General features: G+C 54.5%; 199 protein-coding genes, 3 tRNA genes, 2 pseudogenes and 1 riboswitch (1 of these 205 cut by a window edge). Of the genes and pseudogenes, 126 read left to right on the top strand and 78 right to left on the bottom strand.

Annotated features, from left to right (window positions below; all coding sequences use genetic code 11):
- A protein-coding gene (locus TH30_RS11540) for a cation-translocating P-type ATPase (RefSeq protein ID WP_114098240.1) crosses the window boundary here: on the top strand, nt 1-2,528 show its 3' portion. Its footprint begins 193 nt before the window's first position; only the last 2,528 of its 2,721 coding nucleotides appear in the window; its start codon lies beyond the left edge, outside the window; the stop codon is at nt 2,526-2,528.
- A 56-nt stretch (nt 2,529-2,584) separates the two neighbouring features.
- On the opposite strand, the gene TH30_RS11535 is transcribed toward TH30_RS11540, so the two are convergent.
- Nucleotides 2,585-3,571 carry a 2-hydroxyacid dehydrogenase gene (locus TH30_RS11535; RefSeq protein ID WP_114098239.1) on the bottom strand — a complete coding sequence of 329 codons (987 nt, stop codon included), beginning with the start codon at nt 3,569-3,571 and terminating at the stop codon, nt 2,585-2,587.
- A gap of 201 nt (nt 3,572-3,772) precedes the next feature.
- Here TH30_RS11535 and TH30_RS11530 point away from each other — a divergent pair, with 201 nt between their 5' ends.
- Nucleotides 3,773-4,288, top strand: a complete 516-nt coding sequence (locus TH30_RS11530) for an SH3 domain-containing protein (RefSeq protein WP_114098238.1) — start codon at nt 3,773-3,775, stop codon at nt 4,286-4,288.
- A 124-nt stretch (nt 4,289-4,412) separates the two neighbouring features.
- Here TH30_RS11530 and TH30_RS11525 read toward each other — a convergent pair whose 3' ends face one another.
- A complete protein-coding gene (locus TH30_RS11525) occupies nt 4,413-5,456 on the bottom strand; it encodes a flagellin N-terminal helical domain-containing protein (protein WP_181850245.1) in 1,044 nt (347 codons plus the stop codon).
- Between the two features lie 259 nt (nt 5,457-5,715).
- Complete coding sequence (locus TH30_RS11520) at nt 5,716-7,104, bottom strand: class I SAM-dependent RNA methyltransferase (protein WP_114098236.1); 1,389 nt, start codon at nt 7,102-7,104, stop codon at nt 5,716-5,718.
- Nucleotides 7,105-7,497: 393 nt separating this feature from the next.
- On the opposite strand from TH30_RS11520, the gene TH30_RS11515 reads away from it, so the two are divergent.
- The gene (locus TH30_RS11515) at nt 7,498-10,122 is read left to right on the top strand and encodes a bifunctional diguanylate cyclase/phosphodiesterase (protein ID WP_114098235.1); all 2,625 of its coding nucleotides are present in this window, start codon (nt 7,498-7,500) and stop codon (nt 10,120-10,122) included.
- Between the two features lie 137 nt (nt 10,123-10,259).
- On the opposite strand, the gene mgtE is transcribed toward TH30_RS11515, so the two are convergent.
- The 3 genes from mgtE to TH30_RS11500 all read right to left on the bottom strand — a co-directional run bounded on the left by mgtE (nt 10,260) and on the right by TH30_RS11500 (nt 14,587).
- Nucleotides 10,260-11,663 (bottom strand): magnesium transporter, encoded by a 1,404-nt coding sequence (gene mgtE / locus TH30_RS11510; RefSeq protein WP_114098234.1) that lies wholly within the window; start codon nt 11,661-11,663, stop codon nt 10,260-10,262.
- Between the two features lie 157 nt (nt 11,664-11,820).
- Nucleotides 11,821-14,112 carry an NADP-dependent malic enzyme gene (locus tag TH30_RS11505; protein WP_114098274.1) on the bottom strand — a complete coding sequence of 764 codons (2,292 nt, stop codon included), beginning with the start codon at nt 14,110-14,112 and terminating at the stop codon, nt 11,821-11,823.
- Between the two features lie 388 nt (nt 14,113-14,500).
- Nucleotides 14,501-14,587, bottom strand: a tRNA-Leu gene (locus TH30_RS11500).
- Nucleotides 14,588-14,714: 127 nt separating this feature from the next.
- Between TH30_RS11500 and lipB the strand changes: the two genes are divergently transcribed.
- The 3 genes from lipB (at nt 14,715) to TH30_RS11485 (ending at nt 17,267) form a co-directional block, all read left to right on the top strand.
- Nucleotides 14,715-15,377 carry a lipoyl(octanoyl) transferase LipB gene (lipB, locus tag TH30_RS11495; RefSeq protein WP_114098233.1) on the top strand — a complete coding sequence of 221 codons (663 nt, stop codon included), beginning with the start codon at nt 14,715-14,717 and terminating at the stop codon, nt 15,375-15,377.
- Nucleotides 15,378-15,442: 65 nt separating this feature from the next.
- A complete protein-coding gene (locus TH30_RS11490; RefSeq protein ID WP_114098232.1) occupies nt 15,443-16,390 on the top strand; it encodes a diguanylate cyclase in 948 nt (315 codons plus the stop codon).
- A gap of 337 nt (nt 16,391-16,727) precedes the next feature.
- The gene (locus tag TH30_RS11485; RefSeq protein WP_258548693.1) at nt 16,728-17,267 is read left to right on the top strand and encodes a hypothetical protein; all 540 of its coding nucleotides are present in this window, start codon (nt 16,728-16,730) and stop codon (nt 17,265-17,267) included.
- 343 nt (nt 17,268-17,610) lie between these two features.
- Here TH30_RS11485 and TH30_RS11480 read toward each other — a convergent pair.
- The 3 genes and pseudogenes from TH30_RS11480 to TH30_RS11470 form a co-directional block, all read right to left on the bottom strand.
- Nucleotides 17,611-17,784: pseudogene (locus TH30_RS11480) on the bottom strand (GTP-binding protein); the annotation flags it as partial.
- A 92-nt stretch (nt 17,785-17,876) separates the two neighbouring features.
- On the bottom strand, nt 17,877-18,209 hold the full coding sequence (locus tag TH30_RS11475; RefSeq protein WP_114098230.1) for a DUF4169 family protein: 333 nt from the start codon (nt 18,207-18,209) through the stop codon (nt 17,877-17,879).
- Nucleotides 18,210-18,349: 140 nt separating this feature from the next.
- Nucleotides 18,350-19,468, bottom strand: coding sequence for a hypothetical protein (locus TH30_RS11470; protein WP_114098229.1), 1,119 nt, complete (start codon nt 19,466-19,468; stop codon nt 18,350-18,352).
- Between the two features lie 336 nt (nt 19,469-19,804).
- On the opposite strand from TH30_RS11470, the gene TH30_RS11465 reads away from it, so the two are divergent.
- Nucleotides 19,805-19,881: transfer RNA gene (locus TH30_RS11465), tRNA-Arg, on the top strand.
- A 56-nt stretch (nt 19,882-19,937) separates the two neighbouring features.
- Nucleotides 19,938-20,014, top strand: a tRNA-Arg gene (locus TH30_RS11460).
- 86 nt (nt 20,015-20,100) lie between these two features.
- Here the strand turns inward: TH30_RS11460 and TH30_RS11455 are convergent.
- Nucleotides 20,101-21,756: a methyl-accepting chemotaxis protein gene (locus TH30_RS11455; RefSeq protein WP_404969463.1), complete on the bottom strand. Its 1,656-nt coding sequence runs from the start codon at nt 21,754-21,756 to the stop codon at nt 20,101-20,103.
- Nucleotides 21,757-22,447: 691 nt separating this feature from the next.
- On the opposite strand from TH30_RS11455, the gene TH30_RS11450 reads away from it, so the two are divergent.
- On the top strand, nt 22,448-22,969 hold the full coding sequence (locus TH30_RS11450; RefSeq protein WP_114098227.1) for a glycine cleavage system transcriptional repressor: 522 nt from the start codon (nt 22,448-22,450) through the stop codon (nt 22,967-22,969).
- 56 nt (nt 22,970-23,025) lie between these two features.
- On the opposite strand, the gene TH30_RS11445 is transcribed toward TH30_RS11450, so the two are convergent.
- Complete coding sequence (locus TH30_RS11445) at nt 23,026-24,186, bottom strand: GGDEF domain-containing protein (protein WP_114098226.1); 1,161 nt, start codon at nt 24,184-24,186, stop codon at nt 23,026-23,028.
- A gap of 385 nt (nt 24,187-24,571) precedes the next feature.
- Between TH30_RS11445 and TH30_RS11440 the strand changes: the two genes are divergently transcribed.
- Nucleotides 24,572-25,558: an HpcH/HpaI aldolase/citrate lyase family protein gene (locus tag TH30_RS11440; RefSeq protein WP_114098225.1), complete on the top strand. Its 987-nt coding sequence runs from the start codon at nt 24,572-24,574 to the stop codon at nt 25,556-25,558.
- 62 nt (nt 25,559-25,620) lie between these two features.
- Here TH30_RS11440 and TH30_RS11435 read toward each other — a convergent pair whose 3' ends face one another.
- Nucleotides 25,621-26,460, bottom strand: coding sequence for an NAD(P)H-dependent oxidoreductase (locus tag TH30_RS11435; protein WP_114098224.1), 840 nt, complete (start codon nt 26,458-26,460; stop codon nt 25,621-25,623).
- Nucleotides 26,461-26,556: 96 nt separating this feature from the next.
- On the opposite strand from TH30_RS11435, the gene TH30_RS11430 reads away from it, so the two are divergent.
- Nucleotides 26,557-27,471 (top strand): LysR family transcriptional regulator, encoded by a 915-nt coding sequence (locus tag TH30_RS11430; protein WP_114098223.1) that lies wholly within the window; start codon nt 26,557-26,559, stop codon nt 27,469-27,471.
- A 100-nt stretch (nt 27,472-27,571) separates the two neighbouring features.
- Here the strand turns inward: TH30_RS11430 and TH30_RS11425 are convergent, their stop codons facing one another.
- Nucleotides 27,572-28,594, bottom strand: coding sequence for a zinc-binding alcohol dehydrogenase family protein (locus TH30_RS11425; RefSeq protein ID WP_114098222.1), 1,023 nt, complete (start codon nt 28,592-28,594; stop codon nt 27,572-27,574).
- A gap of 178 nt (nt 28,595-28,772) precedes the next feature.
- Here TH30_RS11425 and TH30_RS11420 point away from each other — a divergent pair, with 178 nt between their 5' ends.
- Complete coding sequence (locus TH30_RS11420) at nt 28,773-29,141, top strand: winged helix-turn-helix transcriptional regulator (protein ID WP_114098221.1); 369 nt, start codon at nt 28,773-28,775, stop codon at nt 29,139-29,141.
- On the opposite strand, the gene TH30_RS11415 is transcribed toward TH30_RS11420, so the two are convergent.
- The gene (locus TH30_RS11415; protein ID WP_114098220.1) at nt 29,138-29,632 is read right to left on the bottom strand and encodes a GNAT family N-acetyltransferase; all 495 of its coding nucleotides are present in this window, start codon (nt 29,630-29,632) and stop codon (nt 29,138-29,140) included. The two genes, TH30_RS11420 and TH30_RS11415, sit on opposite strands and share 4 nt — an antisense overlap.
- Before the next feature lie 159 nt (nt 29,633-29,791).
- On the opposite strand from TH30_RS11415, the gene TH30_RS11410 reads away from it, so the two are divergent.
- The 7 genes from TH30_RS11410 (at nt 29,792) to TH30_RS11380 (ending at nt 39,302) form a co-directional block, all read left to right on the top strand.
- A complete protein-coding gene (locus TH30_RS11410; RefSeq protein ID WP_114098273.1) occupies nt 29,792-30,748 on the top strand; it encodes an acetyl-CoA carboxylase carboxyltransferase subunit alpha in 957 nt (318 codons plus the stop codon).
- A gap of 131 nt (nt 30,749-30,879) precedes the next feature.
- Nucleotides 30,880-31,698, top strand: coding sequence for an ion transporter (locus TH30_RS11405; RefSeq protein ID WP_114098219.1), 819 nt, complete (start codon nt 30,880-30,882; stop codon nt 31,696-31,698).
- A gap of 132 nt (nt 31,699-31,830) precedes the next feature.
- Nucleotides 31,831-32,610 (top strand): MBL fold metallo-hydrolase, encoded by a 780-nt coding sequence (locus TH30_RS11400; RefSeq protein ID WP_258548692.1) that lies wholly within the window; start codon nt 31,831-31,833, stop codon nt 32,608-32,610.
- Nucleotides 32,611-32,699: 89 nt separating this feature from the next.
- On the top strand, nt 32,700-35,915 hold the full coding sequence (locus tag TH30_RS11395) for an ABC transporter transmembrane domain-containing protein (protein ID WP_114098218.1): 3,216 nt from the start codon (nt 32,700-32,702) through the stop codon (nt 35,913-35,915).
- A gap of 29 nt (nt 35,916-35,944) precedes the next feature.
- Nucleotides 35,945-36,190, top strand: a complete 246-nt coding sequence (locus TH30_RS11390; protein WP_114098217.1) for a hypothetical protein — start codon at nt 35,945-35,947, stop codon at nt 36,188-36,190.
- Between the two features lie 181 nt (nt 36,191-36,371).
- Nucleotides 36,372-37,859, top strand: coding sequence for an NAD-dependent succinate-semialdehyde dehydrogenase (locus TH30_RS11385; protein ID WP_114098271.1), 1,488 nt, complete (start codon nt 36,372-36,374; stop codon nt 37,857-37,859).
- A 42-nt stretch (nt 37,860-37,901) separates the two neighbouring features.
- Nucleotides 37,902-39,302, top strand: a complete 1,401-nt coding sequence (locus tag TH30_RS11380; RefSeq protein ID WP_114098216.1) for an aspartate aminotransferase family protein — start codon at nt 37,902-37,904, stop codon at nt 39,300-39,302.
- Between the two features lie 121 nt (nt 39,303-39,423).
- Here the strand turns inward: TH30_RS11380 and TH30_RS11375 are convergent, their stop codons facing one another.
- Both TH30_RS11375 and TH30_RS11370 read right to left on the bottom strand, forming a co-directional pair.
- Complete coding sequence (locus tag TH30_RS11375) at nt 39,424-39,777, bottom strand: hypothetical protein (protein ID WP_114098215.1); 354 nt, start codon at nt 39,775-39,777, stop codon at nt 39,424-39,426.
- 183 nt (nt 39,778-39,960) lie between these two features.
- Nucleotides 39,961-40,569: a TetR/AcrR family transcriptional regulator gene (locus tag TH30_RS11370; RefSeq protein ID WP_114098214.1), complete on the bottom strand. Its 609-nt coding sequence runs from the start codon at nt 40,567-40,569 to the stop codon at nt 39,961-39,963.
- Nucleotides 40,570-40,796: 227 nt separating this feature from the next.
- On the opposite strand from TH30_RS11370, the gene TH30_RS11365 reads away from it, so the two are divergent.
- Nucleotides 40,797-41,177 (top strand): hypothetical protein, encoded by a 381-nt coding sequence (locus tag TH30_RS11365; protein WP_114098213.1) that lies wholly within the window; start codon nt 40,797-40,799, stop codon nt 41,175-41,177.
- A gap of 120 nt (nt 41,178-41,297) precedes the next feature.
- Here the strand turns inward: TH30_RS11365 and TH30_RS11360 are convergent, their stop codons facing one another.
- Complete coding sequence (locus TH30_RS11360; protein WP_114098212.1) at nt 41,298-42,317, bottom strand: TRAP transporter substrate-binding protein; 1,020 nt, start codon at nt 42,315-42,317, stop codon at nt 41,298-41,300.
- Between the two features lie 219 nt (nt 42,318-42,536).
- Here TH30_RS11360 and ehuR point away from each other — a divergent pair, with 219 nt between their 5' ends.
- The 9 genes from ehuR to TH30_RS11315 all read left to right on the top strand — a co-directional run bounded on the left by ehuR (nt 42,537) and on the right by TH30_RS11315 (nt 51,702).
- Nucleotides 42,537-43,934: a MocR-like ectoine utilization transcription factor EhuR gene (gene ehuR / locus TH30_RS11355; RefSeq protein WP_114098211.1), complete on the top strand. Its 1,398-nt coding sequence runs from the start codon at nt 42,537-42,539 to the stop codon at nt 43,932-43,934.
- Nucleotides 43,935-44,089: 155 nt separating this feature from the next.
- Complete coding sequence (locus tag TH30_RS11350) at nt 44,090-44,671, top strand: TRAP transporter small permease (RefSeq protein WP_258548691.1); 582 nt, start codon at nt 44,090-44,092, stop codon at nt 44,669-44,671.
- A 13-nt stretch (nt 44,672-44,684) separates the two neighbouring features.
- The gene (locus tag TH30_RS11345) at nt 44,685-45,968 is read left to right on the top strand and encodes a TRAP transporter large permease (protein WP_114098209.1); all 1,284 of its coding nucleotides are present in this window, start codon (nt 44,685-44,687) and stop codon (nt 45,966-45,968) included.
- Nucleotides 45,969-46,074: 106 nt separating this feature from the next.
- Entirely contained in the window at nt 46,075-46,878 is an 804-nt protein-coding gene (locus TH30_RS11340) for a maleate cis-trans isomerase family protein (protein WP_114098208.1), read from the top strand.
- Complete coding sequence (eutB, locus tag TH30_RS11335) at nt 46,875-47,864, top strand: hydroxyectoine utilization dehydratase EutB (RefSeq protein ID WP_114098207.1); 990 nt, start codon at nt 46,875-46,877, stop codon at nt 47,862-47,864. Before TH30_RS11340 ends, eutB begins: the two co-directional genes overlap by 4 nt.
- Before the next feature lie 5 nt (nt 47,865-47,869).
- The gene (gene eutC / locus TH30_RS11330; protein ID WP_114098206.1) at nt 47,870-48,862 is read left to right on the top strand and encodes an ectoine utilization protein EutC; all 993 of its coding nucleotides are present in this window, start codon (nt 47,870-47,872) and stop codon (nt 48,860-48,862) included.
- Nucleotides 48,863-48,919: 57 nt separating this feature from the next.
- The gene (gene doeA, locus TH30_RS11325; RefSeq protein WP_114098205.1) at nt 48,920-50,101 is read left to right on the top strand and encodes an ectoine hydrolase DoeA; all 1,182 of its coding nucleotides are present in this window, start codon (nt 48,920-48,922) and stop codon (nt 50,099-50,101) included.
- Between the two features lie 108 nt (nt 50,102-50,209).
- On the top strand, nt 50,210-51,208 hold the full coding sequence (gene doeB, locus TH30_RS11320) for a N(2)-acetyl-L-2,4-diaminobutanoate deacetylase DoeB (RefSeq protein WP_114098204.1): 999 nt from the start codon (nt 50,210-50,212) through the stop codon (nt 51,206-51,208).
- 2 nt (nt 51,209-51,210) lie between these two features.
- On the top strand, nt 51,211-51,702 hold the full coding sequence (locus TH30_RS11315; RefSeq protein WP_114098203.1) for an Lrp/AsnC family transcriptional regulator: 492 nt from the start codon (nt 51,211-51,213) through the stop codon (nt 51,700-51,702).
- 68 nt (nt 51,703-51,770) lie between these two features.
- On the opposite strand, the gene TH30_RS11310 is transcribed toward TH30_RS11315, so the two are convergent.
- The 11 genes from TH30_RS11310 to TH30_RS11260 form a co-directional block, all read right to left on the bottom strand.
- A complete protein-coding gene (locus tag TH30_RS11310; RefSeq protein ID WP_114098202.1) occupies nt 51,771-51,956 on the bottom strand; it encodes a hypothetical protein in 186 nt (61 codons plus the stop codon).
- Complete coding sequence (locus TH30_RS11305; RefSeq protein ID WP_114098201.1) at nt 51,956-53,308, bottom strand: amidase; 1,353 nt, start codon at nt 53,306-53,308, stop codon at nt 51,956-51,958. Before TH30_RS11305 ends, TH30_RS11310 begins: the two co-directional genes overlap by 1 nt.
- 12 nt (nt 53,309-53,320) lie before the next feature.
- Nucleotides 53,321-54,742, bottom strand: coding sequence for a TRAP transporter large permease (locus tag TH30_RS11300; protein WP_114098200.1), 1,422 nt, complete (start codon nt 54,740-54,742; stop codon nt 53,321-53,323).
- 57 nt (nt 54,743-54,799) lie between these two features.
- Nucleotides 54,800-55,372: a TRAP transporter small permease subunit gene (locus TH30_RS11295; protein WP_114098199.1), complete on the bottom strand. Its 573-nt coding sequence runs from the start codon at nt 55,370-55,372 to the stop codon at nt 54,800-54,802.
- A gap of 101 nt (nt 55,373-55,473) precedes the next feature.
- Entirely contained in the window at nt 55,474-56,631 is a 1,158-nt protein-coding gene (locus TH30_RS11290) for a TRAP transporter substrate-binding protein (RefSeq protein WP_114098270.1), read from the bottom strand.
- A gap of 208 nt (nt 56,632-56,839) precedes the next feature.
- Entirely contained in the window at nt 56,840-57,805 is a 966-nt protein-coding gene (locus tag TH30_RS11285) for a 2-hydroxyacid dehydrogenase (protein ID WP_114098198.1), read from the bottom strand.
- A 532-nt stretch (nt 57,806-58,337) separates the two neighbouring features.
- On the bottom strand, nt 58,338-59,501 hold the full coding sequence (locus TH30_RS11280; RefSeq protein ID WP_114098197.1) for a Gfo/Idh/MocA family protein: 1,164 nt from the start codon (nt 59,499-59,501) through the stop codon (nt 58,338-58,340).
- A gap of 59 nt (nt 59,502-59,560) precedes the next feature.
- Nucleotides 59,561-60,616 carry a sugar phosphate isomerase/epimerase family protein gene (locus tag TH30_RS11275; RefSeq protein ID WP_114098196.1) on the bottom strand — a complete coding sequence of 352 codons (1,056 nt, stop codon included), beginning with the start codon at nt 60,614-60,616 and terminating at the stop codon, nt 59,561-59,563.
- A gap of 104 nt (nt 60,617-60,720) precedes the next feature.
- The gene (locus tag TH30_RS11270) at nt 60,721-61,677 is read right to left on the bottom strand and encodes an ABC transporter substrate-binding protein (protein ID WP_114098195.1); all 957 of its coding nucleotides are present in this window, start codon (nt 61,675-61,677) and stop codon (nt 60,721-60,723) included.
- A 65-nt stretch (nt 61,678-61,742) separates the two neighbouring features.
- Entirely contained in the window at nt 61,743-62,756 is a 1,014-nt protein-coding gene (locus TH30_RS11265; protein WP_114098194.1) for an ABC transporter permease, read from the bottom strand.
- Nucleotides 62,749-64,302, bottom strand: coding sequence for a sugar ABC transporter ATP-binding protein (locus TH30_RS11260; RefSeq protein ID WP_114098193.1), 1,554 nt, complete (start codon nt 64,300-64,302; stop codon nt 62,749-62,751). Before TH30_RS11260 ends, TH30_RS11265 begins: the two co-directional genes overlap by 8 nt.
- A gap of 176 nt (nt 64,303-64,478) precedes the next feature.
- Here TH30_RS11260 and TH30_RS11255 point away from each other — a divergent pair, with 176 nt between their 5' ends.
- Nucleotides 64,479-65,513: a LacI family DNA-binding transcriptional regulator gene (locus TH30_RS11255; protein WP_114098192.1), complete on the top strand. Its 1,035-nt coding sequence runs from the start codon at nt 64,479-64,481 to the stop codon at nt 65,511-65,513.
- 29 nt (nt 65,514-65,542) lie between these two features.
- On the opposite strand, the gene TH30_RS11250 is transcribed toward TH30_RS11255, so the two are convergent.
- Nucleotides 65,543-66,031: a VOC family protein gene (locus tag TH30_RS11250; RefSeq protein WP_114098191.1), complete on the bottom strand. Its 489-nt coding sequence runs from the start codon at nt 66,029-66,031 to the stop codon at nt 65,543-65,545.
- 617 nt (nt 66,032-66,648) lie between these two features.
- On the opposite strand from TH30_RS11250, the gene TH30_RS11245 reads away from it, so the two are divergent.
- Together TH30_RS11245 and TH30_RS11240 are read left to right on the top strand one after the other, a co-directional pair.
- Nucleotides 66,649-67,746, top strand: coding sequence for a carboxynorspermidine decarboxylase (locus TH30_RS11245; RefSeq protein ID WP_114098190.1), 1,098 nt, complete (start codon nt 66,649-66,651; stop codon nt 67,744-67,746).
- Between the two features lie 76 nt (nt 67,747-67,822).
- A complete protein-coding gene (locus TH30_RS11240) occupies nt 67,823-69,070 on the top strand; it encodes a saccharopine dehydrogenase family protein (RefSeq protein WP_114098189.1) in 1,248 nt (415 codons plus the stop codon).
- Between the two features lie 188 nt (nt 69,071-69,258).
- On the opposite strand, the gene TH30_RS11235 is transcribed toward TH30_RS11240, so the two are convergent.
- On the bottom strand, nt 69,259-69,696 hold the full coding sequence (locus TH30_RS11235; RefSeq protein ID WP_114098188.1) for an Lrp/AsnC family transcriptional regulator: 438 nt from the start codon (nt 69,694-69,696) through the stop codon (nt 69,259-69,261).
- 214 nt (nt 69,697-69,910) lie between these two features.
- Here TH30_RS11235 and TH30_RS11230 point away from each other — a divergent pair, with 214 nt between their 5' ends.
- Nucleotides 69,911-70,144 (top strand): hypothetical protein, encoded by a 234-nt coding sequence (locus TH30_RS11230; protein WP_114098187.1) that lies wholly within the window; start codon nt 69,911-69,913, stop codon nt 70,142-70,144.
- 128 nt (nt 70,145-70,272) lie between these two features.
- Here TH30_RS11230 and TH30_RS11225 read toward each other — a convergent pair whose 3' ends face one another.
- Nucleotides 70,273-71,415: an alpha-hydroxy acid oxidase gene (locus tag TH30_RS11225; RefSeq protein ID WP_114098186.1), complete on the bottom strand. Its 1,143-nt coding sequence runs from the start codon at nt 71,413-71,415 to the stop codon at nt 70,273-70,275.
- A gap of 4 nt (nt 71,416-71,419) precedes the next feature.
- Nucleotides 71,420-72,037 carry a helix-turn-helix domain-containing protein gene (locus TH30_RS11220; protein WP_114098185.1) on the bottom strand — a complete coding sequence of 206 codons (618 nt, stop codon included), beginning with the start codon at nt 72,035-72,037 and terminating at the stop codon, nt 71,420-71,422.
- 407 nt (nt 72,038-72,444) lie between these two features.
- On the opposite strand from TH30_RS11220, the gene TH30_RS11215 reads away from it, so the two are divergent.
- The 17 genes and pseudogenes from TH30_RS11215 (at nt 72,445) to TH30_RS11130 (ending at nt 91,334) form a co-directional block, all read left to right on the top strand.
- A complete protein-coding gene (locus tag TH30_RS11215; protein ID WP_114098184.1) occupies nt 72,445-73,479 on the top strand; it encodes a TRAP transporter substrate-binding protein in 1,035 nt (344 codons plus the stop codon).
- Nucleotides 73,480-73,613: 134 nt separating this feature from the next.
- Nucleotides 73,614-74,132 carry a TRAP transporter small permease gene (locus TH30_RS11210; protein ID WP_114098183.1) on the top strand — a complete coding sequence of 173 codons (519 nt, stop codon included), beginning with the start codon at nt 73,614-73,616 and terminating at the stop codon, nt 74,130-74,132.
- An 8-nt stretch (nt 74,133-74,140) separates the two neighbouring features.
- A pseudogene (locus tag TH30_RS11205) lies at nt 74,141-75,445 on the top strand (TRAP transporter large permease).
- A gap of 30 nt (nt 75,446-75,475) precedes the next feature.
- On the top strand, nt 75,476-76,375 hold the full coding sequence (gene dapA / locus TH30_RS11195) for a 4-hydroxy-tetrahydrodipicolinate synthase (RefSeq protein ID WP_114098180.1): 900 nt from the start codon (nt 75,476-75,478) through the stop codon (nt 76,373-76,375).
- 94 nt (nt 76,376-76,469) lie between these two features.
- Nucleotides 76,470-77,816, top strand: coding sequence for an FAD-binding oxidoreductase (locus tag TH30_RS11190; RefSeq protein WP_220150305.1), 1,347 nt, complete (start codon nt 76,470-76,472; stop codon nt 77,814-77,816).
- A gap of 291 nt (nt 77,817-78,107) precedes the next feature.
- Entirely contained in the window at nt 78,108-78,569 is a 462-nt protein-coding gene (locus tag TH30_RS11185) for a (2Fe-2S)-binding protein (RefSeq protein WP_114098178.1), read from the top strand.
- A gap of 3 nt (nt 78,570-78,572) precedes the next feature.
- Nucleotides 78,573-80,744: a xanthine dehydrogenase family protein molybdopterin-binding subunit gene (locus TH30_RS11180; protein WP_114098177.1), complete on the top strand. Its 2,172-nt coding sequence runs from the start codon at nt 78,573-78,575 to the stop codon at nt 80,742-80,744.
- Between the two features lie 82 nt (nt 80,745-80,826).
- Nucleotides 80,827-81,822 (top strand): XdhC family protein, encoded by a 996-nt coding sequence (locus tag TH30_RS11175; RefSeq protein WP_114098176.1) that lies wholly within the window; start codon nt 80,827-80,829, stop codon nt 81,820-81,822.
- A 12-nt stretch (nt 81,823-81,834) separates the two neighbouring features.
- Nucleotides 81,835-82,443: a nucleotidyltransferase family protein gene (locus TH30_RS11170; protein WP_114098175.1), complete on the top strand. Its 609-nt coding sequence runs from the start codon at nt 81,835-81,837 to the stop codon at nt 82,441-82,443.
- A 92-nt stretch (nt 82,444-82,535) separates the two neighbouring features.
- Nucleotides 82,536-83,216 carry a response regulator transcription factor gene (locus TH30_RS11165; RefSeq protein ID WP_114098174.1) on the top strand — a complete coding sequence of 227 codons (681 nt, stop codon included), beginning with the start codon at nt 82,536-82,538 and terminating at the stop codon, nt 83,214-83,216.
- Between the two features lie 5 nt (nt 83,217-83,221).
- Nucleotides 83,222-84,562, top strand: coding sequence for a sensor histidine kinase (locus TH30_RS11160; protein WP_114098173.1), 1,341 nt, complete (start codon nt 83,222-83,224; stop codon nt 84,560-84,562).
- An 18-nt stretch (nt 84,563-84,580) separates the two neighbouring features.
- The gene (locus TH30_RS11155; protein ID WP_258548690.1) at nt 84,581-85,546 is read left to right on the top strand and encodes a LysR family transcriptional regulator; all 966 of its coding nucleotides are present in this window, start codon (nt 84,581-84,583) and stop codon (nt 85,544-85,546) included.
- A gap of 176 nt (nt 85,547-85,722) precedes the next feature.
- Nucleotides 85,723-86,883: an ABC transporter substrate-binding protein gene (locus tag TH30_RS11150; protein WP_114098172.1), complete on the top strand. Its 1,161-nt coding sequence runs from the start codon at nt 85,723-85,725 to the stop codon at nt 86,881-86,883.
- 225 nt (nt 86,884-87,108) lie between these two features.
- On the top strand, nt 87,109-88,098 hold the full coding sequence (locus tag TH30_RS11145; RefSeq protein WP_114098171.1) for an ABC transporter ATP-binding protein: 990 nt from the start codon (nt 87,109-87,111) through the stop codon (nt 88,096-88,098).
- Nucleotides 88,095-89,066, top strand: a complete 972-nt coding sequence (locus TH30_RS11140) for an ABC transporter permease (RefSeq protein ID WP_114098170.1) — start codon at nt 88,095-88,097, stop codon at nt 89,064-89,066. The genes TH30_RS11145 and TH30_RS11140 overlap by 4 nt, the downstream gene beginning before the upstream one ends.
- Nucleotides 89,056-89,871, top strand: coding sequence for an ABC transporter permease (locus TH30_RS11135; RefSeq protein ID WP_114098169.1), 816 nt, complete (start codon nt 89,056-89,058; stop codon nt 89,869-89,871). The genes TH30_RS11140 and TH30_RS11135 overlap by 11 nt, the downstream gene beginning before the upstream one ends.
- Before the next feature lie 35 nt (nt 89,872-89,906).
- Nucleotides 89,907-91,334: a gamma-aminobutyraldehyde dehydrogenase gene (locus TH30_RS11130; protein WP_114098168.1), complete on the top strand. Its 1,428-nt coding sequence runs from the start codon at nt 89,907-89,909 to the stop codon at nt 91,332-91,334.
- A gap of 64 nt (nt 91,335-91,398) precedes the next feature.
- On the opposite strand, the gene TH30_RS11125 is transcribed toward TH30_RS11130, so the two are convergent.
- From TH30_RS11125 to TH30_RS11110, 4 genes are all read right to left on the bottom strand, one after another.
- On the bottom strand, nt 91,399-92,619 hold the full coding sequence (locus TH30_RS11125; protein ID WP_114098167.1) for an amidohydrolase family protein: 1,221 nt from the start codon (nt 92,617-92,619) through the stop codon (nt 91,399-91,401).
- Nucleotides 92,612-95,176 (bottom strand): branched-chain amino acid ABC transporter ATP-binding protein/permease, encoded by a 2,565-nt coding sequence (locus TH30_RS11120; RefSeq protein WP_114098166.1) that lies wholly within the window; start codon nt 95,174-95,176, stop codon nt 92,612-92,614. The genes TH30_RS11125 and TH30_RS11120 overlap by 8 nt, the downstream gene beginning before the upstream one ends.
- Complete coding sequence (locus tag TH30_RS11115; protein WP_114098165.1) at nt 95,176-96,051, bottom strand: branched-chain amino acid ABC transporter permease; 876 nt, start codon at nt 96,049-96,051, stop codon at nt 95,176-95,178. Before TH30_RS11115 ends, TH30_RS11120 begins: the two co-directional genes overlap by 1 nt.
- Before the next feature lie 105 nt (nt 96,052-96,156).
- A complete protein-coding gene (locus tag TH30_RS11110; protein WP_114098164.1) occupies nt 96,157-97,344 on the bottom strand; it encodes an ABC transporter substrate-binding protein in 1,188 nt (395 codons plus the stop codon).
- 269 nt (nt 97,345-97,613) lie between these two features.
- Here TH30_RS11110 and TH30_RS11105 point away from each other — a divergent pair, with 269 nt between their 5' ends.
- The gene (locus TH30_RS11105) at nt 97,614-98,039 is read left to right on the top strand and encodes a nuclear transport factor 2 family protein (protein WP_114098268.1); all 426 of its coding nucleotides are present in this window, start codon (nt 97,614-97,616) and stop codon (nt 98,037-98,039) included.
- A 113-nt stretch (nt 98,040-98,152) separates the two neighbouring features.
- On the opposite strand, the gene TH30_RS11100 is transcribed toward TH30_RS11105, so the two are convergent.
- Nucleotides 98,153-98,866, bottom strand: coding sequence for a GntR family transcriptional regulator (locus TH30_RS11100; protein ID WP_114098163.1), 714 nt, complete (start codon nt 98,864-98,866; stop codon nt 98,153-98,155).
- Nucleotides 98,867-99,006: 140 nt separating this feature from the next.
- Between TH30_RS11100 and TH30_RS11095 the strand changes: the two genes are divergently transcribed.
- Entirely contained in the window at nt 99,007-100,602 is a 1,596-nt protein-coding gene (locus TH30_RS11095; RefSeq protein WP_220150304.1) for a gamma-glutamyltransferase family protein, read from the top strand.
- A 12-nt stretch (nt 100,603-100,614) separates the two neighbouring features.
- Here TH30_RS11095 and maiA read toward each other — a convergent pair whose 3' ends face one another.
- The 4 genes from maiA to hppD form a co-directional block, all read right to left on the bottom strand.
- Nucleotides 100,615-101,295 (bottom strand): maleylacetoacetate isomerase, encoded by a 681-nt coding sequence (maiA, locus tag TH30_RS11090; protein ID WP_114098162.1) that lies wholly within the window; start codon nt 101,293-101,295, stop codon nt 100,615-100,617.
- A 9-nt stretch (nt 101,296-101,304) separates the two neighbouring features.
- Nucleotides 101,305-102,324, bottom strand: a complete 1,020-nt coding sequence (locus tag TH30_RS11085) for a fumarylacetoacetate hydrolase family protein (protein ID WP_114098161.1) — start codon at nt 102,322-102,324, stop codon at nt 101,305-101,307.
- A gap of 15 nt (nt 102,325-102,339) precedes the next feature.
- Nucleotides 102,340-103,710 (bottom strand): homogentisate 1,2-dioxygenase, encoded by a 1,371-nt coding sequence (gene hmgA / locus TH30_RS11080; protein ID WP_114098160.1) that lies wholly within the window; start codon nt 103,708-103,710, stop codon nt 102,340-102,342.
- Nucleotides 103,711-103,805: 95 nt separating this feature from the next.
- Nucleotides 103,806-104,918: a 4-hydroxyphenylpyruvate dioxygenase gene (gene hppD, locus TH30_RS11075; RefSeq protein ID WP_114098159.1), complete on the bottom strand. Its 1,113-nt coding sequence runs from the start codon at nt 104,916-104,918 to the stop codon at nt 103,806-103,808.
- A gap of 163 nt (nt 104,919-105,081) precedes the next feature.
- Here hppD and TH30_RS11070 point away from each other — a divergent pair, with 163 nt between their 5' ends.
- Nucleotides 105,082-105,552, top strand: coding sequence for an Lrp/AsnC family transcriptional regulator (locus TH30_RS11070; protein WP_114098158.1), 471 nt, complete (start codon nt 105,082-105,084; stop codon nt 105,550-105,552).
- A gap of 94 nt (nt 105,553-105,646) precedes the next feature.
- Here the strand turns inward: TH30_RS11070 and TH30_RS11065 are convergent, their stop codons facing one another.
- From TH30_RS11065 to TH30_RS11045, 5 genes are all read right to left on the bottom strand, one after another.
- Complete coding sequence (locus tag TH30_RS11065; RefSeq protein ID WP_114098157.1) at nt 105,647-106,399, bottom strand: ABC transporter ATP-binding protein; 753 nt, start codon at nt 106,397-106,399, stop codon at nt 105,647-105,649.
- Nucleotides 106,396-107,157, bottom strand: coding sequence for an ABC transporter ATP-binding protein (locus TH30_RS11060; RefSeq protein WP_114098156.1), 762 nt, complete (start codon nt 107,155-107,157; stop codon nt 106,396-106,398). The genes TH30_RS11065 and TH30_RS11060 overlap by 4 nt, the downstream gene beginning before the upstream one ends.
- A 3-nt stretch (nt 107,158-107,160) precedes the next feature.
- Nucleotides 107,161-108,339: a branched-chain amino acid ABC transporter permease gene (locus TH30_RS11055; RefSeq protein WP_114098155.1), complete on the bottom strand. Its 1,179-nt coding sequence runs from the start codon at nt 108,337-108,339 to the stop codon at nt 107,161-107,163.
- Between the two features lies 1 nt (nt 108,340).
- Entirely contained in the window at nt 108,341-109,357 is a 1,017-nt protein-coding gene (locus TH30_RS11050; protein WP_114098154.1) for a branched-chain amino acid ABC transporter permease, read from the bottom strand.
- Nucleotides 109,358-109,475: 118 nt separating this feature from the next.
- A complete protein-coding gene (locus TH30_RS11045) occupies nt 109,476-110,837 on the bottom strand; it encodes an ABC transporter substrate-binding protein (protein WP_114098153.1) in 1,362 nt (453 codons plus the stop codon).
- A gap of 200 nt (nt 110,838-111,037) precedes the next feature.
- Between TH30_RS11045 and TH30_RS11040 the strand changes: the two genes are divergently transcribed.
- The 4 genes from TH30_RS11040 to TH30_RS11030 all read left to right on the top strand — a co-directional run bounded on the left by TH30_RS11040 (nt 111,038) and on the right by TH30_RS11030 (nt 116,166).
- Nucleotides 111,038-112,609 carry a helix-turn-helix domain-containing protein gene (locus TH30_RS11040; protein ID WP_114098152.1) on the top strand — a complete coding sequence of 524 codons (1,572 nt, stop codon included), beginning with the start codon at nt 111,038-111,040 and terminating at the stop codon, nt 112,607-112,609.
- Between the two features lie 137 nt (nt 112,610-112,746).
- Nucleotides 112,747-113,130: a response regulator transcription factor gene (locus TH30_RS11035; protein ID WP_258548689.1), complete on the top strand. Its 384-nt coding sequence runs from the start codon at nt 112,747-112,749 to the stop codon at nt 113,128-113,130.
- Nucleotides 113,131-113,214: 84 nt separating this feature from the next.
- Nucleotides 113,215-113,397: a hypothetical protein gene (locus tag TH30_RS21985; protein WP_147251979.1), complete on the top strand. Its 183-nt coding sequence runs from the start codon at nt 113,215-113,217 to the stop codon at nt 113,395-113,397.
- Nucleotides 113,398-113,400: 3 nt separating this feature from the next.
- Nucleotides 113,401-116,166, top strand: coding sequence for a sensor histidine kinase (locus tag TH30_RS11030; RefSeq protein ID WP_114098151.1), 2,766 nt, complete (start codon nt 113,401-113,403; stop codon nt 116,164-116,166).
- 2 nt (nt 116,167-116,168) lie between these two features.
- On the opposite strand, the gene TH30_RS11025 is transcribed toward TH30_RS11030, so the two are convergent.
- From TH30_RS11025 to TH30_RS11015, 3 genes are all read right to left on the bottom strand, one after another.
- Nucleotides 116,169-117,350, bottom strand: coding sequence for a CmpA/NrtA family ABC transporter substrate-binding protein (locus tag TH30_RS11025; protein ID WP_114098150.1), 1,182 nt, complete (start codon nt 117,348-117,350; stop codon nt 116,169-116,171).
- A gap of 3 nt (nt 117,351-117,353) precedes the next feature.
- Complete coding sequence (locus TH30_RS11020) at nt 117,354-117,944, bottom strand: ANTAR domain-containing response regulator (protein WP_258548688.1); 591 nt, start codon at nt 117,942-117,944, stop codon at nt 117,354-117,356.
- A gap of 153 nt (nt 117,945-118,097) precedes the next feature.
- Nucleotides 118,098-119,405, bottom strand: a complete 1,308-nt coding sequence (locus TH30_RS11015; protein ID WP_258548687.1) for a NarK family nitrate/nitrite MFS transporter — start codon at nt 119,403-119,405, stop codon at nt 118,098-118,100.
- A 777-nt stretch (nt 119,406-120,182) separates the two neighbouring features.
- On the opposite strand from TH30_RS11015, the gene nirB reads away from it, so the two are divergent.
- Genes nirB through TH30_RS10995 form a run of 4 tightly spaced genes read left to right on the top strand, consistent with a single transcriptional unit; the run spans nt 120,183 to nt 126,690 of the window.
- Entirely contained in the window at nt 120,183-122,654 is a 2,472-nt protein-coding gene (nirB, locus tag TH30_RS11010; RefSeq protein WP_114098147.1) for a nitrite reductase large subunit NirB, read from the top strand.
- 5 nt (nt 122,655-122,659) lie between these two features.
- On the top strand, nt 122,660-123,010 hold the full coding sequence (gene nirD / locus TH30_RS11005) for a nitrite reductase small subunit NirD (RefSeq protein ID WP_114098146.1): 351 nt from the start codon (nt 122,660-122,662) through the stop codon (nt 123,008-123,010).
- Nucleotides 123,000-125,708, top strand: a complete 2,709-nt coding sequence (locus TH30_RS11000) for a nitrate reductase (protein WP_114098145.1) — start codon at nt 123,000-123,002, stop codon at nt 125,706-125,708. Before nirD ends, TH30_RS11000 begins: the two co-directional genes overlap by 11 nt.
- Complete coding sequence (locus TH30_RS10995; RefSeq protein WP_114098144.1) at nt 125,680-126,690, top strand: siroheme synthase; 1,011 nt, start codon at nt 125,680-125,682, stop codon at nt 126,688-126,690. The genes TH30_RS11000 and TH30_RS10995 overlap by 29 nt, the downstream gene beginning before the upstream one ends.
- A gap of 104 nt (nt 126,691-126,794) precedes the next feature.
- Here TH30_RS10995 and TH30_RS10990 read toward each other — a convergent pair whose 3' ends face one another.
- The gene (locus TH30_RS10990) at nt 126,795-128,294 is read right to left on the bottom strand and encodes a CoA-acylating methylmalonate-semialdehyde dehydrogenase (RefSeq protein ID WP_114098143.1); all 1,500 of its coding nucleotides are present in this window, start codon (nt 128,292-128,294) and stop codon (nt 126,795-126,797) included.
- Nucleotides 128,295-128,445: 151 nt separating this feature from the next.
- Here TH30_RS10990 and TH30_RS10985 point away from each other — a divergent pair, with 151 nt between their 5' ends.
- The gene (locus tag TH30_RS10985; RefSeq protein WP_114098142.1) at nt 128,446-129,333 is read left to right on the top strand and encodes a LysR family transcriptional regulator; all 888 of its coding nucleotides are present in this window, start codon (nt 128,446-128,448) and stop codon (nt 129,331-129,333) included.
- 308 nt (nt 129,334-129,641) lie between these two features.
- On the opposite strand, the gene TH30_RS10980 is transcribed toward TH30_RS10985, so the two are convergent.
- Together TH30_RS10980 and TH30_RS10975 are read right to left on the bottom strand one after the other, a co-directional pair.
- Nucleotides 129,642-130,046, bottom strand: a complete 405-nt coding sequence (locus TH30_RS10980; protein ID WP_114098141.1) for a DUF2218 domain-containing protein — start codon at nt 130,044-130,046, stop codon at nt 129,642-129,644.
- 474 nt (nt 130,047-130,520) lie between these two features.
- Entirely contained in the window at nt 130,521-131,087 is a 567-nt protein-coding gene (locus TH30_RS10975; RefSeq protein ID WP_147251977.1) for a 4'-phosphopantetheinyl transferase family protein, read from the bottom strand.
- Nucleotides 131,088-131,217: 130 nt separating this feature from the next.
- Between TH30_RS10975 and TH30_RS10970 the strand changes: the two genes are divergently transcribed.
- The 19 genes from TH30_RS10970 to TH30_RS10880 are packed head-to-tail and all read left to right on the top strand — an operon-like array spanning nt 131,218 to nt 149,149.
- Complete coding sequence (locus tag TH30_RS10970) at nt 131,218-131,616, top strand: hypothetical protein (RefSeq protein WP_147251976.1); 399 nt, start codon at nt 131,218-131,220, stop codon at nt 131,614-131,616.
- Nucleotides 131,617-131,624: 8 nt separating this feature from the next.
- The gene (locus TH30_RS10965; protein WP_114098138.1) at nt 131,625-132,386 is read left to right on the top strand and encodes a beta-ketoacyl synthase chain length factor; all 762 of its coding nucleotides are present in this window, start codon (nt 131,625-131,627) and stop codon (nt 132,384-132,386) included.
- The gene (locus TH30_RS10960) at nt 132,379-133,218 is read left to right on the top strand and encodes a lysophospholipid acyltransferase family protein (RefSeq protein WP_114098137.1); all 840 of its coding nucleotides are present in this window, start codon (nt 132,379-132,381) and stop codon (nt 133,216-133,218) included. Before TH30_RS10965 ends, TH30_RS10960 begins: the two co-directional genes overlap by 8 nt.
- Nucleotides 133,193-133,453: a phosphopantetheine-binding protein gene (locus TH30_RS10955; RefSeq protein ID WP_114098136.1), complete on the top strand. Its 261-nt coding sequence runs from the start codon at nt 133,193-133,195 to the stop codon at nt 133,451-133,453. The genes TH30_RS10960 and TH30_RS10955 overlap by 26 nt, the downstream gene beginning before the upstream one ends.
- Before the next feature lie 2 nt (nt 133,454-133,455).
- Nucleotides 133,456-133,704 carry an acyl carrier protein gene (locus TH30_RS10950; protein WP_114098135.1) on the top strand — a complete coding sequence of 83 codons (249 nt, stop codon included), beginning with the start codon at nt 133,456-133,458 and terminating at the stop codon, nt 133,702-133,704.
- Nucleotides 133,685-134,290 (top strand): COG4648 family protein, encoded by a 606-nt coding sequence (locus TH30_RS10945; RefSeq protein WP_114098134.1) that lies wholly within the window; start codon nt 133,685-133,687, stop codon nt 134,288-134,290. Before TH30_RS10950 ends, TH30_RS10945 begins: the two co-directional genes overlap by 20 nt.
- Nucleotides 134,287-135,999, top strand: a complete 1,713-nt coding sequence (locus TH30_RS10940; RefSeq protein ID WP_114098133.1) for an ApeI family dehydratase — start codon at nt 134,287-134,289, stop codon at nt 135,997-135,999. Before TH30_RS10945 ends, TH30_RS10940 begins: the two co-directional genes overlap by 4 nt.
- Complete coding sequence (locus tag TH30_RS10935; RefSeq protein ID WP_114098132.1) at nt 135,996-137,705, top strand: glycosyltransferase family 2 protein; 1,710 nt, start codon at nt 135,996-135,998, stop codon at nt 137,703-137,705. Before TH30_RS10940 ends, TH30_RS10935 begins: the two co-directional genes overlap by 4 nt.
- Complete coding sequence (locus tag TH30_RS10930) at nt 137,695-139,254, top strand: HAL/PAL/TAL family ammonia-lyase (RefSeq protein WP_114098131.1); 1,560 nt, start codon at nt 137,695-137,697, stop codon at nt 139,252-139,254. Before TH30_RS10935 ends, TH30_RS10930 begins: the two co-directional genes overlap by 11 nt.
- Nucleotides 139,251-139,658, top strand: coding sequence for an acyl-CoA thioesterase (locus TH30_RS10925; RefSeq protein WP_114098130.1), 408 nt, complete (start codon nt 139,251-139,253; stop codon nt 139,656-139,658). Before TH30_RS10930 ends, TH30_RS10925 begins: the two co-directional genes overlap by 4 nt.
- Complete coding sequence (locus tag TH30_RS10920; RefSeq protein WP_114098129.1) at nt 139,655-140,323, top strand: LolA family protein; 669 nt, start codon at nt 139,655-139,657, stop codon at nt 140,321-140,323. The genes TH30_RS10925 and TH30_RS10920 overlap by 4 nt, the downstream gene beginning before the upstream one ends.
- Nucleotides 140,323-142,632 (top strand): MMPL family transporter, encoded by a 2,310-nt coding sequence (locus TH30_RS10915; RefSeq protein WP_114098128.1) that lies wholly within the window; start codon nt 140,323-140,325, stop codon nt 142,630-142,632. The genes TH30_RS10920 and TH30_RS10915 overlap by 1 nt, the downstream gene beginning before the upstream one ends.
- 18 nt (nt 142,633-142,650) lie before the next feature.
- Nucleotides 142,651-143,880 (top strand): NAD(P)/FAD-dependent oxidoreductase, encoded by a 1,230-nt coding sequence (locus tag TH30_RS10910; protein ID WP_114098127.1) that lies wholly within the window; start codon nt 142,651-142,653, stop codon nt 143,878-143,880.
- Nucleotides 143,865-144,500: a DUF3261 domain-containing protein gene (locus TH30_RS10905; RefSeq protein ID WP_114098126.1), complete on the top strand. Its 636-nt coding sequence runs from the start codon at nt 143,865-143,867 to the stop codon at nt 144,498-144,500. Before TH30_RS10910 ends, TH30_RS10905 begins: the two co-directional genes overlap by 16 nt.
- Nucleotides 144,497-145,723: a beta-ketoacyl-ACP synthase gene (locus TH30_RS10900; protein ID WP_114098125.1), complete on the top strand. Its 1,227-nt coding sequence runs from the start codon at nt 144,497-144,499 to the stop codon at nt 145,721-145,723. Before TH30_RS10905 ends, TH30_RS10900 begins: the two co-directional genes overlap by 4 nt.
- Nucleotides 145,720-146,217 carry a hotdog family protein gene (locus TH30_RS10895; RefSeq protein WP_114098124.1) on the top strand — a complete coding sequence of 166 codons (498 nt, stop codon included), beginning with the start codon at nt 145,720-145,722 and terminating at the stop codon, nt 146,215-146,217. The genes TH30_RS10900 and TH30_RS10895 overlap by 4 nt, the downstream gene beginning before the upstream one ends.
- Complete coding sequence (gene fabG / locus TH30_RS10890) at nt 146,214-146,939, top strand: 3-oxoacyl-ACP reductase FabG (protein WP_114098123.1); 726 nt, start codon at nt 146,214-146,216, stop codon at nt 146,937-146,939. The genes TH30_RS10895 and fabG overlap by 4 nt, the downstream gene beginning before the upstream one ends.
- Entirely contained in the window at nt 146,936-148,165 is a 1,230-nt protein-coding gene (locus TH30_RS10885; protein WP_114098122.1) for a beta-ketoacyl-ACP synthase, read from the top strand. Before fabG ends, TH30_RS10885 begins: the two co-directional genes overlap by 4 nt.
- Before the next feature lie 30 nt (nt 148,166-148,195).
- Entirely contained in the window at nt 148,196-149,149 is a 954-nt protein-coding gene (locus TH30_RS10880) for a D-2-hydroxyacid dehydrogenase family protein (RefSeq protein WP_114098121.1), read from the top strand.
- A gap of 176 nt (nt 149,150-149,325) precedes the next feature.
- Here TH30_RS10880 and atzF read toward each other — a convergent pair whose 3' ends face one another.
- Genes atzF through TH30_RS10850 form a run of 5 tightly spaced genes read right to left on the bottom strand, consistent with a single transcriptional unit; the run spans nt 149,326 to nt 156,350 of the window.
- Nucleotides 149,326-151,110, bottom strand: a complete 1,785-nt coding sequence (gene atzF / locus TH30_RS10870) for an allophanate hydrolase (protein ID WP_114098120.1) — start codon at nt 151,108-151,110, stop codon at nt 149,326-149,328.
- Nucleotides 151,111-151,158: 48 nt separating this feature from the next.
- Entirely contained in the window at nt 151,159-152,787 is a 1,629-nt protein-coding gene (locus tag TH30_RS10865) for a dipeptide ABC transporter ATP-binding protein (RefSeq protein ID WP_114098265.1), read from the bottom strand.
- A 2-nt stretch (nt 152,788-152,789) separates the two neighbouring features.
- Complete coding sequence (locus tag TH30_RS10860; RefSeq protein WP_114098119.1) at nt 152,790-153,719, bottom strand: ABC transporter permease; 930 nt, start codon at nt 153,717-153,719, stop codon at nt 152,790-152,792.
- A complete protein-coding gene (locus TH30_RS10855; RefSeq protein ID WP_114098118.1) occupies nt 153,716-154,741 on the bottom strand; it encodes an ABC transporter permease in 1,026 nt (341 codons plus the stop codon). The genes TH30_RS10860 and TH30_RS10855 overlap by 4 nt, the downstream gene beginning before the upstream one ends.
- Nucleotides 154,742-154,745: 4 nt before the next feature.
- The gene (locus tag TH30_RS10850; RefSeq protein WP_114098264.1) at nt 154,746-156,350 is read right to left on the bottom strand and encodes an ABC transporter substrate-binding protein; all 1,605 of its coding nucleotides are present in this window, start codon (nt 156,348-156,350) and stop codon (nt 154,746-154,748) included.
- Nucleotides 156,351-156,480: 130 nt separating this feature from the next.
- On the opposite strand from TH30_RS10850, the gene TH30_RS10845 reads away from it, so the two are divergent.
- Together TH30_RS10845 and yghX are read left to right on the top strand one after the other, a co-directional pair.
- Entirely contained in the window at nt 156,481-157,398 is a 918-nt protein-coding gene (locus TH30_RS10845; protein WP_114098117.1) for a LysR family transcriptional regulator, read from the top strand.
- 242 nt (nt 157,399-157,640) lie between these two features.
- Nucleotides 157,641-158,528, top strand: a complete 888-nt coding sequence (gene yghX, locus TH30_RS10840; protein WP_114098116.1) for a YghX family hydrolase — start codon at nt 157,641-157,643, stop codon at nt 158,526-158,528.
- An 83-nt stretch (nt 158,529-158,611) separates the two neighbouring features.
- Here yghX and TH30_RS10835 read toward each other — a convergent pair whose 3' ends face one another.
- The 3 genes from TH30_RS10835 to TH30_RS10825 all read right to left on the bottom strand — a co-directional run bounded on the left by TH30_RS10835 (nt 158,612) and on the right by TH30_RS10825 (nt 163,111).
- Nucleotides 158,612-160,276: a cyclic peptide export ABC transporter gene (locus TH30_RS10835; RefSeq protein ID WP_114098115.1), complete on the bottom strand. Its 1,665-nt coding sequence runs from the start codon at nt 160,274-160,276 to the stop codon at nt 158,612-158,614.
- A 3-nt stretch (nt 160,277-160,279) separates the two neighbouring features.
- Nucleotides 160,280-161,932 (bottom strand): cyclic peptide export ABC transporter, encoded by a 1,653-nt coding sequence (locus TH30_RS10830; RefSeq protein WP_114098114.1) that lies wholly within the window; start codon nt 161,930-161,932, stop codon nt 160,280-160,282.
- Between the two features lie 105 nt (nt 161,933-162,037).
- On the bottom strand, nt 162,038-163,111 hold the full coding sequence (locus tag TH30_RS10825; protein ID WP_114098113.1) for a pyridoxal-phosphate dependent enzyme: 1,074 nt from the start codon (nt 163,109-163,111) through the stop codon (nt 162,038-162,040).
- A gap of 279 nt (nt 163,112-163,390) precedes the next feature.
- On the opposite strand from TH30_RS10825, the gene TH30_RS10820 reads away from it, so the two are divergent.
- Entirely contained in the window at nt 163,391-164,641 is a 1,251-nt protein-coding gene (locus TH30_RS10820) for a TAXI family TRAP transporter solute-binding subunit (protein WP_147251974.1), read from the top strand.
- A gap of 12 nt (nt 164,642-164,653) precedes the next feature.
- Here the strand turns inward: TH30_RS10820 and TH30_RS10815 are convergent, their stop codons facing one another.
- From TH30_RS10815 to TH30_RS10800, 4 genes are read right to left on the bottom strand one after another with little or no spacing between them, the layout of a single operon-like run.
- Nucleotides 164,654-165,331, bottom strand: a complete 678-nt coding sequence (locus tag TH30_RS10815; RefSeq protein ID WP_114098111.1) for a GNAT family N-acetyltransferase — start codon at nt 165,329-165,331, stop codon at nt 164,654-164,656.
- Nucleotides 165,328-166,371, bottom strand: a complete 1,044-nt coding sequence (locus TH30_RS10810; RefSeq protein ID WP_114098110.1) for an ABC transporter substrate-binding protein — start codon at nt 166,369-166,371, stop codon at nt 165,328-165,330. Before TH30_RS10810 ends, TH30_RS10815 begins: the two co-directional genes overlap by 4 nt.
- Complete coding sequence (locus tag TH30_RS10805) at nt 166,368-168,386, bottom strand: MFS transporter (RefSeq protein WP_114098109.1); 2,019 nt, start codon at nt 168,384-168,386, stop codon at nt 166,368-166,370. The genes TH30_RS10810 and TH30_RS10805 overlap by 4 nt, the downstream gene beginning before the upstream one ends.
- Nucleotides 168,383-169,141: a hypothetical protein gene (locus TH30_RS10800; protein WP_147251972.1), complete on the bottom strand. Its 759-nt coding sequence runs from the start codon at nt 169,139-169,141 to the stop codon at nt 168,383-168,385. The genes TH30_RS10805 and TH30_RS10800 overlap by 4 nt, the downstream gene beginning before the upstream one ends.
- A 191-nt stretch (nt 169,142-169,332) precedes the next feature.
- On the opposite strand from TH30_RS10800, the gene TH30_RS10795 reads away from it, so the two are divergent.
- The 17 genes from TH30_RS10795 (at nt 169,333) to TH30_RS10715 (ending at nt 186,825) form a co-directional block, all read left to right on the top strand.
- A complete protein-coding gene (locus TH30_RS10795; protein WP_181850240.1) occupies nt 169,333-169,839 on the top strand; it encodes a YcjF family protein in 507 nt (168 codons plus the stop codon).
- A 42-nt stretch (nt 169,840-169,881) separates the two neighbouring features.
- On the top strand, nt 169,882-170,079 hold the full coding sequence (locus TH30_RS10790; RefSeq protein WP_114098106.1) for a hypothetical protein: 198 nt from the start codon (nt 169,882-169,884) through the stop codon (nt 170,077-170,079).
- Between the two features lie 46 nt (nt 170,080-170,125).
- On the top strand, nt 170,126-171,469 hold the full coding sequence (locus TH30_RS10785) for a prohibitin family protein (RefSeq protein ID WP_114098105.1): 1,344 nt from the start codon (nt 170,126-170,128) through the stop codon (nt 171,467-171,469).
- A gap of 104 nt (nt 171,470-171,573) precedes the next feature.
- On the top strand, nt 171,574-172,134 hold the full coding sequence (locus tag TH30_RS10780; RefSeq protein WP_114098104.1) for a YcjF family protein: 561 nt from the start codon (nt 171,574-171,576) through the stop codon (nt 172,132-172,134).
- 210 nt (nt 172,135-172,344) lie between these two features.
- A complete protein-coding gene (locus TH30_RS10775; protein WP_114098103.1) occupies nt 172,345-174,105 on the top strand; it encodes a sensor histidine kinase in 1,761 nt (586 codons plus the stop codon).
- Nucleotides 174,068-175,441 (top strand): sigma-54-dependent transcriptional regulator, encoded by a 1,374-nt coding sequence (locus TH30_RS10770; RefSeq protein WP_114098102.1) that lies wholly within the window; start codon nt 174,068-174,070, stop codon nt 175,439-175,441. The genes TH30_RS10775 and TH30_RS10770 overlap by 38 nt, the downstream gene beginning before the upstream one ends.
- Nucleotides 175,442-175,690: 249 nt before the next feature.
- Nucleotides 175,691-177,028, top strand: a complete 1,338-nt coding sequence (locus TH30_RS10765) for an ABC transporter substrate-binding protein (RefSeq protein WP_114098101.1) — start codon at nt 175,691-175,693, stop codon at nt 177,026-177,028.
- Nucleotides 177,029-177,052: 24 nt separating this feature from the next.
- Complete coding sequence (locus tag TH30_RS10760; RefSeq protein ID WP_114098100.1) at nt 177,053-178,366, top strand: ABC transporter substrate-binding protein; 1,314 nt, start codon at nt 177,053-177,055, stop codon at nt 178,364-178,366.
- A gap of 78 nt (nt 178,367-178,444) precedes the next feature.
- On the top strand, nt 178,445-179,344 hold the full coding sequence (locus tag TH30_RS10755) for a branched-chain amino acid ABC transporter permease (protein ID WP_114098263.1): 900 nt from the start codon (nt 178,445-178,447) through the stop codon (nt 179,342-179,344).
- Nucleotide 179,345: 1 nt separating this feature from the next.
- The gene (locus tag TH30_RS10750) at nt 179,346-180,293 is read left to right on the top strand and encodes a branched-chain amino acid ABC transporter permease (RefSeq protein ID WP_114098099.1); all 948 of its coding nucleotides are present in this window, start codon (nt 179,346-179,348) and stop codon (nt 180,291-180,293) included.
- On the top strand, nt 180,290-181,066 hold the full coding sequence (locus TH30_RS10745) for an ABC transporter ATP-binding protein (RefSeq protein WP_114098098.1): 777 nt from the start codon (nt 180,290-180,292) through the stop codon (nt 181,064-181,066). The genes TH30_RS10750 and TH30_RS10745 overlap by 4 nt, the downstream gene beginning before the upstream one ends.
- A complete protein-coding gene (locus TH30_RS10740) occupies nt 181,063-181,725 on the top strand; it encodes an ABC transporter ATP-binding protein (protein ID WP_114098097.1) in 663 nt (220 codons plus the stop codon). The genes TH30_RS10745 and TH30_RS10740 overlap by 4 nt, the downstream gene beginning before the upstream one ends.
- Before the next feature lie 23 nt (nt 181,726-181,748).
- Nucleotides 181,749-182,903 (top strand): iron-containing alcohol dehydrogenase, encoded by a 1,155-nt coding sequence (locus TH30_RS10735; RefSeq protein WP_114098096.1) that lies wholly within the window; start codon nt 181,749-181,751, stop codon nt 182,901-182,903.
- A gap of 15 nt (nt 182,904-182,918) precedes the next feature.
- The gene (locus tag TH30_RS10730; RefSeq protein ID WP_181850239.1) at nt 182,919-184,394 is read left to right on the top strand and encodes an NAD-dependent succinate-semialdehyde dehydrogenase; all 1,476 of its coding nucleotides are present in this window, start codon (nt 182,919-182,921) and stop codon (nt 184,392-184,394) included.
- Between the two features lie 21 nt (nt 184,395-184,415).
- Nucleotides 184,416-185,570 carry an iron-containing alcohol dehydrogenase gene (locus tag TH30_RS10725; protein WP_114098095.1) on the top strand — a complete coding sequence of 385 codons (1,155 nt, stop codon included), beginning with the start codon at nt 184,416-184,418 and terminating at the stop codon, nt 185,568-185,570.
- A gap of 87 nt (nt 185,571-185,657) precedes the next feature.
- Nucleotides 185,658-186,029, top strand: a complete 372-nt coding sequence (locus tag TH30_RS10720) for a hypothetical protein (protein ID WP_114098094.1) — start codon at nt 185,658-185,660, stop codon at nt 186,027-186,029.
- Between the two features lie 139 nt (nt 186,030-186,168).
- Nucleotides 186,169-186,825, top strand: a complete 657-nt coding sequence (locus TH30_RS10715; protein ID WP_114098093.1) for a dienelactone hydrolase family protein — start codon at nt 186,169-186,171, stop codon at nt 186,823-186,825.
- Nucleotides 186,826-187,120: 295 nt separating this feature from the next.
- Here the strand turns inward: TH30_RS10715 and TH30_RS10710 are convergent, their stop codons facing one another.
- The 3 genes from TH30_RS10710 to TH30_RS22540 all read right to left on the bottom strand — a co-directional run bounded on the left by TH30_RS10710 (nt 187,121) and on the right by TH30_RS22540 (nt 192,393).
- Complete coding sequence (locus TH30_RS10710; protein WP_258548686.1) at nt 187,121-190,435, bottom strand: error-prone DNA polymerase; 3,315 nt, start codon at nt 190,433-190,435, stop codon at nt 187,121-187,123.
- 4 nt (nt 190,436-190,439) lie between these two features.
- A complete protein-coding gene (locus tag TH30_RS10705) occupies nt 190,440-191,915 on the bottom strand; it encodes a Y-family DNA polymerase (RefSeq protein WP_258548697.1) in 1,476 nt (491 codons plus the stop codon).
- A 73-nt stretch (nt 191,916-191,988) separates the two neighbouring features.
- Nucleotides 191,989-192,393, bottom strand: a complete 405-nt coding sequence (locus tag TH30_RS22540) for a hypothetical protein (protein WP_258548685.1) — start codon at nt 192,391-192,393, stop codon at nt 191,989-191,991.
- 676 nt (nt 192,394-193,069) lie between these two features.
- Between TH30_RS22540 and TH30_RS10695 the strand changes: the two genes are divergently transcribed.
- From TH30_RS10695 to TH30_RS10655, 9 genes are all read left to right on the top strand, one after another.
- A complete protein-coding gene (locus tag TH30_RS10695) occupies nt 193,070-193,459 on the top strand; it encodes a hypothetical protein (protein ID WP_114098092.1) in 390 nt (129 codons plus the stop codon).
- Nucleotides 193,456-195,723, top strand: coding sequence for a NosR/NirI family protein (locus tag TH30_RS10690; RefSeq protein ID WP_114098091.1), 2,268 nt, complete (start codon nt 193,456-193,458; stop codon nt 195,721-195,723). The genes TH30_RS10695 and TH30_RS10690 overlap by 4 nt, the downstream gene beginning before the upstream one ends.
- Nucleotides 195,723-197,669, top strand: a complete 1,947-nt coding sequence (nosZ, locus tag TH30_RS10685) for a TAT-dependent nitrous-oxide reductase (RefSeq protein WP_114098090.1) — start codon at nt 195,723-195,725, stop codon at nt 197,667-197,669. The genes TH30_RS10690 and nosZ overlap by 1 nt, the downstream gene beginning before the upstream one ends.
- A gap of 5 nt (nt 197,670-197,674) precedes the next feature.
- A complete protein-coding gene (locus tag TH30_RS10680; protein ID WP_114098089.1) occupies nt 197,675-199,012 on the top strand; it encodes a nitrous oxide reductase family maturation protein NosD in 1,338 nt (445 codons plus the stop codon).
- Nucleotides 198,984-199,874, top strand: coding sequence for an ABC transporter ATP-binding protein (locus TH30_RS10675; protein ID WP_114098088.1), 891 nt, complete (start codon nt 198,984-198,986; stop codon nt 199,872-199,874). Before TH30_RS10680 ends, TH30_RS10675 begins: the two co-directional genes overlap by 29 nt.
- Nucleotides 199,871-200,692, top strand: a complete 822-nt coding sequence (locus TH30_RS10670; protein ID WP_114098087.1) for an ABC transporter permease — start codon at nt 199,871-199,873, stop codon at nt 200,690-200,692. Before TH30_RS10675 ends, TH30_RS10670 begins: the two co-directional genes overlap by 4 nt.
- A complete protein-coding gene (locus TH30_RS10665; protein WP_114098086.1) occupies nt 200,689-201,291 on the top strand; it encodes a nitrous oxide reductase accessory protein NosL in 603 nt (200 codons plus the stop codon). The genes TH30_RS10670 and TH30_RS10665 overlap by 4 nt, the downstream gene beginning before the upstream one ends.
- Nucleotides 201,292-201,299: 8 nt before the next feature.
- On the top strand, nt 201,300-202,229 hold the full coding sequence (locus TH30_RS10660; RefSeq protein WP_114098259.1) for an FAD:protein FMN transferase: 930 nt from the start codon (nt 201,300-201,302) through the stop codon (nt 202,227-202,229).
- Between the two features lie 96 nt (nt 202,230-202,325).
- The gene (locus tag TH30_RS10655; protein ID WP_114098085.1) at nt 202,326-203,465 is read left to right on the top strand and encodes an NnrS family protein; all 1,140 of its coding nucleotides are present in this window, start codon (nt 202,326-202,328) and stop codon (nt 203,463-203,465) included.
- Between the two features lie 65 nt (nt 203,466-203,530).
- Here the strand turns inward: TH30_RS10655 and TH30_RS10650 are convergent, their stop codons facing one another.
- The 4 genes from TH30_RS10650 to TH30_RS10635 form a co-directional block, all read right to left on the bottom strand.
- On the bottom strand, nt 203,531-204,226 hold the full coding sequence (locus TH30_RS10650) for a Crp/Fnr family transcriptional regulator (RefSeq protein ID WP_181850238.1): 696 nt from the start codon (nt 204,224-204,226) through the stop codon (nt 203,531-203,533).
- Complete coding sequence (locus TH30_RS10645; RefSeq protein ID WP_181850236.1) at nt 204,204-204,944, bottom strand: Crp/Fnr family transcriptional regulator; 741 nt, start codon at nt 204,942-204,944, stop codon at nt 204,204-204,206. Before TH30_RS10645 ends, TH30_RS10650 begins: the two co-directional genes overlap by 23 nt.
- Before the next feature lie 107 nt (nt 204,945-205,051).
- The gene (locus tag TH30_RS10640; RefSeq protein WP_114098082.1) at nt 205,052-205,720 is read right to left on the bottom strand and encodes a Crp/Fnr family transcriptional regulator; all 669 of its coding nucleotides are present in this window, start codon (nt 205,718-205,720) and stop codon (nt 205,052-205,054) included.
- Nucleotides 205,702-206,496 (bottom strand): sirohydrochlorin chelatase, encoded by a 795-nt coding sequence (locus tag TH30_RS10635; protein WP_114098081.1) that lies wholly within the window; start codon nt 206,494-206,496, stop codon nt 205,702-205,704. The genes TH30_RS10640 and TH30_RS10635 overlap by 19 nt, the downstream gene beginning before the upstream one ends.
- A gap of 200 nt (nt 206,497-206,696) precedes the next feature.
- Here TH30_RS10635 and TH30_RS10630 point away from each other — a divergent pair, with 200 nt between their 5' ends.
- The 10 genes from TH30_RS10630 (at nt 206,697) to TH30_RS10585 (ending at nt 215,647) form a co-directional block, all read left to right on the top strand.
- Nucleotides 206,697-208,421 carry a nitrite reductase gene (locus TH30_RS10630; protein ID WP_114098080.1) on the top strand — a complete coding sequence of 575 codons (1,725 nt, stop codon included), beginning with the start codon at nt 206,697-206,699 and terminating at the stop codon, nt 208,419-208,421.
- Nucleotides 208,422-208,494: 73 nt separating this feature from the next.
- Nucleotides 208,495-209,319, top strand: coding sequence for a uroporphyrinogen-III C-methyltransferase (gene cobA / locus TH30_RS10625; RefSeq protein ID WP_114098079.1), 825 nt, complete (start codon nt 208,495-208,497; stop codon nt 209,317-209,319).
- 16 nt (nt 209,320-209,335) lie between these two features.
- Nucleotides 209,336-209,644 (top strand): c-type cytochrome, encoded by a 309-nt coding sequence (locus tag TH30_RS10620; protein ID WP_258548684.1) that lies wholly within the window; start codon nt 209,336-209,338, stop codon nt 209,642-209,644.
- A complete protein-coding gene (locus TH30_RS10615; protein ID WP_114098077.1) occupies nt 209,644-210,867 on the top strand; it encodes a cytochrome D1 domain-containing protein in 1,224 nt (407 codons plus the stop codon). Before TH30_RS10620 ends, TH30_RS10615 begins: the two co-directional genes overlap by 1 nt.
- 10 nt (nt 210,868-210,877) lie before the next feature.
- Nucleotides 210,878-211,339: an Lrp/AsnC family transcriptional regulator gene (locus TH30_RS10610; protein WP_114098258.1), complete on the top strand. Its 462-nt coding sequence runs from the start codon at nt 210,878-210,880 to the stop codon at nt 211,337-211,339.
- Nucleotides 211,330-211,857, top strand: a complete 528-nt coding sequence (gene ahbB, locus TH30_RS10605; protein WP_181850234.1) for a siroheme decarboxylase subunit beta — start codon at nt 211,330-211,332, stop codon at nt 211,855-211,857. Before TH30_RS10610 ends, ahbB (TH30_RS10605) begins: the two co-directional genes overlap by 10 nt.
- Entirely contained in the window at nt 211,844-212,293 is a 450-nt protein-coding gene (locus TH30_RS10600; RefSeq protein WP_114098076.1) for an Lrp/AsnC family transcriptional regulator, read from the top strand. The genes ahbB (TH30_RS10605) and TH30_RS10600 overlap by 14 nt, the downstream gene beginning before the upstream one ends.
- On the top strand, nt 212,290-212,814 hold the full coding sequence (ahbB, locus tag TH30_RS10595; RefSeq protein WP_114098075.1) for a siroheme decarboxylase subunit beta: 525 nt from the start codon (nt 212,290-212,292) through the stop codon (nt 212,812-212,814). The genes TH30_RS10600 and ahbB (TH30_RS10595) overlap by 4 nt, the downstream gene beginning before the upstream one ends.
- Nucleotides 212,802-214,046, top strand: a complete 1,245-nt coding sequence (gene nirJ / locus TH30_RS10590) for a heme d1 biosynthesis radical SAM protein NirJ (RefSeq protein WP_114098074.1) — start codon at nt 212,802-212,804, stop codon at nt 214,044-214,046. The genes ahbB (TH30_RS10595) and nirJ overlap by 13 nt, the downstream gene beginning before the upstream one ends.
- Complete coding sequence (locus TH30_RS10585) at nt 214,043-215,647, top strand: cytochrome D1 domain-containing protein (protein ID WP_309471219.1); 1,605 nt, start codon at nt 214,043-214,045, stop codon at nt 215,645-215,647. Before nirJ ends, TH30_RS10585 begins: the two co-directional genes overlap by 4 nt.
- 19 nt (nt 215,648-215,666) lie before the next feature.
- Here TH30_RS10585 and TH30_RS10580 read toward each other — a convergent pair whose 3' ends face one another.
- The 6 genes from TH30_RS10580 to TH30_RS10555 form a co-directional block, all read right to left on the bottom strand.
- Complete coding sequence (locus tag TH30_RS10580; RefSeq protein WP_114098073.1) at nt 215,667-216,020, bottom strand: cytochrome C oxidase subunit IV family protein; 354 nt, start codon at nt 216,018-216,020, stop codon at nt 215,667-215,669.
- A gap of 1 nt (nt 216,021) precedes the next feature.
- Nucleotides 216,022-216,525 (bottom strand): cytochrome c oxidase subunit 3, encoded by a 504-nt coding sequence (locus TH30_RS10575; protein WP_114098256.1) that lies wholly within the window; start codon nt 216,523-216,525, stop codon nt 216,022-216,024.
- 110 nt (nt 216,526-216,635) lie between these two features.
- Nucleotides 216,636-218,600 (bottom strand): nitric oxide reductase activation protein NorD, encoded by a 1,965-nt coding sequence (locus TH30_RS10570; RefSeq protein ID WP_114098072.1) that lies wholly within the window; start codon nt 218,598-218,600, stop codon nt 216,636-216,638.
- A gap of 15 nt (nt 218,601-218,615) precedes the next feature.
- Nucleotides 218,616-219,425 (bottom strand): CbbQ/NirQ/NorQ/GpvN family protein, encoded by an 810-nt coding sequence (locus TH30_RS10565; protein ID WP_114098071.1) that lies wholly within the window; start codon nt 219,423-219,425, stop codon nt 218,616-218,618.
- 125 nt (nt 219,426-219,550) lie between these two features.
- The gene (locus TH30_RS10560; RefSeq protein WP_114098070.1) at nt 219,551-220,894 is read right to left on the bottom strand and encodes a cbb3-type cytochrome c oxidase subunit I; all 1,344 of its coding nucleotides are present in this window, start codon (nt 220,892-220,894) and stop codon (nt 219,551-219,553) included.
- 26 nt (nt 220,895-220,920) lie between these two features.
- On the bottom strand, nt 220,921-221,373 hold the full coding sequence (locus TH30_RS10555) for a c-type cytochrome (protein WP_114098069.1): 453 nt from the start codon (nt 221,371-221,373) through the stop codon (nt 220,921-220,923).
- A gap of 355 nt (nt 221,374-221,728) precedes the next feature.
- Between TH30_RS10555 and TH30_RS10550 the strand changes: the two genes are divergently transcribed.
- Entirely contained in the window at nt 221,729-222,178 is a 450-nt protein-coding gene (locus TH30_RS10550; protein ID WP_114098068.1) for an RrF2 family transcriptional regulator, read from the top strand.
- Nucleotides 222,179-222,342: 164 nt separating this feature from the next.
- Nucleotides 222,343-223,428, top strand: coding sequence for a methyl-accepting chemotaxis protein (locus TH30_RS10545; protein WP_181850232.1), 1,086 nt, complete (start codon nt 222,343-222,345; stop codon nt 223,426-223,428).
- Between the two features lie 70 nt (nt 223,429-223,498).
- Here TH30_RS10545 and cobT read toward each other — a convergent pair whose 3' ends face one another.
- A complete protein-coding gene (cobT, locus tag TH30_RS10540) occupies nt 223,499-224,572 on the bottom strand; it encodes a nicotinate-nucleotide--dimethylbenzimidazole phosphoribosyltransferase (protein ID WP_220150302.1) in 1,074 nt (357 codons plus the stop codon).
- Nucleotides 224,573-224,660: 88 nt separating this feature from the next.
- A riboswitch (cobalamin riboswitch) is annotated at nt 224,661-224,794 on the bottom strand.
- Nucleotides 224,795-225,116: 322 nt separating this feature from the next.
- Between cobT and TH30_RS10535 the strand changes: the two genes are divergently transcribed.
- From TH30_RS10535 to TH30_RS10525, 4 genes are all read left to right on the top strand, one after another.
- Nucleotides 225,117-226,172, top strand: a complete 1,056-nt coding sequence (locus TH30_RS10535) for an imelysin family protein (RefSeq protein WP_114098066.1) — start codon at nt 225,117-225,119, stop codon at nt 226,170-226,172.
- Nucleotides 226,173-226,240: 68 nt separating this feature from the next.
- Entirely contained in the window at nt 226,241-226,777 is a 537-nt protein-coding gene (locus TH30_RS22095) for a hypothetical protein (protein WP_181850230.1), read from the top strand.
- The gene (locus tag TH30_RS10530; protein WP_181850228.1) at nt 226,774-228,324 is read left to right on the top strand and encodes a multiheme c-type cytochrome; all 1,551 of its coding nucleotides are present in this window, start codon (nt 226,774-226,776) and stop codon (nt 228,322-228,324) included. Before TH30_RS22095 ends, TH30_RS10530 begins: the two co-directional genes overlap by 4 nt.
- Complete coding sequence (locus TH30_RS10525; protein WP_114098064.1) at nt 228,321-230,645, top strand: FTR1 family iron permease; 2,325 nt, start codon at nt 228,321-228,323, stop codon at nt 230,643-230,645. The genes TH30_RS10530 and TH30_RS10525 overlap by 4 nt, the downstream gene beginning before the upstream one ends.
- Nucleotides 230,646-230,686 lie beyond the last annotated feature (41 nt).

Below are 230,686 nucleotides of genomic sequence, written 5' to 3'. Positions count from 1 at the left end.
TTCTGGCCGGGGCAATGCTGCTTTCCTTTTATCTCGGTGACTGGACCGAAGGCAGCGCGATTGCAGTTGTCCTTGTCCTGAACGCTGCCATCGGATTTTCATCCGAATATCGCGCTGTCCAGTCAATGGAATCTCTGCGCAAACTTTCGCAAGTCAAAGCCCGTGTTCGACGCGATTGCATCGCAACCGTCATCCCGGCAGAAGATATCGTTCCCGGTGATATTGTTCTGCTTGAAGCGGGCGACATTGTTCCGGCCGATATACGCATCGTTGATTGCAACAATCTGCAATGTGACGAATCCACACTGACGGGTGAATCCCTGCCAATCGCCAAAACCAACGATATTCTTTCTGGTGATGACATCGTTCTTGGCGACCGGTTCAATATGGTTTTCAAGGGAACGGCAGTTACCCGCGGCGATGGCTTTGGGATTGTTACCGCAACCGGGATGGCCACCGAACTTGGTCATATTGCCGATCTGGCCGAAACGGCAGATGCCGAAACAACCCCGCTTGAAAAGCGACTTGATAAGCTTGCCGGTCAGTTGATCTGGGTCACACTCGGGCTGACCCTTTTTATAACGCTAAGTGGCATCTATGCCGGCAAGGACTTCCTGCTGATGGTCAAAACCGGTGTTGCCCTGGCAATTGCCGCTGTTCCCGAGGGTTTGCCGATTGTGGCAACGGTTGCCCTTGCACGCGGTATGGCGCGGATGGCGCGGCGCAATGCCCTGATCAAAAATCTGTCAGCCGTTGAAACGCTTGGTGCCACCACCGTCATCATGACTGACAAAACCGGTACACTTACCGAAAATCGCATGACAGTTGTCCGCCTGCGCACAAGTACAGTCATACTTGACGAGACGAATGCATTCGGGACAACCGGGGCGACCAGACCGGTTGAAACACCTAATGATCCGACACAAGAAATCGCCTTGCGAACCGCGATGTTGTGCAACGATGCAGTCCTCATTTCACCAGCATCCGCAACCGGTACAAAAACGAACATATCATCCGCGCCAATTGGCGATCCGATGGAAATTGCGTTGCTTGAAGCCGTTACAAAGCAGGGATACGATCAGAAAACCTTGTTCGAAGATTTTCCACTGGTTGCGAAGGAAGCCTTTAGCGCCCAGACCCGGATGATGGCGACCTACCATCATCAACCAGACAATGACGCCCTGTTTGTCGCGGTAAAGGGTGCATCCGAAGCGGTGATTGACTGTTGTACTGATCTTCTCACGATCAATGGCAAGGTGCCGTTCGATGACAAGCTGCACCATCAATGGACGGAATTTGCCACGGAGATGACGAGCGAAGGATTAAGGGTTCTCGGCCTTGCAATGAAAGAGGCACGTTCGGAGAACACCGCTCCTTATGAAAATCTCACGCTTCTTGGATTGATCGCCTTGCTTGACCCGCCAAGAAGCGACGTCGCAAGTGCGATCAAGGCCTGTCACGACGCCGGTATTCGGACTGTTATGGTCACCGGTGACCATGCCGGAACCGCCCACAATATCGCGCGTCAGGTCGGCTTATGCAGATCGGACGCCCCGGTTTTGGAAGGCCGCGACCTTCACGATGTTGGCAACGCTGCCGAACATAAACGCGAGGCCATTCTCGCGACCCCGGTTCTTGCCCGCGTCAGCCCGGAAAGCAAACTTGATCTTGTATCTCTTCATCAGGAAAGCGGCGCTATCGTTGCGATGACAGGGGATGGTGTGAATGACGCACCGGCCCTTAAGAAAGCCGATATCGGCATTGCCATGGGTCAACGTGGCACCGAAGTTGCCCGCGAAGCCGCCGACATGGTTCTACGCGATGATGCATTTCCATCCATCGTTGCCGCCATGCATATGGGCCGGGTGATTTTTGCCAATATCAGGACATTCGTGATTTATTTGATGTCTTGCAACTTCAGCGAGATCCTGATCGTCGGTCTGGCTGTTTTAAGCGAGCTTCCCCTTCCTTTACTGCCATTGCAGATTCTTTTTCTGAACCTTGTTACCGATGTATTCCCGGCCTTCGCGCTTGGTGTTGGTGAAGGCGCAAAGGGTGTCATGAAGCAACCACCACGCGACCCGGCAGAGCCGATCCTTGGTGCTTTGCACTGGATGCGGGTGATCATCTATGGCGGGCTGATTACGGCAGGAACGCTTGGTGCATTTATTCTGGCCCACACAGTCTTTGCGCTGGGCGAACAGGAAGCCCTTTCTGTGTCATTCCTGACATTGGCCGCCGCCCAGCTTTTGCACGTATTTAACATGCGCGCTTCCGGTTCGAATGCATTGATCAATGATGTAAGCCGTAACCCGTTTGTCTGGGGGGCATTGGCATTGTGCTGCGTTCTGGTCGGGGCAACCTTGTGGATACCAAGCCTGTCTGATCTTCTGATGATCTCGAGCCCCGGTCCGACGGGCTGGATGCTGGTGGCTGGTGGCAGCATCGCCCCGTTGATTTTGGGACAACTGGTACATGCATTTGTATTGCATAAAAAAATCCCGGCCCCGGAAACCACGACCAAATGACAAATGCCGGGGAAATCCCCGGCATTTAAATCCTCACATCGTTGTCGAAAACCTGTCTAGAGCAGCCCTTCGATCACACGGTCTGGCGGTGTATGCCCATCGACAAAGGTCTTGATATTGATCAGGACCTTTTCGCCCATATCCACGCGCCCTTCGATGGTGGCTGACCCCATATGCGGCAAAAGAACCGCGTTTTGCAGATCAAGCAGTTTGGGGTTTACGGCCGGTTCATGCTCGAACACGTCAAGACCGGCACCGGCAATCTCGCCATCGGCCAGCATCCGGGTCAGTGCCGGTTCGTCAACGATCTCGCCACGTGCTGTGTTGACCAGAATGGCATGGGGTTGCATCAGCTTGAGACGCCTTGCCGAAAGCAAATGATAGGTTGCCGGTGTATGCGGGCAGTTAACAGAAACAACGTCGACATGGGCAAGCATCTGATCAAGGCTTTCCCAATAGGTTGCATCAAGCTCTTCCTCGATTTCCGGGTGAACGCGACGGCGGTTGTGATAATGAACCGACAGCCCGAACCCCTTTGCCCGGCGCGCCAGCGCACGACCGATACGGCCCATACCGACAATGCCAAGACGCTTGCCCCAGATGCGATGACCCAGCATCAATGTCGGGCCCCATCCGGCCCATTCGCCCTTGCGGATAAGGCGTTCGCCCTCGGCAAGGCGACGGGATACCGAAAGGATCAGCGCCATTGTCATGTCTGCTGTATCTTCGGTGAGAACGTCGGGCGTGTTGGTGACCGTGATGCCGCGCGACCGTGCGGTCTGCAAATCAACGTGATCCACCCCGGTTCCGAAATTGGCAATCAGACGAAGGTTCGGCCCCGCATGGGCAAGTACGGCGGCATCAATCTTGTCCGTCACAGTCGGGACAAGAACATCTGCCACTTTGACAGCTTCGATGAGTTGTTCCTTGGTCATTGCAGCGTCATCGATATTCAGACGCGCATCGAACAGTTCCATCATGCGGGTTTCAATCGCTTCCGGCAGCTTCCGGGTCACGACGACAAGCGGTTTTTTCTTGGTCATCTGCCGATCCTATGCGGTCTTTTAACTCTTTTTCTGACAAAATATGGCATGTCACATTTTTTGTGCCCTGCCGCAATGCAGTGATGCCATGCAGCAAGGTACAAAAGCAAGGATTTTGACGCATTTTTTGTAATTTTATTACGTGAAGAGGATTTCTGACAGATCCCTGTCAGAGCTCCGAAACAAGGGAATACCAACAAGATGCCGCAGTTTTTGCGCACATTTATGTATCGCTTCATGGCTTTGGCTATTCTGGCAAGTCTGACCACCCCGATTGTGGCCAGCGCCCAAGAATCCGGTCTGCCCATTCCGCGATTTGTCGCACTGCGATCAGACAAGGTATTCTTGCGTTCCGGGCCGGGGCTTCGATATCCGAAAGTCTGGATTTATCAACGTCGCAATATGCCGATGGAAGTCGTGTCTGAATTTGATACATGGCGCAAGGTTCGCGACTGGGAAGGCAGTGAAGGCTGGGTTCATCAAAGCCTTCTTGTCGGCTCTCGACATGTGATCGTCACCGATGACAGCATCACGCTTTATTCCGCGGCTGATGAAAATGCCCGCAAGATCGCTATGGTCTCGGCCAGCGTCATCGGAAGCATCGAAGACTGCCCGGCCAATATGAACTGGTGCCAGCTGCGCTTTGGCGATTTCGAAGGATGGGCACCGCGTCACGGTTTCTGGGGCGTATATGAAGATGAAACCGTCGAAGGCTAGACGACAGGATAGATTTCCGAAAACCACCCGTCCTTTCGATCACCTGCCCTTTCGATCAAACGAACCAAAGGCCCCGCGGAACATCCACGGGGCCTTTTAAATAATTACGGCTTTACGGAAGATATCAGGCATCGACAGACACACGGTTTTGCGAACGATCAGCCCCGCCACCGCTGTTTGATGTCGCATGACCACCGCTGTCATACCCGCCAAAGACCGGCGTGGAATAGGATTGTGTGGTGTTTGCACCCGACGATTGCCCAAAGGTTTCCTGTGCCAGCGGATCACGTTCCTCGGCGTTCGGGTCAAAGACCGGCCTGTCATTCTGTTCAAGGAACGGATCAGGTCGTGGTTCAGGCAAGCCGAACCCGCCAATACTGACCGTCTGACTGGCAAGCTGGGTGGCGATATCCCCAAGATAGGCCTGCAGATTTGCCGAAATACGCGACCTGATATCCTCGGCACCGGATGTTTCGGACGCCGCCAGTTGGGCCTGGACAATATTGTCGCCTGCAACCTGTGAAACGCGGTTTTGATCCTGCGCGACGGCAAGACTGCCGCGATCAGCCGACAATGAAATCTCGCGATCACGCAATGCCTGCTGCGCTTCATCAATCAGGGCACGTGCATTTGAAACGCCCGAACCATCCGTCAGGTCAATTGATGAAAGCCCCGTCGCCAAATCCTCGGTCGACGATGCATAAAGTTCGACATTGATCCGGTTATCTGACGACGTTCCGGAACCGACCTGTACCGATATCGTTTGATCCGCATCCAGAAGGTTCCGGCCATCGAAGCTGCTGTTTGCAGCAATATCGTCAATTTCGCCCAGATAATCTTCGATCTGGCTATTAAGTTGCGCACGCTGCTGCGCCGAAAGGTCCGGGCTTTCTTCTGCGATTTCGATCAGGGATTCAATTTCGTCAAGCGCATCACCGATGCGCGACAAATCACTTGATGCCTGTGTCAGAAGGTTGCTGGCACTGCCAAGCGATCCACGAAGCTTTTCTGTGGTGTAACTCGCACCACGAAGCGAATCGGTATTGCGCTCAGAACTGCCCGATGATGTGGAATACTGGCTGCCATCAGACGCAATCAACCGGTTCTGCGGTGCAATCGCACGCGCAGTGTTGGTATAGATCGTAAGCTGACTCGCAACTGGTTCCATTGCTTTTCCGCACAAACAAGCCGGCGAGGCAACTACATGCTGCACGGACAAAGAAATTGAAATCATTCAAAACTTTGTCCACCTGACCTTCCTGGTGTCCGGCGGAAATACCAGCCATTAGTATAGATTATTAGCGATGAAACATTAAGCCAAATCGCACAATCAAGGCGCGATTTTAAAAACCCCCACCCAATCTGGGCGCAATCATCCTGTAATTCCGTCTGCAAACTTCAATCCGGGCTGCCCCGAACAGCCCGGATCAGACCGCTTTACGGCGCAGAACAGCAAACAGTTCCAGATGTGACGACCACAGGAATTGATCCACCGGGACGACCTTTTGAATTTCATAGCCGCCATTGCGCAACACACGCATGTCGCGCGTAAAGGTCGCCGGATTACAGGAAACCGCAAGAACCCATTCAGGTCCGCCTGTTGCCAGTTGCTCGCACTGTGCCAATGCGCCTGCACGCGGCGGATCAAACAGCACAAGATCAAATGCCCCCAACTCAGCCGCAGTAAGCGGCTGACGGAACAGGTCACGTTTGACAACCTTTATCGGACTTCCTGACTGACCCACGGCATATTGCAAAAGTTCGACCGCACGCGGGTCACTTTCAACAGCAGTCACCGACCGGCGCTTGCCATGCAAGGCCAATGCGAATGTAAAGCTGCCGACCCCGCAGAACAGATCGGCGACCTGTCTCGGTGCAATTTCATCCAGTGCCTGCTTGACCGCATTTACAAGGGATTGCTGACCATCAAGCGTTGCCTGCAAGAACCCGGCAGGCGCAATCGACACTTCGACATTTTCAAAGGACACCAGCGGCGTATGCCGGGCGGCAACCGGTTCATCCGGACGATCCCCGACCTGCCAGCTCAGACGCGCAAGGTTCTGTGCCCCGGCGAATTCGGCCAGGTCCTGACGCATATCAAGATTGGGGTCCGCACTGGCCTGGATCAGAACATCAAGTCCGTTATCAACAAGGGTAACAAAGACCTCCTTGATATCGCGCGCGTAATCTGGCGGACAGGATGTCAGGAAATCGACAAAGGCAGAACGGAACGCCATCAATTCCGGGCGCAAAACAGCGCAGTCAGGAACATTCAAAACCGTATGACTGAACCGGCCATGGAAACCGACAAACACCCCCGTCGCCCCGACATGAACGGAGAAACCCGCGCGACGGCGACTTGCCGGTGGCGAAATTTCAACCTCGGCAATCAGATCATCTGCATCCTCGGGATCAATCCCCGCCCGCAAAACAGCGGTTTTGGCCTTGTCATATTTCCACGCCCGGTAATCATCGTCGCTCATATGCTGAAGCGCACAGCCGCCACATTCCTTGAAATGCGAACAGCGTGGCGGGTTGAACGCACCGGTGCGGGCAATTTCCTCGATGACTTCGGCGCCATATCCGTCACCGCGTTTCTGACGCAGGGCAACCCGCACTTCATCCCCGGGCAACACGCAATCAACATAGACCAGAACCGCTTTACCATCCGGAGCCTGAATATGCGCAATGCCATCACCACGCGCACCAACCTGTTCGATGGTGACGGGCGCTTCAAAACCAATCAGCGGATCACGCCGGGACGGTTGACGCTTGCGTCCCCCACGGGCACGGGGATTGCGGTGATGATGTTTCATAAACTCTCTCTCGGGGGTGATCTTCGTCACACTTTTATCTGGCAAATTATCGCGGCTACCAGAAGCCAGCCTCAGATACACCAGTTGGCGCGCCACGAACAGGGGCGAACAAAGATTTAATCCTGCGTCTGCCCGCAAAAATGGTGCAGACGCCCCGGCAACGAACTTATTGCGCAAAAAATTATATGCAAATGAACGCGACTAAACCCTTAAAATCCTGTAATAATGGCACCATTAAACATAGAGCGAATTGCTTATCGTCTGCGTGACACAAAACCGTTTGTAAGACATCATACGCATGATGCCTTTGCAAATGACGTGACGAATGCGTTTTTTTTTGCGCGCATATCCGGGTTTGGGGAACCTGTTTTGCGGGTCACGTATGGGGGAGAGATGGAAGAAGAAAACAAACAAGCTGATGAAAATGCATCCACGCAAACGTCCCGTTTGAAGAAACGGGCATTGTTGGCAGGTTTTCTGACGGCAGTTTTCCTTGGCTCTGTGACTTTCTTTTTCTGGCAAACGTTTGAAAAAAATCGTCGTACCATTCTTCTGTCCGCAGCCCAGATTACAGCCACGTCTGTAGCCCAGCAAGTCAGCCAGATTGTCACAAGCAACCTCGCCGTTCTTGAAAGCTTTGCGGATAACTGGCAGGACGGCGCGCCCGAGGATGAACGCGCATATCTCTCGATTGCCACCCCGCTGCAAAGCCGTTTTCCGGCGCTGCAGGCAATCAACTGGATTTCGCCCAATTACCTCATTTTATATGTAGCCCCGATCAAGGGGAACGTTCCGGCCATTGGTGCTGATCTGAAACGCCATCCGATGGCAGGCCCGGTTCTGGATATCGCCCTTGATCAGCGCAGGACCCAGATCACCCCGACACTTGAACTTCTTCAGGGCGGGCGCGGATTTGCGGCCTATAGCCCGGTTCTGGGCCGTGATGGCGAGATTATCGGCATCATCAACGGGGCATTCCGCATCCGCTCCATGCTGGCCTCGGTCATCAATACCGAACAGGTCGAAGATTACACCGTGCGTGTGCGCGAAGGTGACACTGTTCTGTTTGAAATCCGTGGCGAAGGGGATGACGAACAGTTGCAACGCACCGTCCCGGTCGAGATTGTCGGGCGTCAGTGGCAGGTCGATGTCATTGCCGACCCCAAACTTGCAAGCCAGCACACCATCAATCCCGAACTTATTTTGCTGTTCGGGACGCTGGTAACGGCGTTGTTTACCGTTCTGATCTTCATGCTGACCAACCGGCAGAAAACATCATCCCGACGCCATCTGCATCACATCAATGCCGGTGATGATATCAATGACCTTGCTTTGTCGATTACCAAGCTTGATGGTCATCTGAAATCAATGTCGCCGGAAACGGCCGAATTCTTTGATCTGCGCGAAGAAGATTACGGATTTATCCGCTTTTACAATCTGGCGCCGGAATTCCAGTCCGACGGAACCGCTTCGCGTCGATCCCAGGAAAAGATGCTGCTTGCCATCAATCGCGGCGAGGAAGAATTACGTCGTGAATGGATTGTCCGCAGCGCCGAAGGCGTTCATGTCGTCTGCAATCTGGCGATGAAGCCATCCGCCAGCAATCCTGATTGCGTTGATATCACCCTGCATCACAATCCGGCGGCCAACGCATCGGTTAATCGGTTGCGGTATCTGGCAACGCATGACCCGCTTACCGGGCTTCCGAACCATGCACTGTTTGAAGACCGCCTTAATCAGGCGGTTGCCCATGCCAAACGGTATGAAAAGCTTCTGTCGGTTCTGGTGGTTGATATCGACAATTTCCGCGCCATCAATGACCGGTTCGGCGCAGATATCGGTGACGAAACATTGCGCACCATATCCGGGCGTCTGCGCGCGACAGTGCGTGAAAAAGACACCTGTGCCCGGTTCTCGGGGGACATGTTTGCGATTATCGCAACCGACCTGTCAGAGGCCGAAGGCGCGGCACTGGTTGCCGAACGCGTGGTCGAAGCCATGTCACAGCCGATCCAGACCACGACGGGCGAAGAAATCCGTCTGCATGTCAGTGTTGGTGTCGCCCTGTATCCCAACGATGCGCGCGCACCGTCGCAATTGCTGGCCAATGCGGATGCCGCAATGTATCGCGCCCAGAAATCTGCGGAATCGTCTTATTGCTTCTTTGTCGAGACGATGAACAACGTGATGCATGCGCGTCTTTCAATGGAAACGCAATTGCGCCGTGCGGTTGATGAAAAGCGCTTTGTCCTTGAATATCAGCCGCGCTATCGGACATCCGACCGCACCCTGACCGGGTTTGAGGCGCTGTTGCGCTGGATTGATGACAGTGGCAAGCGCCGCCTGCCGCCTGACTTTATCGCGGTTGCCGACCGGACGGGGCTTTTGTCACCACTGGGTCAATGGATCATTGAAACCGTGTGCAAACAGATCGCCCAATGGCGTGAACAGGGCTATGTCCCGGTTCCGATTGCATTGAACGTTTCAAGCCGCCAGTTCATTCAGGCTGACCTGATCAAGAACATCATTGATCTTACGGCTGAACATGAAATTGATGCCGCCATGATCGAGATCGAGGTTTCCGAAGACATCGCCATGCGTGAACCTGAACGCGCGCTTGGCCAGTTCTATCGCTTTGCCGAGGCGGGTATTGGCCTGACGCTTGATCACTTTGCGGCGGGCAATACGTCGCTACGCTATCTGAAACGCTTCCCGGTTCAGCGGATCAAGCTGTCAAAATCGCTGTTCAATCTGGCCCTTGATGAGCAACCCGAAAACAGCATCCTGCAACCGGCAATCCGGCTGTGCAAAAGCCTTAATCGCAAGGTGGTTGCTGTGGGTGTTGAAACCGAAGAACAGCTTGCCGTGCTTCAGGCTGCGGATTGTGACGAGATGCAGGGCTTCTTGCTGTCTGCACCACTTGATGCAATCGACACCGCCGAACTTCTGCCCCGGCAAAAGAGCCCGGCGCGCCCGAAAGCAACATCAAGTCCGGCAGAAGACGAACATTCAGGCTAGCTTTCGCAAATTGCCTGCTCATTGATTCGGCAGCCTAAAAACCAAAAGCCCCGCAGCATTATCTGCGGGGCTTTTAATTTGCAAATCCGGCAGCCTCAAACACTGCGCTTGCCAGATACCGACTGGATTATTGAGGCCTAAAGCAGGAAAATCGCTGCCAGTCCAAGGAATGCAAAGAAACCGACAACATCGGTAATCGTCGTCAGGAACACCGATGAAGATACAGCGGGATCAATACCCGCACGTTCCAGACCAAGCGGGATCAGGGCACCAAACAGCCCGGCAAAAAGCAGATTGATAATCATCGCAGCGCCAATCACACCGCCCAGCAAAAGATCATCAAACCAAAGCCATGTTACAGCTCCGGACAAGATGGCAAATGCCAGCCCGTTCAGACCACATACAGCGACCTCCTTGCGGATCACACGCCATGCGTTGGTGCTGGTCAGCTCACGCGTGGCAATCGCACGCACCGCAACAGTCAGGGTCTGCGTACCGGCATTCCCGCCCATCGAGGCCACAATCGGCATCAGAATCGCCAGTGCGACCAGCTTTTCAATCGTCCCTTCAAACAGGCCGATGACCACCGACGCCATGATCGCGGTTCCCAGATTGACCAGAAGCCAGGTAAAGCGGGACCGGGTGGTATCAAGGATCGCACTTGAAAGGTCATCCTCCTCGCCGACACCGGCAAGGCGCATCATGTCTTCTTCATATTCCTCGTCGATAACGTCAACGACGTCATCGACCGTGATCACACCGACAAGACGACCGGAATCATCCACAACCGGTGCGGAAATAAGGTCACGCTGACGGAACAGATGGGCGACGTTTTCCTGTTCCTCGGTCACAAGGACCGTGCGCATTTCATCGGACCCCATCACATCACGCACCAGCACCGGACGGTTGGTGCGGATCACACGCGACAAAGGCACGATGCCGACCGGGCTGTAACGCGGATCAACGACGATGATGTCGTAAAAGTCATCCGGCAGATTTTTGGCCGACCGCAGGAAATCGATGGTCTGGCCGACCGACCAGTAATCCGGGATCGCCACCAGCTCGCGCTGCATGATACGACCGGCGGTATATTCCGGATAGGAAAGTGCTTCTTCAACACGCGCACGTTCGATATCGGAAAGCGCGCCAAGAAGTTCGCGCTGTTCGTCGGCATCAAAATCCTCGATGACCTCGACAACGTCATCTGAATCAAGCTCTGTGATGGCCTCGGCCACCACATCCGTGCCGAGCAGGTTGATGACTTCCTCACGAAGGTCATCGTCAAGTTCGGTCAGGAATTCCGGGTCAAAGTCGGGGCGGATCAGTTCGACAAGTTGCGCACGCTGGTTCGAGCTTGCCCAGCCCAGCAAATCTGCAATGTCGGCAAAGTGCAATTCGCCAAGCAGTTCAGACGCAGTGTTGCTGTCTTCCTCGCCAAGGGCGTCAAAGATTTCGCGCGCATATTCAGGTGTCAGATCGACATATTCATCGCCGGTGGATGTATCCGCCGGACGGTCGAGTTCATCAACTTGACCTGCCATCTGCCCCTCCCTGAGTTACGTGCTGCTGTTTGCGCCCTGCACCAGATTGAAACTGTCTTATGAAAACGCCGCGCCGGGACGTTGATGATCAAAATCCCGACACGGCTGTTTCTGCGCTATCGCATGGCCCCGGTCAAGGGGCGCAACGACAGATATTTTATTGGCCTTCCTGACTACGCGTTACCGCATCAACAACCGCGATTGCAGTCATATTGACGATACCGCGCACCGTGATCGACGGGCTGACCACATGTGCCGATTTCGCAGCACCGACCAGAATCGGACCAACCGGCAAACCATCACCCAGCATCTTGACCAGATTATAGGAGATGTTGGCAGCATCAAGGGTCGGCATCACCAGAAGGTTCGCAGCCCCCTTAAGCATCGAATGCGGGAAGATACGATCACGGATCGGCTGTGAAATTGCCGCATCGGCATGCATTTCACCTTCAACCTCAAGGTCAGGCGCCTGCGTACGGATCAGCTGAAGCGCGTCGCGCATCTTGCAGGCCGACTTGTTTTCGTGACTGCCGAAGTTCGAATGCGAAATCAAGGCGGCCTTGGGCGTAATGCCAAACCGCTTGACCACATCGGCTGCCATGATCGTGGTTTCAGCCACATGTTCAGGGGTCGGGTCAACCGACACATAGGTATCGGTCAGGAAGAAGGTCCCCTGCTTCATGATCATCATATTGACCGTCGAGAAGTCGGTCACGCCTTTCTGCAGGCCCACAAGATTGCGGACATAGCGCAGGTGACGCAGGAAACCGCCCTGACAGCCACACAGCATCGCATCCACTTCACCACGACGCAGCATAAGGGCTGCGATCACGGTAGGACGTGTACGCACGATGGAACGCGCATATTCCGGGTTGATCCCGCGACGTCCCATGATGTTGTGGAAGTCCTGCCAGTCCTGTTCGAAATGCGGATTGTCATCCGGATCATGGATTTCAATCTGTTCATCAGGGATCAGACGCAAGCCAAGTTCGGTGATGCGTTCCAGGATCACTTCGCGACGACCAATCACCACCGGAACGCAGACGCCGTCATCGACAAGCACCTGACAGGCCTGAAGAACGCGGCGCGATTCGCCTTCGGGATAGACCACGCGTTTTTTATGTGCGCGTGCCATGTCAAAGACCGGCTTCATCACCAGACCGGACCGGAAGACAAAGCCTTCAAGCTGCTGACGGTAATGATCGAAATCCTCGATCGGGCGTTTGGCAACACCGCTATCCATCGCAGCCTTTGCCACACGCGGCGGAATTTCAAGCATCAGACGTGGATCAAACGGTTTGGGAATAAGGTATTCCGGACCGAATTTAAGTTCCTCACCGCCATAAGCCGTCGCAACAACGTCCGAAACCTCTGCGGTTGCCAGATCGGCAATCGCCTCGACCGCGGCAATTTTCATTTCCTCGTTGATCTCGGTCGCACCGACATCAAGCGCACCACGGAACAGGAACGGGAAGCAAAGAACGTTATTCACCTGATTGGGATAATCGGTACGCCCCGTCGCCATAACGGCATCCGGGCGGATTTCCTTGACCAGTTCAGGCGATACTTCCGGGGTCGGGTTGGCAAGCGCCATAATGATCGGGCGTTCACCCATCTTGCGCAGTTCGTCCTCGCCCATGACATTGGGCGCAGACAGACCAAGGAAGATATCAGCCCCTTCGATCACGTCACTTAATGTGCGGGCATTGGTTTCAATGGCATAATCCGCTTTCCACGGATCCATTTCTTCCTGACGGCCCTTGTAAACGACACCAAACCGGTCGGTGACCGTGATGTTGTCCTTGGGCAGCCCCATCGACACCAGAAGGTTAAGACACGCAAGCGCGGCGGCACCAGCCCCCGATGTCACCAGACGGACCTTGTTGATATCCTTGCCCGTGACACGCAATCCATTCAGAACCGCAGCCGCGACACAAATCGCCGTTCCGTGCTGGTCATCATGGAAAATCGGAATGTTGCAACGTTCGCGCAATGCTTTCTCGATGATGAAGCATTCAGGCGCCTTAATGTCTTCGAGGTTAACACCCCCGAAAGTCGGCTCGAGTGCAGCGACGATATCGATAAATTTTTGCGGGTCGGTTTCGGCGACTTCAAGATCGAACACGTCGATATTGGCGAACTTCTTGAACAGAACGGCCTTGCCCTCCATCACCGGCTTGGATGCCAGCGGGCCAATCGGGCCAAGACCAAGAACAGCCGTACCGTTGGAAATCACCCCGACCAGATTGGCGCGCGCAGTATATTCCGCCGCCGTATCGGGGTTTTTGACGATTTCTTCACATGCAAACGCAACACCCGGCGAATAGGCCAGGGCAAGGTCACGCTGGTTGGCAAGTGTCGTCGTCGCCGTTACGGACAATTTCCCCGGGGTGGGATACCGGTGATAGTCCAAAGCTGCTTCACGCAGCTTGTCATTTCTATTTGCCATCATAATACCTTTTAATTTCAGGTATTTACATTAATTAACCAGAAAATGGTTAAATCCTGATAATTCGTTCTAGTGGGAAACCCAGACTAAATGAGTTTTCCCTGTGATTGAAGCACTCAGTGCAACGTTCTGCCAAAGGGCTGCATTGCATAATTTTCAACGCGGCACTGCACAATAAATCAATCAGTTGTATCGCAACCGCGTTAACCCGACCGGCCCCGCCCAGAGCTGGCTGACAAAAACATTGTAGGGGATATATGGGGAAGGTCCACAAACGAAAAAACCCGCCGTTTCTGGCGGGCTCTTTTATCGGGAAACTCCGGTTGCCTGACCCGCAATCGAAAACCCGGAAACAAAAAAGCCCCCTCTTGAAAAGAGGAGGCGTTTTTGGTGCGGTCGAGAAGACTCGAACTTCCACGGGGGTTAGCCCACAGCGACCTCAACGCTGCGCGTCTACCAATTCCGCCACGACCGCATATTGTCTGCAGCAAAGCCCGTGAGGTGTAGAAGTGGGCTTGCCTTGGCGCGGAAAGGGAGATAGCAAATTGATTACCCCTGATCAAGGGCTCATTTCACTTAATTTCATTTATTTGTCAGGAAAAATGCATTCCATCGCCCCAACCGCGCAAATCATCGAGTGGCGCACCACCCCGGAGTTGGTTCCCTACCCCGAAGCCCTTGCTGAAATGGAGGCCCGCGCCGAAGCGATCCATGCAGGCGAAGCCAATGAACTTGTTTGGTTTCTTGAACATCCGCCACTTTATACGGCCGGGACCAGCGCCCATCAGGAAGATTTGGTCGATCCGGATCGCTTTCCTGTCTATGACGCGGGTCGCGGCGGGCAATATACCTATCACGGACCGGGTCAGCGGACGGTTTATCTGATGCTGGACCTCAAGAATCGGGGCCGCGACGTCCGGGCATATGTTCATAATCTCGAAGAATGGGTGATTCGCACCCTGGCTTTGCTGGGCATCAAGGGTGAACGACGCGATGGCCGCGTTGGCATCTGGGTCGTGCGTGAAGATGGTCGGGAAGACAAGATTTCCGCCATTGGCGTGCGCGTGCGCCGCTGGGTGACCTTTCACGGGATTGCAATCAATGTCGCACCGGATCTTTCACATTTCGGCGGCATCGTGCCCTGTGGCATTTCCGAGCATGGCGTCACCAGCCTTGCCGACCTTGGTGTCGATATTTCTATGGATGAGCTCGATCGCCTGTTAAAACAAACGTTTAGTGAAGTCTTTTCTGGGCCAACTGAATGAGTGACACGTCGCAACCAGCACCGCCCAAACCCGCAATACGCAGGGGCAATGACACGGGCCACAAAATGCCCGAAAGCGTTGCCGATGGCGGGATGGCTGATGCTGAACGCGACATTCTGGCCGAACTCGAAAAGGCCCTGAGCGAACATATCGCGCTCATTCTGCGCTGGAATCGCAAACTGATGCTTCCTGATTCTCCGAGTCCATCGGAACATGAAGAGGATGATCATGATTGCGATTTTGGCGCCTGGTATGCGCTTAACCGGCATAATCGGCTGATAGACCAGCCTGCAATGCATGCGCTGGCCACAACCCATCAACAATTGCACGATTCGGCACGACGGCTTTTGAGCGCGCGCGAGGTCGATGGCGAAATCGATTCGGCCGAGTTCGATATGATGGCGCTTCGTGCCGAATCGTTCTTTGCACAAGTACGACGTCTTGAACGCGCATTCCGCACCGCAAGGTCCGATGTTGATCCGCTCACCGGCACCTATAATCGTCAGACGATGCTGGGCGATCTCAATGCCGAACGCGAACGGTCGATTCGAACCGGTGTCCCGACGGCCATTGCCCTTGTCGACCTTGATCACTTTAAATCGGTTAACGACACTTATGGCCATCAGGCTGGTGACCTTGTGTTGCAATCGGTTGCCGGTATCCTGCAATCGCATGTCCGCCCGTTTGACAAAGTCTATCGCTATGGCGGCGAGGAATTCCTGATCTGTCTGCCCAATGCAGACATGAAGCAATGCGCGCGCGTGCTTGAACGTCTGCGCCGGGTGATCGAGGCATCACCTGTCACGATTTCCGACACCACCAACCTGCCGGTCACAGCCTCTATCGGTGCTGCCCCCATGACCAAAAGCCGGACCGTCGAACAGATCATCGAAAAAGCCGATCAGGCGCTTTATGCCGCCAAGGAAGGCGGACGCAACCGGGTCCGTGTCTGGCGAAACCCGGATGGCAAGGCCCCGGCGTCAAAGTCCGCAACCTCAAAATCATCCGGCTAAATCTGCTCCTTCGACAAGAAGCATGCGCGTCGCAACAGATGCCCCACGCCCTATGCCTGTCATCAAGACCTGAAAGCGCTATTTTTTTAAGCGCGACTGAACCTGTGGCAGACGTTCAGATCAGCACATATTTTCAAGCTATTAGCCTGGATGTCTGCGTAAATTCACTTCTTTGCATAAAAAATTCTACCAAAGCGCAATCTTGTCTTCACAAGTTGGAAACATATCTGCAAACTATAATAATAAAAGGCAGCACGGTTTCGGCCCAAACGCCGACAACAAAGAATGGCTGCCTGCTTGGGAGGGAATTCGGTTCTATCTGAACGGAGGCCCCTGAATGTCCAGTTCTATGGATTTCGCGCCTGGCGATCCCGCTTTGATGCTTACGGTGCTACGCAGTGCCGAGGCCAATCTTGACCGCAACATGTTGTTGCGTCGTGTCCTTTCCCTTTTCTGCACAGATGATGATGGCAATCAGATTGCCATTGAAGACGGCCCGGATTTGCAGCGGCGCATCGACAGTGCCATCGCCAATCTGCGACTGGCTGGTCTGATCCGCATCACGGCCGGTGACGAGCTTTCCATCACCTCGCTTGGCACGGCCATGATGATGGCCTATCCGCTTGGTATTGATGATGGTGTGCTGTGCTCTCTTCCGGCGTTCCGCAACCAGATCTACGAGACCTATGCACCGGTCGTGCATGAACGCCATCTGCCCAATTCGGCCTATGGTTCTGGTTTCTCGGCGGGTCTGGATGCGCATCGTCTGACAGAAAACCCCTACCCGTCTGATTCCCGTGATCATGAAGACTGGCTGATGGGATGGGACGAGGCCCTTGACCAAAGCAAGCGTGAAGCCGAAACACTGTTAAACTGATGACCCGTTTGACAGTGAAGTGATTTGAAGATTTGCGACCGGCACCAGATGAAAGACGATCTCCTGGTGCTGTGATTTGAATACCCGGCAACAAGCCGGTTCTGCCGTGCATACCCGATGTGACGGCTCAGTTCTGCCCGCGTGTATTGCAGTGTTGGCATCAGGCCCTTGTCACTGCGCTTCTGACACGGGTGGCGATACCTTGCCCCCTCTCCCCATCCAAAGCCGACCAGACCTCTCTCAAAGCGCCTGGAGGCACGCTATCTGCCCATCCATGGGATAGGAACACATGCAACCGGCAAAGCTCGCCAACGATCACTGAAACCGCAAGACCATTAACGGATTTCAGTTCGACGAGCTCAAGGAGCTCTTCGTCATCAATCTGGTCAACCTTGTTCATGGACACGACCAGTGCCGGAACGCCAACCTGACGCGCAAGCATAATGTGCTCGCGGGTCTGTGGCATCGGGCCATCTGCTGCCGAAACAACTTGGATGCCACCGTCTATCTGTGCTGCAAATGAAGAGTCCCGTCACATCCGGAACGATGCCTGTTTGGCAAACCGCCCGTGAATGCAGGTTCTCTGTTGATGGCCGTTTCAGCCGAGTGTCAGGCCGGATCGTTGCTGCTTTTATCGCGTGAGAAGATCGACACAACGTTCTCCGGCTTAGCCGACGGTGATTTGGGCTTGTCAGAACTGTCGGATACTGGCGGGTTCACCGGCGTATCAGCATCTTTATCACCTGTGCTGTCACCATCGCCAACCGGCCCGATTCGCTGATGCGCATCAAGATGCTTTTGGGCTGCCTGCTTTTCCGCATCCGAAAGTGTGCGCTCATGCCGCGTGCGCCCGTGCATCGCCCGGTTCTCGTCCGCCTTTTTGGCCTTTTCATTGCGCTGCTTGCGTTTGCGTGCCTGACGCAGATTGACGAGATCGCCCATCACTCTCTTCTTGCCCGGGGTGGATAAGGCATCGCGATCGCAAAGACCACAATGCATGATCGATCAAAAACAAACGGGTGCTTCGATTTCCCGAAGCACCCGTCAGAGCCGTTCTTAAAATCCCTTATGTCCGACCGGACTTAGCGCACGAAAACATGCACCTCGTTGGACGAAACAGATGCGCTGGTGGCATCCGATGCATGAACACGCGAGCTTGGCATACCCATATCGGTCAGCGACCGAAGAACTGCCTGCGCATTACGCTTGGATTTGTTTGAATTCAGCGCGACTTGCGCCGGGGTACCACGATTCGGCGTTACCGCGACAACGTCAAAGCTGGCCTGCGGGCGGCGTTCCAGAACGCGGTTCACCGCGTTATAAAGCGCCTGCTCGTATTTCACGCTGGCAGTGTCGAAACGGATGACGACCAGCGGGCGGTCACCGGCTGCTGCCATGCGCGGGCTAGCCGACGCGGGAGCGGCCTGTGACTGGAAAACCCGCTTGGAAAGCGAATCCCCGAAGATTTCACCGTTTTTAACAGCCAGTGCCAAAGCGTTCAGGTTCGCACGTTCGGTGCTGACATAGGATGTCTGACGCGACAGGCTTTCGCTGATTTCGTTCAGGAGACGATCAATCAGCACCGTGGTGCGGTTGGTTTCGTCTTCAAGCAGGGCAAGCTGACGATGGTCTTCGTCAACAGCACCGGAAACCTGATAGGCGGAGCGAACAGACTCAAGCAGGAAAGTCGAAAGCGTGCTGTCAGCAGCAACCTTGTTCGCCAGCGAGTTCAGTGCGGCAATATCGTCATTCACCAGGTCCAGCTCGGACTGTGCGGTGTTCCACTGCTGCACAAGAACCGGGTTACCCGGGGTCGTGCCAACCTGCAAACGTGCGCTGATCGCAGCCACAGTGCCGTGATAGGCCTGCGAATGCGAGACAGTCTGTCCGCGAAGCTGTTGCAGTTCATTGTTGTGTTGGTTCAAAGCCGCCTTGAGACGGTTGAGCTCCTGCTGCATGTTCTCGACTTTGGAACCGACAAAGGTTCCGGTCTGAGACACACCGGTCAACGGCTGTGTGCTTGCAGCAACATCGTAACTGGTGGTGGCATTAGCACCGACCGGCTCGGATGCGACCATGTTTTCCTGGGTCGTATCTTCTTCACCAGCAAGTGTTGGCCAAAGGGCCTCAGAAGAAAAAGAACATCCCCCCAGCATCAGGGCGGTGCCGATTACGGCAAGGTAGGTTTTACGAACGGCCATTTCGATCTATTACCTAAGTAGAAATATGCGAATCTCCCTGGGCCTGCTTTTTTATGTGGTGAAACAAGCCCCTGTTCCCCCGGGATTGAATGCATCTTAGTCCACGACCACTTGTGGAACAAGACGCATTTGCCCCTTTTTTGCCGAGTCTTGTCCATAAGTCCGACAAACCGGACAAAGCCGGGCAAAACAAGTGCGTAGCAGTCCCGTAAACCGCGCCTTACGAAAAAATACCTTTTTTTGAAATTTACTGCTTGCAATGCCCTGCTCGTTTGCATAAGTTCCGCTCCGCCGACGGGGAGCACACCCAAGCAAACCGCCGGAAATTAAGGCAAAGCGCCCGTAGCTCAGCTGGATAGAGCATCTGACTACGAATCAGAAGGCCGGAGGTTCGAATCCTTCCGGGCGCGCCATTGAAAGGCTCGACGTTACCGCGTCGAGCCTTTACCATTTACGTAAGCTTGAAAAAGCGCCCGTAGCTCAGCTGGATAGAGCATCTGACTACGAATCAGAAGGCCGGAGGTTCGAATCCTTCCGGGCGCGCCAGTCAAAGGCCCGACGTTATCCGTCGGGCCTTTGTTCTTTTCCGGTAAAAGTCACGGGAAGCAGTGTCTTGCTTCCCGGTTTACGAATCACCTGCGCACTGCGCCAAGGAAGGTCGAAACCGATCCCTCAAGCGAGCTGCTATCATCCTGAAGATTGACCGCAGCCCCGTGCACATCCTGCGAGACACCACCAACTTCCTCAATTGACTGCGCAAGTTCACCGATGCTGCTGGCAAAGGTCTGAACACCGTCTGAAGCCTTGCCCGCGCTATTGGCGATCTCGCGGGTTGCAGCACTTTGTTCTTCAACAGCCGATGCAATTGCCGTTGAAATCCCTTCGACCCGGCCGACAACTTCGTCAATACGTCCGATGGTTTCGACAGCCGCACTTACCGATCCCTGAATGACGCTGATCTGTTCGGAAATTTCATCAGTTGCCTTGGATGTCTGGTTAGCCAGCCCCTTGACCTCGTTGGCAACAACCGCAAAGCCCTTGCCTGCCTCCCCGGCACGGGCGGCCTCAATCGTCGCATTCAGCGCCAGAAGATTGGTCTGGGCTGCGATATCCTGAATGATCGTCACGACTTCGCCAATCTGGCGCGCCTTGCCGTCCAGATCGCTGATATTGGTCGTCGCAGCACTGGCTTCCTGTGCCGCTTCGCGCGAAACGTCGGCGGCCATGGCGACCTGCTGTCCGATTTCTTCAATCGAGGCCAGAAGTTCCTCCGCGGCAGAGGCAACAACCTGCACATTCTCGCTGGCCTGATCCGCACCGCCAGTGGCGTGCGACATGCGGGAACGCGCCGTTTCGACAAGACGCCCCATCCGTTCGGTAATTTCACCCAATGCCGCAGCAGCCGAACTGACCGATGCCACCGCCTTGCCCGAACTTGCTTCGAAATCATCAGCAACCTTGATCATTGCCTGCTTGCGGGTTTCCTCTGCGCGTTTTTCGGCAGCTTCGGCCTCTTCTTCAAGCTCCCTCGCCCGCAAGGATTTGTCCCGGAAGTTTTCAAGGGCAGCGGCCATCTTGCCCATTTCATTGCTTTGCCCGATATGGGGAATCTCGGTTGCCAGATTTCCATCGGCCATTTTGCCCATCACGGCCGCCAGGTTCAAAATCGGGCGTGCCTGAAGTTTGCCTACCATAAGGGCTGCAACAATCGCCGCCACCAGAACAATCAACCCGATAATGATCGCTTCACGCGCAGCCGCATTGGCACTGGCAAGAACAGCATCACTCGGAACCGCCCCGATGATCGTCCAGATTTGCGGCGCATTGCCGAACTGCACAGACAACGCCACCAGATAGCTTTCAACCCCGTCAAGCTCGGCGGTCACAAATCCCTCGGAACGGGCGGTAGCAACCTGATCAGGGCTCACGCCGGTATCTTCAAGCTTCGCTGCCAGCAACTCCGGATCAGGATGGGCCACCACCGAACCGGTATCGGTCACAAGCCAAAGACGCCCGACGCCGAACGGCTTTTCTTCTGCTACACGTTTCTGAAGGGCACTGAGTTCAAGATCGACACCAGAAACCGCAATAACCTTGCCATCGACAATGACCGGCGTCGTCGCCGACGTCATCACCACCTCGGAATTGTCATTCAGGGTCTCGACATAGGGTTCAAGAACCGCAGGCAGTTTGCTTGCTTCGGAAACCGCAAAGAAATCTTCGCCGAAATCTCCGGTCGCATCATAATCGGCCCCGGTATCCATGACGACATTTTCGCCATCTCGCACCCAGTAAGGGGTGTAAATCCCCGCAGAATCACCGCCAGATTTGCCGACCCAGTCCGCATCGGATCCGCCCAAAACATTGGGGCGGGCCAAAGTCCATGTACCAAACCATGCAGGATGATCAAGAAGCGACTGGCGAAGGGTTTGACTAAGAACCTCACGGCCATCGCTGCTGCTTGCGGCCTTGCCGTTTTCAGCAACAGCTGCGGCGGTATCGGCAAAACCGGAACTTGCGATCAGTGCGGCTTCCACCACGCCCGACATGTCATTTGCTGCAGACCGTATTTCACTTCGCATCTGTGAAATACCGCTATTACGTGCAGCATCAAACGCGCGACTGGAAGATTGTGCAATGACAATGACCAGGGCCAGTGCAACCACAATGGCAGAAAACAACGCGATCTTTGCGCCGAGTGCGAGATTGTTCATGGATCCCCCTTGTCATCCGCAGCCCGGCCTTTGTGCCCCAAGACCAGCCAGGCATCCTGCGGGATGAAGATGTTACCCCGCCAAATGGTGGAGCAATCCGATACCAAGGGATAGAGTGCCTGAAATATCGGGCTTTTTCAAATATCTAACATGCGAGAATATCCGCCGGCTTTAAAAGAAATGGGCGTCGTGCCTTGCCGGTGATATGCTTTTTCCAAGGCCAAGGCCAAGACAAGCCCCACGATGATGTACGAGGAGTGCCTACATGAAAGCCAATACCAGAATAACGATTTCTTGCACCGACCGCGTCGGTCTTGTTTCTGATATTTCCGGACTGCTTTTTGATATTGGTGCAAATCTTGGCCCGACATCCTTCGGTTTGGATGGCAACACCGCAAAGTTTGAAACCAGCTGTGAATTGCCAGATGATTGCCCACCGTCAGAATGTGCCGCCGGCCTTGCCGAACTGTCACTTGAAAATGCCGATATCTCGGTCGAGGCAATCGCCGCCGCCCCGGAACTGGTCGGTGCGCCCGGTGCCACTCACCTGATCGAATGTTCCGGCATTGACCAGCCCGGACTGATCGCGCGTCTTTCGGAAATTTTCATCGAATATAACGCCAATATTGTCCGCATGGCGGCATCGGCAACCGATGAAAAAGATGCCCGGATTTACACGACACGCTTTGCTGTCGCCATCCCGGCCGAACGCGCAAGCAACTGCCTTGCAACCCTTGCCAATACGGCGGGCTCGATGCGGTTGCTGTTCAAGTTTGACGAACTCTGAATTCTGAAATCCGGGAACTTTGAACCGGTGTCCCAAACGGGGTGCCGGTTCCCTGATTACGAAACAACCCGGTTGCGCCCGGCCTGCTTTGCTTCATAAAGCTTTTGGTCGGCACGTTTAAGAACATCCCACGGATCGGTTGCGTCCTCATCACGTTCGGAAATGCCCACCGAAATCGTGACGGAAACGGTCTTGTTCTTTTCCGGGATGACGATCTTGTTTTCCGCAATGCGTTTGCGCAGCGCTTCAAGCGGCCCCTGCGCCTTCTCGATGCCACGTCCGGCAAAGACCACGGTGAATTCCTCGCCACCATACCGGAATGCCTTGCCACCGCCGCCAACTCGCGCCAGTTCGCGGGCCACCTTTTTCAGAACGATGTCACCGACATCATGCCCATAGGTGTCGTTGAACTTTTTGAAGTGGTCGACGTCAAGCATCGCAATTGCATACTGATTGCCAAGTTCCGCCATCGCATGACCAAGGGCGCGACGCCCCGGCAATCCGGTCAGATCATCGACAAATGCCATCCGCCATGCTTCTTGCGCCAATCCCGCCAGGACAACGCCGGTGGCCGCCAGATATCCATACTGGATAATGCCGGTGCCCATCACGGTTGCCACATCAATGGCAATAATCGCCGCAGCAAAACTTGTTTCCAACGGCTTGTGCCGGATCAAAAGCAACACAATGGCGACGAACGAAACCACCATCGCGGGATGCGGCATTGCGCCCATCAAACCGGTGCTGGCAAAGAACCGCGTATCGAGCAGATGATAAAGCGCCGATCCGACATCGGGCTGACCGGCCAGCATCAGCATGACGAAGATCTGCAATCCCAGAACCAGCATCCGGGCAATCCCGCGCGGGTTCAAAACCCCGCGTTCTGCCGTAAAGCCAAGAATCAAAAGATTGATCGGGATCAGATAAAGGGTCGCAATGCGAAGAAATGCCAGACCATCGGGCGAGAAACCCGCCCCGTTTCCCACCAGAAGCCAATAGCAAATCAGCAACAGCAACATGACAAAAACCGCACGCCCACGGTTAAACCACCATGCAATTGCACCGCCAAGCATCGCCAGTAAGAACGGACCATACCGGACAAGTCCGGACAGCTCGCCAGGCACAAGACCGGGCGATATCGCCAGAGCCAGACAGGCCCCCATGATCAGAACGGGTGCCATACCAGCCGAGACAATGATGGAATAAGCGCGACGCATGGGTCGTTTGTTCTACCTGCTGATTTGACCATCGGGGCAAATGCGGAGCCGCCCCCGGATATCGGCGGTAATCTAACGGCTGAGCCGTTAAGGGGCTATTGCTTTATCGGGCTTATCTCGACTTTTTCTTAATTAAGCGCCTGACTTTGCCTCCATGCGTCGAAAGCACAATGAGGCACAGGCTTTTTAAGCTTGCCAGCATTCGCATATGCACCATAAATTGGGATCAGGATTACCGCGACGCACAATGATCGCGGGCCACATAACTGTCACGGCGGCCACGGTACGATCCCGAAAACGGGACGCAAAATACGCCCGGGACATTGCATGGCCTTGTTTGCTTGCGATGCCCACTTGAAATGACAGGTTCTGGAGAAACGTAATCATGAGCTTCACCACCCCGACACCGGCCCCCGCGCGCCTGAACCGATCAGAGCTTGCCGTTCCCGGCAGTCGCATCGAACTGTTTGAAAAGGCCGCGAAATCCAAGGCCGATGCCATTTTCCTTGATCTGGAAGACGCGGTTGCGCCCAGTGACAAGGAACAGGCCCGCAAGAATATCATCGAAGCGATCAATGACATTGACTGGGGTGACAAGGTCTTGTCGGTCCGCATCAATGGTCTGGATACGCATTACATGTATCGTGACGTCGTCGATGTGCTTGAACAGGCCGGTGACCGGCTTGACCTGATCATGATCCCCAAGGTCGGCACAGCGTCGGATGTCTATGCGCTTGATATGCTGACAACCCAGATCGAAGCTGCCAAGGGACGCAAGAAACGCATCGGGTTTGAGCTGATCATCGAAACCGCACTTGGCATGCAAAACATTCACGAAATTGCCGCCGCCTCCCCGCGCAATGAAAGCCTTCATTTCGGTGTCGCCGATTACGCCGCATCCACCAAGGCCATGACGACCGGCATCGGCGGTCCGAACCCGCATTATGGTGTCCTGACCGACAAGGATGGCGACAATCCGCGCGATTATCACTGGGGTGACATGTGGCATTACGCGATTGCACGCATGGTCGTTGCCGCACGCGCCAATGGCTTGCGCCCGATTGATGGTCCGTTCGGTGATTTTTCCGATCCCGACGGCTATCGCGCACAAGGCGCGCGCGCCATGGTTCTGGGCTGCGAAGGCAAATGGGCGATACATCCCAGCCAGATCGGCCTTGCCAACGACGTCTATTCCCCGTCAGAGGCCGAAGTCACCAAAGCCAGACGCATCCTTGAAGCCATGGCAAAGGCGCAGACAGAAGGTGCTGGTGCGGTTGCCCTAGATGGTCGCCTGATCGACATTGCCTCGATCAAGCAGGCCGAAGTCATGGTCAAACAGGCCGAAGCTATCGCCGCACGCGACGCGGGTTAAACGCTCCATATAAAGATCACATCAAAAGGGCCGGAGTTTTCCCCGGCCCTTTTCAGTGTTATCTAGGATGCCAGTCGGCGCGATTGCCTGACCTGCCCGTGCAGGACTTCTTCAGGATCGCCTTCACGCACCAGATGCATGCTGATGCCATCGGATCCGCCACCCAGCCCCGGTTTCAGACGCTGCTTGCCATCATAATGGCCACCATTTTGTGTGCGATAGGGGATTGGCTCATCAGTGAACAAACCTGCGAGGCGTTCCTTGAACGCGGTCTCGATTTCTGCCCACCCGTCCTCATCCATACGATCGGTACTATAAACCGGAAATGGCGGCATGACGTCCATACCGGGATAGAAAAGTACGCCGTGCTGGATCGGCCACAACACATCATCGATGCTGCCATTGACGCCACGCTCACTGTAATGCGGCAAATGTCCGCCAATCGGTACAATCAGCATCGCCCGCCGTCCGGCAAGGGTGCCCTCGCCATAGCGGTCGCCCCAGTGCTTCTCGCTATGCTCGCCAACACCATACGCAAAGCCATAGGCGAACACACGATCAACCCAGCCTTTCAGGATGGCGGGCATTCCGAACCACCACATCGGAAAGCTGAACAACACCGCATCCGCCCATAAAAGCTTATCCTGTTCGGCTACGATGTCTGCCGTCTGCAAGCCCGACGCATACGCATTTTTGGACTCTGCTACATAGATCAGCCGATCAGGATCGTGACGTTCGATAAAATCATGTGCATCTGCAAGGGGTTTCCATCCCATGGCATAAAGGTCAGAAACCTTCACGTCATGTCCGTCAGCGCGGAGCTTTTCAACCGCGACATTCTTTAATGCGCTGGTCAGGGATGCAGGTTCGGGATGGGCATGAACAATCAAGACATTCGACATTGGGTCGTCCTTCCAAAGGGGGTCACATTCGATGCGTGATCATGGCCTGATGTTCTGCTATCTTTGAAATTCAATAATTTTTTATCTGGTATAAATATGACAGATATCAGCAAGCTTGACTTGAACCTGCTGGTCACGCTCGACACCTTGCTGGCCGAACGCAATGTCACACATGCGGCAAAGCGCCTGAATCTCAGTCAACCGGCGATTTCGACACGACTGACGCGCCTGCGTGACTTGCTGGGGGATCCGTTATTGCTACCGGCACAGCGTGGCATGATCCCGACCGAACGCGCACTTGAACTCCAGGAACCGCTGCATCAGGCATTGGAAGGGGTACGCAGGGTCGTTGCTGAAAACAGTCCGTTTGATCCATCGACAATCACCGCCACCATCGCCATTGCCGCCAGTGACTATGTGCAATACGCGATCCTGATGCCGCTTCTTGACGTTTTGCGGCGTGACGCCCCCGGGATCAAAGTCGCATGGCGCACGATTAACACATCCATGCTTGATACCCAGATGGCGCGCGGTGATGTCAGCCTTGCGCTCTCGACGCCTGAAACCGCGCCTGAAACGCTTCGTATGCGCAAAATCTATCACGAGGAATATGTCGCAATCGCCAGATGCGATCATCCGGCAATCAGCGAACCTCTTGATCTTGAAAGCTTCTGCGCACTTGACCATGTCGTCGTTTCCCCCGAAGGCGGCGGCTTCAAGGGGCCTGCGGATGATGCCCTTGCCGCACTTGGACGAAAACGCAATGTTGCCCTGTCTGCACCGGGGTTTCTTGTTGTCCCCGAAATCGTCGCACGCAGCGATATGATTGCCCTTGTGCCCAGGCGGGTTGCCCGCGGTCGCACCGGCCAAATCCGGGTATTTGATCCCCCACTGCCCGTCACCGGCTTTGACATGGCGCTGATCTGGCATGACCGCACCACAACCCATCCACTGCATCGCTGGATCCGGGATCAGATCACCGCATTGATCGGAGATGCCGCCGCCGGTTAACCAGCCTTTCGTGCACATAGAAAAGGCCGATCCGCGACATTCACGCAGATCGGCCTGAAGCTTTTGAATTCACGGCACCCGAAATTCTCGGGCGTGGTGATCAGTCCGCAATACCGTCAAAGGTGATCTTGCCAATTGCCTTGCCACTTTCAAGCAATGCATGTGCTTTCTGCAGGCTTTCCGGTGACAGCGGGCCAAAGCTTTCATTTGCGGTATTGGTAATGGTTCCATCATCGACCAACCGGGCTACAGTCGCCAGAAGCTTGTGCTGTTCAATCATATCTGCCGTCTGGAACATCGAACGGGTAAACATGAATTCATAGGAGAAGCTGGCGGACTTGGCCTTCAGAAGATCAACATTGTGATTTTCCTTGGCCTCGGTGATGGTCACAATCCGGCCCTGCGGCACAATCAGCTTTGCCATCACGTCGAAATACTGGTCGGTTTCCGACGTACAGAAGATGTAATCCACATTCACAATGCTCAGAGACGCCAGTTCTTCGTCAAGCGGGTTGCGATGGTTGATAACCGCGTCAGCACCCAGTTTTTTGACCCAGTCGATGGTCTCGGGCCGTGACGCCGTTGTGATCACTTTCAAACCGGCAAGCTTCGCCAGCTGAATGGCGATCGAGCCAACACCACCTGCCCCGCCAATAATCAGAATGGACTTTGATGCGTTGGCGTCTACTGCCGCACGATCAATCAGCAAACGATCAAACATTGCCTCCCATGCGGTGATTGTCGTCAGCGGCAAAGCCGCAGCGGCCGCAAACCCAAGTGATTTTGGCTTAAGCGCAACGATACGCTCGTCGACCAGCTGTAACTGGGTATTCGAACCGGACCGGGTTACATCACCGGCATACCAGACTTCATCACCCGGACGGAAAAGGGTCACGTCTTCACCAACTGCCTCGACAATACCAGCGGCATCCCAACCAAGGATCTTGAAGGCACCATCATCCTGCTTGCCCTTGCGGACCTTGAAATCAACCGGATTGACCGCAATTCCCTTTACCCGAACCAGAATATCGCGCCCCGTGGCGACCGGCACATCGGTTTCGATCTGGGTAAACAACCCGTCTGTTTCGACCGGGGCGGATTTATAAACGCCAATGGCTTTCATCTTATGCAGTCCTTTTCATCAAAGGTTTGATTTGTGAATGTCAAAGACCTAACGCATAATGACCGTGAACATAAGTACGCACAATTTCTGCATATAGTGACATTTTGTATACTAATGCAGAATTCCGGGACTGTTGCGACCTCTGCGTTGCTCGGATGACCCTGTATGGAGAAGTTACATGGAACTTTGCCCGCCAAATCGCAGCCCCGGCTGCCCTGTTGAAGGCGCACTTGACGCCATTGGAGGCAAGTGGAAAGGTGTTGTGCTGTTCCATCTTCTTGACGGTAAAAAGCGCTTCAACGAGCTGCGCCGCATGATGCCGGGCGTTACACAGCGCATGTTGACCCGCCAGTTGCGCGAACTGGAAGCAGACGGACTTGTCCACCGCGAAGTCTATGCCGAAGTTCCGCCGCGCGTCGAATACAGCCTGACAGCCAAGGGTGAAACATTGCGCGATATTATTCTGGCGCTCAAGGCGTGGGGCGAAACCCATGTTCCCTATTTTGCCCTGTCAAAACCGCGCTTGCCGGAAGCTGAAACCGCCTAGTCCACAATAAGATCACGCGCCATTTTCCAGAATGTGGGGCGATCATATCCATCGTGGATCCCTTCGCCGGCAATTTCAAATCCGCGCGACCGGAAGAACGCGATGTTATCTTCCAGTTCCACGCGGACATGCAGACGCATCTTTTCCTTGCCGCGCTTTGCAGCAAAATCGCAGGCCGTCTCAACAAGCGCCTTGCCAATTCCGCCGCCCTTGATCGCCGGATCGACTGACAATTTATATAGATAGGCATCCTTGCCAATATCCTCGACCCAAATCTGGCCAACAACCTTACCGCTTGGGTCAATTGCCAGAAACAGGCTGTCCCGGGCAAAACGCCATTGTAATTCGGACACTGTTACCGATTTTGCAGAACTTGGCGGGTCGACAATGTCATCCTGAAAGGCAAAGGCGGCCAAAAGGATTTCAACAAGGCGTTCAAACGGAACGTTTTCAGGTACTTGCGGAACTGTGATCTCGATACTGGACGTCATGGCAACCCGTGTGCAAAATATCACTGCATGAAGTGAGAACCTTACGCCATAATTCTTACGTAAACGGAAAATATGGTTCGCTTATCGGTCAACGCTTGACGTAGCGGGTTGATCAACTATGTTCCGCCCCATTGTTTCCCAGTCGGATATGATGCCCTGATGCATAACTTCCTCGATTTTGAAAAACCGATCGCCGAGCTTGAAGGCAAGATCGAAGAGCTCCGTCACCTGACGGGCAATGACGAAGTCAACATCGCAGACGAGGTTTCACGCTTGCAGGACAAGCTGACCAAGTTGTTGCAAAGCACCTACGGAAAGCTGACGCCCTGGCAGAAGACGCAAGTCGCGCGCCATCCGGACCGTCCGCATTTCACCGACTATATCGCAAACCTGTTTGACGATTTCACCCCGCTTGCCGGCGACCGCCAGTTTGGCGAAGACGCTGCAATCATCGGGGGACTTGGTCGTCTTCAGGGACGCACCGTCATGGTTATTGGTCATGAGAAGGGCCGCGATACCGAAACCCGCGTAAAGCACAATTTCGGTTCGGCCCGTCCGGAAGGCTACCGCAAGGCGATCCGTCTGATGCGCATGGCCGAACGTTTCAACATTCCGGTCGTGACACTTGTCGACACCGCTGGTGCCTTCCCGGGGGCCGACGCAGAAGCACGCGGCCAGTCCGAAGCCATCGCGCGTTCGATTGAAGCCTGCCTTGATATCAAGGTGCCGCTGATTTCGGTCATTATCGGCGAAGGCGGTTCAGGTGGTGCTATTGCCCTTGCGGTTGCCAATACCGTTCTGATGCTTGAAAACTCGATCTATTCGGTGATCTCGCCAGAAGGCTGCGCCTCCATTCTTTGGCGTTCGGGTGACGAAGCCAAAACCGCAGCCGAGGCCCTTCGCCTCACAGCACAGGACCTGCAACAGCTTGGTGTAATTGATGACATCGTTGCTGAACCGCTTGGTGGCGCCCAGCGCAACGCCAAGGAAGCGTGCAAGCGCGTTGGTGACGCAATCATCAAGGCACTCGAAAGCATGGATGGCGTCGAAGGCGGCCTTCTCAAGGCACGTCGTCGTGACAAATTCCTTGAAATGGGTCGCAAAGGCCTGAACTGATTTCCTGTTCAGGGCGCAGTGCACTGGTGCAACTGCGCCCTTTTTCCTTTTATCCGGCGCAACGTGTCCGTCGGTGACATCCGGCGGCCCACGCGCCCTGTTTCCGACCTCGTCGGGAGGCTAGGACCTAGATGGACATTCTTCGCCGGATCGTAGAATCCAACCGCTTTAAAAACTTCATCACAGCCGTCATCGCCCTGAATGCGGTGATCCTTGGCTTTGAAACCTCGTCGACCGTGATGGAAAAAGCCGGAACGATCCTGCATTTTCTTGATCAGGTTGCCGTTGCGATCTTTGTCATCGAACTGTTGATGAAGCTTGCCGTCTATCGACTGGCATTTTTCAAACGGGCCTGGAATGTTTTTGACTTTACCATCGTCGCCATCACCCTGCTTCCGGCAGGCCAGGGACTGTCGGTCTTGCGTGCCCTTCGTATCCTGCGTGCATTCCGCCTGATCTCGACCGTGCCCTCCATGCGCAAGGTGGTTGAAGCTTTGATGCGCGCCATCCCGGGCATGGTTTCGGTTCTGACACTGCTGTCACTGGTCTTTTACGTATCGGCGGTCATGGCAACCAAGCTGTTTGGTCAGGGCTTCCCGGAATGGTTTGGCAATATCGGTGCATCCCTTTATTCCCTGTTCCAGATCATGACGCTTGAAAGCTGGTCGATGGGAATTGTCCGCCCGGTGATGGAGTCTTATCCGCTGGCATGGCTGTTTTTCGTTCCATTCATTCTGGTGACGACCTTTGCGGTGCTGAACCTCTTCATCGCTATCGTGGTTGATGCAATGTCGTCCCATGTCGATGTCGAGGAAAAGCAGACCCGTGACGAGATCGAACTTGATCATCGAGAAATCATGCAGGAACTCCGCGCATTACGTCAGGAAATGAGCAAACTTTCCTCCGCGCAAAACGCGGTAAATCCGCAACAGGATTCCGCAAGAAACTGAGTTGCAAGCAGCTAAAAGACAGACGGTCAGAGCCCGCCAATCGATAAAAATTGATACTTTGCTCATAAAAGGGGGTGGTTAAACGCCCCGTACCTCGTCTAATCTTTCGACAAAATATCGGGAGAACGGGGAATGAAGCTTACGTTTGCGGGGACAGGCTCGGCCTTTTGCATGGCCGCCGAAAACTTTCAGAGCAACATGGTTCTGGAAACGACCCCGTCGGGTAACGAACAACCGCATCGTCTTTTGATTGACTGTGGTTCAGATGCGCGCCACTCGCTGCGCAATCTCGGCTACATGCCAAATGACTTTGACGCGGTCTATATCAGCCATCTGCATTCGGACCATATCGGTGGTCTGGAATGGATGGCGCTCGCCAACTATTTCATTTTTGACGGTCACCGCGCCAAACTGCTTGCGGTCAAGGAACTGCTTGACCCCCTGTGGGAACATTCGCTTCGTGGCGGTCTTGAGACCAGTGATCACGGCAACAGCCAGTTATCGTCCTATTTCGACGTATTGCCGCTTGTTGCCAAAACCGGCTTTGACTGGCAGGGGCTGCATTTTGATATCATCCCTGTCCCACACATTGTCACCAACGAATCCACGATGTTTTCCTATGCCCTGTTCGGGCGTGGAGAAAAGAAGTCCTTTTTCCTGACAACAGATGCGATTTTCAATCCTGACGCCCATATGTCGCTGTATCGTAAAGCAGATATGATTTTTCAGGATTGTGAATTGGGGCCACGACATTCCGGTGTGCATGCCCATTATGACGAACTGGTCACATTGCCCGCCGAGGTGAAAGCAAAGATGTGGCTTTATCATTATCAGGCATATGACAAACCGGATGCCAAGGCAGATGGATTTTGCGGATTTATTGAGCCGGGACAGAGTTTCGATCTTGGCTGATCGGACCGGCTCCGCGTAATCTGCACACTACCCAATAAAAACGAGCGACAGGGACGATAAAGTTCCAATGCAACATACGGGACGTGCGAATGCCAAAATCGGTCTTTGCCTATATCTGGCGCCATAGTCGCCTTCAGCAGATCATCCTGACAGTGGTGACGCTGCTTTCGTTTCCGTTCCTGTATTACTCTCTCGACCTGCCCAAACAAATCGTCAACGAAGCGATTGGCGGGGCCGGTGCACCTTATGACATTCTTGGCGCTCCCCTGAACCAGATCGAATATCTGTTTGCGCTCTCGGCGATCTTTCTGGCGCTGGTTTTCGTCAATGGCGGCTTCAAATATTTCATCAATGTCTATCAGGGCGTCATGGCCGAGCGCATGTTGCGCCGGATGCGCTATGAGCTTTTTGATCGGGTTCTGCGTTTTCCCTTACCGCATTTTCGCAAAACCAGTCAGGGCGAAATCGTTTCGATGATCACCGCCGAGGCCGAACCGCTGGGCGGCTTCTTTGGCGAGGCATTTTCTCTACCGCTTTATCAGGGCGGCATTCTGATTACGATTTCGGCCTTTATCTTTATTCAGGACCCGTTGATGGGAATTGCCGCGGTCGCCTTTTATCCGCTGCAGGGCTATCTGATTCCCAAACTGCAACGCCGGGTAAACCTGCTTGGCAAACAACGCGTGCAAAATGTGCGCCGGATGTCGGAACATATTGGCGAGGCAGTAGGTGGCGCCACCGATATCCGCGCCAACGATACCCGCGGGTTCGAACTGACCCACTTCACCCAGCGCCTTGGCCGGATTTTCGATATCCGCAAGGAAATCTATTACCGCAAATTCTTTATCAAGTTTCTCAATAACTTTATTGCCCAGATCACGCCGTTCTTCTTCTATTCCATTGGCGGTTATCTGGTGATCATCGGTGATCTCAGCTTCGGTGCGCTGGTTGCAGCCCTTGCCGCTTACAAGGACATGTCCGCCCCCTGGAAAGAACTTCTGGCCTATTATCAGCGCCTCGCCGATGCCAACATCAAATACGACCAGTTGCATGAACAGTTCGAACTGCCCGATCTCGGCCCGGAACATCAACTGAGCGTGAAGCAATCACCGGCACTTGCCGGCCCGCTGGATGTCAGCGCCCTGTCCTGGATTGATGATGATGGCACCCGCGTTGTAGAAAACGTGTCCTTTAACATGGCATTGCCGGGCAATGCCCTTTTGACCGGTTCTTCAGACAGCGGCAAGTCACAGCTCGCGCGTTTGCTTGCACGCATTCTTGATCCGACAAGCGGACGCATTCAGTTCAGCGACCTAGACGCCACGACACTCCCGTCTTCGATCATTGGTCAACGCCTCGCCTATGTCGGGGCTGATGCCTATCTGTTTAACGGCAGCATTGCTGACAACCTGTTCTATGGCCTCAAACATCGCCCGGTCATCATTGACCAGAAGGCAGAAAAGAAAAAAACCGGCAAAGAGGTTTCCAGGCTTGAACAGAGCGCGCAACAAGCCGATGCAGACCTCAAATATCCGCTTCCGAAATTTGTTGAGGCTGTCGAACTATCTGATCCCACGGAACTGCCGTGGAAACTGACGCGTGAAATGTATGACGAGATCAGGATGTCGGGGAACATCCCTTATGATCCGTCAGCCGAGTGGATTGACTATGTAGGGCCCGGCTACAAATCCGTCGACGAATTGCAAAGTGAACTTCTTCGTCTGCTTGAAGTTGTCGGACTGGATCGTGACATTTATCGCATCGGTCTTTCACGCCGGATCAATGCCGAAGACCGGCCCGAACTTGTTGAAGCGGTTCTTGATGTCCGCCCGCGCCTTAAGGCAATCCTTGCCGAACGTCAACTTTCCGATCTTGTCGAACCCTTTGACATCGAAAAGTACAACGACAACGCCCCTGTTGGCGTGAACCTGATGTTCGGTTCGCCGTCACGCACCGATTTCAAGCGCTTCGAATTCCTGTCCCATCCCTATATTCAGCAAAGCCTTCGCGAGAACGGCCTGTATGACAAGATGGTCAATATGGGACGCGAAACGCTTGATCTTATGATCGAACTGTTTACCGGACTTCCCCCCGGACACGAATTTTTCGATCGTTACAGCTTCGTCTCGGCCGATGAGATTCCTGATGTCAAAAACATCCTCAAACGCACAGATGGTGTTGCGGTTGATGACATCCGTAACGAAGACCGTCTGCACCTGATTGATGTTGCCATGCAAATCACACCGGCACGTCACCGTTTGCGCGTCATCGATGATGAATTCCGTGATCTTGTCCTTAAGGCCCGACCGAAAATTCGGGCCAATCTGCCCGAAGAACTGTCCAAACATATCGACTTCTTCGAAGCAGACGGCTATGCCCCCGCCGCCCCCATCATCGACAACCTTCTGTTTGGTCGCTTCGCCTATGGCCGAGCCCATTCGGAAGAACGTGTTGGCGAGGTACTGTTTGAAATTGCCCATGAAGGCCGCCTTTATGAAGGCCTGGTCGCGCTCGGCCTTGAAAGTCAGGTTGGCGTCGGCGGCAGTCGCATGTCACAAACCTTGCGCCAGAAAATCGCTCTCGTCCGTGCCCTTATAAAAAACCCGGATCTTCTCGTCGTGGACGAAGGACTTTCTGCCCTTGATCGTGAAACCCGCGAAGGTGTTATCAATTATCTGACCGGTGAAAATGACAATACCAGCCTGATCTGGGTCGATGGTGATGATCAGGACAATGAAAAGTTCGACACATTCCTGCATATGTCGAATGGCAAGCTGGTCAAACGCCGCAGCCACAGCGAAGACGGAACAAGCGAGACCACCGAAGCCGAAGATGATGCCGCCATCTTTATGGATGGCAACATCGATCAGGAGGTCAGACTGCTTCGAACCATTCCGCTGTTTGCCGGTCTGGACCCGAGCGTCATCAAACTTCTGGCCTTTACCAGCCCGCGCCTGACCTTCAAACATGGCGAGGTTCTGGTCAAACAGGGCGATCCCGGCGACGCCGCCTTTATCGTCATATCGGGGCGCGGTGAAATCTGGCTGACCACAGAAGAACATCAGACATTGAAATTGCGCGATGTTCACGCCAAGGAAGTCATTGGTGAAATTGCCCTTCTGGTCGACGCCCCGCGGTCTGCAACCATCCGTGCGGTCGACGACATGACCGTCCTTAAACTCGATAAAACCGAGTTCCTCGGCCTGGTTCGACAGGATCAGGCGGTAGCGGTTCAGCTGATCCGTGTTCTGGCCGAAAGACTTGACCAAACCACCAGACAGCTCACCAGCCGACACAACGATTAACGGTCATATGCGGGTCCGAAAATTTTGATATGAATAAAGTCGCCTCCATTCTGCTTGCTGCCATTCTCGCAATTGTCATGCTTGGCGGGTTTATTGCCATTCTTGGCGGCAGCATTCTGGGGGCGTTGCTGTTTGTCGTCGGAATTCCCTTTGCCTTTCCGATGTCGACCAGCATCGTTGTGCTGTTTTTTGCCGTGATCATTATTCGGACCATCATGGAAAAGCGTCGCCAGAAACGTGAAATGCAGAAATATCTGAATTCCCCAACAGACTGACATTTCAGCCCTTTCCGCATATGCGCAGAAAAAACATTCTGATTTGACCATGTGATGCGGAAAAAACCGCATCAATTGAGACAGAGTTCGGAGACCTCCTCTGAGAAACTGCTGTTAGCTTCCTTGTAGTTCAACAAACAGGCTCGACCCGATGTGTCGACCGGTTTTCAAGGAGGTCCGCATGACGGCACAATCAAAGGAACAGCGTTGCGTGTCGTTAGGCCAGCTTGCCGATCTGCGGCTGCTGCGCGAATACGCCTATATCGATGGTCGCTGGTGCTCGGCAGACAATCTTCAGGTTATCGAGGTTACCAACCCGTTCGACGGAAGCTTTATCGGCACCGTTCCGAACATGGGTGTCTTTGAAACCCGCAAGGCAATTGCTGCTGCACGCGCAGCCTTTCCGGCATGGGCAGGCTTGGTGCCACAACAACGCGCCGAGGCACTTGGCCGCTGGCATGATCTTCTGATCGAAAACAGGGAAGACCTGGCTTTGCTGATGACCCTTGAACAGGGCAAGCCGATCAATGAAGCCCGTGGTGAAATCGATTACGCGGCAAGCTTTGTCTCCTTCTATGCCGAAGAAGCAAAGCGTGTGAATGTCGAAAACATCACATCGCACCTGCCCAATCGCAACATGACGGTCAGGCGTGAACCGATTGGCGTTACCGCCGCCGTGACGCCATGGAATTTCCCCTGTGCAATGATCACGCGCAAGGCCGCCGCCGCATTGGCAGCAGGCTGCACCATGATTGTGCGTCCGGCAACCGAGACCCCGTTCTCGGCCACCGCCCTTGCCGAGCTGGCCGAACGCGCAGGTATTCCTGCAGGCGTGTTTAACGTCATCACGGGTGATCCGAACCCGGTCGTCGGCGAGCTGTGCGGCAACCCGCTGGTACGTGCGCTGTCCTTCACCGGTTCGACCGAGGTTGGCCGTTTATTGCTGTCGCAGGGCGCGCAAACCATCAAGAAAATGTCGATGGAACTTGGTGGCCACGCGCCCTTCATCGTGTTTGATGATGTCGATATCGACGAAGCCGTCTCGCATGCGATCAATGCAAAGTTCGCCACCAGTGGTCAGGATTGTCTTGCAGCGAACCGTATTTTTGTTCAGCGTGGAATCTATGACGCGTTCCTTGATAAATATGCCAAGGCAATCGCAGGCCTTCGGGTTGGCAACGGAATCGAGGAACATGTCGAAATCGGCCCGTTGATGCACGATCGTGCTGTGGCCAAGTGCGTTGAACATGTCGAAGATGCGCGTGCAAAGGGGGCGCGGGTTCTGATTGGCGGTAAGAAGATGGGCGGTCTGTTTTATGCCCCGACCCTTCTTGCCGATGTCACCAGCGACATGCAAATCTATCGCGAAGAAACATTCGGCCCGGTTGCCCCGGTCATGGCGTTTGATACCGAAGCCGACGTCATTGCACAGGCCAATGACAGTGAATACGGACTTGCTGCCTATCTGCTGACCAAGGACTACGACCGTGCCGCGCGCGTATCCAACGCTCTGGAATATGGCATGGTTGCCCTTAATTGCGTGAAGATCACCGGTGCCCCCATTCCGTTTGGCGGCGTCAAGCAGTCCGGTCTTGGCCGCGAAGGATCACGCCATGGCCTCGAAGAATTTACTGAACTCAAATATGTCTGCGCCGCTTACAACGCGTAATGCGCGCTTCTTTGACCACCGCATTCACATGGGAGAAGCAAAATGAATGTCATCAAAAACACCACGGCCGACCTGCAGGAAATGGATCGGGCGCATTTCATGCATCCGTCGACCCACATGCGCCAGCACGCCGCAGGTGAAACCCCGAACCGTATCATCAACGGTGGCAAGGGCATCTATATTCACGACACCGAAGGCAAACAAACCCTTGATGCCTTTGCCGGTCTTTATTGCGTAAATATCGGCTATGGCCGTACCGAAGTCGCCGATGCGATTTATGCCCAGGCAAAGGAACTGGCCTATTACCACACCTATGTCGGTCATAGTAACGAGCCGATCATTCGCCTCTCGGACCGTATCGTCAAAAGTGCGCCTGAAGGCATGCAGCGTGTCTATTACGGAATGTCGGGATCGGATGCCAATGAAACAAATATCAAGCTGATCTGGTACTACAACAATATCCGCGGTCTGCCGCAGAAGAAAAAGATCATCTCGCGCTGGCGCGGCTATCATGGTTCGGGCATCATGACCGGCAGCCTGACCGGCCTTGCCGCATTCCACAATGCATTTGATCTTCCGCGCGCGCCCGTTCTTCATACCACCTGCCCGCACCATTACTGGAATGCAGAAGCAGGCGAAACCGAAGCCGGGTTCGCCAAGCGTTGTGCCGATGATCTTGAAAAAATGATCCTGCGCGAAGGTCCGGAAACCGTTGCCGCCTTCATTGGCGAACCGGTCATGGGTACGGGCGGCATCATCACCCCGCCAGAAGGCTATTGGGATGCCATCCAGACCGTTCTGAACAAATATGATGTGCTTCTGGTAGCTGACGAAGTTGTCACCGCGTTTGGTCGTACCGGTTCCTATTTCGGGTCGCAGCATTACGGCATGAAGCCGGACCTGATCACGATTGCCAAGGGTGTGTCGTCGGGCTACCTGCCGCTTTCGGGCGTGATCATCGGCGAACGCGTCTGGAAGGTTCTGGAACAGGGATCGGATCAGATGGGTCCGATTGGTCATGGCTGGACCTATTCGGCACATCCGGTTTGCGCCGCAGCCGCCAACGCCAACCTTGATATCGTTGATGGTGAAAACCTAACGGGCAATGCCGCAGAAACTGGCGGCTATTTCCAGCATCTCTTGCGTGAAACCTTCAAGGATCATCCGCTGGTTGGTGAAGCACGCGGTGTTGGCCTGATGGCCGCACTTGAGTTTGTTGCCGACAAAACCAAAAAAGAACGCTTTGACCCGAACGCCAAGATCGGTCCGCGCGTCTCGGCGGCCTGCCTTGAACGCGGCATGATCGCACGTGCCATGCCGCACGGTGACATTCTTGGCTTTGCACCGCCGCTTTGCATCACCAAAGCCGAAATCGACAAGGTGGTCGACATCGCCAAACAGGCTGTTGATGCCGTCGCCGACGAAGTCGCAGCAGGCAAGTAGAGCTGTCTGTTTCGGATAATCAAATGTCCGTCGCACCAATCTTCTTTTTGGTGCGACGGAATGACAGGGGCCGGGCCCATGACCGGCCCCTGCTTTCGTATATATCGACGATCACCGCGACCTAGCAGGTGGTCTCGTAGGTCGTACCTGTTTTGGTGGAGCTTACCTCGCAGGTGGCTTTGACACTGCCGTTCTGGCGAACTTCAATGACAAGCTCGTCCCCGTCTGGCGAGTCAGACCAGAAGGACATCACGGTCAGGGTATAACCATTCACACCCTTGACCCCGCTTGTGATCATGCGGCTGGCCGAATTGGTCAGCGCATCCCGCACTGTCACCTTCTTGCCATCGGTTGATGCTTCTTTCCATTCTGCCGAACTCAGCAAGACGCCATTTGGCGAATAAACATCCGCCATCGCCGAAGATGACGGCACGGCAAGCACCAAAGCCCCCAGCAAAAGGGGCATGAACGCCATGCCAAGCGTCCATTTCCGAAAGTTAAAACAAGTCACAGTCTTTTCCTTTCATGTCAGTTAGGCCCGTTTTGTAAAGCCCATGCCTTGCCAAAATCAGGCAACGGCCAGGCACATAAACGGGCCTCTCCATGACGGGACAGGATAGTGTGGTGTGACTGCTACTGGCGGGAAGAAGCTGGCGCCTCAGGAAACCAGTCCAAGGGCGGTGACGGCATTTTCGATACGCTGGTCCATGTCATCGGTCACAAAAACGCTTTCACCCAGACAGAAATAGGATAACTGCAGGCTACCGGTCAGCATGTTCAGAAAATATTCCCCCAGTTGTCGGGACGAAACAGCGCGCAGATGGTCGGGCAAATCAAGGGCTGCAATCAATCGCGATGCTGCCCCGTATGTCCGCTCTGGCCCCGCTTCCCAGAATATCTGTCCCAGTTCCGGATGCTTAGATGCACGGGCCACCACATAGCGATGCAGATCCATCACGTTACGGTTCAGAACCCCGTGGGCAAATGCCGTACCGATCGCAATCATCGTTGTCCGTGGATTGTCGGGATCGGGCACAATGTCTTCAAGCGGATCACGGGCGCGCTCGCAAAGCCACGCAACCATCGCACGTTCCAGTCCGGTTTTGTCTCCGAAATACCGGTAAATGGTTGCCTTGGATGTACCTGATCGCTGGGCAATACGATCAACCGCCGTGCTGTCATCGCGCATATCAAGAAGTTCCTGCGCTGCCGCCTCAAGAATACGGTCGAAGCGTTCCTGTTGTTTGGGAGTCGTTGGCAGGCGCACGGCGTTTGCCTTTCGTTAATCCGGTTGGACACATCCCCGAATGCACGGCACGGCAATGTGGGTGGTCAGTTTCGACCAGAAACGCGAAACGGGACAGTTTCGTTTTTGCAAATTCCCTTTTATTGCCATGACCGACATTGCCACAACTTATCATTTGCCAAAATTGAAACTGAACGGTACAGTTTCGAAATTGGAGATCAAAATTAACATGAATAGGGATCATCTTCATGAACAATTTACCGCGCATTTGCTGGACAAGTTCGGCTCTCATCGCACTTGCCGGAATGCTTTGGGGGCTGCAAATGGCGATTAGCGGAGACCACAGCAACCTTGCCGCACATGCTCATCTCAGCCTTCTGGGATGGGTCAGTCTGGCGCTATATGGCACCTATTATCATCTGGCTGGTGTCACCCGCCTTCGTCTGGCCCGCCTGCAGGTTCTGTTTGCCATTCCCGGCTCGATTATCATGGGAATCGGCATTGCCATCGCCCATCAGACCGGCGCAGAAGAACTGGCAAAGGCAGGATCGCTGATGGTGATCATCTCGGCTGCCCTGTTTGCTGCCATCACGCTTACGAGTCCGCTTCGCATCAATAATGGTGGCTAACTGCCCCTCCACGAGCAAACCCCACGAACAAACTCCACGAGCAAACTTTGCAGAAAAGAAACCCCCGCAAATCGGATTTGCGGGGGTTTTGCAATTAAGGTCGGATAAGGGGCAGAACCCTTACATTGCCGTACCGAATTCCTTGCGCAGGGAGTCGAGAACTTCCTTGGTGTCACCACCAACTTCCTCAACCAGCGATGCGCCAATGCCTTTGGACGCTTCCTTGAAAGCAGCGCGCTGCTGGTCATTCAGACGAATGACTTCAATGTCAGGCTTGGCTTTCTTGATGCGCTCAAGTGCAGAATCGTTGGCTTTCTTCTGGGCTTCGTAAATGAAGTCATCCAGTTCGGCCTTCACTTCTGCAAGCATCGCTTTGCGCTCGTCCGACAGACCTGCATAGAAATCGGCATTTGACACAACGGTGGTCGTGTATTGCTGCTGACCGGCATAAATCAGGTAGTCGGTAACTTCATAGAATTTTGCACTTTCGATGAAGAAGATCGGGTTGACCTGGGCGTCGATAACGCTGGTCTGAAGACCCGAATAAACTTCGCCCCATGGCAGTGCAACCGGATCCGAACCAAACGATTTATAAGTCTCGATCAGGATCGGAGAAGTCATCACACGGAATTTCACACCATCGAAATCAGCCGGCTCCTTGACTTCTTTCTTGGTGGTCCAGACCATTTCACCTTCCGGATACATGGTATAGAGCTTAAGTCCCTTGGACTCGAAATCCTTGCCCAGACCATCATAAATGGTCGGGCTGCCTGAAAGGACTTTCTTGTTCACGTCGTTGTCCTGCGACAACAGATACGGAACGCCAAAGACCTGAATTTCCGGAACGAACGTACCGAGATGGCCCGGCGACGCGTTCGAGAACTGAACCGCACCCGCGGCCGTCAGTTCCGTAATGTCATTTTCAGTACCGAGCTGACCATAGGTGTAGATGGTAACCGTCACATCACCATTGGTCTTCTCTTCCACCAGGCGTTTGAATTCCTGGGCATAAAGGTCCTGAACATCACCCGGGCTTTCCTCGTGGGCGAATTTCCATTCTTCAGCATGGACAGCGGTCCCGGCTACTGCGAACAGGGCGGCAGCAGACAGGGTCGCCTTTAAGAGTTTGTTCAAACTCATATCGAAGTCTCCCTTATTGTTACGCGCAACGACCGAGTATTGACCCGGAATCAGGGGCGTTTAGTTGGCACATCAATGTCATGAACGCGCAAAGTGTTGAAATGTTCCTGCATCAGGTCAATGTTAGTTTTGTTTCATGACAAAATAACATTGACGTCTACACATTAACCCGCAGCTCATGTTAGGGTTCGGCAAAACACAGAGGGTGGGAATCGAACCATGTGGCTGCCAGACATCAATCTCAGCGGCGAAACAGGCCCGAAATACAAGGCATTGGTCGAAGCGATCATCACCGACATCGAATCGGGTCGCTTGCGTCACGATGTCCGGATGCCGACGCATCGCGAACTGGCCTATCGCCTGAAAGTCAGCGTCCAGACAGTAAGTGCAGCCTATAAGGAAGTCGAAAGACAGGGCTATTTGCGCTCCGAACGGCGACGCGGGACCTTTGTTCAGGCCCGCCTGACCGACCGGGCTTCGACCTTCATTCTTGATAGCCGCCAGCCTGACCTGATCGATCTTTCGATCGTGCGCGCGGCCTATACCGATTTTCACAATGACCTGTCACGCCAGGTCCACGCACGCCTTGCCGAAGAGCCCCATCATGGCTGGATGGAAAGCTGCCGACCGGTTGCCGGTTTCGAATATCACCGTGAAATCGGCCGCACATGGCTTGCCGGATATGGCGTTGATGTTGCCATTCCCAACCTGCTGGTGACCAACGGCGCGGCACAGGGCGTCTTTACGGCCCTTGCCACAGTTGTGCAGCCTGATGATGTTGTCCTGACCGAAAGCCTGACCGATCATGGCGTGATCGGAACGGCCAGTATCCTGCGCTTCAAGCTTGGTGCCCTGCCAACCGATGACGAGGGCATCCTGCCTGACGCCTTTGAACGGGAATGTCAGCATCGACAGATCCGTGCGCTTGTCGTCACACCGGTTTTCACCAATCCGACCAACTGTCTGATGGGGCTTGAACGCCGTAAAAAGATTGCCGAGATTGCCGAACATTACGGTGTCTATGTGATTGAAGACGACGTCTATCGCCCGCTTCTGGAACAGAACCTGCCGCCCATCACAAGCTTCCTGCCCAAGCTCGGTTTCCATGTTTCAAGCCTGACCAAGATCGTCATGCCCGGCCTTAGAACCGGTTTTCTGACCGTGCCACAGCACCTTTCGATTCGTGCCAGCAGCGTTTTGCGTGTCACCGGATGGATGGGGACTCCATTGATGGCAGAGATCGGGGCACGCTGGATTGCCGATGGAACCGTCGAACAGGCCGTTACGGTCCAGCGTGCCCTGATGCGCGAAAGACAGGCCCTTGTCGCAGAGGTTTTGGGAAGTGCAGTTGTCCGTCATCACCCGACATCGCTCAGCGCCTGGGTTCGAATTCCGGCCCACTGGCAGGAAGAATGGTTCGCCTCGGAATTGCGTAAAAACGGCATTGCCGTCACGATTTCCGACCCGTTCATGACGGTCAAGGTTCCCCGCCCGAATGCCATCCGCATCTGCCTTGGCGGCGCGCCTGACACCCCGACCCTGCATCACGCCCTGATGCAAATCCGCCATACGATGGAACAGATGCCCGGGGTCCATGCCTTCGACGTTATGTATTGATTTTTGTGTCATGACAAAAATCTGATTGAACCGCGACAAAGCGTTTTTATTCTGACCAAACCGGCGCGAAGCGAACGACAACACGTGTGGGAGGGAACCATTCACCGCACAGCACGTTCTGCAACAATGTCTCGCACGCGCATCAAGGAGGTCGTATGTCAGGTTCTAACGGGGAGACCCCCGCCCCGAGTGGCGGGGTGCTGGGCATTCTGAAACATCTTGATGACGGATTATCCGTGATCGAGCGCCAGCTTCTGGGGTGGAGCATCGTGATCATGGCGGTCAATACCGTCGCCAACGTGATCATGCGTCTCGGGTTCAGTTCGAGCATCTTCTTTTCCGAAGAGCTCAATCAGTTTCTGATTATTCTTGTTACTTTTGTCGGCATTAGCGAGGCGGCCCGCATGGGGCGCCACATTCGCATGTCGGCCTTTACCGATATGCTTGGCCCGAAGTCGGGCAAGATCATGATGATTATCATCACCACGGGCACCGCATGCCTTCTGTTCCTGCTGGCCTGGTATTCTGTTGATTATGTGATGTCGCTGATCAAGTCGAACCGACTGACACCGGCCTTGCGCATTCCCTATTACTTCACCGTCCTCTGGGTTCCGTTCGGTCTGACCGTTACCGGCATTCAGTTCCTGTTCGCTGCTGCGACGAACATCTTCAAACCCGGCACGCATCTGTCCTATCGGGTCGAAGACACGTTCGAAGCCGAAGATCATCACCTGTAAGGAGGACGGAAAAATGGATTTAGGAACCTCAATCCTTCTGGTGATGCTGGTCCTGCTGGTACTCGGCTTCCCGATGATGGTCCCGCTTGCGACTGCCAGTGTTGTGGCATTCGCCTTTTACATGCCCATTCCCGAACGCATTCTGATCCAGCAAATGGTCACCGGCATCTCGCCTGTTGCCCTGATTGCCGTGCCGATGTTCATCTTTGCCGCTGACATCGTGACAAAGGGCCATACAGCCAACCGGCTGATTGATCTTGCCATGACCTTTGTCGGCCATGTCCGGGGCGGTCTTGCCGTAACCACCGCACTTGGTTGCACAATGTTCGGCGCGGTGTCTGGTTCAACGCAGGCGACTGTGGTCGCCATGGGCGGACCGCTGCGCCCCAAGATGCTCAAGGCCGGTTACGAAGACAAATTCGCCATCGCACTGATCATTAACGCCAGTGACATTGCCTTTCTGATCCCGCCATCCATCGGCATGATCGTCTTTGGCGTCGTTGGCAAAGTCTCGATTGGCGAGCTGTTCCTCGCAGGCATTGGTCCGGGCATTCTGATCCTGATCATGTTCTCGCTTTACTGCATGTATTACGCCAAGAAGCACAACATCCCGACCATTCCGCGCATGACCTGGGCGGAACGCGGTCGTGCTGTGATCAATGCCGGTCCTGCCATCATGTTCCCGGTTCTGATCGTCGGCGGCATCTATCTGGGCTGGGTCAGCCCGACCGAGGTCGCAGCGGTCGCCGTGGTCTATGCCATCATCCTTGAAGTGATCATTTTCAAATCGGTCAAATGGTCCGAGCTTCTTGAAATCGCGCGATCAACCGGCCTGATCACGGCTGTTGTGTTTATTCTGGTTGGCGCAGGCACGACATTCTCGTTTGTGATTTCCTTTGCCCAGATTCCGCAACATGTGATCGGTGCCCTGGGTCTTGAAGGGGCACATCCCTATGTCATTCTGGCGGCGATCTGCATCGCCTTCTTTGTCGGCTGCATGTTCGTTGACCCGATTGTCGTCATTCTGGTTCTGACCCCGATCTTCATGCCGCTGGTCAATGCTGCCGGTCTGGATCCGGTTCTGGTCGGCACGCTGGTTACCTTGCAGGTCGCCATCGGGTCAGCCACACCGCCATTCGGGTGCGATATCTTTACGGCAATTGCGATCTTCAGGCGACCCTATGCCGAGGTCATTCGCGGAACGCCACCTTTCATTTTCATGCTGCTGCTTGCAGCCGTGATTCTGATTTTCATTCCGCAAATCGCATTGTTCCTGCCCGAGCTTGCCTTCCACTAGGCAAAACCGGAACAGGACCGGGACTTCCCGGAAACATACTCGATAACAAGTGAAACCGGGGTGGTCCCCACGTGCCAACAGGACCACCCCATCCATGGAGTTCAGGATGATGTCCGTATCCCCAGCGGTCACGCCAGAGCCGGTAGACCTGCCCTATTTTCCAGACCCCGTTGGACCTGCGGGAAAGATCGGGCTGATCACACTGGCGACTGACTTCAATAGCGAGGATGACCTGCGCAACATCCTGCCCGATGATGTGCGCCTGTTCACCACACGCATCGAAAATGCCAATCCGGTCACCGTTGAGAACCTGCGTTCAATGGCAGCCGATCTGCCGCGCGCGGCACGGACCCTGATGCCCGGTTACGGCGTTGATGTTGTTATTTTCGGCTGCACATCGGGAACAGCTGTTACCGGATCGGACAAGATCGCCGAACTGATCAATCAGGGAATGCCCGGCGTGCGCGTCACCAATCCGATGCTTGCAAGCGAACTGGCATTGCGTGCTGTGGGTGCGCAAAAAATTGCCATCGTCACCCCCTATCTTGCCGAAGTAACGCAATCGGTTGCCTCTGGCTTTACCGCCAGAGGCTTTGAGGCCACCCGGATGATGGGATTTGGCCTTGATAGCGATCTTGATATGACCGCTTTGCCGCCAAGTGCCCTGCTTGAAGCAGCCTTGAAGGTCGATACACCCGATGCCGATGCTGTGTTCATTTCCTGCACCGCCATTCGGTCTGCCGAAATTGCCGCCAAAGCCGAACAGCAACTCGGCAAACCGGTGATCACCAGCAATCAGGCCCTGATCTGGCATGCGCTTCATCTGCTTGGCTATGACAAACCGGTCACAGGGTTCGGAACCCTGTTTGACCATGCCCCACAACCCGAAGAACAAGTCGAGGCCTCATGAAAGACCCCATCACATTTGCGGATGTTCTTTCTGCCCGCAAAACCATTGCGGGTCATGTGATCCATACGCCGTTGCGTCCGTCCACCGCCCTTTCCGAACAAGTGGGCAGCCCGGTCTGGCTCAAATGTGAACAGCAACAATATACCGGCAGCTTCAAGCTGCGTGGTGCGGCCAATGCCGTATTGCGCTTGAGCGATGCCCAGAAGGCCAAAGGCGTGGTTGGTGTATCCACGGGCAATTATGGTCGCGCCCTTGCCTATGCAGCGCGCAATGCCGGGGTGCGCTCGGTGATTTGCATGTCCGAGTTGGTCCCGCAAAACAAGGTTGATGGCATCCGCGCCCAAGGGGCAGAAGTCCGCATCATCGGCCGGTCACAGGATGAAGCCCAGCATGAGGTCGATCGCCTTGTTAAGGAAGACGGCATGACCATGCTGCCGCCCTTTGACCATGCCGACATCATTGCCGGTCAGGGGACATTGGGCCTTGAGGTGATCGAAGCCCTGCCAGATGTTGACACCCTTCTGGTGCCATTGTCAGGTGGCGGGCTTCTGGCCGGTGTGGCGCTGGTGGCCAAATCGATCAATCCGGGCATCCGGGTGGTTGGCATTTCGATGGAACGCGGCTGCGCGATGATCACAAGCCTTCAGGAAGGCAAACCCACCGCAGTCCGGGAACTTCCGACCCTTGCCGACAGCCTTGGCGGCGGCATTGGTGAAAACAATCAATACACCTTCGATATGTGTGCTGATCTGACCGACGATTTCGTTCTGGTCAATGAAGCCCAGATTGCCGATGGCATTCGCGCCGCCTACCACGATGACCAGCAGGTGATCGAGGGGGCAGGTGCCGTTGGTATCGCAGCCCTGCGTGCCGGACTGGTTGATAATCCCGGCCAGACGGTTGTTCTGACCACGGGCTGCAATATCGACATGGCATTGCATAAACGCATTGCTGGCGGCGAAGACGTCGACCTGATGGCGGAGTAACCGATATGCCCCAAATCAGAATTCTGACCGAAAGCGACCTTCGCAAGGTGATTGATCTTGATATGGATGCGATCACCTGTGTCGAAAACGCCTTTCATGCGCTGGCGACCAGGGATGTCCGGATGCCGCCGATCCTGCGTCTGGATATCGACGAATATAATGGCGAGGTCGATGTCAAAACCGCCTATGTTCCGGGCCTTGACGGCTTTGCCATCAAAATAAGCCCGGGCTTTTTTGACAATCCGAAACTGGGTCTGCCATCGGTCAATGGCATGATGAACCTGTTTTCATCAAAAACCGGCATGCTTGAAGCCGTCCTGCTCGATAACGGCTATCTGACCGATATCCGCACCGCCGCCGCCGGTGGTGTGGCGGCAAAGCACCTTGCACGACCTGATGCCAGACATGCCGCAATTTTCGGCGCCGGTGTTCAGGCCCGCTTGCAGCTTAGGGCCCTGACGCTGGTGCGCGATATTACATCGGCAACCATCTGGGCGCGTGACATCGCCAAGGCCGAAGCCTGCGCCAAGGCAGCTTCACGGGAACTTGGCATTCCGGTTACGGCCACCACCGATGGCAAGGAGGCGGCATCGGGTGCCGACATCATTGTCACCACCACCCCGGCCCGTGAACCGGTTCTGATGGCCGACTGGGTTGCCGCTGGTACCCATGTCACCGCCATGGGGTCGGATGCCGAACACAAAAACGAAATCGATCCTGCCCTGATTGGCAAGGCAGACCTTTATGTCTGCGACAGTCAGGCGCAAACACGCATCCTTGGCGAACTTCATCATGCCATTGATGCCGGAATTGTCGGTACGGACGACACATTCCCCGAACTTGGACAGGTCATCGCCAAATCTGCTGCGGGAAGAACATCTGCCCGCCAGATGACGGTCTGTGACCTGACCGGAACCGGTGTCCAGGACACCGCAATCGCCACCCTCGCCCGCGAACGCTGTGACGCAGCCAACGCTGGTGTCGAGATATCGTCTTAACAACACAAGGAACATGGGTCAGGAAAAACTGAAACCCGCCTTTTTTGGAGGCCTGCGATGAGCCAGGTTGAATTGAATTTCACGCGCGAGGAATATGCCGAGCGTCTGGAGAAAACCAAAAACGCCATGGTGGAGAAGGGTCTCGATCTTTTGATCGTGACCGATCCGTCAAACATGGCCTGGCTGACCGGCTATGATGGCTGGTCCTTTTATGTCCATCAATGTGTGCTTGTCCCGATCGAAGACGACCCGATCTGGTTCGGGCGATCCCAGGACGCCAATGGCGCAAAGCGCACGGTCTATATGACCCATGATCGCATCATTCCCTATGCCGATTACTATGTGCAATCAACCACCCATCACCCGATGGATTACCTTGCCGAGGTGATCGAGCATCGCGGTTGGGGGGCGCGCAGGATCGGTGTGGAAATGGATAATTACTATTTCTCTGCCAAGGCTTTCCTTCAGCTTCAAACGCATCTGCCAAACGCCAAATTCACCGATGCAACCGCACTGGTGAACTGGCAGCGCGCCGTAAAATCCGAGACCGAGATTTTCTATATGCGCCAGGCCGCACGCATCGTCGAGAACATGCATGAACGCATTTTCGAAATCGTCGAGCCGGGCATGCGCAAGAACGAACTGGTTGCTGAAATCTTCCGTACCGGCATCGCTGGCATTGACGGGATTGGCGGGGATTACCCGGCAATTGTGCCGTTGCTGCCATCCGGACAGGATGCCAGCGCCCCGCATCTGACCTGGGATGAAAAACCCATTCCGGGCAATGCCGGGACATTCTTCGAGATTGCCGGATGCTACAAGCGCTATCACGCGCCGCTTTCGCGCACGATCTATCTTGGCGATCCCGATCAGCGTTTCCTTGATGCCGAAAACGCCCTGATCGAAGGCCTTCAGGCCGGGCTGGAAGCCGCAAAGCCGGGGAATGTCTGCGAAGACATCGCACTTGCCTTCTTTGGCGTTCTTCAGAAATACGGCATCGAAAAAGACAGTCGCTGTGGCTATCCGATCGGTCTTTCCTATCCGCCAGACTGGGGCGAACGCACCATGAGCCTGCGTCCCGGTGATCGCACGGTTCTTGAACCGGGCATGACATTCCACTTCATGCCGGGCCTCTGGTTTGATGACTGGGGGATCGAGATCACCGAAAGCATGATGATCACGGAGACCGGCAGCAAAACACTGACCAGTTATCCGCGCCAGCTGTTCGTCAAGAACTAGCCCGATCAACGCCGCACCGGATCATTTGTGAAACACCAGATATCCGGTGCCCGATACCACAGCCCGGGAACGACGGTCGCGTGACCGGGCTTTTTCAAGGATACGGCCATGACAAAACCATCACCCATCAGCCCGACGATCCCGCTTGATCAGGATGGCGTCCATCACGGCTTTTTAAAGCTGCCCTATTCGCGTGACGATTCCGCATGGGGGGCCGTGATGATCCCGATCACGGTTGTTCAAAATGGCGATGGCCCCACTGCCCTTTTGACCGGTGGCAACCATGGTGACGAATATGAAGGGCTGGTATCGCTTTTCAAACTGGCAGGGTCGCTTGAACCCGCGGATATCCGCGGGCGGGTGATCATCCTGCCTGCCATGAACTATCCGGCATTTCGCAGTGCGTCGCGCACCTCCCCGATTGATGCAGGCAACATGAACCGGTCCTATCCCGGCAAGCCTGATGGCACCGTGACGCAAAAAATTGCGGATTATATCCTGCGCTATCTGGTGCCCGGGGCCGATATCGTTCTTGATATCCATTCCGGCGGCAAGACGCTTGATTTCATCCCGTTTGCGGCGGCCCATGTCCTGCCTGACAAGGAACAGGAAGCCCGTTGCGTTGCCGCGATGAAGGCCTTTGGCGCCCCCTATGCCATGATGATGCTTGAACTTGATGCGGTTGGCATGTTTGACACCGTGGTCGAGGAAGCAGGCAAAACCTTTGTCACCACCGAACTGGGGGGTGGCGGGTCAACCACCGCAGAACGGGTTGCCATTGCTGATCGCGGTGTGCGCAACATCCTGATCCATGCGGGCATCATGTCAGGTGATATCGATCCTGCACCGGATGGCACCACCATGCTTGATATGCCTGATGACAATTGCTTTGTCGCATCCGAGGCAACCGGCCTGTTTGAACCCTGTGTTGATCTGGGTGCCATGGTCAGGAAGGGTGATCTGATTGCCCGCATCTATGATGTTGAACGCACTGGCACAGAACCACGTGAATATCATGCCCCGCGCGATGGTATTCTATCGTGTCGTCACTTCCCCGGACTGATCAAGACGGGGGACTGTCTGGCCGTGATTGCCGAGGTACTCTGACCATGGTCAGACTGGATGAGCTGGATCTGAAAATCCTCAAAACCCTGCAACGCGAAGGGCGCATCACCAAGGTCAAGCTGGCCGAGGCGGTGAACCTTTCGCCAAGTCCGTGCTGGGAACGCCTGAAACGCCTTGAAGACCTTGGCGTCATTTCCGGATATCACGCCCATATCAATCTGGAAAAACTGGTCAAACCGACATTGGTGATGACCGAAGTCACCCTGCGTCATCACCAGCATGCCGATTTCGAAATCTTCGAAAAGGCCGTGCAGGACATCCCCGAAATCATCGAATGCTATGCGCTTGGCGGCGGGGTCGATTACATGCTCAAGGTGCTGTGCCATGACGTTGATGCCTATCAACGCCTGATCGACCGGTTGCTGGTGTCCGATATCGGGATTGACCGGTATTTCACCTATATCGTCACCAAAAAGGTCAAGGTCACATCAATCCCGCCGATTGAAAACCTTGTCACCACCCCTGACCGTAAATAACAAAAAGGAGGCAGGAACATGTTCCTGCCTCCTCAGTTTGCTTGCATCTTTCGGGTTTCCCCGACAGATCAGTGCTTGTCTTCCTTGTGGCCCATCGCAACATGCCAGATATCCCATCCGGCAAGCCCGACGCACAATGCGACCATGATGCCAAGATCCCAGCGCGGCACATAGACCACCAGAATGCCGACAAATCCGACAAGGACGACAAAGGCCAGCAAGGCCATGACACGATTTAAAAGACTGTTTTGCATCACGCGTCCTCCTGAGCTTTCAGAAATTTGTTCAACCAGTTCGCTGTGCGCATCAACCGCGCATCATCGCCAATCCGCCCGACAAGCTGAACACCGATCGGCATACCGTTTTGCGACCATAACAGCGGAATGGTCACAGCCGGGGTGCCACAGAATGTCCAAAGCCCGTTAAAGATCGGGTTGCCCGTGGTCCTGAGACTTGCCGGGGCGGGTCCGGGTGCTGCCGGGGTGATAATTGCATCACACCGCTTGAACACTTCGTCCAGTCCCGCATTCAACACCTTGCGCCAGTCAAGGGCCGCCAGATAATCACGGGCCTTGACGTCATTGCCCTTGTCAATTGCCTCAAGAATTTCAGGCGACAACTGATCGCGGCCACGCTTTTCATAACCGTAATAATCTTTGGCCATTTCGGCAAAATTGATCCTGGCCCGAAGCGAAGCCGCATCATCAAAGGCCTTTGGCAATGGTGTTTCAAAGCATTGATCACCAAGCATGCTGGTAATTTCGCCAAACGCCAGAATGCTTTCCTCGTCTGCGACCTCCTCGAATTGCGGCGGACGGACAAAGGCAAACATCGGGGTCACCAGCGGATCGCTTTTGGCAATATCAAGCAAGCGCGGCGTCGGACTTGGTGTGGTTGCCGGGTCTTTCGCGTCATAGCCAAACAGGCTTTCCGCAACCATCGCAGCCCCGTTGATCGAACTGGCAAAAACACCGATTGTATCAAGGGTCGGACTTTGGCTTAGCACACCGGTTCGGGCAATTGCCCCGAATGTCGGTTTGAACCCGACCACACCGCAAAACGATGCCGGACGGATGACCGATCCGCCGGTTTGGGTTCCCACCGCCAATGGCACCATGGCCGCGGCCACCGCTGCTGCCGATCCGGCGGATGATCCGCCCGGTGTATGTTCCGGGTTGTGCGGGTTGCGGGTTTTGGACGGATGCATAAAGGCAAGCTCGGTCGAGACCGTCTTGCCCATAATGATCGCACCGGCCGCCTTAAGACGCGAAACCAGAACAGCGTCTTCCTCGGGCACCCGGCCCTCATCAAGTGGCGTGCCGTTTGATGTCGGGATTTTTGCCGTATCAATAACGTCTTTCAGTCCTACCGGCAGGCCATGAAGCGGGCCGATCGGGGCACCTGATTGACGACGGGCATCAAGGGCGCGCGCCTGGGCAAGGGCATGATCACCATCAAGCCATGCCCATGCCTGCACCTGTGGCTCGACCTCGGCGATCCGGGCAAGACACGCCTCGACATATTCGACTGCGCGGACCGCCCCGCTGGCAAGGCGGTCCCGCAATTCGACGACATCAAGTGTCAGTAACGGATGAATGCTGCTCATCAATCGATCCCCTTACCGTGCGCCATAGAACAGATCGGGCAGATGGAACACGATTTGCGGGAACGCATACATCAGAACCATGCTGACAATCACCATGAACAGGAACGGCATGATCCCCTTGAAGATATCGGTCAGCAACAACCCGCTTGGTGCCACCCCTTTGAGGTAATAGGCCGACATCGCCATGGGCGGGGTCAGGAACGAAGTCTGAAGGTTCAGGGCAACAAGAATGCCAAAGAACAGCGGATCAATATCAAACAGCGGCAACAGCGGCAGGAAGATCGGCACAAAGATGATGATGATTTCCGACCATTCCAGCGGCCAGCCCAGCAGGAAGATGATCAGCTGTGCAAGCAACAGGAACTGAAGCGGCGTCAGGTCAAGACCGCCAACGAATTCGGCAATCACATGTTCCCCGCCAAGATAGGAGAACACAGACGAGAAGGTATAGGAACCGACAAACAGCCAGCACACCATGGCCGATGTCCGAACGGTCAGATAAACCGACTCACGCAGACGATCAAAGGTCAGCGCGCGGTATGCCGCCGCAAGGATCATCCCGCCAAGCGCACCAATCGATGCTGCCTCGGTCGGAGTGGCCAGACCAAACAGGATCGAACCCAGAACCGCCAGAATAAGGAACGCCAGCGGGAAGAACGATGTCGCCAGCATCCAGAGGACTTTGGGCAGCGGAACTTCCGGGATTTCATCACTGGTCGGGCGCGGGGCGGCTTTGGGCTGCAACATTGCGCGGCCCATCACATACAAAAGATACAAACCGACAAGGGTCAGGCCCGGCAAAAGCGCACCGGCATAAAGACGCACAATCGACACACCCGATGCTGCGGCATAAACAATCAGCATGATTGATGGCGGGATCAGAATACCAAGCGTCCCGCCGGCACAAATGATGCCCGCAGCAAAGCTTTTATCGTAACGCGCCTTAAGCATCGCAGGCAGGGCAAGCATCCCCATAAGGGTCACAACCGCACCGACAATCCCGGTTGCCGTCGCAAACAACGCACAGGTCACAAGTGCGGCAACGCCAAGCGATCCGGGAATGTTGCGTGCGGCAATGTTAAGTGTGGAGAACAACCGGTTGACGATATTGGCACGTTCAACGATGTACCCCATGAACAGGAACAGCGGCACTGCGGTCAGCACCTCGTTGGACATCACCGTATATGTCTGGTTGATAAACAGATCGAATATTCGGTTGTTAAACGCCCCTTCAACCCACGTTATCGCGGATGTAAGGGTGTCACTGTCTTCGGCAAGCCGGTTAAAGGCCCGCCACATGCGGCCGTCGTCGAAATAGGCGTAATAGCCAAATCCGATCCCCAGCGCCATCAGGGTAAAGGCAACCGGAAAACCCAGAAATACCAGTATAATAAAGATGCCCAACATCATAAGGGCGACATGTGCGTCAATCACTTTGGAAGCTCCGTTCGGGGGCGTATCTGGCGTATGGCTGGCAAAGGCTGAACATCATCAGTCTTCTTTGACCACGCGCTGCTTGATCAGCAGTTCTTCGGTTTCTTCAACATCATCATCTGCATTGCGCCAGTACCCTTCACGGATACAGAGAATACAGCGCATCACCTGGGCAATACCCTGGATGAAAAGAAGAATACCGGCCGCGACCATCACCGCCTTGAATTGGAAAATCGGAACACCCGCCGGGCTGTTCACACTTACTTCGCCATATCCCCACGACCGGATGGCATATTTGCTACCGACCAGAATAAGGGCGGTCACACCGGGGAAGAAGAAGAAGATATAAAGCACCAGATCGACCATCGCCTGCGTCTTGGGCTTCCAGAGACGGTACAGGAAATCCCCCCGGACATGCCCGCCGCGTGACAGGGTATAGGCCCCGCCCATCATGAACAGCGTGCCATACATGATGAATGAAACATCAAGCGACCATGTCGTGGGTGCGTTAAAGAGGTATCGCGCAGCAACCTCATAGCTCATGCCGACCGTCATCAGAATGATCAACCAGCCAAAAGCCTTGCCAAACCAGCCAGAAAGCTTGTCCGCGAATTCAATAAATCCAATCATGAAACCCTGTCCGTTAGCCTATGAACCACCCCGCCTGATGCAATCGCACCAGACGGGGCAGTCAGATTTCATCGCAACACTGAAAAACCTTGGCCGGTTGATCAGAGTTTCAGTTTGCCCGGGAAGTAGTGATCGTAGGCAAGCTGATAATCAGGCGAGTTCATCAGTTCGTAATAGGTTACGCGTTCAACCCACGCACGCTGGCTGTCCAGAACACGCTTCATGAACGGATCAGCTTCAAGTGTCGGGATCAGTTTGTCCCAAGCCTCAAGCTGTGCTGCCAGGATCTCTTTCGAGGTCCGGTGAACTTCAACACCTTCGTCCTGGAGTTTCTGCAAGTCGGCAGAATAGTTATCCATCGCCAGCGCAGTGTTCGAGGTCGAAGCTGCTTCGACTGCGTGACGCAGGATCGCTTGCAGATCCGGATCAAGGTCTTCCATCAACGATTTGTTGAACAGGAATTCGAAGCTTTCAGATGCCTGGTGGTACGAAGACAGATAATAGTTCTTCGCAACGTCCTGCGCGCCGAAACGCATATCCGATGACGGGTTGTTGAATTCGAACGCATCAATCACACCGCGTTCCATCGCCGGGACGATCTCGCCGCCCGGAAGCTGTGCAACAGACATGCCCATCGACTGCAGAAGGTCCGCTGCCAGACCAACGGTACGATATTTGAAGCCCTGAATATCAGCAACCGAGTTCACCTGGCCCTTGAACCAGCCGAACGGCTGTGCCGGCATCGGGAAGCCAAGAAGACCAACGATATCAAGACCCATAACGTCCTGGATCAGTTCGCGATAGAACTCTTCGCCGCCCCCCGCATAGAACCAGCTCAGCATGGTGGTTGCAGAACCACCAAAGACCGGACCGGTGCCAAACAGGGAAGCCGCCTTGTTCTTGCCGTACCAGTAAACCGGAACGGAATGGGCGATATCGATAACACCGTCATTCACGCCATCCAGAACCTGGAAGGCAGCAACAACCGCACCGGCCGGAAGAAGGTCGATCTTCAGACGCCCACCGGACATGGCTTCTACGCGGTCAACATATTGCTGGGCAAACGTCATCCAGATGTCGGATGACGGCCAGGAAGTTTGCATTTTCAGCACCATCGGTGCCGGTTGTGCATGAACGGCAGGTGCGGCAAACAGCCCTGATGCTGCTGCACCGCCGGCAACGACCCCGGTCGCACCTTTGGTAAGGAACGAACGGCGGGATACTTCCTTGGACTTCACGTCTTTTGACTTGGTCTTCATATCCATTATTTCCTCCCAGATTTATCGCTTTTTCCGACAACCATTGCCGGAAAACCAACGATAACTGTCAGCCTTCAAAAGTCCCTGACCTCAGTAATGAAAGTCATTGATCATGCGCTTATCCCGTTTCGGGACCAGAAAAACGGCACGCATTTTCTTATTATTAGAACTTGTGAACTAACTGATATCCGGCGGTTTTCCCGCCTTTTTATGCCACCCGGTCGCCCGGTTCACGGCCAGAAAAATACGCATCAAGATTATCAAGCGCGCGATATCCCATCGCATCGCGTGTTTCTTCGGTAGCGGAGCCTATATGTGGCAACAGAAATACGTTTTTCAACGCGCTAATCCGTTGATTTCCACCGGGTTCACTCCGAAACACATCAAGTCCGGCGGCAAAAAGCTTGCCGCTTTCAAGCGCATCAACCAGCGCATCCTCGTCCACCAGATTGCCGCGCGCGGTATTCACAAGGATCGCCCGGTCCGGCAACAGTCCGATGGTCCGGGCATTGATGATGCCGGTGGTTTCCGGTGTTGACGGGCAGTGCAGTGACAACACATCGGAATTGGCAAACAGCCCTTCAATGGTGTCATGGTAGATTGCACCCTTGGCCAGATGATCCGGGACCGGCTGGCGATTGTGATAATGAACAGTCATTCCAAAACCACGCGCGCGTTCGGCTGCCACCTGCCCGACACGTCCCATCCCGAGAACGCCAAAGCGCTTGCCGGTGACCTGCCGCCCGACCATGAAGGCCGGTGACCAGAAATCCCATTTCCCGGCCCGCACCATGGCGTCCCCCTCGGCCCCGCGACGCGCAGCCCCAAGCATGCACAGCATGGCAATTTCCGCCGTGGCATCCGACAGGACGTCGGGCGTGTTGGTGACCACAATGCCCGCATCCCTGGCGGCTGACAGGTCAACGTGATCGACACCGACCGAGTGATTGGCAATGATCCTGAGGCGCTCGGGCAATGCCGCGATCACCTCGGCCGAGAAATGTTCGGAATGGCACGGCAATACCGCATCAACATGCTGACATTTCTCGATCAGCTCGTCGCGGGTAAAGACACGGTCTTCATCATTTGTCAGCACCTGATAGTCACGCGCCGCACGTGCCTGAACGGCATCGCGGAGACGGCGTGTAATCAGAAGCCTTGGCTTTTCGGGCATGCGAACGCTCCCGGTTTTTCCCTGAAGGTAGATTTATTTATTATCTTTCAAGCAAACACCCTTACGAAAAAACCATCAATAGGGGATCAATCAACTGGTAATTCTTTTTCACTTCGTGGAAAACCAGCGGTGGTGTGAACTGCGGCACACCCACGTCAAACGTTCATCAAGCTTATGATTTCAATAAATAAAAAGGCTGCCGGAGCTCGGAATTTTCAAACCGGACATCTGGCCTCTCGCCCCGGATATCACACCATCCAGAAGTATAAACCGGGCCACATGCCGTGAGAGAATCGCACGTAAAAATTCACATCCCCTGACAAATCACCCCGGACTTCGTGAACGATCCGACGTTTTCGCACCCCCGTTTGCAATGATCGAAAGCAATAATTTCATCCAAAGCAGCGCCGAAAAAAAAGCCGCTGCCATTGAGGCAGCGGCTGCGACGCCGACAAGGTGCCGGTCGGGAAGAATCCGTATCATGTGATCGGCTGGTATCTGTAATCCCCAGATGAACAGATCCGCACGGCAATCACATCTTGACCCACACGGCCCCGTCCCGCCCGGACCGCACGACGGCCTCGACAAATTTCATACCCTTAAGACCCTCAACCACGCCGGGCACCAAAAGCGATCCGGCATCGGGTTTGGTCCCGCTGATATGGGCGTTCAGCTGATCGGCGAAGTCCGTGTAAAGGTTCGCAAAGCCCTCAAGATATCCTTCCGGGTGTCCCGGCGGGACGCGCACCCCGCGCATCCCCTCCGCACCGATGCCCGCACCGCCACGCGTCATCAGTTCCGGACGACCGTCAAGCGGTCGGAAATGCAGGTGGTTTGGATGTTCCTGGGCCCATTCAATACCGCCCTTGTCCCCATAGACCCGAAGACGCAGGCCGTTTTCGTGGCCAACGGCAACCTGGCTTGCCCACAGCATGCCACGCGCACCATTGTTATAGCGCAGCAGGATCTGCACATTGTCATCAAGCTTGCGCCCCGGCACCAGCGCATCGACATCCGCACACAGTTCGCTGATCTCAAGCCCGGTGACAAACTCGGCAAGGTTATGGGCGTGCGTTCCAATATCACCAAGCGCCCCCCCCATGCCAGCCTTTGCCGGATCAGACCGCCAGGCAGCCTGTTTGTTATCGGTATCCTCAACCCGTGTCGCCATCCAGCCTTGCGGATATTCAACCTGCACCAGACGGATATCGCCAAGCTTGCCGTCGGCGACCATCTTGCGGGCTTCGCGCACCATCGGATAGGCGGTGTAATTGTGGGTCAGCGCAAATAAAAGCCCCGTTTCCCTGACCTTGGCAGCGATCTGTTCGGCCTCATCAACCGTCAGACAAAGCGGCTTGTCACAAATCACATGAATCCCGGCATTCAGCATCGCCATCGTTGCCGGGAAATGCACATGGTTGGGCGTAACAATTGCGCAAACATCCATGCCATCTTCACGCGCCGCTTCGGCCTTTGCCATGGTTTCAAAACTGTCATAGCTGCGATCCGGCGCAATGAACAATTCCGCAGCTGATGCCGCCGCAACATCGGGTTTCGATGACAGCGCACCGGCAACCAGTTCATAACGATCGTCAAGACGGGCCGCGATCCGGTGTACGGCACCGATAAAGGCCCCCTGACCACCGCCGACCATGCCAAGGCGAATGCGACGACCGGGATTGGAAGGATTGCTCATAACTGTCTCCAGATGTCTTTTTGACTGTATGCGAACGGGCTGGCCTCAATCAGGCCACCTTAACCAAGACCAAGAATGCGGCGATTTGCGGCTTCGTCGGTGCCACCATCGGCAAAATCGTCAAAGGCCTTTTCGGTCACACGAATGATATGGTTTTTAATAAATTCGGCCCCCTCGCGGGCACCGTCTTCGGGATGTTTAAGCGCACATTCCCATTCCAGCACGGCCCAGCCGTCAAAATCAATCGCCGCCAGTTTCGAGAAGATTGCACCAAAATCCACCTGCCCGTCGCCAAGCGATCTGAACCGCCCGGCTCGCCCGACCCAGCCTTGATAGCCGGAATAAACGCCTTGCCGCCCGGTCGGGTTGAACTCGGCATCCTTGACGTGGAACATGCGGATACGATCCGCATAAATGTCGATAAAATCAAGGTAATCAAGCTGCTGTAAAACAAAGTGGCTCGGATCATAAAGGATATTGGCGCGCGGATGGTTCTTGACGCGTTCAAGGAACATCTCGAATGTCGCACCATCAAACAGGTCCTCGCCCGGATGGATTTCATAACAAACGTCAACACCTGCATCCTCGGCAGCATCAAGGATCGGCGTCCAGCGTTTTGCAAGCTCGTCAAAGGCGGTCTCGATCAAGCCTGCCGGGCGCTGCGGCCAGGGATAGACATAAGGCCAGGCAAGTGCACCCGAGAACGTGGCATGGGCGTTGATACCCATATGGTTTGATGCCTTGATCGCCGCTTTGACCTGGTCAACGGCCCATGCCTGACGGGCCTTGGGGTTGCCGCGGACTTCCGGTGCGGCAAAGCCGTCAAACATTTCGTCATAGGCCGGATGAACGGCAACAAGCTGACCTTGAAGATGGGTAGAAAGCTCGGTCACCTGCACGCCATGTGCGGCAAGGGTGCCGGTAATTTCATCGCAGTAATCCTTACTGCTTGCCGCCTTTTCAACATCAAACAGGCGCTTGTCCCAGCTGGGGATCTGAACCCCCTTATATCCGAGCGATGCAGCCCAGCGACCTATGGAATCAAGGTTATCGAACGGGGCTTCATCGCCTGCAAACTGGGCAAGAAAGATTGCCGGTCCCTTAAGCGTTTTCATCACGGGCCTCTTTGACTGCAATAGGATGGATAGTTCAGGAAAATGGCGGTGTCGGGCGGGCTTCCGCCCGACACCAAGGTTTGCCGATCCCAATCAAATATTGATTAGAACGGGCTGTCCGGGAAATAGAAGTTCTCGGCGTTTTCCTGGGTCACGACAGTCGCACCAAGGATGTAACGGCCTTCGACCGGCGCGTTCGAGGTAAACTTCATCACGGTAATATCAATCGCGGTTGCGATCATTGCCGGCGGATAAAGCACATCAATCGGGGTCAGTTTGTCGCCATCCATCACGCGCTTGATGATGTCTTTCATGCCAGCACCGCCGACGATGAACATTTCATCTGTACGATCAGCCTGTTTGACAGCCTCGATCACACCAAGGGCGATGTCATCATCCTGTGCCCAGACTGCATCGATTTTCGGGAAGCGCGACAGGAAGTCCTGCATGACTTCATAGCCGTCATCGCGGTTCCAGTTGGCGTGCTTCATATCAAGGATTTCGATCTTGGAGCCATCAAGCGTATCGACGAAGGCATCCACACGTTCGGTGTCAATGGTGGTCGGAATACCGCGCAGGACAACGATCTTGCCCTCGTCATTCAGACGATCACGGATATATTCGCCAGACACACGGCCAAGTTCCGGGTTGTTACCGGCAACATAAACGTCCTCGATCCCCGGAATTGAAAGCCCGCGGTCAACAACCGTTACAAACTTGCCTGCTTCCTTGACCTGCTGGACCGGAATCGTCAGCGGATCGGATTCAAACGGCAGAACCACCAGCGCATCGATGTTCTGCACAGACACCAGATCTTCAAGGTCGTTGGCCTGTTCGGATGCACCATTTGCACTGACGACGATGACATCAATATTCGGATAGGTCGCCTCAATGCGCTTTTCAGCTTGTTCGGCGTGCCAGTTCAGACCACCGGCCCAGCCATGCGTCGCCGCAGGAATAGAAACCCCGATCTTGATTTTATCTGCTGCGAGTGCAGTCGTGGATGCAAGGCCAAGACCCAGCACGCAAGCTGCCCCCAGATATTTTGTAAACGTTTTCATCAACGCTTCCTCCTGATCAAAAAAAATGATGCGTTTTCACATTCTTCCCGGACGTTGATCGCCGGTTATTTGCTCTTTTTGCGTCGCCAGTCCCCGCGTTGCAGGAACACGGCAACGATAATGATCAGCCCCTGAACCGCTCCGTTCAGATAATTACTGATCGCATCCGTCAAATTCAGAATATTGCCAATGGTGGTCAGCATGATTGCGCCAACAACCGTGCCCCAGATGCGGCCGTAACCGCCTTTAAGCATCGTGCCGCCGATAATCACCGCAGCAATCGCTTCAAGTTCCCACAGAACACCGGTCGAACTTGATGCCGACCCAAGACGCGGCACATAGATGATGGTGGCAAGCGACACACAAAGTCCCTGGATCACATAGGTCAGGGTTTTGACCCGGTCGACATGGATCGCCGAATAGCGCGCAACCTGCTCGTTTGATCCGATGGCAAAGCATTTCCGGCCAAACGGCGTCATATTCAGCAACACATAACCGGCGACCGCCACAGCAAAGAACACAATCACCGGCACCGGAATACCCAGTACATCGCCATAATAAACCGGGCGATAAACACCGCGCATTTCGAAATCAAGCGACAGGGTCCCGCCATCGGCCATATAGGTCACAAGCGACCGGTAAATCCCCATTGTGCCAAGGGTAACGATAAAGGCTTCGATCTTGCCCTTGGTGCTGACCAGTCCGTTGACGGCACCCGCCGCAACCCCCAAAACCACGCTCAGCAACACGCCAATCAGAACCGTCTCGATCCCCGCGCCAAGGGTTGCGACCAGCGTATTCATTACAACAATCATCGCACCCGAGATGAATGCCGCCATCGAACCAACCGAAAGATCAATTCCCCCTGCCGTGATCACAAAGGTCGCACCCACGGCGATGATCCCGATAAAGGCCGCGCGGGTGAAAATATTGGCAAGGTTACCACCACTGAGGAACGCATCATTGATGGCTGCACCCAAAACAAACAGGGCAACAAGGGCCAGAAACGGCCCCAGGGCCTTGAAATCGATTTGGAACCGGCTTGACGATGATGCTTCGGTTCGCTCAAGGCTATTCATGAACAGACACTCCCTGCTTGCCTGAAATTCCTGTCGCGTGCCGCATGATTTCATGCTCATTGCGGTCGTTACCTTCAAGAATGCCGGTAATGCGTCCGGCTGCCATGACCGCAATACGGTCAGACAGGCCAAGCATCTCCGGCATTTCAGACGACAGGAGGATGACGGATTTTCCGCGATTGGTCAGATCGCCGATGAAATGATAAATCTGGCTTTTGGTGCCGATATCGATGCCGCGTGTCGGCTCGTCGATGATCACGATCTCCGGGTCGGTTTCCATGACCTTGGCCAGCAAAAGCTTCTGCTGGTTCCCGCCGGAAAAATCGCCGACCTTGGATTTGCGGTCGGCTGCGCGAATATCAAAAGCCTCAATTGCGGCTTCAAGTGCTGCTTCCTCGGCCTTGCGGTCGATAATCACACGCCCGAATTTCTCAAGCGCCAGCAAAGTCAGGTTGGGCCGCATATCCATATTCAAAAGCAGCCCACTGCCCTTGCGGTCCTTGGTCAGATAGGCAATTCCGCAATTTTTGGCGTCCTGAAGATCCTTGATTGTGACCGGCGCACCGTTGCGCTCAATCGTCCCGGCGCTGCGTTCACGCAGACCAATGATCGCCTCCATCAGGGCCGTGCGCCCCGCACCGACAATCCCGGCAAAGCCAAGAACCTCGCCGCGTCTCAGATCAAAACTGGCATCGCGAACTTGCCCGTCAACCGACAGATTACGCACCGAAAGGGCGATATCACCGGCATGTCCCGGCGCACGATCAGGAAACATCTGCTTGATGTCACGCCCCACCATCAAGCGCGCCATGTCATCTTTTTCAAGACCGGCAACCGGTTCGGTAGTGATGTGCCGTCCGTCACGCAGAACCGTGACCCGATCAGCAATCGCTTTGATTTCATCAAGCTTGTGGGAAATATAAAGGATCGCGACACCCTGATCGCGCAGGCGCTTGATCTGATCAAACAGGATGTCGACCTCGCGCCCGGTCAGAACCGCCGTCGGCTCATCAAGAATAAGAATCTCGGCTTTCTTTGACAGCGCCTTGGCGATTTCAACCATCTGGCGGTCGGAAACCGAAAGATCACGGATGCGCGTGCGCGGATCAACATCACATTGCAACTGATCAAGAAGCTTCTTGGCTTCAAGGCGCATCGTCGTCTTGTCAAGGAACCAGCCGCGCTTGATTTCACGCCCCAGGAAGATGTTCTCTTCAACGGTCAGCTGTTCGGCAAGGTTAAGCTCCTGATGGATCAGGATCACACCATGACTTTCAGCAACTTCGCTGTCATGAAATTCGACCGGCGCGTCATCAAGAAGCAGCGCGCCACTTGTTGGCTGATGATAACCGGACAGAATTTTTACAAGTGTGGATTTACCCGCGCCGTTCTCTCCCAACAGCGCATGAACCTCGCCTGCTTTCAGATCGATGGAAACATCGAAAAGAACCTGCGCAGAACCGAATGACTTGCAAATTTGCCGCCCCGACAGGCGTGTTTGCGCCCGCAGATCGGCATTAACGGCGTGAACGGCCGCATCCGTCATGAATATATCCTCCCTGGCGTCGCATTTTTTGCGATCAGCTCTTGATTACCCTCTGTGTAAACGTTTTCATTTTCAATGTAAACCTTTACATTTGACTGATTGTGACCAAAATCACCCCCTGCAATGACGCATAGAATGCCGCTGGACAGGGTTTATCCGGCGGAGTAGGAAGAAGCATGAGTGAAAAAATCGCGACGATTGAAGATGTTGCCCGTCATGCCGGAGTGTCTATCGCCACTGTCAGCCGGGCCCTGCACAAACCCGATGTGGTTTCCGAAACCACACGTGAAAAAGTGCAAACTGCAATCACCGCCACCGGCTATACCGCCAATGTCATGGCAAGGAACCTGCGCCTGAACCGTTCAGGCATGATCCTTTTGCTGGTACCTGACATTGGAAACCCGTTCTTTTCGGCGATTCTGTCGGGAATCGAAAAAGGCGCAAGCCAGGCAGGATATAACGTCCTGATCGGTGACACTCAAAACGATCCGGAACGCGAAGCAACCTATGCCGCCTATCTGCGCAGCAATCAGGCCGACGCCATGATCCTGCTGAACGGGCGTCTTCCGGCGTCGCTTGCCAATGCGCCTGCCAATGCAACCCCGCCGGTTGTTGTTGCCTGCGAACGTATTCCGGGATGTGCCCTGCCGACCGTGATCATTGATAATGACGAGGCATCCTTTATCGCCAACCGTCATCTGACCGATCTGGGCCATCGGCGCATCGCCCATGTCAGTGGCCCTTCGGGCAATATCCTGACCATTGACCGTGTCACCGGATATCGCCGCGCGCTTGAGGCCGCCGGTATCGCCCATGATCCGTCACTGATTTATCGCGGCGATTTTTCGATTGATTCGGGAATTGCCGCAGGCCGCGCACTGCTTGGTGATCCGAAAACCCGTCCGACGGCTGTGTCCTGTGCAAGTGACGGCATGGCAATCGGCGTGATTGTCGCGGCAAAGGAATATGGATTGCGCATCCCGCAAGACGTCTCGGTTGTCGGTTTTGACGACATCCCCCATGCGGCTGCCTATGACCCGCCGATTACCACGGTACGTCAGCCGCGCCGCCGATTGGGCGAACAGGCCATCACCCTGCTTCTGGATCGTCTGGGATCAAAGGGCCTGCATGACTCCCGCGACACCGGCCCGGTCATCATTCCGACCGAACTGATTGTCCGGCAAAGCAGCGGCCCCTGCCCAACCCTCTGATCGCGGGCACCCTGATCAGATGTTTCTGATCAGCTCCCTGAAATCCTTTGCCATTCACCCATGACGGAACGCGCATTTCCTTCGTGCTCCTGCCCCGATTTGGCCGTTTCAGACGCAAAGATCTCATAGCGGATACCATTCGGGTCGCGAATGAACAGGCGGCGCGATTGTCCGTCATCCTCGCTATGATAGACGACCTTGTGCTGGAACAGATGGTTCTGCCAGGCAATCACGTCGCGTGGCGCGGCACAGCGCAGCCCGATATGGAACACATCATCGGGCATGTGCGGATCATCGGGATATGGCCCGGTATCGGCAGGCCAGTCAAAAAACGAAATCCGCGTGCCGTCCGGCAAGGCATAGGTAATCAGCAAGTAATCGCTTTTCCATGACGGGCTGTATCCGCTTTCGGCATGAACAAGTCTGGCCGCCATGACCTTCGAATAAAAATGGTCGGTTGCCTCAAGGTCGCGGGTTGGAAACGCAAGATGGTCGACACTGACAGCTGCAGGTGACATGGCCCCCTCCGTCTGAGTTTATCCTTACTGCCCCAACGCCTGTGCGCCACATTTGATCCACAAGGGACATCAAAATTTCCCGATCATTGAATACCAGTGGTTTAGATGTCACACTTGCCACAGGATCGGCATGGTTTTGGGGGCGTGCTCGTTGCCCGGACGTCCGCATTAACCGGTGCGTTTGCCCTTAAATATCAGATGGTGAATAACAAATCGAAATCAATGCGACGGACGTTCGTGTAAAGCTTCATGAAACGACAACATGCGCGGAATGACGAAATCGCATTAGATAGGGGTCAATGCGGTATTGACCCCCATGCGCCCCGCTGCTATTGGGTCGCGGAAGATACGCAGAATCACGCGCAGCCGTCCGGTTGACCCGAAACGGGTTTTCCCACCGGCTGATTTTGGCAACAACTTTTAGACGGAGAAGAAGTGATGAATGAACACAGTTTATCTGTCTCTGTCTATTGGATCACGCATCGTCTTGCTGATCACTAGTTGATCTGTTGATTTCCACCATATTGGTGACTGCCCGAAACCCGAAATTGGCGTAATGCGCCACTGATCGCGTTTCATCCGTATTTTTCCCGTGACATCGTTATAGAGAGCCGCCCATGCCCGCGACGCCCTATTACCTCATTGATAAGTCCAAGCTGCTGCGCAACATGGAAAAGATCGCCTATGTGCGCGAACATTCCGGTGCGAAGGCGCTTCTGGCACTTAAATGCTTTGCCACATGGTCGGTGTTCGATTTCATGTCCGACTATATGGATGGCACCACGTCTTCGTCGCTGCACGAAGTCAAACTCGGGCGTCAGAAGTTCGGCAAGGAAACCCATGCCTATAGCGTGGCCTATTCCGACGGCGAAATCGCCGAGGTCATCGAAAATGCCGACAAGATCATTTTCAACTCGATCAGCCAGCTGACCCGCTTCAGCGCGCAGGCATCGGGCATTGTGCGCGGCCTTCGCCTGAATCCGCAGGTATCGACATCAAGCTTTGATCTTGCCGATCCGGCACGCCCGTTCTCGCGTCTGGGCGAATGGGATGTCACCAAGGTCGAAGCGGTGATGGATCAGATTTCCGGCTTCATGATTCACAATAACTGTGAAAATGCCGACTTTGATCTGTTTGACCGGATGCTTGGCAATATCGAGGAAAAATTCGGCTCCCTGCTGTCGCGTGTGGAATGGGTAAGCCTTGGTGGCGGCATCCATTTCACCGGTGAAAACTACCCGCTCGATAAATTCTGCGCGCGCCTTAAGGCTTTCTCCGAAAAGTTCGGCGTGCAGGTCTATCTGGAGCCGGGCGAAGCATCGATCACCAAAAGCACGACCCTTGAAGTCACCGTGCTCGACACCCTGTTTAACGGCAAGAACCTTGCCATCGTCGACAGCTCGATCGAAGCCCACATGCTTGATCTTCTGATCTATCGCGAAAATGCCAAGGTGCTGCCCAATAAAGGCGATCATCACTATATGATTTGCGGCAAGTCCTGCCTTGCCGGTGACGTCTTTGGGGAATTTGATTTCGAAAACGAGATCAAGGTTGGCGACCGTATCTCCATTCAGGATGCGGCCGGTTACACCATGGTCAAGAAGAACTGGTTTAACGGGGTCGGCATGCCGTCCATCGTGATCCGGGAACTGGACGGAACTGAACGCGTTATTCGCGAGTTCACCTTTGATGACTACGTATCGAGCCTTTCGTAAATCGAAAGCGCACTTTTCATAGCGAACCGGGGCACGGGTGCCCCACCTCTCAAAGCAAGGGAGTTTTTGGCCCGACATGAAAAAGAATGTTCTGATTATCGGCGCAGGTGGCGTCGCACAGGTAGTGGCACATAAATGTGCGCAGCATAACGACGTGCTTGGCGATATTCATATCGCTTCGCGTACGGCTGCGAAGTGCCAGGCAATCATCGACAGCATCCATGAAAAGAAAAACCTCAAGAACCCGGGCGTTCTTGAAGGTCACGCACTCGATGCAACCAATGTCGACGCGACTGTCGCCCTGATCGAAAAAACCGGTTGCGAGATCGTCATCAATGTCGGGTCTGCCTTTATCAACATGCCGGTCATGTCGGCCTGCATCAAGGCAGGTGTCGCCTATCTCGATACGGCCATCCATGAAGAGCAGGACAAAATCTGCGAAACCCCGCCATGGTATGCAAACTATGAATGGAAACGCCGTGCGGAATGCGAAGCTGCTGGCGTCACCGCCATTCTGGGCGTCGGCTTTGATCCGGGTGTGGTGAATGCCTATGCCAAGCTGGCAGTCGAAGACTATTTCGACAAGATTGACTCGATTGACATCATCGACATCAATGCCGGCAGCCATGGCAAATATTTTGCCACCAACTTCGATCCGGAAATCAACTTCCGCGAATTCACCGGCACGGTCTATTCCTGGCAGGATAACCAGTGGAAATCGAACAAGATGTTCGAGATCAAGAAGATCTGGGACATGCCGGTTGTTGGCGAAAGCCAGACCTTCATGACCGGCCATGACGAGGTCCATTCCCTGTCCCAGAATCTTGACGTTCCCAACGTTCGTTTCTGGATGGGCTTTGGCGACCATTACGTCAATGTCTTCACGGTTCTGAAAAATATCGGCCTTCTGTCCGAACAGCCGGTCACCACCGCCGAGGGCCTCGAAGTCGTCCCGCTCAAGGTCGTCAAGGCCTGCCTGCCGGACCCGAGCTCGCTGGCACCGGACTATACCGGCAAGACCTGCATCGGTGATCTGGTCAAGGGGACCAAGGACGGCAAGGAAACCGAAGTCCTGATCTATAACGTGGCTGATCACAAGGACGCCTATAACGAGGTCGGAAGCCAGGGTATTTCCTATACCGCGGGTGTCCCGCCGGTTGCGGCGGCCATGCTGATCGCCACGGGCGAATGGGATGTCAAGAAAATGGCCAATGTCGAAGAACTTCCGGCCAAGCCGTTCCTGAACCTGCTCAATGGCATGGGTCTTCCGACCCGCATCAAGGATGCCGATGGCGACCGGGCACTGGATTTCTCCGCAGCCTGATCGCAATAGCGGCCAAGGACGAGGGTTAAATCCTCATACAATTATATTTGCAGCAAAATGGCGGGCTTCGGTCCGCCATTTTTGTTGGTTTTGATTAACAGGAAAAATTGAATAATAAGCCTGATTGTTAGATATAATCTAACAATCAGGTCAGGCAGACCGGGCGCCAATCTGCCCGCGCAAAATCGCTATTTCAGCGATCCCAGCACCGCAAGGCTTTCATATCGCTTGATATAGGGTTCATGGAACACCCGCTCGACAAAGGCGCTGTATTCTTCCATGTCACTGACCTGAATACGCAACACAAAATCATGTGCCCCGGTCACATGATGGCACTGCACCACTTCGGGCATTTTGGCGAATTCCTCGCGCATCAGTATGTAACGATCCGGGCGATCACGTTCCATGGTCAACAGCACGATCACCATCATGCGCTTGCCAAATACCTTGGGGGAAACCACCGCAACATCGCGTTCGATCACGCCGGTTTCGCGCAAACGCTGAACACGGCGCAGGCAGGCCGCCGACGAAAGGCCAACCTTGTCTGCCAGTTCATTGCCCGTCATGCGGCTGTTTTCCTGCAACAGCTCCAGCAGGCGATAGTCGAATTTATCGAGTTCCGCCACGTTTCGATTTCCCGGTTCGTGATGATGTAACACCCTGCAAACAAACATGACCGAAGCCGCAAACGAAAGAAAATCGTTTTTGCAGAATTTTTGCGAAAATCTCGCACGAATTTGCGAAGTTTGCGCGCCATTTAACAAAGTGAAGGCGTAGATTGCTTGTGGGTCAGACGAAACTTTGACCCCTTATTAGCAAACAAACTAGCGAGCCAGCATCATGCCAGCACAGTTTACGAATGACTCCCTCGTCGCCACCACCAATGTCGCGCCGGTTTCGGGCGCATCCATCTGGCGCTGGCTCGTCCTTTTGCCCCGTAAATGGGCACAAGCCACCAAGGTCGCCCGTGACACCGAAATGCTTCGCAACGCCCCGCGCGAACTTCTTGATGATATCGGCATTGCCCGCAGCGACGTCGCCTTCATTTGCGAACATGGACGCGCACCGCGCTGACAAACACTTCACGCCCCCAATGATGGCAGGCCGACGCCCCAACCGGCCTGACCATATAAAAAGCCTGTCTGTGCATCGCGCATCGACAGGCTTTTTTTCAAAATATGTCATGATCGGTATCGGGGACGCTATGCAATCCCCGCCGTGCGCAGTGCATCAATGTCCTTGGCACCGGCAAAAACCAGATTGCTGTGCATCTCGTCGATCAGCATGGTCAGGATATCAAGTGCCCCCTGCTCGCCACCGGCGGCAAGCCCGTAAAGGGGTAACCGCCCGACCATCACCGCACGACAGCCAAGTGCCAGATATTTAAGGGCATCGCTCCCACGGCGAATACCACTATCAGCCATCACCAGCATCTCTGCGCCGACTGCATCGACAATTTCGGGCAACACATCTGCGGGGGCCAGCGCCACATCAAGGTTCCGGCCGCCATGGGAAGAAACCACGATGCCATCAATCCCCATGTCGCGGGCCCTGATTGCGTCATCAACCGACAACACACCCTTTATGATGATCCGGCCAGACCAGCGTTTCTGGATTTCGGCAATATCGGCCCAGCTGATCGCACTTTCGATTTTGACATCTTCGGCAATCGCGGCACGGGTAATGGCTGTTTTGAATTCTGCCAGATAATGGGCATAGGTCGGCATACCGCTTGTCATCAGATAGCGCAGCATGACTGAACAAAGCCACTTGGGACGGGTCGCAACATCCCAAACCCCGCGAAGGGACGGGACGAACGGCACGGAAAACCCGTTGCGCTGGTTATAATCGCGCTTGGGCGAAAGCGGTGTGTCCGCTGTAATCACAAGCGTTGAAACACCTGCTTTCTGCGCCCGATCAAGCAGCCCCCAGGTTAGATCCCGATTGCGCCAGACATAAAGCTGCAACCACAATTCGGCCTCAGGTGCGCCTTTGCGAATATCGTCAATCGATGTCACGGACTGGGTTGAAACGCAGAACGGTATGCCAAGCTTACTGGCAACCCGCGCCAGCTTGGTTTCCCCGTCATGGGAGACCAAACCCGCAAGCGCGGTCGGCGCAATAATCAGCGGGCTGCAATAGGTCCGGTCAAACAGCGACGTCGTCATGTTGCTGCCCGCATGCCCGGTCAGAACCGATGGACGAAACCGGATATTATCAAGGGATCGACGGATATCTGCTATCGCAAGCTCTGCTTCGGTGCCGCGATCAATATATTCAAACAATCCCTTGGGCAGATGCCGTCTGGCAGCCGCCCGGTAATCGTCGGCATTGAGCAACTGCATCGGATCAGCTCGTCAGCACCCAAAGAACAACTGCTTCTTCCGGCCCCTTGCGAGTCCAGACATGTTCGGCACTCGCATCATAATACATCGAGTCCCCTTCATGGAGCTCAAGCGGCTCATAGATCTTGCTGTGAACAACGACGGTGCCACTCAGGATCGTCATGAAAATCTCGGCGTCGGTTTTTGGCCAGACGTCATATTCCTCGACATCGCGGGCAACCACACGGGTCTTTATCGGAGTCATCCGCTTGTTTTTGAGTTCGGCACATAAAAGCTTGTTATCGCAATTGCCCGAAAGATGCGGCTTGCCTTCATTGGCACGTGTCACACTGCGACGCCCCAAAAGGGTTGGCTGCGCTTCCGGATCGGAAAGCAGGCTGACCACATCCATATCGAACCCGCGTGCTATACGCTGAATGGTCGAGATTGTCGGCGACAGTTCACCACGCTCGATCTTGGAAAAGGCGGATGCCGAAATTCCCGATGCCTTGCTGGCATCCTGCAAGGTCCAGCCGCGCCCTTTGCGCAGATGATGCAACCGCGGTCCGATTTCATCAGACTGGTTGCTTGTGACGCTTACTTGTCGTCGGTTGGCCTGAAAATCTTCCAGATCGACATTCATCCTAGCTCAATCCCTTTCGCAAACACCTTGCTTTTATTTCCGGCACTTATTGGTCTGACAACCATAAATTGCACGTGTCCAGATTCTTCTTATGACACACCATAATATACCATCTTGCACATTATGCCATATTTGACAAAAAATATACTATAGGAAATTTTTTGTCATATTGTGTTGACTTGCATCATATCGGATATATTTTGGTTTTACCGGATGCGATCGGATCCCTTGATGTTCTTCTCGCCCAATCATCATTGCACAACCGTTCGGTCCGCATCCGGTAACAACGCTAACGTCAGCGATCTGGCACCCGATAAAGCCTGACGCCGTCGTTAAAACCTTATCAGGGAAACCAGGCAACCTTCGAAGCGCCACTGCTTTGTGCGTCGCCCGGCAAAGGAGTAAAAATGACGATTCTTCGTAAAATTCGGCATGTCACCCTCGCCGCCACCATCGGCCTGAGCACCGTACTGCCTGCATCCGCCTACGCACAAACCATTGTCAAATTCGCCCATGTCGATGGCGAAGGCAATCTGCTGGACAACCCGTACTGGACCTTTACCGAGGTCTTTGACAACGCCCTTCAGAACCAGTCCGGTGGCCGCTACAAACTCGAAGTTTTCCCGAACGGACAGCTTGGTGATCTTGAATCCCTTGCCGAACAGAACTCCATCGGCCTTGTTGATATGGTTGGCGGATTGAATGCAGGCCACCTTGCGGCTTATTACCCGCCGGCACAGATCCTTGAAATGCCTTATACCTTCCCGACCACCGAGGTCGCGCGCGAGGTTCTTAACGACGGCCCGTTTGGTAAAAAACTTTCGGACATGATCGCCGAAGGCAGTGGCGTTCGCATCCTCAGCTACCTGACCGGCGCGTTCCGCAACTTCTCGAACTCGGTGCGTCCGATCCGTACGCCCGAAGACATGAAGGGTCTGAAAATCCGCACCCAGACCGTTCCGCTGCATATGGAAATGGTCAAGGCCCTTGGCGCATCCCCGACCCCGATTGCATGGGCGGAACTATACAGCGCGCTTCAGACCGGCGTTGTTGATGGTCAGGAAAATGCGCCTTACACCATGCTTCTGACCAACCTTCAGGAAGTCCAGAAGTACTACACACTTGATCACCACCTGATCAACATGCCGCTGATCACGATCAATGATAAGTTCTATCAGGGCCTGAGCGCCGAAGATAAGCAGATCTTTGACAATGCCACCCGCGAAGCAACCTTTGCGATGCTTGGCATTATCGCGGCCAAAGAATCCCAGGATCTCAAGGTGATCCGTAATGCCGGTGTCGAGATTTATCAGCCGACCCCGGAAGAATTCCAGAAATTCGTTGATGCCACCAAGGGCCCCATTCGTGCCTTCATGGAAGAAAAGGTCGGTGGCGACCTGATCAACGAACTTGAAGCAGCCGTCAAAGCGGCGCAGGAATAAACAGTTGGGCCCGGGCAGTTTCTGTCCGGGCCCAACTGTTTCCCGCTTGATTTGCGAATTGTGACCGGTCCATTCGCACGCCGTTCTGTGATTGATGTTTCCAGCGCGAAACGCAATCCGAGAGAGGACCTTCCATGCTCCAGACCCTCGACAAACTTTCGTTGTCCGTCGCCTATGTCACATCCGTTGTGGCCAGACTGATGCTGGCATCCGTTGCCGTCGTCCTGTTCATTCAGGTTGTTTTGCGATTTGGCTTTAATTTTTCCCTGCCTTGGCCCGAAGAGGCATCGCGCTTTCTGATGGTCTGGGTGGTGATGCTGGGCGGCAGTCTGCTTGTTCGCGACGAACAACTGGTCTGCGTCGATTTCTTTGACAAGTTCTGGCCTCGCAGATGGCTTGGCTATCGTAATGCCCTGTTCCGGTTGCTGCTTGCCATCCTGCTGACCGTCCTTCTCATCAAGGGAATTGATTCGGCAATATTCGGCATGAGACGCACGTCAGCCGCCCTCAATCTTTCGTGGTTCTGGATTTATCTTTCGGTGCCGGTCGGTGCCGCGCTGATGCTGTTCCACATGGTCATTCTTGCCATTCGCGATCTGGTCAAGGGACCAGAAGCCGAGCAGGAAGCGTCCCTTCTTCGCGCAGAGCTCTGAGGAACATTATGGATTACGCACTTATCACCATGATCGGATTGCTGCTGTTGCTGATGTTCCTTGGCAGCCCGGTAATCTTCGCCATCGGCTTTGCCGGTCTTTCCTATTTCTTCGTCAAGCCCGGCATGACCGACATGCTGCACATGTATTCCCATAAATTCTTTACCGGGATGGATGTGTTTATCTGGCTTTCGATTCCGCTCTTTATCATTGCCGGTGAAATCATGACATCGGTCGGCATGACAGAACGCCTTGTTCAGTTTTCCCGTCTTCTGGTCGGTCGCTGGCGCGGTGGTCTGGCCTATGTCAACGTGGTCGGATCGATGATGTTTTCAGGCGTATCGGGTTCTGCCCTTGCCGATATCTCGGCCCTTGGTCCTGTCGAAATCGACATGATGAAGAAGGATGGATATCGCGCCGATTTCGCAGCCGCCGTAACGGTCAGTTCCGCCATTCAGGGGCCGATCATTCCGCCGTCCATTCCGCTGATCATCTTTTCGAGCCTGACCAACACTTCGGTTGCAGCCCTGTTCCTTGGTGGTGCCGTTCCCGGTGCGCTGATGGGGATCGCGCAGATTGTCGTGATCTATTTCATCGCACGCAAAAACAACTTCCCGGCCAACCCGATCAAGGCCCTGACACTCGGTCTTGCCTTCCGCATTTTCTATAATGCGTTCTGGGCCTTGTTCATGCCGCTGATCATCATTGGCGGGATTATTTCCGGTATCTTCACTGCAACCGAGGCGGCTTCGATTGCCGTTGCCTATGCCATTGTTGTTGGTATCTGTGCCTATCGTACCCTGTCTCTTAAACAGGTCTGGGATATTCTGGATCGCGCAGTACGCACATCGGCATCGGTTTATCTGATTGTCGGCTTTGCCAGTGTCATCAGCTGGATTCTTGCGACCGAACGCGTTCCTTCCTAACTGACCGAACTGATTGCAACACTTGATATGCAGCCATGGATGTTGCTGCTGTGCCTGAACATCTTCTTCCTGATCAATGGTCTTTGGATCGGGGATTCCGTTCAGTTGCTTTTGTTTGCACCGCTTTTCACCCCGATTGTCGCGGCAATGGGCGTCGACCCGGTGCAGTTCGGCGTGATCATGGTCGTCAATGTCATGATCGGCCTGATGACACCGCCCTATGGATTGGGACTTTATCTTGGATCGGCCATCAGCGGACAGCCCCTTGCCGCGATCGTCCGCAAAAGTTTCCCGTTCCTGGTTTCAAACATCGTCGTGTTGCTGATCGTGACATACATCCCGGCAGTCTCACTGACGCTGCCACGTTTGCTCGGCTTCCTCGATTAATCGCCACCACCCAAAAGATATGAGACTAAAATGACGCTCACCAAAAACGATATCAGTGGCCTTTATACCGCCATTGTCACGCCCTTCACCGAAGACAAATCTGTCGATCACAAAGCCCTTGCAGCTCTGGTCACCCGCCAGCTTGCCGCTGGTGCAACCGGTATCGTCCCGATTGGCGGCACCGGTGAATATCCGGCGCTGTCGCGTCAGGAACGCAAGGACATTGTCAAAACCTGTGTCGAAGCCGCGGGCGACGCACCGGTCATTCCGGGTGTTCTTTCCACCGGTTTCCTTGATGCTGTCGAAGCCGGCAAGGATTTCGAAGCTGTCGGTGCCGCCGGGGTCATGACTGTTACGCCCTACTATGCAGCGGGCACCCAGGACGGCATGCGCGAATATTTTGCCAACTACCGTAACGAAATCGGTGTTCCGGTTCTTCTCTATGAGATCCCGCGTCGTACCACTGTTGCCACCAAGGCCGAAACCATTCAGGCAATGGCGGAAGACGGTTCGATCATCGGCATGAAATGTTCAAACTATGACATGCCGGAATTCATCAAGACCATGAAGCTTGCCGGTGATAAAATGGCAATCCTGAGTGGCGAGGAACCGCTGTTCGCGACCCATGTGACCATGGGTGCCAAGGGTGGTGTTCTGGCTTCTGCCAACATCTATCCGGAAATCTGGATCGAGATTTTCAATCTCGCACGTGAAGGCAAACTGAACGAAGCGCTCAAGCTTCAGACCAAGCTTGATTGTGCGATTGACGCGATCTATCGCGAAACCAATCCGGGCCCGTTGAAAAAATACATGGAAATGGCCGGTCAGCCGGTTGGCGATGTCCGCCTTCCGCTGCAAAGCCCGTCCCGGGACACGATGGCAGCCCTTAAATCTGCCTTCGATGTCACATCACTTGCCAACGTCGCCTGATTTAGCTTTCCAAGGACCAGCCATGATTGATCGTCTCCACCAAATCCTCGGCGACAAAGGTTTGATCACCGATCCTCAAGAAATGCGCCCTTTCTTGACCGATTGGCGCGATCGCAGGCAAGGCAATGCCGTTTGCGTTGCCCTTCCAGCCAGCGTCAAGGAGGTCTCCCTGACGATGAAAGTGGCTGCCGAGGAAGGGCAGCCGGTATTTCCCCTCGGGGGAAATACCGGTCTGTGCTATGGCGCCGTGCCTGAAAGCCCGTCGCCGAAAGACAAACCGGGCATCGTCATCAGCCTGCAACGCATGAAGCAGATCCGCGAAATCGATGTTGCCGCCAATATCGCAACTGTCGATGCCGGGGTGATTCTTGCCGAACTGCATGAAAAGGCCAAAACCCACAAACGTCAGTTCCCGCTTTATCTGGGCAGCGAAGGCAGTGCACAGATCGGCGGCCTGATTTCGACCAATGCCGGGGGCACCGGGGTTGTCAAATACGGTCCGATGCGCGATCTGGTGTGCGGAATCGAGGTTGTTCTGGCCGATGGCCGTATCCTGAGCGACCTTGAAGGGCTCAAGAAAAACAACACCGGCTACGACCTTAAACATCTGTTTATCGGGGCCGAGGGTACGCTTGGCATCGTTACCGGTGCTGCCCTTCGCCTGCATCCTGAAAACACCAATGATGCCCATGCCTGGGTCTCGGTCGATTCACCGGAATCTGCAGTGCGCCTGTTTACAGAGTTTCAGGAAAAATGCGGCGCCTATGTCGAGGCCTTCGAACTGCTTTCCGGCACCGAGATCGACGCCGTTGTTCGCCATATCGACCGCGTGCATGTGCCGTTTGACACGGTTCCCGAATGGTCATTGATGATCGAGCTGACCTCAAATGACAGCTCGGTTGATCTGAATGGCGTGTTCGAGGAAATCCTTGGCGAGAACCTTGAAAACGGTTCGGTCCTTGATGCCTTTATCGCAACCAACTCCCAACAGGCCGAACAGATCTGGCATGTTCGTCATTCCGTGACCGAGGCCAACAAGCTTGAAGGCATGGGCATGGTGCATGATGTCGCCGTGCGCGTTTCCAAGGTCCCGGCATTCATCGCCAAGGCCAAGGAAGTCACCGCTGAGAAATTCCCGATGGCAACGCCGCTTCTGGTCAATCACCTTGGTGACGGCAATGTGCATTACATCCTGATGTTCCCGCATGATTACTGGAAAAGCCTGTCTGACCCGGATGCGGTTACTCATGATGTTCAGACCTGCGTTCATGACATCGCGGCAAGCTTTGGCGGAACATTCAGCGCCGAACACGGGGTTGGTCGCAAACTGACCGACGAACTCAAACGTCTTGCCGATCCGCTGCGCTATGAACTTATGAAAAGTGTGAAACAGACCTTCGACCCCGAAAACCGCATGAACCCGGGTGTCCTGTTTGAATAAACCTTTTTTATTACGGCAAAGTCCGGCCTGCTTCTTCTCCCAAGCTTAAGCAGGATCGGCAAGAACGGGCGCAGCTGGTTTGCGCCCGTTTTTTATTCTGCTCTTTCGCCCGCCTTAAATCCACGACGACACACCTCCATCTGCATGACGACCAGCCGATCTGATGGCTTGGAATGCCGGGTCATCACTTATGCGCCCGACCGATCAAAGGGTAATCGGGCGTTTACCGCTTGGTTACCTGCCCTTGCGCGAAGATCGGGCATAACAAGCCAAGAGAGAGATGAGGCGGCCATGCAATATCAGCTTAAAATCAATGGCGAGACCCGCACCGTTGATGCCGAACCCGGCACACCGTTGCTTTGGGTTTTGCGCGACGAACTTCAATTGACCGGAACCAAATTTGGTTGCGGCGTTGCCTACTGCGGTGCCTGTACCGTGCATGTGGATGGTTACCCGACCCGTTCCTGCCAGACCTTCGTCGAAGACGCGGTTGATACTGACATCACCACCATTGAAGGCGCGACCGACAAGATCGCACAGGCCGTTCAGGAAGCCTGGCGCGAAAAGGACGTCGTACAGTGCGGCTGGTGCCAGTCCGGTCAGATCATGTCGGCTATCGGTCTTCTGACCGAAAACCCGAACCCGACCGATGACGAGATTCGCGATTACATGAACGGCAATGCCTGCCGTTGCGTCACCTATGTCCGCATCAACGAAGCCGTCAAGCTCGCATCCCAAAAGCTGGAGGCCTAAGTCATGACAATCAATGTTTCACGTCGCGGCTTCCTTAAGGCAAGTGCGGCGGGCACCACCGCCCTTCTGGTTGGCGTGAATGCCAAGGGCGTTCTGGCTGCTGGAAGCAGTGCAACGGCGGCGACCACCGATCTGAACCCGTTTGTGAAAATTGACTCAGACGGTGTTGTTACGGTCATCATCAAACATTTCGAAATGGGTCAGGGCACCACAACCGGCCTGACCACACTGGTTGCCGAAGAACTTGATGCCAACTGGGACACGGTTGCCACCGATTTCGCGCCAGCAGATAACAACCGCTATGCCAACCTGTTCTTTGGCGCACAGGGAACCGGTGGATCAACATCCATTGCCAACTCCTTCATGCAGTATCGCGAAGCCGGGGCCGCTGCGCGCGACCTTCTGGTCCGTGCTGCCGCACAAAGCTGGGGTGTTGATGCCTCAACCATCACGGTTGAAAACGGCATGCTGAGCTCTGGTAGCAAGTCCGGTCATTTCGGCGAGTTTGTTGCGATTGCCGCAACCCTTGAGGCAGTCGCAAAACCCGCTGTGAAAACCCCTGATCAGTTCAAACTGATCGGAAGCTCCAAACTTCATCGCAAGGATAATACCGGCAAGACCAATGGCTCCGCCATGTTTGCCATGGATGTCAATCTGCCCGGCATGATCTATGCCGCCATCATGCGCAGCCCGAAATTTGGCGGTACCGTTGTCTCGTTTGATGACAGTGCTGCCAAGGAAGTCGGTGGCTTCATCGCCGCACAGGTTCTGCCAAACAAGGCTGGCGTGGTTGCCTTTGGTAAAAACACATGGGCTGCATTCCAGGCCCGTGACGCCCTGTCGGTCGAATGGGATTTCAGTGCCGCGGAAACACGCAGCACGGACGCCATGATTGCCGATCATATTGCAATGCTTGATGCCCCGCAATTTGATGCCAATCACCAAGTTCCACTGGCATCGGTTGCGTCTGTTCTGTCGGATGCGGCCAAGACAATTGACGCCCAGTTTACCTTCCCGTTCCTTGCCCACGCGCCACTGGAACCGGAAAACTGCACCATTGAACCGGTCGGTGATGGCGTGCGCGTTCATGACGGCTGCCAGTTCCCGACCCTGACCCGGCCGATGGTTGCGGCAACACTTGGCCTTGATCCGGCCAAGGTTGAAATTAAAACCCTGTATGCCGGGGGCTCCTTCGGACGTCGCGCCAATGCGGCATCCGATTACAATGTCGAAGCCGCCATGGCCTTTGCCGTTTCGGGACGCAAGGTTCCGGTCAAGCTGGTCTGGAGCCGTGAAGACGATATCAAGGGCGGTTATTATCGCCCGATGTCAGCCCATCGCGCCAAGATCGGCCTTGATGGTGATGGCAAGATCGTTGGTTGGGACCATCGACTGGCGGTCAAATCCATCGCCAAGGGTGGGCCGTTCGAAATGATGGTCAAGGATGGCGTTGACCCGACCTCGGTCGAAGGTGTAGCCGAAAGTCTTTATCGCCTTCCCAATATGGGCATCGGTGTCAGCGACTTTACCACCGCTGTTCCGATCAACTGGTGGCGTTCGGTTGGCCATACCCATACCGGTTTTGTTATGGAAAGCCTGATGGATATGGTCGCGACCGAAACCGGTCAGGACCCGATTGAGATGCGTCTGTCCATGCTTGATCCCGCTGGCGCCAATCAGGCCCGCATGATCGAGGCCATCAAACTGGTTCGCGAGATTTCCGGCTGGAAGGCGGGCGATACGCGCGGCTTTGCTGCCCACTACTCGTTCAACACCTGTGTGGCGGTGGTTGCCGATGTCACGGTCGAAGACACAAGTGTTCATGTCAACAAACTGTTCATGGCGGTTGAATGCGGTGTTGCCGTGAACCCGGATGTGATCCGCGCGCAGATGGAAGGCGGGGCGGGCTATGCCCTTTCGGCCATCTTCCGCAACGAGGTCACACTGACTGACGGGGAAGTCGATCAATATAACTTCCCTGATTACGAACTTCTGCGAAACATCGAAATGCCTGAAATCGAGGTCGCAATTGTTGCGTCAAACAATGCACCTACTGGCGTTGGCGAACCGGGCGTTCCCCCGACCGGTCCGGCTGTTGCCAATGCCATCTTTGCCAAAACCGGCAAGCGGATCATGGATCTTCCCATGACCAAAGCCGGTTTCGACTTCGTCTAAGGCATGACTGCCCGGGGAACCAAACATCTTCCCCCCTCCCCGGTTCTCCGGGCAGTTCCCCTTCTATGGAAAGGGCGATGTGATGAATAACCAGCTTTCCGCCATGCTCTACGCCTGGCAGGAAAACCGTGAAGGCACCGAATGGGTGTTGGGCACGGTGTACCGCACCGAAGGATCGGCCTATCGCAAGGCCGGGGCCATGATGCTGATTAACGGGCACGGACAGCAGTTCGGCCTGCTCAGTGGTGGCTGTTTGGAAGCCGACATCATCCGTAATGCCCGCAAGGCCATGCATACGGGACGCCCGGTCATGCTGACCTATGACGGCAATGACGAAGACGATCTGTCATTCAAGCTGGGCGTAGGATGTGGCGGCACGGTCTATATCATGCTGCAACCGATCACCGGGGGTAATGACCTTGGATTATCGGACCTGCACAGCGCATTGACCAGACGCGAAAGCGGTCTTTATTTCCAGAAAATCAACGCGGTCGAAGGGTATTTCCAGACCGGAACCCTGCACGCCAACCATCCGGCCCATATTGAAAATCGCAGTGACGGCGACTGGCTTGTCACGCCGATTTCACCCGAGCCCCATATTCTGGTGGTGGGTGGGGGCATTGACGCCCGCCCGGTGATCGGGATTGCCCATAATATGGGGTGGAAAACCACACTGGTTGATCCGCGTCCGGCCAATGCACGACCCGAACATTTCCCGCAAGCGGGTACAATCCTGCGCACTATTGATCGCGATCTTGCCCGTTATGTTGCGAAGCAACGTGTCGACGCCGTCATCCTGATGGCACATAGTGTTGGCATTGACGCCAATGCGCTGGCCATTTTGCACGATGCACCAATCAAGCATCTTTCGGCCCTTGGCCCGCGCCACCGGTTCGAAGATGTGCTCGAGCGTGCCGGGATCAGCCGCAATGATCTTGGTTTTGATATATCCAGTCCGGCCGGGCTTGATATCGGCGGGCAATTGCCCGAAAGCATCGCACTTTCGATGCTCTCAGGCATCCATCATGCCCTGTTCAAACAGCGCGCCGCACCGGCAATGGCACAGGCTGCGGAATAGTCTGACCCTGTCATGAGCATGCACACAGATCACACCACACCCAAACTTGCGGCCCTTGTTCTGGCTGCGGGCGAAAGTGCGCGCTTTGGCGGGCGTAAACAACTTGCCGATATCAATGGCATGCCAATGATCCGCCATACGCTTGATCGCGTTGCAGCCTTGCCCGGTATCGAATGCTTTGTCGTTCTGGGTGCCTTTGCCGATGAAATCCGCCCGATCATCGGATCGGATGCCAGTATCGTCGAGAACGATGACTGGGCATCTGGCATGGGAAGTTCGATTGCGGCTGGCATGACCGCGATCCTGAAACAGGACAGATTTGACGGGGTCCTGATTGCCCTGTGCGATCAGATCGAACTTGCCACAACCGACTATGCCAAACTGATCAGTTCCTTTGACGGCAACGATATCATTGCCACCCGTCACCCCGATGGTTTGGGCGTTCCGGCCGTCTTTCCAAGGGCCACATTTGACACGCTTGCCGCACTTTCGGGAACAGTTGGTGCGCGTAAAATCCTGAACGGCCCCGCTCATCACGGGATCGGCATTGATTTGCCCAATGCCCGGTTTGATATCGACACCAAAGACGATCTGAAAGCAGTCCTGAAACACCCTGCCTGAACAGGCATGCCTTCGGGTCTTGCCATTTCCGGCTGACCTGCGGGTGGAATTGCGGCATGGTATTCATGCCTGCCGATAACGAGATGACATGAATGAAAGCAACCGCCAACATCATGGTCCTTCTGGTCGAGGACAATATGGATATCGCCGCAACCGTCAGTGACTATCTGACGATTGAAGGGGTTGAGTGCGACCATGCCTATGACGGCGAAACCGCATTCAAAATGGCTTTGACCGGGGAATATGACGTCATTGTTCTTGATCTGATGCTGCCGTTCCGCGACGGGATCAGTGTGTGCAAGGCGCTGCGCGATGAAGGGGTGGACACCCCCGTCCTGATGCTGACCGCGCGCGATACGCTTGATGACAAGATCGAAGGGTTTCATGCCGGTGCAGATGACTATCTGGTCAAACCGTTTGCGCTGGAAGAACTTTTGCTGCGCACCCGGGTTCTGTCACGCCGTCGCAGCGGTGAAGTCAAACGGTTCGCGCTTGGTGATCTCAGCATCGATTTTGAAAACCGCTCGGTTGTGCGTGCAGGCAAAAATATCAGTGTGTCGCCAACAGGTTGGACGATCCTTGAAGTTCTGGCGCAAAACAGCCCGCGCGTGGTAACCCGGTCACGCCTGTCGATGGCGCTGTGGCAGGGTGATCCGCCCGATACCAATGCGCTTAAAACGCATCTTTACAAATTGCGCCATCGGATCGACAAACCGTTCGAACAAAATCTGATTCACACCATTCCGGGCCAGGGCGTGGCCCTTCGCGAGTAACTGTTATGTCGTCAACCTGCTGTGCCCCAAAGACCCGATCCTTCTCGCGCTTTGTGCGCAATTACGTATTGCTGGGTCTGGTCATCACGCTGGTTCTTTATACCGTCGTCGTGAATTTCTACATGCTTTATGGTAAGTGGATGGTGGCATCATTTCAGCTTCAGGTCATCGCCGAGCAATATGAAGACCAGCTTGCCAAGATACCCGACGCGCCGCTTCCAAACGGGTTCAATATCCAGACCTTTGACCGTTTTGACGAATTGCCTGCACAATTACGTGCGCTTGCATCTCCTGATGATCTGGAACCGGGCGAGCTTTTCTATGTCAATACCGACAAATATGCCGAGAACGAAGACCCGGAAAACCCGGTCTTTCTTCTGTTCCCCTATGCGCTGAAAGACGGTCGCGAAATCCTGATTTTGCAGACCTATCACGCTGGCGATGAAGACAACGTCTATTTCGTGCGCCTGCATAAACTGGCCTTGCTGTCGATCCCGTTTGCGATTGCCATTGTAGGGATCTTTGCCTGGTTCCTGTGGGTTATCGGCAAACGTCTGACCAAACCGTCCGAGGATTTGCAAAGCTGGGCCAACAGCCTGACCGCTGATCGTTTGGATGATCCCATCCCCGATTTCGGGTTTGAAGAACTCAATGACGTGGCCCATGAACTTCATCGATCCGTTGACCAGATCGACAAGTTCGTTGCCCGCGAACGGGAATTCCTGCGTCAGGCCAGCCACGAATTGCGCACCCCGGTCACCATTGTTTCGGGCAATGTGGAACTTCTGGAAAAAAGCCCGCTTAACGAAACCCAGTCGCGCGTGATGTCACGCATCAAACGTGCGAACCGCAATATGCAGCAATTGCTTGAAACCCTTTTGTGGCTGGGTCGGGAAAACGCGCCGCTCGGTGAAACCGAACATATCCATCTTTCAAGCTTCATCGAACAGGAAATCAGCGATCTTTCCTATCTGACCGATGGCAAGCATGTCAGTTGCACCTTTGTCCCTGACAGCACGGAAACAGAAATCGCAACGTCGCGCGCAGCTTTGATGATCGTTGTTTCGAACCTGATCCGCAATGCGTTCCAGCACACGCCCAAAGGTCAGGTCACCATCACGCTGACCGGGACGGAACTGCGTGTCGAAAACACCATTTCGACCTGCAATGGCCAATGCACCACCCCGCAGGGCGAAGGCATCGGCTTGCAACTGGTCAAGCGGATTTGCCAGCGGCTTGACTGGCACTGCACGCCAACGCATCTGCCCAATGGCGGCATGTCGGTCAGCTTCGATCCCGGTGCACGAACCCTGATCAAACCCGCCCCGGCACTGGTGAAAAGCTAGGTCATATTGCAATCTTGATTGTGGTATCGAAAAAACCGCGACAAGGGTGCAGCCATCGCCTATCGTGATGGCATCATGGCATTTACCATTCGACAGCTTCAATATTTCGTCGCCGTTGCCGAACAGGGAACTGTATCGGGGGCGGCGCATATTCTGTCGATTTCCCAGTCGGCGGTGACCGAGGCCATCAAGGAACTTGAAGCCGATCTTGGTGTGACGCTTTTTGATCGTCATTCACGGGGGCTGAACATCACCCATAACGGCCATCAGTTCCTGCGCCATGCCACCACCATCCTTGCCAATGTCTCGGACGCCAAACAGGCCTTTGAAGATACCGCCAAGGCCGAACAGGGCGAGTTGCATCTTGGCGTGACCTCGCTTGTTGCCGGTTATGTCCTGTCTGACATTCTTGCGCGCTATCGCCGCGCCTATCCACAGGTCACGGTCAGCGCGATTGAAGATAACGGCGATTATCTGGAACATCTTCTGATCGGGGGTGAAATTGATGCCGCCGTCATGGTGATTTCCAACTTGCGCGACCGGCTTGCCCTGCAGTCGGAAATTCTCGAAGTCTCGCCCTATCGCCTGTGGTTGCCGCTTGGCCATCGGCTGGCAACCGCCCAAAGCATCACCCTTGACGATGTCACCTCCGAACCGCTGATCATGCTGACCGTTGACGAGATCGAGGAAGCAACCGGCAAGCTTCTTGGCGCCCTTGGCACGCGCCCGCGCGTGGCCTTTCGCACCCGCTCGGTCGAGGCTGTCAGAAGCCTTGTCGCAACGGGGGCCGGTTTGTCATTGCTGCCCGATCTGGTTTATCGCCCCTGGTCACTCGAAGGTGACCGGATCGAAAGCCGCGATGTATCCGGAACCCTTCCAATGGTTCAGGTTGGTGTCGTCTGGCGCAAAGGATCACCGCTTTCACAGGCCGCACGTGACTTCATCGGGCTTGCCCAGGCCCACCGCGCAACACGTTTGCGTTAAAGCACATTGCCTTAGGTCATCCAATCGCCGTGTCACCATACGCCTCAGAACGATATCGGAAAAACCGATAACGTGTTTCTGATAAATGAAATTGTGAATGCTCAGGATCAGCGTACCCTTGGCTGCGGGAAATAAAAGTCACACGAATTGACGCCCTGCAACTGGGAGACATCACAATGAAATCGTTACTGAAATCGGGCACGTCCGTGATGGTCGTGCTTGCCCTGGCGGCAAGTCAGGCCGCCGCAGCCGACATGATGACCGCACTTGGCACCCCCGAAGGCAATGTAAATATCGTTGCATGGCCGGGCTATATCGAACGCGGTGAAACCGACGCCAACTTTGACTGGGTGACCTCGTTTGAGAAAGAAACCGGATGTAAGGTGAATGTGAAATCCGCCAACACATCCGATGAAATGGTTGCCCTGATGAACGAGGGCGGTTTTGACCTTGTCACCGCCTCGGGCGATGCGTCGCTGCGCATGATTGCCGGCAAACGTGTTCAGCCGATCAATACCGACCTTATTCCAAGCTGGAACAGTGTTGATGACCGCCTGAAAAGTGCCCCCTGGCACACGGTCAATGGCGTGCATTACGGCACCCCCTATCAGTGGGGTCCGAACGTTCTGATGTATAATACCGAGGCCTTCAAGGAAGCGCCAAAAAGCTGGGATGTCGTTTTCAAGGAAATGACCCTTGCCGATGGCAAATCCAACAAGGGCCGTGTTCAGGCCTATGACGGCCCGATCCATATTGCCGATGCGGCACAATACCTGATGGCGCATAACCCGGAACTCGGCATCAAAAGCCCCTATGAGCTGAATGCCGATCAATATGCCGCCGCCCTTGATCTTCTGCGCGGACAGCGTGAACTGGTTTCACGTTACTGGCATGATGCCTTCATCCAGATGGATGATTTCAAGAACGAAGGTGTGGTTGCTTCGGGTTCCTGGCCGTTCCAGGTCAACCTTCTGAAATCCGAAGGCCTTCCGATTGCATCGACCATCCCCGAAGAAGGTGTGACCGGCTGGGCCGATACCACCATGCTTCACGCCGATGCTGAAAACCCGACCTGCGCCTATCTCTGGATGGAACATTCCCTGTCGCCCAAAGTTCAGGGCGACCTTGCCGCCTGGTTTGGCTCCAACCCGGCTGTTCCCGCCGCATGTAAGGGCAATGCCCTTTTGGGTGACGAAGGTTGCGCAACCAATGGCTTTGATGATTTCGACCGTGTCAGCTTCTGGCAGACCCCGGTGTCGAAATGCGAAAGTCAGGGTGAATGCGTGCCCTATTACCGTTGGGTATCTGACTATATCGGTGTGATCGGCGGTCGCTAGGACCAGCCATGTGACCGGGACCGGCTTTGGTCATCGGGTGTCTCGTACACCCGGCACCTGATGCCTTGCCTGATGTGATGATGTCTTGCGGCAAAACCGGGGGGCAAGCCGCGAATGGCACGTCATGTCCCGGTCACAAATCACCCGATTGGACGCCACCCGCCACCTTCCCTTGCTACCCGAAGCCCGCCCCGCGCGGGCGGGCTTCAAACAACTGGTTTACCCATGACGAATGCAGTTTCCTTTTCCAGTGTTTCACGTCATTTCGGCACTGTCCGTGCTGTTGATGATGTGGACCTGTCGATTGCCGAGGGCGAGTTTTTCGCCATGCTCGGCCCGTCAGGATCGGGCAAGACCACCTGCCTGCGCCTGATTGCCGGCTTTGAGCAACCGACAAGCGGTCATATCGAGATTTTCGGCACCAAGGTCGAAAACGTTCCGCCCTATCGGCGCAATGTGAATACGGTGTTTCAGGATTACGCCCTGTTCCCGCATATGAACATCATCGACAATGTGGCCTATGGCCTGATGATCCAGGGCATGGGCAAGGCCGAACGCCACAAAGCCGCCAACGAGGCCCTCGAACTTGTGGCCCTTCCGGGGTATGGCGATCGCAGACCCGGTCAGCTTTCCGGCGGTCAGCGCCAGCGCGTTGCGCTTGCGCGCGCATTGGTCAACAAGCCCAAGGTGTTGCTGCTTGATGAACCGCTGGGCGCGCTTGACCTTAAATTGCGCGAACAGATGCAGGAAGAACTTAAAACCCTGCAACGCAAACTTGGCATCACCTTTGTCTTTGTCACCCATGATCAGGGCGAAGCGCTTTCGATGGCGGATCGGGTGGCTGTCTTTAACGATGGCAAAATCCAGCAGGTCGGAAGCCCGCAAGATATCTATCAGCGTCCGCAAAGCCGCTTTGTCGCCGACTTCGTTGGATCATCCAATGTCCTTGAACCCGGTTTTGTCAAACAGCTGACCGGCAAAAATGCCTATGCCAGTTTGCGCCCCGAAGCTGTGCGTATCGTTCAATCCGACGGTCATGCCGCAACCGTCACCGGAAGCAGCTATCTGGGCGGCACCACCCGGGTTGGTCTGGCCCTTGGCAATATGCGGATCAATGCCCTGATCCCGGCCGATCAGAGCGTTCCCGAAAACGGTGCATCGGTTCAAATCAGCTGGCAGGAAAACGAGCTGCATTTGATGGAGGATGCCCAATGACGGCCGCCTCATCCGTCACCCAAACGGCTCAAAGCAGCGCCATTTTGCCCGGTCAGGGCGGATGGACCGGATCGCTGTCTGACAAGTTCTGGCGCAATCCCAAACTGCTTTTGATCCTGATGCTGACCCCGCCTGCTTTGTGGCTTGGCATCATCTATCTCGGATCGCTGTTTGCGTTACTGGCGCAAAGTTTCTTTTCCATCGATGAATTTTCGGGGATGGTTCAATACGACCTGACGCTGAAAACCTATGGCGAGCTGTTCCGTCCGGCCAATCTCGACATCATCATCCGCACCGTTTCGATGGCCGCCATCGTTACAGTCGCTGCGGCCTGTGTGGCATTTCCGATTGCCTATTTTGCCGCCCGCTATGCACGCGGCAAATGGAAGGCACTGTTTTACATCGGTGTGATGCTGCCGCTTTGGTCGAGCTATCTGGTCAAGGTCTATGCCTGGAAACTGATCCTGGCCAAGGAAGGCATTCTGACCTGGATTTTCGCCAAGCTGCATCTGACCTGGCTGCTTGAAGCCTGGCTTGCGATCCCGATCATTGGTGGTTATTCCCTGTCGGTCAGCTACACCGGCACCTTCCTTGTGTTCCTGTATGTCTGGCTGCCTTTCATGGTGCTGCCCGTGCAGGCCGCCCTTGAACGTGTCCCGGGAAGCTATATCGAGGCATCGGGTGACCTTGGTGCCACACCGGGTCAGACATTCCGCCATGTAATTTTCCCGCTGGCCTTGCCGGGCATTGTCGCGGGGTCGATCTTTACCTTCTCACTGACCCTTGGTGATTACATCATTCCGCAAATCGTCGGGTCATCGCGCCTGTTTATCGGTCAGGCTGTTTATGCTCAGCAAGGCACGGCGGGCAATATTCCGCTGGCTGCGGCCTTTACGGTCGTGCCGATTGTCATCATGGGCTTCTATCTTTGGGGCGCAAAACGCATGGGGGCCTTCGATGCGATCTGATGGAAAGCAACGCGCACCCTTTGCGCTGAAAGCCGCCGCCGGGCTTGGTCTTGCCTTTATGCACCTGCCCATTGCGCTGATCTTTGTCTATGCCTTCACGACCGAGGACAAATCATACCAGTGGCCGCCGCCCGGTTTCACCATGAAGTGGCTGGAAGTCACATGGAACCGTCCGGATGTCTGGGATGCCTTGAAACTGTCGTTACAGGTCGCGACCATCTCGACCGTGATTGCCATGGTTTTGGGAACGCTGTGCGCAGCGGCAGTCTCACGGACCAAATTCTTTGGCCGGGAAACCATTTCGCTTCTGGTGATCCTGCCGATTGCATTGCCCGGCATCATTACCGGTATTGCGCTTCGGTCAGCCTTCAGCATTGCCGACATTCCGTTCTCGATCTGGACGATCATTCTGGGTCACGCGACCTTCTGTGTTGTTGTTGTCTATAACAATGTGGTCGCGCGTTTCAGACGCACATCGGGATCACTGGTCGAGGCATCAATGGATCTGGGTGCCAACAGTTTCCAGACATTCCGCCATGTCATTCTGCCCAATATCGGCACCGCCCTTCTGGCGGGTGGCATGCTGGCCTTTGCCCTGTCCTTTGACGAGGTGATCGTCACGACCTTTACCGCAGGCCAGCAATCGACCCTGCCGATCTGGATGCTTGAAGAACTTGTCCGACCGCGCCAGCGACCGGTCACCAATGTGGTGGCGATGGTTGTGGTTATGGTCACGGTCCTGCCGATCCTTGCGGCCTATTACCTGACGCGTGATGGCGATCAGGTGGCCGGATCCGGGAAATGAACAACGCGATAATGATACAAACGGGAGAGCTTATTATGGATACCAAGATGCTGATCGGCAGCAGCCTTGAAATGGGCGTCGAAGCCGAAGAAAACATCATCAATCCGAAAACCGGCGAAACCATCATGATGCTGCCCGAAGCATCAATGGAACAGATCGACCGGGCCGTGAATGCCGCAGAACATGCATTCAAATCCTGGTCGCGCACCACACCGTCAGAACGGTCGGGTTATCTTCTGAAAATAGCCGACCGGATCGAGGCCGAAGCCGAAGAATTCGTCAAACTGGAATCCCTGAACTGCGGCAAACCGATCAATGCGGTGCGCGATGACGAAATTCCCGCCATTGTCGATTGCTATCGCTTCTTTGCCGGTGCTGTACGCTGTATGCAGGGCTCACTTGCCGGTGAATACATGCCCGGACACACTTCGATGATCCGCCGCGATCCGATTGGTGTGGTTGGTTCCATCGCGCCCTGGAACTATCCGATGATGATGATGGCCTGGAAACTCGCCCCGGCGATTGCCGGGGGTAACACGGTTGTCTTCAAACCCTCCGAACAGACGCCGTTGACCGCCCTTAAACTGGCAACCATTCTGGCCGATATCCTGCCCGAAGGTGTGGTGAATATCGTGCTGGGTCGCGGGGCCACCGTGGGCAATGCCCTGATCAACCATCCCAAGGTCGATATGATTTCGATCACCGGTGATGTCGCAACCGGCAAAAAGGTTCTTCAGGCTGCGGCCAAATCGGTCAAGCGCACCCATCTGGAACTGGGCGGCAAGGCACCCGTCATTGTCTTTGATGATGCCGATGTGGATGCGGTTGTCGAAGGGTTGCGCGCCTTTAGCTACTATAACGCCGGTCAGGATTGCACGGCAGCGTGTCGCATTTATGCAGGCCCGAAAATCCATGACAAGCTGGTGGCGGATTTGTCATCGGCGGTTTCAAGCATTGCCTATGCCCGTGCGGACGACAGCGAAAATGAAATCGGCCCGCTGATTTCCGAACGCCAGCGTGACCGCGTGGCAAGCTTCGTCGCCCGCGCATCCGAGCAGAAACACATCGAAATCACCACCGGCGGCAAACTGCATGACGGGCCGGGCTTCTTCTATCAGCCGACCGTGATTGCCGGTGCCCTTCAATCTGATGAAATCGTGCGCCGCGAGGTTTTCGGGCCGGTGGCGTCCATCACCCGCTTTACCGATGTCGACGAGGCCGTCGCTTGGGCCAATGATTCCGATTATGGTCTGGCATCATCGATCTGGACCAAGGATATCTCGCGCGCCATGCAAACAAGTGCCCGCCTGCGTTATGGCTGCACATGGATCAACACCCACTTCATGCTGGTCAATGAAATGCCCCATGGTGGTTTGAAACAATCCGGCTATGGCAAGGACATGTCACACTACGCACTCGAAGACTACACCGCTGCCCGTCACATCATGATCGCGCACGGTTAGTCACAACCACCAATCATCAGACAAAAAGGGCAGTATATTTGCTGCCCTTTTTTATTTGTGTGACTTATGGCCGAAACAGCTTTGCGGCGGGATGTTCGAACGTTACCCGCCCGTCTTTCATGCCCCAAACCGGGCGGCTGATTTCGGAAACCACCTGTGCGCGACTTTGGGCGGGCAGGATGATGAAGCTTGCCGCTTCGCCCACTGCGATCTTGGTGGACCGGCCCAGAAGCTTGGCCGGGGCATCGGACACCATGGCAAAGCAGTTTTCAAGCTCGGCCTCGGTCGCAAGCTGACTGACATTGGCGTAAAGATTTGCCATGCGCGACAGCGAACAATCCCCATAAGGCGTGAACGGATTAAGCACATTGTTGGTCGCAATTGTGCAGCAAACGCCATGATGGGCAATCTTGTGCGCCGGGGCCACGCCGCGCGGAACGCTATGATCATGATCGCGCCCGGTCAGGAAAAGGTCGGTTGCCGGAAGCACGGTTAATCCAATCCCGGCATCGCGCATGAGTGCGATTGTGTCTTCAAGTTCCGCTTTCGGCAGGACCGAAAGCTTGGTCACATGACCAATCATCACCCGCCCTTGCCAGCCAAAGGCAATCGACTGGCGGGCGACTTCGTCAAGATGGCGCCACGAACCGTCCAGATCGAAATCAAGATGGAAATCAAGATCGACATCATATTGGCGCGCCATTTCAAACAGACGCAGGATCTGACCATTCGGGTCCGTATCCATATAGGGACAGCCACCCAAAAGATCGGCACCGTTTTCAAGGGCCTCGCGCAGGAGTTCTTCTGTGCCGGGATAGTTGAACAGGCCTTCCTGCGGGAAGACGCAAATCTCGATATCCATCGCCCAGGCGTAATCTTCCTTCAGGCATTTAACCGCATTAAATCCCGCAAGACCGATGCCCGGATCAATTTCCACATGGGTGCGGATGGCGTTGGTTCCCTCGGTAATTGCCTTTTCAATCACGCGTGAGCCGCGACGATAAATGTCATCTTCGGTAAAACCGCTTTTGGCATTGGCAACCGCACTGATTGCCCCGGCAAGGGTCCCGGTTTCATTCTTGGCCCGATCAAGAATACAGGCCTTGTCCAGATGCAGATGACTTTCGACAAAGCCGCAACTGATCAGCTGGCCGCTGGCATCAAAGCTCGGCGCCTCGGTTGAAATGGCCTTTGCGATCTCAACAATTTTCCCGCCCTTTACGGCAATATCAACAAGTCCGTTTTCGCCATGCAGGCAGGCGTTTCTCACCAGATAGTCAAGCATTTGCAACGGCTTCCTTTTCTTGATTTTTATCGCCCTGTTCGCTGCCACCAAGATAGGCCGCAATCAGGCGTTCATCCTGTCGCAAATCGGCCGCAATGCCCTCGGCAACCACCTGCCCCTGCTCAAGGACATAGGCGTAATCGGCAACGGCCAGCGCCATGGTCGCCATCTGATCGACCAGAAGGATCGTCACCCCGTCATCGCGCAGTTCACCCAGAATGGCATAAAGTTCTTCGGTCATGGCGGGTGCCAGACCAAGGGACGGCTCATCAAGCAACAAGGCCTTTGGCTTGGCCACCAGACCGCGCGCGATTGCCATCATCTGCTGTTCGCCGCCCGACAGGAGCCCGGCCGGACTGTTGATACGGTCCCGCAAACGCGGGAAACGTTTCAGGATGGCTTCCAGTTCGTCATGACTGACCGGTCTGGGTTGCTTATAGGCCCCCAGTTCGATGTTTTCGCGCACCGTCAGTTCCGGGAAGACCTGCCGTCCTTCGGGGACAAGGATCAGTCCCTGTTCAACAATCTGGTGCGGGGCAAGCGCGTGGATATATTCGTTATTGAGAACGATCTGCCCCTTCACTGGCCGGAGCAACCCGGCAAGAGCCGTCAGGAAGGTTGATTTGCCAGCCCCATTGGCACCAAGCAGGGCAACCATTTCGCCCTGCCGGACCTTAAGATCAACCGAATGCAGAACCGGGGCCGCGCCATATCCCGCCGTCAAACGCAGGGTTTCAATGACGGGTGATTCACCCGCCTCGAACGGCACCGGACGCGGGCGGGCTTTCATTTTGCCATCCCCCAGATAGGCGGCAATGACTTGCGGATCATTCTGGACCGCCTGCGGACTGCCAAAGATGATCGGGGTTCCGGCATCGACCGCCAAAATCTGATCGGAAATGCCCATGACCATTTCCATGTCATGTTCGACCAGAACCACCGTGATTCCGGCATCGGCCAACTGACGCAGCAATTTTGACAGCGCAACTTTATCGGCATGCATCAAACCGGCGGCCGGTTCATCAAGCAACAACACACCGGGCTTGGTCGCAAGCGAGCGCGCAATTTCGACCAGACGGCGATCCACATGCGGCAAGTCACCGGCACGGGCATCGATATCGCCCTGATATCCGCAAAACGCCAAAAGTCCCGCCGCATGATTGCGGTTTTCGTCCGATGCAATGGCGCTGAACGGCTTGCCAAAACGCCCGACCGGAATCCCGGCAATCACGTTATCGACAACCGACATGTTTTCAAAAAGCCGGGTTGCCTGATAGGTGCGTGCAATTCCGTTGCGCGCGGCAAAGTCGGTCGGCTTTCCGGCGATGTCCTGATTGCCGATCCGAACGGCCCCCTCGGTTGGTTTGTAGAAGCCGCTGATGATGTTCAAAAGCGTGGTCTTGCCTGCCCCGTTCGGGCCAATGATCGATGTCACCTGTCCCGGTTTGGCGGCAAAGGATACGGAATTCACCGCCTTCACCCCGCCAAAGGCGATGGAGATATCATCAACCACCAGTCCGTCTGACTTGCCATAGGCCTTAAGCCCGGCTTCGATTTCGGCGGCGGGGATTGCATTGACCGTGCGTTTTTTAAGCGGGATGAAACGTTCAACCACACCAACAATACCGCGTGGCGCGATCAGCAGAACCACGATCAGAAGTGCCCCGAAAATCAGCAAACGATATTCGGCAAAATCGGCCAGAATTTCGGGCAACATCACCGAAACGGTCGCGCCAACCAGCGGCCCCAGAACCGTGCCCGCACCACCCAGAATGACCGCAAACAGATACAGGATCGACTGGCTGAACGGGAAGTTCGACGGGGCAATGAACATCATAAGCGGTGCAAACAGCGCACCGGCAAGGCCTGCCATGGCCGCGGCAATCGCAAAGCCCGACGCCTTGACAACAAAGGCATTATAGCCCAGCGAACTGGCCGCAATTTCGGCATCGCGCATCGACGTCATCGCCATGCCCCAGCCGCTTGTCGCCAGACGACGGAATGCCAGCAACGCAACCCCGCCCAGAACCACACACAGCATCACCAGATCGGTTTCGCCAAACATATAGCCAAACAGTTCGGGCATGGGAAAACCCATCAATCCGTTCTGCCCGCCGGTGAGAGATCGCCATTCAATCGCGCCATGCTCGACAATAAAAGCAAAGGCAATGGTCACCATGGCAAGGAACGGCCCGGCCATCCTTGCAGCCGAAAGCGCCAGCACACAGCCAGCAACACCGGCAATCAAGGTTGCTGCAACCAGCGACAGCCAGAAATTGACCCCGGCAAGGGTCAGGATCGCACTGGCATAAGCGCCAATGGCAAAGAAGCCGACCTGACCGAGTGACACAAGTCCGGTCAGACCATAAAGAACGTTCAGTCCCACACACAGAACCGTGGTGATGGCAACAAGGCCGATGATGAACTGGGTATAGCCACCAGTGATCGAAACACCGATCAATCCGCCAAGGACGGCAAGGACAATCACGGTATCAAGGGCGACAGGTTTATTAAGCCTGGGCATTGGATTTTTGAACTTCATATCACGCTTCATCATCAGACCTTCTTGATCGCTGCACGGCCAAACAGACCGCTTGGTTTGATGGTCAGAACCGCAATCACAAGTGCGAATACGACAATGAAGGTATAGGACGATCCGAGATAGGTGGTCACACCGGCCTCGACCAGACCATAGATAAAGCCCGCCAGCATCACGCTGTAGGCCGACGTCATCCCGCCCAGAATGGCAACCGCAAAGGCCTTAAGCCCAAACAGCGTGCCCATATCCGAATGCACGGAAAACAGCGGCGCGATCAAAAGACCGGCACAGCCCGCAAGCATCGACGAAATGGCAAAGGAACCCGTGACCATCACCGTGGTGTTGATCCCCATCAGCTTTGCCGCCTGAAGGTTCTGAACGACTGCCAAAAGCGCACGCCCCTGACGGGTATGACGGAACAGCGCATGAAGGGCCAGGGCAACAGCAATGGCTGCAATCGGGATCAGGATCTGCTGCGGATACACACCGGTGCCAAAGATGTTCCAGCTTTCGCCCACAAGGGCGGAAGGCAGGGTGCGCGGTTCATTGCCAAAAGTGAAAAGCACCGCGTTATCAAGCAAAATGCCGCCTGCCACAGTTGCCATCAGCCAGGCTTCGGAATTGCGAACGGCAAAGGGGCGGACAAGGAAGAATTCGACAAGAATACCGGCAAGACCACAGCACAGGATCGCCAGCGGATACCCGACAATGACAGGCAAACCGTATCGTTCACAAAAAACAAAACCCAACACCGCCCCAAGCATCACCATCGACCCTTGGGCAAAATTGACTTTCGAAGACACGGAATAGGTGATCTGAAAACCGAGCGCGATCAGACCGTACATACTGCCCAGTCCAATCCCGGTAATCAGGGCTGCGATTAATAATGTCATTGCCAGTCGCCTGTTTATGTCGCGCCCGAAAGCGCATCATTCAAAAAGGAATAAAACCCGTGCGATACGGGATGGGACCGCACCGCACAGGGATTAAAAGATGGCTTATTTGATCGGAATGATCTGACCTTCGACGAAATGCGCGAAGGTGTAGTCTTCCGGACCAAGCGCGTCCTGATCGTCCGGGGTGAACGGCTTGTCATAGGTTTTGATCATGCCTTCGATGCCCGAAATCTCGTACATCGCTTCGCGGATCGCCGGGCCTTCGGTTGAACCGGCCTTTTCGATAGCCGCTGCAATCAGAAGGGTCGCATCATAGGCGTTGGCGATACCGGTTGCCGGGGTCACATCGGCAAGGGTTTTGATTTCAGGGAACTTTTTCTGAAGTTCGACGAACATCGGGCTGGTTGCATCGGTAAACAGATAGGTCTGGATGAAATGAACCTTCTCGCCCGATTTGCCTGCGAGTTCGGTAAAGCGACCACCCGCCGGGCCCCAATGCGAGGAAATCGGAACATCCCAGCCCATGCGATCAAGCGATTTGATCACCTGGGCGGTCGGGGCAACGTTGGCAACCACGAACAGGGAGTCCGCACCGTTTTCCTTGAGACGGGTCAGCTGCGGGACCACATCAACGTCGTTTGATTCAAACTTTTCGATCCCGGCATGGGCCATGCCACGTTTTTCAAGCGCCTTGAGCAGGCCCTTTTCGTTGGACTCCCCCCAGGGATTGTTAATCAGGATCATGCCCGGCTTTTTTGCACCGTAATTTGCGATCAGATATTCCGTGATCGCTTCGTCGACATATTCATCAACAGCCGAGACACGGAAGACATAGTTTTCCTCCGCACCGTTTTTGGTAATCCCGGTGCCTGCGGCCCACGGACCGATGAACGGAATTTTCTGCTGGTTGGCATAAGGCACGATGGCAAAGGAAACCGGCGTATCAAGACCACCAATGATCGCAGCAACGCCTTCGCGCTGTGCCAGTTCACGGGCAGCAACCAGACCTTTGCCCGGGTTGCTTTCATCATCACGCGAAACAAGTTCAAGCTGCTTGCCCAGAACACCGCCTTCGGCATTGATCTTGTCAATCGCAAGGGTGATCCCACGCGTAATTGCTTCACCCGATTTGGCGGACTGACCACTAAGCGCAGCAACAAGGCCGAGCTTCACGGTTTCATCAGCACGGGCGTTATGGGCAGGCAAGGTGGCAGCAAACATCATCACAGCCGCAGCCCCCAGAAGGGCGGCACGACGCGTCAGTTTCGGAATAGGCGAAGAAATAGGCATGTGAGACTCCCTGATTATGTGACTTCGCATTCGGTCGTCGCAGTTTCACGATACGCGCCGAACAGCCACCGCATTGCAGCAAAGCCCGTGCCAAGAATCAAAATCACATAAAATCAGATACTTATGGAATTTCGTATCATTTCTCAAAAGTCATTTGCCTCATGCATACGCAAATTGCATGCAATTATTGCATAAAATTAGTGCATGCAAATTTTCCGCCTACGTATTATGCTGATCCCAGATCAATCGCAGTGAATGAGGATATCCAGATGACCGACCAGACTGCGGCAAATGTGCTTGATACGCTGCCGCCCGAAGCCCAGACCGTGCGCGAATTTCTCGATGCATCGATGAAGCCCGACCCGGAACTGGCAGCAACCTTTATGTCAGATGATGTGGTCATCACCTTTACCGATGGTCAGAAATACGACCATCCATCGGGAACGACCGCCTTTAATGCTGCACGTTATAAATGGGTGAAAAAGAAGTTCGGCCAGTTTGATGTCGCTCACACCAATGGACAGACCGTGGTCTATAGCACCGGCTGGCTTTACGGCGAATGGCCCGACGGAACGCCATTTGAAGGCAACCGCTATGTGGACCGTTTCGTGATTGAAAACGGCAAGATCATCAAAATGGATGTCTGGAATGAAAGTGCGGAACGCATTCTGGTGCGTAAAGGCATCAAGGCCTGATCCCGCCAGACATGCAGCGCACGTATTTTTACCCGCGTGACCCGAACCTGATCCGGAACGCCAATCGCCTGCTCTTGCGGGCAGGTGATTATGTGCGCGCGCGCACTGTTGCGTTATGCCCCGCCGTCGCGCACTTTTCGGGCATAGGGTTCAAGCGCATCCAGATACAAAAGCGGACCGCGTTCCTCGGTTGTGAACAACGCACGATCAGCCACCGCCGTCAGGTGATGGCGCATCAGTTTGCGCGCGGCTTCCTCGTCACCGTTGGACAGGGCTTCGATGATCTGGCGGTGTTCCTGAATGCCGCAATCCGTCGAATGCGGACGCGCATAGAGCGACAGTGTCAAGCCGCAGCGATATCCGATTTCCTCGACATAGCGCAGCAAAACCGGGCTTCCCGAAAGCTTGGCCAGCAAGATGTGAAATTCGGTGGCAAGGCGGATCGAAATCGGTTCGGATGCGTGTTCGGCCTCGACCTCCTTGGCCAGATGGGCTTCAAGTTCGGCCAGAAGTTCGGGGGTCATATTCTTGATGACGCGACTGATCACAAGGTCTTCGATCTGGGTGCGCAATTCAAAAAGATCGCGTGCTTCTTCAAGGCTTGGTTTGGCAACCATAGCACCTTTGTTGCGACGAAGCTCGACCAATCCTTCGGCGGCAAGCCGTTCAAGCGACTGACGAATAAGGGTACGGCTGACACCGAACCGTTCGCCAAGGGAATCTTCGGGCAATTTCATGCCGGGCATCAGGACGCGTTCAAGAATGGCCGAACGCAATGCCGAACTGATCATGTCCGTACGATGTTTTGCCTTGTCCGCCGCCTTCATCCCGACCGCCAATTTTTATGGTGCATACAATAAACTGTTTGCGTTTGTATAATTGATTGCATGCAATTTCGCCACAGCTGATCCGACTTTACCTGCTCCGCATCGCATTGCATTCCGAATTGCTGAAAGAATTCATGACCATGTCCGATAAAGAAGTATCGACCAAAATGCACCGCGCCATGATCACAAGCCCAAGCACTGCGGCAAGCGAAGCCGGGGCCGCAGTGCTCCGTGATGGCGGAACCGCGATAGAGGCCGTGGTCGCAACCGCTGCGATGCTAGCAGTAACATACCCGCATTTCTGCGGCATTGGCGGTGACGCGGTCTGGATGGTTTCGGACGGATCGGGCAATGTGCAATCGTTTATGGGTATCGGACAGGCGGCTCAAAATCCCGGCAGTTTTGCCGATGCTGGCAAACCGATCCCGCTGCGCGGTCCGGGTTCGACCCTGACCACGGCCTGCACGGTTGATTCCTGGCAACATGCCCTTGATCACTCCGCCAAACATTGGGGTGGGAACAAGAAACTGGCCGATCTGATTGCGCCTGCCATCAGTCTTGCCGAAAACGGCTTTCCGATCAGTGCATCGCAATGCTTCTGGCTTGATTTCCGCAAGGAAGACATCGCCAACTGGCCGGGCTTTACCGATATCTTTGCCCCCAATGGCAAGATGCCGGTGGCGGGTGAGATGTTCTATCAGCCGCAACTGGCCGAAAGCCTGAAACTGATTGCCCAAAACGGTGCGCGCGACTTTTATGAAGGCGAACTTGCCGGGCGGATCATTGCCGGACTGTCTGCGGTCGGCTCGCCGATCACCGCTGCTGATCTTGCCAAAACCCGCACCCGGACGGCTGATGCGGTATCCCTTGAATATGGCGATGTCACCCTGTTTGCCCCGCCTGCCCCGACGCAAGGATTGGCGACCCTGATGACGATGGGGGTCTTGCGCGAACTCGGTGCCAAGAACTGGGCCGAAGGCGATGCTGATCATTTCCATCTGGTGGTCGAGGCCATCAAGCAGGCATTTCTTGAACGTGATCAGATTGGCGATCCGGATTTTGCACTGGATGATTTCACCGCCATGCTTGATCCTGCCAAACTGCAAAGTGCTGCGGGCAACATTTCCCCGTCGCAGGCCATGGACTGGCCCCACCCGTTCCGCCATGGCGATACGGTTTTCCTTGCCGCCAAAGATGCAAACGGGAACTCGGCAAGCGTTCTGCAAAGTACCTATTTCGATTGGGGCAGCGGGGTTGTCGCGGGCGATACCGGCATCGTCTGGCAAAACCGGGGTGCCGCGTTCACCACCAGGCCCGGCCACCCAAACAGCTACAAACCCGGCAAACGCCCGTTCTATACGCTTAATCCCGGACTGGCGCTTAGGAACGGCAAGCCGCATTTGCTGTATGGTACCCAAGGGGCTGACGGACAGCCACAGACATTGGCGATGCTGCTGACCCGTGTGCTAGATTTCGGCCTTTCCCCGGCAGAAGCACTGGCAAAGCCGCGCTTCCTGCTCGGCAAGACATTTTCCGATACCAATGACAGTCTGAAACTTGAAGTCGATGCCGGGGATGCCGTGTTCGACACGCTGTCGGAACGCGGCCATATCCTGCGCGCGATTGAAGCACAAAGCGCCCTTGCCGGTCAGGCCGGGATCATCCGCATTGATGAAGACGGCTTTGTCGATGGTGCCCATGATCCACGCAGTGATGGCATGGCGATTGGTGTCTAGGCGCCAGCACGCCTAGCGCGGGCATTTGTCGGGATGGGCATTGGCGAAGGCATCAATGGATGCGCAATTTCGTTCAATCGCCCTTATTCGTGGAAAGTGAGAAAGGCTCACATTCCAGCGGCGGGCATTATAAAGCTGCGGAATCAGGCAGATATCAGCCATCGACGGGCGGCTGCCATGACAGAAATCGCTGCTGACCGCACCAGCTCCAACGTCAGCTCCGGCACCGCCCTTTGCCAACATCGCCTCGAACCCGGCCAAACCACCCCCGATATATTTTGCCATCCAGTCAAGCCGCGTGGCATCGGGGTCTTCGCCATGGGCGGATACCATATCCATGACATGGCCCACCACGCCCAGATTACAAATGGGGTGAATATCCATGGCAATGGCATGCGATAGCGCGCGCACGCGCTGCCGCCCCAAAGTGTCGGTGGGCAACAATCCCTGCCCCGGTCGGGTTTCATCAAGATATTCGATGATCGACAAAGACTGGGTCATCATGATGCCGTCAATCTCAAGGGCGGGGACAAGTCCCTGCGGATTGCGCTTGAGAAAATCGGGGATCTTGTGAATACCGGCCAGCAAATCAATCGGCACCGTCCGGTAGGGAATATTCACAAGCCCAAGCGCAATCCGCACCCGGTAACTGGCCGAAGATCGCCAATAGTCATAGAGGATCACGTCGCTCATGACCGGCCATCACATCTTGTATTGGCGCACAGTCTGATCAATCGCGCCAAAGATTGATCGGCCATCCGCACCGAACATTTCAATTTTGACCTGATCCCCAAAATTCAGAAACGGCGTTGACGCGGCTCCAGTCTGGATGGTTTCGATCATGCGGATTTCCGCAATACAGGAATATCCCGCCCCGCCCTGATCCACAGGCTTGCCCGGTTCGCCATCAAGTTTGTTCGATACCGTGCCCGATCCGATGATGGTGCCCGCCACAAGCGGACGGGTGCGCGCGGCATGGGCAACCAGCTGTGCAAAATCAAAGGTCATATCAATCCCGGCATTGGCACGACCGAAAGGCTTGCCATTAAGATCAACATGAAGGGGCAAATGAACTTTCCCCCCATCCCAGGCATCGCCAAGCTCGTCAGGGGTCACCGCAACCGGCGAAAAGGCCGAAGACGGTTTGGACTGGAAAAAGCCGAACCCCTTGGCCAGTTCACCGGGGATCAGACCGCGCAGAGACACATCATTGACCAGCATGATCAGGCGAATGGCTTTGCCGGCCTGATCAAGGCTTGCCCCCATCGGGACATCATCAGTGATGACAGCAATTTCGCCTTCCATATCGATACCCCATGCGGCATCGGCCATCAGGATATCATCACGCGGGCCCAGAAAATTATCAGATCCGCCCTGATACATCAGCGGATCAGTCCAGAAACTTTGCGGCATCTCGGCCCCGCGGGCCTTGCGCACCAGTTCCACATGATTGACATAGGCCGACCCGTCCGCCCACTGATAGGCACGCGGCAAGGGTGAATGGAGCTTGGTCACATCAAGCCTGATGCGTTTGGCAATCGTCGAGCCTGCTTCGACCTCGTCAGAAAGTTCCTGCAAGCGCGGGGCAATCACCGCCCAGTTATCTAGGGCGGCCTGAAGGGTTGGCGCAATGGCGCTGGCATCGACATAAAATTCGAGATCGCGGGTCACCAGAACAAGCTGTCCGTCGCGGGTACCGTTTTTAAGAGTTGCGAGTTTCATGTGGGTATTTTGCCTTTATTTGCGGCCTTCGGGGGTGCCATCAAACTTGCGCTCAAGCCCGGACCAGCAATCAAGATAATCATCCTGAAGGCTTTCAAGCTCGGCGGCAAATCTGGTCAGTTGCTGCGGGAAACGGGTTTCGAACATAAACGCCATGGTGCCATCAAGCTTCTGTGGCCCCAGTTCGGCATTGGATGCCTTGTCAAACCCGAAGGCATCAGGACCATGGGCCAGCATCATGTTGTGCAAACTCATGCCGCCGGGAACAAATCCCTTTTCCTTGGCATCATATTGCCCGCAAATCAGGCCCATGAATTCGGACATGATGTTTCGGTGATACCATGGCGGGCGGAATGTATGTTCGGCCACCATCCAGCGCGGCGGGAAGATCACGAAATCAACATTGGCCGTTCCGGCCTCGTCGGTGGGGGCGGTCAGTACGGTGAAAATTGACGGATCGGGATGGTCAAACAGGATCGCGCCGACCGGCGAGAAGGTCCGAAGATCATATTTGAACGGGGTGTAATTGCCATGCCAGGCAACCACGTCGAGCGGTGAATGGCCGATATCTGTTTCATGGAACTGACCACACCATTTTATCTGCACCCGACACGGGGTTTCCTTATCCTCATAGGCCGCCACGGGTGTTTTGAAATCACGCGGATTGGCAAGGCAGTTCGCCCCAATCGGCCCGCGGTCAGGCAGCGTGAATTTCGCACCATAATTTTCGCAGACATAACCACGCGCGCCCCCCTCAATCCCGGGCTCAAGGATGCTGACCTTAAACATCATCCCGCGCGGGATCAGCGCGATTTCAAGCGGTTCGACATCCATGATGCCAAGTTCGGTAAATATCCGAAGCGTGCCGCTTTCGGGCACGATCAGAAGTTCGCCATCGGCATTGAAGAAATAATCATCGACCATATCGGCATTGCAGACATAGACATGGCTTGCCATGCCGGTCTGGGTCATGACATCACCCGCAGTCGTGATGGTCCGCATGCCCGAAATGAAATCGGTTGCGTCCTTTGGCATCGGCACCGGGTCCCAGCGCAATTGCCCCAGCGCAAGACTGTGATCATTCAGGCAGGGTGCTGTTTTCCAGTGAGGTCGATCAATGGCGCTAAAGCGGCCATTATGTTTGACACTGGGCCGGATACGATAGAGCCAGGACCGTTCATTGGTCCCGCGTGGCGCGGTAAAGGGCGAACCGGAAAGCTGTTCGGCATAAAGCCCGTAGGCACATTTTTGCGGGCTGTTCTGCCCTTGTGGCAAGGCACCGGGCAGGCTTTCGGTTTCAAAATCATTGCCGAAACCGGACATATATTTCAGATCGGCTTGATCAACGGTCGCGGCGACCGGATCACGGGTCGGTTTATCAAGCATGGCGATAACCCAAATGCGACAAAAACGATGCGATGGCAACAAACCGTCAGGACCGCGCGAAACGCGGTCCTGAACTGGATATGGGGTTGGCGGACCTATTCCGCAGCATCAACTTTCAGAACACCGCGACGGATCTGGTCTTCTTCGATGCTTTCAAACAGGGCACGGAAGTTGCCCTCGCCAAAGCCTTCGTCGCCTTTGCGCTGGATAAACTCAAAGAAGATCGGGCCGATCACGGTTTTCGAGAAAATCTGAAGCAGGATTTTGGTCATCCCGCCATCAACGACACCTTCGCCGTCAATCAGGATGCCATGCTTTTTCATCCGCTCGATCGGTTCATCATGGCCATGGACGCGGTCACGGGACTTTTCGTAATAGGTTTCCGGCGGACCGGGCATGAATTTCAGATCATTGGCCGCAAGCTTGTCGGTGGCGTCATAGATGCCATCGGTACCCACCGCGATATGCTGAATACCTTCGCCCTTGTATTTGCGTAAGTATTCTTCGATCTGGCTTTTGTCATCGGTCGATTCATTAAGCGGAATGCGGATTTTGCCACAGGGGGATGTGATCGCACGGCTGACCAGACCGGTGATTTTACCGGCAATGTCAAAGAAGTGGATCTGCTTGAACCCGAACAGGTCGCGATAGAAGTCCCACCATTTATCCATATTGCCGCGATAGACGTTATGGGTCAGGTGATCGAGATAATAGAAGCCAACACCTTCGGGCCTGGGATCGCGTTCGCCAAGCCATTCGAATTCCGCGTCATAGGCCGAACCGGTTTCACCATATTTGTCGATGAAATACAGAAGCGATCCGCCAATCCCGACAATCGCCGGGACATCAATGCTTTTATCGTCACCCAAATAGGGTTCCGCCCCCTTCGATACGGCATGATCAAAGGCATGCTTTGCATCCACCACGCGCCATGCCATCGACGGTGCGCAGGGGCCGTGTTTTTCAACAAATTTCATGCCGTGTGAGGTCGGCTCGGCATTGAGGATGTAGTTGATATCGCCCTGACGCCAGACGGTGATGTTTTTGGTTTTATGCCGGGCAACCGGGCTATAGCCCATGCGCTCAAACAGGGTTTCGAGTTTTTGCGCATCTTCATGGGCGAATTCGACGAACTCGAACCCGTCAGTTCCGGCAGGGTTTTCATCACTGATGGTGGCACGGGGGGCGTCATGGGGGAACGGACCCATCGGAAGTCTCCTTTGATTGAAACATTCGAATTACTGGAATTATTCGAATTCTTGTTATGTCCCAATCGTGCGCCAAACCGCATGCAACGTGCGTGCATTTTGGGTTGATTTCTGCAAATGATTGCACACATCATGCATCAATCCACATTTGGACGCGGAAAAGATGCAACTTGATCGAATAGACCTTAAACTGCTTGCAGAATTGCAAAAGGACGGGCGCCTGACCAACAATGACCTGTCCGAGCGGATCGGGCTGTCGGCATCGCAATGTTCACGCCGGCGTGCCCGCCTTGAAGAAGACAAGGTGATCAGGGGATATCGCGCCGATATCGACCGTCAGAAGATGGGGCTGGGACTGCTTGTGGTGATTTCGGTGACCCTTGCCACCCATAACCGCGACAATGCCAAACGGTTTGCAAGATTGCTGGCCGATCTGCCTGAAGTGCTTGAGGCCTTTTCACTGACCGGCGAAATGGACTACCACCTGAAAGTCGCGACCAGGGACCTTGCCGCATTGTCGCATTTCGTCAATGAAGTGCTTTTGCCTCATGATTCGGTCCAGCATGTGAAAACATCGATTGTGCTTAATGTTCTTAAGGATTTCGAGGGGCTGGCCGTCGGCATAGACACTTAAAAAGGGAAAAGGCCGCGCCCAAAAGGCACGGCCTCATCTGTCCCGAAGCCCCCCTTACAACAAAGCTTCGGAGACGCCCCCCCTGTCCCAAGATCTAGATTGCCAGATACTGATCACGCAGTTCGGCATCATCCAGAACAGCCTGCGCCGTCCCGTCAAAGACGATCTCGCCGCTATCCATGATGATGGCACGGTCTGCCAGTTTCAGGGCCGCAATCGCGTTCTGTTCGACAATGATGGTGGTGATGCCCAGTTTCTTGACGTTCTGAAGCGTCTTTTCGATTTCCTGAACGATCACTGGCGCCAAGCCTTCATAGGGCTCATCAAGGAGCAAAATCTTGATGTCACGCGCCAACGCACGGCCGATCGCCAGCATCTGCTGTTCGCCGCCCGAAAGCGTGATGGCCTCCTGTTCCGCCCTTTCGCCAAGACGCGGGAACAGCTCGTAAATGCGTTCGACTGACCAGCCAATCGGCTCGGCGATCTGGGCCAGTTCCAGGTTTTGCTGCACCGTCATGCCCGGAATGATCCGGCGGTCTTCAGGGACAAGCTGCACACCAATGCGCGCAGCCTGCCAGGCCTTCATCTTGTGCAGCGGCTGGTGATCAAGCCAGATTTCACCATGTTTGAGTTCCGGGTCACCCATTCGCGCAAGGGTGCGAAGGGTCGATGTCTTCCCCGCCCCGTTACGTCCGAGAAGGGCAAGGATTTCGCCCTCGCGGATGTCAAAGGAAAGCCCCTGAACGATGTAGCTTTCACCGTAATAGGCATGGATATCATAGACCGAGAAAAATGCCGGATCGCCACCCTGTCTACGTACAGGTTCCTGTTTTGGTAGCGCGTTCATTCTGATTCCCCTCCGAGATAGGCTTCCTTGACACGTGGATCATTGCGCACTTCTTCGGGCGTGCCTTCGCAAATGATCGCCCCCTGAGCCAGTACACTGATGCGGTCAGCCAGACTGAACACAACATGCATGTCATGTTCGATAATGACCTTGGTCATGCCGCGTTCCTTGATCCGTTTAAGAAGATCAATCGTGCGGTTGGTATCATGACGGGCCATACCGGCGGTCGGTTCGTCAAGAAGGAACAGCTTGGGCTGTTGCCCAAGACACATTGCAAGTTCCAGACGGCGTTTGTCACCGCGCGACATCGAACCGGCAATATTGTCCTTTTGCGAAATCAGCCCGACATCATCAAGAAGATGCTCGGCATGTTCGCGCACTTCCTTTTCCGCAAACAGGCTTTTGATGAAGTTCATCTTGAAGATGCCTTCACGTTTGGCAAAGGCCGGGACCATCACATTTTGCAAAAGCGACAGTTCCGGGAAGATTTCCGGCGTCTGGAACACGCGGGCAACACCAAGCTGGTTGATTTCGTGGGGCTCCTTGCCCGTCAAAACCTGATCACCCAGCAACACCCGACCACGGTTCGGGGCCAGACGCCCGACAATGACGTTCAGCAGTGTCGATTTACCTGCACCGTTTGGTCCGATAATCGCGTGAACTGTGCCTTTCTTGACCCGAAGGTTGATGTCGGAAAGGGCGCGCAGTCCGCCAAAGTTCTTGTCGACGTCAGTGACATCAAGAATGTATTCGGACATGGATCAGACCTCCCCCGCCGATGCTTGTTCTTTTTCTTTGTTTTCATGTGTCCCGGCGACCGGTTCGGCCTTGTTGCGTCGGGTTACCAGTCGCCAGAGGCGGCTGATGCCTTCCATGATGCCCCCTGGCAGGAAGATCACGATCAGCATGAAGACAAGACCAAGGGTCAGATGCCAGCCTTCGCCGACAAACAGCCCGACCACAGAGGCGACCGGATGAGCCAGCCAATCAGGCAGGAATGAAAACGCATTGAGAAGGACCGTCTCGTTAAAGGCCGAGAAGATATTTTCAAAATACTTGATGATCCCCGCACCGAGCAGCGGACCGATAAGGGTGCCGACACCACCAAGAATGGTGATCAGAACAACCTCGCCCGATGCCGTCCATTGCATGCGTTCAGCACCGGCCAGCGGATCCGTCACCGCCAGAAGCGATCCGGCAAGACCGGCATACATGCCCGAAATGACAAAGGCGGTCATCAGATAGGGACGTGTGCTAAAGCCGGTATAACCCATACGGTTCTGGTTCGACTTGATCGCACGCAGCTTCAACCCGAAGGGCGAACGGAAGATGCGCAGATAGATGAAGAACGAAATCAGCAAAAGGGCCGCACAGATATAGAAACCGGAATAGCCTACCCCCTCGATCCCGAACAGGTTCGGGGTCGGAAGAGACGCATTCGCCTCAATACCCGACATACGGTCAAGCACACGCGGATCACCCTGTGTCAGCTGCAAACCGGTTTCACCATTGGTGATCGGGGTGAGAACCGAGTAGGCCAGATTATAGGACATCTGCGCAAAGGCCAGCGTCAGGATCGAGAAATAGATGCCCGAACGACGCAGGGACACAAACCCGATGGCCAACGCAAACAGTCCCGACAGAACCGTTCCGAAAATCAACGCCGGGATGACATTCATCGACAACAGCTTGAACGACCAGACGGCGGTATAGGAACCAACCCCCAGAAAGGCCGCGTGACCAAAGGACAGATAGCCGGTCAGACCAAACAGAATGTTATAGCCGATGGCAAAGATGCCAAAGATCATGAATTTCTGCATCAGGTCGGGATAGGCCGCACCAAATGGCTGCAACCAGATCGGCATGGTCAGGACCACTGCCGACAGGATCGCCATATAGATGAGGTCCTGCTTTGGGGAGACGATTTTTGTGTTTGTCATTTTAGCTCTCCATCACGCCACGACGACCCATCAGACCGCGCGGGCGGGTCAGCAGAATGACGACGGCAACTAGATAAATGATGATCTGGTCAATACCCGGGAAGATGTCCTTCACCTCGGTCATCGACGAGAAGGATTGCAAGATACCCAGCAGGAACCCTGCGAGAACCGCACCGGGCAACGAGCCCATGCCCCCGACGACCACCACAACAAATGACAATACAAGGAAGTCCATGCCCAGATGATAATCCGGTGGCAGGACAGGCGTGTACATAACCCCGGCAAGACCTGCAACCACGGCTGCAATGCCAAACACAATCGTAAACCGGCGTTCAATATTGATTCCAAGCAGTTCGACCGTTTCGCGGTCAGCCATCCCTGCGCGCACCACCATCCCATAGGTCGTGAAATGCAAGAACGAGAAGACAAGTCCGATGGTCAGAAGCGAGAAGGCCAGATAGATCAGGCGCCACCAGGGATAGACGACCGCATCCCCAAGACCGAACACAGCGCCGATTGCGGCGGAACCAGCGACAATATCGGGTGCGCCTTGCGGCAGCGGATTGGCACCAAAGAAGGATTTGATCAGTTCCTGCAAAACGATGGCAAGACCAAAGGTCACAAGGATCTGCTCGGCATGAGGACGCTTGTAGAAATAGCGGATCAGACTGCGTTCCATCACGATGCCGATCAACAGCATCACGGGTATCGCCAGAATGATCGAAAGCGGTACAGACCAGTCAATGATTGCCGTGCCGGTATCGCCAAACCACACTTCGAGATAAGGCGTTTCCTTGTAGGCTTCAAAGAAGGTCACAGACTCGTCCCTGACCCGAACAGACAGGGTCAGAAGTTTTTCGACCGTAACCGCACAAAAGGCACCCATCATGAAGATGGCACCATGCGCAAAGTTCACCACGCCGAGCGTGCCGAACACCAGAGTCAGACCAAGCGCGATCAGCGCATAGGCGCCGCCCTTGTCCAGACCATTAAGAATTTGAAGAAATATAGCGTCCATCAGTTATCCGCCGCGTATTCGTAAGGGACTTAGTCAAAAGTCGTATAGGCCGGGGCCAGAGGGCAAACGGGCCGACCATTGGGAGATGGTCGGCCCTGCTTGCATCAATTTGGCTGTATCAGACCTGATACGGGCCAAGCTCCCCGCCGAACATGTCGGCCGGATACTCAACCTGTGCACGCGGCACTTCTTTGACGACTTCAAGAAGGTCGAAGTTGGACTGCGGGTTTTCTTTACCACGCACGACCAGAACATCCTTGAAGCACTGGTGGTCTTCTGCACGATAGAGGGTCGGACCGTTGCCCGCGCCATCGAACTCGAACCCTTCGAGCTGTTTGATGACTTCCCAAGGTGCAAAGGTACCGGCCATTTCGCAGGCGTTTGCATAAAGCAGCGCTTGGACATAGCAGGTGTGTGCAGCCTGGGACGGCGGGAAGCCGTATTCCTGACCAAACGATTTGACAAAGGCCTGCGAACCCGGATCCTGCAGCGACCAGTGCCAGTTGGTGGTACCAAGGATGCCCTTGGCAGCGTCACCGGCACCCTGTGCCATCAGACGGGAATACAGCGGAACGACGATTTCGAACTGCTTGCCATTGACCATCTTGTCGCGCAGACCGAACTGAACGGCCTGCGTCAGCGAGTTGACCATGTCCTTGCCATAGTGGTTCAGGATCAGGACGTCAGCGCCGGAATTCAGAACCGGAGTGATGTACTGGGAGAAGTCACCTGCACCAACCGGGGTACGGACGGTATTGACGGTTTCCCAGCCAATATTCTCGGTCGCGGCCTTGATCGACTCTTCCTGGGTCCAGCCCCAGGTGTAATCGGCGGTAAGGTGATAGGCGCGGCGTTCTGCGCCATATTCATCCAGAAGAACCGGCGCAATTGCCTGACCGGACATGTAAGCGTTAAAGAAGTGGCGGAAGCCATAACGCTTTTTATCCTTGCCGGTGGTGTCGTTCGAGTGGGTCAGACCCGCCATGAAGATGACGCCCATTTCCTGACAAAGACCCTGAACGGCAACAGCCACACCCGATGACGAACCACCGGTGATCATTGCAACATTGTCTTTTTCAATCATACGCTTGGCCGATGCACGTGCGGCATCCGACTTGGTTTGCGTATCACCTGTCACGAACTCGACTTTTTTGCCGAGAATACCGTTCCCCTTGAGCTGAAGCGGCTTGATCGTGTTGAGCATCCCGCCATCGCCTTCACCGTTCAGGTGCTTGACCGCAAGCTGATAGGCACGCAATTCGTCAGCACCCTCGTCGGCATACGGACCGGTCTGCGGTACGTTAAAGCCGAGTTTCACGCTGCTGGCATTGCCCGGATCGCCACGGAAAGTCTGGGCATGGGCATTCTTGATGAAATGCATCGGGAAAGTACCGCCGATCAGGGCAGCACCGGTGGTCGCAGCAGTGCCCTTCAGGACCGTACGACGAGATACATTTCGGGTATTTTTAGTCTCCGACATGGTTTTCCTCCCCAATGTCTTGGGATCTGTTTCAGAGAAATCTGAGGTCTGTTTTCTGGTTAATTTTTTTCATGACCTGTCAAAACAGGGGGATGTTCTGAAAATGAATCAACACGTAGTTGATATGTAACATTTTTTTTGTAAAGATACTGGCGCAACGAGTGAAAATTTGTAAATTTTGTCAATAATGAGGTCACAGCATGTCTCGTCAGGCCCCGATCGGACACCGCATTCGCGGACGACGAAAAGACATCGGCATGACCCAGAATGCCCTGGCCAAGGCCGCGGGAATTTCAGCAAGCTATCTTAATCTGATCGAACATAACCGGCGTTCCATCGGCGGGGGTTTGCTGATGCGGATTGCAGCCGTTCTGGAAATTCACCCGCATACATTGTCAGGCTCCGAGGAAGGACGACTACTTGCCGATCTGAGCGAAGCCGCATCAGACCCGGTTTTCTACAACACCCCGATCGAAAACCGGGAATTCCCGGCCATGATCGCCGCTGCTCCGGGGATGATCAGCGCCTTTTTGGCCCTTTACCGGGCCTATCGCAGTGGCCTTGATGAAGTGGATGCCCTTTCCGAACGCCTAAGTCACGACCCGTTCCTGACCGAGGCCAGCCATTCAATCCTGACCCGGATCACATCGATCCGAACTGTTGCTGAAATCTTCGATGATTATGACAATCTGTCACCCGAACAGCGCGCACGGTTCAATGCGACACTGGTCAAGGAATCCCATCGGCTTGAGGAATCAGCCGCCGAAATTTTCAATTTCCTCGAACGCGGAAGCGCCGGACGTCCGGCCAACAATCCCGCCGAGGAAGTTGATGATCTTTTGTATGACAATGCCAACTATTTCCCGACCCTTGAAGACAAGGCTGCCGAAATGCGCCCCGGAATTGATCCTGATGGCGGTTTGTATCTGACGGATCTGATCAATTATCTCGAAAGCGAGCATGATATCAGGGTTGAACGCCTGCCTTCGAACATCTTTGCGACCAACGGATATCAGTGGGACAGCACAGAACGGACATTGCGCATCTCGCGCGCCCTTGCCATCACATCGGCACGCTTTCAGGCCGCCCGGGTCATCTGTCAGCTTGAAGCAAGGGATGCGGTAAATGCGGTTCTTGAGGGGGCCAGTATCAGCAGTGACGCCGGGCGGGCGCGCGCCTATGAAGCACTGATCTCATATTGTGCTGCTGCCCTTGTCCTGCCCTATGATGCGTTCCTGGCAGATGCTCATGATCTTCGCCATGACATCGAACTTTTGCAGCAACGCTATGCCGCAAGCTGGGAGCAAATCTGTCACCGGCTGACGACATTGCGTCGCCCCGGCGCAGAAGGCATTCCGTTCCACCTGATCCGGACCGACATTGCCGGGAATATTTCAAAACGCTTTTCGGCATCCGGTCTGCAATTGCCGCGCTATGGCGGTGCGTGCCCGCGCTGGGCCGTACATGAGGCCTATCTAGCGCCAGAACGGGTAATTTCACAATTTGTCCGCCTGCCAGATAACAGCGAATATCTGTTTGTCGCGCGTGCCTTGCGGTCGGGTGCGGGTGGATATGGCACCCCGCAATCGGTGCATTCGGTCATGATCGGGTGCGACACAGCGTTTGCAAACGAGGTCATCTATGCCGATGCCCTGCCGCTTGAACGCACGGGCTCAGCTGTACCGGTCGGGATTGCTTGCCGCCAGTGCCCGCGCGATGATTGCGCACAACGTGCCTATGAAATGTCAGATACCGCCGACGGAAGACCCTAGGCGAGCCGCTATGGATCTCCTGCGAGCCGCAGGACAAATCCACCAGATTTGCCATCACCCAAAGTAGCATTATAATTTGATAAATTAACAGATACGATAACTACTATAAGAATCAGAAAAATCGGGGAGAGAGTCCTTTGAATGCCAGACCAAAGGTCCTGATTGCTGAAGATGAGGAAACCATTGTCGAATCGCTAAGCTTTCTTATGGAAAAAGAAGGCTATGATGTGCGCGTGGCCACAGATGGCCAATCCGCGATCGCCATGATTGCCCGCGATGTTCCAGATATGGTTCTTCTGGACGTGATGATGCCCGGCTGCGACGGGTTTGAAGTCGTGCGCGCTGTACGCAACGACACCAACACCAGATTGATCCCCATCATGATGCTGACGGCCAAAACACGCGAAGTCGACCGCCGCAAGGGTCTTGAGCTTGGTGTGGATGATTTTGTGACCAAACCGTTTTCCACCCGCGACGTTGTCTCGCGCGTTCGCGCCTTGCTTGAACGGGCGGCTCAGTAACCCGTCAAGAAACAAGCCAACGCCCCGCAATCAGGAGAACTTCCCATCTCATCACCGCGAAGACTTACAGAACGCGCTCTTGCCTTGACGCTCGCAGCTCTTTTTTTGTGGATACCGCCACTGGTCGGGATGTTTTCCCTTGATGGCATGGTATTCGGGCTGCCGATCCTGTTTGTCTATTTCTTTGCCGGATGGGCGATTTTGATTGTTTTCTGCGGACTGTTAACCCGTGCCTTGCGCAACGCAGCATGTTCCGAAGGGCAATAAAAGATGCTGTCTTCGGAACTCGTGATCATTGTTTCGCTTTTTTATGTCGGATTGCTTTACGCCATTGCCTGGTGGGGGGACAAACGCGCACGCGACGGTCATTCCTGGGTCAGGAACCCGACGGTCTATACCCTTTCGATTGCGGTTTATTGTACGTCATGGACCTTCTATGGTGCCGTCGGTACGGCTGCACGCAACGGTCTTGAATATCTGACGATCTATCTTGGGCCGACCGTCATCTTTCTGGGATGGTGGTTTTTACTGCGCAAGATGCTGCGTATTTCGAAAGCCCACCGCATCACATCCATCGCCGATTTCATTTCATCGCGTTATGGCAAAAGCACCCAGCTATCGGTGCTCGTGACCCTGATCGCTGTGATCGGGACAACCCCCTATATCGCACTTCAGCTTAAGGCGATTGCGACCAGCTATACGGTTCTGACCGCCATTGATCCCGGGATTGTCGATACTGCCCAGCACGGCCTCAGCGTCTTTTCCGACAGCGGCTTCTGGGCCGCCCTTGGACTGGCGCTGTTTGGCATTCTGTTTGGCACCCGCTTCATTGACGCAGACGAACATCACGAAGGCATGGTTGCCGCCATCGCCTTTGAAAGTCTGGTCAAGATGTTTGCCCTTCTTGCGGTTGGCATCTTTGTCTGCTTTGTGATGTATGGCGGCATCGGGGACCTGTTCACCCAGGCCGCAAGCAATCCCGACACGGCCAAGCTTTTGCGACTGCCCGAGGATGGCGCCCCACGCTGGCTGACCCTGATGATGCTGTCCATGGCAGCCATCCTGTGTCTGCCCCGCCAGTTTCAGGTGATCATTGTCGAGAATGTCGATGAACGCCATCTGGCGACTGCCAGCTGGGCATTTCCGCTTTATCTGTTGTTGATGAACCTGTTTGTCTTGCCGATTGCCCTTGCCGGGCTTGGCGCCCTGCCAGCATGGGCTGACCCGGACTTCTTCGTGATTTCGGTTCCGCTTTTTGAAAACCAGTCGCTTCTTGCTTTGCTTGCCTATGTCGGGGGACTTTCGGCCAGCACCAGCATGGTGATTGTCGCGACCATCGCCCTTTCGACTATGGTCTGTAACGACCTGATCGTCCCGGCGCTTTTACGCATCAAGCCGCTTCGCCTGACCGAGCGCGATGATCTGACCGGACTTTTGATTTTCATTCGCCGGGCATCTATCGTGGTCGTGGTGTTCCTTGGATTTGCCTATTACCGGTCGGCCGGGGCAACCGATGCACTGGCCGAGATCGGCCTGATTTCCTTTGCCGCCACCGCGCAATTCATCCCGATCATGATCGGCGGACTTTACTGGAAGGGCGGCACCAAAACCGGCGCACAGGTCGGGCTGGTCGTCGGCTTTGCACTTTGGGCCTATACCCTGCTGCTTCCATCGCTTGCCGATAGCGGCTGGATGGACCCGGCATTCATCCAGAATGGCGCATTCGGGCACCCCTGGTTGCGTCCCGAGAGCCTGTTGGGACTGAGCGATTTTGCCCCGCTGACCCATGCACTGATCTGGTCGATTTCGCTCAATACCGGCTTTTACATCCTGATCAGCCTGTTTACCCAGCCGAGTGCGCTTGAACGTATTCAGGCGACCCTTTTTGTCGATGCCTTTTCGCGCAAAGGGCAGGATACGGTGATCTGGCGATCATCGGCATCAATTGACGATCTTTATGAACTGGTCGAACGGTTCCTGGGACGCGAGCGCGCCTTTAATTCGTTCCGTGAATTTGGCTGGCAAAAGGATACCGCCTGGCGGGGCAAGGGCGAAGCCAATGCTGATATGATCGCCTTTACCGAGCGGCTTCTGGCCGGTTCTATCGGGGCAGCATCGGCGCGTGTGATGGTTTCTTCGGTTGCCAAGGGGGAAATGGTCAGCCTTGAGGAGGTTCTCGAAATTCTTGAGGAAACCTCACATGTGATTGAATATTCCCAGCGCCTTGAGCAGAAATCCCACGAACTTGAACAGGCAGCCGCCGAATTACGGGCCGCCAATGACCGGCTCAAGGAACTGGACAAGCTCAAGGATGAATTCCTGACCATGGTCAGCCATGAATTCAGAACGCCGCTGACATCGATCCGGTCATTTTCGGAAATTCTGGTTGATACCCCGAACCTTGAACATGACAAGGTCGAGCACTTCCTGAGCATCATTGTCCGCGAAAGCGAACGTCTGACCCGCCTGATTGACGATCATCTTGATCTTGCAAGACTGGAAGCCGGTCATTCTGACTGGCGGGCGGTTGATGTCGATCCGCGCACGGTCCTTGATGAAAGTGTCGAGGCCGTCAAAGGCCTGTTTGACAGCAAAGGCGTTTCACTAACCACCGAACTTTCACGGCAATCGGTCATGCTGCATGTCGACCGGGACCGCCTGACACAGGTCTTTATCAATCTGCTGTCCAATGCGGCCAAGTTCTCGGACCCGGACTTCCCGAGTGTCACGGTCAGGGGCGAAGCAATGGATGGCGGTTATCTGGTATCGATCACGGATAATGGCCCGGGCGTTGCCCTGAACGAGCTTGAAACCATCTTTGACAAGTTTTCACGCAGCGGCAAATACGCCGATGATCAGCCCAAACCGTCAGGTTCGGGGCTGGGACTTGCGATTGCACGCCATGTTGTCGAACATTGTCAGGGCAAAATCTGGGCGGAAAGCCCACCCGGCAAAGGGGCGACTTTCCGCGTTTTCATCCCCGGCCAGATCATGGAGGCCATCGACGCCGCCAAACCTGAAAGCTTTGGCACCTGATCCTAGCTAACCGTCTCCGGATCAAAGATCGAATTATCAAGGAAGCTGTCGGGTCCGACAAAGGCACGATCATCGGCATTATTGACACCCTCGACCCGCCAGTCATGTTTTGGCACGGCAACATCGAGATCGCGGACGGCAATGCGATACAGATCCGGTCGATAGACCTGGCGCACAACAGCATTCAGATCCGCATCCGCAGGCACCTGCCCCCAGCGCTTCATCTGTGTGCCCACCCAGCTGCCCTGTGACAACCATGGGAAGGTCGCGGTGTAGCGATAGAACACATGACGGTCCGGCACCTCGGTTGGTGCTTCGCCCGGACGGAGAACCGGCCTTCCACTTAGCGATGCCTTGAGAACCTCGAACGGGGCACCGACATTGGCTTCTGCCGACAGCATCTGGGCAAGCTCGGCACGGTTTTTGGGCTGATCGGCCCATTCGGCTGCACGCACCAGCGCACGCACAAGGGCTGAAGCGGTATCGGGATTTGAATTGACCCAGTCCTCGCGCACGCCCAGAACCTTTTCCGGGCTGCGCGGCCAGATATCTTCCTTAAGGGCGACAATCACACCGTCCCCGTGGAACACCGCGCGCTGGTTCCATGGTTCACCAACACAATAACCATCAACCCAGCCATTGCGCAGACTGTCAAACATCCGTGGCGGTGCAATCACCCCGATATTTACATCCTTGTCGGGATCAATGCCGGCTGCCGCCATCCAGTAGCGCAGCTCGTAATTATGGCTTGAAAACGGAAAGACCGTCGCAAAGGACATAACCGGACGACCGGCAACGCGATCCTCATCAATCACCTTTTTAAGCGCACGGGCAGATAATCCACGCGGCCCATGCATGGCGGCCGGATCGGCTTCCAGCATGCGCTGATACAGGCGGGTAGAAACCGTAATCGCATTCCCGCCGCGCCCAAGCGCCATCGGCACCACAATATGCTGAACCGGCACACCGCCAAGCCCCAGCCGGGCCGCAATCGGAATACCGGCCAGCAGATGGGCCGCTTCGTAGACGCCATAAGACAGCTTGTCGCGAATGGCCGCCCAGGACATTTCCCGAACCAGCTCCAGATCAATGTTTTCCTGCTCGGCAAAGCCCATCGAGCGCGCCACAACCGGGATTGCACAATCGACCAGAGGAACAAAACCAAGACGAACCTTTTCAGCCATTCCTTAAAACTCCAACTGAAACGCCGTGATGACGCTTTGGGCGATCTCGTAGATCTTGCGATTTTGCTTCATGGCGTTCTTGCGCAGCAGCGCATAAGAATCTTCTTCCGACAGGCCTTTTTCCTTCATCAGGATACCCTTCGCCCGCTCAATCAGTTTACGTTCGTTCAGCTTGGCCTGTGCCTCGTCGCGTTCCCGGCGGAGCTGATCAAAAACATTGAAACGTGAAATGGCCATATCGACGATCGGGCGAATACGGTCCTGACGCAGACCATCGACCACATAGGCACTGACCCCTGCCGAAATGGCCTCCTGGATCATCGAGGCGTCGCTTTGATCAACAAACATCGCAATCGGACGCGCAATGGCGCGTGACACCTGAAACATCTGCTCAAGCGTGTCGCGATCCGGGTTTTCAAGATCAATGATGATGATATCAGGTGCCAACGCCTGAATGCGTTCGACCAGATTGTGCGAGGTGCCGATACGTGCAACGCGGGTATAGCCGCTTTCGACCAGACCGCGTTCGACAATCGCCGCACGGTCGGGATTCTCGTCGATTACCAGAATGTTGTATTCTTCCAGCCTTACCAAAGTATCCCCAACTCCCCGACAGCCTAAGAGCATGTTGCACTAGACGGCCGCGCCTCTCTGACTTGTTTTTTATCTTCCGGTCCGTTTGCGGATCCGGATTGAATGTTCGGGATGCGGCATTAACCGCATCCCGAGATATCTTCAACGTCTTTGTTACTCTGCCGGAACCGGCTGTGCCGCCGATGCGGTACCAAGACGTTCTGACTGTGCAGCTTCGAACCGTGCCTTTTCCTCGGCCTGTGTAGCCGCCGAGAAGCGAACTGCAAGGGCCGCAAACGAGCAAACAATCACCGCACATCCGAGATAAAGCAAACCTTCCTGATATGTAAGCGCTTCGGACTTGAACAGGAAGCCTGCCGCAACTGCCCCGGCATTGCCGCCAGCACCAACGATACCGGCAACCGAACCAAGTGCCTTGCGATTGACAAACGGAACGATCCCGAATGTCGCACCTTCTGACATCTGCACAAACAGCGAAAAGACGATCATGACCGAAACGGCAATGACCAGTGCTTCCATCTGCGAGAATGCAACCAGTGCAACACCTTCGATGAACAGCGCCATGAACAGAAACTTGACGCGTCCCGAAAGGCCGCCCTTGGCCGCAAACCTGTCAGAGAACACACCACCCAGCGTCCGGGCAAAAATGTTCATCAAGCCAAACAGACCGGCAATCATGCCCGCCGTCGCCAGAGACAGTTCAAACTTGTCGAAGAAATAGATCGCAGCGATGTTGTTGATGGTCAGCTCGACACCAAAGCACGCAGCATAGACCAGGAACAATGCCCAGACACGGTAATCGGAAACCGCAGCCAGCATGCCCTTGGCAGCACCGGCATGGTCGTCTTCGGGCTTGAGCGCACCGCTTTTACGCATTTCATCATAGTTGCCATCCGGGCAATCGGTGGTGAACACCCAGTACAGCACGGCAACAACCAGCATGATTGCCCCCGGGAAGACCATCGCCAGCCGCCAGCCCATGGTTTCCGCAACGCCAAAACCAAGCACCATGGCAAGGATTGCCGGCATGACCATCTGGGTGACACCACCACCAAGGTTACCCCAGCCTGCCGTCGTTGCATTTGCCGTGCCGACGACATTTGGCGCAAACATCATCGAGGTATGATACTGCGTGATGACAAAGGATGCTCCGATCGAACCGATCGCAAGACGGGCAAGCAGGAAGGTTTCATAGCTGTCAGCAAGACCGATCAGCATGACCGGAAGCGACCCCAGAACCAAAAGACCTGTATAAGTCTTGCGCGGGCCGATCTTGTCGCAAAGCGGACCGATCAGAAGACGCACAAGGACCGTGATTGCAACAGAGGCGATGATCGTGCTGCCGATTTCGCTTTTGCTCAGGCCGAGATCATCACGGACCAGCGGCATCAAGGGTGCGATCCCGAACCAGCCAAAGAAGCACAGGAAAAATGAAAGCCAGGTGAGGTGAAAAGTACGCATCTGGACAGTCTTGAGACTGAAGAGATTTATGCGTGTAGCCTTGTTCTTGATTTCCATAATGTGAAGCCCTTCGTTTAGGTCGCGCAGAGCTTGCGAGATGCTGTGTACGACCGACGGTTTTTCCCCATGGGCCTCATGCGTCATCAGATGGATTCCGCAGGCGACCCGTCATTCGTCTTGGAAAGGCTGCGCGTTCGTCGCGCTGCTGTTCCAAACGTCTGATCGTCCGCCGTTGGACGAAGAACTGTGAGCCACCCGTCATTAGGCATGCTTTCGTCAAAGCCGCTCACGCAGAAAACATGGTGCAAACATCGCGCCAGTTTTTCCGCGATGCGGGATAAAAGTCATAAATCACTGGAATCCATGTGTTTTAAGTGATCGCGCATGCAACGAACAATTTCAGATGTCGCAAGATGCGCAAAGTTTGCACAAATTTTAACCTCACCACTTTTGTGCTGTTTATTTTTTAATCATTAATGTGTCTCAGGTGAAATACCCTTCAACCGAAGGGATTTGATTCCCCGTTATATTCCAGCACCTTGAAAGATAATCTCGTATATTTTTCATTCTGGCACGGCGCTTGAATATAGAGGGGTATGAGCGCGGGCAGTGTCGCCTGCAGCTCCGGCCCGAAAAGCCGATCCTATATATAAAGAATCCAAAGACGGGTTCACCGGATAACGACGTCCGTTGCGAAATGCCTTTTTAAAGGGCAGGCCGCATCGGGCGTTTTTTTTTGTGCCAACTTCGCATCCCGCGACGAGGAGCCAGAGACAAATGAACCACGTCCCTGCAAATATAAAAGCCGCAAAAGCCCGCCTGGTTGTCATTGGCAACGGCATGGCCGGCATGAGAACCGTTGAAGAGATTCTCAACCGCACGCCCGACAAATATGACATCACCGTTTTCGGTGCCGAACCGCGTGTGAACTATAACCGCATCATGCTTTCGCCATTACTGTCCGGTGAAAAGGATTTCGACGAAATCGTCATCAACACCCCGGAATGGTACAGGGAAAACAACATCCATCTTTATTCCGGCGATCCGGTGATTGAAATCGACCGCATCCGTAAAGTGGTCATTTCCAAAAGCGGCACCGAAACCGAATATGACCGACTGCTGCTTGCCACCGGCTCCGACCCGATCATCATTCCGGTTCCCGGTCACAAACTTGATGGCGTTGTCACCTTCCGCGATGTTGATGATGTCGATGTCATGCTTGGCGCCGCCGCCAAGGGCGGCCCGGCTGTGGTTATTGGCGGTGGTCTTTTGGGACTTGAAGCCGCGGTCGGCCTTCAATCGCGGGGCATGGATGTCACGGTTCTGCATCTGGCAGGGCACGTCATGGAACGCCAGCTTGATCCGTCGGCCGGTTATCTTCTTGCACAGGAACTTGAACGGCGCGGCATCACCGTGATTACAGAGGCCGACACCGCAGAAATCGTCGGCACGGACACAGTAACCGGCGTTCGCCTTAAGGACGGGCGCATGATCCCGGCTGATCTGGTGGTCATGGCTGTTGGTATTCGCCCCAACGGGCGTCTTGCCGCCGACACGGGACTTTCAGTCGAACGTGGCATTGTCGTTGATGATGTCATGACCACCAGTGATCCGGCCATCTTTGCGGTTGGCGAATGCGTCCAGCATCGCGGTCAGTGCTATGGCCTTGTGGCACCTTTGTTTGAAATGGCGAAATCCTGTGCCGACCATCTGGCCGAGATCGAAACCGATGGCTATGCCGGTTCGGTGACCTCGACCAAACTGAAGGTTACCGGTGTTGATGTGTTTTCGGCCGGTGACTTTTCCGGTGGTGGCAATACCGAGGAAATCGTGTTCCGCGATGCCGGACGCGGTGTTTACAAACGCATTGTTCTTGAAGACGGCAAGATCAAGGGTGCGGTCCTGTATGGCGACACATCCGATGGCGGCTGGTATTTCCAGCTGATGAAAGAGGGGCAGGATGTCACCGAACTGCGTGACACCCTTGCCTTTGGCCAGGCATTTGCCGGGGGATCCGCCGGAAACCCTCTTGACGCCGTTGCAGCCCTGCCAGATGACGCAGAAATTTGTGGCTGTAACGGCGTTTGCAAAGGTTCCATCGTTGCTGCCATCACCGAAAAGGGCCTGACGACCCTTGATGACGTCAAAGGTCACACCAAGGCATCCGCATCTTGTGGATCATGTTCGGGCCTTGTCGAAAACCTTCTGGCAGCGACGCTTGGCGGTGATTACCAGGCCGCAACCGTAAAGCCGATCTGCACCTGCACAGAGCATGATCATGACAGCGTGCGCCGCCTGATCATTGCCAAGAACCTGAAATCCATGCCTGCTGTGATGCAGGAACTGGAATGGAAATCATCGGATGGCTGCCATGTCTGCCGTCCGGCTTTGAACTATTACCTGTTGGCCGCCTGGCCGGGCGAATATGTCGACCATGGCGCGTCGCGCTTTATTAATGAACGCGTGCACGCCAATATCCAGAAAGACGGCACCTATTCGGTCGTGCCGCGCATGTGGGGCGGGTTGACCAATCCGCGCGAATTGCGCGCCATCGCCGATGTTGCCGACAAATTCGACATTCCCACGGTCAAGGTTACCGGTGGGCAACGTATCGACCTGCTGGGTGTGAAAAAAGAAGACCTTCCGGCGGTCTGGGCGGACCTTAATGCCGCAGGCATGGTTTCGGGTCACGCTTATGGCAAATCGCTTCGTACGGTCAAAACATGCGTCGGGCAGGAATGGTGTCGCTTTGGCACCCAGATGTCGATGAGCATGGGCGTCGAGCTGGAAAAAATGACCTGGGGATCATGGATGCCCCACAAATTCAAAATGGCCGTATCAGGCTGCCCGCGTAATTGCGCCGAAGCCACCATCAAGGATTTCGGCGTGGTCGCAACCGATGGCGGCTGGGACCTGCATGTGGGCGGCAATGGCGGCATTCACGTCCGCGCGACCGAGCTTTTGTGCAAGGTCACAACCGATGAAGAGGTCAGGGAATATTGCGGCGCCTTCATCCAGCTTTACCGCGAAGAGGCCCGTTACCTTGAACGCACGGCACCATGGATCGAACGCGTTGGCCTGAAACATGTTCAGGAACGGGTTGTTGATGATGCCGATAATCGCAAGGCCCTGTTTGATCGCTTCATGATCAGCCAGCAAACCGCCCAGATCGACCCATGGGCCGAACGCGCATCCGAGGGCGTTGATGCCCATGAGTTCAAACCCCTTTCGATGATCGCAGCGGAGTAAGAGCCATGACAAACAATCTGACATGGGTAGAAGTCGGCCCCGCTGCCAACATCCCGCAGCAAGGTGCACGCACCCTTCAGACCCAAACTGACCGGATCGCAATTTTCAGAACCCTTGATGACCAGGTCTTTGCCCTTCTTGATCGCTGCCCCCACAAACAGGGGCCGCTGGCGCAGGGCATTGTGCATGGCCATTTCGTGACCTGCCCGCTTCATAACATGGTGTTTTCGCTTGAAACCGGCGAGGCACAAGGCCCCGATGACGGATGTGCCGCCAAGGTCGAATGCCAGGTCGTTGACGGGATCGTCCGCGTTGGCCTGACCGAACTGCAAGCTGGATTGCGCCATGCGGGATGAGGTCAAAACAACCTGCCCCTATTGCGGCGTTGGCTGTGGCCTGATCATTTCGCCAACCCGTGACGGATGGGCTGTTGGCGGTGATCCAGATCATCCAGCCAATCTTGGGCGCATTTGCTCCAAGGGGGCGGCCCTGATCGATACCATCATGGCCGAAACCAAGCGCGATTTTCGTCTGCTTGAACCGGAAGTCGATGGCAAACAGGTCAGCTGGAAAACGGCCATTGCCGAAACGGCCGACCGTCTGCGCGACACCATTGAAAAGCATGGTCCGAAATCGGTGGCTTTTTATGTCTCTGGTCAGCTTCTGACCGAGGATTATTACGTCGCCAACAAGCTGATCAAGGGTTTCATCGGATCGCCTCATATCGACACCAATTCACGTCTGTGCATGGCCTCGACCGTGGTCGGGCACAAGCGCGCCTTTGGCGCCGATGTGGTGCCGGGATGTTACGAAGACCTTGAAATCGCCGATCTGGTCATTCTGACCGGATCAAATCTGGCATGGTGCCACCCGGTGCTTAACCAGCGCCTGCGTGCAGCCAGGGAAAAACACGGCACCAAGATTGTCGTGATTGATCCACGCAAGACGGCAAGTTGCGATATTGCCGATCTGCACCTTGCCATCAAACCGGGCAGTGACGTTGCCCTGTTTAACGGGTTGCTGGCCTGGCTTGACCAGACGGGCAATACCGACCTTCGTTACGTAGCCCGCCATGTCAGCGGCTACGAACAAGCCGTGGCAGAGGCCCGTGCCGACTGCCCGGATATCGAGACAACCGCGAAAAAATGCGGGCTCGATTTGCAAGACAGTGCCGATGAAACCGGCTCAGGTCTGGGAAAACTGGAAACGTTGTTTAACTGGTTTGCGGCCTTTGAACGCACCGTCACGGTGTTTTCGCAAGGTGTAAACCAGTCCTCTAGCGGGTCGGATAAAGTCAATTCGATCCTCAATTGCCATCTGGCAACTGGCCGTGTCGGAAAACCGGGTTCCAGCCCGTTTTCCGTCACCGGTCAACCCAACGCCATGGGCGGACGCGAAGTTGGCGGCCTTGCCAATCAGCTTGCCGCCCATATGAACCCGAACGATCCGGTCGATGTGGACCGCGTCCGGCGGTTCTGGAAATCGGATGCCCTTGAACCGGGCGAAGGATATAAGGCCGTCGATATGTTTCGCGCGATTGAGACCGGCGAAATCAAGGCGGTCTGGGTCATGGCGACCAACCCGGCAGTCAGCCTGCCCGATGCAGATCGGGTACGTCTTGCGCTGTCGCGCTGTCCGCTGGTGATCGTATCGGATGTCGTTAATGACACTGACACGCTGCGCCATGCCCATATCAAGCTTCCCGCATCGGGCTGGGCCGAAAAATCGGGTACGGTGACCAATTCCGAACGCCGCATTTCACGCCAGCGCCCGTTCCGTGACACACAGGGCAACGCCAAGCCCGACTGGTGGATCATGACCGAAGTTGCCAAGTCCATGGGCTTTGACAAGTCGTTCAAATACAGGGATCCCAGCGACATTTTTGCCGAACATGCCGCCCTGTCGGAATTTGAAAATGACGGAATGCGCGCCTTTGACATCGGCATTTGGCGCAAGGCCAAGAAGTCGGCCTATGACGCCATGCAGCCGTTCCAATGGCCTGCATCACGCAAGAATCAGCCTGCGAGCGGATCCGAACGCCTTTATGGTGACGGAATCTTCACCACCTCAAGCGGTCGGGCAAAAATGCTGGGCGTGGCCCACATCCCACCGCAATCACAAACCAGCCATGATTTCCCGCTGATCGCCAATAGTGGACGTTATCGCGATCAATGGCACACCATGACACGCACCGGAACGGCGGCACGCCTTTCGGCCCATCGTCCGGAACCGTTGCTTGAAATTCATCCCGATGACGCAGCCCGTTTTGGGCTTTCGGATGGCGGTATTGCGCGGATCACAAGCAAACAAGGCGCGTCCCTGATGCGGATTGCAATCAGTGACGCACAAATGCCCGGACAGGTTTTCGTTCCGATGCACTGGAACGATGTCTTTTCGGCCGCGGGTGGGATTGGTCGGCTTTTGCCCCCCAATGTCGACCCCCATTCCGGCCAACCCGAAAGCAAGCATATCCCCGTCACACTGGAACCCTTTGTTCCAAAATGGCAAGGATTGCTGTTTTCAAGCACGCCGGTCGATTTATCCGGACTTCCCTATTGGGTGGCAGCAACCGGACCGGGCAGCATGATTTATGAAATCGCCGGGTCTGAGCCGATGATGTTCAAATCCCTGTTGCCAATTGCGGCCAACGAAGATGACCAGCAGGTCATTGAATATAGTGACAGCAAAAAAGGCATTCATCGCTTTGCCCGTCTGAACGGGGATCGCATCACGGGTGCGCTTTTCGTCGGTCCGGACCGACAGGCCCTTGGCCGGGACTGGGTATCAAACCTGTTTGCCTCTGCTCAAATAGCACCACCTGAACGCAATGCCCTTCTGGCCGGACGCATGCCTGATGCCGGGGCGATAAATGATCGCCTGATCTGCTCGTGCTTCTCGGTCGGACTGGCTGCGATAAGTAAGGCTATCACCGAACAGAACGCCGTATCGGCGGTCGATATTGGCCGCTTGCTTCAGGCCGGGACGGGATGCGGATCCTGCCTGCCGGAGATAAAGGAGATTCTCGATGACGCATTACCGCGCGCCGCAGAATAGTCACGCGCCACAGGCAGGCATACATCCCCTGCCTGACACAGCAGAAAACTTTGCCTATTTCCCGGCCTTCATCCATGTAACGGGCAAGAAGGTACTGGTGCTGGGTGGCGGCGAAGTCGCCCTTGGCAAGCTGCGTCTGCTTGCGCGCAGCCAGGCTGTCATCACGGTCATCGCGCCCGAAATTTGCGACGAGATTGCCCTGATGGTGAACGAAGGGCGGATCGCCTGGAAAAGCGCGCCCTTTGTTGACACCATGATCAATGGTGCGGTCATGGTGTTTGATGCTACCGATGATCCATATCTGACGGCGCGGGTTCAGGCCGCCACCAAACGACGCAATATCCTTTTGAACGTGGTCGACAAAACCCCGCATTGCGATTTCATTGTTCCGGCGATCCTTGACCGTGCACCGGTGATGATCACGATTTCAACCGGGGCCTGCGCCCCGGCCCTGGCGCGCATCATTCGTCAACGCCTAGAAACCGTTCTGCCGGCATCAATGTCACAACTGGCCCGCATTGCCCGCGATGCACGGCAAAAGGTTGCCGATCATCTCCATGACAATGTCTCGCGCCAGCGGTTCTGGACCCATTTTTTCCAGCGCGGATTACAGGGCAGTACAAACCGCCCCACCGGGCATGAGGATATTGATGATGCTCTGAGACACTTCGTTCCGGATGGCAGCAGCGCAACGGTGCCCAGTGGTCAGATCATGAATACCGAAATCCATGCCGATACCGCTTTTGACCTGCCCCATGGCATCGCGCGTGCGATTGAAACGGCTGATATCGTGTTTCACGAGGACCACATTGCCGAAGATATCCTGACGCTTGCCCGGCGTGATGCCACCCTGATCCCGATTGGTTGCATCAGTCTGGATGAAAATCCGGCGAACAAACGCGAAAGCATCCATCAACAAACCAAGATCTTTGCCCGACAGGGTTTCAATATCGTCACCCTGACCCAGCCAATCACGCATTAGGCCGCGAAATCACCCTGTGGATATATGGCTCCCCGTATTCCACATAAACTAAAGGCGCGCAAAGCACTCCTTGCGCGCCTTTCTTTTTGCCACGATAGCAAAAGTTATTTCATCGTCGGCATGACGAATTCAGCACCCTTGCGAATACCGGTCGGCCAGCGCGAGGTGATGGTTTTCAGTTTGGTGTAGAAACGCACACCTTCCGGACCATGCATGTGATGATCACCAAACAGCGACGCTTTCCAGCCCCCAAACGAATGGAAGGCCATCGGAACCGGGATCGGAACGTTAATACCGACCATGCCGGTCTGGGTACGGGCGGCAAATTCACGTGCGGTATCGCCATCACGGGTAAAGATCGCGGTACCATTGCCATATTCGTGGCTATCAACAAGGTTGGCAGCGGTTTCGTAGTCGTCGGCACGAACAACCGACAGAACCGGGCCAAAGATTTCTTCCTTGTAGATGCTCATATCCGGGGTGACGTCATCAAACAGGGTGCCACCAACAAAGTAGCCTTCTTCATATCCCTGAAGCTTGATGTCGCGGCCATCAACAACCAGCTTTGCACCTTCTTCGACACCCTTGTTGATATAACCAACAACCTTGTCACGATGTGCCGCCGTGACCAGCGGGCCCATTTCGGCTGCCGGATCGGTACCCGGCGCCACGCGCAGTTCATTGATGCGCGGAACCAGCTTTTCAATCAGGGTATCTGCGGTCGCCTTGCCAACGGGCACCGCAACCGAGATTGCCATACAGCGTTCGCCAGCCGAACCATAAGCCGCCCCCATCAGGGCATCGACGGCCTGATCCATATCGGCGTCGGGCATGATGATCATGTGGTTTTTCGCACCACCCAGCGCCTGGCAACGCTTGCCCTGCGCGGTTGCTGTTTCGTAGATGTATTTCGCAATAGGGGTCGAACCGACAAAGCTGATCGCGGTGACGTCCGGGTCAAACAGAAGCGCATCAACCGCTTCCTTGTCGCCCTGAACCACGTTGAAAACGCCATCGGGAAGACCGGCCTCGGTCAGCCATTCTGCCAGAAGCAGCGATGCCGACGGATCGCGCTCCGACGGTTTGAGGATAAAGCAGTTGCCACAGGCAAGCGCGACCGGGAACATCCACATCGGCACCATGGCCGGGAAGTTGAACGGCGTGATACCGGCAACGATACCAAGCGGCTGACGGATCGAATGGCTATCGACCTTGGTTCCGACATTCTCGGTAAACTCGCCTTTAAGAAGCTGCGGCGCACCGGTTGCGAATTCAACAACCTCGATGCCGCGGGTGACCTCACCCAATGCATCGGACAGAACCTTGCCATGTTCTGCGGTGATGGCTGCCGCCAGTTCTTCGGAACGTTCTTCAAGGATGCCAAGGAATTTGTTCAGGATACGTGAACGACGCAGCGGTGTTGTATTGGCCCATTCATCACGAACAGCCGCAGCCGATTGAACCGCGGCGCGGACTTCGGATTTGGAGGCAAGATCAACCGTTCCGCTCTGTGCGCCGGTTGCAGGATTGAATACAGCAGCAGAACGACCGGACGTACCGGCGACGCGCTTGCCATTGATGTAATGAGTGATCTGGGTCGACATGGGGTTCCTCCCGACTAAACCTGATTTCGGATTGCCTGATTTCATGACCGGCAAAGTAACCCATTATGACTATGCACTGCGATGCACATCAATTATCATTCCTGCAAATTCGATGTGCAAAAATTAAAGTCATCAAAGGTCAGTTGCTACCATGGACTGGGATCGTTTCCGTATCTTCCTTGCCGTCGCCAGACAGGGGCAAATCCTTGCAGCCGCCCGCCAGCTTGGCCTTAACCATGCAACGGTTGGCCGACAGCTTACCGCACTGGAACAGGAACTCGGCACCAAGCTGATTGAACGGCGCACCACCGGATCGGAATTAACCACGGCGGGACAGGAACTAATGGCTGCAGCAGAGGCCGCTGAATCCGCCTTTCTGCGTGCCGGAACTGCCGTTTCAAACCAGTCCGAAACCATCAGCGGCACGGTGCGCGTTGGCGTCCCCGACGGCTTGGGAAACTATTTTCTTGCAAGTGAGTTGGCTCACTTTGCGGCGCAAAACCCTGATCTGGTGATTCAGATTGTGCCACTACCAAGGACATTTTCGCTGTCCCAGCGCGAAGCCGACATTGCCATCACCCTTGATCGCCCCAAACAGGGGCGCTTGGTCATCAAGAAACTGACCGACTATACGCTGAGCGTCTATGCCAGCCGGGATTATATTGAACGTTATGGCGATGTACGGACCGAGGCCGATCTTTCAGACCGCCTGTTTGTCACCCATATCGAAGACCTGATTTACAGCCGCGCCCTTGACTACGCAGCCCGCCTTGGCAAACTGATGCGCCGCCGCTTTGAATGCGGCAGCGTGGTCGCCCAGATGGAGGCTGTGCGCAACGGGCATGGGATCGGCATCCTGCATGACTACGCCACCGAAGGCGTGCCCGACCTTGTCCGTCTGCTGCCTGAAATCCGCTTCACCCGAAATTACTGGATGCTCCAGCATCCAGACACCAAGGATACAAGAAGTGTTGCGGCAATCGCGGAATATGTTACGCGAGTTGTCCGCGGGGCGCGGGATCGGTTCGTCGTTGATTAGAACACCCAAAACTCATCCATCAGCCTTCAACTCACGTCCGGCCCCGATCACCTCTGGTTACTTCCACCTTGTGGATCAATGCACCAGTTCGGCAGCATCGAACTGATTCAGTTCACCGAATACCGGGCGTTCGCGGCTTTATGCCTTTTATCCCAAGATGATGAAGGGCAACATCCTGGTGGATCAAACAGCTCCCGAACGACATCAGGCACAAAGACCGTTTGCGTCTTTGTGCCTGCATGAGGTGCTGATCAGACAGCAATCTGGCAACCTTTTGAACTGCCAGATGATCTGTTAATGACCGTTGGTCAATGTTTGCGCCAGTCAAATTCGATGATCTGCTGATCAGACAGGCTCCGCAATTTTTCTTCGAAATAACCACGGATCTGATCAAGCCCCTTGTCATCCGAGGCCGACATCGCAACCGTCAGAAATGACGAAGTGGCTGAGATTTCACAAACGCCGTCCTCGAAGGCCAGAAGACCAGTATTCGGGTCGCGCAGTTCACCATGAATAGGTTCCTGCACAGAGCCGAGAAAACCTTTCAGATAGCTGGGGGCGTTACGTACATAGATATCCGCAAAACAATAATTGGCGTCCATATCCTGATCCAATTCCATATCCGGATGGCTTGCTATCTCCGATGATTCCAACGACGGGTCATCACCTTCATCCTCACCGGTATCCTGTGCCGTGACTATCCGGTCAGACATGCGCAAACCTATTTCTTCCTATGGCGCAAATAATGCGCCAGACGAATTCCCCAATACCCCTGTCGCATGCATAGCACAGAACAGATGCACGCGACAATAGTGACCATCAGTCACTTAGATGTGAGCTCTACTGGAAAGCACACATTTTCTAAAGCGGAAAATGTCGCAAATTCCGAATATCGCAACCCGTTCGGGCAATTTTTTTTTGAAAAAATCAAAAACACTGTTGAAAAGATCGGCTCGGCCCGCAAATGCACCGCAACAAATCAATTAAATACAATAGCTTACCAGAAGCACTGTCTGAGACTTGTCTGGACGCTCCGAGCATGGCAATGCGTCCTTTTTTGGCCCTGGCCGAATTCAAATATGCCGTTCTTGCTGTTTGACCGCAGATGTCACCGGGCCAGAGCGGGAAACATTTCACAAATCCGCAACAACTCATCGCGGAGCAGACAGCTGAGCAGAGACCTGTGGTCAACCTCGACCAACAACGAGTTTCCCGGCAAAACCAGCGGGCATCTGAAGATCAATTTCCATGAATTCAACCAAACGCCCCTGCTGTTCAGGGTCGACAATGCCGGTTGCCTTGAAAAGTGCCTCATAACGGCACCAGCCATCGTAAAAGTCACCGATTTCTGCTGAGGATGGCATACCGATCTGGACAGCCATTTCAGCCACGGGCCTTCTGGGATCGATATATTCGACATCAATGCCAACCCCGAGGTCAGCTTGTGTCGCAAGCACCACGGCAATGACATTGCGTGAATGGCTTATTGATACCGCCAATGACGCGCCTGCAATCTCACCCCATGGACGCCCGTCCTGATCCTTGAACACCCGGCCATCAGATCCGCCGGCAATCATCGCCACAAGGCTTTCGAGGATTTCGTGCGCCACTGCCGAGATCATCTTGCGCGGCGGCCGGGATATTTCCCGATAATCATCAAGGACGTAAAGCACATAAACCACATTGCCGTCACAACAATATGTCGGCTCAATCCCGTCTGCGCCCTCTATCCCGAAAGTGGTACTTGTCGCCACCAACACAATCCATTATTGCTGAAATCTGGTCACACGAGCACGGTCGACTTCCATAAAAATCATGTCATTCGACCGACAATCAACGCGATCAATTGAATTCGTTTTCAACAAAGAATCAAGGCAGATCAAAATGCGTAGCTTGAAACTTGCAGCTGTTGCCATTGTATTGGTGGCACTTGGCGCGTGCACGGCAACCGTTCAGAATTTCTCGAACCAGCCTTTCCCGAGCGATGTTGAAAAGCTCAGCATGGCAGAAATCGAGGCAACCATCATTGAGACCGCATCTGCACGTGACTGGATCGTTCAGCGCGAAAGTGAAGGTCACCTCAAGGCGACCTATAACCCGCGCTCTCATAGTGCTGAAGTCGCGATCGCGTTTGATCAAAAGAAGTATTCGATCATTTATGTCGACAGCGCCAATCTGAACTATAATGGCACTCAAATTCATCGGAACTATAACCGTTGGGTCAATAACCTGAGACAGGATATCCTGCGTGCGGTCTCTGCCCGCGCAGCCCTTGCCAACTAGGACTTCAGATGACGCTGCTTTGCGCCCACATGCCGCAATGGGCCTTTTGGGAAAATACCGATGGTCAGGCTACGCTGACCGTAAAACGCAACGGGGAAGACCTGATTGCGCATGAACAGTCGGATCCGGCCAAACTGGCGCAAAGTATAAAACCGGCCTGGCGGCGGCGTCTTGACCTGTTTGGTCGCGCCGCCGCCGAGGTTCTTGCACACACACTTGCCGGAACAGACAATCCGCGCATCGTATTCTGTTCCCGACATGGCAATATCGAACGAACCGTCAAACTGCTCCATCAGGTCGCAACGGACGAGGCTCTGTCGCCAGCTGATTTCAGCATGTCGGTCCATAATGCCTTTATCGGAGTTGCATCCATCAACTGGTCAATCACCGCAAGCCATACGGCCATTTCAGCAGGTGATGACACCCTGATCGCAGCAATGACTGAAACACTTGCACAACTTGCTACCGACCCGCGACCGGTTGTCCTGTGCTTCGTTGATCTGCCTCTACCTGATATTTATCAGGACCATATTGAACAATCCGATACGGGCATGGCGCTTGCCATTCGCTTTGATCCACATGACAAGGCGGGATCCGGCACGGACAATCTGTTTGGTTTCGCAAACCTTGCCCCGGAAGAACGCAATATGCTTTTGCCCGGCAAAGCATTCGATCAGGCAAAAGCGATGGTCGAGCTTTTGTCATCACGCACAGAGCGCATTAATATTGTCGGCAAAACCACCGCCTGGACACTTTCAAGACATGACTGATTCCGCCCTGGCCCCGACACCCTCCCATCCGAAACCAGTCCGCGGCCTGAACTGGTATTGGCGGCTGATTGCAACCGGCTTTGCATTTGGCAGCTTTGGTCTTGGCGGGTTGTTTATGGCCCTGACAATTTTTCCGGCCATGATGGTCATTCTGCGCAATCGCGCAAAACGCCGTCAATATGCCCAGTTTGTCATCTGTCGGGGTTTTCGGCTGTTTGCCTGGATGCTGGATATCACCGGGGTTGCCGGGGTTCAGGCATATAACCTTGACCGGCTTAAGGATGCGCAGGGTACGTTGATTATCGCCAATCACCCGACACTTCTGGATGTTGTGATGATCCTGTCACGGATGGACCGGTGCCAGTGTGTGGTCAAACATGAACTGTTTCGCAATCCGTTCCTGTTCGGGGTTGTTCGGGCGGCGGGCTTTATCCGGAATGACGACAATCCGGAAAACCTGATCACCCAGGCACGTCACCATCTGGCGTCCGGTGCCAACATCATGATTTTCCCGGAAGGCACCCGAACCCCGCCAAAACACAAGCTTGGCAAGCTTCAGCGCGGAGCCGCAAACATAGCGATAGAAACACAAGCCGACTTGATTCCTGTGGTTGTACATTGTAATCACGATACCTTGAAAAAAGGGGTTCCGTGGTATCGTATTCCGCCGTCAAAAATCCAATACCGGCTGGAAATTGATCCACCAATAATATTCAACGATATTCATGATCCCGAGTTGCCGCGTGCCAAACAATCGCGTGCGTTGACCCGGTTCATCAAAGAATACTTCTTGAGCAGATTGACATATGACTTCGCTGGAAACAGAACTTAAAGCATTCATCATCGAGACGCTTAATCTCGAAGATGTGCAGGTCGATGACATTGATAGTACCGAAGCCCTTTTTGTTGATGGCTTGGGTCTTGATTCTATTGATGCGCTTGAACTTGGCGTCGCGCTTCAGAAAAAATATGATGTCCGTATCGATGCCAAAGACGAAAACGTCAAAACACATTTTGCGTCCGTTCAGAACCTGGCCAAATTCATTCAGTCAGCGAAAGGGGCGTAACCATGCATAGTCGCGACGAAGTCTATAACCAGTTGCAGCATTATCTGGTCGAACTGTTCGAGGTCCCGGCCGAAGACATCACGCCCGATGCCCGCCTGATGGAAGACCTTGATCTTGATAGCATCGATGCTGTCGATCTGATCGTCAAATTCCAGGAACTTACCGGCAAGAAAATCCCGGCCACTGAATTCAAATCGGTCAGAACCGTCGATGACGTGGTCGAGAAAATTCATGACCTGGTCAGCTCCTAGTCGCGTCGGCGCCATTCTGCTTGCGATACTGGGTATTGCCTATCCGGTACTGGTTTATTTCGGGCTTTCGATCTTTTCGCCACGTCTGATCCTTATCATGCTGATTGTTGCTGTCGTCCTGCGTGCCGCCCTGTTTCTTGGCAGTGGAAAACGCGCACAGGCGGCAAGCTTTCTTGTGATTGCGGTCATTCTGAGCTCTGCGGGGATTGCCAGCGCGCTGGTGGCAATCCGTTTTTATCCGGTCATTGTCAGTTCAACCCTTGCCGCCCTGTTTGGACTATCCCTGTTTTCCGGGATGCCGATGATTGAACGGTTTGCACGGCTTCGGTCTGGTGAACTTGATGCCTATGCCATCGCTTACACCCGCAAACTGACCGGCATATGGGTCGGGTTCTTTGTTCTGAATGGCACCGTTGCGGCATGGACTGCCCTTTATACCAGTATCGAAACATGGACGCTTTATAACGGACTGATTTCCTATGTCCTGATCGGGGTTCTGTTCGTTGGGGAATGGCCGGTGCGCCGTATCCTGCGCGCCCGCCATAACCGGAAATCACAAAACAATCCCCGGCAGGAGAACGCATGAGCGTTTTTTTCACAAACCTCAGTGATCCTCGCAATACTGAAACCGCCTTGTTTCTCGAAGGTGGAAGCACGATCAATGTCGGCACCGTTCAGGCCGATATCGACAAGCTTGCTGCAATGCTTGAACCGGGATCGCGCGTTTCGATCTATTGCCAGTCCACGCGCCTGTTCCTGATTGCTCTTGCGGCCGTGTGGCGGTCCGGTTCGACCGCAATCCTGCCTGCGACGGACAAAAGCGGGTATCTCGATGAAATCGGGCAGCAGTTTGATACACATCTGGATGATGTGCGCATCGCTGATCTGCTTGGCAATCCGAACGATCCGGAAACGGCAAATGATCCGCATGACACTATTGCGGATGCAAGATCCTGCAAGGCCATCTTCTTTACGTCGGGATCAAGTGGCATCCCAAAGCCGATCATAAAGACCCTTGCCCAGATCGAGGACGAAATCAAAACCCAGTCCCTGCTTTGGTGCCCGTTGATGCAGGAAAGATCGCGGGTCATCGGACTTGTTTCCCATCAGCATATCTATGGTCTGATCTTTCGGGTGATCTGGCCGGTCATGAACAGGCAAGTCACCCGTGCCGAACCGGCCCCGTTCTGGGAAATGGTTCTTGCCGAACTGGGAACTGGTGACATGCTGGTTACCAGTCCGGCACAGCTTAAAAACCTTCATCCCGATCTGATCCATGCGCCACGCCCGGCACTTGTCCTGAGTTCTGGCGGACCACTTGATTTACCGACGGCACAGGCCGCCACCAAGATGCTTGGCACCTGCCCGACCGAAATTTATGGAAGCACCGAAACCGGTGGCATTGCCTGGCGTCAACAGCAAGGTGAAAACACACCATGGCATCCGCTTCCGGGGCTGGATACCGGACTGAATGATGACGGCTGTCTGCGCGTGCGTGCAAACCATATTGCCGGGGATGACTGGTATCAGACACAGGACAGGGTCGACATTAACATCGATGACCATAGCTTCGTGCTTAAAGGTCGTGCCGACCGGGTGGTAAAGATCGAGGGCAAGCGTGTTTCGCTTGGAGCAGTGGAAGAACACCTTCGTCAAAGCGACCTTGTCGAAGACGCTGTTGCACTTCTGGCCCATGAAGATGATCAAAGACTGGCCGTTGTGGCGGTTCTGACCGACACGGGCCAGACAGAGTTGCAAAAGCGCGGCCGTTTCCGGATGGGTCGCCTTTTGCGCCGCGATCTTGCGCAATTTGAAGATGACGCGGCATTACCACAGCGCTGGCGATTTGTTGATGCCCTTCCGACAGACAGTCAGGGCAAGAAGCCCCTGCATCTGTTGCGCGCACTATTTGATGACAATGGCAATACTCTTCCGGCGGTTTCAAGTCAGACACGCGATGGCAACAGCCTTTCGATGACGCTTGCACTTAATTCCGGCATGACCTGCTTCAAGGGGCATTTCCCGGGGCAACCGATCCTTCCCGGCGTCGTACAGCTTCATTGGGCCGCCCTTTTTGGCGCGTCACTTTTCGGGTCATCACGCAATGTGTCCGAGGTGAGCCAGCTTAAATTCCGCAAACCAATAACACCCACCGACGTCATCAAACTTGAACTTGATTATGACGCAGCGGCAGGGCGCCTTAAATTCTGTTACCGATCCGACGAAGCCGATCTGCATAGTTCGGGCACCCTGAAGTTACGCACGCCCGATACATACCAAGGTGACGTCGCGTGAAAGTCTGTGCGCTGATCCCGACCCATAATCATCATAGCGTTCTGGCTGATGTCGTTGCATCGATCCGCGCCCATGATCTTTGTGTGTTCATCATTGATGACGGCTCAAATGAACAGACACGGCAGGTCGTCGAAAGCCTTCATGATCCGGAAAATGGCGTGATCTGTTATCGGCTGCCACGTAATGGCGGGAAGGGTGTGGCGGTCATGACAGGAATGGAAATTGCCCGGAAGGCCGGATTTAGCCACGCCATCCAGATTGATGCCGACGGGCAGCATGACCTTGCCCGGATCCCTGAGATGCTGACTGCGGCAAATGGTAACCCGGATGCACTGATCACCGGTCTTCCGATCTATGACGGCAGCATTCCGACCGGGCGCAAAATCGGGCGCTGGGTGACCCATGTATGGGTGTGGATTGAAACGCTTTCCTTTGCCATCCGCGACAGCATGTGCGGGTTTCGTGTCTATCCGCTTGAACAAAGCCTTGCGGTCTGGCGCGAAGAGGGTCTTGGCAAAAAGATGGATTTTGACACCGAACTGATGGTGCGTCTGTTCTGGCGCGGTGTGCCGGTGATCCATATTCCGACCAAGGTGACATACCCCGAAGGAAACACATCAAACTTCCGGATGTGGAAAGACAATGTCCTGATCAGCTGGATGCATACCAGACTGGTTTTTGGCATGATCTGGCGGTTGCCGGGATTTGTGATCCGGGGCGGGCGATTTGTCCAAACCGGGAAAACGGGATCACACAGCGCAACACCCCCACCGTCCGAGCACTGGTCAGAGATTGATGAACGGGGCATCTATTTCGGGATGCGGTTCCTTGGCATGGTGTATCGCTATTGCGGTCGGCGGTTTTGTCTGGCGATCATGTTGCCGATCATTTTTTACTTCTACCTGACCGGTCGCGCTGCCCGACAGGCGTCACATGATTTTCTGAGCCGCGCGCAAAAGGCCGGGGCGGATATTGCACCAACGCGCATGAATGTGTTTCGCCATTTTGTTCAGTTTGGTGAAAGCGCACTCGACAAGATCGCCGCCTGGAGCGGGCGGCTAAAAGAAAGCAATCTTGACCTTCCCGATGATGCCACCAGCCTGTTTGATTATTTGCCGCGCAATCAGGCAGTGGTTCTGCTGGTTTCGCATTTCGGCAATATGGAACTGGTGCGCGCCATTGCCAGCCGGGATCGCGATTTTCGCGTCAATGTGTTGCTGCATCAAAAGAATGCCGCCCGGTTTGGTCGCGTCCTGAAGAAATTTGCCCCCGAAAGTCAGGTCGACCTGATTGAAGTCACCGAAATCGGCCCCGACACCGCGATGATGCTGCGCGAACGGGTTGACCGGGGGGAATGGGTGGTGATTGCCGCCGACCGCGTTGCGATTGGCGCACGCGACAAAACGGTCCACACACCGTTCCTGGGCGATGACGCACCATTCCCGCAAGGTCCGTTTATCCTTGCCTATTTGCTGCAATGCCCGGTCTACTCGGCTGCGGCATGGCGTTCGGGGAAAAAATTCAGGATTGCCTGGCACAAGCTGGCCGATCAGATGATCCTGCCGCGTGCAAAGCGCGAAGAGGCGATCAAAAATTACGCCAGCCTGTATGCGCAATGGCTTGAAAAGATTGTTGTTAATGAACCGCTGCAATGGTTCAATTTCTATGACTTCTGGGCGAAGAAAAAGGCAGATAATGACCAATAATCACATCAACATCATTTTCGGCGAGAACGATCTGATGATCGAGGATGTGATTGCCCTGTCAGAACAGCGCGCCCAACCGGTTCTGTCTGGTGACGCAGAGTTCCGCAATCGCATCCAGAACGGCGCGGACTTCCTTGATCGCGAATTGCGCGAGCATGGTCATATTTACGGGGTCACCACCGGTTATGGGGATTCAGTATCTCGCCGCGTGCCCCCCGAACTGGTTGCAGAACTCCCCCTGCATCTAAGCCGTTTTCATGGCTGCGGTCTTGGCAACATCCTGCCCGCCGATCAGGCGCGTGCGGTGCTGGCCGTCCGTCTGGCATCACTTTGCAGTGGCTATTCTGCCGTAAGTGTCGATCTTCTTGATCAGCTGACCGGCCTTCTGGCCCATGACATTACGCCGCTGATCCCCGAAGAAGGATCGGTCGGAGCATCCGGGGACCTGACCCCGCTATCCTATGTTGCTGCGGCCCTGATCGGCGAGCGCGATGTGCTCTATCGTGGCACCCAAACAACAGCCAAGGATGCACTTGAGCAAGCTGGCCTGACGCCACTGGTGTTGCGCCCCAAAGAAGCATTGGCCATCATGAATGGCACGGCCGTTATGACGGCTCTGATGTGTCAGGCATTTGTTCGCGCGCAATATCTATGCAAACTGACCAGCCGTATCACGGCAATGGCAAGCATTGGCCTTCTGGGCAATCCCGCACATTTCGACAAACGGCTTTTCGCGGCAAAGCCCCACCCCGGACAGGCACAGATTGCAGCATGGATTGAGAATGATCTTGCTCATCTTGGACCGGATTACGAACCGGCACGCTTGCAGGATCGCTATTCATTGCGCTGCGCGCCGCATGTGATTGGTGTGCTGGCCGATATGATGCCCACCTTCCGCAGGACGCTTGAAATCGAACTCAATAGTGCAAATGACAATCCGCTGCTTGATGTTGGTGAAAACACCATTTTGCATGGCGGTCATTTTTACGGCGGCCACATTGCCTTTGTTGCGGATGGCATGAAGACACTGGTCGCCAATCTGGCCGATCTGATGGACCGGCAGATGGCGCTTCTGGTTGATACCAGATTCAACCACGGCCTCCCATCCAACCTGTCGGGATCGGGGGCTGATCGTGCATCGATCAATCATGGCCTGAAGGCCGTCCAAATCGGTGCCTCAGCCTGGACGGCAGAGGCCCTGAAACAAACCATGCCGGCCAGCGTATTTTCGCGATCCACCGAATGTCATAACCAGGACAAGGTCAGCATGGGCACGATTGCCGCGCGCGATTGCCTGCGTGTCCTGCAACTGACCGAACAGGTGGTTGCAGCCAACCTGATTGCCGCCCTTCAGGCCATCCGCCTGCGGGAGAAATCGGGCGAGATTACGCAAGCGCAACTCGGCCCGGACCTTGTCCGCTTTATCGACCAGCTTAAGGAAGACATTGGCTTTATCGATGAAGACCAGCCACTTGAAGCGACCTTGCGATTGGTGATTTCACGTATTCAGGGCCGCCACTGGGCACTTTATGACGGGGAGGTCGCATGATAGCCGCATCCGTCACCGAAACCATCCAGTTCTATCATCTTGATCCGATGAATGTGGTCTGGCACGGCAATTACGTTCAGTTCTTTGAAAATGCCCGCTGTGCGCTGCTTGACAAGATTGACTATAACTATCCGCAGATGGATGAAAGCGGCTATCTGTGGCCGGTCGTCGATATGCGGGTCAAATATGTCCGTCCCTGCCGGTTCGGACAGGAAATCCGCATTACCGCAACACTCAGGGAATATGAAAACCGGCTCAAGATTGATTATCTGATTACCGACGCCAAAACCGGTGACAAGCTGACCAAGGGCTTTACCATTCAGGTTGCCGTTGAAAAGGCGACCGGCGAAATGCTGTTTGCCAGCCCGGAATGTCTGATCTCCAAGCTGGAAGTACAAAAATGATCAGGCTTCGCACCATCGCACAGCAGATATTGGTGACCTTTGGCATTGTCATTCTGATGACAATTTCAGCTTTGGTTTCATCTGTGCGGGCCGATAGTGCGGGTATTTCCGCACCACTTTCAATTTCCGATGATGCCTATCTGACCGGGGTCTTTCAACTGGACCGGCACCTGAACGGGTTTGATCAGCCCCTTGTTTCAACGGGCAGCTTTACCCTGTCCCCCAAAGACGGGCTGGTGTGGGAAAATCAGGAACCATTCCCCGATACCACCGTGATGACAGATCGCGGGATTACCCGTGTGCTTGACGATGGCAGCACAGAAGTCATTGCAAGTGGCGCACAGTTTCATCAATTCATCGCCCTAATTTCTGCCGTTCTTGCCGGAAACTGGGATGCCTTGTCGGCACATTTCACCATTGCCGAAATGCCCCCGGAAACCGGCGAAAACAACGCATCCTGGCACGTAAAACTTGTCCCGCTTGCCGGTCTTCCGATTGCAGATCAGATCATCGAGATCACGGCATCGGGCGATCAGTTTGTTGAACATGTCACGATTAAAAAGCCATCTGGCGATTATGATGACATCACACTTGGCAATCAGGCAAAGGCATCCCTGCCCTTGCCCGGTGATATCGCAATCCTTCTGTCCGGGCAGGCACAATAATGAAGCTGCGCGCCACCATATGGGTGATCTGTCTGCTGGTCATGGGGATCGTGACGGTCTGGCAGATCAGCGCGAAGCACAGCCGCATTGATGGCGATATTCTTGCCCTGATCGGGCAGGAAAGTGGTCCGGAAAACGCCGAACGGTTTTCAGATATCAATATTGTCCGTGATCTTTTGGCACGCGATGCCCGTCAGGCCATCGTTATGGTCTCACATGGCAATCGCAATGCCCTTGAGACCGCAAGCCGGGATATGGCCCAAGAGTTTCGTGACATTGCTGGCACAAACAATGTCAGCCTGCCGGGCTTTGAAACCGGTGATGCGCAGTCCCTTTATGGGCTTTATCAAAAGCATGCCAACGGGCTTCTATCGCAAAAGGATCGCGATAGTCTGATGAATGGTGACGGGCAGCGACTGTTTCGTCGTGCCTTGCAGGATCTTTATTCCCCGTCATCCATGATCAGTGCTCAGTCGCTTGGAAACGATCCATTTTCGCTTCTTCCGGGGTTTCTGTCCGAGCTTGGCAGCAAGATCGGACAAAGCGGTCTGGTTCAGGATGACAACCGGTTTGCAACACCAATCATCATCACCCTGTCGCCGGATGTCCGCACCAACGGGCAGGAAGCGCAATGGGTGGAACAGATCAACGATGTGATTGCGACAAGAAGCGCATCCGATGCTGCGCTTCACATCGCAAAAACCGGTCAGGTTTTCTTTGCCGTATCAGAAGCCAGCCACGCACGCAGCGACGTTCAACGCATAGCGATAATTGCCACCATCGGTGTGATCATGATGGTGGTTGGTGTATTTATGTCGACACTTCCACTGGTTGCGACACTGCTGACCGTGGGCAGTGGATTGCTTGCCGGGATTACCGCCCTTGTTGTCGTCTTTGACAGCATCCACGCCATTGCACTGGTGTTTGGTGCAAGCCTGATTGGCATTTCGATTGATTATGCGCTGCATTTTCTGGTTCTGCCAAAGTCGGTCGGGGCTGCCAGCGTACGGCTTGCGCATATTCGTCCGGGCTTGCGGCTTGGGCTTCTGACCACTGTTTGCGGCTTTGCTGCCCTTGCCGTGACGCCGACAGTCTTGCTTGCACAGATATCGCTTTATTCCATTTCCGGACTGATTGCGGCCTATGTCACTGTGGTGACGATCCTGCCCGTTCTGCCCCATCGTGATGCAAGGGACCGGTCAGCCATCCGCACGATCTATGCCCATATTGATAACGCTTTGCTGAAAGTCCGCATCCCTCAGAAACAACGTCTGGCGGTTCTGGCATGTGCGGTCATCGGCCTGATTACAACCGTCTATTCCCTGCCCGCCAATGACGATATAGCGGCCCTTGGTCACGGCAATGCAGCCCTGATCGAAGATGCCCGCGAGATTGGCGAAACGCTGGGGATAGGGGGCAATCCGCAATTCATCCGCATTGATGGCAGTCTTGTTCAGGACCGCCTCGAAACAGGTGAAGCTGTACGCACCGCCCTCACCCCGATTATCCGGGACAGTATTCTGGGAAGTCTGTTTGGTCTGTCCGATGTCATTCCATCGATTAAACGACAGCAAGAAAACCGCGAACTGGTGGCTAAGGAACTGGAAGAACCCTTTGGGGCAAAGCTGCGGGCATCATTACCGGTCCAAACTCCCACCCAACATACCGAAAGTGATTTTCTGGAACCTGATCCGGATATTTTGGGGACCATCCCGGCCCTTGCGAGCTTGCAGCACGGGGAAACCGATATTATCCGGCTTGGTGCCGTTAAAGATGCCGATGCCATTCGCGACGCAATTGCAGACATTGGCAATGCCCGGCTGATCAATCCGCGCGAAACCATCACAGCCCAGTTCGCGCATTACCGGAACTGGGCCACGATTGCGCTTGCGGCATCACTGATCGTTGCCGGTATCCTTGCCATCATAAGATATGGTGCATATGCCGGTTTGAACGTCCTTGCCGCACCCTTGATTGCCATCCTGATTGCCGTTATCGGAGCATTCGCATTGGGTGTGACGATCAATTTCTTTGCAATCATGGCGCTGTTTCTGGTGTTTGCCATCGGGGCGGATTACGCGATTTTCACCTCTGAAAGTCGACATCACGGCCAACAGACGGAAACCCGCTTTGCCGTGTTCCTGTCCCTGATCAGCAGCATTCTGGCCTTTGGGCTTTTGGCGACAAGCTCGGTACCGGTGGTCAATACCATCGGCACCATCATTTCAATCGGTCTGGCCTGTGCCTGGATACTTTCCTACTGGATGTGTTCAATACCCGCACAAGCTGACACTACCGACAGCCGGTAATCGAAAGGAAGAACACAAATGCGCGATTGCGATGTTGCGATTATCGGTGCCGGACCGGCGGGTGCGGTTGCAGCCAAGTTTCTGCATGATGCCGGGCTCAGTGTTATTGTCCTGGAAGCACAAACCTTTCCACGTTTTGTGATTGGCGAAAGCCTTTTGCCCAATTGCATGAATATTCTTGAACGTGCAGGTCTTCTGGATGCTGTCGAAGAAGCCGGGTTCCAGTTCAAAAATGGTGCTGTCTTTGAACGCGGCCCGCAATATCAGGCCATCGATTTTCGCGAGAATTTCGAAACCGACGGCTGGGGAACAACCTTTCAGGTCCAACGCGCCCGGTTTGACAAAATCCTGACCGATCATGCGACAAATGCGGGCATTGATATCCGTTTTGGTCACAAGGTAACCCGTGCCGAACTTGCCAAGGGCGAATGCCAACTGACATTTGAAAATGATCAGGGCGCGGTCGAGCATCTTCGATCCGGATTTGTCCTTGATGCCAGTGGTTACGGACGCGTATTGCCCCGCATGCTGGGCATTGCACGGTCGGACCATTCGACAGAGCGGCGGGCACTCTTTACCCATATTCAGGACAACATTACCGATCCGGACTATGACCGGAACAAGATCCTGATTACGGTTCATCCGACCCATCATGAAATCTGGTATTGGCTGATCCCGTTTTCGGACGGCACGTCATCGGTCGGGGTTATCTTTCCGGACCAAGACCCCAAATGGTCAGCCATGGAACAGCAGGATATCTTTGACACACTGATCAACGAGACCCGACTGGGCACGTTGCTGGCCGACGCCAAACCAACCCGGCCGCTGAATGCGATTGCCGGGTACAGTGCCCAGTCCGACCAGCTATTCGGGGATGGGTATGCCCTGCTGGGTAATTCCGCCGGGTTCCTTGATCCCGTTTTCTCATCGGGGGTAACCATCGCCCTGCAGTCAGCCGAAATGGCCGCCAAGGTTCTGATCGAACATCATCAGGGCAAAGACGTGGATTGGCAAAAGGACTATGCCGACCCGCTCGAAAAGGGGGTTGCGACCTTTCGTTCCTATGTTGACGCATGGTATGACGAGCGCCTTCAGACGATCATTTTCAATCAGCCGACCGACGACACACAGATCAAGCGCATGGTTGTCTCGATCCTTGCCGGTTACGCCTGGAATATCGACAATCCACTGGTAAGCAAAACCGACCATTACCTTAAGATGTTGCACGACCTATGCGATCAGTCCTGACCTTGTTGACCGCCGTGATGCTCGGTGCATGTAGTACGCAAATATCGACCAGTTCCACTTCGGAAATGGCGCGGACAAGTGCGTATAACGTGATCGTGCTTGATCAGGTCAGTGGTGCTGCGCTGACACTTCCCGATCAGCCCTGGCTGAAAGACACGGTCATCAATGTCACCCAGCAGGTTTCGGCAAAATGGAAGAACCCGCCCCCCCAATCCGGGCAGGATCGCGCAACCTTTATTGCCCGCATTGCCATCAATGCCGACCGCGTCAAAATCACGGTACTTGACGATCTGGGACGCCGTGCCCTTGATATCGACTGGACAGAAAATGCACTTGATATCACCACCGCAGACTGGGTTTCCGGAATGGTTGACGGGCGTCGCCTGCTTGCCGATATGATCATGACCTATTGGCCGGTCGATGTTGTGCGCAGCGCCCTTGGCACTGATTTGTCGATTTCGGAGACAGGCAACAAACGCATGATCAAGACCCAAAATGATGGCGATATCTTCATGCAGATCAACCGTCCTGATGGTGATCCCTGGCAGGGTCAGGCAACGTTGCGCAATTTGGCACTTGGCTATGATCTTGCCATTAATTCAAGGCGGATGACGCCATGAACGTGACCGAAAAACCCGCATTTCTGTCCGCGTTGGGCATGGTATCGGCCCTCGGTACGGGGATCGCCCAATCATCGGAAACGCTGTTTGGTGATCGCCCGGCAGACATGCGTCTGCATGAGGACTATCTGGTTGGTGAAAGCACCATATTGGGGACTTTTACCGGGGCGGTTGATCCTTTACCCGATCATCTTGGTCATTACGATACGCGCAACAACCGTTTGCTCTGGACTGCGGCAAACCAGATTTCTGACGAAATTTCCGATGTTATTGCAACATTTGGCAAGGACCGGGTCGCTGTCATTCTTGGAACGAGTACATCAGGGATCGAAGAAGGCACTTCTGGCTATCGCGACCGGCTGACGACCGGCCATTGGGCGGAAAGTTTCCGTTATGAGGATCAGGAAATCGGATCACCTGCCGAATTCCTGCGCGATGCGCTTGATCTGCAAAACCAGGCCTATGTGATTTCAACGGCATGTTCATCAAGTGCCAAGGCGTTTGGCGCGGCCCAGCGCCTGATCCGGGCGGGTTTGTGTGATGCGGTTCTGGTTGGCGGTGTTGATAGCCTATGCCGCCTGACCGTGCGCGGTTTCCATTCGCTGAGTTCGGTTGCAACAGGCATCTGTAATCCGCTGAGTATCAATCGTGACGGGATCAATATTGGCGAAGGGGCAGCATTGTTTGTCATGCGTCCGGATCGCGGCAAGATTGCTGTTATGGGGGTCGGCGAAACGTCCGATGCCCATCATCCGAACGCACCACATCCTGACGGGATCGGGGCGATGGCGGCAATGCGCGCAGCCCTTGAACAATCAGGTTTGCCAACAGACGCCATTTCCTATGTCAATCTGCATGGTACAGCGACCCCGCTTAATGACAGCATGGAAGCCCGCGCGGTTCACACCATATTTGATCACCCGGTCGCAGTAAGTTCCACCAAACCAATGACCGGTCACACCCTTGGTGCGGCGGGGGCGATCGAGGCTGCAATTCTTTGGTTGTCGCTCAACCAGATGCATGATGGTGCACCGCTGCCCCGCCATATCTGGGATGGTGTTATTGATCCCGGGATTCCTGCCATCAATCTGGTCGAAACCGTCGGTCAGCGTCTTGCGCCAGCTGATCAGTCTGCAATGATGAGCAATTCCTTTGCCTTTGGCGGCAGCAATGTGTCCGTAATTCTCGGGCGCGGTTTTAACAATAGTGGCCCGTCATCATGAATGAACATTCTGCCATCCCTGCTGTTGATGAACTGGTCCCGCATGCATCCCCGATGCTGCTGATTGACGAGGTATGTTCGGCTGATCCGCAAACACTCCATGCCCGCGTCACCATTCACAAAAACAGCATGTTTTTCGAGGAAGGACTTGGGGTTCCGGCCTATGTCGGGATTGAATATATCGCGCAGGCCGTTGCCGCCTATAGCGGCTGGCGCGGCAAGCAGGAAGACCCGACCTCGCCGCCCCGGATCGGCTATCTTCTGGGAACGCGCAAAATGACCCTTGCATGCGATTGGTTTCAGGCTGGCAGTTGTCTTGATGTCTTTGTAAAAAACATCTTCGAAGATGAACAGATGGGCGTCTTTGAAGGCGAAGTCAGAAACAGGGAAACTGTTCTGGTCTTTGCACAGATCAATGTCTATCAGCCCGCTTCGGAAAACGACGCACAACAAGAAAACACGACGACCATTAATCAGGACACGGCAAAGCCATGACAGAAACCATACTGGTAACCGGTGCCAGCAAAGGCATTGGTGCCGCCACCGCAAGACGCCTTGCCCGCGACGGATTTGACGTCATCGTGCATTACAATTCCGATCAGATTGGCGCGCAAAAGGTTCTTGATGATGTCATTGCGACTGGTCGTCAGGGCCGTCTGATCTGCTTTGACATTGCAGATCGTGACGCAACACGCACCGCGCTTGAGGAAGATATCGCACAATTTGGCGCGCCTTATGGCGTGGTTCTCAATGCCGGTCTGACGCGTGACAATGCCTTTCCCGCACTTGAAGATGAAGATTGGGACAGTGTCTTGCACACCAATCTTGATGGCTTTTACAATGTCCTGAAACCCGTGATCATGCCGATCATCCAGCGTCGCAAAGGTGGACGTATCGTTGCACTGACGTCGATTGCCGGACTTGCTGGCAATCGCGGTCAGGTGAACTATGCCGCATCCAAGGCGGGTATCATTGGTGCGGTTAAATCGCTGGCACTTGAACTTGCCAAACGCAAGATCACCGTCAATGCCGTGGCACCGGGGGTTATTGAAACGCAAATGACCGATGACCTGCCCGAAGACGAGGTCAAGGCCATGATCCCGATGCGTCGTTACGGCACCGCTGATGAAATTGCGGCAACCGTGGCCTTCCTGTGCAGTGCCGATGCGTCCTATATCACCCGGCAGGTCATCAGCGTGAACGGGGGGATGCTATGACCAGACGGGTTGTTGTAACCGGCATGGCCGGGATCACCGCATTGGGCAATGACTGGCAAACCATTTCATCACGGATGAATGCGGGTGAAACCGGCATCAAACGCATGGATGAATGGGACGGGAAATATGATCTCCGAACCCGCCTTGCCGGTCCGGTAGAAGATTTCAGCCTTAAGGGGAAGTTCAACCGCAAACAGCTGCGCAGCATGGGCCGCGTTGCCCAGATGTCGGTTGCCGCAACCGACCGGGCACTTGAAATGGCGGGCCTGCGCGACGAAAAATCAATCCTGCAGGGGGGACGCCTTGGCATTGCCTATGGGTCTTCATTCGGAAGCACCCCGCCCGTTCTTGGCTTTACCCGACTGATGGAAACCGGTGACAGCAACGCGATTACCGCGACCAGCTATATCCAGATGATGAGCCACACATCAGCGGTCAATATTGGTGTCCTTTATGGTATTTGCGGGCGGATCATTCCCACATCAACCGCCTGTACATCGGGCAGCATGGGGATCGGTTATGCCTATGAGGCCATCAAATACGGGATGCAGGACGTCATGATTGCCGGTGGTGCCGAAGAACTTTGCCCCACCATGGTGGCCGTGTTTGATACCCTGTTTGCCACCAGCGACAATAACGATCATCCGGAAATCACCCCGCGCCCCTATGATCAGAACCGTGATGGTCTGGTGATCGGTGAAGGGGCCGGGACCCTGATCCTTGAAGAATATGAACATGCCGTCGCGCGCGGTGCGACCATCTTTGGCGAGATTGTCGGATTTGCATCCAATTCCGATGGGGCACACATCACCCAGCCACAGGCCGACAAGATGGAAATCGCCCTGCGCAAATCGCTTGAAGATGCGGGCCTGTCACCGGCTGATATCGACATCGTCAACGGTCACGGCACCGCAACCGATCATGGCGACCTCGCAGAAAGCAAAGCCACGCGCGCCGTGTTTGAACGTGCCGTTCCGATCCATACCCTGAAAGGTCATTTTGGCCATACTCTTGGGGCATGCGGCGCCATTGAAGCCTGGCTTGGTCTTGAGATGATGCGCGAAGGAACCTTTGTTCCGACCGCAAACCTTGTGACCCCCGACCCCGATTGTGCCGAGCTTGACTATATCCGGGACAAGCCGCGCGCCATTGCTGCGGAATATCTGATGAGCAACAATTTCGCCTTTGGCGGTATCAATACGTCACTGATCCTTGCCAGAGCGTAAAACGCGGGCCGAAACGGGAACGACCACACTATGCGCATTGCCATTCTTGACGATTACCAGAATCTTGCCCTGCAAGCTGCGGACTGGTCAGGCGTGACTGCTCACGGCGAAATCACGGTGTTTAATGACACGATCATTCATCCGGATGCCCTTCGTGATCGTTTGATGCCCTTTGATGTCTTGTGCGTCATGCGCGAACGCACCCCGATATCCGGCGAACTGATACGCGCATTACCAAACCTGAAACTGATTGTGACGACCGGCAAGCGCAATGACGCGATTGATGTCGCAACTGCCAATCAACTTGGCATCACTGTTTGCGGCACAGAAAGCCCGTCCACCGCAACACCTGAACTGACCTTTGCCCTGATGCTGGGACTGGCGCGCAATATCGTCGACGAGAACGCTTCCATGCGCGGTGGCGGTTGGCAGATTGGTCTTGGACAGGACCTTGCCGGTTCGACACTGGGGATCGTTGGTCTGGGACGGCTTGGCGCAAAGATTGCCAAAATCGCGCAGGCCTTTGAGATGCGTGTCACTGCCTGGAGCGCCAACCTGACCAGAGAACGCTGCGAAGAACTGGGAGTCGAATACATGGACAGCAAGGAAACCCTTTTGCGTGATGCCGATTTCGTCACCATTCATCAGCGTCTTTCGGACCGGACACGCGGGCTGATCGGCAGTGCTGAATTCGCACAGATGAAGAAAACCGCCTTCCTGATCAACACATCACGCGGACCGATTGTCGATGACGTTGCCCTGATTGATGCCGTTAACAAGGGCGAGATCGCAGGCGCCGGAATTGATGTCTATGACCGCGAACCTTTGCCGCCATCGCATCCGCTGCGCAAATGTGAGCGGTTGTTGTTGACACCCCATCTTGGCTATGTCACGCGCCACACTTGGGAAGTGTTTTACGGTCAAACCGTTGAGGCCGTTCTGGCATGGATCAATGGAAAGCCGATCCGCGTCAGTTCCGATTGAGTATCCTTGTGCTGCGACCAGCCCCACGATAGCCCCATCGCCCGGTGCATATCCGGCCGATACGGTCTTTGGCGTGAAGGAAAGTCTGGTCGCGCCGTTTGACAAAGTTGATAACGGCACGACCATTTGGAAATCCACATTTGATTTCGTGCTAGCACCGCACAAAACCCGATAGCTTAGCCCGCCATCTTGGTGATAAAGGCACGCCAGCTTCCAAGATCGGTGATTTCGGTTGCACCGACCAGACCGGCACTTTCACACAGGAAGCCCTTCTCGAAGGTGCCATCTTCAAGCTCTACCGAGCCAAGACATAACGGGGACGGAATCCCGGCAAGGAAACCACCGACTTCCGATTTCGGCAATGCCCAAACCTCGACCTCAATCGCAGCTCCCCCCTCCGCAACCGCGACCATGCCCGGACGTTTGGGCGGACCACCGGCAAGAGCGTAGAAGCTGTATTTTGCGGCCGTCTTGGTTTTGCGCAGCAACCGTGCCCCGCGCCCGGTCAATTCGGGATTAAGTGGCAGGCCCAACATATGCGCCCCACAAACCACCATGCCGATTTCATCGGCCCCGACCGTATCAGAAGGAAGCAACGGTTTAGCCCGATCCCAACCGGTCGCACCAACCATGCCGTCTTCCATACGCGCTGCCAGCGAGGCAACCATGGCATCTTCGCCCTTACGCGCAAGGATGGTCAGACTGCCCGGGCGGCCATCGCTGCGCGCCCCCGTGGGCACGGCAATCCCGCACATATCAAGCAAATTGACGAAATTGGTATAGGTCCCCAGACGGGAATTCGGCCCGATCGGATCGGCGGTAATATCCTCGACCGATACGAAATGCGGAATGGTCGGCACACAGATAGCATCAATCCCGGCCATCGCAAATTCGCATTCCCGCGCCAGATCCTTAAGGCGATACATACCGTTAAAGGCATCGGCAGCTGAAAGCTTTAAACCCGGTTCAAGAATGGCGCGCGTGGTTGGATGCATGGTTTCGGGCTTTTCGGTCAGACGCAATCCAACCGCGGCAACCCGTTCTGCCACCCATGCGCCTTCATAAAGCATCTTCGCGACATTGTAGAACGGCGTGAAATCGATCTCGGTGACTTCGCATCCAAGCTCGGACAGCTTTTTGACGTCCTTGTGGAAATGGCTGGCCTGAATGTCATCGCCAAATGTTTCAAGGGTGTTGGCATTGGGCACGGCAACCCGCGTCGGTACAACAGAGCACAACCCGCCCATTGCCGGGAAGTCGCGGGAATAGGCATCCTTGGGGTCATATTTCGCGGAAACCTCGAACACGTCCCACGCATCTGACACGTTCAACGCAAAGATCGAAATCGTATCAAGGGTACGACAGGCCGGAACCACCCCGCTTGCCGAAAAGGCACCAAGGGTCGGTTTAAGGCCGACAATGCTGTTTAGCGCTGCGGGTACACGCCCCGACCCCGCCGTATCGGTTCCAAGCGAGAATGTCGCAATCCCGTGCGCAACCGCAACGGCTGATCCCGACGATGAACCACCGGGCACAATTGCTGGATCAACCGCATTCAGTGGCACCGGATAGGGGCTGCGCACCCCGACAAGACCCGTTGCGAACTGATCAAGATTGGCTTTGCCAAGGCAGATCGCACCGGCCGCACGAAGCTGGGCCACTACAAATGCATCACGCGTCGCATCATAGGCAAAATCAGGACAGGCTGCCGTAGTTGGCATGCCAAGAACATCGATATTGTCCTTGGCGACATAGGGCACTCCCCAAAGAGGACGTCCGTCATAACTGCCAAGTTCCCTGGCCGCGGCAAGGGCTGCATCGCGTGCAGTATGAATAAAGATGCCCGGATCATTGGTGGCATCCAGTCGACGAAACGCCTCTTCGATGACTTGCGTCGGACTCACACCTGATGCGTATGCCTGCCGCAGGGCGGCAAGTGTAAAAGGAAGATCAGCAATCATTTTTGCATTCCGTCTGTGGCGTAATTGAAGTTTGAAGGCAGATATCGGTCAGGCGATTTCACGTTCCGGAGCCTGTGGGGCGGCCGAAAGCAATTCGCGGGTATAGGCATGTTGCGGGGTTTCCATCACGGTCGCGACCGGACCGGATTCAACGATTGCACCGTTCTGCATGACGATGACGTGATCACACAGCAACCGCACAACGTTAAGGTCATGACTGACAAACAGGTAACTGATACCAAGACGCACACGAAGATCCGCCAGAAGGTTCAAAACCAGCGCCTGGATCGACACATCAAGGGCAGCGGTCGGTTCATCAAGGATCAGAAAATCGGGTTCAGTGGCAAGGGCGCGCGCAATTCCCACACGGGCCTTTTGCCCACCGGAAAGCTGATGGGGAAACCGGTCCAGAAGATGGGCAGGGAAGCCGGTCATTTCGGCCAGTTCCTCGGTCCGTTTGGTCACCGCATCCCCGCGCATCCCCATCAACCGGTATAATGGGTCGGCAATGGCCTGGCGGGCGGTAAAGCGCGGATTGAGGCTATCCGTTGCATCCTGAAAAACCATCTGGATTTTCGAACGCAACGGATGCCTGGCAAAGCTCGCCGCCGGGAGGCTGGCAATATCTTCGCCACGGTAAAAGATGCTGCCCGATGTGGCATCAAGCAACCGTACCAGCATTGAGGACGTGGTCGATTTTCCACAACCGGATTCACCGACCAGACCGACACTTTCGCCTTCGTGGATGGTAAAGCTGATTTTCTTGACCGCATGAACCGGGCCGCTTTTGCCCTGATAGGTCTTGGCAAGATTGACCACATCAATCAGCGGCTTCTGACCAACCACATGCGGCGCAAGCTCGGTGCGTTCTCCTTCCGGCAACAAGGCACGGATCGAACCGGTCCGGCGTGGCGTGGCATTGACCAGTTTGCGGGTATAGGCATGTTGCGGATCGGTAAACAGGGTCACCGGATCACCAGCCTCGACGATCAGGCCATCCTTCATCACGACAATCCTGTCGCAATATTGCGATGCCAGTCCAAGGTCATGGGTGATCAGGATTGATGACATGCCGCGTGCACGCACCAGATCATCGACCAGATCCATCACCGCCTTTTGGGTGGTGATATCAAGCCCCGTGGTCGGTTCATCGGCAATGATCAGTTTCGGATCGCACGCCAGCGCAAGGGCAATCACCACGCGCTGACACATGCCACCCGAAAGTTCGAACGGATAGGCCTCATAACGGGCAGCGGCATCGCGGATTTTAACCGCTTCGAGTGCTTCAATCGCCTTGGCTTTGGCATTGTGGCGGGTTGCCCGGCTATGACGGCGCAAAACGTCTTCGATCTGATGGCCGACCTTGCGGATCGGATTGAGTGCTGCGCGCGGGTTCTGGAAAATCATACTGATTTCACGCCCGCGAATGTCACGCATATCGCGTTCGGATGCATTGCGAAGATCGATCCCGCTATAGATCGCATCCCCCGCCTTGATCTGTCCACCGGCATCAAGAATGCGCATCAGCGCATAGGACGTCACCGACTTGCCCGATCCACTTTCCCCGACAATGCCAAGGCGTTCGCCCTTTGCCAGTTCGAAATCGATCCCTTTGACTGCGTTGACTTCGCCGTTTCGCGTCCGGAAGGCAACGCTTAATCCCTTGATCGAAAGCATGATCATGTCCTCCGGCGGGGATCGACGATATCGCGCAGTCCATCGCCCATCAGGTTAAAGGTCAAAACCGCAATCATCAGTGAAAGCCCCGGAAACAGTGCCAGCCACCATTCGCCCGAAACGATGAAATTCGCGCCTTCGGCCACCATGATCCCCCATTCCGGGGTCGGCGGGCGGACACCCAGCCCGATGAAGCTGAGCCCTGCGGCATTCAGGATCGCCCAACCCAGATTAAGCGACACCTGCACCATCATCGGCGGCAGCGCATTGGGGAAGATGTGAAAGGCCAGAATGCGCGCATCACTATTGCCCGAAAGCTTGGCGGCAAGGGTAAAGCCCGCATTGCGACGAATATTGACCTCGGCCCGGACCAGTCGGGCATAGAACGGGATATTGATGATCGCGGTTGCGTAAATGATGTTGGCAACCGAATTGCCAAGGGCCGCAACCACCCCCATCGCGAGAACAAACAGCGGAAAGGCCATGATGGTATCAAGCACACGGTTCAGCGTAATGTCCGTCCAGCCGCCGCGATACCCGGCAACCGCGCCAAGGAATGATCCGATCACAAAGGACAAGGCAACAGCGGCCACCGAAATCACCAGATCAAGACGGGTTGCCACCACCACACGGCTAAACACATCGCGGCCCAGATTGTCGGTCCCGAACCAGTGGGCAAAGGATGGCGGCTGCAGGACGCTGCTGGCATCGGTGGCAAGTGGATCATAGGGCACGATCATCGGACCAAAGATCGCAGCAAAGATCAAAATCCCGAACATGGCAAAGGCAATGCCCGTCACCGGATTTTCACGCAGCACATAGATCAGATGGGCAAAGGCACCCGATTTCGATTTTGCCGGGGTCACGGGGCCATTGGCCGTCGCCACTTGAACCGATGCGGCATCAGACGCGGATGAAACGATCTTGTTCATTTGCCAGATGTCCCGAAACGCGGATCAATCAGCGAATAGGCCAGATCAATCACCAGATTAAGGAAGACGAAAAGAAACGCCATCGCCAGGACAAATCCCTGAACCGCGGCATAGTCCGAAACAATCAGGGCTTCGACCGCATATGATCCGATCCCCGGCCAGGCAAAGACCTTTTCGACCAGTACATTCGCGCCCAGTACAAAGGAAAACACCATGCCTAGCGTGGTTACGACCGGAAGCAGCGCATTGCGAAACGCATAGCCATAAAGAATGCGACCCGATCCAAGGCCCGCCGCACGCGCGGTCCGGATATAATCCGATGACAATGCCGAAAGCATCGCGGCACGGGTCATGCGGGCAATCGGGGCCAGCGTAAACAGCGCCAGCGTCACCGCTGGCAGGATCAATTGTTTAAGTGCGCCGAACCATGTTTCCCAATCCCCGTCCAGTGCCGCATCAATCAGGAAGAAGCCGGTCACATGGGGCGGATCAAGATAGATGAAATCAAGTCGCCCAAGCGGGGATGGCGAAACGCCCAGCAGATAATAGAAAATGTAAATCAGCATCACGCCGGTGAAAAAGGTCGGAAGCGAAACCCCCATGGTCACCAGCAATCGACAGATCTGGTCAATCCAGCTTCCCGGTCGCGTTGCCGCCAGAACACCCAGCGGCACAGCTACCAGACAGGACAGCAAAAGCGCACTTAACGTCAATTCAAGCGACGCCGGAAGTCGGCTTGCAAGTTCGGTCAGAACCGGTCGCCCGGTCGAAACCGACTGCCCAAGGTCCCCCTGAAACAATTGCCCCAGATAGACCACGAACTGTTCTGGCAGGGGTTTATCAAGACCAAGCTTCGCCCGTGTTTCTTCGATGGTTTCGGGCGTTGCCATGATCCCGGCAAACTGGACAGCCGGGTCACCAGGCAAGGCGCGCGTCAGGACAAAGCTGATAACGATGACCCCGAACAGGACCGGAATGGCCTGTGCGATGCGCGTCAAAACGCTGGTTCCCCGGACTGCCATGATCCTAGCTTTCCACCGTTGTCAGGCCACGGATATCAAGCTGACGGTGGAACCAGAATTCATATCCACCCGCCCCGTTAAGTGCGACGTTAAGGGCAGGCTGCCACAACGGAATACGCGGCAGGTCTTCATGAACGATGTCGATCATGCGCATGATTTTCGGCGCATATTCCGGATCATCCATGGCCATGTGCAGGGTTTCATTGGTCAGTTGTTCGACCTCGGCATTGGAGTAGTTTGACGAGTTGAACAGATGACCTTCCTGATAGGCCCAGAAGAAATAGTAGTCCGGGGTATTGAGCCAACCGCCAAAGTTTTCCAGATGGAAATCAAGGCGCTTTTCAACCAGTGCCGCCGTACGCCAGTTGGCACCCGGGATCTTTTCAATCTCAACCTTGATGCCAAGCTTGCCAACCGCTTCCTGAATAAGAAGGGCTGCGGGCTCCATCCATGATGACAGATCGGTCGAAATCGAAAGCTTCGTTTCAAATCCGTCGGCGAAGCCGGACTTGGCCATATGTTCCTTGGCCTTTTCAAGGTCGGTGTCATAGGGCGACTTGCGCGGCCATGCGATGTCGGTTGCTTTTGGTTCGCCACCCCAAAGCGGGGCACCACGTCCATAGGCCGCCGCATTAAAGATCGCCTCATAGGGCACGGCAAAGGCAATGGCCTTGCGCACATCCGGGTCCTGGAACGGTTCGAACTTGGTGTTCAGGCAAAGCGCATGGATGCAGTTTTCAATCGGGGTTGAATGCACGGTGACCTTCCCTGCCAGCTCGGCTGCATCCTTGTCGGGAATATCAAAGGCAACCTGAACGTCACCACGTTCAATCAGTGCACGGCTGGTTGCCGCAGACGGAACTTCACGCATGATCACGCGGCGTACCGGCGGGGTCGGACCACCAACCCATTTGTCATTGCGTTCAAAGACAACCTGCTGACCGGCATCCCAACGGGTAACGCTATAGGCACCCGAACCGATGGTGTGGGTGTGCAGATATTCCATCGCCCAGGGATCATCGGTGGTCGCATTTTCCTTGGCGACCTTGGAATTGATGATAAAGGGCACCGGCACCGCCAGATCGGGCAATGAAAGTTTTGATGCCTGATCAAGCTTCACGACAAAGGTTTCATCGTCGATGGCTTCGAACTGTTCCGGGCGGGTAAAGCCGCCTGCCTTCATCTGAACCGTCGGGAAACCACCGACACTGACGGCACGGTCAAACGACCATTTGACGTCTGCTGCGGTGACTTTGCTGCCATCATTGAATACGGCATCGGATTTCAGCTTGAAGGTGATGGTCATGCCATCTTCGGAGAAGGTCCAGCTTTCCGCCAGTTCCGGCACAATGGTTGAATAATCATAGGAAAGTCCGCCGCCTTCAGCCGGTTTGGAGCCGAACGACACCAGCCGGTCATAGCAGTTTACCGCAATCTGATAGGACGCACGGTTGGTCCCGGTGCGGTGAAGATCAAGACTGTTGACCGTTTGCGACGATACGGCGACCAGCGTGTCGCTTCCGGCAGCAAGTGCGGAAAATGTCCGGGCGAAAGGCAAGGTACCGGCAAGAACAGCACTACCTTTTAGAAAATTACGTCTGGTAACCATCGTGAAAACCCCCATGAACAGCTTTTTAGAATCCGTTGCTGTCAGTTTGCAGTATTTTGCGTTCGCGAAAACTGCTATGTTTTCACCAATCCGGTGCAAAAAATGCAACACCATCGAAAATGGTTGAGATATGAGATACTTGCAAACCTTCCGACTGATCGAAGCTGTTGCACGGGCGGGCTCAATGCGCAAAGCAGCCGAGGATATGAACCTGACGGCATCAGCGTTGAACCGCCGCATCAACGGGTTTGAAGAAGAATTCGGCGCAGAACTTTTTGAACGTCTGCCCAGTGGTGTGCGTCTTAATCCGGCAGGCGAACTTTTGCTGCATCACTATCGCGCCATGGCGTCCGACCTTGAGCGCGTACAGGGACAGGTTGCCGATCTTAGCGGCGAACGGCGCGGTCACGTATCAATCGCCTGTTCGCAGGCAATGTTGCCCTATTTTCTACCAGAACAGATTGCGATCTATCGTGCGGCCCATCCGGGCGTGACATTTAGCGTCAATGTCCGGGACCGCGCACAGGCAGAACAGGAACTTGCCAGCTATTCAAGCGATCTGGCACTTGTGTTCGAACCGATCTATCTGGTGGATTTCGAAGTCATTCATGCCATCCCGCAAACAGTTGATGTTGTCATGCGCGCCGACCATCCGCTGTGCGCACGCGACGAAATCCGCTTGCGGGATTGTCTGGATGTTCCGCATGTCGCACCGACACACCGGTTTGGCGTACGCCATCTCCTTGATTTTGCAGCCCGGCGCGGATCACGACAGGTTTCCCCGGTGGTCGAAACCGAAAGTTTCGAACTTATTCGCCACTATATTCTGCATGAAAACGCCATCGGCTTCCAAATCCCGATTGGCCTTCAAGTACCTGATGATGGTTCCTTGGTCTTTCGGCCGATTTCGGAACGCGACGTACCACCGGGAAATCTGATCCTTGGGCAGATGCGTGGTCGTACTCTGCCTGTGGCCTCGGCACGTTTTGCCATGCAACTTGCCACTGCACTCAAGGATTATCAGATCACCCGCGAGGGTGTTTTCTGATCCAATCCGACCTTCCCGGTGATCCACCCGGCATTCGCAGGCCGTATGTGAACTCGTTTACTTAATCAAGGCCAATAGCGCGTTTGTGATTTGCGAAAAGTCCGGCTTGGATGAAACTCATTCGCACATCTTGGCGCGCCGCGAAGCGGGTGGCGCCGACGTGCATTGCCTTGCACTTACTTGTCATTGATACCGTCACCACCAGCCCCCATTCCCCATGTCATTCAGGACAGGAGCGCATGATGGAACGTTTGACTGCCAAGGATTTTTCGCCTGAACTTCTTGAGCTATATGATTTCTATGCCCATGGCATGATTGATCGCCGCGAATTTCTGGATCGTGCCGGTCGATATGCAGTGGGGGGCATGACCGCACTTGCGATCCTGAATGCCATGAGCCCGAATTATGCGATGGCCCATCAGGTCGATTTTACCGATCCCGACATTGTCGCTGAATATATCATGTATCCTTCGCCCAATGGTCATGGCGAAGTACGTGGTTATATGGTCAAACCGGCCAATCTTGCAGGCAAGGTTCCCGGTGTTGTCGTCGTGCACGAGAACCGTGGCCTTAACCCCTATATCGAAGATGTCGCGCGCCGCGTCGCCAAGGCGGGCTTCATTGCACTTGCCCCGGATGGCCTGACATCGGTTGGTGGTTATCCGGGCAATGATGACAGGGGGCGCGAACTCCAGCGTACTGTCGATCCGACCAAACTGATGAATGATTTCTTTGCCGCGATCGAATTCCTGACTGCGCATGAAGCCACCACCGAGAAAACCGGGATTACCGGATTTTGTTATGGCGGCGGCGTGGCAAATGCCGCAGCCGTTGCCTATCCCGAACTTGGTGCGGCCGTTCCGTTTTATGGACGTCAGGCTGCGGTCGAGGACGTGCCACGCATTCAGGCCCCGATCCTGTTGCAGTATGGCGAGCTTGATGAACGGATTAATGCCGGATGGCCCGCCTATGAAGAGGCGCTAAAGGCCAATAACAAGGTCTATGAGGCCTATATCTATCCCGGGGCCAATCATGGTTTCCACAATGATTCCACGCCGCGTTACGACAAGGATGCTGCCGAGCTGGCCTGGCAACGCACCATCGACTGGTTCAATAAATATCTGACGTGACACGCATTGATACGTAATCGGCCCGACTTCAAGTCCGGGCCGATTACAGTTTCACGCCATGGATGACGTACTCTCGCGGAATATTATTGGCTGCGCACCGCATCAATGATGCCGTCGCGGACGTGACAAACCTGATCGGCGATATGGAACCAGCGATCATCATGGGTCACACAAATGATGACCTTGCCCAGCTTGCGCATGGCGGGCAGGATTTCCTCGTAAAACACCTTGCGGAAATGCGGATCCTGATCGGCGGCCCATTCATCAAGAACCAGAACAGGCTTACCTTCAAGGCGTGCTGCAATCAGTGCCAGACGTTTGCGTTGCCCCTGCGAAAGCGCTGTGGTCGAGAATGACAGGCCATCAAGGGTGACCTTGTGATCAACCTCCATTTCGCGCAGCAGCGCGTTGACCTTTTCCTCGTCAACCTGCTCAATACCATACAGCTCGGAAAACAGATGATAGTCCGAAAGCACTGTGGCAAAACTGTCGCGATAGGCCTGCATGTCGTCGGGTCGTAACGCATGACCATTGATCCGGATCGATCCGCTATCGACATCTCGAAGGCCGGTGAGCAAGGAAATGATCGTTGATTTCCCGGCCCCGTTCCCACCACTGATAAAGGTAATTTCACCCCGCCTGAACACAGCGTCCAGTGGCCCGACCGCAAATCCGTTTGTCGAAGACCGATAGGCAAAGCGCACATCCTCAAGGGCAATTTCATCGATCTTCTCATGCCAGTCTGACGATGCTGACGGACTGCTTTCCTGTGGCATTGATCCTGATTTTTCGCGCATTTCCGCTTCTTGCGCATCAATGACCCCCGACAGATTGTTTTCAAGTTCAACAATCCGGCCAAGCGATGTTTCAGCATTATTAAAACTTGGGAATGTCATGATTACGGTGCCGATTGGCCCGATCAGGAACATGGTCGCGGTTGTGACCTGCACAGCAACATCATGATAATCCGAGGTAAAGATCGGAACGATAAACACCATGGCCGCCATCATCGCGTAGAAGGCCAGCTGAATGCTGGCGCTTTCGCGCGACCATTGCGCCTTGGACAGCGCCTTTGCGCTACACGCCCGTTTCGAGCGTTCCCCAAGCTGTTCGACGAGCGCATTCCTGCGCCGGGTATTCATTTTGACTTCCTTGAACCCGGCAAGCAGATCATTCAGGCCGTCAAACAGTTTGGCTTCGTCGTCTTCGGACGCACGGGTCGCAGCATTGACCCGGTTGATGCGATGCACATGGATAAAGCCTGCCAGAACAACAAGCACCGCCAGCATGACAAAGGCAAAGATAGACAACCATGCCAGATACAGCCCGACACAAACGACCAGCACGATCTGCTGTGCACCGTTAAGCATAATCGGCAAGCTGTTAGAGATCGTCTGCATTTCCGACGTGATGGCGGCATGAACCGATCCCTGCCCGACCTTTGCCAGAACATCGGGGCCGGCTTTTCGCACCTGATCAAACAGCCTGACACGATATTCGTGCAGCATGGCTTCGACTTCGTCTGAAACCATCACATCGGACTTGTGCTGTGCCCACATATAGCCGCCCAGCGACACAACCATCATCAGCAACAGTTGTAGATTGACCTTATGTTCCTGCGCCTGATCCGAGGCCAGATTGACCACCACCAGCACAAGTGTCGTGGCAATCGCCGACATGGATGAAAGTGCAAAAACAGTCCGAAGGTTCAGACCGACACGAGATTTGAGCAGACGGAACATCAACATGGCTCAGATCCTCCCGCGCGGATCATCAAGGGTGACTTCAGAAAGCTTGCCGTTTTCGAGATGAAGTCTTCTGTCTGCCATTTCGAAATAGTGATCGTCATGGGTCACAGCAATTACCGTGATGCCGCGCTTTTTCAGATCCGGCAGGATTTCTGTATAGAACTTTTTGCGGAAATACGGGTCCTGATCGGCGGCCCATTCATCCAGAACCAGGATCGGCCGTTTTTCCAGAATGGCCGAAATCAGGCCAAGACGTTTACGCTGCCCCGATGACAGGGCCGTTGTTACAAACCGGCCCTCACGGATTGCTGTAACATGCGAAATTTCAAACCGTTCAAGCCAGAAATTTGCCTCGTCCGTATCAAGCGTATCGACGCCGTGCAATTCAGCAAAAAGATGGAAGTCGGAGAACACCGTCGCAATCAAATTGCGGTACGGCGCAATGCTGTGCACACCAAGCTGGGTCTTGTCGATACTGATTTTCCCGCTTTCCGGACGATAAAGACCGGTCAGAAGTTTGACCAGGGTCGATTTCCCCGAACCGTTCCCGCCGGTCACAAACAAAAGTTCGCCGGATTTGACCGAAAGATCAATCGGCCCAAGGACAAACCCGTGTCGCGGGTCGCGGTTGGGATAGGTGAATGTCACAGCTTCGAAGTCGATATGCCCGAATTCCGCGGGAAGTTCCTTGGCGTTTTCTTCGTCGGCCTCTTCACGGATCTCGGCCAGATCATCGGACAATGCCAGCATCCGCGATGCAGAACCTTCGATCTGGCTAAAAACCGACATCGACTGAACCATCACCGAAATCGGGCCGATCATGAACAGGATCGCAACACTGATTTTGGGAATATCAGAGGTCAAACTGCTGGAATAAACCGGGACAATGAAAACAACAATGGCCAGCAGAATGTAAAATGCCGACATCCCCATGATCATCTGACGCGAAATCAGGTCGTGGGCCTTATGACCATATTCTGCCTTTTTCGTCGAAGAAGCATCAAATGCTGCGTAAAGCCTGTCACTGCGCTTTGACCACATCCGGACTTCCTTGATGCCCCGGAACAGATCGGCAATCTTTTCAAACATCTCGGCTTCGACCTGCAGCAGCTTGCCAAACCATTCACCAAGCGCACGCCCCATCCGCAAATAAATGACGATCCCAATCCCGATCACACCAATGATCAGGAAAAAGGCCAGACTTGAAATCCAGAACACATAGATCATCACCGCAATCAGCAACATCACACTGCGGAAACACATGCCGATCAGATGCGCGTTTTGCGAAATGACCTGTGTGCTTTGGGTGATATTCTTGAACAGTCGTTCCTGCCCGATTGCCTCAAGCTTGACGAAGTCGGCCATGGCGATCTGGGTGAACAATCTTTGACGAATGCGGTCAATGCCCTGTTCGATCTGGCGCGCGATGTTGCTCAGAAGGAAAACCTCGGCAAAGAAGTAAATGAGTGTGATGGCGACAAAACTGCCTGCCAACACCCAGTTGACACGATCCAGACCATTGTCACTGATTTCTTGGGCGGCGGTATTTACCAACCCCAGAAGGGCTGCACTTCCCAATCCGGAAAGCAGCCCGGATACGGCAAGCCGGAGCTTTAGTTTGTTATCTTCCAAAGATAACAATTCCAGCAACTTCATTGATTTAACAGCCCCCAAGAACCGACCGATTGTCGACCGTTTCAACTGTAACCACCGGTATGAAATGTGTCCAGCGACGCTTCACTTTTATGAACACACGGTGACCTAAAGATATTCGGGCGGTATTCGGCCTTCGCTGTTTACCACCAGAATACGACTATCGGCATCAAGCCCGTGTTTGCGACGAAGTTCCGGATCGCGCGCCACATGCCAAAGCCCCGCGAGGCCTGAAATACCGGTATCCCAAGTATCCACAGGATCATCACCCCCGATACCCGACATAAGCGCGTCTTGCGCTTCCTTGGCGCAGGCATCGTCAATCGCGATGCTGTCAAAACAGACATCTTCAAGAATTCTCAAAGCCGGCAGGCTGGGATATCCGCAAGAAAGCCCGACCATGCGTGTCAGCAACTTTCCCGGCACGCGCGTTGGCCGACCATTTTCAATACTTGCCTTAACACAGGCAGCTGTCTCCGGCTCGACGCTACAGACTTGTGGCTTGGTGCCACTTTCATGCCAAAAGCCAATCGCACAGCCGGCCGCCATGCCACCCACACCACATTGCAAATAGAACTTGTCGATATCCGCACCAAAAGCACGTAACTGACGGGCACATTCGACACCCAGAACGGCGTAGCCCGCCATGATATCGCGGGTCACCACAAGATCACCGTGATAATCGGTATCCGTGATCAGCAAAACATGATCGGCCCTGGCATATTCCTCGGCGGCAAGCACGGCATCATCATAGGTTCCGTTGATGGTGACAAGTTCACCACCACAATCAACAATCCTGCGCATGCGAGCCGGATCGACATCCTCCCCGACAAAAATCCTGGCCCGGCAGTTAAACTTTCTTGCCGCCCAGACAACGGCAAGACCGTGATTGCCGTCGGTTGCCGCCACAGCGACAAATGCGTTGCACGCGGCACTACCCGGCTCCAGCCCCTGTTGCAAAAGCTGTTTCTTAAGGCCATAGGGCGCCCCCAGTGCCTTTACCCCGCCCAACCCGAAACGCTTGCTTTCGTCCTTGATCCAGATGGTGCGCACGCCCAGTTCCTTTGCCAGCCCCTGCGCACAGATGAGCGGGCTTTCACCATATTCCGGCCAGGACGAAATCAGGGAAAATGCCTGAGCGATTTCTGCCCCTGTCGGTTCGAAGGTGTCCTTTGGGCTCATGCTTTACTCCTGACGGCCGACAACGGCATCTCTATGGTAGGGGCAGGTCACCCCGCCGATCAACCTGCGCATAATGATTGGTTTAGGTGGCGAGGCATACTGCAAAAAGACGCAACTATCTGAGAAACGTATGTTTAAGCGATATTGAATCTCGACGGGCGTGTGTCAAATCCTTTAGACTACCCACTATCGCGCAAACTGCTTTCGGACGTTATCAACTTGCAAAGCTCCGCCCGTCGATCTGCATCGCTCACTGGATGTTTCGTTCTCGGGACGTTGTTGGCCACGCTTGCCGGAAGGCCCGCCATCGCACAAGCCCCCAATCCCTCGAATATGGAAAACACACAGTCCCTGTCATCGACTGAGGCCATAGAGGCTTATGATGGGGATCAACTTGATATCGACAATTTTGACGATAGCCCGGCGAATGTCGCGTTACCGCAGGATATCGTCGATGGTTATGTTTATAAGCCTGACGCCATTCCCTTATCACAGTATCGACGGAATTCGCTGGTGGAAGATGGCCTTGCCAATTTCAGCAATAACGCGGAAATCACCGGAAATGGGTCACGTGAAAAATCCTATTACGCAGCGATCTATAGCGGCAGTACCAATGGCGTCTATTTTCAGGTAGCCGCTACCATCTGTGACATGATGAAACGTACTTACAAGCGGCATCGAATTCATTGTGTTCCGTTGCGCTCGCAAGGTGTGGGCAGCAATATCCGCCTGATGAAGGAAGGCCGCGTCCAACTGGCACTGGTGCAGTCCAATAATAACTGGGAAGCCTTCAAGGACATCAATCCGATCCCCGGTGCGCAATCGGTCATGTCGCTCCATGATGAAATGGGATTGCTGGTTGTCCGAAAAGATTCAGGTATCAACAGTGTCGCCGACCTTAAGGGCAAGCGCATCAATATCGGGCCGGAAGGATCCGCAACCCGTGAGTTGTGGCTGGAACTTCTCAAGCAATATGGCATTGCGCAAGACGACCTCGAAACCGTCTATAATGTTGCACAGGACTACAACCGGCTTGGCATCTGCGAGAATTATATCGATGCCTATGGGTTGTGGATCGGTCACCCGGCATCCCTGATTGAGGAAAGCCTTGATTGCGACGCCGAAGTTGTCGGCATGGGTGGCCCTTTGACCCAGAAACTGGTCGAAGCCAACAATTATTTCTTCAATCAGGTTCTTCCTGCGCGCACCTATGCCGGACAGGAAGCCGATATTGAATCTTACGGGTTCAAGGCATCGCTGATCGCCTATGAACCAGCCGACCCTTATGTGGTTTACTGGATCACCCGCATCATCCACGAAAATATTGAACAGCTTAAGGCCGAGAACCCGACCTTCCGCAGTGTGAATGGCGACGATCTCTTTAAAAAGGGTAACTTTCTAACCTTCCACAAAGGTGCAGCATGCTATTGGGAAACCGATCCGCATGCCTGTGACTGGCAATCGCATTATCAGCAACCGGTTGCTGTTAATGGCAGCAACCAGCCTGCTTATCGCCGGACAATGCAATAGGGCCGGAACGGATCAAACCCGCTCTCTGCGCATCCAACCAATATCCGGACCACTATTCCCGGCCTGCCCTTGACGATACCCAGCACCAACCATTCCATCTGCGATCATGTTCTTGCCAGATGTGACATCTGAAACCGGTGACCAGTCATCCATGTGGAGCGATTCCTGTAACTTTGCCGGTTTATCGCCCGTCAGGTCACATCGAAACAAATATCGCACACCGCCAAATTTTTCCTTCACCCCGCAAATCCGCATTCCGGCGGCCAGAAGGTTAATCACACTTGGTACATTTCCGGGTGCCGCCGTACTTAGCGCAATGGCCCGGCCGCATGCCCGTGCGGCTTCTAGCCGGTGTATCACCATGCGTTGCTGCCACTTTGATCCGCGATGGTCCTTGCGAACGGCGACCCCGTCAATATGGGCGACCTGTTGCAAGTCCCCGGCTGACAAGTGATGATCAATCCCGAAATTCGGATCCCCAATACGCGGTAGACCCAATACACTATAGGCAATCAGGTCACCGTCCGACAGAGCACCAAAAATCTGACCGCAATCGTTCATGTGGGACTGGAAAAATGCGTCTGTTTCGCTTGCAACCGTTCCGGCAGGCATATCGGCAATAACGTCATGATGAAGTGCTATCACCGCATCAAGATGCGTTTCATCCAGTCGCCTGATGACCGCCGTCATTCGATGATTTCCGCATAATCAAGAAGCAACAAAGGCGGATAAAGCGAAAGCCTGCGTGCCGATGAAAGCCTGATCAGATAGGAAAACCGATCAAGCGTTTCAACCGGTATATCGGCGGGTGAAATCTGGTTGACCAGAATGTCTTCAACCTTGCTGGCGGCCAGTCGCCCGACAAGCTCATATCGACTGACCAGCCCCAGCATCGCCTGACCGTCACGGACTTCAAGTTCGGTGGCACTAAAGGCAGCAAGACCATTGACAAATCCTGCCTCGGTCAGTTCATCACGATACGTCCCGATGAAGTTATCCGGCCCGATATAAAGGAAATCAGCCCCATTTTCCGCCAGCATTTTGACCGCCGGGGCAATGTCTTCGGGTTTGGGTTTTGCATTCTGGCCCAACGGTGCTTCAAGGACTTCGAACCCCATTTCTTCGCCAAGCACCTTAAGATCGCTGATATTGGACAGGGAATTGTCTTCCTCGGCATTGTAAACCACGCCAAGCTTCGTCATCGGACGATAGGCGCGAATGGCCTGAATTTGCGCCGATAGCGGTGCGATATGGGCTGCCCCGGTGACGTTGGGGCGCCATTGGCCGCGAGGCGCAGCAATGCCTGTTTTCCAGGGTGCAGACACCATGACGAAAACCACCGGCAGCTTGGTGATGTTCTTGGCCGGATCAAAGTCATTATATTTTCCAACCACCCGCGAGGTTACGCCAGTTCCCCAAGTGTAAACCAGATCAGGCGGGTCTTTGCGAATTTTCTCGATGATCGCAGGTATCTTGTCAAGATCGCGGGCAATATCATGAACTTGCAGATCAATCGCAATGTCGCGGTCCTTGAAGTAGGCACGGAATCCTTCCTCGACCCGGGTCTCTCCGCGCCAAAGGATCATCGCAATCCTCAGGGGATCGTCTTTCTCGCCCTTGGCCTGGACTGCCTGAGCACTAAAAAAGTTCACGGCGACAAGGCACAGCAAAAACAAGACAACACTGCTCAAAGACCGGGCAGCATTTCGCGCAAACTGAATGTGTTTCACGATGACGCCCCTTCTTCTAGCGGTTCGGACTGTTTCTTGGGGCTTGCGTCAACATGCCCGATCAACAATTCGAAACACAAAACCGAAACAAGTGCTATCACGCCAAAAACAGTCACGGCACCAATCGTTCCAAGCCACAAGGCAAGTCCCGCAGCAAGCAATGGTCCGGTCGCGCCCCCCAGACGTTCAGCCAACCGCAACACCGCAAGCACAGCCCCCGTACCGTGTTCTTCGGTAAAGTCGCGGCTGATCTTCAAACTTGCCGAAACCTGAGCCGGAATTGACGTCGCCTGTGCCAGTCCCAGCAATCCGACGGCCACCGCAAACACACCGTAAAGCGGCATGAAACCCGCCAGAAGAAGACCAAGTGCTGTCAATCCACCACCAATTCCGACCGCCCGGGTTTCGCGCTGTTTGCTATCCGTCCAGCGCGCGACACTCCATCCCGTCAGCAATGCGACAAGACCATAGAGCATGATCACCCGGCCGGTCTCAGCGATTGTTGCCCCCTGTTCGATCAGGATCAGCGGGGTCAGGTAGAATAAAAATCCACTAAGGATCATTTTGGCAGGAACCGCAGCAAACAGGATAAGCACCTGGAACTGCCGGTTTGCCAGTAATGCCTTCATGGCTTTGCGTGTCGGAACGGGGAGCGGTGTTTGTCCGCGCACATGCGTATCAAGAAGGAAAAAGGCCAGAAATACAGCAAGACTTGCGACAACGGCACCGGCAATGAATGTTGTTGCCTCGCCAAAATGCCCCGCGAAAATCCCGCCGATTGCCGGCCCGCAAATATCTGCAAGCATGATCCCGCTAACCATCATCGCTGTACCCTGGGTACGATTGCGCTCGGTTGTTGCATCAATCACATAGGCCTGACAGGCGACAAACGTCGTGGCATAGCCGATACCCGAAAATGCCCGCCAGATCAGCAAATCCCACATGCCGGTGGCAAAGGCCGTTCCACAAAGACCAATCGTCGCCAGAAACGCCCCCGTGAGATACATACGAAGCGATCCGACACGTTCCTGAAACAGGCTGCAAACCGGCATGGCAATCGCCACCATCAGCAAGTGAACCGCCATGATGATACCGGCCGCCATATTTCCATCGGCCATGCTCGACGTCACCTTGCCAAAGAAGGTTGGCATGATCGGACGTGCAAGTTCCTCGGCCAGAACAAACAGGAATGCCAGCAACCTGACACCGATCAGCTTGACCTCGCGTTCGGACCGCGGGGTTGTTCCGCGCTTCCTTGCCGTCTGGGTGACGACGGCATTGATGTTTTCCATGAACTTGCCGATTTCGTCCCGCGACGATTGCCCGTGCAGAAGCGTGAACTGCTTTTCGCGAACACTGGTCAAAACCCGCTGCGCCACACGCACCGGCAAGGCGACATTCACCGTCAAAACCAGAAGGACCAGCTCAAACGACAGGGCAAGCGAAATGATCAGGATCACCGCAATATCAAAAAGATTATCCGTCAGGGGCCGCATCAGTGCGGCCCGGTCATGCCCGATTATAATTTCAATATCGTCGGTATTATCGATCTCGTGAGGAAGACTGATTTGGGTGATGATGTAATCGTTGCTCAGCCCGTCATGCTGATCGGCAAGCGCACTTTCCAAGGCACCTTTGCCGAGGCCGCCCGTATGAAGAAGATCGCCATCATGGACAACAGCTGCAAATCGCAAATCCGGGTCTGCTTGCTTTAACTGAACAAGAACATCAGAGAAGCCGACAATTTCCGCGAGTGGAATACCCAGATTGATCGCGCGATTGATCTTGCCTGCCAGTGTTTCGGCCTCGATCTCGGCCTTTTGACTGATTTCGAGTTGCAGGTCACTGCGTGCAAGTTCCGCAGCCCGCCAGGAAATACCGATCAGTGCAACGCACAGCATCAGGATGCTGAACAATGACAAAATCCAGACCGTCCCCTTGGGCAACATACGCCCACGTGGCGCGCCGGACTTGGCCTGATCTGTTAACAAAGTCTGCTTATCGGGATGGGTCATTGCGGCTTCTCGTTATTGGTCGGTGACGGAGCATCTGATGACGTGCCATCGCGCAGGTTTTTACGGATATCGCGATACAGCGCGACCATTTCGATTTCGCTTTCCGTCAACAGGTCCCGATCATGGAAATCATCCGTGGAGTTCTGACCAAGAATGGCGCGTTTGACATCGTTATTCAGACTGACAAAGACCCGATGCCGCCGGTTCATCAGCCATAGCAACAGACAAAGGATGGGAAGAACCGCGACCATGCCGATCCCGGCTGACTTCATCATTTCAGCCAAAGCGCTTTCAAGGCGCCCGTTCATCACCGACAGATCGGCCGTCAGACGAAGGCTGCCGGCACATTTGCCAAGACTGTCTTCGAGCTTCGTATCAAGCAATGCGATCTCATCATTGAACTGGATACCACCGGTCTGAACCGGCGTTGTGGAAACAGTCCCGCCCTGCCTGGATAATTCACCCGAAATCAGATTTCCCGTGCAATCACGTACCGACATTTCGGCAATCTCGTCAGACATGCCCAGACGGCGCATCAGGATGCCATCAAGGTTTTCCATGTTCTCAAGGCGCAACCCGATATCAATAGCAGCCCTGAGATCCTGAGCGGTTTCATTGGCGATCACATTGATGCGCTGGGTAAGGACGGTTCGAAGCGTCTGTTCAAACCGCATATAGTTGAGCATCGTCGTCATGCCGAGTGCTGCGACAAAGATCAAAATGATCGCCAGTGCTATTTTGGCCGTTAAGCTCAAGTGATTTCCCCCAAGGTGCATCCTGATCGAATAATGCAAAGCATCACCCGTTCATAACATATTTCCCGCATGGATATTATATCGTTGATTACCAATGTAACAGCGTCGAATGGCTTCTAACCCTCTGAAACAAATTGCAGTGTCTATATTTAGTGTTTATGGTTTCACGAGGAATGAAACTGGGGGGCAATATGGACAGTGAACGTCTTGAACTGCTTAGACGCAAAAAGCTTCACCGCAGGTCCGATGCCATAATCCGGAAAAACACACTTTGGGCAGCTGGTACCGGACTGATCCCGATACCCGTACTGGATTCTGCTGCGATCGTCGCCGTACAGTTGAAAATGCTGGCCGAGCTTAGCAGCATTCACGAGGTGCCCTTTACCGAAAACAGCGGCAAATCGGTGATCGCCAGTTTCGTTGCCAGCCTCACCAGCAGTGTTTTGGGCAAATCCCTGTTGGCGACGGGGCTGTTTTCCAATGTCGCCAAGGCGCTTCCTGTGGTTGGCTCTGCGCTGAGCATTCTGACGATGCCCGGCTTCAATGCAGCCTTCACTTATGCGCTGGGCAAGGTCTTTCAGCAGCATTACGAAGCAGGCGGCACAATGAGCAACTTTGATCCCAAAGCGGCTGAACCCTACTTCAAGGAAAAGTTCAAAGAAGGTTTCAAGTTCGGCAACAAGGCACAGGCTGTCTGAGATGCGCGAATTTAACGTATGCTACTTACAGGGCCACGATCCATGCATCTGGTAATTGCTATACTTTATATCCTGGCCGCAGTGATTTGCGGCTTGCTTGGCCGCCGGACATCGTTTGGCTTCCTTGGCCATTTTATTGTGGCCCTGATCATTACTCCGATCGGTGATTTTCTCGTGCAGCTCATCGCGCGCCCGTCCCGTGATGTCCGCGAAAAAATGAACAACTTGGACGATTACTGACGTGCAAACACCATTTTCCGAACGACACCTGAAGACGAGATGATGAATGGCTGAAAGCACGACAGCGCCAAATAGCGGGCCTCAGGGCAATCCTGCGCAAAGCGCCACGGAACAGCGTGGCTTTGGTCATCGGCTGGTGTCCTGGCTGCGGCGTCTGGTTCAGCGTTTTCAGACCAGAATTCTGATCACCCTGTTCTTTATCATCATCGCGATGATTGCCCTTGCACCGCAAATATTCATTACCATCCCTGCTGGCCATGTCGGTGTCATGTGGTACCGGTTCCTTGGGGGAACGGTTGTTGACCGGACCTATGGTGAAGGCATTCAAATGATCTTCCCGTGGGATGAAATGTATGTCTATGACGCCCGCTTGCAAAATCAGGCCCGCGTCTATGACACCATTTCGTCAAACGGCTTGTCTATGGAAGTCGATATCGCGGTGCGTTACCGGATCAACCGCGAAGCTGCGGGTATGCTGCATAAACTTGTTGGCCCGAACTATGCGGAAATTCTCGTCTATCCTGAAATCGGGTCGCATGCCCGTGAACTGATTTCGCGCTACACCCCGGAACAGCTCTATACGGAAACCCGTGCCTTCATTCAGGCCGAAATCCTTGAACGGATGGTCAATGAACTTGGGTCGTCGCTGGTTAATCAAAGTTTCCGCGGGCGTCTGGTCACGGTTGAAGATGTCCTGATTCGTTCTGTCACCCTGCCCCCGCGCGTTGCCGACGCGATCGAGCGCAAGGCAGAACAGTATCAGGCCATGCTTGAATATGATTTCCGTATCGCACGCGAACAGAAAGAAAAAGAACGCAAAAAGATCGAGGCAGAAGGTATCCGCGAGTTCCAGGACATCGTTGCCAAAACAATTACCGAGGAATATTTGCGCCTGCGCGGGATCGAAGCGACCATGTCGCTTGCAACATCGAGAAACAGCAAAACCATCATCATCGGCGGCAAGGATGGCCTTCCGGTTATCCTCAATACTGCAGACGCACCGGTTGCCCGGACCAGTGCAGAAATGGTTGATGACAATGATGATACGCTGCCCGACGCCACTCAATTCAATGCACGTTCACAGGAACTTGCGCCACAGAATGCGATTTCTCCGGGATTGAAAATGCCCACCGATCCATCGGGCAAACCATCCAAAGGCACAAATAGTGCAACCAGCGCACAAACCGACTCCCAACAGACAGATCAGACAAAGTCAGGGAATGAGGCCTCATCGCCGGGAACAATGAGCGAATTGCTTAAGGCTGTTTCGCCAAACTATGACAAAACAGCCGGTGGCAGTGCAAATAGCAACACCCCCAATGCCGATACCATGACATCCCAACATGAACCGGCAGCAACGCCAGAACCCAAGAGCAACCTGAAACAATAAAGCTTTCTGATTGTTGCGACCAACCCCAAGTTGAGATAGTCTGATTCTTGAGTTGAAGATTGAATTTCGGGATAAAGATCAACAGTTCTTATCAAGAGGCGAGAATGACAGAAGCAGAGAACGTACAAGAGACTGATGACGTTGCCGTTGCAGAGGCGGATGAGATCCGTGCACAGTCGCGCGACTGCATTCATCGCCACAGCGTTTATGCTGCTGTTGGCGCACTTGTTCCGATCCCCTTCCTTGAGATGGCCGCATGCAGCACAATTCAGCTGCGCATGATTGCCAAACTTTGTGACATTTACGGTGTATCCTTCTCGGAAAATGCCATCAAGAACTCGGTCGCGACCCTTGTTGCAACGGTTCTGCCGGTTACCGGCATCGGTATTGCGACGGCGAACCTGATCCGTCGCGTGCCGGTCGTCGGAACCGTGTTTGGTGTTGTGGCCATGCCGACTTTCACCGCTGCTTGCACCTACGCGCTTGGCCGTGTCTTTGCATGGCATTTCGCCAAGGGCGGTACGGTCAGTGATTTCGACGCAGACGAAATGAAAGATCGCTTCAAAGACGAATTTGCCGAAGGCAAGCGTAAGGCATCCGATTTCGTCAAGGGCGGGAAGACAACAGCAAAATCGACCGGTGGTCCGGCGACAGCCAAGGCATAACAAGCCTAGCTTTTCTGATGCAGAATGAACGGAATGCCCAAGGCACTTGTCTTGGGCATTCCTGCTTTTTGAGCCCTGCTTTTGCCGAATGTACCACATGTCAACCTGACTGAGACAATCAGGTTTGACTTGCTGCCGTGCAACATTTGCTTCAGAACTATGACAAATAAAGAATACGCGTTGAAAAATTCAACGTAAGGGAGCCCGTCTGTGTCCGGTTTTCATTGGTCACGCAATCAACGTCTGAGCCTTGTGGGCCGATATACATTATTATCGGTCGGCGTTGTCGTGTGCGCGCTTGTCGCACTGAGCTTCTTTTATCAGCGTTTTTCCAATGAACTGATCGACCGCCTGACCGGCGAACGCCTTAGTGCCCAGGTTGCTGCAACATCGAACAAGTTGTCTGCCTTTCTTGATGCGCGCATTTATCAACTGGTGACGCTATCCAATCACCCTGCGCTCCCTGCATTCATCGAAGCACCAAATTCGCCACAAGCAGAAGAAGCCCTGACCCTGCTTCGAGTTGAGGCAGATTCACCTGATCTTTATGGCGTGCTGTTCTTTGACTGGAACGACAATCTGGATCGTCTGGTCGCCGGGCAAGCGGCATCTGGCCCCCCATACTGGTCAAAAACCGGATGGGATATTCGCGGCCTTCCGCGGGTCGAACATGAAGGTATCGAATTTATCGGCCCGCAACTGCCTGAAAATGGCAATTCCGGCTGGCTTTTGATGCGCCAGCATATTCGTGACACCGGATTTGGGCAGAATACATCGGTTGCCCTGCATGTGCGCCTGTCATCCCTGACCGAACTTCTGGTCAGTGCCGGTGTGGCCGGGGTTATTGAACCGCTTTTGCGCACCCCGGGCGGTATTGTTCTCGACCCGACAGGGCGTCCGGCCGAGGTAACCGGCGAGCTGATCGAAGGTCCCAGCATTCTTCCGGGCTGGAACATCGTCATGAGTGTCCACCCCGGCACCATTTTGCAGCCGATTGATCAGACGCGGTTCTGGCTTTATGTCACGGCGACCTTGATCATCGTGGTTATTCTGGCGATCTTTTTTGCCCTGTCGCGCAGTCTGCGCCGACGGGTTGATACGCTGGTTCAGGGTGCACACAGCATCGCATCAGGTGATCTTTACTATCGCCTGCCCGAAGGTCGTCGCCGTGATGAGATCAGCACGGTTGCCAAGGCGTTCAACACCATGGCATGGCAACTCAAAGACCTGATCGACCGGACCGTGCGTGCCGAAAAACTTGCAGTTCTCGGTCAGTTTGCCACTGGTGTTGCCCACGAGGTTCGCAATCCGCTTGCCACCATGAAAACCACCGTTCAGGCCCTGACTCGCAAGGAACAGGATGTTGAACGCAAGGTGTTGCTTGATGACATGGGTCATCAGATTGATCGCCTGTCACGTGTGGTGAATGATCTTCTGGCCTATGGCCGTCCGGGTGAAGCTGCCCCGCAAAACACTGAAATTCGCGACCTGTTCCGCCAATCAGCCCGCGTGCTGGAACCGATTGCGAAGGATGCAAATGTCAGGTTCTACACCAGTGGCGATTCCGGCCTGAAACTGTATATCGACCCGGATCAGGTTTTGCAGGTTTTACTTAATCTTGGCATCAATGCCATTCAGGCCTGCAAGGCGGGCGGCACGGTCGGCTTGCGTGCAGAACAGAACGAAGCGTGGGTAGAAATCCGCGTCACAGACGATGGTGCGGGCATCCCCAAACAGCATTTGCTTGACGTGGTCCAGCCATTTTTTACCATGAAAAGCAAAGGAACCGGTCTTGGTCTGACGATCAGTCAGCAGCTGGTCGAAGCCAATCATGGTAAAATTCATATTGAAAGTGCCCCGCAAGAGGGCACGACAATCACACTGAAGTTCCCGGCCACAAAGGCGGGAACCGCCCAGGAGGAAGACCCCGAAGATGTCCAAGAGGATCAGATTACTGATCGTCGACGATGAGGAATCATTCGTTCGTTCCCTGAGCTTTGCGCTCAGGACCGAAGGCATGGACGTCACCGGCGTTCATTCCGGCGAAGATGCCTTTCTCGAAGTTCGGAAAAACCAGTTTGATATCATCCTGCTTGATCTGCGCCTTCCCGGTGCCGATGGCATGGAGGTGCTTAACAGCATCCGCAATCTTGATATCGATGTCCCCGTGATCATGATTTCCGCACATGGCGACACCCGTGCAGCGGTCAAGGCCGTCAAGCTCGGTGCTGCGGATTATCTCAGCAAGCCGTTCGAACTTGATGAACTGATCCACACGATCAACAGCGTGCTGGATCAGAACCGGACAGCTCTGGAACTGGAATATCACCGCAAACGCGATGTTCCCGCCAACGGACTGATTGGTGATTGTGCCGCCATGAGCGAATTGCGCACCACCATCGAACGTGTCGCCAAAAGCAGTGCGAGCCGTATTCTGTTGCTGGGTGAGTCCGGAACCGGCAAGGCATTGGTCGCACGCGCCATCCATGGCGAAAGCCCGCGATCATCACGCGCCTTTATCGAGGTCAATTGCGCAGCACTGCCAGAACAACTTATTGAGTCCGAGCTTTTTGGCGCGGAAAAGGGGTCCTATACCGGCGCCCACCAGAAACGCACCGGTCTGGTTAAACTGGCCGATGGCGGCAGCCTGTTTCTTGATGAAATTGGTGAACTTCCCCTGGCGTTGCAGGCGAAGTTCCTGCATTTCCTTGAAAATGGAGATTATCGACCGGTTGGCAGCGAACATTCGGCGTCGGCAGACGTGCGTGTGATCGCGGCAACCAACCGTGACCTTGCCGAAGAAGTCCGTCTGGGTAACTTCCGTGAAGACCTGTTTTATCGTTTGAATGTCATCACCATTGATATCCCGGCCCTTCGGGCACGCGGTGAGGACATCATCAAGCTGGTCGAACATTTCGCGGACAAACAAGCCAAGGCAGAAGGATGCCATCCGATCAATTTTGCACCGGAAACAATTGATATTTTGCTGGCCCATCGCTGGCGCGGCAATGTGCGCGAGCTCAAAAACCTGATTGAGCGGCTGACAATTCTATATCCTGCCAAGACAATTTCGCCCGAATTACTGCCAACCGAGTTTCATGAAACCGATATCTCCGGCGAACGGGAAGCCCATCAAATGGCAAATTCAAACGGGCCGCAATTGCAAGACCGCCTGGATAACACTGAGCGCAATCTTGTACAGAATGCGCTTGACCAGGCGGACGGTCACAAGGGCCGGGCGGCTGAGATTCTTGGCATTTCACGTCACGCCCTGAAACGCAGACTGCAACGGCTGGGTCTGCAATAGTCGTCCTGAGCGATCTCGCATTCACAAACCAAAAGCCATTGAGCGGTTTTCGCTCAATGGCTTTTTCAATTTGGAGCGCCAACCGCTCATTTCTGCGCTCATCCCTCGCAAACAAACCACACATCTTTTGCGCAAAGCCCCGATCTCCCTGCCTTTTTCATTTAGCGGAACAGTTGGCACAGCCTTTGCCAATTACCCGGACAAAGGTACAAACACGAATGGAACAACCATTCGTAGGGAGGATACATCATGGAGATGCTCACACGCCCGGTTTCCGGGTGCATCACCATTATTATTGCCGCGTTCACATTGCTTGTCGCCAATGGCGCACAGGCCGAACGTTTTGAGCTGGGCGCATCGGCGGACGAAGCCGATGCGGTGATCGGCTGTTTGTACCCGATGACCGGTCGCTCGGCGACATATGGTCGCGACAGCATTGTCGGCATTCAAATCGCACTTGATGATCTGGTGGCAGAAACCAAGGCAGGACTGACACCACCAAAACTGCGCGTGATTGCCGATGATCCGCGATCAAAGGCATCCTATGCCGTCCGTCTGGCACAGGATTTCGTCGCAAAGGATAACGCCCGGTTCTTTTGCGGGATTGTTTCATCAGGCGTTGCTCATGCGGTAAGTGATCTTGCACGTCAGGAAAAGATCATCATGGTCGGAACCGACCATGCATCATCGCGGCTGAGCATCGAAGCCGGACACGACTATTATTTCCGGGTCACGAATGACAGCTGGACCAGCATGGCAGCAGGCGCGCGTTATCTGCGCGATCTGCAAAAGGAAACCGGCTGGAAACGTCTCGCTTTTGTCGGACCGGATTATGACTATGGGCATGTTTCCTGGACTGACTTGCAGCTCGCCCTTGATGGGCTTGGCGTTGAATATGAAACCGTCAGTGCCCTGTGGCCCAAGCTGTATGAACCGGACTATTCGATCTATATCAATGCCCTGCAATCGGCCAAACCCGATGTCGTGGTGACTGCACTTTGGGGCGGTGATTTCATTGCCTTTATCAAACAGGCATCAACGACCCGTTTCTTTGAAACCACCCGTCTGGCAAATTTCGATACCGGTGCCAATTACGATGTGATGATGGCGCTGGGCGATCAGCCCTATCCCGGCCTGATCCTGTCGGCTCGTCACCACAATAACTGGCCGGAAACCGGGCGTAACAAACGATTTGTCGCACAGTTCCATGACCTGACCGGTCGTTATCCGACCTATGCTGCCGAAGGTGCCTATACCGGCGTCATCGCGATAGCACGCGCCATCGAGAAAGCCGGTGACGCTGATGATGACAGGGCACTGATCAAGGCGCTTGAAGGATTGCAACTGGCCCTGCCCGAAGATCCACCGGGCTTTGCATCCTATATCGATCCCGACACTCACCAGATTGTCCAGGCGCAAGCCGTGGGCACGGTCGTCCATAACGAAGATTTTCCGCCTTCAAAATTGATGGTGGGGAATTGGGCGATCTACGACGCCGAAGACCTCAAACCGTCAAAAGAGATGGTCAAACGCCGCCGCGATGCCGTGGCTGGCGGGTCCGAGGCTGTTCCACCGCCAACTCCATAGACCTTTCCCAAGGGAGGAAAAAAAGTGAAGAACAATAAAACAACTTTCAGCAAATATCTGGTTTCGGGCGTCGCTGCCCTTGCCCTGACGGCTGGCCTTGCATCGGGTGCATCCGCAGCCGAAAACGGCAAGTTCCGCATCGGTATTGTTACCTTCCTGTCCGGTCCTGCGGCCGGCCCGTTTGGTGTTCCATCTGCCAATGCCGCCAAGGTTCTTGTTGAAGCGCTGAACAAGGGTGAACTGCCCGCTCCGTACAACAAGATCGGCATCAATGGTGCAGAAATCGAAGCCGTCATCATTGATGAGGCCGGTGGTGCGACCAAGCAGGTTGAAGAATATCGCAACCTTGTCCAGCGCCAGAAAGTTGATGCCGTGATCGGCTATGTTTCTTCGGGTGATTGCCTTGCTGTCGCACCGGTTGCCGAAGAACTGAAAACCTTCACCATCGCATATGATTGCGGGACCTCCCGCCTGTTCGTTGAAAACAGCGACGCAAAATACATGTTCCGTACCGGCCTTGATGCATCGGTCGACAATATCGGTGCCGTACGTTACCTCGCAGCAACCCGTCCGGATGTAACCCGTCTTTCGGGCATCCAGCAGAACTATTCCTGGGGTCAGGACAGCTGGGCCGACTTCACCGCTGCTGCGGCGAAACTTCTGCCGGAATCTGAAATCGTCGAAGAACAGTTCCCGAAAATCTATCAGGGCCAGTATGGCGCAGAAATCTCTGCCCTGTCGGTCAAGCGTCCGGAAATCGTTCACAGCTCCTTCTGGGGTGGCGACATGGAAGCACTGGTTCTTCAGGCAAATGCCCGTGGCCTGCTTGAAGATGCCACCGGTCTTCTGACTTGCGGTGAAGCAAGCCTTGCGACCTATAAGGATCAGGCGCCGAATGGCATGATCATTGGCGCACGTGGCCCGTTCGGCGCATTCGCACCGGAAAACGAACTGAACACCTGGTTCAAGGGTGTCTATAACGCTGCCTATGATCTTGATCCGGTTTACCCGGCAACCAAGATGGCGCAGGCGATCCTCGGCCTGAAATTTGCTGCTGAAAATGCCGGTCTGGCAGACAAGGAAATCCCGACCGCAGATCAGCTTGCTGCCGGCCTGAAAGGCGCTTCCTTCCCGTCCGTTTCAGGTACTGTTGAAATGGCACGCGGCAATGGTCATCAGGCAATGCAGGGCATTTCTTACGGCGAATACCACTATGAAGACGGCAAGGCGTCGATCGTCAATTCCGTCTCGTTCTCTGGCGAATGCGTAACCCCGCCAGAAGGTGTTTCTGCCGCAGACTGGATTGCCCAGGGCTTCCCGGGCGCTCAGTGTAACTAAGCACACACAATCTTCCTGCGATGCGGGCATCTCTTTTGCGGGATGCCCGCCCTTTTCCCTGCACACTGGATATTTGTGATGACAAGTCTTCTTGCCGTCCTGATTGATGGCTCGATCTATGCATCGTGGCTGTTTCTCGTGGCCGCTGGCCTGACCGTAATTTACGGGGTGATGCGCATCCTGAATATGGCCCATGGCAGCTTCTATGCCATCGGTGCCTATTCCGCAGCATCCCTTGTCGGCTGGTATTTCAATAACGGTATTGGCCCGGCCTGGATCAGTTATCTTTTGCTGGTTGGTGCGGCACTGGTTGCCGGACTGATTGTTGGCGTGATCATTGAACGTGGATTGCTGCGCCTGATGTATGGCCGCGATGAAATCCTGATGGTGATCATTACCTATGCACTTTTGCTGATCCTTGAAGACACGATGAAAATCGTCTGGGGGGTCAACCCGTATTTCGCCTATCAGCCCTATTCCGAACTTGGTCGAACGTCGCTTGGATTATTGAAAGTCTCAAACTACGACCTGTCACTGGTCGGGGTTTCGGCAGTCATCGGTCTTGTTTTGTGGGGACTGCTTGAACGTACCAATACCGGCAAGGTCTTGCGTGCGGTGATCCATGACCGCGAAATCGCGGTTGCGATGGGTGTGAATGTCCGCCTGATGTTCACCATCACCTTTGTCATCGGCACCATCCTTGGCGCGCTTGCCGGTGCGCTGACCGCTCCGGCCATTTCGGTCGTGCCGGGTATCGGGATCGAAGTCATCGTTCTGGCCTTTGCAGTGGTCGTGATTGGCGGACTTGGCAGTATCGGCGGTGCCGCCGTTGGCGCACTGCTTGTCGGATTAAGCCGTGCCGCAGCTGTCCATTATGCCCCCGAGTTCGAACTTTTCGTCATTTACGGCGTGATGTCGTTGGTTCTGGCGTTCCGCCCCGAAGGTCTGTTTGGCCGTACTTTGGCGAGGAAAATCTGACATGCGTTTTGATAAAACTGAAATCTCGCTTGCGGCAGTTGCGATTGCCTTAGTGCTGTTCGGGTTTGTGTCGCCCGGTTGGCTGATCTTCCTTTTGACCATCGCCTTTGCCAAGGCCCTTGTTGTGCAGGGTGTCGTCATGCAGATGCGTTCCGGTCTGGTATCTTTCGGTCAGGGACTGTTTTACTGCATCGGCGGTTATACCGTCGGCATGGGAGGCCAGTTCTTTGGCATCCATGATGCGATTGCTGCCCTTTCGCTTGGCATGCTGGTCGCCATTGCGGTTGCGATGGTGCTGGGCCTGCTGCTGACACGTTATCGCGATATCTTCTTTGCGATGCTGTCGCTGGCCTTTTCGATGATCCTGTTTGGCATTCTGGTCAAAAGCCCGGAACTGGGCAGCACGGACGGCTTTAACGTTCATAACTGGACAATCTTTGGCTGGGCTCCCGACGGCGGGGAAAGCAGCCAGCACACGGTCTTTACCCTGACCATTCTGGCCGGTCTGGTGATTGCTGTTCTGATCCATCGTTACACCAAGGCCGGGATCGGTGTGATTTGCGAAGCCGTTCGCGAAAACGAAGTTCGTGTTGAATATCTTGGTCTTTCGCCGCGATGGTTGCTGTATGGCAACTATGTCAGTGCGGCCGCGGTTTCCGCCCTTGGGGGGGGATTAACCGCCCTTGCCACCGGGCACGTTGACCCGGAAATGGCCTATTGGACCACGTCTGGCGAATTCATCTTTATCGCGCTTCTGGGTGGATTGGGTCATGTCGCTGCACCGTTCATTGCCGCCGTGGTTTTCTCGGTCGTGCGGACCTATGCCATCGAACTGGTTCCCCATACCTGGCAGATGATCCTCGGCTTTACCCTTCTGGGTGTCATCGTCTTCCTGCCCAAAGGCCTCTGGAGCCTGGTATCGCGTAAAAAAGCAGGAGAACGCGCATGACTGTCATTCTTGAAACCAAATCGCTAAACAAGGAATTTGGTGCGGTCATCGCCGCAAAGGATCTTGATGTCCGGATTTCCAAAGGTGAAATCGTTGGCGTCATCGGGTCCAACGGCGCGGGCAAGACAACCTTCATCAATATGGTGACCGGTTATCTGAAGCCGACCCGTGGTGAAATCCTGTTTAACGGCAAATCAATCCTTGGTCATTCACCGCGTGCCATCACACGCGCAGGCATGGCTCGTTCATTTCAGGTAGCACAGCTGTTTCCTGAAATGACGGTACTCGACAACCTGATCGTTGCCCTTGCCGCTGCCGAAAGCCCGCGTCCAAGTTTCCTAAGCCCGCTTCGCAGTGACAAACGCATCGCACGGGCTGAAGACATTCTGCGTGAATTCGGTGTCGAGAACTATCGAGACTCACTGGTAACCGCGGTCCCGCAAGGTGCCCGCAAACTGGTGGATATTGCCATGGCCCTGATCGGCAATCCGCAGATGCTGTTGCTTGATGAACCGACCAGTGGCGTCAGCATGGATGAAAAAACCGGATTGATGGACACCGTGATGAATGCGGTCCGCCAACATGGTGTCACCGTGCTGTTTGTTGAACATGACATGGATGTGGTCGAACGTTACGTATCACGTGTTCTGGCGTTCTATAGCGGCGAGATCATCGCCGACGGGCAGCCTTCGGCGGTTCTTGCCGATGAACGCGTACGTGATCTTGTCACCGGCCATCGTCCCACCCACAAAAAAGGGAATGGCGTATCATGACCCTGGAAATCAAAAATCTGAATGTTTCGATCGGCAATATCCCGATCCTTCGTGATGTCTCCCTGACTGTTCCGTCCGGACAGATGTTTGGTCTGATCGGACATAACGGTGCGGGCAAAACCACATTGATGCGTGCCATCATGGGATTGCTTGAGGCCGATGATGGTTCCATCACCTTTGATGGCAAGGATTTGCGCAAGACGGCTGATTTCGGTCGTGCAAAAGGCGGTATCAGCTATATGCCCGAAGACCGCCGCCTGATCCCGTCCCTGACGGTTGAGGAAAACATTCTTCTTCCGGCATGGACCAACGGCATTGCAGATGCCAGGGAACGTCTGGAATGGGTTTATGACCTGCTTCCGGAAATTGCACAGTTCCGTGCCCGGCGCGCCATGCAGCTTTCCGGTGGTCAGCAAAAACTGGTGGCCCTTGGCCGCGCATTGATGCCGGGCCGGAAATTGTTGCTTCTTGATGAACCGTTCGAGGGCGTTGCCCCGGTTCTGTCGCGCCGTCTGTCCGAGGTCATATCCAACCTTGGCAGCAGTGGCTTGTGTGTTCTGATTTCAGAATCGGATGACACCCATTCCGCCGATCTGGTGACAGGCAGCTATCGCATCGAACGCGGCACTGTTTCCTCATCAAACACCCAGCCCGCATAAGCCCGGCCAAAGCGAGGATCACCATGTCAGATTTTACATTTGAAACCACGCCCCGCGTCATCTGCGAATTTGATGGCGCACTTCAGCTGGGCAGCCTGTGTAACGAGTTCGGCGCAAAACGCGCCGTTCTCATCACCGATCCGGGCTTGCAGAAAGTCGGATTGATTGATGCCCCCTATCAGGCCCTGATTGATGCCGGAATCGATACCCTTTTGTGGACCCGGGTTGAAGCCGACCCGCCTGAAAGCACCATCCTTGAAGCGGTCAAGGGCGCACAGGATTTTGGTGCAGACATCATTATCGGCCTTGGCGGCGGATCATCGATGGATACAGCCAAGCTGGTGGCTTTGCTGTGTGGCAATCCCCAGCAACTTGATGCGATCTACGGGATCGGTCTGGCAAATGGTCCAAGATTGCCGCTTATTCAGGTTCCGACCACCGCAGGGACAGGATCGGAAGTCACCCCGATTTCCATCGTCACCACCCCGACCCAGGAAAAGAAAGGCGTTGTATCACCGCTTCTTTATCCGGATGTCGCTTTGCTTGACGCCAAACTGACCATGGGTCTTCCGGCATCGATTACCGCAATGACCGGTATTGATGCGATGGTTCATGCCATCGAGGCCTATACCAGCAAGCACAAGAAAAACGCGTTGTCTGATGGTCTGGCCATTCGTGGCATGCAGTTGATGACTGCCCATATTGATGATGCGGTTTCGGCAACCCCGTCCCGTGAAGCCCGCGAAGCCATGTTGCAGGGATCGATGATGGCCGGTATGGCATTCGCCAACGCCCCGGTTGCAGCGGTGCATGCTCTGGCCTATCCGCTGGGCGGGCATTTCCATGTTCCCCATGGTCACAGCAACGCACTTGTCCTGATCGAGGTTCTGAAGTTCAACCGCGATGCGGCCTGTGCGCAATATGCGGAACTGGCCCGTGCCGTTCTGCCCGGTGAACGGTTTGCCGATGATGATGATGCCTGTGATCGTTTCATCAGCTACATGACTGACATGGTCGAACGGATGCCCTTTACCCGTCAGTTACGCGATGTTGGCGTGACGGAGGCCGATCTCGACATGCTTGCGACCGATGCGATGAAGGTCGAACGCCTTCTGATCAACAACCCGCGCGAGATGACCTTTGAGGCCGCGCGGACCATCTATGCCACCGTACTTTAACCACAGGATAGCCCCATGACGATTGAACTCAATGATACCGGTCTTTGGCAAACCCTTGGTCATGTCGATGGCAAATGGGTTTCGGCCGACAATGGCAAAACCTTTGCCGTGACCGATCCGGCCACCGGCGAACATCTTGCCGATGTCCCCGATATGGGTGCGGCAGAAACCCGGACAGCAATTGATGCAGCCAACGCCGCCCTTCCGGCTTGGCGGGCAAAGACCGCCAAGGAGCGGGCCAATATTCTGCGCAAATGGTTTGACCTTTGCATGGCAGCGCAGGAAGACCTTGCGTTGCTGATGACCCGTGAACAGGGCAAACCCCTTGCCGAGGCGCGCGGTGAAGTGGCCTATGGCGCGTCCTTCCTTGAATGGTTTGCCGAAGAAGGCAAACGCATTTATGGCGATGTCATTCCGTCACATGGTGCAGATAAACGCATCATCACCGTCAAACAGCCGATCGGTGTTGTGGCCGCGATTACGCCATGGAACTTCCCGATGGCGATGATCACCCGTAAATGTGCCCCGGCGATTGCTGCGGGGTGCACGGTTGTCATCAAACCGGCCGAAGATACTCCCTTGACCGCTCTTGCCCTTGCCGAACTGGCCAAACGTGCCGGTTTCCCCGATGGTGTGATCAATGTTGTCACCGCATCGCACGGTGCGGATATTGGCAATGAACTGACGACCAATCCGATTGTTCGCAAACTGTCCTTCACCGGATCGACCCAGGTCGGCAAACTTCTGATGCGCCAATGTGCCGATACCGTCAAAAAAGTCAGTCTCGAACTGGGCGGCAATGCGCCCTTTATCGTCTTTGACGATGCCGACCTTGACGAGGCCGTTGCCGGTGCCATCGCATCCAAATACCGCAATGCCGGTCAGACCTGCGTCTGCGCCAACCGCATTCTGGTTCAGGAAGGCGTTTATGATGCCTTCGCCGAAAAACTGGCCGCCGCAGTTGCCAAACTGCGCGTCGGTCAAGGCACCGAGGATGGCGTAACGCAGGGGCCATTGATCAACACCAAGGCGATTGAAAAGGTCGAAACCCTTGTCAATGACGCGATCAACCACGGTGCCAAAGCCGTGCTTGGCGGTGAACGCGCCAAACCGGGCAGCAATTTCTTTAGCCCGACCATTCTGACCGGTGTCACCGCAGAAATGCGGATCTTCTCCGAAGAGATTTTTGGTCCGGTTGCTCCGCTGTTCAAATTCAGTGACGAGGCCGAGGCCATTCGCATGGCCAATGACACGCCCTTTGGACTGGCGGCCTATTTCTATGCCCGTGACATCGGTCGCATCTGGCGCGTTGGCGAGGCACTGGAATACGGCATCGTCGGGATCAATGAAGGGATCATTTCCACAGAATCAGCCCCGTTTGGCGGCGTGAAAGAGTCCGGTATCGGTCGTGAAGGATCGAAATACGGCATCGATGATTTTGTCGAGATTAAATACATGTGTCTCGGCGGTCTCGCCGGGAAAGCCATCTGACCGGCAACGAGGAGCCCCACCATGAGTTTCATGTTTCGTAGTGTGCCGCGCATAGTTTGCGAGGCAGGCGGCATTACTAAAACCGGCGCCCTGATGAAAGAACTGGGCGCAACCCGCGTCACCGTTGTTTGCGATCCGGGCATTATCACTCTTGGCTATGCCGACAAGGTGCAGAAATCACTGGAAGCCGCCGGCATTGCTGTCCAGATCTTTGCCGATGTTCAGGCCGACCCGCCCCAGAATATCGTCCAGCAGGCCATTGATGGCGCCAAGGACTGGAAGGCAGATGGCGTGATTGGTCTTGGCGGCGGCAGTTCGCTTGATAGTGCCAAACTTGTCGCCTTGCTTGCCAATAGCGATCAGACCATCGAAGGCATTTACGGCATCGACAAGGCAACGGGTGACCGTTTGCCCCTGATCCAGATCCCGACCACCGCCGGGACCGGATCAGAAGTGACATGGGTGTCGGTGATTACCGATAACAACAGTCTCAAACAGGTTGTTTACACCCCGCAATTGATGCCCGATATCGCGCTTCTGGATGCGGAACTGACCTATGGCCTGCCACAGAAAGTTACCGCAGCAACCGGGCTTGATGCGATGGTGCATGCGATTGAAGGTTACACCAGCCGTACGCGCAAAAACCCGATTGCCGATGGTATGGCGGTGACGGCCTTGTCGCTTTTGGGCAAGAACCTGATGAAGGTGATTGAAAATCCGGGCGACAAGGAAGCACGTTCTGCGATGCTTCAGGGATCATTGATTGCCGGGATGGCCTTTGCCAATGCATCGGTTGCCGCCATTCATGGTTTGGCCTATCCGTTGGGCGCACGGTTCCATATTCCGCATGGTCACGCCAATGCACTGGTCATGGCACAGGTGCTGCGGTTTAACCTGCCAGCAGCGGGTAAACTTTATGCCGAACTGGCCCCGTGCCTGATCGAAGATTGCGATTTTGCATCCGAGGAAGAAGCCGCCGAGGCCTTTGTTCGCCGGATCGAGGAAATGGTCCCGGCCAGCGGCCTTGAAACCCGCCTGCGCGATCTTGGCGTAACCGAAGACTCCCTGTCCGAAATGGCCGAGGAAGTCTTTGGCAAAATCTATCGCCTGATTGAAAGCAACCCGCGCGATATGACGGCAAGCGATATCGAAGCGATCTATCGCGAAGTCTACTGAGCCCGGAGGGTGCTCTCACATAGCACCCTCGTCTACAAACCGGCGGCTTGCTTGGTCGCTTGGCCGCCGGTTTGTTTGAGGTGCCAAATGGCGCTCGAAGCCGTCATTCGGCTTTCCTCTGACATCGCCCGGCACTCCCCACACACTATTCTTGGCCCGAACATCTGCTGGTCAGGAGTACGTGGAATTGGTTGGGCAGCCCCCAAATTTGTCAAACGCAATCAGACAAACAAATTTGCTCTGATGCTCTTGCCCTGTTTTGTCCTGTCCCAAGAAATATTCGATCATTTCTGGCCGCTTGGGTGGAAAGTGGCATTTCTCAAACTATTGGTTGCTGATGCGGTGATGATCTTGTTTAAAACGGATCAAGACAATCGCCGAAGGTCGCGATGCTATGAAGTCGTTCTTTGGTGCCTTTTGGGGTCCAGATTTCTGGAAAATGGCACCCAAAAAAACTGATGCCCTTTCATCCGGGCGCTGTGAATTATTTTAAAAGCCGGAATTCCGGTTGACCAGTAAGGAACGCTTGATTGGTACGGCATCGGCATGATGGACGATTGATGCACTTCCTTACGCAAAGCGACAGGAGCATTTTGACATGATGAAAACCATTACCGCAGCAGATGGCCATGCGCTTGATTGCTGGTTTGAACCAGCGGTTGGCGAACGCCGTGGCGGGATTGTCATCCTGCAGGAAATTTTTGGTGTGACCGACCAGCTCAAAGGTGTGGCTGCAAAATATGCTGCCCTTGGTTACGAAGTCGCCATACCTGCCCTGTTTGACCGTCAGGAACGCGATGCGGTTGTTCCCTTTGATCAGGCACTGCGCGGCCGCGACATGATGCTGGCATCCGATCTTGAACAAACCACCCTGGACATTGATGCAGCGGTCAAGGCCCTTGCCGCAAATGGTGGCAAAGTCGGAGTTATCGGTTTTTGCTGGGGTGGCGGTCTTGCCCTGCGTGCGGCACAGGATCTTGACGTTGCAGCCGGGATTGCCTTCTATGGCACGCGTTTACCGCAATATCTTGATCGGCCACTCAAAGCAGCATTCCTTGGTCACTTTGGCACCCTGGATGACCATGTTCCGGCCGAAATGCTTGATCAAGCCAAGACTTATTTCCCGGATATGGAAATTCATATGTACGAAGCCGGTCACGCCTTTGCCAATGATGCACGCCTGTCCTATGTCGTGAATGCTGCCGATCTGGCCCATGCCCGTACGATCGAATTTCTTGCAAGGCATGTCGGCTAAACCACGTGCAAAAAGTTCCGGTTAACGCAACTTGCTGATTAACGTCATCCGTCGCAGCCCTCATGACCGGGGGACTGCATCCCTAACCATGATCAAGATCATTGCAAGGCCGCATAGCCCCGATCCCGCGATGGCCCCTTCCATCCCAATCCTTAGAACCCCGTGTTCCCTCATCCAAAGGCACATGGGATGCACACTCCCGCTCGTTTAGAGATAGCGAGTTCTGAAACACGTTCGGAAATCCGGAGAAAGGTCGACTAAAATGCAATTACACCGGACAGAAACCCGTCACTGCTTAATGGAAATCGTGACTGTCAATTTTAAGGACCGGAGCCTTTTGCGTTTGTGAGACATGCTCCGCCTCCAAAGCATTCAGACCACTGGCCCATTGTAAATTCCGGGGGTGATTGTGGTTGCTGCGGGCGATTTTGGTATTATCCGTCAGTCCTTGCAACATCCCGGTCAGATCAACCAGTCTGTCGGCAATAATATGGGTAACGCCATCTTCACGCTGAAGCTTGCCGGTAACCCCCAGAACCGTGGCCGTCATGACTTCGCGGCGATATTTTTCCATCACCTTGTTCCAGACCACCAGATTGGTGATGCCGGTTTCATCCTCAAGCGTGATGAAAACCACCCCCGATGATGTCCCCGGGCGTTGCCGAACGATGGCAAGACCGGCATGAGTTAACCGTTCACCATCACGCACACCGGGCAGGTCACTTGCCTTGCAGATCCCCGCTTCTTCAAGCGCATTGCGCAACATGCTGACCGGATGACCTTTAAGCGACAGACGCAGGCTGGCGTAATCCTCGATGATCTCCTCGCCCGGTTCCATGATGGGCAAATCGACCGGGGCTTCGGCCCCGAATTCGGCAGAGACACCCATATTATGGTTAAAGTTCTGGGCGGCTTCAAACAAAGGCAATGCAACCGGGGCCTTGCGCCCCTTGCCAAAGCGACGCACCGCCCAAAGGGCTTCTCGCCGCGACAGGCCAAGGGAACCAAAGGCGTCGGCTTCCGCCAGTTTTTCCAAGGCCGCAGGTGACAGACCGGTCTGGCGCGCCATCAGATAGACATCCTGAAACCCACCTGCCGGACGATTGGCAATCAGGGCAAGGGCATCAAGTTCGCCAAATCCCTTGATCTGGCGAAAACCAAGTCGCACGGAATGATAGCCACTGGCACGGCCCAGCTCGCGTTCAAGCTGATTGTCCCAGAAACTGTGATTGATATCGATTTCAAGAACTCTGACCCCATGATTGCGCGCATCATTAACCAGTTGTGCGGGGGCATAAAACCCCATCGGCTGCGCGTTCAAAAGTGCACATAAAAACACATCGGGATGATGGCATTTCAGCCAGGATGACGCATAGGCCAGAATGGCAAAGCTTGCCGCGTGGCTTTCGGGGAAACCGTAATCGGCAAAGCCTTCGATCTGCTTGAAGCAGCGCTCGGCGAAATCCATGTCATAGCCGTTTTTCAGCATTCCGTTGATGAATTTGGTCCGGTGTTCGCCAATCGTACCGGTACGTTTGAATGTCGCCATCGCACGTCTGAGATTGTCGGCCTCGCCACCGGAATAGCCCGCAGCAACAATGGCGATCTGCATTGCCTGTTCCTGAAACAGCGGCACACCACAGGTGCGCTTCAAGACGGCTTCCAGTTCCTTTGAAGGATACTCCACCTTTTCCCGGCCCATGCGCCGTTGCAAAAACGGATGAACCATACCGCCCTGAATCGGTCCGGGGCGGACAATCGCCACCTGAATGGTCAGGTCATAAATGCTTTTGGGTTGAAGGCGGGGCAGCATGCTCATTTGCGCACGCGATTCCACCTGAAAAGTGCCAATACTGTCGGCCTTTTCGAGCATCCGATACGTAGCCCTGTCTTCCTTGGGCAAGGTTGCAAGCGTGTAATCAATGTTCTTGTGATTGCGCAGTTCCTCAAACGCCTTGCGAATACAGGTGAGCATTCCCAATGCCAGCACATCGACCTTAAGAATGCCAAGTGCATCAATATCATCCTTGTCCCACTCAATGGTGGTGCGGTCCGCCATCGCCGCATTGGCGATCGGCGACAATTCACAAAGCGGTCCGCGCGTAATGACAAAGCCGCCAACATGCTGCGACAGGTGGCGGGGAAACCCGGTCAGTTCCCCCGCCAGATCAAGAATAGCTTTGAGGCGCGGTTCGTCTGGATGAATGCCCGACTGGCGCATCATGGTATCATGCGCGCCCTTGCTGCTTGATCCCCAGATGGTTTTGGTCAGCTTGACGATGGTGTCCTCGGACAGACCAAAAACCTTGCCGACATCGCGAATGGCACTGCGCGACCGGTATGAAATCACCGTAGCGGTCAGACCGGCGCGCTCGCGACCATAACGTTCATAGATGAACTGGATGACTTCTTCGCGGCGTTCATGTTCGAAATCGACATCAATATCGGGCGGCTCATTGCGCGCATTGCTGATGAAGCGCGAAAACAGAAGTTCCACCTCATTGGGGTCAACCGATGTGACATGCAGACAAAAGCAGACCGATGAATTGGCCGCCGATCCACGCCCCTGACACAAAATGTCCTTTGACCGGGCAAAGGCAACAATGTCATGCACGGTCAGGAAATAGGGGGCATAACCCAGCTCGTCGATCAGTTTAAGCTCCGTCTCGATCAGTTTTTTGACCTTGTCAGGCACACCATCGGGATAGCGTTTATGTGCTCCCTCCCAGGTCAGGCGGATCAGGCGTTCCTGCGTGCCTTCCCCCGATCCGTCATTTTCATCGGGATATTCATAGCGAAGGTCACTGAGACTGAATGTGCACTGATCGGCAATCTCGACCGTGCGCGCAAGCCAGTGGGGATGATCGGGAAACAGCCGTGCCATTTCCTGCGGGGATTTGATGTGGCGTTCACCATTGGGAAACAGCCGATATCCGGCATCCTCAATCCGGCAATGATGGCGAATGCAGGTCAATACATCCTGCAAGGGTTTGCGGGATCGAAGGTGCATATGCACGTCATTGGTCACCACGGCAGGAATGCCAAGACGGGTTTCGACGTCTTCGGTAAAGGCAAGGCGTTCGCTATCAAACCCGTCCATGAAGCGCCCGACAGCAAGCCAAAGCCGATCATTAAAACGGGCTTTCAGATTGATCAATTCGGTGCGAAACCCGTCATCGGGAACCTGCGGCGGGATAGCAATGAACAAAAGGCCGTCGCCATGATTGATGATATCGCTCTGGTAAATCTCGCACGATCCCTTGGGGGCACGGCGCTTGCCAAGGGTTAGCAACCGGCACAGCCGGGCATAGGATGCCCGATCCGTCGGATAGCACAGCATGGATGGCCCATCCATCGGATCAAGACGGCAGCCGACAATATAATTGAGCCGGTCAGCATAATTACTGTGTGCCGAGTAACCGCGTACGACCCCGGCCAGCGTATTGCGATCCGTAATCGCAATGGCATGAAGCCCCTTGGTCGCAGCCGTAAGCACCAGTTCCTCGGCATGCGATGCGCCGCGCAAAAAGGAAAAATTGCTGCTGACCTGCAGTTCGGCATAGGCTGGTTCCGGGGCGTTCGGGGTATGACCGGTTTGGGATTTCGTCATGGCATCACCCTGCAAAAAGCCCGTGGACCGACCAGATATCCTGACCGGCAGGTCTGGTACGAAACAGCCACAACACCCGCCCTTTCTGATCACAGATACGGAAATAGTCGCGGGTCATCTGTGACAGGGCGTAATGATCCCGATCAAGATGCCCCCACCATTCAGGACAGAGGCGTTCCGGCCCGTCGGCATGTAAAATATCCACAATCATTTTTCGCCAGCGCAGGCGTGTCGGAGTGCCGGTCGGGTTACGGTCAATCACCTCAACCGGTTCTGGCGGATCGAGCAACCGGACCGGTCGTCTGGGCAAGGTGACATCGGGTAGGCGCGACGTTTTTGCCGGGCCGACCGGGGATTGTCGAATAGCGGCCCGTTCGGGCAAGTGGCTTGCATGATGGGCAGGGCGATACAGGATATCGTTGGGGCCCAGATGATGACTGATCCGGTCAATCAGCTGGGCGAGCGCGATAGCATCACCGGTCTCATCCTGCTGACGGTCAAGACGCACCTGACGAAAGGCAACATGTTCGACCCAAGGGGCATAGACAATGACCTGTTCAATCCCAAACCCGGTATCGACACCAGGCATTTTTTCTTCCAGTAACCGCAAGACATGGGCTGCTGACTGACAGGGGGCGCCGGTTGTGGTCGTGATGGTATGGGCATGGCCATCAACCCGGATCGACCGGACTACAAGCCGGCGCAGACCAAGGTTATCAGTCTGGAGCCTGTCACAGAGTTTCTCGGTCATGGTCCGGATCGCAAGAGCCAGATTGTCTGCATCGCCCAGTGGCTCGCCAAAGCTTTGCCTTATCAGCCATGGGCTATCGGGTAGTTCGAAATTCAGATATTCAGGCAAACGGCCATAAAACTGGTCAAGCCGATGCAACACATCAGGCCCCAGTCGGGTGGTGATATTGGCACGCGGCAAGGGGGTAATATCGCCCAGTTGTTTCAGGCCAAGACGCGACAGCAATGTGATGATGTCATCAGACAGACGCAGGGCCGAGACCGGAAATCCGGCCGCAGTCGCGTGATCATTTGGAAGTGACAGGGTACGTTCAGAAACATTCCCCGGATGATGGCGTGCGCAGGCCCATGCAGCCCCGGCTGTATCGGCAATGGCAATCCGGGCCGCGTAACCACGTGCTTTCACATCACGCAGGATGTGCGTGATCATGGCAGTTTCGCCCCCAAACAGATGGCTCCCCCCGGTGATCTCCAACCACAATCCGCCATCGCCCTGCAGGCTGCTGTCATGCAGCTCCCGATCCGGGGCAACCCACGGGCTGTATCGATCCATCGCGCGAATCAGGCGCGCCAGATGGGCTTGATAAAGATCGACATCCTCGGGGGTATCGATCAGATCAGGCAGGATGCTTCGGGCATCGGACAAACGCATGCCCCCGTGCAAACCAGTCATCCGCGCCGCATGATTCAGCCCGCAGACAAAGACCCCCTTATGATCGACACGTGTCACCACATGCGCACGATCTGCCGTGGGCCTGGTTGCGGTTTCAGATATGGCTGCGCTGCCGATTTCACGGGGATGATCAGCCGTGGAGAGGCTGATCGTCTGACAGTCGGTTTTCCAGTGGGTCAACCACAGATAAAGAAAGCGTTGCTGCATCGGTTTTGACTTTCCAGCTTCCCGGTCGGACCCCGCGTCCCCCGATCAGGCTGAGATGATGGATGCTCCCTGTCATATTCTGCTGCGTGTTCAGTTCCGGCTCGATCTTCCAGCGTGTCAGCGCACTTGACGGCATCAACCGTCCGATCCGTGAAGCCTGGCGTAACACAATGATTCGCGTCCCCGCGGCCTCGCACGCCAGCTGCAAGCGCCGCGCAACCGTCAAATCGTAATCCGTGGTTTCAAGAATGATTGATGCGATCTGCCCTGTTCTGGCGATCTCGGCACACGCCCACATTGCTGTTGCTTGCTGATCAACTGTCATCATCAAGGGGCAACATTCCCCCCCGGATCGGGCAGGAAAGCTCAGATGATAAAATCGCCCCTGATCAATGGCCCGTCTTTGCCGGATCCAGAAAACAGACCGTCCTGCTGATTTACCATCCTGATTTCTCTGATCGATCTGGGCCAGGGACCAGGCCAAAACCGATGCAGCACCCGCGTCATGACTGCAAATAATCTCATGCAGACCAACCGGTGCGAAACCGCCCAGACTGATATTTCCAGATAACACGATGTGTCCGAACACACGCGGTATTGCTTCTCCTGCTGCATCAGAAAAACAGGAGGCACTTATTTTCCACTGCTTCTCTGCCTGCGCCAAAGCGACACGGGCATCATGAAGTCGTTCCGCCAGCATCATACCTACACAAGACAAATGTTCACTATTTGTTCTTATTTAGGGATTGTCCTTGGCAGAGTCAAATCAAAAGCCTTCCTCAAGACGTGCGGCCAATGCTGTCTTGCGGATGCCTCAACAACAAAGTCAGGCTGAACTGCAACATAAAATTCAACCCTTGATAGAAAATCATCGCGTAATTATATCGCTTCATTGAGTGCACTCAACTTGGCCCTGGGCCGGGTGCCAACCATCAAAATAAAAAGAAGCCTCCACTTGATCACTATCAATAGTTTGCCCTCCTCGTTGTAGTACGAGAAAAACTATGAAAAACATGCTTCGCACACTCCTGTCGCTTCTGATTGTCCTGTCCGTGATCGGCACCGGGACAAATCAGGCCTTTGCGCAAACGGCGAAGCATTCTTCTCGTGCAGATCTTGTTGAAATCACGATCTGTTCCGCGGAACAAACTCCTAAAACGATACTGATTGATCAGAACGGAAACCAGGTTCCCGAACCTGCCCAATGCGACTGCCCAACATGCCCGAACTGTCTGATCGGATCTGCATTCAAACTTCCGCTTCCAATCGGTGAAATCGGGCATGACCGCAAAGTCATTCTGACCGTCATCCCGCAGTCATTTGACATCACAGGCGCAGCTTCGACTGCGCCTGCGACAGCACGCGCGCCCCCCGCACAAGGTTTGAATTCATGAAAACGCCATCTTACCAATGCTGTCCTCAAACAATCACTTGTTCGCGTCGCCCGCGTGCCCGTCTGACAAGACTACTGATTCTGGCAATTGTCTGTCTTCTGCCAGTTCTTCTGTCGGCATCTCCGGCATGGGCACAAAACAAACCCGTCCTTGCCCAATTCATCGACAAAATTCCTGCCGCATCGCTTGTAAATGGCGCCGAGGCCTATGGCCCTGTTCGCGATGATCTTCCCGTTGCACCGATTCTCAAACAGGGCAATCAGATCGGCTGGGCATTCATCACATCGGATTTCGTCGGCACAACCGGTTATTCCGGAAAACCCATTCATGTCATGGTTGCTGTTGGTCAGGATGCCAAAATCATTGGTGTCAAACTGGTCAAGCATTCTGAACCGATTGTTCTGATCGGTATCCCCGAAGCGCGCATCGCTGCCCTGACCGAGGGATATGTCGGATTTGACCTTGTTGCAGCGACCCAAAATGCCGACCATGACCTGAACATTATTTCCGGTGCGACTGTCACCATCATGGTGATTGATGACTCGATCCTTCGTTCCGGGATCAAGGTTGCGCGTGCGCTTGGATTGGGGGGACTTACTGCCCCTAAGGCCTCGACAGCCCAACAATTCAAAATCAATCCTGACGCCACCGCACCGGCCGACTGGCTAACACTGGTCGGGGACGGCACCATTCGCCGGATGTCTCTGGATGTCGGGCAAATCAATGATGCCTTTGCCGCGATGGATGATCCACGCGCAACCGAACGTCCGATCACCGCTCCGGCCGAAGACACCTTTATCGATATGTATGCAACCCTTGTCAGCATCCCCGCAATTGGCAAGGCAACGCTGGGCGAGCGCGGTTACAATAACTTGCGCAACTGGCTCAAGGAAGGCGAGCAGGCCATTCTTGTGACTGCACGCGGACAATATTCCTTCAAGGGATCCGGTTATGTCCGTGGCGGCCTGTTTGATCGTATCCAGCTGATCCAGGGCGACATGTCGGTACGTTTCCGTGATCGTAACCATCGGCGTGTCGGTGACATCATGGCCGACGGTGCACCGGAACTGACCGAGATGGATCTGTTCAAGATTCCGGCTTCAAACAATTTTGACCCGACACAACCATGGCGGCTGGAGCTTCTTGTCCATCGTGATATCGGGGCTATCGAGCGTCTTTATACGACCTTTGACATGGGCTGGCAGCCGCCAGAAAACTATCTTGAAAAAGTAGCCCCCCCGGCACAGGTCGCAGCACCAACAGAAGAACCTGCGCTTGAAAGCGACGAACAGGCTGCCAAAACAGCGCTGTGGCAGCGGATCTGGCGCGACAAGTCGCTCGAAATCATCGTTCTCAGCATCATGCTGCTGACCTTGACGACGGCCTTCTTCTTCCAGGGGATTCTGACGCGCTCTGCGAAATTTACCTTCTGGTTCCGCATTTCGTTCCTGACAGTCACCCTTGTTTTCCTTGGCTGGTATGCAAACGCCCAACTTTCCGTCGTCAACCTGATGGCGCTGACAAGTTCACTGGTGACCGGGTTCACCTGGGAAGCCTTCCTGCTTGATCCGCTGACCTTCATTCTGTGGTTCTCGGTTGCGGCTGCACTTATTTTCTGGGGACGCGGGGCTTATTGCGGATGGCTTTGCCCGTTTGGTGCCCTGCAGGAACTGACCAACCGGATTGCCAAGTTCTTCCATGTGCCACAATGGACCCTTCCATGGGGCCTGCATGAACGTCTTTGGGCGGTCAAATACATCATTTTCCTCGGCCTTTTCGGCACCATGCTGGCTTCGATTGACCAGGCCGAGAAACTTGCCGAAGTCGAACCCTTCAAAACCGCCATCATTCTTAAATTCGACCGGGCTTGGCCATTTGTTCTTTATGCCCTTGTCCTTCTTGGTGCCGGACTTTTCGTCGAGCGTTTCTATTGCCGCTATCTGTGCCCACTGGGTGCAGCGCTGGCAATTCCGGCACGCATCCGGATGTTTGACTGGCTCAAACGCTACAAGGAATGCGGCAGCCCCTGCCAGAGTTGCGCGCATGAATGCATGGTCCAGGCCATCCACCCAACAGGAGAAATCAACCCGAACGAGTGTCACAACTGTCTTCACTGCCAGGTGCTGTATCAAAGCAAAACAATTTGTCCGGTCGTGATCAAGAAACTCAAGCGGCAAGAAAGCCTCTTGGCGAGCATGGAAGGTGCGAAAAAAGCACTGAACCGGACCCAGACGACAAAGCAAAATCCCAAGGAGAATTCGTGATGTCTGACAATACAGAAAAAACCGGCGTAACCCGCCGTGGCCTTTTGACTGCCGCCGCAGGTGGTGCTGCCTTTGCCGGCGCTGCTGGTGCAGCACGTCTGGCCATGGTTGGTGGGGCAACAGGTGCTGCAACCGCGCTTTCTGTTGGAAGTGCACAGGCTGCAGCCGGCTCGGAAGTGAACCTTGCCCCTGGGCAGCTTGATGAATATTACGGTTTCTGGTCATCGGGCCAGACCGGCGAAATGCGTATTCTGGGCATTCCGTCGATGCGCGAACTGATGCGCGTCCCGGTTTTCAACCGCTGTTCAGCAACCGGTTGGGGTCAAACCAACGAAAGTCTGGAAGTTCTGACCGAGAACATGTTGCCGAAAACCAAGGATTTTCTCGCTGCAAACGGGAAGAAAGTCCACGACAATGGCGACCTGCACCACGTTCATATGTCCTTTACCGAGGGCAAGTATGACGGGCGCTATCTGTTCATGAATGACAAGGCAAACACCCGTGTTGCGCGTGTTCGCTGCGACGTCATGAAAACAGATAAAATCCTTGAAATTCCGAATGCCAAGGCCATCCACGGTCTGCGTCCGCAAAAATGGCCGCGCACCAACTATGTCTTTGCCAATGGCGAAGACGAGACCCCGATGGTCAATGATGGTTCGGTGCTCGATGATCCGTCAAAATACGTCAACTTCTATACCGCTATTGACGCGGACAAGATGCAGGTTGCCTGGCAGGTTATGGTTTCGGGTAACCTTGACAATACCGACGCCGACTATGAAGGCAAATATGCCTTCTCGACCAGCTACAACTCGGAAATGGGTATGAACCTTGCGGAAATGACCGCATCCGAGCTCGACCATGTTGTTGTTTTCAACATCAAGGAAATCGAAAAAGGCATTGCTGCGGGCGATTTTATTGAACTGAACGGCGTCAAGGTCATTGACGGCCGCAAAGGTCAGAACAAGAACTACACCCGCTATATTCCGATCCCCAACAGCCCGCATGGCTGCAACATGGCACCGGACAAAAAACACCTTTGCATCGCGGGCAAACTGTCCCCGACCGTTTCGGTGATTGATGTCACCAAACTTGATGCCGTGTTCTATGACGGTGCTGAACCGCGTTCAGCCGTTGTTGCCGAACCGGAACTGGGTCTTGGTCCGCTACATACTGCCTTTGACGGCAAGGGTAACGCTCTGACCACCCTGTTCCTCGACAGCCAGGTCGTAAAGTGGAACATCGAAAAAGCCGTTCGGGCCTATGCCGGTGAAAACGTTGATCCGATCATCAAGAAGGTCGACGTCCATTACCAGCCGGGTCACAACTCGACCTCGATGGGTGAAACACTGGAAGCCGACGGAAAATGGTTCATTTCGATGAACAAATTCTCCAAGGACCGCTTCCTCAATGTCGGCCCGCTCAAGCCGGAAAACGAACAGCTCTTCTCGATGGAAGGCGATGATCTTGTTCTGGTCCATGATGGCCCGACATTTGCCGAACCTCATGACTCGATCATTGTTCATCGTTCTGTGGTCAACCCGCTAAGCGTCTGGAACCGTCAGGACCCGATGTGGGCAAAAACCCGTGCACAAGCCGAAGCTGATGGCGTCAATATTGACGACTGGGCCGATACCATTGTTCGCGACGGCAACAAGGTCCGCGTCTATATGAGTTCGTCGGCACCGACTTTCAGCCTTGAATCCTTTACTGTGAAACAAGGTGACGAGGTCACGGTCATTATCACCAACATGGATGATATCGACGACCTTACCCACGGCTTTACCATGGGCGATCACGGGGTTGCCTTTGAAATTGCCCCGCAGGCAACGGCATCAGCAACCTTCGTTGCGTCGAAAGCCGGTGTCTACTGGTACTATTGCCAGTGGTTCTGCCATGCCCTGCACATGGAAATGCGCGGTCGCATGATTGTTGAACCGCGGAGTTAACCATCATGTTGCGTCCCGTTCTGATAGTACTGGCCCTGATTTTCTTGCCGCTGAATGTTTTTGCGGCAACCCGATCCGTGCCCGCAACGAACGGGGCGCTTGCCTCAGCCATCGCCGGGGCAGCCCCCGGCGATGTGCTTGTCCTTGAACCCGGACAACATCAGGGTCCGGTATTACTCGACAAACCGATCACACTTGACGGTCAGAACAAGGCGACACTGAACGGCAATGAAACCGGTAGCGTCATTACGATCACCGGACAGGATATTACCGTTCGTGGCCTTGAAGTTATCGGCTCCGGATCGTCACATGAAACCATTGATTCAGGCATTCAGCTTGAACGCACTGCTGCCCGTATCCTGATCGAGGAAAACCGGCTTCTGGGCAACTTGTATGGTGTCGACGTTCATGGTGCCCGCAACGCAACCGTTCGTGCCAATATCATTGTCGGGCGTCGTGATCACCGAATGAATTCGCGCGGCAATGGTATCTATATCTGGAATTCGCCCGGGACATTGATCGAAGAAAACGACATTCAATATGGTCGTGACGGCATTTTCGTAAACACATCCAATCGCGGAACATTCCGCAACAACCTGATGCGCGATCTGCGTTTTGCCGTGCATTACATGTATGCCCACGATTCAGAAGTGTCGGGAAACATATCGGTTGGCAATCATCTTGGCTTTGCACTGATGTATTCAAAGCGGATCACAGTGCGCGACAATATGTCGCTTGCCGACCGTGATCAGGGGCTGATGCTGAATTACACCAACAATGCCGATCTGGTCGGAAATCTCGTCCGCGGCACCGGGGAAAAATGCCTGTTCCTTTATAATGCCCATCGCAATCTGGTCAGCGACAACCGATTTGAAGGATGCGGCATCGGCATTCACTTTACAGCCGGTTCTGAAAGCAATGCCATTACCGGTAATGCCTTTGTCGCCAATCAGACCCAGGTCAAATATGTCGGCACACGCGACGTGGAATGGAGTTTCGATGGGCAGGGAAACTTCTGGTCGGATCATCCGGCATTTGATCTTGATGGCAACGGGATTGCCGATAGCCGGTTCCGTCCCAACGATCTGATGGACCATATTTTATGGTCACAACCAGCAGCGGGAATGTTGCTGGGGTCACCCGCCGTGCAATTGATCCGGTGGAGCCAGGCACATTTTCCCGCAACCCTGCCCGGTGGCGTCATCGACAGTTATCCGTTGATGGAACCATTAGACATTCCCGTTTCCGATAAGATCGCAACACTTGAAATGGCTGCTCGCACCAACCCTGTTTGGCTGCGTGAAAGGACTGAAGATGTGTCTGACCCTCTCGCAAGTCACTAAGTGCTACGATGATCATACCGTTCTGAACGCGGTCGGATTTGACGTCGCGGCCGGTGAACGTGTCGCTCTGCTTGGCCATAACGGCGCAGGAAAATCGACTTTAATGAAGATTATCCTCGGCCTTATTCCGGCCGACAAGGGCACGATAAAGGTGCTTGGCACCGAACCCGGCAGCAATATCGCCAAAACAGGCACGGCATATCTTCCGGAAAATGCCGCCTTTCACCCGGCGCTAAGCGGTTATGAACAGCTTTGTTACTATCTTCGTCTGCGCGGCGAAAACACCAATCAGGCCATGCCGCTGCTTGAGCGCGTCGGACTGGCACAGGCCGCAAAACGACGGATCGGCACATATTCCAAAGGTATGCGGCAACGTGTCGGACTGGCACAGGCTTTGATCGGTAAACCCAGACTTCTCATCCTTGATGAACCGACCAGCGGGCTGGATCCTGTTTCGCGGCGGGAATTCTATGTCATCCTTGATGAACTTGCGGCTCAGGGAACTGCCATTTTGCTGTCTTCCCATGCCCTTACCGAAGTTGAAGCCAGAACCGACCGTATCGTTATACTTTCATCCGGGGTCATGGTGGCAAACGACACGCTGGCCAGTTTGCGACGGCAGGCATCCCTGCCGATCCGCTTGCAGGTTTCTGCGTCTGTCGGCAAGGCCGATGAAGTCGCCAGCAAGCTTTCGGGGGATCGCCGTAACGGGGTGATGGTCGATCTGGTTTGCAGATCCGATGAAAAACTCGCACGTCTTGGCGATATTTCCGCACTTGGCTCCCTGATCGAGGATGTCGACGTCATTCAGCCCAGTCTGGAAGATATTTACAGCCATTTCAGCAAGGGAGGTGACGCATGAACCGCATTCTGGCATCGGCCCGTACCGAATTTATCATTGCCTTGCGCAATCGCTGGATCACCATTTCCGTCGCGATGATGGTGCTGTTTTCACTTGTTCTTTCTGCTGCCGGAAGTGCCCCGACCGGCGCACTTGGCGCAGACAAGCTTTCCGTCACAGTCGCAAGCCTGACATCGCTTGCCGTATATCTGGTGCCACTGGTTGCGCTTTTGATGTCCTTTGACGCCATTGCCGGTGAGATTGAACGTGGCACCCTGCCCCTTGTTCTGACCTATCCCGTCAAACGCGGCGAGCTAGTTCTGGGCAAATTCACCGCACATCTTGCCATCCTTGCCATTGCGATTGCGGCTGGTTACGGCATCGCAGCCATTGCGGCTGTTGCGACCGATCAGAATGCATTTCTGGGTTTACCGGCATTGCTGCGGCTGTTCTGGTCGTCACTTCTGCTTGGGGCGACCTTTATCGGTATCGGATACGGGATTTCGGCCTTTGCACGACGGCCCGGTGCCGCAGCCGGACTGGTCATTGGATTGTGGCTTGTTCTGATCGTGCTTTACGATCTTGGGCTTCTTGCTGCCATTGTTGCAGATGATGGCGGCACCTTTACCAATGACTATTTCCAGTGGTTGCTGCTTGGCAATCCCGCCGATGCCTTTCGTTTATATAACCTTGCCGCATCTGATGCGACCGCGGCTGCCGCCGGACTGGCAGGGGCCGCCAACAGCATCCCGCCTGTCCATGCCCTGATATCCATTCTGGCATGGCCGGTTGCTGCCATCGGTATCGCGCTCTTGGCGTTTCGGAGGGTTACACCATGAAACCCCGTAAATTTAACCTGTCTGTACTTGTGGTCGCTGGTGGTCTTTTGGGACTGGCTGCCTGTCAGGAACAGGTTGCAGAAACCCTGCCACCCCCGCTCGCAATGACCGAGGAATCAGTCGGGCATTTTTGCCAGATGAATATTCTCGAACATCCCGGCCCCAAGGCACAAATTCATCTTGAAGGCCTGCCTTATCCCCTGTTTTTCAGTCAGGTTCGCGACGGCATTGCCTATGAACGCATGCCCGAACAGAATTATAAAATCCGCGTCATATATGTCACGGACATGTCAAAGACCACCGACTGGGACAATGTCGGGGAGCAGAACTGGATACCGGCGGTGTCGGCACATTATGTCGTTGGATCGCGCATGGCCGGGGGGATGGGATCACCGGAACTTGTTCCCTTTTCGAGCCCGGATGATGCCCGGGCCTTTGCCGATCAGTATGGGGGTCAGGTCATGACGCTTGGTGATGTTGATGATGCGCTGGTCTTTAGCAACACCACCCCTGATGCACCAGTAAACGTCCCTGAAGCTGCAAACCTGCCCGAAGACACCGACTATCGCAGCCGTCTTGAAAGTCTTCGCAAAAAATGAGGTCCGCCATGCCCGCTATTTCACGACGTCGGTTTCTGACCATTTCTGCTGCAGCTGGCGCAATCAGCAGCATGCCTTTTGCCATATCCCATGCGCAAACTCCGGTCCAAAGCTGGAAAGGGATCGCAATGGGTGCTGCTGCATCGATCACATTGTCCCATCCTGATGCCGACAAGATCCTTGCAAGTGCGACCCGGGAGCTCGACAGACTGGAAAATATTTTCAGCCTCTATCGCGAAAACTCGACACTTTCCCGGTTAAACAGTGCAGGAAGCCTTGACTCCCCACCATTCGAACTTCTGGAATGCCTCGGGATTTGCGGCACCATCAACCGTGCAAGCAACGGGCTTTTCGATCCGACGATACAGCCGTTGTGGCAGCTCTATGCGACAAGCTATGCACAAGGGTACGGGCCTGAAACTTCTGCGATCAAAGACACACTTGCCCTGACCGGCTGGGAAAAACTGTCGATCTCCCAAAACCGGATTGCATTTGATCGTCCTGGCATGGCCCTGACCCTGAACGGCATTGCCCAAGGATATGTTGCCGACCGGATTGCATCACTGCTTCGCAGCAACGGACTGACCAACGTGCTCGTCAATACCGGAGAATTTCACGCAATTGGCGGCCATCCTGACGGCAATCCCTGGCCGATTTCCATTGATACCGGTTCGGGTATCAGAAAAGATCGGGAAATGTTGCGTGATAATGCTCTGGCCACTTCGTTGCCAACCGGAACGTTTTTTGATCAGGCTGGCCTGATCGGTCACATTCTTGATCCCCGCTCCGGCCTGCCCGCACAGGCACGTCGCCAAAGCATCACGGTCACCGCACCAAAGGCCGCCATCGCAGATGGATTAAGCACGGCCATGTGCCTGATGAATGATGAAGAATGCGCACAACTTCTTGGGCAGTTTCCGGCTGCAAAACTGGTCTAGGCGGGGCATTTCCCCTTGCCTGGCGATACCTCAGCCTGTTGAAGCCCAGCATAGCAACAAAGGAACCTGCCTCTCGCCGGGTTGGTAAGGCATGATATGCGCACAATCCGCACAGACTTTGTCACATTATTCATACTGGCCGGGTTGCTTGCCCTTGTTGCTGTTCCGCTAAAATTATTGTTCTGGGTTCCTGGCAGCGATGAAATCCTGACCCTTTTGCCCGTTCCGCAACGGGATTTCTGGCATGGTCATGAATTGCTGGCAGGTTACGGACAACTTGTTCTGGGCGGCTATTTGCTAACGCGGCCGGGAAAGCGAACCATCCGCTTTCTGATCATGCTCTGGCTTGTCGCCCGTATTTCGATCTTTGTCCCGGGTCTGGCCGGTCTTTATCTTGGTGCCTTTGGAAACCTTGCGACCTTCGGCTTGTTGTTCTTTTACGCCGGGCTTGCATTTTTCCGTGCCGCCAAGCGTCTGAAATCTGCCCTGCCCGGATTGATCATATTTCTACTTCTTTCTTCCGAAGCCGTTTTTCAGGCGGGCGGGATTCTTGCGAACCGGGCCCTTTCAGAAACAGCCTTGCTTGCAATGATATGGTTGCTGATTGTGTTGCTGTTCCTGATGGGGGGACGCATAATTGCCGCCGCCACATCCGGGGCGCTGCAAAAACGCGATATGTACCGCCCCTATATGGCGCAAGGCCGACTGGAAAATTATGGTCTTGTCGCTCTGATTCTTGCAGCCGTCAGTGACCTTGCCGGATTGCCGCCCCCCCTCAGCGCGCTGCTCGGGCTGCTGGCGGCGATGGTCATCATGCGTCGTCTCTGGAACTGGCGCGTCTGGCTGGTCGCTGATGGCTTTGACCTGACATCCTTGCATTTGGGATACGCGATGCTGGCGGTCGGACTGTGCTTTAACTCTGTCCTGACGCTGATCCTTGGCCGACAGGGGCTGATTGGATTTCATGGCGCAATGATCGGCGGTTTTGCACTACTTTCCATCACCGTCATGTGCCGCACAGTTTTACAACGGTTTCGCTTTTCTCTTAGCTTGCCGGTCTCGATGCGTATTTCCTGCGCCTGTGTGGCGGTTGCTTCCCTTACCCGAATGGCGGCAATTCAGGATACAGGCACAACTGAGCTCCTGGTCATGTCAGCCTTACTTTGGGAACTCGCATTTGCCGGATTTGTCTTCACATTGATCGCCCTTATATGGCGATTTAAAAAGACAAACTGATCCGGACGGATACGTATCTATCCGCTCCTGATGTCTCATCTCCATGCCGATCTTCTGGCAACCTGTTAGCGCGACAGTTCGATCAACGCAGCACGATCAAGAATTTGAAGTTTAGGCCCAGCAGCAATTGCGCCAGATGCCTCCAACTTCCGTAAAGAACGCGAAAAGGTTTCGGGTGTGATGCCGATCCGGCTTGCGATCTGACGTTTTTCCGGGAAGCTTGTGCCTCCCTGATCATCAAGAGGTTCACCACTACGTTCTTCGAAATCGATCAGGAAAGATGCGATTCTTTGTAATGGTCGTGTGTGGCGGATCTTGTAGATTTCCTCAAGGAAGAAACGTTCCCACCGCAGAAGACCGCTCAATACATCGCCCAGAACATCCGGGGCACTTCGCAATATAGACAGATAGGCTGCGCGCGGAATTTCAACAATCTCGCAATCTTCCATCACCTCGCAATCCACAGGATAGGGGCGACCGGCAAATGAAACCGCTTCGGCAAATGCGCCCGGCTGGGTCAGAAAATGCATGACGGTTTCTTCCCCGAGCGGCGACGTTTTCACAAGCCGCAAATGACCGGACAACAATATATAGAAATTCTCTGCGACATCACCGGCACGGAAAAGATGTTCGCCACGCGCATGACATGCAACCCTGCATCTCGCGATCAGACCTTCAATGCGGTCTTCACCAAGGGCAAAAAGCAACGGCACATTCATCATGATTTCGCGGTCGGAATCAGACAGCGGCTTTGAACGCATCTTCCTGCTCCTCTTTGCCCTGATTGCTGGAAAGACCGCACCATTCAGCAAGCATTTCAGCATCGGCAATCCGGATGATATGACCATTGGAATGCTGTGACACACCCATTTCGGAAAGCTTTTTCAATGCCCGTGAAATGGTTTCACTCGTCATGCCAAGCTTGCGCGCAAGGGCCGATTTTTCGATGGTCAGCGGCGTTTCATGTACGCCATCAATCGGGACAGCATCCGCCAGAAGATAAATACCCAATCGCTGAGCTGCAGAACGACATTTGAGTTCTTCGGCCTGACGTAACATCTGACACAACCGCTCGGTCATCGCAGACATCATGGTCAGGGCTCTGTCGAAATGGGCCGAAAGGAATTCCGAAAATGCCAGGCCATCAATGCGAATCGCCGTTGTGGCCTCCAGCGTTCTGAGTGACACGGCATAATAACCGTCCGGGACAAGTGCGCATTCCCCGACCAGTTGTCCGTCGCCCATAAGATCAATGACGCCATCCTTGCCGTCCCCGTCCTTGTAAGACAGCTCGACATGACCATTGACGATCAGATAAAGCGCCGAGGCAGGCTCCCCTGCCGTAATCATCGCAGTGTCGGTATCGAGGCGAACCCATTGGCATAGACTTGCCAACTCAAGAATATCTTCCTGTGGCCAGGTTCTGAAATAACGCGCAAAGCGAAGGACGCCCGAAATGCGCTCAATATCGTTCGTCATGGCATTGTCCATGGTGATAACGGAGCAGTGAGTTACTTACTGGAACCAATCTAACATCTGATGGAGGGGTTAGATTTGCTCCAAGTCAATATGGTGACCGAAAATATCTACTGCCGGGTGAACTGTTGCAGTCGGTCGAGATCAAGAATGCTCATTTTGGGGTCGCGCGCGATCAGCCCGTCTTCCTCAAGCTTCCGTAATGCCCGTGAGAAGGTCTCTGGCGTCACCCCGATCCGGTTGGCAATCACATGTTTTGGTACATGCTGTGGCTGATCATTCTGGGAAAGCAAAAATTCCGCCAGTCGTTGCGATGGATTGAGTTGCCGCAAACCGTTCAGTTCCTTGAAGAAGAATCGCTCACGCTCGATCAGGGACTGCATCATTCGACCAATCATGAAGCGATCATTCTTCAGACGGCTGATCAATTGCGAGCGACTGACAGCCGCAATCTCGCATCCTGCCTCGCATTCGGCCGAAACAGGATAACGCACACCTGCCAGTACCACCGCTTCGGCAAAGGATTCTCCTGGCCCGACCAGATGGAACAAGGGAACCCGACCATCATCAAGAACCCGGAACAGACGCACTTGCCCTTTTAACAGAATGAAAAACTGATCAGCGTCTTCTCCTTCGCTAAACAGCAGTTCCCGATGCGGATAAATGGTTACAAAAGAGCCGCGGACAATGGCCGGAATTTCGGTGCGCGCAAATGCGGACATCACCGGAATTTTTGAGATCAGATCAATATCCGCACTGGTTATTTTTCGACAAGACATCTGCACGTCCTCGTCAGTTTGCGGGATATCGGCCCAGAATATTCAGAGCCACCATCGAGCCAGCGAAGATTGACATATTCGGCCAGCAATACCGACAGTTCCCACCAGGTTCCAACAGGAGAAAGTATCCGGAGATTTTCGTCTGGACGCATATCAACAGCAGCCGGAATATCGACCCTGCAATGGAAGCCATCCCCCGCCATCAATGGAATGAAAACAGCCTTGCGGTTTTGCGTCCTTTCCCGCCACTGATCGAGCGGGAAACAGCCTTCGAGCTGCACGTTATATACTTCATTATGCCCAAGAGACCGGGCAACTGCGTTTCTGATTTCAAGGAAGTTTCGCGCCGGTCGCCTATCGCTTTTGCGCCCGTGCGAGACCAAGAAAACCGCAGGGTTTCTGACTTTACCATTCAAGGGCAAGGTCGAGTCGACTACTCGATGAGTCAGCATCCGGCCAAACCCCGGCAAACATCCGGCAGCGGGCAATATCTGAGCACGACTGCCTTCAATATTTTCTGTCGTCGGAGACAAGAGATTGACGGTGTCAATACTCTGAGAAAACAGAAGCGGGAACAGAAGAATATCTGCCGGCTGGTTCTTGAGAACATCTTCCAGAACAGTCTGAATATCCGGAGAGCTGTGCAAGAATGCCAGCCGAACCTCAAAATGCGGCAAGAGCTGTTGCAAACGTCCCTGAAAGACTTCTCCTGGCAATGCACCTGATCGCTGCGTTCCGTGAGCAACAATGATCAGAACCGGATCACGGATCAACATGCCGTCACCTCATTAATTGATCTCTCTTTTCCCGATTTTCTTTGATTTTGGTGGTCCCGTATTGATTCCGGTCAAGGATCGAACCACCGAAACCCATAATGTCCGTATGGTTATTTGATCATCGTCAAGGCTGACCATCCTCGAAAGGTAAACTCTCCGCAGCCGGGAGCGAGGGCTTTCATTTTCCTAAGGAGGGACGCATGACACTCACAACCCGACTAAGACGTACTGCAGCGCCGCTTGCATTTGGCTTTGGCCTTATTCTGACAACAGCGGCTTTTGCACAGGACAAACATCCGGAAGGCGAAAGTACTTATGAACCAAGCTTGGAATCCATTCCAAGCACGGGGGATCAACCCGGTGTTCATGAAGGCGTGCCGACCATGACATCTGATGAATTCGATCAGGGGCGCAAGATTTTCTTCGAGCGCTGTGCAGGGTGCCACGGTGTATTGCGCAATGGCGCAACCGGACCGGCACTGACAACCGATCGGACCCGTGATTTGGGGTACGATTATCTTCGTGATTTCATCACCTATGGATCACCAGCCGGGATGCCGAACTGGGGCACCTCGGGTGACCTGACCGAAGAACAGGTCGATATCATGGCACGCTATGTCATGCAGGACCCGCCGCAGCCCCCGGAATGGGGTATGGCCGCAATGAAGGAAAGCTGGAAAGTCGTCGTTCCGGTTGACCAGCGTCCGACCAAAAAGATGAATGATCTCGATATCGAGAACCTGTTCTCGGTAACATTGCGCGATGCCGGTCAGATCGCCCTGATTGATGGTAACGATTACAAAATCAAATATGTAATCGACACTGGCTACGCTGTTCACATTTCACGCGTATCAGCATCCGGACGTTATCTTTTCGTGATCGGCCGCGATGCCAAAATCGACATGATCGATTTGTGGATGAAAGACCCGATCGTGGTTGCCTCCATCAAGGTTGGCCTTGAAGCACGTTCTGTCGAAACATCCAAGATGAAAGGATGGGAAGACAAATACGCCATTGCGGGTTCCTACTGGCCTCCGCAATTCACGATCATGGATGGCGAAACACTGGAACCGCTTGAAATCGTATCGACGCGTGGCATGACCACCGACGAGAAGGAATTCCATCCGGAACCGCGTGTTGCAGCGATCGTTTCGTCGCACTACAACCCGGAATTCGTCGTTAACGTCAAGGAGACCGGTCAGGTTCTTCTGGTAAACTACGAAAATCTGGATGCCCTGCAGGTCACCGCAATTGATGCAGAACGTTTCCTGCATGACGGCGGATTCGATGCCAGTGGCCGCTATTTCCTTGTTGCAGCCAACGCCCGTAATACCGTCGCGGTGATCGACACCAAGGACCGCGTTCTGACCAAACTTGTTGAAGTCGGAACAACGCCGCATCCGGGGCGCGGGGCGAACTTTGTTCATCCTGAACTCGGACCGGTCTGGGCTACCAGCCATCTGGGCGACGAAACCATTGCCCTGATCGGAACGGACCCGGAAAAACACCCGGACAGTGCCTGGAAAATGGCAGCGTCTATTGATGGTCAAGGAGGTGGTTCCCTGTTCATCAAGACCCATCCGAATTCGACCAACCTTTGGGTGGATACGCCGCTGAACTCGGATGCTGAAATCTACCAGTCGGTTGCCGTGTTCAACATCAACGATCTTGAAGCCGGATATGACATTCTCCCGATCGCAGAATGGGCCGATGTCGGTGAAGGCGCCAAACGTGTCGTTCAGGGTGAATACAACAAGCAGGGAACTGAAATCTGGTTCTCTGTCTGGAACGGCAAAGCCGAGAAATCAGCTATCGTTGTCGTTGACGACAAAACCCGCAAGCTCAAGAAGGTCATCAAGGATGATCGTCTTGTGACCCCGACCGGGAAATTCAACCTCTACAACACCCAGCACGACGTCTACTGACCGTGTATCCGGGGGCTGCAAAGCCCCCGGATTTCTGCACATCTGGTCAATCCGGTAAAAAGGAAAATCCGCCATGAGCAAACCGGGATACATCTATCTTGTCGGGGCCGGGCCAGGAGACCCGGAATTGCTGACACTCAAGGCCGCACGTCTTCTGGACCGCGCGGATGTTGTCGTTTATGACCGGCTTGTTTCCGAAGATATTCTTGATCTGGTCAATCCGTTTGCCGAACGCATCTATGTTGGCAAATCAACCGGGCGTCATAGCCTCAAACAATCAGAAATCAACACATTGCTGGTGCATCTGGCGCATTCCCACCAACACATTGTCCGTTTAAAGGGGGGAGACCCCTATATTTTCGGACGTGGTGGTGAAGAGGCAGAGCATCTCAGCCTTCATGAAATTCCCTTTGAAGTTGTGCCCGGTATTACAGCAGCAGCCGGATGTATGGCCAAGCTGAACCTGCCACTGACCCACAGAGGTCTGGCAACCGGTGTCCGTTTCGTTACGGGACATATGCAGGCCGACGCAATGCCAACGCATGACTGGCGATCATTGGCAGATCCCAACACGACGCTTGCGATTTATATGGGGGTAAAAACAATGCCTCTCATCGCCGGCAAGCTGATGGAGCACGGTCTTTCGGGAAACACCCCGGCAATTATCATCGAAAATGGCGCCACCCCGGAACAGCGGCATTTTCAAACCACGCTTGATCATCTGTGTACGGACCTTGACCGCATGCATGTAAACCCGCCCTGCATGATTGTCATCGGACGGGTGCTGTCACTGGCAGACCGGCTGTCATTGCCCGCTACCAGATACATGGTTGATGACACCGATCAGTCGATATCGGTTCTTTCTGACAAAGCCCTGCATTATGCGAAAACGGCATAAAACCATAGGCACGCTTGTGGCGGGATGGACATTTCTTGTCGCGGGCCCGGCTGTCGCGTCCGAGCTTCAGGAGCATGCCCGGACGCCATCTGCTCTGGAACAAATGGTGCGTCAGGATTGCGGTTCCTGTCATGGCCTGACTTTCAAAGGCGGACTCGGATCGCCATTGCTGCCCGAAAATCTTGAAAATTACAGCGTCGAAGATCTGAGCTCCATCATCCTTGACGGATTGCCGGGAACGGCGATGCCACCGTGGCGCGCAATCATCAGTGAAAGCGAAGCTGCCTGGATGGCCCGATACCTGAAAACAGGAGGATCCAAATAATGCCGCGTTTCTTTCCTGCGAAGACAAGGCGTTCGCCATTTCGCCCGTTAGCGACCCTGATCGCAATCGGAGCCGCAATTGCGTTGAATGCCTGTGCATCCTCCCCCGTTGCCCTGCGGGGAACGGCCGATCTGGCAACTGTTATTGCCCGTGCAAGTGGCGAGGTCGCCGTTCTTGACACCAGCAACAAACAATTTACCGGGATAATTGGTGGTCTGGGTGATCTTTCACATGCCTCCATCGTTTACGCCCGTGATGGCCGGTTTGCCTTTGTGTTTGGGCGAGACGGCGGCTTGACCAAGATTGACATCCTCAGCCACAAAATTGTGGTACGGACCCTGCAGGCAGGCAACAGCATCGGCGGTGCAATCAGCCAGGACGGAAAACTTGTTGCTGTCGCCAATTACGAACCCGGCGGTGTCCGGGTATTCGACGCGGAAACGCTGGAATTGGTGGCCGATATTCCGACCACGATTGATGGGGGTCCTGACCGGTCAAAGGTAATTGGCCTTGTCGATGCGCCGGGCAACCGGTTTGTCTTCAGTCTTTGGGATACGGGTGAAATCTGGATTGCCGATTTCTCGGCAGGGAATACACCATCTGTCACACGATACCAGAATATAGGCATCCAGCCCTATGACGCACTGATCACGCCGGATGGCCGCTATTACATTGCCGGACTGTTTGGTGAAGATGGCATGGCATTGCTTGATCTTTGGCATCCGCAATCAGGCCCGCAACGCATCCTTGATCACTATGGCAAGGGCGAGGAACGGCTACCGGTTTACAAGATGCCACATCTGGAAGGTTGGGCCATTGCCGGCAAGCGGGCCTTTGTTCCGGCGGTCGGTCGCCATGAGGTTTTGGTGATCGATACCGAAACCTGGCAGGAAGTCGGCCGCATTCCCGTTCATGGACAACCGGTCTTTGTCATGGCCCATCCCGATGGTCGCCATGTCTGGGTCAATTTTTCAGTCCCCGATTATGACACCGTGCAAATCATCGATACTCAAACTCTGGCCATCGATGGTGAATTGAAACCCGGCACCGGTGTCCTTCACATGGAATTCAGTCCCCGTGGCGATCAGGTCTGGCTGTCGGTTCGCGATGACAACAAAGTCGTCGGATATGATCCCTATACCCTGAAACCGATTGCAGAACTTCCTTTGCCCAGCCCAAGCGGCATCTTCATGTCCGACCGCGCAGGCCGGATCGGGTTGTAGGAGGATCATGATGCAAGAACGCCTTTCCCCGACACAACAGCAACTTATCGAAGCCTTTCAACGCGGTTTTCCAACCACATCACGCCCGTTTGCAACAATCGCAGAACAAATCGGCAGCGATGAAGGCAGCGTTATGGCAGCCTTCGCGGATCTTAAAAACAAGGGGTATCTTGCCCGCATCGGGGCGACTTATGCCACGGGGCGGGTCGGGGCATCCACCCTTGCGGCAATGGAAGTCCCGCAATCCGAACTGGAAAAAGTGGCCGAAAAAATCAGCCGCTTTACCGAAATCAATCACAATTACGAACGCGAAGATAAACTCAATTTGTGGTTCGTGATCACCGGCGCCACCCGGAATGACCTTGTCAGGACAGTCGAAGCCATCGAGGCCGAGACAGGTCACACGGTTCATCTGATGCCGATGATTGAACATTACCGACTTGATTTGGGTTTTAACTTGCAATGGAACTGACCGAACTTCATCACCGGTTGATTGAACAGCTGCGCAACGGCCTGCCGATTTGTCCGCACCCCTATGCTGTTATTGCCAACACGTTGGGGATAACAGAAGAAGGCGTCATTTCCGCGCTGGATCAACTGATTGAAAATGGCCTGATCAACAGGTTCGGTATGATATTGCATCACCGGGCACTGGGATATCAGGCCAATGCGATGTGTGTGTTCGATGTCCCCGACCCGATGGCAGCAGATATCGGGCGAGCAATGGCAAGATTGCCTTATGTCACCTTGTGTTATCGGCGTGAACGCGTGGCAGGGGTTTGGCCCTTTAATCTTTATTGCATGATCCACGGACGGGACAAACACACTGTTCGTGCGCAAATCCGCCACATGACCGCGCGGCTCGATCTTTGTGACATGCCGCAGAAAGTCCTGTTCAGCAAACGATGCTTTGCCCAGCGCGCAGGTAAGTATGGCGCTGTGCCTTTTACTGCAAAGAACATGGCAGGAGGACAACATGGATCAGCTTGAACGCGATTTGCTTAACAATCTGCAAGGCGGTTTTCCTATTTGCGCCCACCCGTTTCAAGTTCTGGCCGAACGCCTTGGCTATTCTGAAGATGTCCTGATTGAAGGCGTCCAGCAACTGATTGCCAAAGGATATATCAGCCGCTTTGGACCACTTTTTAACACCGAAAAGCTTGGGGGGGCCGTGTCACTTGCTGCAATGGCTGTTCCGCCCGAAAGGTTTGATGCGGTTGCTGATCAGGTCAATTCCTTTGAGGAAGTTGCCCATAATTACGAGCGCGATGATCGGCTGAACATGTGGTTTGTGGTTCTGGCCAGCGATGAAATCGCACTGGCTAATGTTCTTGCCGAGATTTCTCGCGAAACCGGGTTGGAGGTTTTGAACTTTCCCAAGGAACAAGAATATTTTCTTGAACTCAAGCTGGAGGTACCGGAATGAACAACCCTGTACCAGTTCCTGAACTTGACGAAATTGACGAAGCCCTGATCCGTGCGACACAGTCGGGGTTACCGATCACTTCGACCCCCTATGGCGATATCGGTCTTGGCATCGGTTTAAGTCCCGATGAAGTCGAACAACGCCTGCAGCGCATGCTTGATATCGGTGTCATCCGGCGGATCGGCATCATCCCCAATCACTATCAGTTCGGTTACCGCGCTAACGGCATGAGCGTCTGGGACATTGATGACGACAGGATCGACGAGATGGGTGAAACCATCGGCGCTCTTGATTTCGTGTCCCACTGCTATCGGCGGCCACGGCATTTGCCGGAATGGCCGTTTAATCTGTTTGCCATGGTTCATGGCACATCACGCGACATCGTCGAAGCCCACGTTGCGGAAATTCGCAAAATTCTGGGCGATACCGTTCATGACCACCGCATTCTTTACAGCCGTCGCATTCTGAAAAAGACCGGCTTGCGCTGGCGCAAAAGCAAGGAGCGGAAATGCTGCGAGTAAGCCAATATATCCGGGCCGCGATCGAGATTGCCGAAAACGGCGGATCCGTACCTGCGTCTTCCCGCAAACATGCCCAGCTTGCCAACCGGGGACCAGTCGTAATCTGGAACCTGATCAGACGTTGCAATCTGACATGCCGGCATTGCTATGCCTCTGCCGTGGATAAGGATTTCCCCGGGGAACTGACCACCGCACAGGTTTTCAAAACAATGGAAAATCTGCGCGATTTCAATGTCCCTGTTCTGATCCTGTCTGGTGGCGAACCTTTGATGCGACCTGACATTTTCGATATTTCGGCCTACGCCAAGGAACTTGGGTTCTATGTCGCCCTGTCAAGCAATGGCACGCTGATTGACGAAACCAACATCGATCAGATTGCCAAGGCCAATTATGATTATGTCGGAATAAGCCTTGATGGGTTGAACGAAACCCATGACTATTTCCGGCGTCTGGACGGTGGATTTGATCTCGCATTGCGGGGCGCAAAACTGTGCCGCGATGCCAAACTGCCCGTCGGCATCCGTTTCACCATGACCCGAGAAAACTATCAGGATTTGCCGGGTCTTCTCGATCTGGTTGAACGCGAACGGATCGACAAATTCTATTTCTCTCATCTGAATTATGCGGGACGCGGTAACCATAACCGCAAGGATCACGCATTTTACAACATGACCCGTGACGCCCTGTTGATGATCTTTGCCCGTTGCGAGGCAGACCTGAAAGCCGGTATCGCACGCGATTATGTGACTGGTAACAATGATGCTGATGGCGTTTTCCTGAAATTCTGGATCGATCAGCACTATAGCAGCGCATCCGAACACATCACCCGGATGCTTCGCCGCTGGGGTGGCAATGCATCAGGTGTGAATGTTGCCAATATCGACAATCTTGGAAACGTTCATCCCGATACGATGTGGTGGCAGCATACGCTTGGCAATGTTCTCAAACGGCCGTTTTCCGACATCTGGCAGGATATCAGCGACCCATTGATGGCCGGGCTTAAACAACGGCCTCGCGCGGTCGGGGGACGTTGCGGGGAGTGCCAGTATCGCGACATTTGCGGCGGCAACACCCGAACGCGTGCCTATCAGCTTACCGGTGATCCCTGGGCTGAGGATCCCGGCTGCTATCTTGCCGATGCGGAACTGGGCATTACCGGTCATCATGATCGACTGGAAACGGTCCCGTTTGCCGCAACAAGACGCCGCGGTCAGGTGGAGCACGCATCATGAGAACCCCGTCTGGCACCTTTCTGCGAAAGCTTGCCATGGTCACGGCCCTGACCACAGTGGCCGCGATGCCTGCATTTGGCCAAGAAACCTTTTCCCCATCCCAGAAGGCTGATGCCGAAGCACTTTATGCCACCCATTGCGCCGTTTGCCATAACGGTGACCGATTGGGCGGAATGGGACCGGCACTTTTGCCCGAGAGTCTTGAAAAACTGCGTGGCAAAACGCTTGAGGGCGTTATCTCAAAGGGCCGCGCGGCAACACAGATGCCTGCGTTCGAAACCGTTCTGGATCAAACGGATATTACCCTTTTAGGTGAATGGTTGCGTCAACCACTTGCCAAGATACCCGGTTGGGAAATGGCCGACATTGCGGCCAGTCATGAAGTTTTTGTCGATCCGGCAACATTACCGGCCAAGCCAAAGTTCAATAGTGATCCGCTTAATCTGTTCACCGTGGTCGAAGCCGGGGATCACCATGTCACCATACTTGACGGCGACAGCTTCAGCCCGCTTGACCGGTTCCAGACCCGCTTTGCCTTGCATGGTGGTGCGAAATATTCACCGGACGGAAGATTTGTCTATCTGGCTTCCCGCGATGGCTGGGTGCAGATGTATGACCTTTATTCTCTACAAATGGTTGCCGAAATTCGTGTTGGTCTGAACACCCGAAATGTTGCGGTTTCCAGTGACGGCCGCTACCTGATGGCCGGCAATATGCTACCGCACAGTCTGATCCTGCTTGATGCTTACGACCTTCGACCATTACGACTTATTCCGGTTGCTGGCGATCGTGGAAAAACATCGCGCGTATCGGCTGTATATACGGCACCACCGCGACAAAGCTTTATCGTTGCATTGAAAGATTTGCCTGAAGTCTGGGAGATTTCCTATGCCGATTCTCCCCGGCCGGTATATCCGGGCTTTGTTCACAACTACGAAGAAAACATGGTCGAAGCGCTTGATGTGCAGCACGGACCATTTCCTGTTCGACGCATAAGACTTGCCGACGGGCTCGACGATTTCTTCTTTGATCAGGAATATCGTTATCTGATCGGTGCGGCCCGCAATGGACGGGACGGACAGGTGGTCAACCTGAATGTCGGGCGCAAGGTTGCCAATATTGCCCTTGAAGGCATGCCCCATCTTGGATCGGGCATTACCTTTGAATATCAGGGGCGACAGGTTCTTGCCACCCCGCACCTTAAGGATTCAAAAATCAGCGTTATCGACATGACGACCTGGGAAACGATCAAGACAATTGAAACGCTTGGTCCCGGCTTCTTTACCCGCAGTCACGAAAACACGCCTTATGCCTGGGTCGATGTGTTTTTTGGTCCTGATAAGGACGCCGTCCATATCATCGACAAACGCACCCTTGAAATCGTCAAGACATTGCGTCCCGAACCGGGCAAGGTTGCCGCACATGTTGAATTTGATCGCAGCGGCAAACACGCCTTGCTTTCGATCTGGGATGATGACGGGGCTGTCATTGTTTACGATGCCGACACGTTCAACGAACTCAAACGCATCCCGATGAAAAAGCCGGTCGGAAAATATAACGTGTTTAACAAGATCACCTATTCCGAAGGCACCAGTCACTAACAGCAGCGACGTAAATATATCAGGGCATCATTAAAACAATGATGCCCTGGCTTGCGAAAACACCAACAAGAATGACGATCAGAAAAGCCATGAATAACCCGCGCCAGCTTCCTGCGGCTGGTCCCAGCCCCAGATAGAACCGCAAGATCAGCCAGGCCTTGCAACAACCAACCGCCATAATAAAGCCGACCGAGATCAGTCCCAATGACCGTTGAACTGCGCCATCAACGGTCAATCCCAGAACGAGCGACAGGATCGTTATGGCACTTGCCGCAAGCCAAACCCTGACAACAATCCGGGACGATGTTTCGGTTGTTCCCGACATAACGGCATCATTTTCATCAAGTTCTGAACAGGTTTCTTGCGCGGCCATCTCATCTCACCAGATAGATCACAGGGAAAACCAGAACCCAGACCATATCGACCATATGCCAGAATGCTGCGGCGGTTTCGACATTGATCCGGCTGGGCCAGATTGCAACAACCCCCAGAATGCCAAGCCCCAGAACGACATGCAGGGCATGAAAGCCGGTAATCAGAAAATAAAGCGTGAAAAATGTCGTGCTTTCCAAACCGATCCCGGCATCGAACTTGGCTGTGTATTCCATCAATTTGATAATCAGGAAAATCACCCCGAAGATCGACGTTGCCAACAGCCATAGCCTGCACCCCGACCGATTGTCTTCATTGATTGCTTTGGTTGCCAAGACGGCAAACAGTCCACTGGTCAGCAGCACCAACGTATTGATACCGCCTGCCAATCTGTCCAGTTGCAACTGATCCTGCGCAAATCCGGCAGGATCGCCAATTCGAACTGCCGAAAACACCAGCAAAAATGCCCCGAAGACGACAAGTTCGGACAAGATCAATACCCACATGATCGGGTGCCCAGGCAAGTGTTCGAGACCGCCCCAGGAAGCTTCGTCGTCAGGTGTTTCTGTGTCTCCAAGACTCAAGATGGGCTGTTTTTGAATGTCGCCCTGCATCATCACCGCACCAGTTGTCGATAGATGCGCGGCAATGCGGATGGTAACTTTTCAAGCCGGGCGACAATCGCATGGCCGCCAACGCCAAAGATATAGGGGAAATAGTCCTGCGCCTTGCGGTCCACGGTCACCCCGAACAGACCAATCCCTGCCTGTCGACATTCGCGGACTGCACGGCGACTGTCCTCGATGCCGTATCGTCCCTCGTAATGATCGATATCATTCGGTTTGCCGTCCGTAATGACCAGCATCAGGCGATGCTGGTGAGGCCGTTCACCAAGCAATTTTCCCATATGCCGTATCGCGGTTCCCAGACGGGTGTAATACCCTGGACGCAGTCTTTGAATCCGGTTCTGACATTCGACTGACCAGTCTTCGCTGAAATCCTTGATCGCGTTGATCCGGACCCAATCGCGCCGACGCGAGGTAAAACTGTAAACCCCGAAATCATCACCACAGGCATCAAGTCCGCCAGCCAAAACCGAAAGGGCCTGCTTTTCAACATCGAGAACACGATTGTCCTGTATCCAGGCATCTGTCGACAATGAAACATCGATCAGAACCGCGACCGAAAGATCACGGGCCCGCCGCACGGTATCAAGATAAATCCTGTTGCTGAGCTCGCCATTGCCTTTCTGGTCACATTGCGCACGAATGACCGCTTCAAGATCAAGTTCGCCACCATCAAGCTGGGCGCGCAACACCTCATGGCGCGGACGAAAGGCCTCAAACTGGCGACGCACCTGACGGATCTGGCGTCGTTCGGTTTCTCCGGGCTGCCAGATGTCGGTCTCGCTGACATTTTCGTCACCTGACTGCATGATGACATTGCAGAAATCCGGACGGTAAGATTGTTGCCGGTAATCCCATTCGGGATATGTCCATTTGCCAATCACGCGCCCTTCGTCTGCTTCACGCGGTGGCAGATCAAGATCAAAACGCAGTTTGGTCGCTGCCTTTCGCTTGCAATCGGAAATTTCCATTTCCTCAAGTTCGTCAGCCGCTTTCTTGGCATTCTGTTCTTCTTCGTCATCCATCGGCCGATTGACATTGACCATCTCGGCAATCGAAAGGATCTTTTCAAATCGGTTCAGGGCAAGCGGGTCATTCCGCCCGGCCTGATCATTCTTGCGCCGACGGGCCTGTTTTTTACGTTCCCGATCACCATCCTGGGCGGGTTCGTCGGGATCGTCAGCGTCAGCCTCACCATTTCTGCCTGATGTACCGACATGAACGGCCTCCCCCCAAAGGGGCACCGGCAGGAACGGTGCATAACGAAGCGGCTTAAGACCCGCTTCTCTGATCTTTTTCCCAATATCCTGCGCATCTTGCTGACAGTCGAAAATCAGGGACCAGACAGGATTTGTGTTTTCAGGTCCCGACTGGTCAAGGATGTTTTGCACGCATTCTTCGATCTGCTGTTCAACAGGCGGCAGACGACGGACGGGCCGCAACGCGGCAAAGGCCTCGAATAACCGCTGGCGCAAGGCAAGAATGCCAGGGAAATTCTTTTGCACGGCACGGTCTGTTTGCATCGCGCGGACAAGACGCATGATATCAGCAGCGAACGCATCTTCCTGCACGGCAGGTTGCGGCTCCGAAACCGCAAACCATGCCATCAGCCAGACATACAAATCGCGGTTAAGCGAACTGTCGGAGAACAACGAAATGACAGGCGGCATTTTTACCGCGCTCTCGTTCATTTCAGCCATGGCAATTTGTTCATCGACAAGTCCGATCCGCTGTCGCCAGCTTAGCCGGTGTGTCGAAACACGCTTATCGATCTGACAAAATTCAAGGGCCGGATCGCCACCCAATGTCCGAAACAGGACTGGCAGATATGACCGTAAATCGGCGAAGCGAACTGCCTGTTCCGGATATTCGCGGTAGCTTTCCTGATGACGCGTGGCAATCCGGTGCCACAACATCCCCACCTGTTCTTCGAATTCAAGAAAATCAAAGCTCATGACACCCTCCCGCGGTCAGCCACGGATGATGCCAATTGCTTCGCGCAGACCGGTTATAATGTCACGATCATCGCTCAACGGTTCGATAATCGCTGCCTGGATCGCATCATCGAAAGCAACACCGGTTTTAAGCAATGTTGCGCAATAGACCAGCAACCTTGTCGAAGCGGCTTCTTCAAGGTCAATCCCGGCCAGATTGCGGATATTGCCAGCTATACGCACAAGAATGCGCGCACCTTCGGCATCAATTCCGCTTTCGCGCATAATGATATCGGCTTCGGTATCGGGGTCGGGGAAATTGAACTCAACGGCCAGAAAACGTTGCCGCGTAGAAGGTTTAAGCTGCTTGAGAAGATTCTGGTATCCCGGGTTATAGGAAACAACCAGCATGAAATTGTCCGGCGCTTCAAGCAATTCACCTGTGCGATCAAGCGGCAGCAAACGACGATCATCGGTTAGCGGGTGGAGCACGACCGTCACATCTTTTCGCGCTTCGACCACCTCATCAAGATAGCAGATCCCGCCATTGCGCACGGCACGCGTCAGGGGACCATCCACCCATACAGTTTCGCCCCCCTTGATCAGATAGCGGCCTGTAAGGTCGGCAGCGGTCAAATCATCATGACAGGAAACGGTATAAAGCGGCATGCCAAGCTTGGCGGCCATATGCGATACAAATCGGGTTTTTCCGCATCCTGTCGGGCCCTTCAGCAGAAGAGGAAGATGGCGTTGCCATGCAACTTCAAAAAGCTGCTCTTCATTGCCGGTCGGCTGGTAAAACGGAACAGGAACCTCGGGAGTTGACTGTTTAAGAGCGGTAGACATCGTAATGCTCCTGCACTGGATAAGGCAAAAAAGGTAACGGCCGACATCGAGAACCGGTCGGCCGTTACCAGCAGCGTGTCACCAATTAAAAGAACACGAACCAGGTCTTTCTGACTTGATTACCGTCATTCGGCCGGCTGGCTGATCCGTGTTGCGGCACGAGATGCGCGGGGCACCACCACCAAAGACCAGACGATCAGCACAACACCAATCAGAACCGCGACACCCGCCCCAAGACGCATCCAATAAAACAGGGCAACCTGATCCTGAACGTCCATGTAGTTCATGCCCAGAACGCGTTGCAGATGAGTTTGCACAACACCGGCAAAAGTCAGGGTAAAGGTCATGAATGCCATACCGCTTGTCGTGATCCAGAAGCCCCACATATTGAGCTGCTGGTTAAAGGGTTCACGCCCGCGAAGATACGGCAGTGCATAGGTAAAGATCGCAAGGTTGAGCATCACATAGGCCCCGTAGAAGGCCAGATGCCCGTGAGCTGCCGTTACCTGTGTACCGTGGGTGTAATAGTTGATGGACGACAGGGTATGCATGAAGCCCCAGACGCCAGCCCCGAAAAACGCCATCACGGAACAACCAAGCGACCACAACAGGGCAGCCTTGTTCGGATGGTCACGGCCACCTTTCCACACCATGTAGAAACAGAATATCACCATGGCAAAGAACGGCACGACCTCAAGTGTTGAAAACACATTACCGATCCATTGCCAGTAACCCGGCGTTCCGATCCAGTAATAGTGGTGGCCGGTCCCGAGGATGCCGGTAAACAGCGTCAAAGACACCATGACGTAAAGCCATTTTTCAACAACTTCGCGGTCGATACCGGTCATCTTGATCATCAGGAAGGCCAGGATTGACGCCATGATCAGTTCCCAGACACCTTCGACCCACAGATGCACCACATACCACCAGTACATCTTGTCGACGGCCAGGTTGGACGGGTTGTAGAAGGCAAACAGGAACAGCAATGCGACAAACCACAATGCGATCATCAGGACGTTTGAAACCGCTGTTTTACGTCCTTTGAGCAAGGTCATCGTTGTGTTGTAAAGGAACATCAGTGCCACAACGACAATACCGACCTTGATCGGCAGCGGCTGTTCAAGAAACTCGCGGCCTTCGTGGATGCCGAAGATATATCCGACAACAGCGGCGGCCGCTGCAATCATGAACAGCCAGAACTGGATAATCGCCAGTTTGGGGCTGTGAATCTCTGTCTCGCATTCTTCGGGCAGCAAATAATATGCCGCGCCGAAATACCCCATCAACAGCCACACAATCAGCGCATTGGTGTGAATCATGCGGATGACGTTAAACGGCAGCAATTCGGACAGAAAATTGGGGAAAACATAAACAGTGCCCGCAACAACACCGAACAGAATCTGGGCTGCGAACAATGCCAGTGCGCCATATATGTAATATAGCGCAACCTTTTGAGATTGATATTTCATTGTAGCCTCGTTTCCATCAGCACCGGTCAACCCGCCTCGTTAGGCGGCCAGTTCTGCGTATCGATTTCACTGGTCCATTTCAGGAAATCGACAAGCTGTTCCAGTTCCTGATCTGAAAGGTTGAATTGCGGCATCTGGCGACGGCCCTCGATACCTGACGGCTGAGCCTGCATCCATGATTTGAGCATGTCACGCGCTCCTTCCGGATCATCCTTACCGCCATACCGCACCCAGACATTGCCAAGTTCGGGTGCATAATAGGCACCTTCCCCCAGAAGGGTGTGGCAGTTGATGCAGGAATTGCGTTCCCAGATATGCTTGCCCGCTACAACAGATTCTGTCAGCTGATCCGAATTGCTGGACTCGTTGACGATATAGTTGTGGCTATGCAAGGTCAGTCCAAGAAAGATGACCAGGAAGAAGATCGTTCCGCCGTAAAAGATGTTTCGGGCGGCAGATTTTGTCAGACGTTCCGACATTTGAACGAATCCTCACTCCGATTGACAGTTCCAAGCCGCTCTGTCCCCAAAACGGCATTCTCGCATCATTTGCCAAGCCTGCATTTCGCTCCTTGATTGCCGTCAAACGAAAAATTCCCGCCATTTGGCGGGGGCATGTGCGGGAACAGCTAACGGAGCAGAATTGCCGGTTTCAGGTGAATGTGACCAAACAGGGTGTAGAACGGTTTGATCGCCAGTCCTTTGTGATCGTACCTTGCACGACGGGGACACCATTTTATCGCGTTGAATTTCGCAGCATTGGGCTGGCTGGCCGAGAAAAGAAGTGTAGAATATACATGTTTAAATCTGCGTCTGAACACGGATCGAGCTCGCCATGCGCCTGACCCACTTCACCGACTACACCCTGCGGGTACTGATCTATCTTGGCTTGCATCAGGATCGTCTGGTCACGATTGATGAAATCGCCAATGCCTATGAAATTTCGCGCAATCATCTGATGAAGATCGTTCACCATCAGGCCCGCACAGGGGTGATTGAAACCGTTCGGGGCAAGGGCGGCGGCATGAGACTCGGTCGCGTCCCTTCGGAAATTGGCATTGGCAAGATTGTTCGGGATACAGAACAGGACATGGCGCTTGTCGCCTGCTTTGACCCCGCACATCACGGTGAATGCCGGATCGAAAGTGCCTGTTTCCTGCGACATGCCTTGATGGAAGCAAGCAATGCCTTCTATCGAACTCTCGACAATTACAGTCTGGCGGACCTTTTAAAGCCGCAAGCCCAATTATCCTCGTTGTTTTCTCAATCCTCGCCGTCAGTGTGAGACACTGATCACCTCAAGCGGAACACGGCTTCCCGTCGTATAAGTGCGTTCCTGCAAATTTAAACAGGCTGCCATGCCTTAACATGTATTCACATTACATCTTTAAACATGTATTTTGTTTACATGTTTAAAGATGTCGGAACATGTACCGAAGGAAACCAGCTATGTTCGAATCACTTTCCACCCAGAACAATATGGCCTCCCTTTCCCGCGAAAACGAAATGGAAGCTCTCCGTGCGCGTGTCGCCGAGCTTGAGCAGGAACAGAAGATCACCCGATCCATTTTTGGAAATCTGGCTGCCTTTGGAGACTCCCTGATTACCGTGCGCGAGTCTTTTTCCGACCTGTCCGCCTTGCTGGTTGAAACCAGTCGCGCCAATCAAGATGCCCGACATCAATCCGGTGAAAGCCAAACCGGCCTGAAAAACATGTCATCGCACATCACAGAAATCAGCAAGCACATCCGTGCGGCCTCTGCACAAATCAGCACGCTAAATGACAATGCCGGACAAATCGGCTCTATTCTTTCGATGGTTGATGATGTGTCGCGTCAAACCAAACTCCTGGCATTCAATGCAAGCATCGAAGCCGCACGTGCCGGAGAAGCCGGAAAGGGCTTTGCGATTGTCGCGACCGAAGTCCGTGGATTGGCCAATCGCGCAACCGAAGCAACTTTGGAAATCGGCAAGCTGGTTCGTAAGATCCAGTCACAAGCCGATAGTGCCGATCGTGACATGAAAACCAATGCGGGCTCTGCTTCTGATCTGGAATCAGATGCCAATACACTTCTGACAAGAACCCAGCATATCCTTGATATTTCGACCGAAGGACAGTCCGCAATGTCGATGGCTGCCATTCTTAGTGAAATAGAACTAGCCAACCTTGAAGAACTTGAACTCAAGCTTGCCGTCTATCGGGTTTTCATGGGGCTATCGGATGCAACCGAAGCAGACTTTCCGCCGGAAACCGACTGCCGATTGGGGCAGTGGTATTACGATGGCAGTGGCCACGGTCTTTTTGCCGATATGGTTGATTTCAAGGCGCTTGAAATCCCGCATCGCCAAGTCCACGACAATGCCCGCAAAGCCGTGAGCTTTTATCGTCAGGGGCAACTTGATCTTGCCCTTCAGTCCTTGCAAGCCATGGAACATAACAACCTTGATGTCATGCAGCGCTTGCGCAACATGATCCGAAAGGACCGGGCGGCCCAAGCAGCCCGGTCAAGCACATCTTTAACGGACGCGGCGTAACGTCTTTACATATTTTCAGGCCAACATCCTCCGGCGATATTTCGGACCAGAGGATGTCGGCCTGATACCTTTAAGCCTGCTTCTCACATGGCGTATCGCGAGTAATCCCGATGTCTCCGAAGCTTGCCATATTATTGTGACACTGTGCCGCAGCCCGGACAATCAACCCGGCAAGCACGGCTCCGGTGCCCTCGCCCAGACGAAGGTCAAGATCAAGCAACGGACGCTTTCTGATCCGGTCCAGCAATAACCTGTGCCCCGGCTCCGCTGATCCATGCCCGACCATGCAATGCATCAGGCTTTTGGAAGATGTTTCATGCAGTGTGGCCGCTGCCGCACTGCATATAAACCCGTCAAGCATAACCGGAATGCTTAGCAGCCGGGCGGCGATAATCGCCCCGGCCATCGCAACGATTTCCCGGCCTCCGACACAGCGCAAAACGTCCAGACCATCTTTCACCGACATATCGTGGCAGGCTTTTGCCTGCTTCACGATATTGATCTTCCGCTTGTACTGATCGCGGTTGATACCTGTTCCCGATCCTACCCAGTCGCCCGGCGTACCATCCCACATGATATGGCAAATTGCCGCAGCAGATGTTGTATTCCCGATCCCCATTTCCCCCGGGCACAGGAACGAGGCATCCGGGTTCACTGCCTCCATGCCGATACGAAAAGCATCAACGCATTCATCTTCGCTCATCGCTGCTTCAACGGTGAAATCACGGGTCGGACGGTCCAGATCAAGGGCTCGCACTGTCACCTCGGCCCCAAGTTCCGTACTGAACTGATTGATCGCGGCCCCGCCCTTTGCAAAGTTATCAACCATCAATGCCGTGACGGACGGTGGAAAAGCAGAAACATCATGCTGCACAATTCCATGGTTTCCTGCAAAGACACAAACTTGCGGGTAATCCATTTGCGGAACGTCACTTTGTTGCCACCGGCACAACCAGAAAACAATTTCCTCAAGTCTGCCCAGGCTGCCGCGCGGCTTTGTCAGTTCAAGGTCCCTTTGCCGTGCCTTGATCACCGGCCCTTCATCGGCCATCGGCAATGACCCGAGCAACGCCCGGATATCATCAAGCGACTGGATGCCCTCTGAAATATTTGTCTTTTCGTGCTTTGCACGGGTTTCCAACATTCAACCTTCTCCTGGAAAGGCAAGATTGCGGCAGTTCTGCCATGACCTTTTCCATCGGCACACAATCTTGTTGAAACGTGTTTTACTCGTCTTCTGGCTCCCGGTCGGAACGCTCCAAACTGCCTTCCCGAATGGATTGCTCATTCAGTGACTGCCGCTCTGGCATTGTTTGCAGCATACCGGTTACAGCGGCGGGACCGCTGCGGATTTTCACCGCATTCCGTTAGCAAAACTCACTATTCCCCAAAGGCAAAAGGCCACGGCCACGGACCTTGATCCAACCCCCGTGACCTTTCGCTCAATGCGGGTAACCGATGGATTAAGACACCAGCACCAGCCCGTGAACTTGATCATCGTCAAATCGCTTGGCGCGATAAAAGCCCGACCAGTTTGACTTGACCAGCATCAAGTTCGCCTCTTTTCGCAAATGATAATTGTTATCACAAATATTCCCGCACCGATTATTCGGTGAAACAGGCGGGCCGTATTCGCAACCCCGTCTGTTTTACCGCAACCGCCATTTTTTGATCTGAAAGGTAGGAATATGTTCAAGAAACCCGTTCTTCTGACCGCCGCACTGGCATCGTGTCTTGCAATCTCGGGCAATGCCTTTGCAACTGATGATGCGGAAATCAGGGGCCTTGAGAATGTCAAACAGTTTACACTTGATCATAATGAACGACTGATCTCGCAGGCAGGCTTGCTTGAAAATGCAGTGTCTGCCTATGCCGATATCATCGCATCACATGATGGAAACTATGCTGCTGCCTGGCAGGCCAAAGGCCCTGTTCTGGCCGGTCAGATACAAAATATCCGAACACTCTGGCTAGAAGCATCCAACCAGTATGAAACCATTGAAGGTATCGTTGCCGGGATCCCTGAAACCGCAAAATATGACCTGATCCTTGATGCTGGCAATCCCGGAACCGAAAACGAGGATATCGCCCAATACGATCTGACACTCCCTGACGGAACCGTGCTTTCCCGGCCGGGAAACCTTTTCCACGGCATCACGGAACCCCTGTTCTGGGGCATGGAGGAAAGCCATATCAAGCTGGTCGCAGACCTCAATGACGATGGCAAACAAGCACCGGGAGAAATGCTTTTTGATGCCAATCTCGGACTTGGTGCGGCACAGGCCCTGACGCACTGGGCCAAAAAATTGCATAGCGACATGTCGGTCTGGAAGCCGAACCGTGACGATGCCTTTACCTCGGTTGTGACAATGACACCAACAGTTGGCGACTATTTCGGTGAGTGGAAGGAATCCCAGTTCATCACCGGAGAAGTCGGTGCCTTTGTCGCGCAAAGCCGCCTTGCCGATGTTCAGGGGATCATGGGCGGGTGCAAAAAAATGTATTTCAACGCCATCTCGCCAGTTGTTTCCGCTGATAATCCCGACCTTGATAGCCGGATCAAATCAGGCTTCGAAGAACTTCTTTCGCTGGTTGAGGATACCTATGCCCGCGAAAAGTCCGGTGAAAAATTCGGCATTGAAGAAGCCGATGCACTGGGCAACGAGGCCCAGGATATTGCCGACCGGATTGTCGCAATGATCCTGCAGGCCGCAGCCCAGAACAAAGTCAATATCCGCGGCTAATTTGTCCCGCATCAATCAAGCCGGCGGACATTGAAGTCCGCCCGGCTTGACGACCAGCAAGAACAGCCATGACGACAAAAAACACAACTTTCCCGCTTTCAACTGTCCAGTACGTTCCTGCACGTGCAGGTGTAATGAGCCTGATCCGCGCGAACTCGCGGATGCAGGTTCTGACATATCTTTTTGCCCTCCTGCTTGGCACCGGACTTTATCTGGAATTCTTCGCCGGACATAACTGGAACGCTGGTGAAACTGTTTTGCTGTTTCATCTATTTGTCGGGCTGATTTTTACTGTCCTGTTTCTTGTCTGGGTCGCGAGCCATATCAAACAGGGTCTCGCGACAAGTCAGCGCAAAATATTCACCGGACTGAGCTGGTTGCTGATCGCAAAATACATTCTGATCATCGCAACCGGATGGCTGATGGTCGTGCCCCCTGCAATCTACCTGACCGGGAAAATCTGGTTCTGGCAGTTCGAAACAACCTATCTCCTGACTTTTCTGCATTTATGGGGGGCCGTCACTGCCATGATCGGTCTGGTTATTCATCTGGGGTTGCGGCACTGGTGCAACCCGACCCCGCATTCAAACCGGGGGGAGAAATGAAAAGACAACTCAAAGCCAATCTCCCGCTTTTGATATCTGGCTGTATCATTGGCATCCTGATTGTCGTTTCCCTTTATCTTCTACGCCCTCCCGCGCCGGAACCGGGCATCGACCTTGTCAATATCCCGTTCTATCAGTTGCCCTTTGGACCGGATGAAAATGGTGCAGAACGGCCTTTCTGGCCGTCGCGACTGCAAACCGATAACGGTCGTCTTGTCGATCCGTCAAAAATTCAGTCCGCCGCAACCTGTGCCACCTGTCATCAAAAGGAATTTGATGAGTGGGCCCCGTCGCTGCATGCCATAGCCGGTCGCGACACAGTTTACGAACGCGCTGTAGAGGCCAATGAAAACTTGCACCGTGACGGGATCGAACGTGCACGGTTTTGCGAAGGATGTCATGCACCGGGTGAAGTTCTGGCAGGACGTACCAATCGCTTCAAATCTGTCATGCCTTCAGACGCCGAGACCGAAGGGATCAGTTGCGTCATGTGCCATACCGCTACCCATGCCGACCCTCTTGAAGGCAATGGGGCGCTTACCCTAGCTGTGAATACCGGTGTCGATCAACTCTCCAACCCGATGATCCTTGCCGCACCGCGTGATCATGCCCGTGCCTTTGGTGCAGCCAAGACCAATGCCCTGATTGCCAGCGCTGATTTCTGCGGCGGATGCCATACCGAAAACTATGATCAATCGATGTCCAAGGCGACAACAAGACAACATGTCCAAAGCACCTTTGTCGAATGGCGCGACAGCTGGTACGCCCAAAATGACATCACTTGTCAGGACTGTCACATGGCGCCGGATCCGGCATCCTATGTTCGACAAATCCGCGACGGGGACATTCGCAAACCTGAACGCTATGCCCATAACTTTGTCGGGGCAAATTACCTGATGTTTGATACCTCTCTTGGATCAAACCTGACATGGTTACGCGGCGGGATATTGCCAGGACTAACCAAAGAACAAAACACTCGCCTGATTGAAAAACAGGGAACGGCAACATCAGCCCTGTTGCGCGCTGCTGCCGGACTTGCCCTGAAAGGCAGTCACGTTACCGATAACCGGCTCGTTTTTGACATCGCCGTACAGAATCTTGGTGCTGGTCACAACCTGCCAACAGGTGTGATCGATCAGAAATATATGTGGCTTGAAATTGTGGTTTCGGACGCAGACGGCTCGGTGATCTATCATTCCGGCAGCTTCGATACCGAACGCGGGCAAACCGATCCAGACGCGGTTATCTGGCGCGAAGACTTTCGCGACAGTGCGGGCAATCGCATTCCCGATCATCTGACTTTCATAACCGCAGAGATAACGCATTTGCGCAAAGGCGTCCCCCCAAAAGGCGAAGACATCGTTACCTATGACGTTGCGCTTTCCGGTGACAACACCGGCCCTTACCAGATCACCGCACGTCTCTGGTACCGGGTCGCCACCCAGGAATTTATCTTCAACACATTGAAGACCGACCTGATTGTCCCTCCCTTCGAACTTGTCAGCGCAACGTTCAGTCTTCCTGCAGATAAAAAGGCACGGCCATGACCCCCTGTATTTTCCGATTGGCTTTACTGACCTTCGTGATCATCGCAGCCCCGCTATCAAACGGTTTTGCTCAACCAAACCTTGCCTGGCAGGATGCCGAAGAATTACAGAGCACAAGTGCCTCTCTGATCCGGATGATGTATCGGCCTGTTGATCATGCTCTGGAAGAAAAGGCGGCGGGCAAACTGGCCAGAATTCAGTCGCTTTGGAACGACCATCTTGCCGCCTCCTTTGAAATCGCTGTTCCGGATCAGGCCCGCACTGTTTCCGACGCACTGATTGATTACGCAAACGCGGTTTCAACATGGAACCCGGCCAAAGCGGCATCTGCCCATGCCGACATCCGCACGGCAATACTCCATGGTGCATTTGCAAGAACTGTTGATCTTCTGAATTCCGGTGATGTCGAAACTGCATCACAATGGCTGAATATCCGTGAATATGCCCGCACATCGCGCGACACTGCCGCCAGTATTGCCATGCGCGAAGCACTTGCCGGTCGTCTTTCCCCTCTTCAGACCCGCGATATTATCAAGACTGAGTTACTTGGCATTTATGCCAGCGAATTACGACGCGAGCTTGCCGATGCGCGAACCCATCTTGCACAGAACTATACCGTCCAACTGGCTGGAACCATTGCCCGCGCCCAAGGCTTGCACCGCCTTCTTGCAGGTAATATTACCGAACGGCTTGGCCCGCAAAAGGGCACTGAAATCAGCAACATCATGACCGGGTTACGCACAGCATCCGGGGACGACGAGCTTGAGACAAACCTTCAACATCTTCAGGATCTGTTCGCGACCTATGCCCCGACCAGCCTGCCACAGGATGAACTCGAACGACGGGTCCGGCTTCTGGCGCGCTTTTTGAACCTGATCCCGCTTGAATATGAAAAAGGTGTTCGCGACGGCGAAATCACCATTCCGTTTGAATATTTCGAAGCACAGCTTTTCCGTGACCGTGCCCAGATGATCTATGGCGATCTTGGTCATGACCTCTCACAACGCCACCCCCGATCTTTCGACCGGCTTGGTACTATTCTCGACGAGATGAAATATCTGATCAGCAGCAAGGGAAACCCTGAGCAAATCCGAAATCTTGCCACCGAAGGGCAGGAAATCATTGCCGACACCTATGGCAGTGACACGGCCAATGGCGGATACAAGGCATCATTGCTGCTGCTTCCCGATCTGTTTGACGAGATTTTGCTGATTGCCCAAGCCGGCGACTGGGCCGAGGCAGAGCTTAAACGGCTGGAAGCCTATGCCTTTTTCGATCCCGATATTGAACAACGGCTTGTCCCGCGTTCGCCTTCTCTTGCCCTGAAACTGGAATCAGATTTCTGGGAAGGCAGCATCACGGAACCAGGCTTGGGCAAACTCATCGCTGATCACGGCCCTCTGGAGCCCCTTAAAATCACCGTCGATCGGATGAAACGACAAACTACCGAGGCGTCGACCATCCTCGACACACAATTGTCCTCGCTTGGTGCTTTCGTTCAATCTCTTGCGATTTTGTTGCGCGAAGGGCTCGAGGCTGTCCTGATTCTTGCCTGCATGATCGGGGCACTTAAATCAAATGGCGTCAAAGCCAAAGGACCGAACGGATGGTTATGGCCGATCACGCTCGGCATCACCCTGGCCCTGGCAGGATCTTTCCTTCTGTGGTTTGCCGTCGGAAAATTGTTTGCCATGAGCACCTTGCAACGCGAACTCCTTGAAGGAGGAACCGCCCTTGTTGCAGCTGCCGTGCTTTTCTATGTGACGCACTGGATTTTCCGCAAAGCCTATGTCGGCGACTGGATGGCTGAGATTAAACACAAAGTCGCGCTGACCTCCGATGCAAGAAAAGGCGACAAACAGAAGTTTCTTGGCTGGTTCACCCTGCTTTCGCTGGCTTTCCTGATTGTCTTTCGCGAAGGCTTCGAGACAGTCTTGTTTTATGAAGCATTGCTGATCGATGCGCCGACACTACCGGTTCTTGGCGGATTGTTTACTGGCACAGCTTTGTCCCTTGTGGCAGCTTTCGCCATACTGGGGCTGGAAACGAAATTGCCGATAACTACCTTCTTCCGGACAACAGGGATTCTTTTGGCAATTCTTTGCATCATGCTCGTCGGCAGTGGCATCCGGGGCCTGCAAACCGCCGCGATTATGTCCGCCACCCCGGTCTCATGGTTCCCGGATGCACCCTGGTTGCAGTTGTATTTCGGTCTCTACCCGGTAACGGAAACCCTGCTGGCACAGGGACTGCTCACGGCCATTCTGATTATCTCATTGGCCATTCCAGCATGGTCACGTATTCGGACAGTAAAAACCTGATTGGATGTATGGGCAGGATTAGCGCTCGCTTTGCTCGCTCA

The sequence above is a fragment of the Thalassospira profundimaris genome (assembly GCF_003326795.1).
Taxonomy (GTDB): domain Bacteria; phylum Pseudomonadota; class Alphaproteobacteria; order Rhodospirillales; family Thalassospiraceae; genus Thalassospira; species Thalassospira profundimaris_C.
The sequence above is the reverse complement of the archived record's forward strand: the minus strand, read 5'-3'. Positions and strand labels throughout refer to the sequence as shown.

What these genes read in the sequence shown, in the direction of transcription:
- TH30_RS11015 (WP_258548687.1), bottom strand. Translation starts at nt 119,405, where the DNA reads ATGCGTACTTTTCACCTCACCTGGCTTTCATTTTTCCTGTGCTTCTTT.
- TH30_RS10805 (WP_114098109.1), bottom strand. Translation starts at nt 168,386, where the DNA reads ATGACCCATCCCGATAAGCAGACTTTGTTAACAGATCAGGCCAAGTCC.
- eutB (WP_114098207.1), top strand. Translation starts at nt 46,875, where the DNA reads ATGAAAGACCCCATCACATTTGCGGATGTTCTTTCTGCCCGCAAAACC.
- TH30_RS11110 (WP_114098164.1), bottom strand. Translation starts at nt 97,344, where the DNA reads ATGCCTATTTCTTCGCCTATTCCGAAACTGACGCGTCGTGCCGCCCTT.
- cobA (WP_114098079.1), top strand. Translation starts at nt 208,495, where the DNA reads ATGAGCAAACCGGGATACATCTATCTTGTCGGGGCCGGGCCAGGAGAC.
- TH30_RS11260 (WP_114098193.1), bottom strand. Translation starts at nt 64,302, where the DNA reads ATGACGGATGCGGCCGTTCACGCCGTTAATGCCGATCTGCGGGCGCAA.
- TH30_RS11485 (WP_258548693.1), top strand. Translation starts at nt 16,728, where the DNA reads ATGTCCAGTTCTATGGATTTCGCGCCTGGCGATCCCGCTTTGATGCTT.
- TH30_RS11345 (WP_114098209.1), top strand. Translation starts at nt 44,685, where the DNA reads ATGGATTTAGGAACCTCAATCCTTCTGGTGATGCTGGTCCTGCTGGTA.
- TH30_RS11385 (WP_114098271.1), top strand. Translation starts at nt 36,372, where the DNA reads ATGACGGCACAATCAAAGGAACAGCGTTGCGTGTCGTTAGGCCAGCTT.
- TH30_RS10795 (WP_181850240.1), top strand. Translation starts at nt 169,333, where the DNA reads ATGGACAGTGAACGTCTTGAACTGCTTAGACGCAAAAAGCTTCACCGC.
- TH30_RS11125 (WP_114098167.1), bottom strand. Translation starts at nt 92,619, where the DNA reads ATGCTTGACTATCTGGTGAGAAACGCCTGCCTGCATGGCGAAAACGGA.
- TH30_RS10550 (WP_114098068.1), top strand. Translation starts at nt 221,729, where the DNA reads ATGCGCCTGACCCACTTCACCGACTACACCCTGCGGGTACTGATCTAT.
- TH30_RS11520 (WP_114098236.1), bottom strand. Translation starts at nt 7,104, where the DNA reads ATGAAACATCATCACCGCAATCCCCGTGCCCGTGGGGGACGCAAGCGT.
- TH30_RS11175 (WP_114098176.1), top strand. Translation starts at nt 80,827, where the DNA reads ATGAATAACCAGCTTTCCGCCATGCTCTACGCCTGGCAGGAAAACCGT.
- TH30_RS11285 (WP_114098198.1), bottom strand. Translation starts at nt 57,805, where the DNA reads ATGCCCGAAAAGCCAAGGCTTCTGATTACACGCCGTCTCCGCGATGCC.
- TH30_RS10815 (WP_114098111.1), bottom strand. Translation starts at nt 165,331, where the DNA reads ATGACGGCGGTCATCAGGCGACTGGATGAAACGCATCTTGATGCGGTG.
- TH30_RS10850 (WP_114098264.1), bottom strand. Translation starts at nt 156,350, where the DNA reads ATGGTTACCAGACGTAATTTTCTAAAAGGTAGTGCTGTTCTTGCCGGT.
- TH30_RS10925 (WP_114098130.1), top strand. Translation starts at nt 139,251, where the DNA reads ATGATAGCCGCATCCGTCACCGAAACCATCCAGTTCTATCATCTTGAT.
- TH30_RS11275 (WP_114098196.1), bottom strand. Translation starts at nt 60,616, where the DNA reads ATGAAAACGCTTAAGGGACCGGCAATCTTTCTTGCCCAGTTTGCAGGC.
- nosZ (WP_114098090.1), top strand. Translation starts at nt 195,723, where the DNA reads ATGTCTGACAATACAGAAAAAACCGGCGTAACCCGCCGTGGCCTTTTG.
- hmgA (WP_114098160.1), bottom strand. Translation starts at nt 103,710, where the DNA reads ATGCTTGATAAACCGACCCGTGATCCGGTCGCCGCGACCGTTGATCAA.
- TH30_RS10845 (WP_114098117.1), top strand. Translation starts at nt 156,481, where the DNA reads ATGAGATACTTGCAAACCTTCCGACTGATCGAAGCTGTTGCACGGGCG.
- TH30_RS10575 (WP_114098256.1), bottom strand. Translation starts at nt 216,525, where the DNA reads ATGTGGGTATTGATCTTGTCCGAACTTGTCGTCTTCGGGGCATTTTTG.
- TH30_RS10665 (WP_114098086.1), top strand. Translation starts at nt 200,689, where the DNA reads ATGAAACCCCGTAAATTTAACCTGTCTGTACTTGTGGTCGCTGGTGGT.
- dapA (WP_114098180.1), top strand. Translation starts at nt 75,476, where the DNA reads ATGACGCTCACCAAAAACGATATCAGTGGCCTTTATACCGCCATTGTC.
- TH30_RS10580 (WP_114098073.1), bottom strand. Translation starts at nt 216,020, where the DNA reads ATGGCCGCGCAAGAAACCTGTTCAGAACTTGATGAAAATGATGCCGTT.
- TH30_RS11305 (WP_114098201.1), bottom strand. Translation starts at nt 53,308, where the DNA reads ATGAGCAGCATTCATCCGTTACTGACACTTGATGTCGTCGAATTGCGG.
- TH30_RS11250 (WP_114098191.1), bottom strand. Translation starts at nt 66,031, where the DNA reads ATGTCACCTGCAGCTGTCAGTGTCGACCATCTTGCGTTTCCAACCCGC.
- mgtE (WP_114098234.1), bottom strand. Translation starts at nt 11,663, where the DNA reads ATGGCAGGTCAAGTTGATGAACTCGACCGTCCGGCGGATACATCCACC.
- TH30_RS11340 (WP_114098208.1), top strand. Translation starts at nt 46,075, where the DNA reads ATGATGTCCGTATCCCCAGCGGTCACGCCAGAGCCGGTAGACCTGCCC.
- TH30_RS10905 (WP_114098126.1), top strand. Translation starts at nt 143,865, where the DNA reads ATGCGATCAGTCCTGACCTTGTTGACCGCCGTGATGCTCGGTGCATGT.
- TH30_RS11410 (WP_114098273.1), top strand. Translation starts at nt 29,792, where the DNA reads ATGCATAACTTCCTCGATTTTGAAAAACCGATCGCCGAGCTTGAAGGC.
- TH30_RS11215 (WP_114098184.1), top strand. Translation starts at nt 72,445, where the DNA reads ATGACGATTCTTCGTAAAATTCGGCATGTCACCCTCGCCGCCACCATC.
- TH30_RS11130 (WP_114098168.1), top strand. Translation starts at nt 89,907, where the DNA reads ATGGATACCAAGATGCTGATCGGCAGCAGCCTTGAAATGGGCGTCGAA.
- TH30_RS10780 (WP_114098104.1), top strand. Translation starts at nt 171,574, where the DNA reads ATGACAGAAGCAGAGAACGTACAAGAGACTGATGACGTTGCCGTTGCA.
- TH30_RS10680 (WP_114098089.1), top strand. Translation starts at nt 197,675, where the DNA reads ATGTTGCGTCCCGTTCTGATAGTACTGGCCCTGATTTTCTTGCCGCTG.
- TH30_RS10825 (WP_114098113.1), bottom strand. Translation starts at nt 163,111, where the DNA reads ATGAGCCCAAAGGACACCTTCGAACCGACAGGGGCAGAAATCGCTCAG.
- TH30_RS10675 (WP_114098088.1), top strand. Translation starts at nt 198,984, where the DNA reads ATGTGTCTGACCCTCTCGCAAGTCACTAAGTGCTACGATGATCATACC.
- TH30_RS22540 (WP_258548685.1), bottom strand. Translation starts at nt 192,393, where the DNA reads ATGATGACAGTTGATCAGCAAGCAACAGCAATGTGGGCGTGTGCCGAG.
- TH30_RS11210 (WP_114098183.1), top strand. Translation starts at nt 73,614, where the DNA reads ATGCTCCAGACCCTCGACAAACTTTCGTTGTCCGTCGCCTATGTCACA.
- TH30_RS10900 (WP_114098125.1), top strand. Translation starts at nt 144,497, where the DNA reads ATGAACGTGACCGAAAAACCCGCATTTCTGTCCGCGTTGGGCATGGTA.
- TH30_RS10940 (WP_114098133.1), top strand. Translation starts at nt 134,287, where the DNA reads ATGAGCGTTTTTTTCACAAACCTCAGTGATCCTCGCAATACTGAAACC.
- TH30_RS10930 (WP_114098131.1), top strand. Translation starts at nt 137,695, where the DNA reads ATGACCAATAATCACATCAACATCATTTTCGGCGAGAACGATCTGATG.
- TH30_RS10730 (WP_181850239.1), top strand. Translation starts at nt 182,919, where the DNA reads ATGACGATTGAACTCAATGATACCGGTCTTTGGCAAACCCTTGGTCAT.
- TH30_RS11170 (WP_114098175.1), top strand. Translation starts at nt 81,835, where the DNA reads ATGAGCATGCACACAGATCACACCACACCCAAACTTGCGGCCCTTGTT.
- TH30_RS11120 (WP_114098166.1), bottom strand. Translation starts at nt 95,176, where the DNA reads ATGATGAAGCGTGATATGAAGTTCAAAAATCCAATGCCCAGGCTTAAT.
- TH30_RS10715 (WP_114098093.1), top strand. Translation starts at nt 186,169, where the DNA reads ATGATGAAAACCATTACCGCAGCAGATGGCCATGCGCTTGATTGCTGG.
- TH30_RS10600 (WP_114098076.1), top strand. Translation starts at nt 211,844, where the DNA reads ATGGATCAGCTTGAACGCGATTTGCTTAACAATCTGCAAGGCGGTTTT.
- TH30_RS11245 (WP_114098190.1), top strand. Translation starts at nt 66,649, where the DNA reads ATGCCCGCGACGCCCTATTACCTCATTGATAAGTCCAAGCTGCTGCGC.
- TH30_RS11225 (WP_114098186.1), bottom strand. Translation starts at nt 71,415, where the DNA reads ATGCAGTTGCTCAATGCCGACGATTACCGGGCGGCTGCCAGACGGCAT.
- doeB (WP_114098204.1), top strand. Translation starts at nt 50,210, where the DNA reads ATGACAAAACCATCACCCATCAGCCCGACGATCCCGCTTGATCAGGAT.
- TH30_RS10785 (WP_114098105.1), top strand. Translation starts at nt 170,126, where the DNA reads ATGGCTGAAAGCACGACAGCGCCAAATAGCGGGCCTCAGGGCAATCCT.
- TH30_RS11280 (WP_114098197.1), bottom strand. Translation starts at nt 59,501, where the DNA reads ATGAGCAATCCTTCCAATCCCGGTCGTCGCATTCGCCTTGGCATGGTC.
- TH30_RS11470 (WP_114098229.1), bottom strand. Translation starts at nt 19,468, where the DNA reads ATGGCCGTTCGTAAAACCTACCTTGCCGTAATCGGCACCGCCCTGATG.
- TH30_RS10995 (WP_114098144.1), top strand. Translation starts at nt 125,680, where the DNA reads ATGACGCATTACCGCGCGCCGCAGAATAGTCACGCGCCACAGGCAGGC.
- atzF (WP_114098120.1), bottom strand. Translation starts at nt 151,110, where the DNA reads ATGATTGCTGATCTTCCTTTTACACTTGCCGCCCTGCGGCAGGCATAC.
- TH30_RS11045 (WP_114098153.1), bottom strand. Translation starts at nt 110,837, where the DNA reads ATGTCGGAGACTAAAAATACCCGAAATGTATCTCGTCGTACGGTCCTG.
- TH30_RS11425 (WP_114098222.1), bottom strand. Translation starts at nt 28,594, where the DNA reads ATGAAAGCCATTGGCGTTTATAAATCCGCCCCGGTCGAAACAGACGGG.
- TH30_RS11475 (WP_114098230.1), bottom strand. Translation starts at nt 18,209, where the DNA reads ATGGGCGATCTCGTCAATCTGCGTCAGGCACGCAAACGCAAGCAGCGC.
- doeA (WP_114098205.1), top strand. Translation starts at nt 48,920, where the DNA reads ATGAGCCAGGTTGAATTGAATTTCACGCGCGAGGAATATGCCGAGCGT.
- TH30_RS11270 (WP_114098195.1), bottom strand. Translation starts at nt 61,677, where the DNA reads ATGAAAACGTTTACAAAATATCTGGGGGCAGCTTGCGTGCTGGGTCTT.
- TH30_RS10830 (WP_114098114.1), bottom strand. Translation starts at nt 161,932, where the DNA reads ATGAAGTTGCTGGAATTGTTATCTTTGGAAGATAACAAACTAAAGCTC.
- TH30_RS10750 (WP_114098099.1), top strand. Translation starts at nt 179,346, where the DNA reads ATGCGTTTTGATAAAACTGAAATCTCGCTTGCGGCAGTTGCGATTGCC.
- TH30_RS11070 (WP_114098158.1), top strand. Translation starts at nt 105,082, where the DNA reads ATGCAACTTGATCGAATAGACCTTAAACTGCTTGCAGAATTGCAAAAG.
- TH30_RS10695 (WP_114098092.1), top strand. Translation starts at nt 193,070, where the DNA reads ATGAAAAACATGCTTCGCACACTCCTGTCGCTTCTGATTGTCCTGTCC.
- TH30_RS10965 (WP_114098138.1), top strand. Translation starts at nt 131,625, where the DNA reads ATGACGCTGCTTTGCGCCCACATGCCGCAATGGGCCTTTTGGGAAAAT.
- TH30_RS10650 (WP_181850238.1), bottom strand. Translation starts at nt 204,226, where the DNA reads ATGCGTTCAAAGCCGCTGTCTGATTCCGACCGCGAAATCATGATGAAT.
- nirJ (WP_114098074.1), top strand. Translation starts at nt 212,802, where the DNA reads ATGCTGCGAGTAAGCCAATATATCCGGGCCGCGATCGAGATTGCCGAA.
- TH30_RS11450 (WP_114098227.1), top strand. Translation starts at nt 22,448, where the DNA reads ATGAAAGCCAATACCAGAATAACGATTTCTTGCACCGACCGCGTCGGT.
- TH30_RS10990 (WP_114098143.1), bottom strand. Translation starts at nt 128,294, where the DNA reads ATGTCGACCCAGATCACTCATTACATCAATGGCAAGCGCGTCGCCGGT.
- TH30_RS10945 (WP_114098134.1), top strand. Translation starts at nt 133,685, where the DNA reads ATGACCTGGTCAGCTCCTAGTCGCGTCGGCGCCATTCTGCTTGCGATA.
- TH30_RS11380 (WP_114098216.1), top strand. Translation starts at nt 37,902, where the DNA reads ATGAATGTCATCAAAAACACCACGGCCGACCTGCAGGAAATGGATCGG.
- TH30_RS10970 (WP_147251976.1), top strand. Translation starts at nt 131,218, where the DNA reads ATGCGTAGCTTGAAACTTGCAGCTGTTGCCATTGTATTGGTGGCACTT.
- TH30_RS11100 (WP_114098163.1), bottom strand. Translation starts at nt 98,866, where the DNA reads ATGAAGGCGGCGGACAAGGCAAAACATCGTACGGACATGATCAGTTCG.
- hppD (WP_114098159.1), bottom strand. Translation starts at nt 104,918, where the DNA reads ATGGGTCCGTTCCCCCATGACGCCCCCCGTGCCACCATCAGTGATGAA.
- TH30_RS11140 (WP_114098170.1), top strand. Translation starts at nt 88,095, where the DNA reads ATGACGGCCGCCTCATCCGTCACCCAAACGGCTCAAAGCAGCGCCATT.
- TH30_RS10865 (WP_114098265.1), bottom strand. Translation starts at nt 152,787, where the DNA reads ATGCTTTCGATCAAGGGATTAAGCGTTGCCTTCCGGACGCGAAACGGC.
- nirD (WP_114098146.1), top strand. Translation starts at nt 122,660, where the DNA reads ATGACAAACAATCTGACATGGGTAGAAGTCGGCCCCGCTGCCAACATC.
- TH30_RS10740 (WP_114098097.1), top strand. Translation starts at nt 181,063, where the DNA reads ATGACCCTGGAAATCAAAAATCTGAATGTTTCGATCGGCAATATCCCG.
- TH30_RS22095 (WP_181850230.1), top strand. Translation starts at nt 226,241, where the DNA reads ATGACGACAAAAAACACAACTTTCCCGCTTTCAACTGTCCAGTACGTT.
- TH30_RS10885 (WP_114098122.1), top strand. Translation starts at nt 146,936, where the DNA reads ATGACCAGACGGGTTGTTGTAACCGGCATGGCCGGGATCACCGCATTG.
- TH30_RS11395 (WP_114098218.1), top strand. Translation starts at nt 32,700, where the DNA reads ATGCCAAAATCGGTCTTTGCCTATATCTGGCGCCATAGTCGCCTTCAG.
- cobT (WP_220150302.1), bottom strand. Translation starts at nt 224,572, where the DNA reads ATGTTGGAAACCCGTGCAAAGCACGAAAAGACAAATATTTCAGAGGGC.
- TH30_RS10635 (WP_114098081.1), bottom strand. Translation starts at nt 206,496, where the DNA reads ATGTTGATCCGTGATCCGGTTCTGATCATTGTTGCTCACGGAACGCAG.
- ehuR (WP_114098211.1), top strand. Translation starts at nt 42,537, where the DNA reads ATGTGGCTGCCAGACATCAATCTCAGCGGCGAAACAGGCCCGAAATAC.
- fabG (WP_114098123.1), top strand. Translation starts at nt 146,214, where the DNA reads ATGACAGAAACCATACTGGTAACCGGTGCCAGCAAAGGCATTGGTGCC.
- TH30_RS11430 (WP_114098223.1), top strand. Translation starts at nt 26,557, where the DNA reads ATGACAGATATCAGCAAGCTTGACTTGAACCTGCTGGTCACGCTCGAC.
- TH30_RS10860 (WP_114098119.1), bottom strand. Translation starts at nt 153,719, where the DNA reads ATGAACAAGATCGTTTCATCCGCGTCTGATGCCGCATCGGTTCAAGTG.
- TH30_RS11400 (WP_258548692.1), top strand. Translation starts at nt 31,831, where the DNA reads ATGAAGCTTACGTTTGCGGGGACAGGCTCGGCCTTTTGCATGGCCGCC.
- TH30_RS10980 (WP_114098141.1), bottom strand. Translation starts at nt 130,046, where the DNA reads ATGTCTGACCGGATAGTCACGGCACAGGATACCGGTGAGGATGAAGGT.
- TH30_RS10735 (WP_114098096.1), top strand. Translation starts at nt 181,749, where the DNA reads ATGTCAGATTTTACATTTGAAACCACGCCCCGCGTCATCTGCGAATTT.
- TH30_RS11030 (WP_114098151.1), top strand. Translation starts at nt 113,401, where the DNA reads ATGCTGTCTTCGGAACTCGTGATCATTGTTTCGCTTTTTTATGTCGGA.
- TH30_RS11145 (WP_114098171.1), top strand. Translation starts at nt 87,109, where the DNA reads ATGACGAATGCAGTTTCCTTTTCCAGTGTTTCACGTCATTTCGGCACT.
- TH30_RS11150 (WP_114098172.1), top strand. Translation starts at nt 85,723, where the DNA reads ATGAAATCGTTACTGAAATCGGGCACGTCCGTGATGGTCGTGCTTGCC.
- TH30_RS10770 (WP_114098102.1), top strand. Translation starts at nt 174,068, where the DNA reads ATGTCCAAGAGGATCAGATTACTGATCGTCGACGATGAGGAATCATTC.
- ahbB (WP_114098075.1), top strand. Translation starts at nt 212,290, where the DNA reads ATGAACAACCCTGTACCAGTTCCTGAACTTGACGAAATTGACGAAGCC.
- TH30_RS10915 (WP_114098128.1), top strand. Translation starts at nt 140,323, where the DNA reads ATGAAGCTGCGCGCCACCATATGGGTGATCTGTCTGCTGGTCATGGGG.
- TH30_RS11135 (WP_114098169.1), top strand. Translation starts at nt 89,056, where the DNA reads ATGCGATCTGATGGAAAGCAACGCGCACCCTTTGCGCTGAAAGCCGCC.
- maiA (WP_114098162.1), bottom strand. Translation starts at nt 101,295, where the DNA reads ATGAGCGACGTGATCCTCTATGACTATTGGCGATCTTCGGCCAGTTAC.
- TH30_RS11530 (WP_114098238.1), top strand. Translation starts at nt 3,773, where the DNA reads ATGCCGCAGTTTTTGCGCACATTTATGTATCGCTTCATGGCTTTGGCT.
- TH30_RS10530 (WP_181850228.1), top strand. Translation starts at nt 226,774, where the DNA reads ATGAAAAGACAACTCAAAGCCAATCTCCCGCTTTTGATATCTGGCTGT.
- TH30_RS11055 (WP_114098155.1), bottom strand. Translation starts at nt 108,339, where the DNA reads ATGACAAACACAAAAATCGTCTCCCCAAAGCAGGACCTCATCTATATG.
- TH30_RS10670 (WP_114098087.1), top strand. Translation starts at nt 199,871, where the DNA reads ATGAACCGCATTCTGGCATCGGCCCGTACCGAATTTATCATTGCCTTG.
- TH30_RS10640 (WP_114098082.1), bottom strand. Translation starts at nt 205,720, where the DNA reads ATGTCTTGTCGAAAAATAACCAGTGCGGATATTGATCTGATCTCAAAA.
- TH30_RS11265 (WP_114098194.1), bottom strand. Translation starts at nt 62,756, where the DNA reads ATGAATAGCCTTGAGCGAACCGAAGCATCATCGTCAAGCCGGTTCCAA.
- TH30_RS11360 (WP_114098212.1), bottom strand. Translation starts at nt 42,317, where the DNA reads ATGAGTTTGAACAAACTCTTAAAGGCGACCCTGTCTGCTGCCGCCCTG.
- TH30_RS11240 (WP_114098189.1), top strand. Translation starts at nt 67,823, where the DNA reads ATGAAAAAGAATGTTCTGATTATCGGCGCAGGTGGCGTCGCACAGGTA.
- TH30_RS10545 (WP_181850232.1), top strand. Translation starts at nt 222,343, where the DNA reads ATGTTCGAATCACTTTCCACCCAGAACAATATGGCCTCCCTTTCCCGC.
- TH30_RS10710 (WP_258548686.1), bottom strand. Translation starts at nt 190,435, where the DNA reads ATGACGAAATCCCAAACCGGTCATACCCCGAACGCCCCGGAACCAGCC.
- TH30_RS11490 (WP_114098232.1), top strand. Translation starts at nt 15,443, where the DNA reads ATGCCCGAAAGCGTTGCCGATGGCGGGATGGCTGATGCTGAACGCGAC.
- TH30_RS11230 (WP_114098187.1), top strand. Translation starts at nt 69,911, where the DNA reads ATGCCAGCACAGTTTACGAATGACTCCCTCGTCGCCACCACCAATGTC.
- TH30_RS11295 (WP_114098199.1), bottom strand. Translation starts at nt 55,372, where the DNA reads ATGATTGGATTTATTGAATTCGCGGACAAGCTTTCTGGCTGGTTTGGC.
- TH30_RS11290 (WP_114098270.1), bottom strand. Translation starts at nt 56,631, where the DNA reads ATGAAGACCAAGTCAAAAGACGTGAAGTCCAAGGAAGTATCCCGCCGT.
- TH30_RS11095 (WP_220150304.1), top strand. Translation starts at nt 99,007, where the DNA reads ATGTCCGATAAAGAAGTATCGACCAAAATGCACCGCGCCATGATCACA.
- TH30_RS11165 (WP_114098174.1), top strand. Translation starts at nt 82,536, where the DNA reads ATGAAAGCAACCGCCAACATCATGGTCCTTCTGGTCGAGGACAATATG.
- TH30_RS11390 (WP_114098217.1), top strand. Translation starts at nt 35,945, where the DNA reads ATGAATAAAGTCGCCTCCATTCTGCTTGCTGCCATTCTCGCAATTGTC.
- TH30_RS11505 (WP_114098274.1), bottom strand. Translation starts at nt 14,112, where the DNA reads ATGGCAAATAGAAATGACAAGCTGCGTGAAGCAGCTTTGGACTATCAC.
- TH30_RS10565 (WP_114098071.1), bottom strand. Translation starts at nt 219,425, where the DNA reads ATGTCTACCGCTCTTAAACAGTCAACTCCCGAGGTTCCTGTTCCGTTT.
- TH30_RS10660 (WP_114098259.1), top strand. Translation starts at nt 201,300, where the DNA reads ATGCCCGCTATTTCACGACGTCGGTTTCTGACCATTTCTGCTGCAGCT.
- TH30_RS10920 (WP_114098129.1), top strand. Translation starts at nt 139,655, where the DNA reads ATGATCAGGCTTCGCACCATCGCACAGCAGATATTGGTGACCTTTGGC.
- TH30_RS10585 (WP_309471219.1), top strand. Translation starts at nt 214,043, where the DNA reads ATGAGAACCCCGTCTGGCACCTTTCTGCGAAAGCTTGCCATGGTCACG.
- TH30_RS11050 (WP_114098154.1), bottom strand. Translation starts at nt 109,357, where the DNA reads ATGGACGCTATATTTCTTCAAATTCTTAATGGTCTGGACAAGGGCGGC.
- TH30_RS11040 (WP_114098152.1), top strand. Translation starts at nt 111,038, where the DNA reads ATGTCTCGTCAGGCCCCGATCGGACACCGCATTCGCGGACGACGAAAA.
- TH30_RS10895 (WP_114098124.1), top strand. Translation starts at nt 145,720, where the DNA reads ATGAATGAACATTCTGCCATCCCTGCTGTTGATGAACTGGTCCCGCAT.
- TH30_RS11375 (WP_114098215.1), bottom strand. Translation starts at nt 39,777, where the DNA reads ATGGCGTTCATGCCCCTTTTGCTGGGGGCTTTGGTGCTTGCCGTGCCG.
- TH30_RS10720 (WP_114098094.1), top strand. Translation starts at nt 185,658, where the DNA reads ATGGCGCTCGAAGCCGTCATTCGGCTTTCCTCTGACATCGCCCGGCAC.
- TH30_RS11000 (WP_114098145.1), top strand. Translation starts at nt 123,000, where the DNA reads ATGCGGGATGAGGTCAAAACAACCTGCCCCTATTGCGGCGTTGGCTGT.
- TH30_RS10560 (WP_114098070.1), bottom strand. Translation starts at nt 220,894, where the DNA reads ATGAAATATCAATCTCAAAAGGTTGCGCTATATTACATATATGGCGCA.
- TH30_RS10910 (WP_114098127.1), top strand. Translation starts at nt 142,651, where the DNA reads ATGCGCGATTGCGATGTTGCGATTATCGGTGCCGGACCGGCGGGTGCG.
- TH30_RS10630 (WP_114098080.1), top strand. Translation starts at nt 206,697, where the DNA reads ATGACACTCACAACCCGACTAAGACGTACTGCAGCGCCGCTTGCATTT.
- TH30_RS11180 (WP_114098177.1), top strand. Translation starts at nt 78,573, where the DNA reads ATGACAATCAATGTTTCACGTCGCGGCTTCCTTAAGGCAAGTGCGGCG.
- TH30_RS11185 (WP_114098178.1), top strand. Translation starts at nt 78,108, where the DNA reads ATGCAATATCAGCTTAAAATCAATGGCGAGACCCGCACCGTTGATGCC.
- TH30_RS11525 (WP_181850245.1), bottom strand. Translation starts at nt 5,456, where the DNA reads ATGGAACCAGTTGCGAGTCAGCTTACGATCTATACCAACACTGCGCGT.
- TH30_RS10555 (WP_114098069.1), bottom strand. Translation starts at nt 221,373, where the DNA reads ATGTCGGAACGTCTGACAAAATCTGCCGCCCGAAACATCTTTTACGGC.
- TH30_RS10880 (WP_114098121.1), top strand. Translation starts at nt 148,196, where the DNA reads ATGCGCATTGCCATTCTTGACGATTACCAGAATCTTGCCCTGCAAGCT.
- TH30_RS11105 (WP_114098268.1), top strand. Translation starts at nt 97,614, where the DNA reads ATGACCGACCAGACTGCGGCAAATGTGCTTGATACGCTGCCGCCCGAA.
- TH30_RS11025 (WP_114098150.1), bottom strand. Translation starts at nt 117,350, where the DNA reads ATGGCTGAAAAGGTTCGTCTTGGTTTTGTTCCTCTGGTCGATTGTGCA.
- TH30_RS10955 (WP_114098136.1), top strand. Translation starts at nt 133,193, where the DNA reads ATGACTTCGCTGGAAACAGAACTTAAAGCATTCATCATCGAGACGCTT.
- TH30_RS10755 (WP_114098263.1), top strand. Translation starts at nt 178,445, where the DNA reads ATGACAAGTCTTCTTGCCGTCCTGATTGATGGCTCGATCTATGCATCG.
- TH30_RS10790 (WP_114098106.1), top strand. Translation starts at nt 169,882, where the DNA reads ATGCATCTGGTAATTGCTATACTTTATATCCTGGCCGCAGTGATTTGC.
- TH30_RS10645 (WP_181850236.1), bottom strand. Translation starts at nt 204,944, where the DNA reads ATGACGAACGATATTGAGCGCATTTCGGGCGTCCTTCGCTTTGCGCGT.
- TH30_RS11060 (WP_114098156.1), bottom strand. Translation starts at nt 107,157, where the DNA reads ATGTCCGAATACATTCTTGATGTCACTGACGTCGACAAGAACTTTGGC.
- TH30_RS10655 (WP_114098085.1), top strand. Translation starts at nt 202,326, where the DNA reads ATGCGCACAATCCGCACAGACTTTGTCACATTATTCATACTGGCCGGG.
- TH30_RS11405 (WP_114098219.1), top strand. Translation starts at nt 30,880, where the DNA reads ATGGACATTCTTCGCCGGATCGTAGAATCCAACCGCTTTAAAAACTTC.
- TH30_RS10610 (WP_114098258.1), top strand. Translation starts at nt 210,878, where the DNA reads ATGCAAGAACGCCTTTCCCCGACACAACAGCAACTTATCGAAGCCTTT.
- TH30_RS11535 (WP_114098239.1), bottom strand. Translation starts at nt 3,571, where the DNA reads ATGACCAAGAAAAAACCGCTTGTCGTCGTGACCCGGAAGCTGCCGGAA.
- TH30_RS11350 (WP_258548691.1), top strand. Translation starts at nt 44,090, where the DNA reads ATGTCAGGTTCTAACGGGGAGACCCCCGCCCCGAGTGGCGGGGTGCTG.
- TH30_RS10725 (WP_114098095.1), top strand. Translation starts at nt 184,416, where the DNA reads ATGAGTTTCATGTTTCGTAGTGTGCCGCGCATAGTTTGCGAGGCAGGC.
- TH30_RS10745 (WP_114098098.1), top strand. Translation starts at nt 180,290, where the DNA reads ATGACTGTCATTCTTGAAACCAAATCGCTAAACAAGGAATTTGGTGCG.
- TH30_RS10765 (WP_114098101.1), top strand. Translation starts at nt 175,691, where the DNA reads ATGGAGATGCTCACACGCCCGGTTTCCGGGTGCATCACCATTATTATT.
- TH30_RS11415 (WP_114098220.1), bottom strand. Translation starts at nt 29,632, where the DNA reads ATGACGTCCAGTATCGAGATCACAGTTCCGCAAGTACCTGAAAACGTT.
- TH30_RS10525 (WP_114098064.1), top strand. Translation starts at nt 228,321, where the DNA reads ATGACCCCCTGTATTTTCCGATTGGCTTTACTGACCTTCGTGATCATC.
- TH30_RS10950 (WP_114098135.1), top strand. Translation starts at nt 133,456, where the DNA reads ATGCATAGTCGCGACGAAGTCTATAACCAGTTGCAGCATTATCTGGTC.
- TH30_RS11315 (WP_114098203.1), top strand. Translation starts at nt 51,211, where the DNA reads ATGGTCAGACTGGATGAGCTGGATCTGAAAATCCTCAAAACCCTGCAA.
- TH30_RS10535 (WP_114098066.1), top strand. Translation starts at nt 225,117, where the DNA reads ATGTTCAAGAAACCCGTTCTTCTGACCGCCGCACTGGCATCGTGTCTT.
- TH30_RS10690 (WP_114098091.1), top strand. Translation starts at nt 193,456, where the DNA reads ATGAAAACGCCATCTTACCAATGCTGTCCTCAAACAATCACTTGTTCG.
- TH30_RS10835 (WP_114098115.1), bottom strand. Translation starts at nt 160,276, where the DNA reads ATGTTGATGTTCCGTCTGCTCAAATCTCGTGTCGGTCTGAACCTTCGG.
- nirB (WP_114098147.1), top strand. Translation starts at nt 120,183, where the DNA reads ATGAACCACGTCCCTGCAAATATAAAAGCCGCAAAAGCCCGCCTGGTT.
- lipB (WP_114098233.1), top strand. Translation starts at nt 14,715, where the DNA reads ATGCATTCCATCGCCCCAACCGCGCAAATCATCGAGTGGCGCACCACC.
- TH30_RS11310 (WP_114098202.1), bottom strand. Translation starts at nt 51,956, where the DNA reads ATGCAAAACAGTCTTTTAAATCGTGTCATGGCCTTGCTGGCCTTTGTC.
- TH30_RS11160 (WP_114098173.1), top strand. Translation starts at nt 83,222, where the DNA reads ATGTCGTCAACCTGCTGTGCCCCAAAGACCCGATCCTTCTCGCGCTTT.
- TH30_RS11435 (WP_114098224.1), bottom strand. Translation starts at nt 26,460, where the DNA reads ATGTCGAATGTCTTGATTGTTCATGCCCATCCCGAACCTGCATCCCTG.
- TH30_RS11220 (WP_114098185.1), bottom strand. Translation starts at nt 72,037, where the DNA reads ATGAATGTCGATCTGGAAGATTTTCAGGCCAACCGACGACAAGTAAGC.
- TH30_RS11515 (WP_114098235.1), top strand. Translation starts at nt 7,498, where the DNA reads ATGGAAGAAGAAAACAAACAAGCTGATGAAAATGCATCCACGCAAACG.
- eutC (WP_114098206.1), top strand. Translation starts at nt 47,870, where the DNA reads ATGCCCCAAATCAGAATTCTGACCGAAAGCGACCTTCGCAAGGTGATT.
- TH30_RS10855 (WP_114098118.1), bottom strand. Translation starts at nt 154,741, where the DNA reads ATGGCAGTCCGGGGAACCAGCGTTTTGACGCGCATCGCACAGGCCATT.
- TH30_RS10985 (WP_114098142.1), top strand. Translation starts at nt 128,446, where the DNA reads ATGGACTGGGATCGTTTCCGTATCTTCCTTGCCGTCGCCAGACAGGGG.
- TH30_RS10960 (WP_114098137.1), top strand. Translation starts at nt 132,379, where the DNA reads ATGACTGATTCCGCCCTGGCCCCGACACCCTCCCATCCGAAACCAGTC.
- yghX (WP_114098116.1), top strand. Translation starts at nt 157,641, where the DNA reads ATGGAACGTTTGACTGCCAAGGATTTTTCGCCTGAACTTCTTGAGCTA.
- TH30_RS10570 (WP_114098072.1), bottom strand. Translation starts at nt 218,600, where the DNA reads ATGAGCTTTGATTTTCTTGAATTCGAAGAACAGGTGGGGATGTTGTGG.
- TH30_RS11440 (WP_114098225.1), top strand. Translation starts at nt 24,572, where the DNA reads ATGAGCTTCACCACCCCGACACCGGCCCCCGCGCGCCTGAACCGATCA.
- TH30_RS11085 (WP_114098161.1), bottom strand. Translation starts at nt 102,324, where the DNA reads ATGAAACTCGCAACTCTTAAAAACGGTACCCGCGACGGACAGCTTGTT.
- TH30_RS11255 (WP_114098192.1), top strand. Translation starts at nt 64,479, where the DNA reads ATGAGTGAAAAAATCGCGACGATTGAAGATGTTGCCCGTCATGCCGGA.
- TH30_RS11115 (WP_114098165.1), bottom strand. Translation starts at nt 96,051, where the DNA reads ATGACATTATTAATCGCAGCCCTGATTACCGGGATTGGACTGGGCAGT.
- TH30_RS11420 (WP_114098221.1), top strand. Translation starts at nt 28,773, where the DNA reads ATGGAACTTTGCCCGCCAAATCGCAGCCCCGGCTGCCCTGTTGAAGGC.
- TH30_RS11445 (WP_114098226.1), bottom strand. Translation starts at nt 24,186, where the DNA reads ATGCGTCGCGCTTATTCCATCATTGTCTCGGCTGGTATGGCACCCGTT.
- TH30_RS11365 (WP_114098213.1), top strand. Translation starts at nt 40,797, where the DNA reads ATGAACAATTTACCGCGCATTTGCTGGACAAGTTCGGCTCTCATCGCA.
- TH30_RS11065 (WP_114098157.1), bottom strand. Translation starts at nt 106,399, where the DNA reads ATGAACGCGCTACCAAAACAGGAACCTGTACGTAGACAGGGTGGCGAT.
- TH30_RS10615 (WP_114098077.1), top strand. Translation starts at nt 209,644, where the DNA reads ATGCCGCGTTTCTTTCCTGCGAAGACAAGGCGTTCGCCATTTCGCCCG.
- ahbB (WP_181850234.1), top strand. Translation starts at nt 211,330, where the DNA reads ATGGAACTGACCGAACTTCATCACCGGTTGATTGAACAGCTGCGCAAC.